We start from the raw sequence: 230,686 nt of genomic DNA, 5'->3' as shown, positions 1-230,686 counted from the left end.
CCCTTCAAGCCCGGTTCCTTGACTGTCTTCACAAAATTTTTCTGAAGATGTTGCACTTCTATCATTGCCATATCTATCTCCCTTTAGTAAGAAACAACATTGTATTTTTGAATACAAATATTCTAAATCCTTACTTTCTACACCTTCTCAATATTATTACAGAAGGATTTATACCAACCTATTATAATCCAATAAATAAAGGAATGCAAGCGTTTGCTTATAGATTATGAAATGTGAGATTTCTCTCTTAAAACACCAAAAAACCTACCCTCAGGGGTAGGTTTTTTGGTAAGAAAAAAATGAGTGATTCTACTGTTAATCCTTTAACATTTAATGATTGTCATCAGTCTAAAATGATTTTTATCCCATCAATAACTCTTTAAAAAATCTTCAATCTGAGAAACTATTTCATGACTTTGATAATGATAAAGGTCGTGTGGTGCATCCATATAGATGACTTTCACATTAGACTGTTCACTAGCAAACTTCTCTGCGTAGCGCTTCCATTCATATTGACTAAAGCTTGTATCTTGACCGTTAGAAACCAGTAGTAAGGTAGGAATTTTGGGATTGATGCTAGAGGGAACTTTCTTGGCATTTTCCTTTACCATACGAGATTCATGAAGCATGGCTTGTGACATCAACTGATTGTATGCTAGGAGTTTATATTGTTGTCGTTCACTTTCGGTCAGAGTTGGATTTTTTATATAAAAGGACTCTGGGAAATAGCGTAACAAGCCAATCTTGCTACTCCAATAGGCCACAGTAAGCAAGGCCTGATTGTCCTTTAAATCCTCATAACTTGACGGCAATGCCCAATCCAGACCAATCAAGGCTTTCACTTCATCAGGATATTTTTCCTGCCAAGCCAGACTCTCAAGACTAGCCATAGAATGAGACAAAATGATAAAAGGCCCTGTGACATTAGCCTGAGAAAGAGCTTGACGAGTCTCAGACAAAACCTCCATCACATCTCTTGAATGATTGCTATCATCACTATAACCATATCCCGCTCGCTCCACAATGACTACCTTGTATCTTTTCGATAAGGAATCCGATACATTCTTAAAGTCCAATATTGGAGAAGCAATCCCAGCACCTGAGAGAACGACTATAGTCTCTGGACCATCCCCTTCAACGTAAACATTCATGTGATGCCCATTGACGAGAACTGTTTGACCCATAGGAGTTAGAGAGGCTTGTTCCTTTTCTAAACTGATACGGTGAAAGATAAATGTAGCCACTAGAAACAAGAGAATGAAACTAATAAAGCCAAGGCACCATTTTTTTAGTTTTTTCATAGCATTATTGTACAAAAATTAGACACTTTTAGCAACTTAGGGATGGTTCTTCTCCAGTTTTCTATATTTCGTTTTCGAACTTTTTCTTCACTCATCAAATCTTGTTCGTAAGTATTTTTCCAACTCATCTTGGGATAAATCACTAGGAAGTTCAAACACGTACTCATAGCCTTCATCACAAAAGGAAACCTTCTCTTCAGCTGGAAACCATTTCCGAAGCCAGATGATATAGGAGGCATAATCTTGTAACCTGTTTGTTGAATCAAAGTAATTTATCACAAAAATATTTTTCTTGCTACTCAAAGAACTTTCCAAGGTAAGCTGAGGACTTTGATAATCCCAAGAAAGCGAGTAAGCTTTTTCAGGGTTAGTCCTTTCTCTGATTATAATATCTGGGAATTTTTCTCTCAAAGCAGTACAAAAGGCTTGTAAATCTAGGAATATGTGTTCTTTACTCTCAATAAAGATAAAATCAGCAGTACTCATCAATCTCTCCCCTTCTTTTTAAACTTTAAACTGAAAACAGACCTTAACCATCAATGGCAAAATTCTCCAGACTCTCAAATGCCTGTCCCTGATAGTCAAAAGAAAAGATATGAATATCATCAAAAGTTTGGTCACAGAAAGTAACGGTTTGTCGCTCTGGCTCGATGATTGGTTTACCCAACTTTTCAGTAGCTTCTTCATCTGTGAAATACCCATAAAATTCTTGTAAATAAGGCAGTATAAACGCAAGAATACGAGACCTATTTTTATGGTAATTGGCTGCAAGTAACTGAGCTTCCACCTCAAAGTTTCCACTTGGCTTTTCTTCCCAAGCTACAAGAACATCATCTACTTCATGAAGGTAGGCTTGTAAGGACTGATCGAATATCATAGCTATTTTTCCTTTCAAAAGTTGATTAAAAAGCTAGTTTTACCCAAAAAATCACTAAATGATTCTCTCCATCCTCATTATATCACTTTTTAAATAAGGTTGAGAAGAGTTGAAAAATGAGAAAACCCACCCTCAGGGGCAGGTTTCTGTTTTGTATGGTTAAGCTAGATTAAGCTTTACCTTCTGAACCGAATACGTCGATACGTTCTTCAACTGATGCTTGGATAGCTTTTACACCGTCAGCCAAGAATTTACGTGGGTCGAAGAGTTTTTTCTTGTCGTATTCTGCTTCGTTTGCTTCGTAGTCACGAGCAAATTTACGAGTTGCGTTAGCGAATGCGATTTGGCATTCAGTGTTAACGTTAACTTTAGCAACACCAAGTTTGATAGCTGCTTGGATTTGGTCATCAGGAATACCTGATCCACCGTGCAATACGATTGGGAATCCTGGTACAGCTTCAGTCAATTTTTGCAAGTGATCAAGATGAAGACCTTTCCAGTTTGCTGGGTAAGGACCGTGGATGTTACCGATACCAGCTGCCAAGAAGTCGATACCAGTTGCAACCATTGCTTTAGCGTCTTCGATTGGTGCCAATTCACCGTCACCGATGATACCGTCTTCTTCACCACCGATAGTTCCAACTTCAGCTTCTACTGATACACCATTTGCGTGAGCAAATTCTACAACTTTACGAGCTTTTTCAAGGTTTTCTTCAACTGGAAGGTGTGAACCATCAAACATAACTGAAGTATAACCAACTTGAATACACTCAAGTGCATCTTCGTAGTGACCGTGGTCAAGGTGGATAGCTACTGGTACAGTGATACCCATTGATTCTACAAGGTTAGCGATCAAGTTGCGAGCAACTTTGTAACCACCCATGTATTTAGCAGCACCCATTGAAGTTTGGATCAAAACTGGAGCTTTTTTAGCTTCTGCTGCACGCAAGATAGCTTGAGTCCACTCAAGGTTGTTTGTGTTAAATCCACCAACTGCATAACCATTGTCACGAGCTGCTTGGACAAATTTTTCTGCTGAAACGATTGCCATTTTATCAGGCCTCCTGTATATTTTTATGGGATATCCCATTTACATTGTTCATTTTATCACTTTTTGACAAAAAAAGCTAGTTTTTCCTGTAGTTTAGATTGAATTTCTTCTATCTAAAAATATGTAACCCTCCTCAAAGTCCTAATCTTACAGGTCTTTAGGTAGGTTCATATAAAAGGCTAAGTGGTCTTCATAGCGTTCAAATCGATAGTCAATTTCTTCGTTTTCCAATAAACTTTTAACTACGAATAGTCCCAAGCCAGCTCCCTTACTTTGTCGACTAGAAACCGTAAAGGATTGTTCAAACTTATCTTGCTCCTCAGGTGTACAGGCGTTCTCAATGAAAACCCAGCCATCTTCTGTCCCAATTTTTAGATAACCACCCTGAACAGAGTGTTTCACAGCATTACTGATAAGATTGGAAAGAATCAGCTTGAGTACCGAAGGATTTAGATAAGTTTGTTGGTCTGTGAGTTGATTCACAACTGAGATTTCCCTCTCTTTGGCTAATAAATCATAATCCTTTAAGAGAAAACCTGTCATTTCAAGAAGGTTGATTTCTTCCTTCTTGTCTCGCAATTCTTGCACTGAAGAAAGGGATAAGATTTGCTGGATATGGTGACTCAAATCATCCACGATACCCAAAGAAACTCCCAGATAATGGTCACGGTCTTTATAGCGTCCAATATTGGCTTTCATATTCTCCAGAAGAATCTTTAGACTAGCTAGAGGTGTTTTCAGTTCGTGGGAAGCACCTCGCAAAAACTCAACCTTCATCTTTTCCAGCTGAAGGATGGCCTCGTTCTTTTCATGCAAGTCTGCAATGACCGTCAAGAGATGCTGATAAAGGCTGTTGATTTGTTCTTTAAGATCACCAATTTCATCCTTAGAATCCACGCGCAACCTCACTTCTGCATCCAAATCCATCATCCGTCGAGTCACTCGTTTGATTTCCAAAATAGGAGCAACAATGGTTCTAGCATAGATAAAGGCGATGAGGAGCGAAATGATGAAAGACGCTAATAAAGTATAAGGCAGAAATTGAAGACTGATGTCTTCTGCTTCTTTCTGCAAATCCATAGAAGCTAAAAACTGTAAGGTCATCGTCTGACCATCCTTAGTTTGAACTTCTCTTTCCTCAATAACCAAGGAGGCCGTTTGTCGTTGTTTATCAACGGGAAGATTATCATTGACTTCCAACTTATCCTGAGTCATCTCTCCCTTAACAGCTCCCTTAATATCACTGCTTTTAGAATAAAGTTCAAGGACTTCCTGAATAGCTTGACTATCTTTGCCTTGGAGAGACTGGGCAATTTCTGTAGCCTTTTGCCCTATGCTCTCCTGACGATGACTGAGATAGGTCGGAGGAAAGAGGAAATAGATGGCCAAATGCAAACAAATGACCAAGGTAGAAAATACCGAGAAGGTATAGATAAAAATTTTTTTAAATAAACCTGAACGTCTCATTTTCTCTCCAATTTATAACCAACATTGCGCACGGTAAGAATACAGTCTAAATCCAATTTTTTCCGTAATTCCTTGATATAGACATCGATCACTCTGTCAAAAGGAACCTCATCTGTCATCTTCCATACAGCATCGATAATCTGCGACCGTGTTAAGGCTCGACCTTCATTTTTAACCAGATAGTCTAAAATTTCTAGTTCTTTTGCATTCACTGCAACTTCTTGACCTGCTACTTTAGCGCTATAACTGTCAAAGTCTACCTGGGTGTCCCTATAGGTAAAAATACGACCAGTATCATAATAACGCTTAAAGATGGCATCCACTCGTACCTTTAATAAAGATAGGGAAAAAGGCTTTTCCAAATATCCATCTGCTAATGCAGCAAAGGCACTCATCTTATATTCTTCGTCCTGAAAGGCTGTCAACATCAAGACCGGAACTTGACTGCTTTTACGGATTTCTGACAAAACCTCTAAACCATTGAGTTTCGGCATTTGAATATCTAAGAGAACCAAGGCAACTTGGTGATTGGAAAATTGTTTTAAAGCCTCAAGGCCATCTGCAGCCTGAATGGTTTCATAGCCACAATCCGTCAAATAATCACTAATTCCCTCACGGATCATGTCTTCATCTTCTACAATTAGAATTTTCATATAAATCCTTTTCTATCAAAAATGCTACCTATATTATATCTCATTTGAGTGAGAATAGGTAGCAGGTTTTTTATTCACTATCTATCAAAAGTTCTTTTGGTTGTTTAAAGAGGAGATTGCTGGAAGCAAGTGCCATAACAAGTACTACTAGAACCAATCCAAGAACAAAAACGATAGCAAAATCTGATGGTTGAATGGAAATATCAAGACTAGAAAGTGTTTTACTAAAGCCGTCCACTTCTGCTCCACCACCGAGATTGGAAGCTTGTGCAGCCTTACTTGCCTGCTTGGCCACATCTGATGTGACATTGGCAAGTATTGTATTTCCAATAGCACGAGCTGTATAGTTGGCTAGGAAGTAGGCTGAAATGAGAGCTGGAATAGCAATCATAACTGCTTCTGTGATAAATTGTCCTAGAATACTTGCTTGTTTTAGACCAATTGAAAGGAGAATGCCAACCTCTTTACGACGGGCATTAATCCATAGCGTGAGTAAGAGAGCAAGCAGGAGAACCGAGAAGCTCAAGCTACCCCAGAAGAGGAGATTAGCCATCTTGTACATGCCTGAGATAGATTGTTCAAGAGCAGGATAGTTTGATGAACTCTTGATTAAGCTATACATCTTCCAGTTGATACCGTTGATGGATCCTATTTCTTGCATGACCGTATCGAGGTTCTTATCCCCAGCTACAAAGAAGGTAGCATCTCCATAGATAGCTGTATCTTCTGTATATCCATAGAGTTGGGCAGCTGTGTGAATATCTGTGATTGCTGTATTTTCATATAGTTCCTGTGAATAGGTCACAGCAGATTTGTTATGTCCATCAAAAAGTCCTTTGATAGTGACTTCTACTGTTTCTTTGGCTCCTTTTTCATTATCCGCATCGTAGATATTGGAGTTAAGTTTGACCTTGTCTCCTACCTTCCATCCATGCTTTTCTGCCAAATCTTTATGCATGAGAATTTGGTACTTGTCGTCATTTTTTAAATGCTCACCTTCAACCAGTTTATAAGAGCCTGATACAAACTTGTCTTCTTTAGAAGAGTCATTGACACCTGTTATCATCAAGCTACTTCCAAAACGTTGAGCTCGATCTGGCGTTAGATTTTTCTTGGTTTCAGGTGTCTCAATCAATTCGTAGCCTGTTAAATCACCGATAGCATTGATACGTTTGATGTAAGATTCGATGGCCTTATTTTCAGTAATTTTTTTAATATCTTCACCCTTGATATTCCCTGCACCACGTGGAGTTCCTTGGTTGACCCTGCGGTTGATTTGCATGGAGAAACTATTGGTGATATTCTTAAAGGTTTCTTGAGAAGCCTTAGCTGTCGCACCCTTGATAGACAAGCCGACCAAACTCAAACTAGCCATCAAGAGAATGATGAGAAAGATCACAAGCGACTTAAAGAATTTTCTTGTGACATAGGCAAATGCGTTGTGTAACATAAGATTCCTTTCTAGATTTACTTCACTTATATATATTTAAAAGATTTAGTTACTTTTTTTTCTTGTTTCAGTCAGCTTTTTATCCTTCAATTCCAGTGTAATATCTGACGCCTGTGCTACTTCCTTACTGTGGGTCACAACGATCACACACTTGCCTGTTTTCTCAGCAAGAGATTTGAGGAGTTCGATGATATCCCCAGCTGTCTTAGGATCTAGGTTTCCGGTTGGTTCATCCGCTAAAATCACTGGTGCTTCAGATACAAGGCTACGAGCAATGGCAACACGTTGTTGCTGCCCACCTGATAATTGGAGAACATTCCGCTTGATTTGACTGTCATCTAAACCAAGTTCAAGAAGCGTATCCTTGCTAGCCTTCTTATTAACCAAGCGGATATTTTCTAATGGAGAAAGATAATCAATCAAGTTATAGTTTTGGAAAACTAGCGAGATATGGTGCATACGGTGATAAGAATAACCTTGTTCACGAATGTCCTTACCCTCAAACTTAATTGCACCTTCTACTGGGCTATCAAGTCCTGCTAATAGTGATAAGAGGGTAGATTTCCCAGCTCCTGATTCTCCGATAATACTATAAAACTTACCAGGTTCAAAATCGTAATTGATTTTATATAATACTGCTTCTGCAGTGTTCTTGTAACGATAAGTAAGATCTTGTAATTGTAGTAAAGTCATGATTTCTCCTTCATTAACTAATAGATGATAAAATTTCTTTCGGTGATTTTCTAAATAAAAATAGGAAACAAAGTGCAACTGACAAGCAACTAATTATAAGTAGGAAAATATAAGATTCACCAAATGAAAGAAGACTTGTTGTAAGATTCGTTGCCTTTTCCAGAGTATCTTGTAGTGCAGCTTGGTCACCGCTTGCTAGTACAGTCTTCAAGAGATAGGAAGTAATGGCATTTCCAGCTACAAATGCAGGCAGAATAGATGCCAATGAAACTATGATGACTTCCAGGCAGAATTGGCTAAAGATTTCTCTTTTTCCCTTCCCTAGTGCCAATAAAATACCAACCTCGTAGACTCGCTCTCGTAACCAAAGTGACAAGACCAAGATCAGCGCTCCTACACCAGCAATCATAATGCCATAGAGGAAAATTTGTAGGAAGGTTTGGAAGGTCGAAACTGAATCCTTGATTTGTTCAAAGGCCTTATTTTCCTTTTCCACTTGAAAGCCTTGATTTTCAAGAGATAACTTTTCAACCTCTTGAATGATGTCATCCATATCTTTGGGATTTTCTAGATAGAAACGAGCGACAGTAACTTGTGCTTCTTTAGTTCCAAGAAGAGTTTGGCTACTTTCGAAGTCTGTATAGACCGTGTTTTCACTAAAATCTGAGCTAAGACCAGTGAATTTTTCTTGCTTCTTACCTGAGAAAATACCTACGATTTCATAGTCTAGCCTTTGTCCACTATTTCCTTTTACTTGACCAGGATTTAAGCTAATCTTATCTCCTATCTTTAGATTGTTTTTATTTGCTAAATCTTCATGGATTAAGATTTTTTTGCTATCTCCTTTTTCTAAATGCCTTCCTTCTTTAAGGGTAAAGGCAGAACTTGTAAAAGAAACGTCCTTGGAAGAATCTTTCAAAGCAATTAAACTGATAAGATTTTTTTCAGCTTCTGTCAGATCATCCCTTTGGATACTTTGTTCTCCAGTAACTACTTCGTTGTCAGTCAACTTAGCTATTGTTTCTAGCTCTGGGAAAATCTCCTCAAGTCCCTTTATTTTTTTAAGGTCATCTAGTTGAGACAGCTGAAAGGTTTGATCCGGCTCCATTCTTTTAATAAAAAAAGATGTATTCAAGGAGCGGTAGAGATTATTCTCTACTGTTTTGTTGGACTTCATAAGCGTCAAACAAGCCGATATTCCAGCCAATAAGACAAATAGAATCAGGAATAATATGAGACTTCTCAGTCGTTTTCTGCTGACGTAAGCCCAAGCTCTTTGAGTGGGATTCATATAGCACCTCCATATTTGTAAAACCATTATAATATTCAAATATGAAATGTTTATGAAATCACAAAAAAAAGAGAGTGGGACAGAAATCGGTCATTCGTTAGAATTCGATTTCGTCGTCCCACCTCCGCACAGTTGAGTAGGGCTGTAAAAGCTGATGAAATCAGCGGAGTAGAGCCCACTCAACCACTGCGTCTTGCTCGACAATCCAAAAACAATTGAGAGGCTAGGACTTTTGTCCCAGCCTCTTTTTTATAAAAAAAATAAAGAGCTAGCTAAGCTAGCTCTTCTGCTATGCGGAGAGAGGGACTTGAACCCTCACGACCTAAAGCGGTCACAGGATCCTTAGTCCTGCGCGTCTGCCAATTCCGCCATCCCCGCGTCGATTACTTTACTAGTATATCAACTTTGAAAAAAATTGTCAAGACTTTTTTCAGATTTTTTCATCTTGAAATGTATTATTCTGTAATTTCAAGCAAATTTTCATCAACCAATTTCGCACCAAGTGTATTCTTAAAATGTCCAAGTGCAAAGGCATGATTCTCAGGCCAAATGGATGCTACTGCCGGTTTCACAACTTCTATCTGATAACCAAGATTATAAGCATCAATGGCTGTATGCAAGACACAAATATCTGTAAGAACTCCCGTCAAAATGACAGTATCCACTTTACGCTCTCTGAGACGGATATCCAAATCTGTCCCAGAAAATGCTGAATAGTGACGCTTGTCCATCCAGAAAACACGACTATCATCAGCATGTTCCTGATAGAAGTCGGCTAACTTGCCATACAAATTTCGTCCACTAGTCCCAATAATGTTATGTGGCGGGAAGAGTTTACTTTCAGGATGAAAAACATCATTTTCTTCATGGGCATCAATTGTAAAAAAGATATAATCTCCACGTTCAAAAGCCTTTTGGGTCACCGCATATATATCATCAGATATTGCTTGAGCTGGAGCACCCGCAGTCAGTTTCCCATGATCCGCTACAAAATCTTCTGTATAATCAATAGAAATTAGTGCCTTAGCCATTAATAGTTCCTCTTTTTCACTTCTTCAAAAATATCTGGGATTAGAACTTTGAGATAAGTTCCTTTCATACCAAGAGAACGACTTTCAATAATCCCTGCAGATTCAAGTTTACGAAGGGCATTCACAATTACAGAGCGAGTGATACCAATACGGTCTGCAATGACTGAAGCTGTTAATTGACCTTCATTACCATTTAATTCAGCTAAAATAGCCGATACTGCTCTAAGTTCAGAGTACGAAAGGGTATTAACCGCCATAGTTACAGCCGTACGACGACGAATATTTTTCTCATCTTCCTCACGTTGGAAGTTCAAGAGTTGAATTCCTACTACTGTGCTGGCAATTTCAACAAGAATTAAATCTTCATCTTCAAACTTTTTATCATTACGCCATATAATCAATGAACCCAAGCGAATCCCTGAGACATGGATTGGAGCAATTGTTGTCAAACCATCTGGGAAATCAGAACGACTCTCAGTTGGGAAAATTGTCAAATCATGCTCTACTGGAAGATTGGCCTCCGTATCGTAGATCATGTTCGCACCTTGCACATAATCTTCTGGGAAAGTCTTTGATTGGAAGAATTGCTCAACTCGGTCATTATTAGTTTTGTAGCGCATAAAGTAGCCCAACAAACGACCCTTGCTATTCACAATACAAGCGTTACAGTCAATAATATCTGCTAATTGACGTGTAATGGCATTATAAGGAAGCTCATCTTGTAATTGCTCCTCCGAACGCTTTAACATTGATGTGATTTTTCTTGTTTTTTCTAATAAATGTGCCATTTTTTACCTCGCATATAATCGCTTTCATTATATCATAAAATTCTGACTACTTCAACAATTATCTGAAAATTGTTTATTGAATTGCAATTCAAGTGTATTCGAAAATTTTTCCTATTTTTTATAATTTTCTTATTGACAGCTTTCTGATTTTTTGATAGAATAATATTACAAGATAACAAATTTATAAATTTAAATTCTCGTATGAATCTTTATATGACTCTCGGTCTCCTTATATATAAAAGCGATCCACCTCAGTGAACCGCTTTTTTTGTTATTTATCTCCTTTGTTACGAATCACAAAGCCTGTTTTCTTCTCGCTTGAAGTATTGCGTGGTTTTTTATTGTCCTTACGGTAACGCTTCTCTTTATCAAAGCGGTCGTTTTTCCGACTGCCCTTTTTGAAATCATCACGACGACCATTGCCACGACGATCACGATCTCGGCGATCATCCCCACGACGGCCACCACGACCAGACTTGCCTTTTCCGCCAAATCCACCACCGGATGGTTTAAATGGCAATGGTTTCTCGCGCGCAATTTCAACTTCTGGAAGACTATCTGGATCCTGTACTGTTAAGCTAAGGATGTACATAGCCAGTTCTTCTGGGCTGAATTCTGCAGCAAGTTTACGAGCGTCTTTTGCGAATTTCTCGAAGTTTCCACGAATGGCTTCATCAGCAAAATCACGTTCAATTTTCTTCAGTGCAACTTGTTTCTTAGCTTGGAAGGCTTCTTCTGCACTTGCAGGTTTGAGACCTTTCATGCGTTTCTTAGTCAAGTTCTCGATGATTTGGAGATAGCCCATCTCATTTGGTGCTACGAAAGTAATGGACTGACCTGACTTACCTGCACGCCCTGTACGACCGATACGATGAACATAACTCTCAGGGTCTTGAGGAATATCATAGTTGTAGACATGGGTCACACCTGAGATATCCAAACCACGAGCAGCAACGTCTGTTGCAACGAGGACATCGAGGTTGCCATTTTTAAAATCACGAAGGACACGAAGGCGTTTGTTTTGGTCCAAATCTCCATGAATCCCTTCTGCTCGGAAACCACGGATTTTAAGACCACGAGTCAACTCATCCACACGACGTTTGGTACGACCAAATACAATTGCAAGTTCTGGCTGCTCCACATCCATGAGTCGAGTCATGGTATCAAATTTTTCTTGTTCCTTAACACGGATATAGTACTGATCAACTAGTTCTGTTGTTAACTCTTTGGCAGCAATCTTGACGTGCTCAGGATTTTTCATGAACTGAACACCGATGCGTTTGATGGCTTCAGGCATGGTTGCTGAAAAGAGCAAGGTTTGACGATTTTCTGGGACACGGGAGATTATGGCTTCAATATCTTCAAGGAAGCCCATGTTGAGCATTTCGTCCGCTTCATCAAGGATAAGAGTTTCAATATCTTGCAATTTCAAGGCCTTGCGTTTGATCAAGTCAAGGAGACGACCTGGTGTTCCTACTACGATATGAGCCCCTGATTTAAGAGCCTTGATTTGTTTTTCAATACTTGAACCACCGTATACTGAACGGACTTTCACACCCTTACTACGACCAAAGCGGAAAAGTTCTTCTTGACTTTGAACAGCCAATTCACGAGTTGGTGCAATGACCAAAGCTTGGATAGTTGCTTCTTCTGTACGAATTTTTTCAAGGGTTGGCAAGCCGAAAGCTGCAGTTTTCCCTGTACCAGTTTGAGCTTGTCCGATCACATCTTTCCCTTCAAGAGCTAAAGGAATGGTTTGCTCTTGGATGGGACTTGCTTCTACAAATCCTGCTTTATCAACTTCTGCCAACAAATCGGCAGAAAGATTAAATTCATTAAATTTCACGTTATTCTTCTTTCTAAAGATGGTGCGAAGCCATCCTATAGCGCTTAGTTTATACTTTTCTTGTCATGACGTACTTTCATAGCTTTTATGAAAGACCGTGTTGCTTCTTTTCCACTAAAGAAAAGTACTGCTTTTTTGCAACCTATCTAGTATAACACAAGAGAAGGTCAAAAGATAGTCTAACCTCCTGATTAAGTCATGTAAACGATTTTTCTATCGATTTGCTTCACTCAAAAAGTATTTGTTAGAGCATTCGGTTCCTGAAACTATTTTCCGTAGCAGATTTGTGCAAAAGTTTTTTTCTTATGCTAGAATGAAATTCGAACAGGAGGAATAAAAATGTTAACATACGATTTAATTGTCATTGGATTTGGTAAGGCAGGTAAGACGCTTGCTGGAAAACTGGCTTCAGCTGGTAAAAAAGTTGCCCTCGTTGAACGTAGCAAAGCTATGTACGGTGGAACTTGTATCAATATCGGTTGTATCCCAACTAAAACCTTGCTAGTTGCTGCTGAAAAAGACTTGTCATTTGATCAAGTCATGGCTACTAAAAACACGGTTACTACACGCCTCAATGGTAAAAACTATGCTACTGTCGCAGGTACAGGCGTAGATATCTTTGATGCTGAAGCTCACTTTGTTTCTAATAAAGTCATCGAAATCCAAGCTGGTGACGAAAAACAAGAACTGACTGCTGAAACTATCGTCATCAACACTGGTGCTGTTTCAAATGTCTTACCTATCCCAGGCCTTGCTACAAGCAAGAATGTCTTTGACTCAACAGGTATCCAAAACTTGGACAAATTGCCTGAAAAACTTGGTGTCCTTGGTGGCGGAAATATCGGTCTTGAATTTGCCGGTCTTTACAACAAACTTGGAAGCAAGGTCACAGTCCTAGATGCCTTGGATACATTCCTACCTCGTGCAGAACCTTCTATCGCAGCTCTTGCCAAACAATACTTAGAAGAAGATGGCATTGAATTGCTACAAAATGTCCGCACTACTGAAATCAAAAACGACGGTGACCAGGTTCTTGTCGTGACTGAGAACGAAACATACCGTTTCGATGCCCTTCTCTACGCAACTGGACGTAAACCAAATGTTGAACCTCTTCATCTCGAAAACACAGATATTGAACTAACTGAACGAGGCGCTATTAAAGTAGACAAACATTGTCAAACAAACGTTCCTGGTGTCTTTGCTGTTGGAGATGTCAACGGTGGCCTTCAGTTTACCTACATTTCATTAGATGACTTCCGTGTTGTTTATAGCTACCTCGCTGGTGATGGCAGCTACACACTCGAAGATCGTCTCAATGTACCAAATACTCTTTTCATCACACCTGCACTTTCACAAGTTGGTTTGACTGAAAGTCAAGCAGCTGATTTGAAACTTCCATATGCTGTTAAGGAAATTCCTGTTGCAGCTATGCCTCGTGGACATGTAAATGGTGACCTTCGTGGTGCCTTCAAAGCTGTTGTCAATACTGAAACAAAAGAAATTCTTGGCGCAACTATCTTCTCTGAAGGTTCACAAGAAATCATCAACATCATTACTGTTGCAATGGACAACAAGATTCCATACACTTACTTCACAAAACAAATCTTCACTCACCCAACCTTGGCTGAGAACTTGAATGACTTGTTTGCGATTTAGTTTTATCAAGCAGCCCTCCTTGGGCTGTTTTTCTTTTTCTAAAATCTCAAATCTGTCTTTTCTGGCTTTTATGATATAATAGAAACATGAAATTAAAAACTACTTTGGGCCTTCTTGCTGGGCGTTCTTCTCACTTTATTTTGAGTCGTCTTGGACGTGGAAGTACGCTGCCTGGAAAACTCGCCCTTCAATTTGATAAAGATATTTTACAACATTTAGCGAAGAACTATGAGATTGTTGTGGTAACTGGTACCAATGGAAAAACCTTGACGACCGCTCTCACTGTCGGTATCCTAAAGGAAATTTACGGTCAAGTGTTAACCAATCCAAGTGGTGCCAACATGATCACAGGGATTACAACTACCTTCTTGACAGCCAAATCTTCAAAAACTGGCAAGAACATCGCTGTCCTTGAAATCGACGAAGCTAGTCTCTCACGTATCTGTGACTACATCCAGCCTAGTCTTTTCGTTATCACCAATATTTTCCGCGATCAAATGGACCGCTACGGTGAGATTTATACGACCTACAACATGATTTTGGACGCTATTCGAAAAGTTCCTACTGCTACTGTGCTCCTTAACGGCGATAGTCCGCTTTTCTACAAGCCTGCAATTCCAAATCCTGTTCAGTATTTTGGTTTTGATTTGGAAAAAGGTCCAGCAAAGCTTGCTCACTACAATACGGAAGGTATTCTCTGTCCAGACTGTCAAAGTATTTTGAAATATGAGCTTAATACTTATGCCAACTTAGGAGCTTATATTTGTGAAAATTGTGGATGTAAAAGACCTGACTTGGACTACCGTCTAACAGAATTGGTTGAGTTGACCAACAATCGTTCTCGCTTTGTTATTGACGGACAGGAATACGGTATCCAAATCGGTGGACTTTATAATATCTACAATGCTCTCGCAGCAGTCGCTATCGCCCGTTACCTTGGAGCTGATTCTCAACTGATTAAACAAGGATTTGACAAGAGTCGTGCAGTTTTTGGGCGCCAAGAAACCTTCCATATCGGTGACAAGGAATGCACACTGGTTCTTATTAAAAATCCTGTTGGTGCAACACAAGCTATTGAAATGATTAAACTAGCTCCTTATCCATTTAGTTTATCGGTTCTCCTTAATGCTAACTATGCAGACGGTATTGATACCAGCTGGATCTGGGATGCGGATTTTGAACAGATAACTGACATGGATATTCCAGAAATCAATGCTGGTGGCGTTCGTCATTCTGAAATTGCTCGTCGTCTTCGAGTAACTGGCTATCCAGCTGATAAAATCACTGAAACAAGCAGTCTGGAACAAGTTATTAAAACGATTGAAGCCCAAGATTGTAAACATGCTTACATCCTTGCGACCTACACTGCTATGCTGGAATTCCGAGAACTACTAGCCAATCGTCAACTTGTTAGAAAGGAGATGAACTAATGGTTTATACTTCACTTTCCTCAAAAGACGGTAACTATCCATACCAGCTGAATATCGCCCACCTCTATGGTAACCTCATGAACACCTACGGAGATAATGGAAATATCCTTATGCTCAAGTACGTAGCTGAAAAACTTGGGGCTCATGTAACAGTTGACATCGTTTCTCTCCATGATGACTTTGATGAAAACCACTACGACATCGCCTTTTTCGGTGGTGGTCAAGACTTTGAACAGAGCATCATTGCTAGTGATTTACCTGCTAAAAAAGAAAGCATCGATAACTTTATCCAAAATGATGGTGTCGTTCTTGCTATCTGTGGTGGCTTCCAACTATTGGGACAATATTATATAGAGGCTTCCGGAAGACGCATCGAAGGCCTCGGTGTTATGGGACACTACACACTCAACCAAACCAATAACCGCTTTATCGGTGATATTAAAATTCATAATGAAGAATTCGATGAAATCTACTATGGATTTGAGAACCACCAAGGTCGCACCTTCCTCTCAGATGACCAAAAACCACTGGGACAGGTTGTTTACGGAAATGGAAATAACGAAGAGAAAATCGGTGAAGGTGTTCACTATAAAAATGTCTTCGGTTCTTATTTCCACGGACCTATTTTATCCCGCAATGCAAATCTAGCCTACCGCTTGGTCACTACTGCTCTTAAGAAAAAATACGGTCAGGACATCGTTCTACCATCTTACGAGGATATTCTTAGTCAAGAAGTCGCTGAAGAATATAGCGATGTAAAAAGCAAGGCAGAATTCAACTAATCATTAGATTCCAATATGCTTCGGCAATTGGAATTTTTTTATGCTCTTTTCCCCTTCTCCCTTGCATTTTCTACTATTTTTTGCAAAAATAGAGGGGTAGAAAGAAGGTAGCATATGTCTAAATTACAACAAATCCTAACATATCTCGAATCAGAAAAGCTAGACGTCGCTGTCGTATCTGACCCCGTCACAATTAATTACCTCACTGGCTTTTACAGTGATCCACACGAACGTCAAATGTTCCTTTTTGTCCTTGCAGATCAGGAACCGCTTCTCTTTGTTCCAGCACTTGAGGTTGAGCGTGCAACTAGCACTGTTTCTTTCCCAGTCGTTGGTTATGTGGACTCTGAAGACCCTTGGAAAAAAATCCAAAATGCCTTGCCACAATTTGATTTCAAACGTGTAGCAGTTGAGTTTGATAACCTCATCTTGACCAAATATCACGGTTTGAAAACTGTCTTTGAATCTGCTGAGTTTGAAAACTTAACTCCATTGATCCAACGTATGCGTTTGATCAAATCAGCTGACGAAGTGCAAAAGATGATGTTAGCAGGTGTCTATGCAGACAAGTCTGTCAAAGTTGGTTTTGACAACATCTCTCTTGATAATACTGAAACAGATATCATTGCGCAAATCGATTTTGCTATGAAACGCGAAGGTTATGAAATGAGCTTTGACACCATGGTCTTAACAGGTGATAATGCTGCGAATCCGCATGGTATCCCTGGAGCTAACAAGGTTGAAAATAACGCCCTTCTCCTCTTTGACCTTGGTGTGATGGTCAATGGTTATGCATCAGATATGACTCGTACGGTCGCTGTCGGGAAACCAGACCAATTCAAGAAGGATATTTACAACTTGACTCTAGAAGCTCAACAAGCTGCCCTTGACTTTATCAAACCTGGTGTCACAGCCCATGAGGTCGATCGTGCAGCTCGTGAAGTGATCGAAAAAGCTGGCTACGGTGAGTACTTCAACCACCGTCTCGGCCATGGTATCGGTATGGATGTTCACGAATTCCCATCAATCATGGAAGGAAATGACATGGTCATCGAAGAAGGCATGTGCTTCTCAGTTGAACCAGGTATCTACATCCCTGGTAAAGTCGGAGTTCGTATCGAAGACTGCGGTGTTGTCACTAAGGATGGCTTTGATCTCTTTACAAGTACCAGCAAAGATTTGCTTTATTTTGATTAAGCTGAATGATATACAATATAAAAAGGACGAGATATAAAATCTCGTCCTTTTCTGGTATTAACGCTTTGACGCAGTAGCTGTCTGGCTTGAAAGATGCTTTATCAAGCTTTTTCAAACCTAGTCAGCCTTGCGGGGGTGAGACAACGAAATCGAAACTTCGTCTAACGATTTCTATCCCACCGCCTTTTTGATTTGATAATAAATTTTATCCGCTATATATCCTTTTCGTTTCACACCATCTGGAATTGTCTTCCAAAAAGTCATTCCAGCCTTTTCCATAACACGACCAGATGCAGGATTTAGACTTACATAGCAAGCATCAACCTCTTCAAATCCAATCTCATCTAGACAGTATGATAAAACTGCCTTCAAGGCTTCTGTCATGAGTCCTCGTCCCCAGTAGTCCATCCCTAAGATATAACCAATCTCACAGCTAGAGTTTTCTTTATGCACACCTACAAGACTAATATCTCCAATGACATGGTCTGGATTTTCTTTGAGACAAATGGCCCATTTGTAATAATCTGGCTCGTCATAGGATTTAACCCAATTGCCTATAGAATTTCGAGTCTGTTCAACATTCAAGTGTGGATTCCAAGTCACATAAGTTAGATTTTCTGAGCGTGAAGCCCAATTATCAAACATGGCTTGAGCGTCATTTTTTACAAATCTCCTTAATATCAAACGTTCAGTTTCTAAAGGTTGTGTACCTAGTGCTTTCATGATGCTAACTCTCTTTCTATTTTATGGATGGCTTAAAACTTACATTGACCTGTCTCATTCTCCCAATTCAAGTTATAAAGTGAAAAAGGTCCTCCGGACCTTCTTCGCTTTCTCATTTCTAGGCTCAGGGTAAAAACACTATACTCATAAACATTGAGAAAACAACAGTTCCCTCTAATTTCATGACGCAGTCGCTGTCTGGCTTGAAATGCACTTTAGCAAGTTTTTTCAAGCCTAGTCAGCCTTGCGGGGGTGAGACAACGAAATCGAACTCGAACTCTTCGAGTTACCGATTTCTGTCTCACTCCCAAAACGTATCAAACACAGTAATTGGTAGGTGGCGTTTGTGTTGGCCTTTGTACCACCATTTTTCAATGGTTGCTTGGGCTTCTGAGCTTACTTGTTTACCTTCGAGGTAATCATCAATTTCATTGTAAGTGACTCCCAAGGCTACTTCGTCTGCAATGCCTGGTTTTTCTTCTTCCAAATCTGCTGTTGGAACTTTTTCATAGAGGGCTGGATTAGCTCCAAGTTCTTTCAAGAGTTGTTTTCCTTGGCGTTTATTGAGGCGATAGAGTGGGAGAATATCTGCACCACCGTCACCAAACTTGGTAAAGAAACCTGTGATATTTTCCGCAGCATGGTCTGTCCCGATAACAGCTCCACTATGAGCACCTGCAAGGGCATATTGGGCAATCATACGGCTACGAGCCTTGATATTTCCTTTGTTAAAATCGGAAACTACACTTCCTGTTGCTTCGACTGCTACTGTCAAAGCATCAGCAGATTCCTTGATATTCACTACTAAGCTCACATCTGGCTGGATAAAAGCTAGGGCTTTTTGGGCATCTGCTTCATCAGCTTGTACTCCATAAGGCAAACGAACTGCTATAAATTTATAGCTATCATCACCTGTTTCTGCTCGCATTTCTTCCATGGCTAGTTGAGCCAAGCGTCCTGCTAAGGTCGAGTCTTGACCTCCAGAAATGCCTAACACAAACGTTTTTAAGGAGGGATGCTTCTTTAAATATCTTTTTAGAAAGTCGATGGAACGACGAATTTCTTCCTGGGCATCAATAACTGGCTTAACACCTAATTGTTGGATAATGGTCTCTTGCAAACTCATTCTTCTTCTCCTTCGCCTAGAGCTTCCTTACGCATCTTATCAATCAAGTCCATCTTGTCTTGCCAAATATCATGTGCCAAGTCTACTGGATAATGTTGTGGGTTCAGAACACGTTTGTACTCGTCCCAAAGTTTATCAAATTCTTTACGAGCATAGGACTGAATCTCAGGTAGACTCGGTAAATCATAGACCAGCTTACCGTCCTTAAAGATGTCCACCAAGAGAGGAACGGCATCAAAATTACGGACAGTTTTCTTGATGTAAGTATAGGTTGGATGGAACATCTTGATTTCTGTCATACTAGCAACATCTACGCCATCATAAGTAATGTAGTCACCTTCTGACTTCCCTTTTTCACGACTGGTAATGCGCCAAACTTGCTTCTTACCTGGTGTCGAAACCTTCTCAGCATTGCTAGAGAGTTTGATGGTGTTGCGCATCTGACCATTTTCATCTTCAATAGACACAATTTTATAGACTGCGCCAAGAGCAGGTTGGTCATAAGCAGTGATGAGTTTAGTACCTACACCCCAGACGTCAATTTTAGCTTTTTGCATCTTGAGGTTAAGAATGGTATTTTCATCAAGGTCATTGGATGCATAGATCTTAGCATCTGTAAATCCAGCCTCATCCAGTTGTTGACGAACTTTTTTAGAAATATAGGCGATATCTCCAGAGTCAATGCGGACACCAAGAAAATTAATCTTGTCACCAAGTTCACGCGCAACCTGAATCGCTGCTGGAACACCGATGCGAAGAGTATCGTATGTATCTACTAGAAAGACACAGTTTTTGTGCGTTGAGGCGTAAGCCTTGAAAGCCTGATAGTCATTTCCATAAACTTGAACTAAAGCATGGGCATGAGTCCCTAAAACCGGAATACCAAAGAGCTTACCTGCGCGTACATTACTAGTTCCATTGGCACCACCAATAACAGCCGCACGAGTCCCCCAGATAGCTGCATCCATTTCTTGCGCACGACGTGTTCCGAACTCCATCAAAGGTTCATCATCAATGACTGAACGAATACGAGCTGCCTTGGTCGCAATCAAGGTTTGAAAGTTGACGATGTTCAAGAGAGCTGTTTCAACCAATTGACACTGAGCCAAAGGCCCCTCCACTTGAACAATCGGTTCATTGGCAAATACCAAGTCCCCTTCTTGAGCAGAACGTACAGTCAATTCCATCTTGAGATTACGGAGATATTCCAAGAAGGCACCATGATAACCAAGTGATTCCAAATAAGCAATATCGCTCTCAGAAAAGCGCAAGTTTTCTAAGTAGTTCACAATTCGTTCCAAACCTGCAAATACAGCATAACCGTTTTTGAAAGGTTGTTGGCGGAAATAAACTTCAAAAACTGCTTTCTTGTTATGAATGCCTTGGTCGAAGTAAACTTGCATCATGTTAATTTGATACAAATCTGTGTGCAAAGTTAAACTGTCATCTGGGTACATATACTGTCCTTCTTCCCTATTTGTAAAAAGATGAAAATGTTTCTTCTTTTCTCATAAATTAGTACTATTATAACACATTTTCTCGATATTGATAAAAAGCTAACAAGCTATTCCATGCCCTCGAACTCATCCATATCTTTTTCATACTTCTTCTGAGCCCATTCACCATAACTTTTCAAACCTAAGTTACCAATAAATACCCAAGGGAGATAAAAGACATAGGTAAATATCCAAGCAAAAATGTATTTAAGATGTAGAGGGTTGTGCTGGTAAATTTCGATATTGAACTGGTAGTTCTGTAGCATCAAGGTAGCTGTAATCACTAGAGTTAATAATAGGCAGCCTAAAATTGTAAAATGAAAACGACTATAGTAAGTCACACCTAGACTTCTAGCACGATTGATAAAGTAAAAATTCCCTATGATAATAATAGCGAGAAGCATGCTAGAATTAAAAAGGCTTGGTGCTAACACTGATATGAAATAAGCTAGAAACAATAATCCGATAGAAATATAAAAACTCTCTGCACCAGCTTTATGAAGTTGTTGCTCTTCTCTTTCGTCTAATAATTGGTAATAATAAAATCTATTTTTCATCTTCTTCCTCCCAAAATAATTGATCTAAAGTTTTTCCTAAGCATCTGCAAATAGACTGGCAAAGCGAAAGCGAGGGATTATACTTTCCAGCTTCTATCAAGCCGATAGTCTGTCGAGTGACACCTACAGCTTCTGCCAAGTCACCTTGTGTCATATCAAGCTCTACTCGAGCTAGTTTTAATTTTAAATTCTTAGCCACTTGTAACCTCCTCCTTAATTTTAAAAGTCGCGCTTCTTTTTTCAACTTCATTATATCATATAATTTACATTATGCAATATATATCTGTCAATTTGTACGATTTTTTTAACAAAAAAACTCTACCACCAAAATGATAGAGAGTTTTCTACTTATTCAAATTTTTTCAAAATATCTACAACGTCACTTCTCTGTTTGACTTGATAGGCTTTGATGCCTAAACTTTCAGCCATGTTGGTATTATCTTTTACATCATCTAGAAAAATACAATTTGAAGGATCCAACTGATATTTATGGAGAATTTCTTCAAACATTTTTGGATCAGGTTTGATAGCCTCGATATCACAGGAAAGAACAAACCCATCTAAAATCTTTTCAAGAGGTGCTAGTTGATTTTTCAATAATTCATAAAAAACTGGTGAGGTATTAGATAGGACAAAAATACGATGGCCTTTTTCCTTTAAACGTGCAAGAAGCGGAAAGACTTCCGTGTAAATATCGATATAGGCAGGCCAGTTCCAAATGACTTCTTCAACCTTTTTCTGATAGCAATCTCCTAATAGGGAAAGAACCTTATCAACCAATTCTTCTCGAGTCAAGGTTCCCAGGTCCAATCTTTCCCAAAGCCCCGACTGGAAAATCGCCTTGTCTAAGATCAGATAATCTTTCTGAGTTTTAGCTACAGCTTTCAAAATCTTATCCTTGTTCCATTCAAGTAGAACATTACCCATATCCAGTATGATATCCATCAACCTACCTCCATCTTTTTGTGAACAATCTCTTTAAGCATCCAATGTCTGTTTATAAATCTTTTTGATAATAGTGCCTTTGTCCAGTGCAGGGATAGTCTTTTAAGGTAAAGACTTCCTGGTAATCATGTTTCTGATAGAAGGCTGGCGCTTGAAACTGATACGTATTCACAAAAACGTAGCGACAATTTCTCTTCTTAGCTTCACTTTCTGCTCGCTGCAATAGTTGGGAACCAATTCCTTGTCCTCGCAAGTCCTCCTTCACAAACAAATACTCAATTTCTAACCAATTCCCGAAAGTCTCTGCTACTAAGCCAGCTAGGAGTTGACCTTGTTCGTCTTCGATATAAAGATTAAGTGGCTCACTTTCAGCAGTTTCCCTTTTAGAACGATTATAAGAGCGAATCAAATTCCCTATTTCTTGTGCTTTCTGAGACTCTGTATTCTCCAATCTAATGTGCATCCAAACCTCCTCGAAGACAACTAACGCCTTGATTATATTCCTATTTTAAAGAACTGTCAAACGAAATAAACTCACCAACCTAAGTTGATGAGCTTCTGACTTATTTTCTAAACTTCCATTGGCTATAAATACCAAATGCAACAATCCAGATAGCTGAACCTCTAGCTCCCATTACAGTTGACTCTTGTAAGAAGAGTGTTCCAAATACAAAGATAAAGAAGAGCATGGTCAGAGGATTTAGCAAGCGATATTGAGGCATGAGATAGCCATCTGCCATAAAGTCTTTAGACTTACGATATTTGAGATGGGCTACCATGATCAAGATGTAGATAGCTATATAAACACCCGATGAAGAAGCTGTAATCAAAGCAAAGGCATCTGATACACCAGGAAGTACATTGATGAAGGCTGCAAAACCAATCAATACGGCAGAAGCAATGATTGCATTCTGAGGAACGTTGTGGCGTGAGAGTGTATCTGCCTTAATAGCTTTCAAGAAACGATTTGGTGAATCATGGGCAATTTGGTACAAATGACGACCTGTTGAGTAAAGGGTTGAATTCAAGGCTGATGCAGCTGAAGTCAAGACAACAAAGTTAATCAAGGCCGCTGCCCACTTAAGGCCAACAAGTTCAAATACCGTTACAAATGGTGAATCCGCTGCAGAAAGCTCACGCCAAGGAATAATAGACATAATAGCTAAAAGAGCTCCACCATAGAAAAAGATAATTCGCAAAGGAATTTCCTTAACAGCCTTAGGCAAGACCTTTCTTGGATCCTTGGTTTCAGATGTGGTAACACCGATAAATTCAATCATCAAGTAAGCAAAGAAAACCATCTGGAAGGCCATGACAAAGTTCATACCACCATTTGGGAAAAGGGAGAATTGATCACTGATATTTGCAAGGCTTGCTGAACCATAAGGAGTTTCAAAGCCGGTCAAAACCATAAAAATACCTGTCGCAATCATGGCAAGAATAGCCACAATTTTAATCATGGCAAACCAAAATTCCACTTCACCAAAGATTTTAACGGCAATCAGATTGACTAGCCCTAAAATTGTTAGAAAGACAACCTGAATCAACCAAGATGGCCAGGATGGAAACCAAAACTGAACATAGTGCGAGATAGCTGTAATCTCAGCCATTCCGATAAAGACCACCGATAACCAATAAGACCAAACCGAGAAATATCCCCACCCTTTACCAAGATAACGGGTAATGAAATTGATAAAGGTATGTTGCTCTGGGTCTTGATATAACATTTCACCGATAGCTCGCATCATGAGATACATAAATCCACCAGTAATCATATAAACCAAGACAATCGAAGGTCCTGTTAAACTAATCGAGCGACCAGCTCCTAGAAAAAGTCCCGTTCCAATCGTTCCTGCAATAGCCATAACCTGAACATGGCGATTGGTTAAGCCACGCTCCATTTTACTTTTCTTTTTGTGCTTTTTTTCTGAATTCATATAGTCTCCTTATTTTTTAGAATGAAGAAAAGGAGTGATGGGAAACGCTTTCCTTAAATCTACTCCTTCTTTTTATTCTATTAAACAGTTTTTTCAACTTTTAAGATTTTAACATCATAGCTTCCAACAGGTGTTTCGATTGTAACAACATCACCTTTTTTCTTACCAATCAAAGCTTGACCGATTGGGCTTTCATTTGATACTTTACCTGCAAAAGCATCTGCACCAGCTGAACCAACGATAATGTATACTTCCTTTTCGTCTTCTCCAACTTCTTGGATTGTTACAGTTTTTCCGATAGCAACTTCATTTTTAGCAACGGCATCGCTGTTCACGATTTCTGCATAACGAATTTTAGTTTCCAGACTTGAGATTTGTCCCTCAACAAATGCTTGCTCGTCCTTAGCTGCTTCATACTCACTATTTTCTGACAAATCACCGTACGAACGAGCAATCTTGATACGTTCTACAACTTCTGGACGACGTACTAGTTTCAATTCTTCTAATTCTTTTTCGAGTTTTTCCTTTTCTTCCAAGGTCATTGGATATGTTTTTTCTACCATTTTTCTCAACTTTCTTTTGATTGAATTAATAAATATATGCTTTAAAGCAAAATTATGTGGAAAACCACATAATTTTAGTTTGTGCTATTTGATTGGTTTAATTTACTATTGATATGTTCTTGAACATTGCGTTCATGTTCTTCTAGTGTTGTTGCATAGTAAACTTTACCATCTTGAACATTGGCCACAAAGTAGAGATAGTCACTCTTTGTCTGATTGATACTTGATTCGATCGCATCCAAGCTTGGGCTATCAACCGGCCCAGGCATTAGACCTACTTTTGTATAGTCATTGTATGGTGAATCAATAGATGTATCAATAGCTGCATCATCAGAAAGACTGATGTTTTGACCAAGTTTTCCTTCAGCATAAAGGATAGCGATATTACTTTGAAGTGGCATACCGAGGTTCAAACGATTATAGAATACACCAGCAATCAGCTTACGATCCTCTGTCTTAGCCCCTTCTTTCTCAACAAGTGATGCAATTGTCAAGAGCTCATTTACGGTTAGGTTCTTTTCCTTAATAGCAGCATAATGTGAAGAAAGGTTCTTATCCATAGCTGCAAGCATTGAATCAATTAAACTTTCAACAGTTGTATTTTCTTTAATCGTATAAGTCGCAGGGAAAAGATATCCTTCTAAGCGATAACGAACACCACTATCTTTTGTAGGTAAGCTTTCAAGAAGATTTGGATATTTGGCAACCTCTTGAGCAATAAAGTTCTCATCCTGAACTTTGGCCAAGAATGCTTCCGCTGTCAAAGGTTCTTTAAAGTCCCCTTGAAGTTGGCCAACAGTTTGAGCAATTTGCTCTAATGTATATCCCTCTGGAATAGTCAAGTTTGCAAGTGTAACCTCTTGAGGTTCAGGTGTCCCACCTTTTTGCAACTCTTTAATGACATCCTCAACACTCATACTCTTTTGTAGATTATAATAGCCAGACTTCAATCCAGTGTAGTTTTTATACTTGGCATAAAGTGTAAAGACCAAACCATTTTTAATGACACCTGATTTTTCCAAAGTTGAACCAATTTCTTGAACATTAGATCCGTCTGGAATCTGAACAGTCATATATTGTTTAGAATTTGGATCCACTGGTTGCAAAGCTGATTCAGCATAGCGAAGACCAAAGAAACCGCCAGCACCAAATAGAATGAGTAATACCAAAACTGTCACTAAAAATCCTTTTAAGCGGGATTTCTTCTTTTTCTTGGCTGGTTTCACAGTTTCTCTCCGACTTCTTCTAGGAAGTTCTGCTTCTTCAGTAGCTTCGTGATTTGTCAATTCTTCCTTGTGAGGCGCTAGGTTTACTGCTTCTTTGTCTTCGGAAGCAGTATCAAATGTTCGGTAAGAAACTGAAACCTTAGTTGGTATTGAATTCATTTCATCTTTATCTGAGACTGATTGAGGTAACTCAACTGATGCTTCTTTTGCAATTTCCTCTGTAACCTCTTCTTTTAGATCTGGACGAGGTGGAACAGCAGGTGCGTTCTCAATCAATTGTTCAACGGTTGAAACAGAATTAGCAATCAGCTCTTCTTCTGGAGTTATTACTCGTTCTTCTGTTTTTGTATCAGAAGAGTTCATCAAATTTGAAAAGAGGTCATCTGTTTGTTCTGTTAAACTTTCCTCTTTCTTTAATCGTTCTAAGTCTCGCAAAATTTGCTCTTTAAAACTCAACTTTTCTTCATTTGAATTTTCGCTCAAAGGTATTTACCTCCTTGTTGATAATCCTTAATATTATATCTTAAAAACTTGAGAAAAGCAACCTTAGAAGCCTTTCCAATCACTAATTCTTGTTTTCCCAGACCATATCATACCATTCTTCGCCTGCAAATTGGGATTTAGACTTTCCTTCATTGACAAAACCGTGCTTCTCATAGTATTCAATCAGGTAGTCATGGCAAGTTAGATTGATTCCCTCTCGTTCATGCTTAAGAGCCACTTCTTTAAGAGCAGTCAGTAGTTTTCTTCCTAGCCCTAGAGATTGAGCTTCTTTAGCTATAGACAGACAAGTTACAGAAATATAACCACCTTTCTTATGACTGTGGTCTTTTATTTCCTCAGTGAAAGACTGATCTTGCAAATAACGGTGAGGGACTACTGGTCCTTCAATATAACCGAGTATCTCCCCTTCTTTTTCAGCCACTAAAAAACTAGTCTGAATCTCTTTTAGGTGGGCTTCAAAAACAGAACGAGGAATGGCTTCTTCGATTGAAAAATTTTCTAGTTCAATCTCTAAAATACGGTCTAAATCACTAAGTCTAGCTTGTCGAATAATCATAGCTCCTCCTTATGAAAGGGATTCTTCCACCACATGAGAAAATTAACTTCATTGCTAACTCCCACGTCTACTATTCCTTGCTCCATAAATTTATTCATCTCAAAATAAGACAGCAATTCATCCTTGCAAAGAAGATAAATACCGAGACAATTTTGTTGAAGAGCAACTTGTTTCAAGGCCGCCAGCAACAAGGTTCCAAATCCTTGTCCCTGATACTCCGGATGAACAGATAAAGCGTCAATCACAAAATTTCTATCACTGATAACTTCTCCATTTGCTATCTTTTTTATCCATCTACTTTGTGAGGAATTAGCAAAGTCTGTCCCTGAAATATAGGCAACCACCTGATCATCAAGACAAGCTAATAGAAACGTATCCGCATGATTGCGGATACGTTCTTCTATTATTTCTCTATTCATGTTTTCTAGGAAGTTTGAATTACTTTCTTGTATCAAGCAAATCTGATCAATATCTGATCGCTGAGCTTCCCGAATTTTAATTGGAAATTCCATAATCTTCCTTATTGAACATTGCTTGTCAAATTAGACAAGAGACGCTCGAATGAGTATTCGTAAGTTTGAATATCTCCAGCTCCCATGAAGACATAGACAGCATTATCATGGTCTAGAAGAGGAGAAACATTTTCAACAGTGATGACTTGGTGTTTTTTATGAATCTTGGCTGCTAAATCTTCAACCTTAACATCACCATGGTCAACTTCACGAGCTGATCCGTAGATTTGTGCTAGGTAGACTGCATCAGCTTGATTCAAGGCTTGGGCAAAATCATCCAATAAGGCAATTGTTCGAGTAAAGGTATGTGGTTGGAAGATAGCAACAATTTCCTTGCTTGGGTATTTCTGACGAGCTGCATCCAAGGTCGCAATGATCTCAGTTGGATGGTGAGCAAAGTCATCGATAATAACTGTATCATTGACAATCTTTTCTGTAAAGCGACGTTTTACTCCACCAAAAGTCTTCAAGTGTTCACGCACCAAATTCAAATCAAAACCAGCAGTATAAAGCAAACCAATGACTGCTGTGGCATTCATGATGTTATGACGACCAAAGGTTGGAATGTGGAATTGACCTAACTCTTGTCCACGGAAATGAACTGTAAAGGTTGAACCAGTTGTTGAACGAAGCAAATCGCTGGCTACAAAGTCATTTCCTTCAGCTTCAAAACCATAATAGTAGATTGGTGCATTTGCCGTAATCTTACGCAACTCAGCATCCTCACCGTAGACAAACAAACCTTTAGTAATTTGTTTAGCATAATCATTGAAGGCGTTGAAGACATCCTCTAAGCTTGTGAAATAGTCAGGATGGTCAAAGTCGATATTAGTAATAATAGAGTACTCTGGGTGATATGGCATGAAATGACGCTCGTACTCGTCTGATTCGAAGACAAAATACTTGGCATTTTCAGAACCACGACCTGTACCATCTCCAATTAGATAGCTTGTATCAGTGATGTGTGACAAAACGTGAGAAAGCATACCTGTTGTTGAAGTCTTACCGTGTGCTCCAGCAACACCCATGCTGATAAAGTCACGCATAAAGCTACCAAGAAATTCATGATAACGTTTATAGCTTAGTCCATTCTTGTCTGCATAAGCAATTTCAACATTGTTATCTGGACGAAAGGCATTCCCAGCGATAATTTCTATATCCCCTTGAAGATTTTTCTCATCAAAAGGCAAAATCTTGATCCCTGCTTGCTCTAATCCTCGTTGTGTAAAATAGTATTTCTCTACGTCAGACCCTTGCACCTTATGCCCCATTTGGTGCAACATCAAGGCCAAGGCACTCATTCCTGATCCTTTAATTCCGATAAAATGATAGGTTTTTGCCATCTTTTTCCCCTTTACTCTGTCATATTTGTCAAGTTTAACTCTTGAGCAATTTTACGTTCTTTTTCTGATTGATGTTCTTTTTTGTTATAAATTTGGCTTTTCTTTAAAAAATCATAATTATTTTTCTTAGGTCCAAGTTGCTCTTCTTTAGTCGTTTGTTGCATCTGAGGAGCAGTTTCAGCTAAAATATAATGGCTTTGAGTTAATTTTTCACTATATTTGGTAAGCTCACCAGGATTTTCCTTTTGGAAAGGAGCTGTTGGCTGATTTGCCTGCCTTACAACATTATTTGAAGGTTTATAACGTTTGGTAAAACTAACATCTTGGGTCAAATACTTTGCTGAACGTTTCCGTTTCAAATCAGCTCTTGCTTCCTCACGAGCCAGTTCAGCGTAGGATTTTTCCTTTTTTTCAATCCGTTTATCTGATGCTTGAATCGGCGACTTTTTTTCTGTCGTAATTGGTGACCATTCCAAGTAGTTTTTGTCCTGGTAGTCTCCCTTGATATTACTAATCAAATCCGACTCATCATATAAGTTCATAAATGGCATCTCTGTCAGCATAATTTCATCATCTGACACTATTGGAAATCTTTCTTGTTTCATTTTTATTCCCTTTCAATACTCCATTATAGCGTAAAGTCTTGATTTTTCAAGTCTTGGCTTCAGAAATTCCTAATATTTCTTGAATTTCAGTAAGCGTGAGACTTCCACGAGACTCTGTTCCATCTAATACTTCTGAGACCAGATTTCTTTTCTGCTCTTGTAACTCTTGAATCTTTTCTTCAATTGTTCCTCGAGTTACTAGTCGATAAACCTCAACAGCTTGTTCTTGTCCCATACGATGAGCCCTACCAATAGCCTGCGATTCAACTGCTGGATTCCACCATAAGTCGACCAGAACAACAGTGTCCGCACCAGTAAGATTGAGACCAACTCCACCAGCTTTTAGAGAAATCAAAAATACATCGCATTCCCCTTGGTTAAAAGCTTTGGTCATTTCTTGGCGTTCCTGTGAGGGAGTTGAACCTGTAATCTTAAAGGAAGTTAAACCAAGCTGTGGCAACTCCTCTTCGATGCGGTCCAACATCCCCCTAAATTGAGAGAAGATGAGTACACGATGATTTCCCTCAGCAATTTGACTTAGCAGATCTCGTAAACTATCAAGCTTCCCGCTATCTCCCTTATAATCTTCTATAAATAGAGCTGGAGTATCACAAATCTGGCGAAGACGCATGAGTCCTGTTAAAATTTCAACTCGATTTCGTTGAAATTCTGCATCGGTCACTTGTCCCAAACGCTCTTGCATCTGTTGAAGTTGAGCTAGATAGATAGCTTTTTGCTGGTCCTCCAGTTCATTTTTATAAACGACTTCTATCAGATCAGGTAACTCTGTAAGAACGTCCTCTTTTTTTCGACGCATCACAAACGGTTTAATAAACTGAGCAACTCTATCGGCTGGTAATTTCATAAAGTCTTTTTTTGCTGGTAGAAGCCCTGGCAAGACAATTTGAAAGATAGACCATAATTCCCCTAGATTATTTTCAATCGGTGTTCCGGAAAGAGCAAAAACTGATGGAACCACAAACTTTCTCAAAATCTTAGCAATTTTGGTTTGGGCATTTTTCATCACTTGGGCTTCATCCAAAAATAGAAAGTCAAAAGACATCCGCTTGTAACTGTCACTATCCTGACGGAAAGTAGCATAACTCGTCAGATAAATCTGATGATTTTCTGCTAAAACAGTCTCACGATAAGGTTTCAATCCATGTACAACAGCTACATCTATATCTGGTGCAAATTTTTCAAATTCATCAGCCCAGTTATAAATCAAACCAGATGGAGCAAGAATTAAGACACGGGTATTGTCTTGAAGCTGGCTACTTAGAAAAGCGATAGCTTGCAGGGTCTTGCCAAGCCCCATATCATCTGCTAAAACTCCACCAAATCCATAATGGTGAAGCATTTGAAGCCATTGAATTCCCTTTTTCTGATAGTCTCTGAGTTCTGCTTTGATATTCAGAGGTTTCATTGGAAAATCTTCTGGATGCGTTAAATCATGTGCCAAATGTCGGAATTCTTCAGTAAATGTAACTTGATTCTGGTCCTTAAATAGATAGGAAAGTGTATAAGCTAAAGATTTACGAGCATGGAAAGAATCACTCTCCATCTCTTCAATTCCTAAATCCTCTAGATCCTGACGAATACGCTTGGTCTGTTCATCGAAATAATAGACCTGATTAGAGGAACTGATATAATAATCTTGCTTTGCGACTAAGGCTTTCATCGCGCGATTGATTTCTTCTTGATCGATATCTTGAAAATCAAATTGAATTTCTAAAAGACTTCCCTTCGAAGATATCTGAACTTGAGGCTTCTGAACCTGATAAAGTTCTTGTAAGCTCTCAGAAATTTTTAATTCTCCAAGGGCTGCAAAGGCTGGTAAAACTTCCTGAAAGAAAGCATGGACACCTTCTGCTTTTAGACTTTGACGCCACGATTGAAATTCCGCTTCAAATCCAGCAGATAGAGCCAACTGAAAAATCTGTTTCTCTAGTTGAATATCACTAGCAAAAGGGAGATTCTCTAGTTCATTACGGTTCCTAACTAAGCAAGTTTCATATTGAAACTGCATATCTAGACGAATGGAACCATCTTCTTCTCGTTCCATGTAGAAAGAAGGACGGAAAGAGTGGATTTTAAGACCATCAGGAATATCAACTGTTCCAAGGTTTTTAAAGCGTGATAAGGTTGATGCTAAGCGATCTCGATCGCTGGTATCAAATTGTAAAATCTTTTTGCCGCTACTGTCCAAAGGCACTTTTCTTAATGTATCTAACAAGCTGGCCTGTTCTTTTGACAAGAGATAAAAAGTTCCTTTTGAGAATAGTACTTGTCCTCTATAAAAGAAATTGATTCCTGCCCGTTCAAAGATTTCCATCTCAAAATAGTTGGATTTTTCTTCAATCCCAAAAGAAAACAAACCTGCTTGACCATCAAAATCTTGGAAAAGGAGTTCATGATAATTTGAAATCTGATGATCAAATTGAAACACATCTAAGCCCATCAAGAGACTAACCCCTTGCTCAAAAAGAGACTTAGGGAAATAGAGATGTCGTCCTTGATTTGGGAAAAAAATAGTGTACTCAACCTTCTCGTCAACCAAACCTAGTAAGAAATTCAAGACTTCCTGGCTGCCTTTATCAAAGTGCTCAAATCTTAAAGAAGACTCGTAACTTTTTCCTATCATGTAAGGTTTGTTAGCCTCAATAACTTTTAAGAAAAGAGGGATATCTCTAATCACATAAAACTTTTCTTGCTGAGAAAGACCAACCCTTAACGTCCAGACAATGCGATTGGTACCTGCTTCCACCTGTCCTTGAGCAGAAAGCTGATATTTGTCAGTCTGACTTGGAAGTTGGATTGATTCTAAAAAATTCCCTCCAATAGTTACCTGTGTCTCGACAGTCTCTTTCTCTTCCTGATTAGCCTCCAAGTTGAGCAAGATTTTCTGTCCTTGCTGGTCATTTTTAAAGTAAGTTTCCAGTGCCGCCAAATGAACACAGTAACCCCTTTTTTTGAAAAAATCACATGCACAAAAAATTAAGTCATCATCCAAACTATAGCGAATTTCTTCATTTGCTACACGCGCATAGATATAATGGTCTTGTTCTTTAACGATTTCAATCTTACCAGTTTCGTAGAGTGCTACTCCCTCCATTCGAAGTTTCCCTGGAATCAATTTAGCCATAGTTTCCCCTTTACTTTATCTCTTAATTATACCATATTTCTGCCTATGAAAATAGCCTTCTAGGAAGACTTTTCTCCTAAAAGGCTAGTTTTTATTTATTTGAAAAAGTGGCAAGTATTCGTTGGCAAACTTCTTCCAAGACAGATGTCGGCATGGCCACATTTAAGCGAGCGTGGAGGGCTCCTTCTTCACCAAAGTCTAAGCCTCTGTTCAGGATAACCTTGGCCTCATCTCTTAAGAGACTTCTTAGCTCGTCATCGTTTATATCATAGGCTGAAAAATCAAGCCAAATGAGATAAGTTCCTTGAGGTTTCATAACCTTGATTTTAGTTTCTTTATCAAACAAATCCACTACATAATTGATGTGTTTCTCAATCAGTTCTTTGAGTTCTGTTAACCAATCCTCTCCATAGCGATAGGCAGTTTCTGTTGCCAAATATCCCAACCCTGAGATTTCATGTTGATTATTGGCTAGCTGACGTTTTTGGAAAGCAAGTCTCAACTTTGGATTTTCGATAATGGCGTAAGAGTTTTTCGTTCCGGCAATGTTAAAGGTCTTGGTAGCACTGCTTAAAATCAGTGAAAATTCTTTAAAATCGTCATTTACCGTATTGAATGACTGGTGTTTATGTCCAAACAAGGCTAAATCTTGGTGAATCTCATCAGATACTAGCAAAACACCATGTTTTTGGCACAGTTGTCCAATCTTTTCCAAGACTTCTTTCTCCCAAACTCGTCCACCAGGATTATGAGGATTGCAGAGAACGTAGAGTTTCACATCCTCTTCAACGAAGTCTTTCTCCAATTGATCAAAGTCAATCTCAAAAAGTCCATCTTTTTCTACTAGAGAGTTGGTGATTAGTCTACGATTATTGAGCTTAATACTGCGAGCAAAAGGAGGATATACCGGTGTGTTAATGAGCACTGCTTCACCCTCTTTGGTAAAGGCTTGAATGGCTGTTGAAATGGCAGGTACTACTCCCTCGATAAAGACTAGGGCATCCTTATCAAAGCGATAACCGTGCTGTTTTTCCTCCCAATGTTGAACAGCTTCAATCAATCCATCACTAGCATAGGTATAGCCATAGACTAATTGCTCAGCATAGTCATGGACAGTCTGACGAATCTCAGGTAACACTTCAAAGTCCATATCAGCAATCCAGGCTGGCAATACTTGACGGTCAGTCTCGGCTTCTTTCCATTTGTAGGTATGATGTCCAAAACGATTGGGCAAGGTCGTAAAATCATATTTTCCCATAGTTTTATCCTTCCAAGGCTTGACGCAAATCTTCAATCAAATCTCTAACATCCTCAATACCGATAGACAAGCGCAATAGGTCATCTGTCAATCCATAAGAATGGCGAACCTCTGCAGGAATGTCTGCATGGGTTTGAGTAGTTGGGTATGTAATCAGACTTTCAACCCCACCTAAACTTTCAGCAAAAGAGAATACTTTCAAGGTATTTAAGATATGAGGAATGCGCTTCTCATCTGCTACTTTAAAGGAAATCATTCCCCCGCGTCCTGTATACAAGACTTCTTTGACAGCAGGTGACTGTTCCAAAAAGGCTACGATTTCTTGAGCATTAGCTGTTGAGCGCTCCATACGAAGTGACAAAGTTTTAAGCCCACGAATCAATTGATAACTATCAAATGGTGACAAAACAGCTCCTGTGGTGTTGAGATTGTAAAAGAGTTTTTCGTATAAATCCGCACTATCTGTCACAACCACCCCAGCTAGAACATCATTATGTCCTGCAAGGTATTTTGTCGCTGAATGAAGGACGATATCTGCCCCGTCTTCAATTGGACGTTGGTAAATCGGACTATAGAAGGTATTATCAACGACAACTTTAGCACCTTTAGCATGAGCTAATGTTGACAATTTTTCAATATCAAATTCCAACATCAAAGGGTTGGTTGGTGTTTCGATATAGAGTACATCCACATCCTTTTCTAGCTCAGCAATCAACTCTTCTTCTGTGTTTGCATAAGTAAAGTGGAAACGACCTTCCTGTTCCACTTGATTGAACCAACGGAAAGAACCACCGTAAAGGTCACGGACAGCCAAAACCTTGCTTCCTACTGGGAAGACACTAAAGGCCAACACAATCGCAGACATACCTGAACTAGTCGCTAAAGCATAGTGGGCTGATTCAATAGCTGCTAAAACTTCCTCTGCCTTGCTACGAGTTGGGTTTTTGGTGCGAGTATAGTCAAATCCAGTTGATTGACCAAATTCTGGATGTTGATAGGTCGTTGAAAAGTGAATAGGTGTAACCAAAGCACCTGTTGCCTCATCCGACTTGATCCCTGCTTGGGCTAAAATTGTGTTGATATGAAATGATTTGCTCATACTTTACCTCCAAATCTATAGTAACTATTGTACCACTTATTTTGGATCCTTCGTTTTCTTGTTTTCAAGAGCTAGTTATAGTTTCAAACTATACAAAAACGATAGCTTCCTGAGAAACTATCGTTTTTCCTGTTGAATAGACTGATTATTTAACGTGTTTTGCTAATTCTTCTTGGGCTTTTTTATTAGATTCTTCTTTTTCTTTCAGCCATTTTTGTCTAGCTTCTTCATACTCAGCCGTTGTGACAATCTTATCTTGCAACTTAAGGTATTTGTATGATTCAACACCCTTATTACCAGCTTGAGAGAAGGCAGCAGAGAATGGAACTGTTTTTCTGATTCCTGGTGTTCCACCAAGAGATACGTTTGGCAGTGTGAGAGAGCTATCCACCAACCAAGCTTGTGCTTCAGCGTATTTGTCATAACGTTTGGTCAAATCTTGTTCAGCATTGGCTTCTTCTAGCATCTTAGTGTAGGTATCCAAGCCAACCGCAGTTGCTTTAGCATTACTTTCACCAGGTTCTAAGCCAAGGTTTTGCAATGAACCACCATTTGTAAGGTTAAGTGTATCAAGATAAGTTGATGGATCCTGGTAGTCAGGGCTCCAACCACCATTGTAGAGGTCATAATCTTTTTGGGCAGCTGTATTCGCAAGATAACCAATGCCATCCATTTCTTCTGTAGTCAGCATTTGAATATCGATGACGACATTATCTGCACCCAAGACGGACTCGATAGATTGTTTGAAGGAACTTGCCTCTTGGACACCCTTCTTATATGATTGGTCTACTGGCAAGTCTAGATGAATAGGGAATTGTACGCCTTTAGCTTCCAATTCTTTCTTGGCTTGTGCAAAAGCTTCTTTAGCCTTATCAGCATTATAATAGGCATCTTGTCCATCAGCAAAGTTAATATTTTGCCATACTTGGCCGTAGTTAACCATCTTAGAAGCGACGACATCCCCAAAATCTTTACCATCAAGAGTAACGAATGTCGGTGGAACGAGCAAGTTTCTGATAATCTTTGTTGCTCCCTCTTCCCCTTGTGACTGAGCTCCATAAGCTGTACGGTCATAGGCAAAGTTAATGGATTGACGGAATGATTTGTTTAAAACTGCTTCTTGTTGAGCTGTCTTTTCAGCGTCTGTCGTTTTTGATGTGTGGTTATAAGATTTTCTATCTAAGTTAAAGTTAAAGTAGAAAGAAGTCGCAGTTTGCATACTGTAGATAATATTATCCTTGTATTTCTCTTGCACACCTGCAAAACTTGAACTATTTGGATAGAGACGGGCAAAACTATAGACACCTTCGCTAAAGTTACGAACAAGCGCATCTTGGTCGCTTCCATCATAGTAAGTCAACTTGACATCATCTACAAATACATTTTTTGCATCCCAATAGTTTGGATTTTTCTTGTATTCAAGTACAGATTTAGATGTGAATGATTTAAGGATGAATGGACCATTATACAAGATGTTTGCTGGATCCACCTTACCAAAATCATCCCCTTTTGAGTTCAAGAAATCAGCATTTACTGGGAACAGAATAGTTGCAGTTGTTTTTGAATTCCAATAAGGTTCTGGTTGAGTCAAAGTATATTGAACAGTATGGTCATCAATAGCCTTAACTCCAACTGTTGAAAAGTCTGTTGTTTTCCCACTAACGTAGTCAGCCAGACCAGCAACAGAATCTTGCACTAAATACAAGGCTTCTGAATTTTTATCTGCAGCATATTTCAAACCTGTCACAAAATCTTGTGCTGTTACAGGCGCATACTCATCACCATCTGCTGTATACCATTTGGCGTCCTTACGAAGTTTGTATGTATAAGTCAAACCATCTTGGGAAACAGACCAATCTTCTGCCAATGAAGGAATGTAGTTCCCATATTGGTCATTTTCCATCAAGCCATCTACCAAGTTTGTAACAACATCACCTGTTGTTGCACGATTTTCTACTAGATAGTTAAGACTGGAAGGATCGTTACTGTATACATAATTGTAAGTCTTTGTAGAACTAGCTGAACTACCACAAGCAGTTAATAGTAAACCAGCACTTAAGACGACGCCTGCCAGCGTCAGATATTTTGCCTTAGACTTTTTCATCTCCAGAACCTCCAAATTTAAATATTTGTATCATTATACAGTTAAAGTTTTTTTTAGTCAAGCATTTATGTGTTAAAAATTTACATTTTTCTACATTTTTTATATTTTTTTATATTTTTTAAAGAAAAAAAGAACAATCTAAACTTTTTTTCTTTAAAAGTTCAAACTGTTCATTTTATTTATAAAGCATTATGATAATTTTAATCGTGTTCGTAACTGGTCAGCTTTTGCCTTTCCAATAACCTTATCCAAGAGTCGAGTATAGAGACTCATGATTCCGTAGAGCCCACCACCGATTGTACCAATTAAGGCGACATAGATGAAGCTCCAGAAACGTCCAGTTGGATGGAAGACAAATCCAAGAATCCATTGTAAGAAGCCTACTAGGATAAACATCACTAGTGTCAAAATAGTGACTAGAATTGTTCTCTTCAAGATAACCTTACGACGAGCTCCAGTAATCCGACAAATTTCACGGTACATCAAAACAATTGGTATGATGAGACCGATTGTCGTTGAAATGAGAGGACCATAACTATGGAAAATAGCTATCGATGGCAATTGCAAAACAATCTTAGCAATTGAGCCATACACAAAATACAAGACTGCCTTGCGGTTACGGAACATAGCCTGAAGCATTGGTGATAAGACCATGTACAAACCTAGGATTGTTGACTGCAAGACCGCAAAGACAAACAAGCCCATAGCCAAACTATCTGGCTTACCGTAAAAGACTGTATAGAGGGGTTCTCCTACCATGACTACTCCAACCGTTGCAGGCAAGAGGAATAGGAAAAGCATGGTGATACTATCTTGTACCAAGCGAGAAGCTGCTGGCAAATCACCCTTTACATAGTTCTCCGTCAAGAGAGGTAAACCAACACTACCAATCGAAACTCCAACCGATATGAGAATCATGGTGATTTTATTTGGATTGGCAGAGAAATAAGAAAACATGACAACTAAGTCTTCATTACTGTAGTTGGTAAACCACTTCATGCTATTGATAAAGGTCATCTGGTCTAAGATTTGGAAGAGTTGAATAGCTGAACCAGTTATAATAAAGGGAATAGCTTCCTTAATCGTATCTACCAAGAGACCTTTACTATCAATCTTATCTCGCGTTTCAAAAACTTTTTGAAGCAATCCCTCTTTGTAAAGGAAATAGATCAAGACTGCAAAACTAGCCACCATTCCCACAAAGGCTGCAAAGGTAGATTGGGTGACTGCTGCTAGATAATCTTTCGAACCGAGCTTCATGATGATAAAAGTCGCTAAGAGCATCCAAATGACTCGGATAACCTGTTCAGCAATTTGACTCATAGCATAAGGTTTGAGATTATTCATTCCTTGGAAAAATCCACGAATCACACTCATAGACGGGAAAATCAAGACAGCCCAAGCTAGACTTTGCATAATGGGAATCAAGTCCTTCCCTACACCGGAAAGATCTGCCAACCAAGGCGCAAAGAGATATAAAACCAAAGCAAAGGCAAGACCCAATACAGTCATAAAGCCTAAGAAGCTCCGAATCAGGGCAAAACTATGCTCTTCCTCATGCATGGTATTGTATTTAGCGACCTGCTTAGCAACTGCAACTGGGATACCTGCTGTCGAAATCAACAAGAACCAGGCGTAGATATTATAACCCATGGTAAAGAGACCGTTAGCCGTTGCAGCATAAGTCCCCATCCAGATATACCAGGGAATAATGTAAATAGCTCCGAGCAGGCGACTAATAAAGTTACTTGCTGTTAGCCAGGCAGTCCCTCGTAACATCTGGGCCTGCTGATGATTATTTTCGTTAGACATAACTTCCTCATTCATTTTTAATAACTAGGAAATGTTCCTTATCTTCCATTATAAACTTTTCCTTGTTACTTGTAAAATTCAGACTTTCAGTTTACAATAGAAAGTATGATAAAGATTGAAACTATATTAGATATTTTAAAGAAAGATGGTCTCTTCCGTGAGATTATCGACCAAGGACATTACCACTATAACTACAGCGATGTTATTTTTGATAGCATTAGTTATGATAGCCGAACAACCAAAGAAAATACTCTATTTTTTGCCAAAGGAGCTGCCTTTAAAAAAGAATATCTGTTTTCAGCTATCTCACAAGGGCTTGGTTGGTACGTGGCAGAGCAGGACTATGAAGTTGGTATTCCTGTTATTGTTGTTAACAATATCAAGAAAGCCATGAGTTTGATTGCCATGGAGTTTTATGGTAATCCTCAGAATAAACTCAAAATTCTTGCTTTCACTGGAACTAAAGGAAAAACAACAGCGGCTTACTTTGCCTATCATATCTTGTCCCAACGCTACCCAACAGCTCTCTTGTCAACAATGAATACAACTTTAGATGGTAAGACTTTCTTTAAATCTTCCTTCTCAACACCTGAAAATATTGATCTCTTTGATATGATGGCTCAAGCGGTTAAGAATGGTAGAACTCATCTGGTAATGGAAGTTTCCAGCCAAGCATATCTGGTAAATCGAGTGTATGGTTTAACTTTCGACGTGGGAGTTTTTCTTAACATCACACCAGACCATATTGGACCGATTGAGCATCCAACCTTTGAAGACTACTTCTACCACAAGCGTCTCTTGATGAAAAATAGCCGAGCAGTTATCATCAATAGTGATATGGATCACTTCTCTGTACTGAAAGAACAAGTAGAACATCAAGACCATGACTTCTATGGTAGCCAATCTGATAATCAAATCGAGAACTCCAAAGCCTTTAGCTTCTCAGCTACTGGTAAATTAGCTGGAGATTATGATATCCAGTTAATTGGATACTTCAACCAAGAAAATGCTATTGCAGCTGGACTCGCTTGTCTTCGTCTAGGGGCTAGTCTAGAAGACATCAAAAAAGGGATCGCAACAACTCGCGTTCCTGGTCGTATGGAAGTCCTCACTCAGAAAAATGGCGCAAAAGTATTCATTGACTACGCACATAACGGTGATAGCTTGAAGAAATTGATCTCAGTCGTTGAAACACATCAGACTGGAAAGATTGCTTTAGTACTCGGATCAACAGGAAACAAGGGAGAAAGCCGTCGCAAGGACTTTGGACTTCTGCTCGATCAACATCCTGAAATTCAAGTATATCTAACGGCTGACGATCCAAACTATGAAGATCCAATGGCCATTGCTGATGAAATTAGTAGCTACATCCATCGTCCTGTTGAAAAGATTGCTGACCGTGAGCTAGCTATCAAGGCTGCGATGTCTGTTACAAGTCAAGAACTGGATGCGGTCATTATCGCTGGTAAAGGTGCTGACTGCTACCAAATTATCCAAGGTAAGAAAGAAGACTATCCAGGGGATGCTGCTGTTGCAGAACGTTATCTATAGTATATTTAAAGAAGGCTAGGAAAATTCCTAGCCTTCTTCTATTTTTTTCTAAAGACGAATCGTTCTTTATCAAATTCTACAGCCAACTCATATTTCCCATCTTCATTTTGAACGATGTAGCCTAATAAGACTAGACTATCAACAAAGATATCACGTCGTTTCTGTATCAGTTGATTTTTTTTAAGAAACTTGAGCAAAAAAGTAGTCATGTACTTGAGAGCATACTCAGGATTGACATCCCCTAAAATTTCATACAGTCTCTGCTGTTCTTCCGTCAGTGGATACTGGAACTTGACCTTGTAGAAGTAATTAGACAAGGTCATCCTTTCCCTTGCAAAATCGGTGTACTCTTCTAGGATAGCTGCATTTGTTTGATTGCGTAATTCTGTCTTATAATCTTTCTCCAGGATTTCTTGATAGATGGGACTATCATCTCTTACAAAGACTTCCTGGTCTAGTTCAAGAAATTTTGTAGATTCTTGAAAGGGAAGATTGAGATAATAGCGTTTATTTTCTCGAAGGATGAGGCCCGCTTTAATATATTCCTCCATCAGCTTGTCCACTGGCTGATCTGGAAATTGGGCCTTGATTTGCCGCAAAATTACATAATCCTGCTGGTCTAGATAGTTGATCAAGTCCTTAAAAAAAGGCTGACGCGTCAAGCGTGTGGGATTAATAATTGTAATCATCCGTATATCTTTCTTTAAACTGTAGACGGGGAGACTGGGCCAACTGACTGGGATTGGTTCCTGGCTGATTCAGAGGCGCAGTTAGTCCTAGTTCTCGGTAGTAATCTTCCCAAAACGAACTAATCTCTTGTTCTCCTTCACCAAACTTCATGGGAATGGTCTCAAAAATAGGGAGGATTTCTGCAATAAATTGGGAACAATAGAAACCATCTCCATCCGGATAAAAGGAAGAATTGTAGGGAGCACCTAAAAGGTTTTCTGCTCGCTTTTTGACTTCTTTATCATCAATCTCTGCATAGCGGTATAGGTCATATACCTTCTCAGCTTCAAAGAAATCTTCAGGGGGCTGGGCTAGGACGCCACCTTCCGCCGTAGCATGATAGACCTTCCCGTCCAAAAAGATGGCTACATGGCTATAGTTCCCAGTAGATGCCTGGATGGCCTGTCCCATTTCCGTATTTTCTTTCACAAAAATCAAATCGCCAGATTCTAACATGGTCTCCTCCTAGCAAAAAAGGAGCCGAAACTCCTTTTTAACAATGGGTTATCCCCTTTATCATTAAGCATTAAAGCTTTCTGTCAATTGTGGTACCACTTGTTTCTTACGTGAAACAGCACCCGGAAGGAAAGCATGATTGTTTTCAAGTTTGAAGTTGAAAGCTGCTTCTACCTTGTCCATGTTAGCACCAAGGGCCAAAATTTCTGAGTTTGAGTTGACAATGTCTGTAATCATCAAGACAAAGTCAGAGTATCCGTTAGCTGCATTTACTGCTTGGATGGCTGCTTCGATTTCAGCTTGGCGTTCCAAGACTTCAGCGATATCAACTGTATTGACTTGAGCCACACGAACGTTGTTTCCGTTCAATTCAAAAGTCTTAGCATCGATGTCGATCAATTCTTCTGCTGATTTACTTGCCAAGTTAGTACCAGCCTTGAGCATTGCAAGACCGTATTCTTCCAAGTTAACGCCAGCCAATTCAGCCAATTCAGGTGCAATCACTTTATCAGATGGGTGTGTTGTTGGAGATTTCAAAAGAAGAGTATCTGAAATCAAACCTGAAAGCATCAAACCTGCAATTTCTTTTGGTACAGCTACGCCATGCTCTTTGAACATGCGGTATACGATAGAAGATGCTGATCCAACTGGTTCCAAGCGCATGTAAAGTGGGCTAGCAGTTTCAAAGTTAGCTACACGGTGGTGGTCCACAACACCATAAACTTCTACTTCAGCGATATCTGATACTGATTGTTGGAATTCATTGTGGTCAGTCAAAATAACTTGTTCTGCACCTTCTGCTTTAGCAAATGTGATCACGCGCGGTGCTTCAACACTAAAATAGTTCAATACAAAAGCAGTTTCTTCATTTGGAGTTCCAAGAGCCACTACTTCTGTATCCAAACCGTAAGCTTCTTTTGCAAGATAAGCAAAGGCTACAGATGAACCGATAGCATCTGAATCTGGATTTTGATGACCAAATACTAGAATCTTAGACATGATAATACCTCGTTTCTTTATTCTCTTTATTGTAGCATTTTTTTCGCTTTTTGACAAAAGTAAGAGGAGTCAAAGGACTCCTCGTTACAAGTCAAAAGTATTGACTAAATTTTTATGTTGATACTCTTTGAGATAATGTTCTTTTTGTAAGCGTGTTTGACGTTTGAAAAGAGCTTCTGCAGACATGGCTTCTTCCTTACTATCAAAACCTTCTGCAAAGATGAGTTTTACTGGTAATCTAGCTCGTGTATACTTGGCTCCTTTGCCACTATTGTGGATAGCGACACGTCTCTTGACATCTGTTGTATAGCCTGTATAGTAGGAACCATCACAGCACTCAACCACATACATATAAGCCTTATGATCCATAGTAAATCTCTTGAATTTCTGGTGTATAAGTACCATCACTATTATGAACAATGAGTGGTGGTAAAACCTTAAAACCACTAGTGGATCCGTCCTTAATAGCCTCAATCAAAAGCATATTGGCTTCCTTCTCCCGTTTAGGGTAAACAAATTGTAGGCGCTTTGGAGCTAGATTATGCTGTTGGAGCGTAGCTAAGATATCTAATAATCGATCAGGACGATGAACCATTGCCAAACGCCCATTTGATTTGAGAATACTCTGAGCACTACGACAAATTTCCTTGAGATTGGTCGTAATTTCATGCCGAGCTAAAAGGTAATGCTCGCTTTCATTTAGATTAGAATTTGGATCTACCTTAAAATAAGGCGGATTACATAAAATCAAATCAACCTTGCTCCCCTGAATGTAGCTAGGCATGTTCTTCAAATCATCACAAATAACCTGCATCTGCTCTTCTAAGCCGTTTAAACGCACTGACCGTTCAGCCATATCAGCGAGACGTTCCTGAATTTCTACAGATAGAATTTTAGCTTTGGTACGACTACTGGCAAAAAGTCCAACAGCTCCATTGCCCGCACAAAAATCCACAATTAACCCATTTTTAGGAAAACGAGGAAAGCGTGACAAAAGTACACTATCCACCGAATAGCTGAAAACCTCACTATTTTGAATAATCTTGATATCTGTAGAGAAGAGTTGATTAATGCGCTCTCCTGATTTTAATAATTGTTCTTCGTCCATACTTCTATTATAACAAAATATAATAACATCACAATGATTTGAGGGATATCAATTACTGTTTTTCTTTAAATGCTCCAAGGCTTCTCGTGTCCAAACAGGCATCATGCGACCAAGCGGCGCGAATCCATGTTTGATGCGATCATTCGAAAAACGTCTCCGTCTAGGAAGTTGATGTTTTTCTTCTTCCAAGGTACGAATGGAAAGGCTAGCCTTTCCTGTATATTCATCAAAATCTACTACTTGTACCTGGACTTCATCACCAATCTTTAAAACCTCGTAAATATTTTCGATAAATCCTGTCCGAATCTCCGATATATGAATCAGGCCTGTCACTCCTGTTTCTAACTCAACAAAAGCTCCATAGGGCTGAATCCCAGTAATACGGCCATTTAGCTTATCACCGATTTTCATTTTAGTCCTCAATTTCAATAGTTTCAATGACTACGTCGTCAACTGGCTTGTCCATTGCGCCTGTTTCGACACCTGCAATTGCGTCCAGAACTTCATAAGAAGCTTCATCCGCAAGTTGACCAAATACAGTATGACGACGGTCTAGGTGAGGAGTCCCACCTTGTTCAGCATAAATTTCCGCAATTGGTTCTGGCCAGCCACCGCGAGCAATTTCTTTCTTAGAATATGGCAAGTGTTGGTTCTGTACGATAAAGAACTGGCTACCATTTGTATTTGGCCCAGCATTAGCCATAGAAAGGGCTCCACGGACATTGTAAAGTTCTTCTGAAAACTCATCCTCAAAAGACTCTCCATAGATAGACTCTCCACCCATACCAGTTCCAGTTGGGTCTCCACCTTGAATCATAAAATCTTTAATAATACGGTGGAAAATCACACCGTCATAGTAACCATCTTTTGACAGAGCAATAAAGTTGGCTACTGTTTTTGGTGCGTGATCAGGGAAAAGTTTGACACGCATATCCCCATGATTTGTCTTAATAGTCGCAATTGGACCTTCTACTGTTTCAATGTCTACTTGTGGAAAATGTAATTCTTTTTCTACCATACCAAATCCTTCTAAGGCATCAAAGATGCCATCTTCTTCTAATGTTTTTGTAATATAATCTGCTTTTTCTTTGATTTTTTCATGAGAAACACCCATAGCGACACTAATGCCTGCATAATCAAAGAGCTCTAAATCGTTAAGTCCGTCCCCAAAAACCATCACATTTTCAGGTTTAAGACCTAATTGGTCTACCACTTTGGCAACTCCAGCTGCCTTAGAACCAGAAATAGGCACCACATCTGACGAATGTTCATGCCAACGTACCATACGTAAAGTCGATGCCAAAGTATCAGGCAAGACAAGGTCATCACCCTGCTCCTCAAAGGTCCACATCTGATAAATATCTTCTTTTTGGTAAAAATCAGGGTCCACCTCTAAATCAGGATAAATCGGGTCAATCGCCTGGCTAATCATCTCTGTTCGCCTTGATAGTTTAGCAGCATGACTTCCCACCAAACCATAATCAATCCCAACTTCTTTGGTCCAAGTAATATACTCTTCAACCTTATCTTTAGCAATTTTATTACTATAAATGACATTACCTTTTTTGTCCTCAATATAAGCACCATTCAAGGTTACAAAGAAATCAGGTTTGAGGGCTTTAATCTCTGAGACCACACCAAAAATGCCTCGACCAGTCGCAATTCCTGTCAAGATTCCTTTTTCGCGTAATTGTTTAAAGACTGTTGGAATAGTACTTGGAATAAAGCCAGTCTTTGAATTTCGTAAAGTATCATCTATATCAAAAAAGATAATCTTAATCTTCTTAGCCTTGTATCTTAACTTGGCATCCATTATAATACCTCCTTCAATTCACTCTTTCCATTATACCATAAAGTAGAGAAATCCCCTATCTTCAAAAAAATACACTATTTCTTATTCGAATTTCTTGGATAGGTACAGAACTAAATCATCATTATTTTGAATAGTCGCATTCATTTCCAACGGCTGATTTCGATACCAAACGCCTGAACCATCAGGAATATAGCCTCGTTTGATGTACAATCTCTGGGCAGGTCCATAGCCTGAGTGCAAACCTACACCCAACGTCACTTTGTCTGAAAAAAGCTTAACTCGATTTTCTGCCTCTTCCATCAATAGGTTTCCAATTCCTTGATTTTGAAAGGACTCAAAGACATTGAAATCTGAAAGTTCTGGTGCTATTCCAGCAAAGGGACCCTGCTTAGCATCGGGTAAAATAGTAATGTAGCCAGCTACAGCACCATCAATCTCTGCAACTAAGACTTCTCTCTCCCCACTTTCCTGTTCCAGAAAATATCTAGCCAAAATTTCCTCTCTACCAGGCCAACTTTGATTCATAAATCCATGAGATAAGGATTCAATATCAGACTTAATCATATTTCTAATCGTACAATTCATCTTTGACTTACCCACCTTTACTCTTTCTATTACCATTATAGCATGCCAAGGTCAGAAAAAACTATCTCGTGAAAAAAGACCCGTAAGGGTCTTAATTCGCTTTCTTATTTTCAAGCTCACGAAAAAGAGGTCCACTGGACCCCAACTCGCTCTCACATTTCAATGCTCGTGAAAAAAGACCCGTAAGGGTCTTAACTCGCTTTCTAGTTTTCAAGCTCATGAAAAAGGGTCCACTGGACCTGAAAAAAAGACCCACCCGGGTCTTTTTTTTTTAATCTTCGTTTACGAAAGGCATCAAAGCCATTACGCGAGCGCGTTTGATAGCTGTTGTTACTTTACGTTGGTTTTTAGCTGAAGTTCCTGTTACACGACGAGGAAGGATTTTCCCACGTTCTGAAACGAAACGGCTAAGAAGCTCAGTATCTTTGTAATCAACATATTCAATTTTGTTTGCTGCGATGTAATCAACTTTTTTACGGCGTTTGAATCCGCCACGACGTTGTTGAGCCATGTTTTTTCTCCTTTATAGTATTAATTGTCCATTAGAATGGTAAATCATCATCTGAAATATCCAAAGGATTGGTTGCTCCAAATGGATTTTCATCACGTGAAAAGTCTGGTACTGAATTTGTAGAAGCTGCATGATTCGCAGTTGGTGCAGAATAAGCTCCACCATTTTGTCCTTCACGAGCACTACGGCTTTCCAACATTTGGAAATTCTCAGCTACGACTTCTGTCACGTAGACACGTTGTCCTTGCTGGTTATCGTAACTACGAGTCTGAATACGGCCTGTAATCCCGACAAGAGAGCCTTTTTTAGCCCAGTTAGCAAGATTTTCAGCCTGTTGGCGCCACATAACGACATTGATAAAATCAGCCTCACGTTCGCCATTTTGACTCTTGAATGTACGGTTTACTGCAAGAGTAAAAGTCGCAACTGCTACATTTGATGGGGTATAACGTAACTCAGCGTCACGTGTCATACGCCCTACAAGTACAACATTGTTAATCATAGTCTACCTTCTTACGCGTCAAGTTTGACGATCATGTGACGAAGAATGTCAGCGTTGATTTTTGAAAGACGGTCAAACTCTTTAAGAGCTGCGTCGTCGTTTGCTTCAACGTTAACGATGTGGTAAAGTCCTTCACGGAAATCTTGGATTTCGTATGCAAGACGACGTTTTTCCCAATCTTTTGATTCAACAACAGTTGCACCGTTGTCAGTCAAGATAGAGTCAAAACGTGCTACCAAAGCGTTTTTCGCTTCTTCTTCAATGTTTGGACGAATGATATAAAGAATTTCGTATTTAGCCATTGATATGTTCCTCCTTTTGGTCTAATGACCCCAAGCCTTTGCAAGGGGTAAGTGAGGTTTGCTCACAATAAACTATTATACTAGAAAAAAGTTTTTTTCGCAAGCTTAAAGTAAGTTATATTTTTCTTTTTAGAGTTTTTTTGCAGAAGTTTTTGTAATTTCATCTACGAGAATATTTTCATCCTCGAATTTCTTTTTCAATGAAGAAAGGTCAATGCTTCCCTCAATTTGTACTTCAATAACAATTTTACCATCCTTACGTGGAATATTAACGGTATGAGAGATATTAAGATTTTCCTCAACGATTAAAGAAACAATCTTACCTAAAACTCCAACTTCATTTTCTGTGATAAAACGAACACGGATTCCCTCTTCACCATAACCAGCGATTTCAAGAAAGGCACTGAATACATCACGATCTGTAATGACTCCATACAATTGTCCATTGTCAACAACTGGCAAAATACCAATCTTATTTTTAAGCATGAGATAAGTTGCATCTTCTAAACTTGCATAGCCTGAGACAGTAACAACATCTCGAATCATGACGTCTTTTACTTTTGTCTTATTAAGCAGATAATTCATCTCGAAGATTGAAAGACTTGTCGCTTTTGAAGGACTAGCTTCAGCGATTGTCCCTTCTGTTACCAAGCCTACTAATTTATCATTCTCAATAACAGGGAGACGGTGCAGACCTTGCTCGCGCATCAAATCTGCAGCGTGCGCTACAGTCGTATCAGGACTGATATAAACGACCTTTCGTGTCATAAAATCTTTAACTGCCATCGGAAATCTCCTTTATGTTTATAGTTTTATTATACACTTTTCACGGAAAGCTATCAAACGCTTTCATTTCTTTTTCAAGATTCAGATAACTCTGAGAACTTTACGAAAAAGAGCCCCACCTAGAGCTCTTATTATTATACTTGTCTGAATTGCGTCGCAATCTTTATCTGCCGACTAAAACAATCAACTAGATCTATATGAGGATTGCTAATGCAATCTCTACCTGCCGACTAAAAAGGTCCCCCAGACTATAGAGGGATTGCATGCGCAATCTCCATCCACAACCTAAACTAGTCTCCCAGACTAGATGTTAATTGCTGACGCAATTTTTATCCGCCGACTAAAACAATCCACTGGATTGTTTTAGCCACCTAGATATGCTTTTCTGACTTCGTCTGATGCTGCGAGTTCTTTTCCTGTTCCTGAAAGAACAATCTTACCTGTTTCAAGAACATAGCCTCGATCTGCGATTGCAAGTGCTTTATTGGCATTTTGCTCAATCAAAAGAACGGTTGTACCTTGCTTTTGAATATCCCGAATGATATCAAAAATTTCTTGGATAAAAATCGGAGCAAGACCCATTGATGGTTCATCTAATAAAAGAAGTTTAGGCGTTGACATGAGTGCACGACCCATGGCTAACATCTGCTGTTCTCCTCCTGATAGAGTTGCAGCATCTTGGTTCTTACGTTCTTCTAAACGTGGGAAACGCGAAAAGACTTTTTTCAAATTCGCTTGATTTTCTTCACGATTTTTCTTAAGGAAGGCCCCCATCTCCAAGTTTTCCATAACTGTCAAGCCAGGGAAAACGTGACGACCTTCTGGTACTTGAGAAAGTCCTGATGCTACAATCTTTTGTGCAGGCATCTTTTGGATTTCTTGTCCCAAAAATTCAATTCGACCAGCACTTGGACGCACAAGACCTGATAGGGTACGAAGAATTGTAGTTTTACCAGCACCGTTAGCACCGATAAGAGAAACAACTTCTCCTTCATTGACTTCAAAGCTCACATCACGTACAGCTTGAATCATACCGTAGTGTACTGAGAGGTTTTCAACTTTTAACATAGACATTAGGCTTCACCTCCAAGATAAGCTTCGATAACACGTTTATTACTCTTGATTTCATCTGGTGTACCATGAGCAATCAAACGACCATACTCAAGGACATAGATACGCTCAGTAACTTCCATGACCAAGCTCATATCATGTTCAATCAGCATGATGGTGATTTTAAATTCATCCTTGATACGACGAATTAATTCAGTTAATTCTGCAGTTTCTTGTGGATTCATACCTGCTGCAGGCTCATCCAAGAAGAGGATTTTAGGCTCTGTAGCAAGGGCGCGAACAATTTCCAAACGACGTTGTTGACCATAAGCTAAGTTTTTAGCTAAAGTTTCAGCCTCACCATCTAAATCGAAGATATTTAGTAGTTCTAGGGCTTTGGCTTTTAATTCTTTTTCATTCTTGTAAAAAGCTGGCAGACGCAAAAAACTAGCAAATACATGTTGTTTATGATGGTTGCTAAATGCAATGAGAACATTGTCTAATACAGTTAAGTCTTTAAAGAGACGAATGTTTTGGAAAGTACGTCCTAAACCAAGAGCAGCAATTTTATAGGGTTGCTTGCCATTTAACAAGTGACCATCCAAGGTTACTGTTCCTTCGCTTGGTTCATACACACCTGTCAGCAAATTGAAAAGAGTTGTTTTCCCAGCTCCGTTCGGTCCAATCAAACCAACAAGTTCACCTTCATTCAATTCAAGAGTTACATCTCCAACAGCTGTCAAACCACCAAAATGCTTGGTTAAATTTTTTACTTCAAGTAATGCCATTAGTTTTGTCCCTCCTTCTTACCTTTTTTAAAGAGACGTGATAGGCTCAATTCCCATGTTCCAAGAAGACCACCTGGTCTGAAAATCATAACGAGTACCAAGGCCAAAGCATAGATAATCATACGAACGCTAGCAACGTCTTGAAGGAACATATTCAAAATACCAAGAACAACGGCAGCAACAATCGCCCCTGTAATGGATCCCAAGCCACCAAATACAACGATAATCAAAACGTTAATAGAGTTGATAAAACTATAATCCTTAGGCACGACAGAACCGATAAATCCTGCTTGAAGCGAACCTGCGATACTTGCAGTCATAGCTCCGAATACAAAAGCAATAATTTTGATTTTAGTTGTATTGACCCCAACTGATTCAGCAGCGATTTCATCTTCACGAACGGATAAAGTTAGACGACCGATTGGACTACGAAGGAAATTAAGTGTTGCAATTGTAGTAATCACAGCAAAGAAATATACCATTTGCCAGGTTGTAAAGTTTGGAATACCAAGGATACCAGCAGCTCCGTTAGTTAGTTCACCACCATTAACAATACAGATTCGAATGATCTCAGCAACACCTAGTGTCGCAACCGCAAGGTAGTCCCCTTTCAAACGTAAGGTAGGAATACCAACGATGAGGGCAACTAAACCAGCAATAATGGCACCAAGTAGCATAGCTCCGAAGAAGGCTCCATAGGTTGGAGATTTAGAACCGATAATGGCTGCTGCATAGGCACCGATAGCCATAAATCCAGCATGTCCAAGTGAAAATTGACCAGAGAAACCAACGATAAGGTTAAGACCCACAGCCAGAATAATGTTAATACCGATTTGTTCTAGAATTTGAATATGGAAAAGGTTTAGAACTCCTAGTGAAACTAATAAACTAATCGCACCGTAACCGAGTAACAAAAGAAGTATCCAGAGAATATTAGCTTTTACGTTATCTTTCATTGTTTACACCTTCTCTTTCACATTTTTACCGAGGATACCAGCTGGTCGAACAATCAAGATCAAGAGTAAGATTCCATATACGATGGCATCTCGGTAATCTGACATTCCAAAGGCCGTTGCGAAAGTTTCCAATAGTCCAATTACAAAACCTCCGAGAGCTGCACCAGGGATGATTCCGATACCACCAAGAACGGCCGCAACGAAAGACTTAATACCTGGAGTCATACCCATTAATGGTTCTAACGAATTATAGTAAAGTGCAATAAGGACACCCGCAGCACCAGCCAATGCTGAACCTAATGCAAAAGTGAAGCTAATTGTACGATTTACGTTAATCCCCATCAACTGAGCTGCATCACTATCTACAGATACAGCACGCATAGCTTTCCCCATCTTGGTTTTTTGTACGATGAGTTGCAAAAGAATCATCAAGACAATCGAAACCGTCAAAATCAACAATTGAATATTTGTTAGACTGATTGGCCCCAAGTCATAACGAACTGTTTGGATCGCTTGAGGAAAGGCACGTGTATTAGCACCAACTAAATAGACCATCCCGTACTCAAGCAAGAAGGACACCCCGATAGCAGTAATCAATACAGAGATACGAGTGGAATGACGTAGCGGACGGTAGGCTAAAAACTCAATGATAACACCGAGGATAGCTGAACCAATCATGGATAAAATTAAGGCTAAAAAGAAATTTAAATGGAGGGCATTGATCAAGAAATAACCCATGAAAGCACCCATCATATAAATATCACCATGGGCAAAGTTAATCAGCTTGATAATTCCATAAACCATAGTATAACCCAGGGCTAGCAAGGCGTAGACACTACCCAAGATTAAACCATTGACAAGTTGTTGAAGCATATGGTTCACTCTTTCTAAGTTTTATTTTTAGGATTTTATAAAAAAATAATCCCTTTATAAACACCGAAACAGGGAGTGAGTAAAAGCTCATTCCCCATTTACGATATCTATAAAATTAAGGTTTTACGACTTCTGCCGCATCTACTTTACCATTATTCATGGTCATCATGAAGGCTGTTTTCACAGTGTTATGATCTGCATCAAAGCTTGTTTGACCTGTAACACCTTCGAAGTTTTGTGTTTTAGCAAGATTGTTCTTGATATCAACTGAAGTTTTTGCACCTTTTGCAGCATTAGCTACAAGGTAAACTGAGTCATAAGCAAGAGCTGCAAATGTTGAAGGATCTTCGTTATATTTTGCACGGTAAGCTTCAAGGAAGGCTTTTGCTTTATCTGAAACATCAACAGTAGTTGAGAATCCTGAGATGAAGTAGATATTTGATGCGCGTTCAGCAGTTGCTTGTTGAACAAATTCTGCACCGTTAAATCCGTCACCACCAATGATTGGCTTATCAATTCCCATACCACGAGCTTGGTTTACAATCTTACCAGCTTCTGTGTAGTAACCTGGCAATACGATTGCATCAAAGTCTTTATCTTTGATTTTTGTCAAAGCTGCTTGGAAGTCTGTATCACCTGATACAAATGTTTCGTCTGCTACGATTTCACCTTTGAATGAATCACGGAAAGATTTTGCAATACCTTTAGCGTAGTCACTTGAGTTATCTGTATACAAGACCACTTTCTTAGCGTTCAATTTATTTGAAACGTAGTTTGAGATGATTTTTCCTTGGAAGCTATCTTGGAATGTTCCGATGAAAAGGAAATCTTGACCTTTAGTCAAACCATCTTGAGTAGCACTTGGAGAAATCAATGGTACTCCAGCTTGTGTAGCATTTGCTACTGCTGCTGCAGTCGCACCTGAAGTCGCAGGTCCTACGATAGCTGCTACCTTAGATTGAGTAACAAGGTTTGTTGAAACAGAAGCAGCTTCAGCAGTTTCAGATTTGTTATCTTTGTCCACTACTTCGATTTGTTTTCCATCGATACCACCTGCTGCGTTGATTTCATCAACTGCAAGTTGAGCACCCTTTTGCTCAGAAGTACCGTAAGATGCTACAGCACCAGTTTCTTCGAAGTTGAAACCAATTTTTACAACTTTTTCATCAATTGGGTTACCAGTTGTGTTTGAAGCTCCTGACTTCACTTCCCCACAAGCTGCTAAGAGTGCTGTACTTGCAAGAGCTACGAGTGACAATGCAAATTTTTTCTTCATGTTTATCTCCTTTTAATGTTCAATTTAAATTACATGTTAAGAATATACCGAATTATCAGAAAATTGTCAACAAGTTTCTCTCACTTTTTTAAATGATAACGTTTTCGTTGGTTTTATATAGGTTACCAACGAAAGGAGTTTCCAATTCTTGAATATGACAAACTCTCACTTTTTTGATAAATTTCTCTTTTCCTAAACGATTTACCAGCTCTTCCACTTCTTCTGTTGGGACATAAAGTTGTAGGTAACGATGTTTTTTTGAGTGGTAACAAATATCACCATAATTTGCGAGTTTTTTAGCATCGCGATTATAGTATAAATAGATAATCAGACCAGACCGATTCTCTTTTTGAAACATAATTCAACTTCCTTCTAACAATCTTCCTTCTATTATATCAAAAAAAACAAGCTCAGTCGAGCTTGCTTTAGTAGTTTAATTCAAAGAATTATTAGCCATAATTTCGTCAATAAAACCGTAGTCAAGAGTTTCTTGGGCACTCATCCAGTAATCACGTTCAGCGTCTGCGTGGATTTGCTCAACTGATTTGCCAGAATTATCTGCTAGGATTTGTTCTAAAGTCTTACGAGTTTTAAGCAAGTGTTCAGCAGCGATGGCCATATCAGTCTGCTGAGTACCACCACCTGTACCACCCATTGGTTGGTGAATCATGTATTCTGCATTTGGAAGCATGAAACGTTTGCCCTTTGCTCCACTTGAAGCAATAATTGTACCCATTGAGGCTGCCATTCCCATAACGATAGTTTGGACATCAGCCTTGATAAAGTTCATAGTATCAACGATTGCCAAACCAGCTGATACAGAACCTCCAGGAGTGTTTACATAAAGGTAAATATCTTTTGTACTATCTTGGGCATCCAAGAAAAGCAATTGGGCGATGACTGAATTTGCCATATTGTCTTCGACTGGTCCAGTCAACATGATAATGCGGTCCTTAAGAAGACGTGAGTAAATGTCATACGAGCGTTCTCCACGACTTGTTTGTTCAATAACTACAGGAATCATTCATTTCTCCTTTTTTGATTTCTAATTTCTTTGTTAATAGGATTATTATATATTTTTGGTCAAAAAAGGTCAAATTTTTGCTCCATTCTAAAGACAGATACAAAAATTCAACCTCCTTTCAAATCTAAGACTAGGTTATAGTCTCAATATCATTTTAGAATCTTATTTTGTACCGAACAAGCGGTCTCCTGCGTCACCAAGACCTGGAACAATATAGCCGTGTTCGTTCAAGCGTTCATCCAAAGCTGCTGTAAAGATTTCTACATCAGGGTGTGCTGCTTGAAGTGCCTTCACACCTTCTGGAGCTGATACAAGGCAGACAAACTTGATGTTTGAAGCACCACGTTTTTTGAGGGAGTCAACAGCCAAAATCGCTGATCCACCTGTTGCAAGCATAGGATCAACTACAAAAATTTGACGTTGGTCAATATCTTCAGGTAATTTTACCAAGTATTCTACTGGTTGAAGGGTCTCTTCATCACGGTACATACCAATGTGACCAACTTTAGCTGCTGGAACCAAACTCAATAGTCCATCAACCATCCCAATACCTGCACGCAAGATTGGGACAATCGCCAATTTTTTACCAGCCAATTGTTTTTGAACAGTTTTTGTGATTGGTGTTTCGATTTCTACGTCTTCAAGTGGAAGATCACGAAGTACTTCATATCCCATCAACATTGCAATTTCATCAACTAGCTCACGAAAAGCTTTTGTAGAAGTGTCAGTTCGACGCAAGATTGACAATTTGTGTTGAATCAGTGGATGATTAATAACTTCAAGTTTTCCCATTTTCTGAATTCCTTCTTTCAATTTATTCTACTTATTATACCAAAAAATGGTTTAAAAATCTTTCTAAACCATTTATTTTTTTATATTTCTATATCAAATCTGCTTCTTGAAGTGCTGTTTGAACAGTTTCAAGTGGTAAATGTGTTAATTCTGTCCCTTTTTCTTGATAAAGATACTGAGCATAATCGTCCATGCGGTATTGATTGATATACACAACACGCTCGCATCCTACTTGAAGTAATTGTTTGGTACAATTGAGGCATGGGAAATGTGTAACATATGCTGTAAATCCTTTTGGAACGCCACGTTCTGCCCCTTGTAAAATGGCATTTACTTCTGCATGAAGGGTACGGACACAGTGCCCCTCAATCACAAGACAGTCATGATCAATACAATGCTCTGTCCCCGACACTGATCCATTATAGCCGGTCGAAATAACCTTATTGTCCTTGACTAAAACAGCTCCTACCTTGGCACGTTTACAGGTCGACCGATTAGCAATCAATAGGGCTTGAGCAGCGAAGTACTCATCCCAAGCCAGTCTTTTTTCAGTCATAACTTCTCTCCTCTTGATTTATTTTTTGAAAAATGGCAAGCGCAGATCTGCAATTTTTTCAGCGGGAACCTTCATCCCATCCTTGATCCATTTGAGCAAAACTGATACGATGGCAGAACTCCAAAAAGAATGCAGGTAAGAGCTGACTCCTTTTGATTTTCCATAGTATTTTTCTAGAAATTCTTGCATAGCTTGCACAAAGATTTTTTCTAAGTGATAGTCCAAGGCAAGCTGAATCACCTTAGCTTCTTTCTTGGCTTCTCTAAAGAGGTGAACCCATACCAGATAAAGGTCTGTTTTTACATCGTAATGACTTAGTTGCTCCATGATGTTATGGACACTACGTTTAAAAACACTTTCTAAAATCTCTTCTTTTGAATCATAATTTCGATAAAAGGCTGCACGAGAAACGCCAGCACGCTTGACTAACTCAGAAATGCTAATCTTCGCTAACTCCTTTTTCTCCAAGAGTTGCAAAAGAGCTGTTTCTATCGCTTCTCTGGTTAGCAAATTAGATTCTTGGTTTGATTTTCTTAGGTTCTCAAGAGATTTTTCAGATATTTTACGTTCAGACATAACAATTTCTTTCTACTTGTGACAACAGAGAGCTACTACTTTTGTTTCAAGGGCTTTCATGTTATAATTGTAAAAAAAGACAGAACCTTTGTCAATGTATAAGTGATAAAGATGGAGAATTTCTATGACTTGGAAGATTGTAGCTGACTCTGGTTGTGATTATCGCCAATTGGCAAATCCTGCTATTGATACCGAATTTATCAGTGTTCCCTTAAAGATTCAAGTAGCAGATCAAATCTTTGTTGACGATGCTAATCTTGATATCGATCAAATGATGGAAACTATGTATGCAACTTCTGAAGCTTCAAAATCAGCTTGTCCTAGCCCTGATGATTACTTACGTGCTTTCGAAGGTGCCAAACATATTTTTGTGGTGACCATTACCGGAACTCTCTCTGGTAGCCACAATAGCGCACAATTAGCTAAAAACATTTATCTCGAAGAACACCCTGACACTCAGATTCATGTTATCGACAGCTTATCTGCTGGTGGAGAAGTTGACTTAATCGTTGAAAAAATCAATGACTTGATTGATCAAGGACTTTCTTTTGAAGAAGTGGTTGAAGTTATTACTACTTACCAAGAAAAAACGAAGTTGTTGTTCGTTCTTGCTAAAGTTGATAACCTAGTTAAAAACGGTCGCTTGAGTAAGCTTATCGGTACAGTTGTCGGGCTTCTTAATATTCGTATGGTTGGGGAAGCAAGTGAAACCGGAACATTGGAACTTCTCCAAAAGGCTCGTGGTGCTAAAAAGTCCCTTCAAGCTGCTTATGAAGAGTTAATTAAAGCTGGCTACGCCGGTGGGCGTATCGTCATGGCTCATCGCAGTAACGAAAAATTCTGCCAACAACTTTCAGAACTTGTACGTGAAAAATACCCAGCAGCTAATATTAAAATTATCCCAACTTCTGGTCTTTGCAGTTTTTATGCAGAAGATGGCGGACTCCTTATGGGATATGAGATTGGCTAATCAATCAGACAAGAGATGACTATTCATCTCTTGTTTTTTTGTGGTACAATACTTTTATGAAACATTTTGATACTATTGTTATCGGTGGAGGTCCTGCTGGTATGATGGCTACAATCTCTAGTAGCTTTTATGGCCAGCACACCCTTCTCATCGAAAAAAATCGGAAACTCGGAAAAAAATTAGCTGGAACTGGTGGTGGTCGCTGCAACGTGACCAACAACGGAACTCTGGATGACTTACTAGCTGGCATCCCTGGAAATGGGCGTTTTCTATACAGTGTCTTCTCCCAGTTTGATAACCATGATATCATCAACTTTTTTACAGAAAATGGTGTCAAACTGAAGGTAGAAGACCACGGTCGCGTTTTTCCAGCCAGCGACAAATCTCGGACCATCATCGAGGCTTTGGAAAAGAAAATCATTGAACTTGGTGGGCAAATTGCTACTCAAACAGAAATTGTTTCGGTTAAAAAGATAGACGACCAGTTTGTCCTTAAATCTGCAAACCAGACCTTTACTTGTGATAAACTCATTGTCACAACCGGTGGGAAATCCTATCCTTCAACTGGTTCTACTGGTTTTGGCCATGAGATTGCTCGCCACTTCAAACACGCTATTACCGAGCTGGAAGCTGCTGAGAGTCCTTTATTGACTGATTTTCCGCATAAGGCCTTGCAGGGGATTTCGCTAGACGATGTGACCCTAAGCTATGGCAAGCATGTCATCACCCATGATCTGCTCTTTACCCACTTTGGTTTATCAGGTCCTGCTGCTCTGCGCATGTCTAGCTTTGTCAAGGGTGGTGAAGTCCTCTCTTTAGATGTCTTGCCACAACTTTCTGAAAGTGATTTAGTAGATTTTCTAGAAGAAAACCGTGAAAAATCCTTGAAAAATGCCTTGAAGACCTTGCTCCCTGAACGTTTGGCAGAATTCTTTGTCCAAAGATATCCTGAAAAAGTCAAGCAGCTAACACAAAAAGAACGCGACCAGCTTGTCCAATCTATCAAGGCTCTCAAAATTCCTGTGACTGGAAAGATGTCGCTTGCAAAATCTTTTGTAACTAAAGGTGGCGTTAGTCTCAAGGAAATCAATCCAAAAACACTGGAAAGTAAACTGGTACCTGGCCTCCACTTTGCTGGCGAGGTACTGGATATTAATGCCCACACAGGTGGCTTTAACATCACTTCTGCCCTCTGTACCGGATGGGTGGCAGGAAGTCTACATTATGATTAAGAAATACGAAGGAGAAGCCTATGAACAGAAGAGAATCAGTCGAATTTGTCAATATGTGTATGATTCAAAACGGAGACAAGGTTCTAGTTCAAGACCGAGTTAATCCTGACTGGCCTGGCATTACTTTTCCTGGTGGGCATGTTGAACGTGGTGAATCCTTTGTCGATGCCGTCATTCGTGAAGTGAAAGAAGAAACTGGTCTGACCATTTCCAAACCCCAACTCTGTGGTATCAAAGATTGGTATGATGATGCTGATTTTCGCTATGTCGTACTTTTTTACAAGACAGAACACTTTACTGGTGAACTCCAGTCTTCAGACGAAGGAAAAGTCTGGTGGGAGAATTTTGAAAATCTATCTCATCTTAAACTAGCTACTGAGGATATGTCTGATATGCTTCGTGTATTTGTAGAGGAAGATCTGAGTGAGTTCTTTTACTATAAAGATGGTGACGACTGGCTTTATGACTTGAAGTAATAAATAGGCTAGGAAATTCCTAGCCTATTTATTCTGCATTTGTCTGAACGTAAGCAGCAATGACATCTGATGTGTACTGGGCTGTTCCAGGTCCAAATTTATCAATATTTTCCTTAAACTCTGGGTTGTAGACATATCCTTTACCGATATATCCGAAGACTTCAATAGAGCAGTCAAATCCATAAGTACGAATGGCTTGTAAGAGCTTGGCTGCTTGCTCTTGGTTTTCAATTGCTGTTGCAGGTAAACCAGCTTGAAGATTTTGTGCCAAAGTTTGAAAGACTTGGTTAAAGGCGACCGTAGACTCATCTTCGCGACCCTTTTGTCGCTCTAGTGCTTGATCCATGACTTCTTGTCCATACTTCTCTACCGCTTCTTGCTGGTATTTTTGATGATCTTGATAGCTAAATCCAGTGAATTTTTCCTCAATGGTCATTTTTCTTTCTCCTTTTTGTTCTTGAATGGTTTTCTGCAAGGTGGAAATCAAGGTATCCAGATGTTGCCTTTCTCGAGTTAGATACTCCAACTGCCTAGTCAAATGTGGCAATAAATCTTTCCTTTCTTCCTTTAACAGCTCTGCTATTTTTTCTAAAGAAAAGCCAAGATACTTATAATACAGAATAACCTGAAGGCGTTCCAAATCCTCTTGACTATAGGTTCGATAGCCGTTTTCCGACTTTAAGGGGACCAAGAGTCCTATCTTGTCATAGTGGTGCAGAGTCTTGACAGAGACACCTGAAAGCTGCGCAGCTTCTTTGATATGGTACATGATTTCCTCCTTACAAGGATAGTATAACCCCTCCCCTTAGGTCAGAGTCAAGATTTTTTTATAAAAGTTTAACTATTTTTAAATTTGGGGAAGATAATCGGTCTAAGCCATTGTCAAACTTTGACCTATTGTCCTCAGATTCGGAGAATTCCAAGTTAAAAAAAGACTTGAGAATCAACCTCAAGTCTTTTCTTTTTATGGATGGCTTACAATCAATTCTAAATCTGATCCTTCCAAGGTCCAAGCTTCAACATCACTTGGCAAGATAAAATGGCTACCTTTTTGAATTGGATAATCTTTACTATCTACAGTCAATTTTCCTTGACCAGCCAAGACACTAAACAAACTATAGTCAGCTGTCTTTTCAAAGTCCACTTTCCCAGTGATTTCCCACTTGTAAACTGCGAAGAAATCATTAGAAACAAGAAGAGTTGAACGCAGGTCATCTGCTTTGACAGTCACAGGTCGGCTGTTAGCAGGCTCACCAATATTTAAAACATCGATGGATTTTTCAAGGTGAAGCTCGCGCAAGTTGCCATTATCATCCTTACGGTCAAAGTCATAAACTCGGTAGGTGGTATCACTAGACTGTTGCGTTTCAAGGATTAAGATACCTGCACCGATAGCATGCATGGTTCCACTTGGTACATAGAAGAAATCTCCAGCCTTAACAGGAACCTTTGTCAGCAAGGCATCCCAGTTTTTGTCTTCGATTTGCTGGCGGAGTTCTTCTTTAGACTTAGCATTGTGACCGTAAATAATCTCTGAACCTTCATCTGCAGCAATGATATACCAGCACTCTGTTTTTCCGAGTTCACCTTCATGCTCTAGTCCATAAGCATCATCTGGGTGAACTTGAACACTGAGCCAGTCATTGGCATCAAGGATTTTGGTCAAGAGCGGAAATACAGGTTCTGGACGGTTGCCAAACAACTCACGGTGTTCCGCATACAAAGTAGCTAGGTCTGTTCCTTCATAGCGACCATTGGCTACCTTAGACACACCATTTGGGTGAGCTGAGATTGCCCAATACTCACCAATCTTGTCATTTGGTATGTCGTAGCCAAACTCATCACGTAGTTTAGTCCCACCCCAGATTTTTTCTTGCATTACAGAATTTAAAAATAACGGTTCTGACATCTTGATCTCCTGTCTGATTTTTCTCCCTTCATTATAGCAAAAAAAGAGTTCCAGTTGAACTCTTTTTCATATCTTATAAAGTAGGGAGAAGATTTTATAAAAATAGTAACGATATGATTTTCATACTTTCGAAAAATCTACCAGAAACTATTAGTTCACAAGATTTGGAAGAATAAGCACCATAAAGAAAGCTAGAGCAACCATCAGAAAAACGAGGAAATAAGCTAAACATTTAGTCAGCCATGCATAACGACCTGGTTTTAAAGGTCTTTCTACATAGGAATGTTTTGGTTTCTTAGGATCATAATAAACAGTTACCTTTCCTCCAATTGGAAATCGTTCCATTAAAGGTGATTTTGTTAAAGAGATGAAACTATTCCTATAAATCTTGTATCTTAAAACCTGAGGAATTTCCCCATCTTCAAAATTATCCATTTTGACATCAGATACGATTGAACCTAAGGGAGTACTGATTGTATTTGAAATCGCATATAGAAATTTCGGTCCTAAAACCTTGTATTGGTTCCCGTCGACAGTGTACTCAACCACTGGGAGACTAATTCCGTTATAAAGAGCATAGGAATATCGGATAATAACTCCTTCCGTTCTTTCGGTGCATCTCTTGGCATTTCTGTAATTACTAAAGATAAAAATGTCGAACATGAAATAGGTGAAGGCAGCAAAGCCTAACGACATTAAGCCAAATAATAGAAAGAAAGTTGTTGGCATCTTTTTCTCCTTCAAACATGATGATGACTCTATTTTAACAGAAAAGATGGGAGAAAAAAAGACCGGATTGCTCCGATCTTTCAATAGTTCATATTCTCACATTCTGTTTTAAGAATCATTAAGGTTAACTTCAAATGACTAAGCGCCCTTATTTCATTCTATAAAAATCAATGACTAGACCAGCAGGGCCTTCAACTAACAGGGATTCTGTTCCCCAATCCGTTTCACAAGGACCGTGTAAAATCTCGACACCAATCTCTTTTAACCGCTTTTGGTTCTGGTCGACATCCCCAACCTCAATGTGTAGAATGATTCCTGACTGAAAATTTTCCAAAGGAATCAAATGATTTTGGGATAACATGAGACAATGACTGCCAATCGTGAACTGAGCAAAACTGTTATCAACATAGTCCGCCTTTTTATCCAAGATACACTCTAATTCAGCACAGACTTGGGGAACATCTGACACAATAATATCTAATTGATTTAAATTCATTTACTGTCCTCCACAAAAAGACCGGATTGCTCCGATCTTTTAAGTTTCTCTCTAAGAAAATCAATGCATAAAATCTACAATGTTTACTTTTGATTTTCGACGAGAGGAATTATTTAATTGCGCGTGATTGCAATCCTTCTTCTTCCAAGAAGAGGCGGAATGGTACGAGTTCTTCTGCTTCGTATTTTTCCTTGAAGGCTTTAATAGCTTCTTCTGAGTGTTGTTTTGGATCCAACTCAAGTACTTCTACTGGAAGTGGACGGTGTGGTGTGATGTGAGCATCGATAACAACAGTTTTACCTTCTTTGTTCAATTTAACAGCTTCTGCAACAACTGCATCGATGTCTTCGATACGGTCAACTGTAAATCCTACAGCACCTTGCGCTTCAGCGATTTTCGCATAGTCAGCATTAGGGAAGTCACAACCAAATAAGTGTTTGTTTGTGTCTTCGTATTTGTCCTTGATGAAGGCATATTTACCATTTGAGAAGACAACGTTGATAACTGGAAGGTCGTATTGAACGTTTGTGATAACGTCTGGGTAGCACATGTTGAATGCACCGTCACCCATGATGTTCCATACTTGGCGATCTGGATTGTCTTTCTTAGCAGCGATACCACCAGGAAGGGCAATACCCATTGTCGCAAAGAGTGGAGATGTACGCCACATGTTCTTAGGTGTCATGTGAAGGTGACGAGTAGATGTTTGAGTAGTGTCACCTACGTCGATTGAGTAGATAGCGTCTTGATCAGCATGTTTGTTGATTGCATTGTAAACTTGATACAATTGCAATTCACCCTCAGTTTTACCTTCGAGTTTGTTCATGTAATCACGCCAGTTTTGGTTGTTCTTCACGTTTGCACGCCACCATGGAGTAGATTCAACTGGGTTCACTTTGTCGAGGATAGCTTTAGCTGCTTGACCTGCATCACCAAGGATTGAAGCGTCAAGGGCGTGACGTTTACCAAGTTTGTAAGGGTCAATATCCACTTGGATGAATTTTTCAGTGTTCTTGAATGCTTCGTATACTTCAGCAAATGGGAAGTTTGAACCAAGGAAAAGAACTGTGTCTGCTTCAAAGACCACTTCGTTGGCTGGCTTCCAACCAACACGGTAAGCAGAACCTGTCAAACCTTCGTAGTTCCATTCGAAAGCTTCGAAGTTTTTACCAGTTGTGATGATTGGTGCTTTGATTTTACGTGACAATTCAGTGATTACTTCACCAGCTTTCACACCACCGTAACCAGCGTAGATAACTGGACGTTCAGCGTTGTTCAAAATTTCAACAGCTTTGTCGATTTCAACTTCGTTCAAAGCAGGAGCGATGAATGAACGGTCGTATGAACCTGAACCGTAGTATGAGTTTTCGTCGATTTCTTGAAAACCAAAGTTTACTGGAATTTCAACGACAGCTGGACCTTTTTTAGAAACTGCAGCACGGCAAGCTTCGTCAATGACTTTTGGCAATTGTTCTGCGTAAGCTACACGTTTGTTGTAAACAGCGATACCGTTGTACATTGGGTTTTGGTTCAATTCTTGGAAGGCATCCATGTTCAATTCGTTAACTGGACGTGATCCAAGGATAGCAAGGAATGGAGTGTTATCCATAGCTGCATCGTAAACACCGTTGATCAAGTGAGTCGCACCAGGTCCACCTGAACCGACTGCAACACCGATAGATCCGCCAAATTTAGCTTGCATAACCGCTGCAAGAGCACCTGTTTCTTCATGGCGAACTTGCAAGAAACGGATATCTTTGTCTTCAGCCAAAGCGTCCATAAGTGAGCTGAGTGTTCCTGATGGGATACCGTAGATAGTGTCTACGCCCCATGTTTTCAATACGTTGAGCATTGCTGCAGATGCAGTAATTTTCCCTTGAGTCATAATGATAACTCTCCTTCAAAATAATTTCATATATTTACAAAAAACGCTTTTATATGTTATTTGAAAACGATTCAGTAAATTTACACTCCTAATTTATCACATTTGCTTATAGTTTCATAAGAATGTGCTCACAAAACTTCATTCTCTATTACAGTACAGTTTGAAAGCGTTTTGAAAATCTGTTTTAGAATAGCAAAAAAGCGGTTAAGACCGCCTTTTTAATCGACTTTAGTAAAATTAAGCATGAGAGAGCTGATCAGAACAGAGACTGAACTAAAGGCCATGGCCAATCCTGCAAGTTCTGGATTGAGTACCAAACCAAGACCAGAAAACACTCCTGCTGCAATCGGAATACCAATGAGGTTATAGATAGAAGCCCAGAAAAGATTGAGTAGAATACGATTAAAGGTCTTCTTACTCATATCAAAAGCACGTGCCAATCCTAGTAAATTGTTGGTTGTAAGGACAAGATCTGCTGATTCAATGGCAATATCTGTCCCAGAGCCCATGGCAATTCCGACATCAGCTACACTGAGGGCCGGCGCATCATTGATACCATCTCCAACAAAGGCCAATTTGCCATTCTTTTGAAGCTTGTGAATTTCATGTGCCTTTTCCTCTGGCAAGACATTTGCAATCACTTCTTCGATTCCAATTTGCTCTGCAATCGCATGCGCTACTCCAGCATTATCTCCAGTAAGCATGACAGTTCTAAGGCCACGTTTTTTCAATTTGGCAATAGCTTCTCGAGCATTTTCCTTAGGGACATCCTGCAAGGCAATTAAGCCTTTTAACTGACCATCTACGGATAGGAAGACAACTGTTTTTGCTTCTTTCTCCAGCAAATCAAATCGTTCTTGATAATCATGTGGAATAGCAAGATCATCTAAGAGTTTGGCATTCCCCAGCAAGACTTGTTTACTATTAATAATCCCAGTCACACCTTTTCCATGCAAGGCTTGGAAGTTTTCCACTGGGTAAAGGCTAATTCCTAGTTCAGATGCACGATTAACAATAGCTTGAGCTAGCGGGTGTTGAGATACATCTTCCAGTGAAGCAGCCAAACTTAGCACTTCTCTTTCATCACCAATAACATCTGTCACTACTGGCTTCCCTTCGGTCAAGGTTCCTGTCTTATCAAAAACAATGGTTTGGACTTTTTGGATTTCCTGTAAAACTGTACCATTTTTGAGAAGAATCCCCATCTTGGCACTTCGTCCTGTTCCTACCATGAGTGCTGTCGGTGTCGCGAGTCCTAGTGCACAAGGACAGGCAATTATCAAAACTGCTACTCCATAGAGGAGCGACGTCACAAAGCTTTCTCCTAGGAAAACAAACCAGATCCAAAAAGTAAGAAGTCCTAAAATGACAACTGCTGGTACAAAAATCCCTGAAATCTTATCTGTCAAATCTTGAATAGGGGCGCGACTCGTTTGCGCTTTCTTCACAAAGTTCACAATTTGAGCCAACATAGTCTCAGAACCAACTTTTTCAGCTTTAAAGATGATCGTACCACTATTATTGATGGTTGAACCAATGACAGCATCTCCAACTGATTTATCGACTGGAATACTTTCCCCAGTCACCATTGATTCATCAATACTCGTTTCACCTTCTAAGACAATACCATCAACGGCAATTTTTTCACCTGGTCGAACGCGAATGAGATCCCCAACTTTGACTTGTTCTAGAGGTGTTTGAACATAAACATCATCACGCAAAACCTCTGCTGTTTTTGCTTGTAGGTCTAATAATTTTTCGACTGCCTGCGAAGTATTTTTTCGCATTTTTTCCTCAAAAACTGCTCCCAAAAGAATGAAGAAGAGGATAAATGCAGCACTTTCAAAGTAAACGGGCAGACCAGTGAAGAGGGCAACTAAGCTATAGAAATAGGCCACTAGGGTTCCCAGAGCAACCAAGGTATCCATGTTGGAATTGTGCTTTTTAAAACTAGCCCAGGCGCTTCTGATATATGGAACTCCAGCTACCAGCATAATGGGTGTTGTGGCTAAAAAGGTGCCCCAACGCATGACTTGGTGACTAATTCCTCCTGTAGACATCCCAATCATGAGAATCACAAGAGGCACAGTAAAGATACTAGTAATCCAAAAACGCTGTAAAAGACTGAGAGACTTTTTAGTTTTTTCAACAACGGTGTAGGTCCCCTTTTGCATCTTCATACCACATGAAAATTCATGCTCACCCAAGTCTTGAGGAGTAAAACGAATGACTTTTTCCTCATCTTGAGCGATTGGTTCTAGAATCCCTTCTTCTTCGAAGAGAATTTCCTTATAGCAGTTTGATGGTGTCACACGGTGAAAGGTAATCTCAGCAGGAATTCCTTTTTGTAGTTGAATATGGGCTGGATGATAGCCTTTTTCTGCCGTGATACGGATTTTTTGAACACCATTTTCAAGGCTTGCTTTTACAATTTCAGTCATAATATTCTCCTATTCTACAATCATCTTACCGTGCATCATATTCATGCCACAAGAGAAACCATACTCACCTGCTTCTTCAGGAGTGATTTCAACAACGTATTGGTCTCCCATGGGCAGATCTGCATGCACTCCAAAGTCTGGGAAAACGATTTGATCCAAGCAAGGTGAAGGATCTTTTCGATCAAAAATAATGCGAGCAGGTTGCGATTTTTTGAGGATAATGGTTTCTGGAGTATATCCTCCCATGACCTCCACTCGAATCTCCTGATAGCCATTTTTTTGCTGGGCTCTCTTAGCATCTTCTTGCGGTTTTTTGAAAAACCAAAAGAGGATAAAAGCAATCATTCCTAAAACAACAATAGATACAAATAGATTTAACATAGCGTCTCCTTTACATACAATTACATCTTACTTCTGTTACAGCACTTGCTTTTTTCTTTGAAATCACTTCTTCCAAGCCTTCCAAATCAGCTAGGGTAAAGTCACATTCTTCAATCAAATCAGCTAGCAAGAGCTTTATTCGTCGAGAACAAAGCTTGTCTTTGATATCCTGAACCATTAAGTCCCTACTATCATCTGGAGTTAAAAGGGACGAATACACAAAGGACTTGCCCTGTTTTTCCCGAGTCAAACATTCCTTCTCCACCAAACGAGCCAAGAGTGTCTGGATCGTGGATTTGGACCAACTGAACCTTTTCTCTAATACTTTTATCAGATCAGTACTAGTCTGTTCTCCCTGCATCCAGATAATCTTCATGACCTGCCATTCTGCATCCGAAATCTGCATTGTTATCCCTCCTAAATCTACATTTGTCAATTACAATTATCAGTATACTCTTAAAATCTACATTTGTCAACTAAAAAACCGATATCAAATATCGGTTCAGTAATTTTATTTAAAAATTTATTCTTGCCAATTTTCTTGGTCTTCTTTAAATCGTTTTAGGAGATCAAGTCCTTCAGGTGTGATGTAGCCTTCTTCTTGGGCTAGGTGGATGAGTTCGCTATAGTTAGACAAAGTCACCAGTTTAACACCCGCATCTGCAAAGTTCTTATCTGCTTTTGGTAATTGATAGCTAAAAATGGCTACGACACCTAGTACATCAGCACCCTCACGTTTGGCAGCCGCTACGGCTTCGAGAACCGAACCACCTGTTGAAATCAAATCTTCAACAACGACCATTTTTTGCCCTTGAGCTACACGGCCTTCGATTTGGTTTCCAGCGCCATGATCTTTTGGTTTGCTACGGATATAGGCAAAGGGTAGATTCATCTTGTCAGCGATGATGGCACCATGAGGAATACCTGCAGTCGCTGTTCCTGCAATCACTTCTACCTCAGGGAATTCTGCCTTGATGGCCTCCACAAAACCATTCTCAATCAAGGTACGTGTCTCTGGGTAGGCAAGCGTCACACGGTTGTCCGTATAAATCGGTGACTTGATACCTGATGCCCAAGTGAATGGTTCTTCTGGCTTAAGGTAAACGGCTTGAATTTTCAATAGATGGCTAGCAATGTCTTTAGCAAGTGTCATGGGATTCTCCTTTGTATTTTAAACTATATTCTTATTTCCAGTCTTGGGTCCATTCATCCTTGATAGCATGATAAGCTGCTACTGGATCAGTGGCTTGAGTGATTGGGCGTCCGACAACGATATAGTCACTACCAATTTGATAGGCATCTGCTGGTGTCATGACTCGTTTTTGGTCCCCTACTGCAGCGCCTGATGGACGAATGCCGGGTGTCAGGCAGATAAAGTCTGGACTGGTAGCTTCTTTGATGAGCTTCACTTCCTGAGCTGAACAAACAACTCCATCTAAACCTGCTTCAGCGGTTTTCTTAGCATAATGAATGACCGATTCTTGAAGACTGGTTTGTATATTTTGAAACTCTCTCATTTGTTCCTCAGAGGTTGAAGTTAACTGAGTGACAGCAATCAATTTGGCTTCTTTCCCAAGGCCTTCACGCGCAGCCTTCATCATCTCAACGCCACCTGCTGCATGAACATTGGTCATATCAACGCCCAGATGAGACAAGACCTTCATGGCTGATTTGACCGTATTTGGAATATCATGGAGTTTAAGATCCAGAAAGACACTATGTCCCAAACCTTTCAGATAAGAAACAATCTCAGGTCCTGTAGCATAATAGAGTTCCATACCTACCTTTAGATAGAGGCTCTCCCCTGCTGGAAAAAGAGCTAAAAATTGCTTGACTGCCTCAAAACTTGGAAAATCAAGAGCAATAACTGGACGAGCTTCACGCATACTTTTCTCCTTTTACCTTTGTCAGCAAGAGAGCATGAAAAAAGGAACCTGCCTACAGCAAGGTTCCACGAAAAATGGGTAGTCTCCACCCTTTCACCGTCTAACCTTAGCTGCCTCTCTGGACTGCTTTAAAGGTTTTTTACTATTCTATTATTTAAAGCGGTACTTGTCAAGTAAAAACAAGTAACTGAACGAATCATCTGAAAGTTAGCGACTCTGTGTTGTTTGAGTCGTCTGTGTTGTTTGATCTTGATTTCCTTGCTCAGCTTGTTTTTTCTTCTCTTCTTCCTGCTTCTTCTTTTCCTCTTCTTTGGCTTTAACTCTTTCGTCATCCAGAGCCTTATCCACTAGACTATAGCTATAGATACCGACCTCCATGTCAATACCACTAGGAACTGTCAACTGTGGTTTTATCTTACTATAGTAAGGTAATTTCTTCCCTAGTTCTGATAATGGCACCAAAATCTCGTCTGTGTCATACATGGTAATCTTTAGAAGGTCACTTGTTACCTTACTTGGTGCAAGTTCAATTTTCTCAATCTCTTGCTTAATTTCTGGACTAACTTCATTTAGCTGAGAAATTAGGGTTTTAATCTGTTCCTCATCGTTAAATAAAACAGATATGTATTTCTCAGGTAAGTTGTCAGAACTAACCGCAGTTGATTCAATACTTCCACTAGATAAGATTGGATAATAGTTATCTCCTGAAACTGAATAGGCTACAATTTCAAATTCTTTAACTTCAATGGTGAAGTGAACTGGAAATTGATAAACTATCTTAGCCGATTCAATCCAGTGATTTGATTTGACCATTTCCGCATGCTTATCTTTATTTAAGAGCAAGCTGATTGTATAGTCACTGTCACGAATGCCAGACGCTTCTCTAACTTGGTCTGCACTTGTCTGAACAGTACCCGTAACCTCAATATGTTTCATTGTAGCTAGAGGGCTTAGAAGATAAATAGACAAGAATAAGATTATAAAACTTGGGACGAGGATTGTAACTGCTCGCCAGATATGTATAGAAGGAATGGCCGGTTTTGGAGGTTTACTCTTGGTTTTTACCTTTTTCTGTTTCTTAACCTTTTCGTCAGCTTTTTCTTTCTCTACTTGATCCTGACTCTTAGAGTCTTCTTGAGGAGTTTCCTCCGAATCTTTCTCTTCATTTGAAGTCTCATCTCTAGTATCCGAATCCTTCTCTTCAGATTTTTCGGATTCTTCGTCCACTTCTTCAGAACTCGTAGTGTTTTCTTCCGTTCTTTTGCTCAAATACTCGTGGTGTTGTTTTTGCCATTCTGACGCTTCTTGAGCGCTTTCAGAAGACTCTGATACTTGTTCTTCTTTTTCACGAGCTTCTTCTTCGGCGCGTTTGGCCTCTTCTTCAGCTTTTTTTTGAAGATATTCTTGATTTCGTTTTTGCCACTCTGACAATTCCTTGCCTTGAGTGTGCTGATTCTTTTTATCCTTTGACATCAATTTTCCTTATGATAAATCTTTTTTGAGTAGCTCATAAAAATCTGCCACAGATTTTAATTCCTGAGAATTCTTCATCTTGTTTTGATAGATCTCTTTGTTGGTCAAAAGTTGATTTACTTTTTCTTCCAAAGTAGACAAGGTCAAGTCACTCTCTTGCAACTCCTCAGCATAGCCTTTCTTCACAAAATAGGCTGCATTTTCAATCTGATCTCCACGACTAGCTTCACGACCCAGTGGCACAATGACGTGCAATTTAGCCATAGCAAGGAGTTCAAAAATCGTATTGGCACCACCACGAGTGATGACCACATCAGCCATATTCATGAGTGGTTGATAGAGTTCCGTCGCATAGTCAACACGGTAGAGGTTTGAACTTAGTTCATTTAAACTAGCATCACCTGTTAGGTTGATGATATTATAACGACTAGTCAGCTCTTCCTTGTGGTCTGTTACTAGATGGTTAAAAACACGCGCCCCAGCAGAACCTCCGACGAAAAGAAGAGTTGGTAGCTTATCATTGAAAGAAGTTCGGATATCCACCATTTCTTCAGGTTCTTCCATAACTGGACCAGAAACCTTGGTCACAGCTCCTACATGTTCTACCTTAGTGAGACTAGACGCTTGCTCGAAAGTAGAGTACATCTTAGTCGCAAACTTATAGGCAATTTTATTGGCTAATCCCATAGAGAGATCAGACTCGTGGATGAAGACTGGTACTCTGCATACTCGCGCTGCGATAACAGGCGGAACAGATACAAATCCACCCTTAGAAAAGAGGGCTTGTGGACGAACTCGAAGCATGATAAAGAGCGATTGAAGAATTCCAAAAGCAACCTTAAAGACGTCAACCATATTTTGCCATGAGAAATATCGACGTAATTTCCCTGTTGCAATCGAATGGAAGGTAACATCTAAACCTGACTTGAGAATTTCATGATGCTCAATCCCATTTTTATCACCAATATAGTGGACTTCCCAGCCATCTTCAATGAACTTAGGCATTAACAAAAGGTTGAGGGTAACGTGTCCAACCGTTCCCCCACCAGTAAATACTATTTTTTTCATATTATCCCTTTAACTCCGCTACAGTGTCGATGAAAAGATCTCCACGTACTTCAAAGTTAGCATACATATCCCAGCTTGCATTGGCAGGACTGAGGAGAACAACATCTCCCTCTTCCGCAAGTTCAGAAGCCTTTCGAGTCGCATCTGCAATATCAGTCGCGTCGACATAAGCCACACCAGCTTTATCCGCTGCACGTTTGACACGTTCTGCAGATTGACCGAGGATGACCATTTTCTTAAGTCCAGTAATATCAGGAACCAATTCGTCAAACTCATTGCCACGGTCCAACCCACCAGCAATCAAGATAACCTTGCTATTATCAAATCCTGACAAGGCTTTTTGAGTTGCTAAGATATTGGTTGACTTACTATCGTTATAGAATTTAACGCCATTGATTTCATCTACATACTGGAGACGGTGTTTAACTCCACCAAAGGCTGACAAGGTTTCCTTGATGATTTCATTGTCCACACCACGAAGTTTAGCTACAGCAATGGTTGCAAGAGCATTTTCCACATTGTGGCTACCTGGAACACCGATTTCATCAGCTGCCATGACTTTTTCACCACGGAAGTAAAGAAGACCATCTTCAAGATAAGCACCGTCAACCTTTTCAAGTGTTGAGAATGGTACTACAGTAGCGTTTGTTTTTGTAGCAAGCTCTTTAGCTAATTCCTGGTTGAAGTTCAATACTAGGTAATCAGCTGCTGTCATATTGCTTTGGATATTCCACTTGGCTGCCACATAGGCTTCAAAAGAACCGTGATAGTCAATATGTGTTGGCATCAGATTTGTGATAACAGCAATTTCAGGATGGAATTCCTGAATTCCCATTAATTGGAAAGAAGAAAGTTCCATGACAAGGGTGTCCTTAGCTGTCGCAGTTTGAGCAACCTGACTAGCAGGATAACCGATGTTACCTGATAAGAGTCCATTTTGTCCTGCAGCAGTCAGAACTTCACCAATCATGGTTGTCGTCGTTGTCTTACCATTTGAACCAGTAATGCCGATGATTGGTGCATCAGAAATCAAATAGGCCAACTCAACCTCTGTCAAGACTGGAATACCTTTTTCCAGTGCTTTTTCAATCATTGGATTGCTATAAGGGATTCCTGGATTTTTTACCATCAAGGCAAAATCCTCGTCCAACAATTCCAATGGATGTCCACCTGTGACAACCTTGATCCCCTCTTCTAGAAGGCTCTGAGCTGCTGGATTTTCCTCAAAAGGCTTACCATCATTAACCGTCACAATGGCACCTAGCTTGTCCAAGAGACGTGCCGCAGACTCACCAGATTTGGCTAATCCTAGGACTAATACTTTCTTATTTTTAAATTGATCAATACGTTTCATATCTAGAACTCCATTTCTACTCTTACTATTTTACCATTTTTATGAAAATAAAAAAGCCACAAAGGGCTTTCTTATTTGTTTTTTGTGTAAAAAACTATTCTACCGACTTGAGGGCTTCTAACATATCCACCTTTCTCAGATAATGATTGACAAAAACTCCTAGGATGGTCAAAATGACACTGACAGCTAGAACTGGAATGAGATAAACTTCCCATCCGACCTTTGGTTGAAAACGGAAGGTACCGGGTGCGATCATCTGAATGAGAAATTGATGGAGATAAAAGCCCGATACCAATCCTACAATCATTCCAATTAGTGACAATATGATGGTTTCCCGATAGATGTAAAGGGTCACTTCTTTGTTATGAAAACCAAGAACCTTGATGGTTGAGAGTTCCCGAATCCGTTCAGCAACATTGATATTGGTCAAATTATAGAGAATCACAATAGCTAGTAGCACCGATACCAGCACCAAAATCGCCATGGTATGATTCAGAGAATTAGCAAAACTTTCAAAGAGCTGAATGGTAGAGGCGTTTTGAACGAGGCCACTGACAGCTACCTGGTCCATAAATTCTCCTGCGACTCTTTCAGTATTCCCTTCACTTTTATCCTTAAGTTGGACCAGATAGGTGTTCATCTTGGGAGCTTGACCATATATCTCCTCATAGGTCGCCTGATTCATATAAACAAAGTGACCTACATAGTGCTCAGTAATAGCACCTACTTTAAAGGTTTTCCCATCTATTGTAAAGTTGTCACCAACAGAAACTCCAGCCAACTGAGCTAATTTATCTGTTAGGATGACTCCACCTGATAAGCTCAGTTTTTCTCCATTTTTTTCTAAATGGACAAAAGGTTCCAGGTCATCCTTATCCGTTACCATAATGGTCACTGTCTGAACTCCAGCCTTGCCTGTATACTTTTCCTCAACCTGTTTGAAAGAAATTAAACGATAGTTTTCAACTTCATCACTCTGCAATTTTTCTTCTAGTTTGGCCTTATCAGAATCTGAAGCTCGAGAATTGACAGAGAGAATCATCTGATATTGTTGCAGATCCTTAAACTGCCTATCAGCAACTCCTACCACAGAGGATTGAATACCAAGTCCTGCAAAGAGGAGGGCTACTGAACCTGCAACCCCAAAAATGGTCATCAGCATGCGTTGTTTGTAACGGAAAATATTGCGGGCAGTTACCTTTTGGGTAAAGCTCAAATGAGACCAGATAAAGGTTATCCGCTCCAAGAGAATCTTTGAGCCCTTGACTGGTGGCTTGGGTAGTAATAATTGTGCTGCTTCTTCATGCAATTCTCTGCGAGATACAAGGTAGGCAGGTAAAACGCTAGCTATTAAACTTAGTCCCAGAGCTAAACAACTATAGGTCCAGTAGAAATGCTGCTGACTCTCACCAACAATCATTCGCTCGGTGATGATATGTGAGATTGTGGGTGCTAAGACATAATGACCAATCAGAATTCCTAGAAGGGTGCCAAGAGTACCAGCAACCAGACCATAAATTACAAACTTAGCAATGATATCCTTGCTATGGTAGCCTAGAGCTTTGAAAATCCCAGCATTTGTTCTTTCCTCATCTACAAATCGAGTCATGGTGGTAAAGGTAACCATAGCTGCGACGGCATAGAGAACAACTGGAAAGATATTTCCCACGGCACGAATACTCATGGCTGAGTTACTATACATGAGATAACCTTGACCAGTAGGAGAGCTTTTTCGATTGTAAACATGATAGGTTGGCTCTGTCAGAGCATTGACTTCATCCTGACTGGTCTGCCATTTAGCCTTTTCATTAGTAAGATCTGTTTCGGCTTGGCTCAGCTTTTCCTTTTCTTGTTTCAGTTGTTCTTTTGCTTGTTCTATCTGGCTCGAAATTTGACTCTGCTGTGGTTCTGGAAATTGGCTTAACCGTGCCTCTTGACCTTGAAGCTTAGTATCGGTTTCCTGTAGACGTTTCTTGCCAGCTACCAGGTTGGTCTCTGCCTGGTCCAGTTGCTTCTTGCCCTCATCAAGGGACTCTTGGGCATCCTTCTTCATTTTCTCTAGCCGCGCTTGTCCATTATCAGCAACTAGTTCCTTTAAAGTCTCCTCTTCTTCCTCTAGCTTCTTTTCGTAATCACTAGAGAAAGGATTGACATCTGTTAGGCTAGCAAAACGCAGGCGAGCAATCGTGTAAACAGAGCTCTTAAAATTTTCTTCAGTTACAACACCATATGCTACTAAGTTCCCATTACCACTGGCTGAACTCCCCATATCTGATTTTGAAAAAATATCTGGAGAGTGGACAAAGCCTGTAATGGTATAACTATCCCGCTTTAATTGAGAATTACTGCCCTTTTTTTGACTCAAATAAATGACTTGACCAATCTGATAGCGATCTTTCCAAAAGTCCGCCAAGGCCAATTCATCCTCTTGCTCAGGCAAGCGCCCTTGGGTCACCTCAAATTTTGAAATCTTCTCTGTCTTGGAAAATATCCTTATAGCATCTTGGCTACCTTCTAGAGTTAAATCTGTCATATAACCAAACTCGACATCTGCTCCTGATAGAGTTTGCAATTCTGCCTGGTCTGCCTGATCAAGCCCATAATCTCCTATGACGGTCACATCTGCCGTATTAGTATCTTTCAGATAAGCCCAAGCTGTTCGCTCCATATTGGGACTGGCCACTTTGAGACCGACTAGGGCCAAAGAGCCTAACATCATCAAAGTTAGAATGGATAGAAATCGCCCTTTTGAACCTGTGAAAGACTGGAGCAGGTCTTTCCAATATGTCTTTCTTTTCATCTCAGTACTCCAAATCATCAATATCCTGTGGTTGAGGATTGATAACAACGCTCTTGACACTGGAATCATGCATCTGAATCACCCGATCAGCTATAGGAGCTAGGGAAACATTGTGGGTCACGATGACAACGGTAGCGCCCTTCTTACATGACATTTCTTGAAGGATCTTTAGAACCTGCTTACCAGTCTGGTAGTCCAAAGCTCCCGTTGGTTCATCACAAAGGAGAATTTTAGGATTTTTAGCCACAGCTCGAGCAATGGATACCCTTTGTTGTTCCCCACCTGATAACTGAGCTGGAAAATTATTGAGACGATTGCCTAAACCTACGTCCTTTAGAACCTGCTCAGGATCCAAGGCATCTGAGACAATTTCTGATGCCAACTCGACATTTTCTTTAGCAGTCAAGTTAGCAACCAAGTTGTAAAATTGAAAGACAAATCCAACGTCATTTCTACGATAGTTGGTTCTCTGATGAGAAGTAAAATCCGAGATATTGATTCCGTCAATCCAGACTTGTCCTTCATCATTGGTATCCATTCCACCTAGAATATTTAAAACGGTTGACTTTCCTGCTCCAGACGAACCAAGGATAATGACTAGTTCTCCCTTTTCAATCTCGAAACTAACATCCCGATTAGCTACAATTTCTGTATCACCAGTATGATACCTCTTATAGCTATGTTTCATTTCAATATAGGACATCTTGTTTCCTCCTTTCCTACCCCTTATTTCACCCTTATTATAACTCTTTTAATAATAGAAAGAAAGTTAATCCCTAAATATAAAACATAAAAAAGCGAACAAGACCAGATTCTGTTTATCAGAAAACTAGTTTGTCCACTTTTTTAGTTGAGTTTGGATTGTTAGTCCAATCTCTATGATCAACATAATGTCAGATCATTTTATTCTTCGTCTTTTCTCTTGCCCATTGCAAACAAACCTAGGAGCATTCCCATAACACCTGCTGTTGCAAGAATAGCATTTTCCTTAGTACCTGTTTCTGGGAGAATATGTTGACGACTTGCAGGTGCCTGATAAGTCTTGTCTTGTGACATAGCGAGAGCTACAAGAGATTGATTATCTTTGTACTCTGGGACATCATTGACAGCTGCTTCAACTCCGTTTACACCACCTGTGTATTCCGGTACATCGTTAACTGCTGCAAAGACTGCATTAGCCCCACCTTTATACTCTGGGACATCATTGACAGCTGCTTCAACTGCATTCACACCTCCAGTGTATTCTGGAACTTCATGAACAGCTGGTGCAACTAGCTTCGATCCTCCTGTATATTCCGGAACTTCATAAACTGCTGGTTCAACTCCATTCACACCTCCAGTGTATTCTGGAACTTCATGAACTGCTGCTTCGACTGCATTCGCGCCTCCAGTGTATTCTGGAACTTCATAAACTGCTGGTTCAACTCCATTCACACCGCCTGTGTATTCTGGAACTTCATGAACAGCCTCCTCTTCTCCGTTCACACCACCTGTGAACTCTGGAACTTCGTGTACAGCTGGTTCTGTCTTAGCGCTTTCAGCATCTGCCTTAGTCAATTGAATGCGGTATTCCTTAATATGTTTACCACTTTCTGAAACAAGATGAATCAAGACTGGAAGTTTCTCGTCACCACTATCAACAACTGTTGCCGCTACGTTTTCGCCAGCTTCTACTGTGACTTTAGGACGATTTCCGCTGTAGGTTACTTGGTAATCCACACGTTCTTCAGAGAAGTCAGCAAGCTCTTTACCATCCACAAGAAGTTTAGCATCTGTGCTATCCTTAGGTTCCTCACTTGGAGCGATAAAGGCCATCTCTGTAATAGCTACACCCTTGGTATCAGCTTTTCTCTCCATGCGCCATCTCATAGCCTTCGCTTTGACTGGAGCAAAGGTTACATGGATATCAGTTCCTGCTTGAATTTCTTGATCCGCACGGTATTCAACTTTCTCCCAGTTAGAAGGAGTGTTGAATGGATGTTCTGGATCGTATGGTTGGTAGTTAGAGTAGTATTCTGGCGAGGCAAATTCTGGTCCCACATAGCGCTCCAAGACTAGTTTAGAAGGCGCATCTGTTCCACCGTCTGAGAAGAATCGAATGCTTCCTTCAGCGACTGTTCGTTCAACAATCTTACCAGCTTCTCTAAATATAACCCCTACTGAAACTTCTGGATTATCAGATGGAGTTGGAGACCAGTTAGTCCAACGACGGGTTTCATCATCTGAACCATCGTTAACATAGTCCACACGGTCATGAGAATTTGGATCAATATCATTTGTTGCAGAGGCAAATGAACGGTTGCTGTCGTCATCGAAATCAGGGTTATCTGATAGGTTTTCACCGAGTTTATCAGTCACACGTACTGCTACTTCAGCAGTTAAATCAGTACCTAAAACGTGACCACGAACTGTAAATTCACCTGCAGTTGCTAGATTTTCAGCTGGAACTTCATCCCATTCAACAGCTAAATCTTTGACTTCATAGCCATCTTTACCTGTGAAGTAAACAGGGACTTTCGCAGGTAACTCAAGTGTATGCCCCTTAGCAACCAAGCGTGATGATTTCACAGCAACAACAGGTTTACTTGCTAGCAAGTCTTTATCATTTGTAAAGTGGAGACGGTATTCACCTAGGATATCTCCGTTTTCAGCCTTAACGACAACTCGAACTGGATCCCCTTCACGAACGCTTGGAATTACTGTTGCAATACCATTATCTGATACACTTGCTGTTACAGTTGGTGATTGGTCTTCTTTAGCTTCTAGATAATAGTCAGTCAAGCCAGGGTTAAAGTTCGGTAAATCTTTTCCATCTACTTGAATTTGAGCTTGAGCTTTCTTAGCTGCTGCTACTTGTTTAGAGAAGATTTGAATTTCTGTAATAGAAGTACCCCATTTACCATCTGGTCTAACCATACGGATACGAACTGCATAGGTATTGACTTTATCAAAGCTAAAGTGGGTCATTTCTCCAGCTCTCACTTGATCTGGAGCTTTAAGATTTGTCACTTGTTTCCAGTTATTGTCATCATTAAAGACGTGGTCTTCACTAGCAACAAAGCTTGGATTCTTAGGAACTGTTGGAACATCTTTTCCTACATAGTATTCAATCACATAAGACTTAGGTGCACCGACACCGTGGTCTTCGTGGAAGGCTACGTTAAGGTTATCAACCGAACGTTTAGACAGGATACCAGAATCACCAAAGAGGATTCCTACTGATGCTTCACTTGTACGTTTCCAGTTTGTCCAGCGGTTTGCCGGTTGATCATTAAATGAGATTAGTTTGTCATTAACATTGGCTACTGAATCACTTGGATTTGAGTCTGATGCAAAGGCAAGTGGCAACTCAGAACCTGTCCACTGGTCAGAAATGTTAGCACCAGTTTCTGTCTGAGCAGAAACACGAACATGAAGTTTGGTTGGTAATTGAGTACCTTCCACATGTCCTGTCACTGTAAAGTTACCTTCTTGTGCATATTGGCTCGGGTCAATAGCATCCCAAGTCACCTTAGCTGAAGATACTTGGCCGTTTGAGTGGTAAGTACGAACACTTTCTGGCAATTGAGGAGCTTCTGAAACAGGAGTTGTTGTCGTCACTTCTTCGACTGCAATGATACCTTCTACAGAAACTTTAGCATGAGCTTCGTTTTCGATTCCTTCAACTTTACCTAGGACATCAAAGCTGTGGTATTTGGCAAGGTCTTCCTTAGCAACTGCTTGCCAAGTCACCTTGTGAACTTTTGGAAATCCTTTGTCGTACTCTACAGTTACTGTATCAGGTAGACTTGGTTCTTGGTTCAAACCTGTCACGACACTAACTGGACGAATGGCTTGAACAATTTTGCTTTCAGTGTTTGCTTGAATGTTCAAGTCAATCTGACCTTCTGCTCCTTCAAATTGAGCTTTCAAAGTTACTTGACCAGGTTTATGCAATTCAAGCATACCTTTACGAACAGCTACGTCTCCTTGACCTGATGTAGAGAAGCTTACCTTGTCAGCCTTCAATTCTGCCTGTGTACCATCTTGATAGTGAGCCAATACCTTGATACCAACTGTTTGGTCTTCTTTCAGTGCAGCTGCATTTTCTACTTCTAGGCTCAAACGTTCAATCTGCGGAGCTTCCTGCAAGAACTGGATAGCGTAAGTTTGCAATGCTCCACCATCATTTGGTTGAACATAAATACTTGCACGCATACCATTTGCTTCGTTAGCTTGAATAACAGTCACTTGCGCATTTTCAGCCAAAGCTTTGACTTCAGGTAAAGCAGTTCCATAAGCAAGTTTATGGTATAGAACCGGTTGATCCGTTGAGAGCCCTTCTACAGGCTGGTCTGCTACAGTTACAGTCGGTACTACTGGAGCAGCTGCTTGACCTTCTGCGACTACAAAGGTCGCATCGATTTGGTCATCACCTGAAATTCCTTTAGCTTGGATACGAGAGCCTGGGATAGCTAATTTAGCTTGATCTTCTGCTGCAACTTCCCACTTATCAACATCATAACTTCCTACAGTACCATCTGACAATACATAGGTAACAGATGGGTCAACCGTACTTAGATCTGTAGTTGGTGCAATTCTCTTAACTACCGGTAATTCTGTTTCGAGGGCCAAGACTTCAACACGCGCTTCTACATCACGACCATTTGCCACACCTTTAACAGTAAAGATACCAGGTTCGTTGACATTAACTGCTGACCATTCTACTGGAAGTTTTTCACGGCTACCATCACTATAAATAAATGCTACTTTTGAAGGCATTTTCGCTTCTTGACCAATAACGGTACGTACTTTAGGCACTTCTGTTCCTAAAACTGTTTTTTCTGCTTGGTCTTTTTTACCTGTGAAGATCGTTGTTTGACCAGATTTCAAGAAATCAGAGTGGGCAGTCAAAGTGAATTTCCCTGATTGCTCCGTTGATTTGACAATCACAACACCCTTACCATTAAAGGCTTTGCGAATCCATGAACCATCTGCTTGTTCTTTGTAACGTTCGCGGCTGGCTTGTTCCCCGTTGTCCACACCGACAATCTGACCTTGTCCATGTAACTGGAAGCGAACTAGGTTATTGGCAGTTGGAACTACGTTCCCTTTGCTATCAACGATTTCGTAATAGATATAAGTGAGGTCTTTTCCGTCAGCTGCGATAGCATTTTCTTCTTTGACCAAACGAACCCCTGCAGGTTCTCCAGCAGTCACAATCTTATCACGAGCAATGATATTACCAGCTTCGTCACGAGCTACTGCTTCCAAAGTACCTGCTTCAAAAGCAACTTTCCATTCAAGGTAAAGTTCATTAGCATTGGCACCTTCTTGGTAAGTGCGTCCATCACTTGTTTGTTTTTTAGTAAATGTCTTCTTGCCTAGAGTTTCACCATTCAAATATAGTTCTACACTTGCAGCGTTAGAATAGGCACGAACAGGAATCTTACCATCTACATCCGCTACATTCGCTTTTAAAGTAGGATTTTCCCAGTTCCAGTGAGGAAGAAGGTGAACCATTGGTTTCTTCTCAGCAGAAACCCATTGGCTTTGGTACAAGTAGTAGTCATTCTTTGGAATTCCAGCTGTATCTACGATACCAAAGTACGAGCTTTTAACCGGTGTTTGGTTTTGGTTGTGCCATGGAGTAGGCTCACCGATATAGTCGGTACCTGTCCAGATGAACTGACCTGCATAACCAGCATTGTCACGGTCAAAAGTCCAAGATGCTGTTGCTGTTTTACCCCAACCAACACGGTCATTACCGTAGTCTGATTGCTCGTAATTACGGTAAGCTTGATTGCTGTGGACCAATTCACGTTCTGGACGGAAATAGCTTCCACGTGTACGAGTAGCTGAGGAAGTTTCAGAACCGTAAATCAACCAATTTGGATGTTTCGCACGAAGTTTCTTGTAGTTGTCTTCTGAATAGTTAAATCCAACCGCGTCAAGTTCATTGGCAATCTTTTCATGGTCACCACTACCATCACCAAAACGGAACTTATCTGCTCCCATAGTGACATAGCGTGTCTTATCAACAGCCTTAATAACTTGAACCAAGCGTTTAACTGTTGCTAGAGAACGAGGTTTCCCGTCTGCTTCACCGATTTCATTACCGATAGACCACATGACGATAGCTGGGTTGTTCTTGCCTCTTTCGACCATGGTACGCAAGTCAAAATCAGACCATTTTTCACCTTTCTTAGCGTCTGGGTGAGTAGCATCTTTATCAAAGAAGCGACCGTAGTCATACTGTTTCTTACCACCATACCAAGTATCGAAAGCTTCTTCTTGGACCAACAAACCAAGCTCAGCAGCAATCTGTAAAGTTTGCTCACTAGCTGGGTTGTGGGTTGTACGGATAGAGTTTACACCCATATCCTTCATCTGTTTCAGACGACGGTATTCTGCTTTATAGTTTTCTTCAGCTCCAAGAGCTCCATGGTCATGGTGAAGAGAAACCCCATGGAATTTAATGCGTTCACCATTCAAAGAGAAGCCTTCATTTGGTGTCCAGTTGTAATAACGGTACCCAAACAAATCTTTCTTAGCATCCACCAACTGGCCATCACGATAGACACGAGTCACCAATTCATAAAGGGCCGGTTTATCATTGAGAACTGTCCAAAGTTTTGGTTTGTCAACTTGCAAAATAGCATTTAAACTTGTTGATTGATGAGCTTTCAAGACTTGACTAGCTGTACGAACGAGATCCGTTACAGCTTGACCATTACGTTCAATGATTTGATACTCAGCAAGAATTTCATGATCTTTATCATCAGTATTGACAATCTTACTTGTTACATGAGTATCTACCTTGCCCTTCTGTTGTTTTTCAAGGTCTGGCGTTAAGATCGTTGTTCCATTTTTCTCAGCATGGACCTTATCTGTGACTTGAAGGGTAACATCACGGTAAATTCCGCTTCCTGAGTACCAACGGCTACTTGGTTGTTTGTTGATGGCATGCACTGCTACGACATTCTCGCGACCGTCTTTATGGAGATAGTCAGTGATGTCATATGAGAATTGGTTGTAACCATTTGGATAGTGCCCAACTAGCTGACCATTTACATAAACTTGAGAATCCATGTAAACCCCATCAAATGAGATACGTACATTCTTATTGAGGTCTTCTTCATCGAGTTTAAAGGTCTTACGATACCAAGCATCACCACCATTGAGTTGCCCACCTTCGTTTTGGGCAGGTGAGTCATGGTCAAAGTCATTGTAAATACTCCAGTCATGAGGAAGGTCTAATTTCTTCCAACTAGAAACATCGGCATCTGGCTTGACCGCATCTTTAGCATTGGCATTGAGCTTGAAATGCCAGTTTTGGTTGAATTCTACTTTTCTATCCTCAATCAACTGTTTAACCTCATCATTAGTTGCAGGTTTAAGCTCAGGTTTTTCTGTTTGAGCAGATTGATCCTGAGTCACAGCTGGAACCTGCTTTTCTGAAGCTGAAATCTCTTTTTTATCTGAAGTCGATTCAGTAGATGGGATTTCCTCTTTTTTCTCTACTTCATGTTCAGTTCTTACTACTTCACTAGTAACAGGTTCTGTTGGTACAGCTTGTTCTGAAACTTTTGCTTCCGTAACTTGATCTTTAGGTGTTTCTTTCTCCACATTTTCTGTGGTAACTGCGACTGGTGTCTCATCGGCAGATACTGAATTTACAGTAGCTAGATTTGCTCCTAATAAAACAGAGCAAGTCCCGATAAGTACCGAGCATGTTCCTACCGTAAATTTACGGATGCTATAGACACTTTTGCGATTCCAATAGTCTTTTCCCATAGGGTTCTCCTTATTAAGTAACCGCTTCCATTTTTGTTGAAAGCACTATACTTGTTTTGTAATGATTACTTCTATTTTATAAAATAATATAGGAAACTTCAATACTATGACTGTAAAAATCATACTTTTGATTGTTTTTTCTATATTTTGTAGAAAACTATAAAAATCTGAATGTACATTTAGAAAAATACGTCAAAACAGCTGTTTCACTTATAGAAACAGCTGTTACTAAAAAACTATTCTGAATTTACCTTCGATTACTGATTATCCTTCTTTTAACATCTTGACCATCTCATTTTTACGCTCTTCTAGCTCGGCAATTTGATGGAGTAAAAGTCCTGAAAAATCACATTCAAGCTCTTCCGATTCGCCACTATTATACCAATCTAGAGCTACAATATGATTGTCCTTATCAAAGCAAAAAACCACATCTCCATCCCCGATGATAGACAGAAATGGAATATAATCCACAAAACCCAGAGCGTGTAATTCCTTGGTTTTAAGACGAATGTCTAAGAAATCTGGGATGCCATTTGCAATTCCCAAGACTTTAATACCTCGACAGAAGGTCCAAAATGGTGCTACATCGTAAGCCTTGGCTCTTGGCCATAGCTCTTCTCTAACTTCCATAAAGAGACCTCCCAGAGATGACATGGTGAATTCCCTGAAATCTTCTGGCAGACGAATGCCGTATTGATTTTCAAAATCCTGAACATCTTCTTCCGATGGTTCATTGCCCATGCAGGCGACAACCTGATAAGTTTCCTTATCATAGTGACGAAAATACTCATAAACTTCCTTGAGTGCCATTATTTTAATCCTTTTTACTCAGAAATAGTAACTACAAATCCATCTGGTAAGATGACTTGCTGACCATCTTCAAACTGGCAATGACTCGCTAAGTCAACTGAATCTCTGTCTAAGATAAAATTCTCAGAAGACTGATTAAAGATTGCCTGAACTTCTTTTCCTTGGTAGTTCCAGCTCAACGCAAGAACATCTGGTTCCACTTCTTCCAAGCGATAATTTCCATGCTGAATCATACTTGCCGATTCCTTACGAATCTTGATTAATTTCTTCATAAAATTCAGCATGTCATTGTCTTCAGAAACACGCTCCCAGGGCATGACACGACGGCAGTCGGGGTCTGGTCCACCAATTAGGGCCAACTCTGTTCCGTAATAGATACAAGGAGTCCCTTTTTGAAGATAGAGGAAAGTTAAAGCAGCCTTGACATGCTGGACATTTCCTTTAGCAGTTGTGAGGATACGCTCTGTATCATGAGAATCCAAAAGGTTAAACATCACCTCTGAGATTTGTTGCTTGTAGTACATAGACTGGCTTTTGATTTCTGAAATAAACTGCTCTGTCTTTTTACGCTGACGCAAGAAATAATCCTTGATACTTTCAGAGAGTGGGTAGTTCATAACTGCATGGAACTCATCCCCTTGTAGCCAAGGTTGTGAGGTATGCCAGATTTCACCTAAGATATACAAATCAGGCTTTTTAGCGAGAACTGCCTTTCTAAAATCTTTCCAGAACTGATGGTCAATTTCATTGGCAACGTCCAATCGCCAAGCATCAATATCAAAATTTTCAATCCAGTAAGTGGCAACACTGAGAAGATAGTCCCTAACCTCCGGATTAGCTGTATTTAACTTAGGCATATAGCTAGCAAAGGCAAAAGTATGATAAGGGAGTTGTCTTGGATTCTGAAGTTTATCCTCAGTAACTGGAAATTCTTGGATATGGAACCAATCTTTATAAGGGGAATTTTCTCCATTTTTTAGAACATCCTGCCATTGGGCAGACTGGTAGCCGATATGATTAAATACCGCATCTAGCATAATCTTAATGCCACGTTTGTGAGCTTCCTCGACTAAATTACGAAAAACTTCCTTGTCTCCAAAGTGACGGTCAATTTCAAAATAATCCGTCGTATCGTACTTGTGATTGGTTGTTGCTTCAAAAATCGGACATAGGTAAAGTCCAGTGATTCCCAAATCTTTAAGATAGTCAAGATGGTCAATAATCCCTTGTAAATCTCCACCAAAAAAGTCATCCCTATTAGGTGCAATGGCAGCATCCCACTCTCGAGCTCCATCTGGAGTTAGATTAGGATTTCCATTAGCAAAGCGTTCTGGGAAAATCTGATACCAAACGGTATTTGAAACCCAGTCAGGAACTTGGCAACCATCAATTTCGTGAATATAAGGAAGCTTAAAGCCATTGCCTTCAGCATCCAAGTTTTCTTGAGTATGTTCTACACAACCCTTATCACCGTAAAAAACACCCTGACCTTCCTCATCAAGGAGCTCAAAGAGATACTGAATGCGAGCAAAATCAACCGATACCGTAACCTGCCAATAGTCAAATAGGGCATCTGAGGTTACTTTGGTCATTTCTTTCTTAGCTTCATACTTATCCTCAATGAAAATAAAGGGATCTCCATAGTGTAAGATAACCTTCTGGACATCATTTTTCTTCGTTCTAATTCGGATATGTAGCTGACCTTCTTTGTAAAGATAAGCATACTCTGATTCTGGTCTATGATAAATGGCTGTCAATTCCATGTCTTGTCTCCTAAATAATCATCATCAACAAAAACGCAAACTTTTTCATAACTAACAGAACTAGTATACTATTTAAAGATTCGATTTGCAATACTTGGTCAAATTTAACGAGAAAACAGCTCAAAATAAATTCTGTAGACTAATCAAGAAATATCAGCACCTATCAATAAAAAGCTCCCAAATTCAGCCTCACAGCCTAGTCAATCTGACAAAGGGCAAGTTCTTTTAATCCTCTGTCGTAAAGGAAGGTTAAACAAAAGTTGTCTGTCATATTTTGAAGCTTGTGTTTACTCATTCCTCTAGGCAAGGCTATATCGCACCATTCTCTTGTTGCCAAAGAAAATAGTTTTTGCTTGCCCTTCCAGTCATCATTCTTAAATAAGGGGCTCAGGATAAGATAAGGCGAATCTGTAAAAATTCCATTGACACCAGCTTTTTTACCTGAAGCCTTTAAATGTTCAGATTCTAATAACTTTTCGATAATACGACCATCACTAGATATTTTAACAAGGGAATAATAGTCCATGCCCCATTTATTGACAGAGGTTTGACTTTCTCCAGAGGTAAAGGCATAGAGCTCTTGCTTCCAAAATTTCATACTATCGATTTTAGGACAGGCAGCTGAGTTCGTGTCGTGGTGCTTTAACTCTTTTTTATCAATATGCGAATAAGTAGTCCACTTAGCCTGCTTTTTCTCTCGATCAAACTCTAAAAGGGCAAAGTTTCTTGCTTGATTTGTATAAACTTGATCTTCAAAACACACGGGTATCTGGTCGCTATCTGATACTATTTGAAAATATCTCTCTTGTGCCTTTTTAGGAAGTATACTCTGGGAATCCTTTATGGCAATGATTTCTGGATGATAAAAATCACCAGTATAATAGACCATTTCCTTGCCAGCCTTGATGATGCCAATACTTTGTCCATCTGTAAAGACTAGAGTCTCTTCCTCCCAAACATGGTCACAAGCCCAAGCATCTATCTCCTTCACACCCAAAGGTGATACTTCAAGCAGACAGTAGCGATTAAAAGATTCCTTCTCACTGATCAAGACAAAGGCTCTACCATCATGTAACATGACAGAATTGAAAACACTATTGTAGTCCTTGTCTAGTTCCCATTTATTCAATAGACTTAACTTTAACTTCCCCATTTTCTCTCTCCTAATCCATCACCACTCGTTGATGGCAAATAGAATGGCTGATCTAATATTTCTTAGCAATTGATCTGAAAGTTCATCGTATTGTTGACCAAGTCCCTTATCTTGTGCCAGCCATCCAGGCCCATCATTCCAGGAGCCCATTCCTCCAAAAACATCCGCTGCACTTGCAGCTCTAAATATATTTTGATTTTGTGGCGGAATTTGAGGTTCCTCTAGCACCTTAGTAGCATCAAGGTCAAGTAAATGATTTCTAGCAGAATGAAAGACTTTGGCAAAGTTCTCACATTCAATTTTAATTGCTAGATCTTCTATACGAGCCAATATGTCCTTAAATTCTTCGATATTATTTTCATAGTGGGGAAGGTCTTGAAAAGGCCTTTCCCATTCATACTCAGTGTAGGTAACATCCCAGCCCCTGCCTAGGGAAGCAGATTTCCAATTTGGTAGGAAATAACTTGCCTTACCATATTTATAAAAACAAAGAATTGAACTCTGTGTTGTATTGGAGAAACCTAAAATACCTCTGTCTTCAACTGAAATGGGGCAAAATAATTGTAAGTCCTTCAAACCTTTTTCCTTGAGGTTTTCAAACCAGTCAGATACTGAAAGTTCTGCAGCTTCCCCATTTTCTGACAGCAAAATTTGAAAACTCATCTTATTTGTATATTTTTCAGGCTTATACCATATTTCTTTGCCACTTTTCAAAGCCTTCCTAGCTGCTGCCACGATACAGGCTATCTGATACATTTGTCCGTTCATATGATCTCATCCATTATCCCTTCAATCAGATTTCTAAGGCTCTCTGCTACATAAATCACTTGGTCAGGATCATGGATGTAGCAAATAATCTGCCCTTCCTGACCCTCCTGGTCTGGATCAAAATCCAGCATGAGATAACAAGAGTCACAATACTGAGCAAAAGGAAGCCATTTTTTATTAAAAAGATAAGGCTTAATTCTACTATCACGCATATTTTCCAGGTCTTGACTAGAAAAATAGTCGGGAAATTCTGTTAACAGAGCATCTCTATTTTGAAAGTACTTTTTACAAGTCTCAATTTCCTGTAGACTCATGAGAGAAAAAGTCAAATCTCTCTGATCAATTACACAAGGTAAAATAGAGAGGTATTCACTTCCATTTTTATAGCTATAAAGCTCTTTGAAGTCACTAGGTAGACGAATTCCAAATATTTCCTCAAAGGCTTGAAGCTCTTCCTCGGAAGCACCAGAAATGTCTTGATAATCTTCCAGATATCCTTCCTCTACAGGATCGTCCAAATCCCAATCTTCAAAACACTCACAAATATAAGATTCTATTTTTTTAACTTGGTCAATTAGTTGCATAAGAGCCCCCCTTTTTGATTTCTCTTAACCTTCAAGAATTTCTTGTAAGTGTCTAGACATATTGCAGATAAATTCTTTAAAGCTACAAATATCACTTATAGTTTCGTGTTCCTCATCGTAAAAAGCTACTTTATTTGTCTTTGGATGCCAAATGATATAGATATGAGTATAATCTCCGGTTGACCGTGAAATACGGAGAAATTTTTTACGACCTTTTTTTAAGGGAATTGTTTGCATGAGAGGGAAAAACTCTATCCACTTAAAATCACAGTTAGTAAGTTCAAAATATAAGTCTTGACTCATAAGAAAATCGGTAAGTTCCCGAGGCAGTTTAAATGGTTTTAGTTCATCCAATTTATTGCGTAAATTATGAAATTCTACTGGCTCTAGTTTTTGAAAGTATTCTGCCATCTCTTGATCCCCCTTTTCGATAGCGATACTATAAGGTCTCATACCATCTTTTTCAGTGAGAGTCACGTCCGCCCCGTGCTCTACAAGGTATTTACACATATCTAGGTCAACATATCTTGCAGCTACACAGAGAGGCGTTGGCTTAAAGGGATAAACCGAGTCGGAGGCATTATAGTTTATATCAACTCCATTTTTAATAAAAAAATCTAGCACCTGATAATTTCTATCTGCAACGGCTCTCCTAAATGCTTTTCCGCCATATTTTTCGACACTATGTCCTAATGCATGGATAATAGCTAGATTATCAAACTTATTTCCAAATAAGGCTTCTTGAAAGGCTTCCGACTTTACAGCATTTACACTATGAATCTTTGCTCCATGTTCCATAAGATACTTGATGAACGTACCATCACAATACCTGACAGCCAACAAAAATGAAGGGTTATTTTTTACATTTAAATGAGCCCCCTTTTCCACTAGCCATTTTAGGGAGTCAAAATTTCCTGTAATCAAGGATAAATCAATTGGGCTTAGAGAGGTATACTTGCTGATTTCTATTTCTTGGTCAATATCCCAACCACTTGCAAGATATTGGTCTAAGGCCAAGGTGTCTCCCTCTATGATGTCCTTAACAAGTTGTGGAACCGATTTAAATTCTCCAATATTTTTTAATGTAATCATTGTCAAACTCTTATTCTTTTTACCGATTATAACTTGGTTCTTTTAGGTCAATTGGGTTAGGATTTTGCTTAATCCAAGCAAGAGCCAATTGGCAGAGGCGGTCTAGACGGGGGCCATCATTAAAATCTTTGCCGTAAATTTGACTGATGACTTGCTTGGCTTCTTCTAAGTCAGTGTCTGAAAGTGGAGTTCCTAGAGAAAGATAGTGAGGTATAGCCTGTAGCATCTTGCGGTAGTTTCTATCCCAGTTGGCCCCTCCATTACGATCCAATTCATCTCGGACTCTACCTGGTATGCGGATGACTTCGCCCTGAACAGTTTTTGCGGCTCCTATAGAAGGAATCAAGAAAGACCATAGTTGCTCATACTGTTCCTCCCATGAACCTTCTTTTACGAGAATTGGAGAAACTCCATCATGAGTTAGGCGTTTTTCTACAGGCTTGACATCAAATAGCTCATAGAGCTTCGCTAAGCCTTTATCTGCTCCTTCGATGTAGTCTGGGTGGATACTTTCTCTATGAAATTCAAAATCCTTACCGATATTTTCGACCTTTTCTTTCATGGTTGGTGTTTTCTTAGCACCTGCTTCTAGTAACATAGAGGCAATTTCAGCAGTTTGGGCAATATAGATCCCCCGACAAACCATCAAGACTGAAGCTAGTGGAGTTCTTCCCATATCATTCTCTACATTGACATTTGCTCCCTTGTCAATTAAAAATTTGACAGTCTTAGGATGAAAAAATTCAGCTGCCATATGTAGAGGGGTATCGCCATAGGTATTGGGCTTTTCAATGTCTGCCCCCAATTCACACAAGAGTTTTACTGTATCTCTACCCAAGATTGCTTGACGGTATAAAGGAGTCGCTCCATAATAATCAGGGATATTGATATCCAAGCCCTGTTCGACAAGCCAGATAACCAATTCATCCGGGACTCCTCCCATATGAAGTGGTGTACATAAGCTAAATCTTCCATCATGTGCGGTTAATTCACAACGATCATAGACTGCTTTAAGGGCTTCAATATTTCCTTCATCCATTAAATCCTTAAACTCTTTTGGTAAGGTAACTCTTTTCTTTGCCATCTTTAGTTCCTTTCTTCTGATACAGCATCTAGGGCAAGCCAATGAAGATTGTCAACAGTTTTCAAAATCAGGACTTGTCCATCATAATCATTTTTCAACTCAAGACCGTTTTGCTCAATAGATATATGATTGTACCAGTGGTCTAGGCTGGCGTATTTCCCCATATGAATGTTGATGAGTATCGTCGTTATGGGATTCCAAGTCCCTTTTTTAACCGTTTCTGCTAAGAGGTAGTAAGCATCTAAAAATATGAGATTTCTCCCATAGATCCAAAAGGGCAGTTCAAGTTCTAACAAAGGTAACTTGGCAGAAAAAATCTCATCACCGTGTGGTGGCACGGTTTCATAATGAAATTCTATCTCACTGCCACAATAGGCAATCAAGGCTCCCTGACATCCGATATTTTGAGGAATCCCTTCCTCAGCTACAATAAATTCCATGATCTGCTCCTTCTACTTTCAATCATAAACTCCGACCAGACTCTGCCAGAATATCAGACTGGACGCATGGCCTATCCCAGTCATCAAGTGGATGAAGTCACTTTCACAACCCTTCCAAACTGCAAATTGGGCCGTTCCCATGGCTCTAATAAATACTAGAAAATCTGGTGCCAGCCATATTTTTTCATCATAGGTCATCTCTGCATCAAGAGCATAGACCGCCCCAGATTGACAATCCAGCAAAATAGTGTAGGGATCTCCATTTGCAATGATGATCAAGCCTCTTTCTTGTAGAGTCGAGTAATCGTGGTATTCCAAATTGCGATTCATCAGCCAAGTAAGACTAGTGTCGTCCCCATATCCAAACTGGTAACTTAAAAAACCGACCTGCCCCCAGTTATAGGCCAGAATATTTTTCCTAAAAATCGGATCCAAATCTTGGATTTGAAGCTGGCTTTTCAAACGATCCAATTCGGACACTGGCAAATCTGTTTTATTCAGGACAATTCCTTCTCTTATCTCAGGGTCAAGCCCTTGTGTTACTTCTTCAATAATGGAAATGATTTGGTCAATTGTCAATAATTCCATTGTCGACCTCCAACTATAAATAATCCATTTTCTACAGCAAACTAGCTAGTTTGGGTCTTCTTTTTTCTGATGAATATCCTTATCACAATTATACTACAAAGCTATCAAATAGGGATAAACTACCAGTATTTTCAGGGATTTTTTTTTGACGAACAACTTCTCCGAATTAAAACAAAAAACCATTCCACAAAGGAACAGCTTTCTCACTTATAATTAAAAGTTTCCCCAGCCAACTTATCGGCTAACTTGGGAAAGAGGGTATAAAATTTGTGGGCTAGATTGAGCAAGGCTGGGAGATTGAGCTCGCGTTTGTTTTTTCCAATGGTCTTAACAATCGTTTGCGCGACAGCATCTGGTTCCAATAGAAAACGGTCGACCGATTTGAGGTAGGTCCCATCTGGGTCTGCCTGGTCAAAAAATCCTGTACGAATCGGTCCTGGATTAACAGTTGTCACATAGACCCCATAGGGCATGAGCTCAAGGCGAAGAGCATTTGAAAAACCGATAGCCGCAAACTTGGTCGCCGAGTAAAGACTAGACTTAGCAGTCGCAATCAATCCTGCCATGCTGACGATATTGATGATATGCCCTTTTCGGATTTTCTTCATACGAGAAGCAACCAAACGAGATAGATTCATCAAAGCAAAGGTATTAACCTCAAACATTTGATGAATGTCTTGAACAGAAATCTTGTCAAAATCTTCAAAAATCCCATATCCAGCGTTGTTAATCAAGACATCAATCTTGCCATAACGCTGATAGAGTTCAGCAACTAGTTCTTCTAGGGCTTGAGCGTCGGTAATATCAATTTCAATCAATTCTGCCTGAGGATGATTTCCGTATAGTTGAGCTAATTTTTCCTTATTTCTACCTAGCAAAATGAGTTGATCTTGAGGCAAGAGTTTGACCATTTCTTGGGCTAGACCTCCACTAGCACCTGTAATAAGAATAGTAGACATACTTTTCCTTTCTCGAGATTCTAGATTTCCACTTCTTCCAAGTCTTTGACCACATGGACATTTTCAAAAATCGTTGCCGCATCTTTCTTAAGCTGGCTAATGTCCTTTGAAAGAAAACGGGCGCTGATATGGTTGAGCAAGAGTCGTTTGGCTCCCGCTTCTGTCGCTACTTGGGCAGCCTGCATATTAGTTGAGTGGCCATGATTACGAGCGATTTTCTCATCACCTTTACCATAAGTGGACTCATGGACAAGAACATCTGCATTGACAGCCAGACGCACACTGGCATTGGTTTTTCGAGTGTCACCTAAGATAGTGATAATCTTACCAGGTCGTGGGGCTGAGATATAGTCTGCTGCCTTAATCTCGGTGCCGTCTTCTAGGATGACATCCTGCCCGTTTTTGATTTTACCAAAAAGCGGTCCAAATGGTACGCCGGCAGCCTTGAGCTTTTCAGCATCCAGAGTGCCTTCTAGATCCTTTTGCATGATACGATAGCCGACACAGAAAATAGTGTGATCCAACTCTTCCGCATATACTGTAAATTTATCTGTTTCAAGAATTTTCCCAAGAGAAGCTTGGTCAAATTCATGGAAATGAATCTTATAGGGCAGGCGTGAACCTGACACTCGTAGACTGGTCAAGACAAAAGATTTGATGCCTTGGGGACCATAGATTTCCAAATCTGTTTGCTCTTCATTGGCTTGAAAGGCACGACTAGAGAGAAAACCAGGCAATCCAAAGATATGGTCTCCATGTAAGTGGGTGATAAAGATTTTGCTGATCTTTCGTGGTCGAATCGTAGTTTCCAGAATGCGATTTTGCGTTCCTTCTCCACAGTCAAAGAGCCAGACTTCGTTAATCTCGTCCAAGAGTTTCAGGGCAAGACTTGAAACGTTGCGGGCTTTAGAGGGCTGACCAGCCCCCGTTCCTAAAAATTGAATATCCATTCGATACTTTCTAATTAATCAATATATAACATAGCAGTGCGATTTTCTGAGCGATAATAAAACTTGCCAGAAAAAGCTCTAGCTTCTTGCAGTAAATCCTCTTGGCTATATCCCTTAAGTCGCTTTCTTCCATCTGCTAAATTTTCCAAATCTGTCAAAGCTGTGAGATTTTCCAGGCTAACTACTTCCTCTTCACCAATCGCCTTCATGTAAATCTTACCAGACTCTACAAAAACGAGCTGATGAGGGAAAATTTGCGCAATCTCAAAGAGTAATTCATCCGTAATGACTTCCTCAGCTTCTGAAAAAATGCGACCAAGACCTTCTTTTTCGTAGCAAAATCCAAAGGATTTACCAGATAGATTGAGGCGAATAAAGGGCTTGTTTTCTAGAGTGAAACTTGGATCAGTATTATAAAGATTCAACTCCCGACTCAATTCAGCAAAATAATCTGTCGCGGCTTGAGGGCTCTTCTTTTGGTAGAGTTCTGCAAAGTAGGCATTCACTACGCTAGGAGGAGGAGTGATGAGAGCTAGCTGTTCCTGGTCAGATCTACCAGCTAAAAGCTGATCTAGATAGACCTTGTCCAGACTCGTATATCCACCATACTTGAGAGCTAATGTTTTGATATCAGTCATAAAATTCCTCTAATCTCCATTTGTTTTTCTCAGAAATGTAGCCTGTGATGACTTGACCATCATCTTGGTAGTCACGTTCTTCTAGAATCGCAACACTTTCTAAATCATGAATCTTGTAAGATTTAGAAAAAGGCACGCGCAGGGTAAATGCTTCAAAAATTTCCTTAATTTTACCTAGCAATAAAGTCTGCAACTGTTCTCGACTATCTTTAGACTTTGCCGAAATCAGAGCGTATGGCGTTTGAGTAGGCGTAAAGTCCTCCACCAAATCCGCTTTATTATAAAGGGTTAAGCGAGGAATATCCTCCATGTCCAAGTCTTTCATGATAGAGAGAACTGTTTTTTCATGCTCCTCGTGATAAGGATTGCTAGCATCGATGACATGGACCAAGAGATCTACATGCTTGCTTTCTTCTAAAGTAGACTTGAAACTGGACACCAACTCAGTTGGTAAATCTTGAATAAAACCAACGGTATCGGTTAAAGTTACTTGTAGATTCCCTCCCAGATGGATGCTTTTAGTTGTAGCATCAAGAGTCGCAAAAAGCTCATCTGCTTCATACTGGGTCTTACTGGTCAAGGTGTTCATGATGGTTGATTTACCAGCATTGGTGTAACCAATCAAACCAATCTTAAAGGTACTCGACTCCAGACGTTTTTCTCGAACTGTCGCTCGATTTTTCTCAACGACCTTGAGTTGGCGTTCGATATCTGTAATCTGGTTGCGAACGCTCCGACGATTTAGTTCTAGCTGACTTTCACCTGGACCACGGGAACCAATCCCCCCTGCCTGACGACTAAGCATAATCCCCTGACCAACCAAACGAGGCAAGAGGTACTTGAGCTGGGCTAGATGAACTTGGAGTTTTCCTTCATGGCTTCGAGCCCGCATGGCAAAGATATCCAAAATCAACTGCATACGGTCAATGACTTTAACACCCAACACTTCCTCTAAATTGACATTTTGACGAGGTGTCAGACGGTTGTTGACGATAACTGTCGTGATTTCTTCTGCGTCCACCATTTGAGCAATTTCTTCCAACTTACCAGAGCCAACAAAGGTCTTGGAGTCGTATTTTTCGCGTTTTTGTCTGTAGCTATCGACGACGACCGCCCCAGCTGTCTTGGCTAAACTAGCCAGTTCCTCCATGGAGAGGTCAAAATTATCCATGCCCTGGAGTTCAACTCCAATCAGCAGGACTCGCTCCTCTTTTTTCTCCGTTTCAATCATTTAAAAACTCCTCAATCTGGTTTAAAATGCGGTCTTTCACACCAGATTCTCCTATCTGATAAAAGGTCACCTGCATGCGATTGCGGAACCAGGTCAACTGGCGCTTGGCAAATCGGCGAGTCGCCTGTTTTAGGCTGTCACTAGCTTCTTCCAAGGACCGCTCTCCACGAAAATAAGGGAAGAGTTCCTTATAACCTATCCCTTTAGCAGCCTGCACATCTGGACAATGGTCAAACAACCATTTAGCTTCCTCCAAAAGTCCAGCTTCAAACATCAGGTCCACTCGGTGATTGATACGCTCATAAAGCTGACTACGCTCATCATCCAAGCAAATAATCAGTGGTTCATATAAACTTTCTTGATTTTCCAAGTCTTGAGCAAAATGGGCAATTTCTAAGGCACGCATGGCACGACGACGATTAAATTGGGGAATTTCAAGGCCTGCTTGATCCACCAGATGGGCTAAGTCCTCATCTGAAAAAGACTCTAAGCTAGAACGGTAGGCTAAAATATCCTCATGAGGTGTCTCGCCACCTAGATGATACCCCTCTAGCAGACTCTGGATGTAAAGTCCTGTCCCACCGGCGATAATAGCAAGCTTACCACGACTTTGAATATCCTCAATGGCTGCCTTGGCTTCAGAAACAAAATCAAAAGCCGAGTAAGACTCGGTTACATCTCTAACATCGATTAAATGATGAGGGACAGTTGCCTGCTCCTCCGGACTAGCCTTGGCTGTTCCAATGTCTAGTCCTCGGTAGACCTGTTGGCTATCTCCACTAACTACTTCGCCATTGAATCGCTGAGCAACTTCAATAGCGAGAGCAGTCTTTCCAACTGCAGTTGGACCAACAATCACAATTATTTTGCTTTTCATCGTTTTTCCTTGAAAAATTCCCGTTTTTTCGTTACTATTATTATATCACAAAATAGACAGGCAGAAAAATGCTATATCTTAAGCTATTTCCGTCTGATTTATAAATAAAAGGAGGAAGACTCATGGCTAAAGGATTTGCTAAAGGTCTCGTAACAGGTGTTGCAGGAACTGTTGCTGCTGTTGCAGGTGCAGTATACGCATTCAAAAAGAAAGTGATTGAACCAGAAGAACAAAAAGCAGCTTTCATCGAAGAAAATCGTAAAAAAGCAGCTCGCCGTCGTGTATCACGCTAATCAACAAAAAAGAAGTTGGAAAATCCAACTTCTTTTTTGTTATTAAATAGCCAAATCAAATTTTAATTGCGGTTTCACAGGATCATAGTCAACCAACTCAAAATCCTCTGCATTAATCTCAAAAAAGTTTGTCTTGTCTGGTACATTCAAGACCAAACGCGGTTGGCAATTTGAAGGTTCACGACGGAGCAATTCCTGAGCTTGTTCAAATTGATTATCATAGATGTGAAGGTTATTGATAAAGTAGAAGAATTTTCCAACTTTCCAACCAAAATGTTTAGCAATCATCATTTGAAGAGCCACATATTGCATGGCATTGATGTGATGAGCTACCAGCATATCGTTAGAACGCTGGGTCAAGGTCGCATCCAGGTAAATTTCCCCATCTACACGACGGACATCAAACATAGTCTGAAAGGCACATGGAAGAAGGCCATCTGTTTCTTCGAAAGCTTGGTAATCCCAGAGAGAGATGATATTGCGACGATTCCAAGGATTGGCTTCTAACTGCTTAAGGATTTTGTTGATGATATCATGCTTCTTAACCACAGCCCCATAACGCTCACCAATTGTCCCTGTATCTCCCACTTCCCAGTCATTCCAATAGTGGACATTGTACTTGTCATTAAGAACTTCTAGACTATTAGACTGGTCTTGATAAATCCAGAGTACTTCCTTGATAGCTGATTTGATAGCAATTGGACGCAAGGTCGTGATTGGAAATTCGCCCTTAGACAAATCATACTCCGCAAAAGCACCTGTGACGTACTTGGAGTTAGCCACTGTTCCATCCTTATACTTGGGACGAGCTTGTTCTGAAAAGACACCTTCATTGAGAATTCGCTCAATATTTTCTTTAAAAATCTTATCTGCTTTTGTCATTTACTCTCACCTCAATTATTGTCTTAATTAGTATAGCATAAAAAAAGAAAGGAGGAAAATCACTCGCTTCAATAAAGTGATTTTCTCCTTTTTATTTCTTATTGCAAGACAAGAGATGCTGCTCCGATAACTCCAGCATCATTTCCTAAAGTTGCAAGAGCTAGCTTAGTTGTTGTGCGAACTTGTGGGAAGGTATTTTCATCGTAAACCTTTTGCACGCCTTGAAGAAGGAAGTCTCCTGCAGCTGATACCCCTCCACCGATAACGATAGTTGATGGGTTTAGGATAGAACCGATGTTGGCACATGCAATACCCAAGTAACGTGAGAAGTTACGGTAAACGATCAAGGCAAGATCATCCCCTTCTTTTGCCAAGTCAAAGACAGTTTTAGCAGTTACTTCTTCACCGTCGTCAATCAAGCGTTTCAACTCTGCATCGCCTTCGTACTCATCTGCATAACGACGAGTCAAGTTGACAATCCCTGTAGCTGAAGCTACTGTCTCAAGACAGCCTTTTTTACCACACGTACATGCGATTGGTTGGTCAAAGTCAACTGTGATATGTCCAAGTTCACCTGCAGCACCAGCAACACCGTGGAGCAATTTACCTTCTGCCACGATACCGCCACCAACACCTGTACCAAGTGTCATAAAGACAACGTCAGGTTGGTTTTCACCAGCACCCATCCAACGCTCACCAAGAGCAGCTACGTTGGCGTCATTGTCGATAAAGAATGGAATACCCAAGGCTTTTTCCATTTTTTCTTTGATTGGTTGAAGAGTTTTCCAGTTGAGGTTGTAGGCACCGATAACAGTTCCTTTTTCACGGTCAACCACACCAGGTGAACCCATACCAATTCCACGAAAATCTTCAGCAGATAATCCAAGTAAGTCCAAACGGTGTTGGATCGATTCAATCATATCGTCTACGATATGGCTTCCTTCATCCAAAATGTTGGTCTTGATAGACCATTTTTCTTGGATTTCTCCTTCCAGCGTTAAAATAGCGAACTTGATAGAAGTTCCACCTAGGTCAATCCCAATAATCTTTTGACTCATCTTTTTCTCCTTATTCTCAATTGAAAATGCTTACAGTGCTAGTATAACAAAATCTGTCAATCAGTGCAAAGGTTTGCATTGATTTTCCAAATTTTTTTCTATTCTATGGTTTCCACAAACCAGAGGCATCTACATAGTAGCGTCCACCATCCACTCGCTCATTTTTTGCCATTTTACCATCTGATTTGAGGTAGTAGTTTCCTTGCCATGCATTACGAGCATAAGATCCATCTGATTTTAAATAGTACCAAGATTGGTAAGAAGAATCATAAACCCATTCACTCTGAGCCATTTTACCATTTGACTTGAGGTAGTATGCACCTTGCCAAGCATTATGCGCATAAGATCCATCTGATTTGAGGTAATACCAGGCTTTGTAGTAAGAATCATAAATCCATTCCTTCTGAGCCATCTTACCATCTGATTTGAGATAGTAACTTCCTTGCCATGTATTGCGGGCATAGGAACCATCTGATTTGAGGTAATACCAAGCTTGGTAATAGTTATCGTATACCCACTCATTCTCAGCCATTCTTCCATCTGATTTTAGGTAGTATGCACCCTGCCAAGTATTTGTTACTGGTTTCCCATTTGCAGAAAAATAGTACCAAGATCCATTTTGACGAACCCAACCACTTACAGCTTCTGCACTAGGAGCAGGTGCTGCACTATTTGGTGCTACATTGTTGTTAGCTTGAGATGTACTCGTCTTTTTCTCTTTTAAAACTCCCTTAGGCGCATTCTTCGATTCACAAGCGATTCCATCATGATCCTTATCCAGAGTAGCAGAATAACCTGGTTCTCCCTTATGAATATCTGCATATCCATTCTCCCAAGCTTCCTTACAGCTCGAAAAATGGATACTTTCATCTGCCACAACAGGTTGTAAAAACAGAGCAAGGACAGGTAAAGAAACTAGGCCTAGTTTTAATAAATGACGTTTGTTCATGATTTTCTCCTGAAATTATAATATCAATCTCAATATTATTTTATCAAACTTATTTCTGCAATTCAAGAAAACTTCTAGTTATTTCTGCAAACTCTTTTGGTTTGGCCCTATTCAGAACATGAGGTCCATCAGGAATAATCTGAATCTGAGAATTTGGAATCAGTTGTTGCAGATCTTTCATAGACTTTAGATTTGGCTTATCTTGACTACCACAAATTAACAAAGTTGGATAGGGACAATTCTTTGCAATCTCCCTTAAATCAAGTGTTTTTAATTCTTCGGAAACTCCAACCATAAGAGCCTTATCTGCCCCCTGCTTCTCATATATACTCTTAGGAAGCAATTTGAATATCAGCAACTGAATGTAAAAAGGAATGTTACCTGCTAATTTCAGTGGACATCCTGACAAAACCAAGCCCTGAAGATTTGGTATCTCAGAACTTGAAAGCTCCAATGCAAGTGTAGCCCCTAAAGACAAACCGACTAGGACAAAAGGTTCTGTTTCCATTGATAAGTGCAGATAAATGCGTTCCTTGGCTTCTTGATAGGTCCCAACTCCTGCAGGGAATAAGTCCAGTGCTTCAGAGGGATAATCTGTTAGCAAATCCTGAACTTCTTTCCAACTATCTGCCGACTGTCCCAAACCGTGTAAAAATATTAGTTTCATTTAGTGCTCCTTTACTGACAACTCATACAAGCCCCTAACTGCATTGCAGCCATAGATAGCTTCTGCTTGTGCCAAATCTTCTATGGTCAAGACCTTCTCTTCTACCTGCCCATTTTCAAGTAAATGCTGGCGATAAATCCCTGGTAACAGGCCAAGAGTACTAGGTGGGGTATAGAGCTTGCCATCCATTTTTAAGACCAGATTCCCAATAGAGGTTTCAAGCAATTTTCCATCAGCAGTGTGATAGATGATTTCCTGATTTCCCACTGTCAAATGTGGTCGGTATGTCGTCTTAAAGTAGGTAAAGGCCTGCTGTAAATCAGCTTCCTGTAGACAAAGTTTGGCCTGACAGAAGCTAGAGCTAAGCGGTGTCAATACTTGCCGATCGATTTCAATCGCTCCAGATTTGCTGAGACTGATTCGTACCCGATAATCTTGAAGTAGGTCACAAGACTGGCACTCCTTCTCTATCTCTTGTTTCAGAACTTCTTGGTCAAATGGAAATGCAAAGTATCGACTAGCCTTTTGCAGTCTTTCCAGATGTTGAGTTTCAAAGAGTAATTTTTTCTGGCTAATTTTCCCTGTAGTAATTAGTTGAAAACGAGGCTGTTTTCGGTAAAGAACAGCAGCCTTTTGATGGACTTCACAGTATTCTGACTCCCAAGTACTATCCCAAGTGATGCCACCTCCGACACCATAGATGGCTTGCCCTCCATGCAGTTGAATGGTTCGAATAGCCACATTAAAAATTCGTCGTCCATTGGGAAGTAAGAGGCCAACAGTTCCACAGTAAACTCCTCTGGGTTGGGTCTCCAAGTCCTTGATAATTTCCATGGTCGCTATCTTGGGAGCTCCTGTGATGGAGCCACATGGAAAGAGCGAACGAAAAATTTCAACTAGGTCAACATCTGGTCGTAACTGACTCTTGATAGTTGAAGTCATCTGCCACACTGTAGAATACTGTTCCACTTGGCATAAACGCTCCACATGCTCACTTCCTACCTCAGACAGACGATTCATGTCATTGCGCAAAAGATCCACTATCATCATGTTTTCTGAGCGATTTTTGGGATCTTGTTCCAACCAAGCCGCCTCTTTCAAGTCTTCAGCATCAGTCAGACCACGTTTAGTTGTCCCCTTCATAGGACGAGTGGTCAACTCACGCCCATTTTGCTCAAAAAAGAGTTCTGGACTCATGGAAATCACTGCCATGTCGTCATGTTCAACATAAGCATTGTAACCAGCTTCCTGCTCTACCACCATACGATTGTAGATAACAAAAGGATTAGCACTTAAATGCTGTTTGAGTTGAACCGTATAATTAACCTGATAAGTATCCCCTTGTCTTAAATGATGATGAATCTGGTCAATAGCCTTTTCATAGTCCTCTGCAGATGTTACTTCCTGCCAGTTTGATGGCAAAAATACGTCCTCATAAACCAGGGGAATGCTGGTTTTTTCTACACTATCATGAATAGTGAAATAGAGGAGATACTCTCCTAACAAGCGACCCGAGTGTACTGCTAACTTTTTCTCAAAAGCAGGTGCAGCCTCGTAGCTGACATAACCTACCACATAATAGCCTTTCTCTTGGTAGTTTTCTACTTGTGCTAATAAGTCCGTCACTTCTGCTAAATCTCTGGTTTTTAACTCTTTGATAGGTTGGATAAAGGTGTATCGCTCGCCCAAGGCCCTAAAATCAATCACTGTTTTTCTATGCATACCCTAAGTATACCATAAAATCCAGACCCCAACAGGAGATCTGGCTTTTTTATGATTGATTTAAATCTCAAGTTTACTCGACATAATCCAACAAATAACCATAACCCTTTTCTTCCATTTGATCCTTAGGAATAAAACGGATGGATAGACTATTGATACAATAGCGTAGACCTCCCTTGTCCTTAGGCCCGTCTGTAAAGACATGTCCTAGGTGAGAATCCCCTGTTCTACTTCTGACTTCTGTTCTGACCATATTATAAGACTTGTCTTCCTTGTAGGTCGCAACATCTGGACTGATAGGCTGGGTAAAGCTAGGCCAACCACAGCCCGATTCAAACTTATCTTTCGAAGAAAAGAGGGGTTCGCCAGTCGCAACATCCACATAAATACCTGCTTCAAATTTATCCCAGTAACGATTTGAAAAGGCACGTTCTGTTTGACCGTTTTGAGTCACAGCATACTCTTCAGGAGAGAGAAGTTTTTTCAATTCATCGTCACTCGGTTTTGGATATTTACTTGCATCAATAACAGGATAGGCTGCTTGATTGACATTGATATGGCAATATCCATTAGGATTTTTCTGGAGATAGTCTTGGTGGTAGTCCTCAGCCACGATAAAATTTCTTAAGGCTTCTTTTTCAACCGCTATAGGTTCGTCGTACTTCTTAGCAACTTGATCAAAAACTTGGTTGATGACTTCTAAATCTTTCTCATCTGTATAATAGACTCCTGTTCTGTACTGAGTCCCCACATCATTTCCCTGCTTATTCTTACTGATTGGATTAATAATCCGGAAATAATGAAGCAAGATTTCTTTTAAAGAGATTTGATTGGCATCATAGGTCACATGAACAGTCTCAGCATGCCCGGTTTGGCCAATCAATTCATACTGGGTTGTTTCTCCTCTACCATTAGCATAGCCCGAAACAGCATCTGTCACACCTGCTACTCGTGAAAAATACTCTTCGACACCCCAGAAACAACCTCCCGCTAGATAAATATCATGTAGGTCAGCATCTTTTCTTGGCTCAGTATTTTTCTTAGCATGTTTCCCCTGACTAACTGCTGCCTTCTCAATTTGAGAGGTATCAGTGTAGCTAGCGCTTCTTTTTTCCCAAAGAAATAAAACTCCTAAAATAAGGAAGATAATGATTCCAATCGACAGGATTATTTTTAATTTATCATTCATAATAAGCCTCTAATTCATAGTCTTTAAATTCTCTAAAATAGTTTCCTTGTCCATAAAGCCTGGTTGAGTCTTCACCAATTTGCCTTCTTTATCAATAAAGGCCTGAGTCGGATAAGAACGAACTCCGTAACTCGCTAAAAGTTGTCCCGAAGGGTCTAACAATACTGGTAAATCTTTATAGTCCAAGCCTTGATACCATTTCTTGAAGTCTTCTTCTGACTGCTCTCCTTTTTGACCAGGAGAAACCACTGTCAAGATGACATAGTCATCACTTGCTTCTTTCGCAAGCTCATCGGTATCAGGTAAACTAGCTAGACAAATAGAGCACCAAGATGCCCAAAATTTGAGATAGACCTTTTTGCCTTTATAATCTGATAGGCGATAGGTTTTCCCATCAACTCCCGTCAGTGAAAAGTCTGTAACTGCTTCTCCTTGTTTTGCAATTTGAGAACTAACTTGTTCATTTTTGTCTCCGTTTTGCTTATCAGCTTGGCTCTCCATCTGATTGTTACAAGCCGATAGACAAACCAGACTAGCGCAGACCAATATAGTTGCTTGCCATTTTTTCATTTTCATCACCTTTCTCGCTCATCATATGAATATAGATATTGTATTATAGCTCTATTATATACCTATCACCCTAAAAATACTTGAAATCTGTTTGGAAAATAAGGCATCTTTTGGAACACAAAAAACTCCCACCTGCTGAGCAGATGAGAGCTTTCAACTTTTTATCTATATTTTTCTGATAAAATCTTGGGGATATTGAGCACGCGCCCCTCCGATTAGTTTTGGACGACTAGCGAGAGCAGTTACGTGGGCTTGGCCAATAGATTTCAAAACTGGACGAATAGGTACTTGCACATGCTTGATATGCATCCCTATAGCAGTATCTCCAATATCGAGTCCTGCATCAGCTTTGATGAATTCAACTTCAACTGGGTCTTTCATATAGCGAAAGGCTGCCAATTGACCTGAACCTCCAGCATGCAGTGTCGGAAGAACACTCACAATCTCAAGATTGTACTTGATTGCAACCTCTCGTTCAACTACCAAGGCCCGATTAACATGTTCGCATCCCTGAACTGCTAGATGGATTCCTTTCGCTGACAGAATTTCTAATATTTTTTGAACAATTAATTCTCCAATTTCTTGGCTGGAGTCTTTCCCGATGCGACCTCCTATCACCTCGCTAGAAGATAAGCCCAAAACAAAGAGAGCTCCCTCAGGGAGAGAAGCCTTTGCCAATACATCTTCTAGGATTTCCTCAACCTCTTTTTGTAAATGTCCTTGGTCCATACTTTACCTCGCTTACTTCCTTCTATGATATCGTTTTTTTATCATTTAATCAAGCTGGGAACATGCTCCTACTTCCAATAGACTATTCTATATTTTTCAAATCGAAAAAGACAGAGAAATTCTCTCTGCCTCATTTATAAACATAGTTATACTTTTTGAAGTCCTTGAACAGCATCATGATTGATGATGACTTGTCCATATTCTTGAAGGACTGAGCGACTGATATCACTATCATCCGCAAATTCGCGCATACGTGCCAATAACCATGCTGGATAAAGACTTGGATGATCCTCTACATCTACCAAAACTGTTAGATAATATTGGTCATTCATTTTGTAAAGTTCTGAAGTCTCCATTTGGTAATCGACTGTCTTTGCAAAAGAGACCAAACTAGTTAAGTCGTCAAAGCGTAGGATGTAGTAGATATAAGGTTCTCTTTTTCCTTCTTCTACCTCAGCAATTTCATCAATCGCCGCTTCTTCCTCTTTTTCAACCCGCTCTAGAGATTGGATAGCTTCAATATCTTCTTTGGTTTTCTCTGCCATGGTTTTCTCCAAAGTCTTCAAAAATTCATCTGGAGACATTTTTGCTAGTTCATCCATGTCAGGAAGGTCTGCCAAATCCTCAAAATCCAAGTTTTGGTCGATCTTAGACTTGGTTACAAAGACATCAACCTTATCAGGCTTCGGTGTCACTCGGAAGCTAAGCATACCTGTATCCAAGAAACTGTCTGGCATCTCTAACTCATCCAGAATGGCATAGAAAAACTCTTCTGTTTTTTCTTGTGGAACGAGAAAGTCTGCGATTTCCATTCCACGATCCATCAAATCTTCTAAAGACATAGTGATCTTTAATGTCGTATCACTGATTTGTTTCATTTTCATAGTTCGTAACCTCATACTTTCAGTTCTATCTATTATACAAGATTTAGATAATTTTATCAAAAGAATGGCGTTGGAATGTGATATAATACTAGTATCTATTTTAGAATGTAAGAAAGAAAGTTTCATGAAAAATATAAAAGTTAACGCTTTGGCTAGCTTGCTGGTCAATATTTTAAACATCGTGTTTCCCCTGATTACTAATCCCTATCTAACGCGAATTCTAAGTAAATCAAATTATGGTTACTTTAATACAGCAAATACCTGGGCAAGCTTTGTCATTCCACTTGCTGCTTTTGGGATTTATAATTATGGGATTCGAGCAATCAGTAAAGTAAAAGATGACAAAAGTAAGATTAATTATGTCTTTTCAAAGTTGTTCTATATATCAGTCATTACTTCAGTAGTAACAACCGCTATTTATTTCCTCTTTATTTATTTTGATACTAGTATTGTCAATCTAAAAATTCTTTACTATATCCTTGGAATTCAAGCTCTCTTCCAATTTCTAAATATCGAATGGATGAATGAAGCCTATGAGAATTATTCTTTTATCCTCTATAAAACACTAGTGATTCGTATTGGAATGTTGGTTGCTATCTTCGCCTTCGTTAAGACACCTGATGATATTGTTCCTTATGCCACAATCATGAGTGCGACAACCATTATCAACTATCTACTTAGCTTCCTTTGGATTAAACGAGAGGTTTCCTTTGTCAAGATTCAACTCCTCGAACTTCTCAAATCTTCTAAGCCTCTTATGACTATGCTACTCCTAGCAAATGCTAATATGCTCTATACCTTGCTAGACCGTATGTTCATCACTAAAGGACCTGATGAGAATTTCATCTCCTACTACACCATTGCCTCAAGTATTGTAATGCTGATTGCTAATGTCCTCAGCGGAGCCATTAATGTCAGCATTCCACGACTTGGTTACTATTTAGGAAAAAAAGATTTTAATTCTTATAAGTATTTGGTCAATCAGGGCGCATCCCTCTTTTACTTCCTCATGATTCCTACCAGTATTGGTATCATGGTTTTAGGTACCTATGCTACAGTTATCTATTCTTCTGAGAAATATCTAGAAGCAGGAATTGTAACAAGCGTCTTTGCCTTTCGAACCATTATCTGGGCTATCGAATTAATCCTTGGAAAGCAAATCATCTTTATCAATGACCACGAAAACCGATTAACAGCCTTTTACTTTATCGGTGGTGGTGTCAATGTAGTCCTAAACTCACTACTCATTTTCAATAATATCTTTAGTCCTGAATACTACATTGGAACGACCATTATAGCTGAATCAATCGTAGTTCTGCTAGAAATTCGTTTTATTCAAAAGCACAAACTATTGGATTTGAGAGAGATTTTTACAACCTTGGCTCGCTACACAATCGTGTCACTTGGTTTCATCCCAATTTATTATATTTTTAAAACCCTCTTCCAAGTTCACAGCTATGAAGTTACGATGAATATGATCAGCATGGTTCTTTCTACAATCGCAGCTTGTGGCATTTATTACGCTATCACACTCTTTATTATCAAAGATAAAACACTTCATTATGCACTTGACTTAGTTCGTGCTAAAATCAAAAGAAGTTAACAAAACACCTATAAGGCTGAATGTACTGACCCCAAAAAGTTAGACAATTAATTTATCCAAAGGATTTAGTTCTGTATTGCACAGGACTGAGTCCTTTTAGTTTTACCTTAATTCTCTTGTTGTAATAACCAATATAGTCTACAATGGCTTATTTCATTTGTTTAAGTGTCTTAAACATTTTCTAGTAACCATGAAACATTTCGGATTGCAAAATGCCTAAGAAGGATTCCACCATGCCATTGTCTGGATTATTCCACTTATGCGAAATGGAGGGACGAATCCCCTTATTCTTTAAATACTGATGATCAGAATTGTACTGGCATTACCAGACTTGGTCACTATGGGGAATTGTATTTTTGTAGTAATCCTCTGTAAAGACTTGTTCTAGCTTTGCTTTCACTTGTATCAAATTCGGTAACATAGAAAGATTATAAGTGATAATTTCACTATTAAAGCCATCTAAAACTGGCAATAAATAGAATTTTTGGTTGCTTACCGAAATGGCAATTTTTGTAACATCTGTGTATCGCTTTCCCATTCGTTTGGATGATTAAAATTTGTGTTGAATAAGATTGTCTGCTTTCTGAGTTTATTGATTTGAACTCGGTCCTCATAAGTTAATTTCATAATAAAAACACCCCAAAAGTTAGATTTTGTGTCTAACTTTTGGGGTGCACTTCACTGGGAAGCCAGTCGGTCTTTTATTATTGTTGTTCAATTTGCTTCAAATATCCATTATTTAGGTAACTAAGCGATACATGCAATACTAGTCCTAATATTGAGAATCCATACATAGTAGCACTAATAAACATATTTGTAACACCAAGAATAATTAATCCAATTAAAATAAATTCAATGATTAAATTCTCGTTATTTGTTTTAAATTCATTTTTAATAGTTGAAATAATTGGCTTACCAACATACCAGAAGAATGCCAACAGTGCAATAAACCCACTATAGAATAAAATCTCTAAATAACCGTTATGAACGCGATAACTCTTTTTAACAATGTAACTGCCTGGTTCTATTTCCTTAGCAATTTTTTCCCAGTTTCCAGATGTATATCCAAAGATTGGTCTTTTCGCTGAGAATTTAATTGCATCTTGCCAAATGGAAAAACGGTTATTTGAAATATTCTTTGCATCTGTGTCATTTCGTTCAAGAGTTGCTAACACTTTATAATTCCCTGTATTTTTATGCTCTTGATTTAATTTTGAAATCACAGACGTATTTTCTTTTAAGATTATTTGCGAACCATGATATATACATTGATAAGCTCCAACTGTAATGACAGCAAATATAGCAACATTTAATAGTTGTTTTTTTCTATTTTTCTTAAAGAAAGCCACAATTGCGATATAAACAAATATTACAGTAATAATAATTAAGGAAGTCCTTGAACCTGAAAGTACAATATAAGTATAGTTAAATAAAATAGATAAATAACATAGTATTTTGAAAATCTTTGTAACTTTATTTTGTAAATATCCAAGATAAGTAATGGTTAATAAAGATACTACGGATTGAATATTGGGATCCGTAAATACCCCAAACAAACGAGAATCGATAAAACCTTGTCTATAGACATTGCCTTTATATGATTCAATGATATATCCGTCAAAAGTCACAAATTGTAATAAAGAAGCCAAGACTGCTCCTGTAGACATTACTGCAACTACTCCACCGATACACAATAACGTTTTATCAGCTTCCTCTTTCTTAATAAAACTGATAAAAGGATAAATTGAAAAGAAATAGACGAAGAATACAATTAAGTCCTTTACATTATCTACATAGCCATATTTCATATTCACAACAAGTGATACGATAATCACAACAAACAGAAGAATTAAAGGACGTATTCCTCTTGTATTCTTTAACGCATTCTTTACTAGAATATTATAAAGTCCAAAAATAACTCCAGACACACTTAGTAAAATAGTGACATAGCTATTTGCATTAAAGAAGTTTAACGGAACAATAATACTTGCCATCAGATAAATACTGAAAATAAGCAAGTATGAAATTCCAAATCTAAAATAATTTCGTTCGAAAAAGTCTAATATTTTCATCATATATTTGTATAACTGTGTATACTTTCCCTCCTTAAAGTTTGATAACTTTCTTCAAATCGCCAGTAACAATTGCGAATATCGCATAATAGACGACACAACTAACAACTACAAATTCTGTATTCATTAAAAAACTTTTGACATTTGGTATTCAAATGGGATGAAATAGTCCACCGCTAATTTAAATGCCACAAAAGGTAGAGAAGCGATAGTGTATCGAGTAAATGTATTTATAATTTTTCTCACATCATATAGCGAGCGATCACGAATAAACTTCACTTCTAACATTAAAACAATGATTTTAGCGATCAGAGTTGTTAAAATATAAAATTCTGGATTTTCAATTCCGAGTAAATACAGCCCACTGTTAAATATCAGATTAAAGAATCTCCCGATAAAATAGATTTTTGTCAAACTTAATTCATGTCCCTTAAGAAAGATAATTTGGTTAGCAAAAATCGTATCTAACGTCCATGTCAAAATTCGAATGGAACAAATAATCATTGTTGGAACAGCTAAAATATATTTAGACCCTGCATATAAGAAGATAATTGATTGACTCACACAGGCTAATCCAACCGATATCGGTACCACTAGAAACAAGAGCATTCACTTTAATGTTATTTTTACTCATTTTACACTCTTTCATTATTTAAGTCAATTCAACACTTGCTTCAGCAGTATCTACTGGTACGTAGATTGGATTTTTTCTCCAATCATAATTAGTGTTAGGGATTAGATAATCCTCTCCGTAATAACCTTTTAGATAATCTACTGGATTTGTAGGAACATACGCTGTTGCATCCATAAAGTTTACTTGTTCCAACTCTTCCATTGGAAGTTCATAATAAAAAGCTTCAATATCTACAGGTTTATTTAAGGCATTCATTCCGTACCAAATCATCGTAGTAGAAATAACTTTTTCATTCACCCGTTCAAACAAAATAATATCTACATTCAATCCGTTATATGAGAATGAAATCTCCTTCACATCACCTTTATAGACTAACTTACGATTTAAAACAAAATTTCTTTCAGCTAAAAACTCATTAATTCTATCTAATTCTGAAGCGTCTTCTGGATTTAACATTGCAAAATCCATATCAATATCATGAGCAAGAATAGCGCCTTCTCTCACATATCCTAATAATGTACCCGCTTCAATCCAGATTTTATGACCAAGTTGATTGTTCACTTCTTCAAATTCTTTTAAAATTTGATGAGCATTCTCTTTTAAAAGCTTTTGACGATCGCCATCAATTTTTTTATTAGCTATGTTGTTCAATTTATTAATGATTGGTAGCTGTAAAAACTTCTCTTTTTTGTCTCCTAACAAATGAGCCATCGTTGATTTTAGCCATTTTAACATATCGTGTCTACTCCCTAAACTCTTTTAAGAATTACTTTATAGAGATTCTTATTAATTAACAGCGCCATGAAAGATAACTTTCTTTTACTGTTAAATAAAGAATTATTTAAAATGAATCTCTTGTTTTTCTTCAAATATTGAATGAGTTCAATTTCCAACTTCTCGTCCTTATATTCCTCATCCTTAAGTAATCTATCTAAAACATAAAAATATGCCCAACAGATACGTGTATCTGCCTGATATTTCAAGTTTGGATATTTATCAGAAACGATTTTAGCATTTTGCTCATAAGCTTCAATCACATTTAAAAATTTTAATGAGAACTTTTGTGTAGTAATACTATTTTCGCGATGAACATAATAATACTTCTTCTCATTGGTTGCAACAACCTTCTGACACTGATCCAATAAACGAATCATAATAAAGGCGTCTTCAGCAATTTTTCCAACTTCAAATCTCAGTTGGTTAAACAACTCTTTTTTATAGAGTTTATTAACAGCTGTCACTGACAATACCTTAGCTTCCATGACCATTTTTATGGCTTCTTCTGAAGAAAGTTCCCAAGTTTGAATCTCTGAAACTTGTTCTTCAGGAATCTGATGAAAGACATCGTAGTGGCCACACATTGATAAATCTGCATTCGACTCTCTCAAATGACGATAGAGTGTTTCGTACATATCTTCGTCAATATAATCATCACTATCAATAAAGCCAATCAAATCCGAACTAGCATGATCAATTCCAGTATTTCTAGCTGCAGATAGTCCACCATTTTCTTTATGAATCACACGAATTCGTTGGTCTCTCAGTGCTAGCTTATCACATAGTTCACCACTAGTATCTGTTGAACCATCATTTATAAGTAGCAATTCAAAATTGGTATAAGTCTGCTTTAAAATCGACTCTACACAGCGTTCCAAATAAGCTTCCACATTATAGACTGGAACAATGATACTAATTTTTTCTTGCATTGTATTCTCCCATATATTCTCTATAACTCTTATCCATATCTGCTATGACTGCATCGTGGTGAGGGACTTGCTTATCAGCTGGAGGCGGCGTCATGTAATCACCAAAAGCTGTGCTAAGATAGGCATCATAACCAACAGGAATAGGCATTTCTGTTCCTTCAAATGGCAAGAAAATATTGTCTTCAAAGGCTTGGATTGGATATTTGTTTTTCATGTAGCCAGGCCCTGAACATAATTCTGTAATGCCATCACTTTCAGAAAGTCCATACTTGGTCATTTCTTTCTCGGCCTTTTTCCAGATGCGATAGCGAAGTGACTTTGGTGTCAATCCTAACAAAATAGTGCTACCCCACTTCATGAGAGCTCCATGTTTTTCTGGGATGGTTTGTGCACAAAATAGGGAATAAATCAAAGCCCAGCGAACTTGTTTTTTCCGCTCTACTGGATTTTTAGGATAATAGTCCAAGGGAAGAACGTCTAAAGCCAGGCCATGAGGAAGATCTAAATCCTGCTGATAGGGTTTGATGCAAGTTGTTTCCTTATCTCGAATGGTGATAAAGAGGTTACGGTCCACATAGTCTTTGTGACTCTTTGACAAGAAATAACGCTCATCGGCATATTGAGGCCATAATTCTGCTAGTTTTTCATAGTCCTTTCGCGGCATAAAGAAGTCCAAATCATCATCCCAAGGGATAAAGCCTTTATTTCGTAAGGCTCCAATAGCTCCTCCCCCACATAAATAGCAGAGCAAGTCGTGTTCTTTACAAAAGGCGACAAAATATTCAGCCATTTCTAAGCTACGGGCTTGAATTGCCTTTAAATCACTCATCTCATTCTCTTCCTCTTCTATAGAATTACATCATTTCATTATACCATAAAAATGGTCAAAAAATCCATCTAATTATGGAAAAATCAAAGCCGGAAACACCTATAAAATTAGATGTTTCAAGCTTTGACCGATTGTTACATATTATCTAAATCCCATTTGGGCTAGCTTGTTTTGATAAGCCTTTTGATCCACTCGGAGTGCTTGGCCTCCATAGACATCATAGTCATCTACCCAGTCTCCAAGTTCCGGTACTGTAAGTCTCTCAATACCGTTCTGACCTCCTTCAAGTACGGATAATCCGTTGGTCAATAAGAAGGTATAAGGAAGGTTTGTAGATGTCATGGCGAATACTTTACCAAGTGCTTCTGAACCTGTGAATAGTTTTGTAGGATCCTTAATCTGCTGCAAGACAGCTGTCATGACTTGTTGTTGTCTACGAGTACGGCCATAGTCCCCTTCATCATCATCACGGAAACGTGCATAGTTGAGAAGAGTAGAACCATTCATTTGTTGCGTTCCGGCTTTAATAGTTTGTGTTGGTGATTCTGTTTCTGTCGCATGCAAGTCATCACCAACTGTCGCTTCTGTAACTGGAACTCCATTTAGAGTTGAAAACTGAGCATCAATGGTCACTCCATCAGGGAAAAGCGTGTCAATGGCAGTCGCAAAAGCTTGGAAATCTACAAGGGCATAGTATTTGATATCTAAGTCAAAATTATCTTTAAGGACCTTACGCACCATTTCAGCCCCTTGTTTTCCTTCTTGTTCACCCAATTCGTAAGCCAAATTCAACTTGTGGTCAACTTGTTTCTGACCATTGATGACTTGGCTATAGCCATCAATGTAAACTAGATTATCACGCATAAAGCTTACAAGTTTAAGCTTTTTATCTTTGCCACTTACATTAAGAACCATAATAGAATCGGTCCGTGTTTCTGCACTATTCTGTCCAATACGACCATCTGTTCCTAAAATAAGAATATTGACACCGTCTCTTGTATCCTGTCCATTGAAAACTTCAACTTGGGCAGCCTTGGCATCTTTTGATCCATTTGAACTATTAGGATTGGCTGATTGGAAACCTTTCAGGAACATAAAAATCATTCCCAATGCTGCGCAAAGCAACAGCATTCCTAGCCAAGCAAGTATCCGTTTAAATCGAAAAACTCTTTTTTTCTTTGGTTTCTTCTGCTTAGGAATCTTAGCTTTTGGTTGAGGCAGACTAGTACGTCGACTAGCACGGCTGCGATTCGTATAACTCGGAAGACCTGTGTTCAATTCAGTGTATTCTTGATTTTCTACTTCTTCTTGGACAACGGAGCGCACTTCTTGTTGACCATCCAGCTTAGCTTGTAAAAAAGCAAACTCTCGCTTTTCTTTATCATTTAGATAGTGGATGTTTTTTAATAGATAGTCGTAACGTAGTCTTTCATGGTGTGTCAAAGGATTCTCTCTAGTCATTCCTTCTCCTTTCCTTTATCCTGTATGGTATAGATAGGGTAAGCTCCAAGTATTTTATACTGGATACCAATCGTTTCTAGTTCTTTTTGAGCAAAATGGACCAGTTCTTTATCAGTATAAGCGACATCAATGATAAAAAAGTATTCCCCCAAGGCAGTTTTTAGGGGACGACTCTCAATCTTCGTCAGATCAATTCCGCGCCAAGCAAAGGTAGAAAGCGCTTTGTATAATGCACCTGGAAGATTATCCGGCAAGGTCAAAGCTAGACTCATCTTTTCAGAACCTGGACTCAAAGGGATTTGTGGTAAGTTAAGCCCCAAAACCCAAAAGCGAGTGAAGTTGGCTTCCATTTCCTGAATATCTTGAGCAATCAGTTCTAAACCATATTCTTCAGCAGAGCTTTTTGGAGCAATAGCTGCAAATGGTTGATCTGGATGTTCGGAAACGTACCGCGCAGCATAGGCTGTACTTGCCGTTACTTCTAATTGAGCGTCTGGAAAATGTTCATCGATAAATTTCTTCCCTTGGGCTAATGCCTGCGGATGAGAAAAGATTTTCTCTATTTTAAACTGTCCTGGTACTGCCATCAGCTGTTGATGGATTGGCTGAACAATCTCTGCCACAGCTTGAATGCGAGCCTGATGGAAAAGATAGTCTAGGGTCTCATGAACACTACCTTCAATAGAATTTTCAACTGGCACTACTGAATAGTCTACCAAACCTTGTTCATAGGCCTTGATAACGTCCGTAATATTTGAAAAAGGCTCTAGTTCCTCATGTGGAAAAGCCGTCTGCACAACATGGTGCGAAAAAGATCCTTTGGGACCTAGATAGGCAATTTTCATTTCAGTTCCTCTATAATTTCCTCTGGGCTTAATCTTGATACATCAACAATCTGACTAGCCACTTCCTCATACCAGATTTGTCTTTCATTAAAAATCGCTGCCAAATCTTCCTTACTATTGTTTAGAAATAGGGGGCGTTGATTGTCCTTATCAGCTGAAATTCGCTGGTAAAGGGTCTCAAAATCTGCTTTAAGATAGATGTTGTCTGGATTTTTCTTGAGTAAGTCACGATTTTTCTGAGAAATGACCACTCCACCACCAGTAGAAACGACTTGGTTCGTTTTTAGTAGGTCAGCCAAAACTTCTTCTTCTATCTGACGGAAGACTGCTTCTCCTTTTTCTTCAAAGAAACGAGCAATCGGCATTCCTAGCCGGTCTTCTAGTAAAGCATCCATGTCTACAAAATCAGGATCCAGCTTTCTAGCAATAGTCGTTTTCCCTGACCCCATAAATCCTAATAGAACCTTAGCCATGAATCAAAGTCTCCAAATCATCAAAGAAGCTTGGGTAGCTAGTATTAATGGCTTCTGCACGATCCAATTCAACCTCTCCATCTGCCACTAAAAGCGCTGCAATGGCTGTCATCATGCCGATACGGTGGTCTCCAAAGGTATTGACTCTGGCTCCATGGAGAGCAGATTTCCCTTTGATAATCATGCCGTCTGCTGTAGGAGTAATAGCTGCTCCCATGCTATTTAAAGCATCAGCAACAACTTGAATGCGGTCAGTTTCTTTAACCTTGAGTTCTTCTGCATCTTTGATAACCGTTTGCCCTTGAGCTTGGGTTGCAAGGAGAGCGATAATAGGTAGTTCATCAATCAAACGTGGAATCAAGGCTCCAGCAATCTCAGTTCCTTTTAAATCTGAAGTTTCGACAGTTAAGGTTGCTGACTTAGCAATTGGATCAATATCAGTAAGTTCTAGTTTCCCACCCATAGCACGAATAACATCGATGATACCTGTACGTGTTTCATTAATACCGACATTCTTAAGCACCACACGAGAATTTGGAACAATCAACCCTGCAACTAACCAAAAGGCTGCACTAGAAATATCTCCTGGAACCACGACCTTTTGTCCACTTAGTTTCTGTGGCCCCTGGACAGTGATTTTCTTCCCATCGACACTCAAGTCTCCACCAAATTGACGCAGCATATCTTCTGTGTGATTACGAGTGCACTCCTTCTCGACAATGAGTGACTGGCCTTGAGCCTGCAAAGCTGCAAAAATCAAGGCTGACTTGACTTGGGCAGAAGCGATTGGCAATTCGTAATGAATAGGTGTTAAATTTTTTGTACCTTTTAAGTGCAACGGTGGCAAGTCTCGATCTGTTTGACCAGAAATGGTCACTCCCATTTTTTTCAAAGGAAGGGTCACACGATCCATGGGGCGTTTAGAAAGACTATCATCTCCAAACATCTCCACTTCAAAGTCTGCACCAGCAAGGACACCTGAAATCAGACGAATAGAGGTTCCAGAATTCCCCATATCCAGAGCGTTCTGAGGTGCTTTCAATCCATCCATCCCAACACCTTGAATGGTAACGACACCGTCTTTGTCCTCAATCTCTACGCCGAGGTCACGAAATACCTGCATGGTTGAGAGAACATCTTCACCACGCAAGATATCATAAACCTTGGTTTCTCCCTCAGCTAAGCTTCCAAAAATAATTGAGCGATGACTGATAGACTTATCCCCAGGTACGCGAATACTACCATTCAAATGGTTAACGTCTGTTTTTAACTTCATACTAGCCCTCATACTGACAATACTTTTTCTTATTTTATCATAAAAAGTCAGAAATTTCTTAAAAATTCCTGACTTTATGAGGTAAATTCTTATTTTAAAAGTTCTGATATTGGTTCAAAGACAATTTTTTCAATATCAGAAAGGTAGATAGAAAGTTGTTGCTGTTTAGCAAAGAATTCTGACAAGAGAGAGTTACCTTGAATCTGCTTGCCAAAGTTTTCCATTTTTCCTTGGAAAGAAGCATCTGGAATTTGACCAGTTTGCGCCATGACTTGGATTTCATGCTGAAAGGCAATGTAATCCGCAAAAATCTTGCTAGCTTCTACATCTGCTTGGATAGCATCTCTAGCTTCCTTAACGGCCTTGTATTCAGGCAACTCACGTAGCCCGCGACTGAGTGCATTTGCACTATCATAAATATTTGACATAATTGTCCTCCTTATTTAATAACGACTGTGTAGTCCGTATTTTCTGTAATTAAGCGCTCAGCTCGTTCCAAATCCTGAGCAGTTTTAAAGGAAATCCGCAGAATCCCATGAACATCTTCACGGTTTTCCTCGTTGATATGGATATTGACCAAAGAAGTTCCACGTAGCAATTCCAAGATGCGTAAAATCACATCTTCTTCATCGGGAACATCTACATAAAGGTCAAATGAGCTATCTACTCCTCCGCGTTTATGGATTTCCATAGCTTGACGTTGCTCACGCGCTTGATTGAAAAAATTCCAGATTTGGTTTTCATCACCCTTACTGATAGCTTGAACAATTTCATCCAAACGCTCCTTAAAATCTTCGATGCGTTCAACAATGGTCTCTCGATTGGATAAGAGGATAGAAGTCCACATACCTGGCTCACTTTCGGCGATTCGAGTCATATCACGAAAACCACCTGCTGCAAAACGTCGGGCCATTTCATGCTGTTCAGCATAGTTGGCAGTTTGTTCCATCAAACCTGATGCTAAGATATGCGGAAAATGGCTAATCTGAGAAGTCACTCGGTCATGCTCTTCAGCATCGATTTCAATGAAACGAGCATGAAGACCTGACAGCAAGTCTCTCATTTCTTCGAGCGTATCCGGAGTTGTCAGACTAGATGGCGTGAAGATATAGTAGGCGTTCTCAAAAAGATTGACATCTGCAGAGGCTGCTCCTGTCTTGTGACTTCCTGCCATGGGATGCCCACCGATAAATCGAACAGGCTTACCAGCAAAATTCTCCTCTGCTGCATTCACAATAGCTGACTTGGTTGAACCAGCATCAGAAATAATGACGCCTTCTTTCAAGTCCAATTTGGCTAACTCCTTGATAAAGGCAAGAGTCTGCTGGATAGGAAGAGTCAAAATAATCATATCCGCTAGTGGAGCAAAACTGGCAAAGTCATCCGTCGCTCGGTCAATCATTCCTCTCTCCAAGGCAATATCTCTAGACGCTTGACTACGATTGTATCCTAAAATTTCATAATCAGGATGATCCCGCTTGATCCCGAGTGCCATGGAAGCACCAATCAAACCTAGTCCTGCGATATAGATGGTTTTTGCCATAAGAACTCCTTAATAATTCTTTGTATACTCCCGATGTTTCGCAACAGCTTCTTTTAATTCTTCCAGATTATCAGAGGAGAATTTCTCAAGGATTTCTTGAGCCAAAACTGTTGCTACGACTGCCTCCATAACGACACCTGCTGCTGGAAGAGCAGTAGGATCACTTCTCTCTACTGTTGCTTTATAAGGCTCGTGGGTTTCGATATCCACACTCATCAAGGGCTTATAGAGGGTAGGGATTGGTTTCATGACCCCACGGACAACAATGGGCTGACCATTAGTCATACCACCTTCGAAACCTCCAAGATTATTGGTCCGACGTGTATAACCATCTTCTTTAGACCAGATAATTTCATCCATAACTTGGCTACCCTTGAGAGAACCTGCCTTAAAACCAAGTCCAAACTCCACACCCTTAAAGGCGTTGATAGAAACAACAGCTTGAGCTAGTCTTGCATCTAGTTTACGATCCCATTGGACATAAGAACCAAGACCAACCGGAACACCTCCGACAACTGTTTCTACAACACCTCCGATGGTATCCCCATCTCGCTTAATCTGGTCAATATAGTCCTTAATCTCCTGCTCACGTTCTTGGTTGACGATAGAAACTTCAGACTGGGCAGCCAGTTTCTTAATCTCTGAGACTGTTAAGTTTTCTGGAACATTGATTTCCTTACCACCGAAGATAACAACATGGTTAGCAATTTCGACATCAAGCTCAGCTAAAAGCCGCTTGGCTACTGCTCCAACTGCAACCCGCATAGTTGTTTCACGGGCAGATGAACGTTCCAAAGAATTTCGCAAATCATCAAAGCGGTATTTGATGCCCCCAACCAAGTCCGCGTGACCTGGACGAGGATGTGTGATTTTTCGTTTACTTTTGAGTTTGTCCTCAATATCCTCGGCAGACATGATATCTAGCCATTTTTGATGGTCTTTGTTAATGACATCCATGGTAATGGGAGCCCCTGTCGTCTTCCCGTGGCGAACACCAGAAGTAAAGACAACTTGGTCACTTTCAATCTTCATTCGTCCACCACGTCCGTATCCACCTTGGCGACGTTTGAGATCCTCATTAATATCTTCTGCAGTCAAAGGCAGTCCTGCTGGAATTCCTTCAATAATTGCTGTCAGACGAGGACCATGTGACTCTCCTGCTGTTAAATATCTCATACATTCTCCTTATTTTACTAAGTAATCTTTCATTTCTTCGAGAAAAACTGGGTGAATCATCGCTGAACCAAGTTCTGGCACCAAAACTAATTTCATGGTATTGCCACGCGCTTTTTTGTCATGAGTCAAAGCCTGATAGAGCTTGTCAACATCCCAGTTTTCATAATCAACAGGAAGACCAAACTTCTGACACATCTCTCGGATAGACTGAGTTATTCCAGCTGGCATGAGTCCTTTTTCTTCTGCTACCTTAGAGACCTGAACCATTCCCATAGCTACTGCCTCACCGTGCATGACTTTTCCATAACCAGCAGTTGCTTCGATGGCATGGCCAATTGTGTGACCAAAGTTGAGATATAAACGAATGCCATTATCCAACTCATCCTCAACCACCATCTTGCGCTTAACCTGACAAGAATGCTCAATCAAACTCTCGGAATGTTCCAATATGCTTTCGACAGAACCATCCATATCAGATAATAGGTCCCAAAGCTCAGGATCTTCGATGAGGCCATACTTGATGACTTCGCCCATTCCTTCAATTAACTCTCTATTACCCAAGGTCTCAAGAACAGTTGAGTCAATCAAAACACCATCCGGTTGAGCAAAAGTCCCCACCATATTCTTGGCAAAAGGAGTATTCACTCCTGTCTTACCCCCGATTGAAGAGTCAACTTGAGCTGTCAAGCTAGTCGGAATTTGAACAAAGTGAATACCTCGCATATAGGTTGAGGCTACAAATCCAGCTAAATCACCAACTACACCACCACCTAAAGCTACGATTCCGTCACTACGAGTCAAGTCTTGCTTAACTAGAAATTCATAAGCCTTTTGAACCGTGGTTAGATTTTTTCGCCCTTCACCCTCTAGAAAGTCAAAAACTGCCACTTGAAAGCCAGCATCCGCCAAACTCAATTTAACCTTTTCTGCATAGAGTGAAGCCACACGGTTATCCGTTATGATAACAATTTTTTGTGGTTGCCAAAGTTCGCGCAACCATTTCCCTGCTTGAGACAAGCATCCTTTTTCAATCTGAATATCGTAAGGATGATGTGGAAGGTCTATTCTAATTTTCATAGCAGGTCTCCTTTTTCTTTATTGGTACTTTTGTTTTAATAATTCCCAGATTTGATCTGTTGGCATTTCCTTGCCTGTCCATAACTCAAAAGCTTCAGCAGCTTGGTAAAGCAGCATGCCAAGGCCATTGATAGATTGATTTCCCTGGTTTCTTGCCCATTTTAAAAACGGTGTTTCAAAGGGTTGATAAATCACATCTGCTACCAAGAGCTTCTCTGGTAAAACGATGCTGGTCGGGATCGGCTGAGAGGAGCCATCCATGCCCACACTAGTAGCATTAACCAAGAGGTCGGCTTTAGTGATGCTGTCTTGAAGTTCTTGAATATCCTCTAATGCAAATAAATCTACTCTAAATTCAGTCGCATTCTGTATTTTTTCTAAATAAGGTCTTGTTTTTCCCATGGATGAAGAACGAACAAAGACAGAAATCTGACTTACTCCATCCAAGATTGCCTGTGCCAAAATTGCCTTGGCTGCACCGCCTGCTCCTAACAAAACCAGTTTTTTCCTTGATATTTTAAAAGAAGGCAAGCTCTTAAAGAATCCCTTGCCATCTGTATTATATCCAATTAATGTTCCTTCTCGATTCACAACTGTATTAACTGCACCAATTAAACAAGCCTCTTCGCTCAACTGGTCCAGATAAGGAATCACTTGTTCCTTGTAAGGCATGGAAAGATTGATTCCATACATCTGATAGCGACGAATATTGGCAACTGTTTCTGCCAAATCGGTTGCCCCTACTTCCCAAGCAAGATAAACTCCATTGGTATTGGTTGCCTCAAAAGCGCTATTGTGAATAAAGGGAGAAATGGAGTGTTTGATAGGATTTGCGACTACAGCTGCTAAACGTGTGTAGCCATCAATCTTCATTTAGAAGCTCCCTAATTTTTTTCATGCTAGATAGTGAAATTTGTCCTGGAGCACTAGCTTCATCTAGACTTGCAAAAGACCAACTAGAACCAGTCACATCTGAAGTAATACGAGAGACCTTGCCCACTTTTCCCATAGAAATCGTTACATATTCTTGTTCAGGATTCAGTGTTTTAAAGCCACGTGTAAAGTTCATCAGATCCAACACATCTTGTTCTGTATTAGCCATAACAGCTATTTTCACAACTTTAGGATTTAAACTTGTTAACTCAGACAATATTTCCATTAGATTTTCAGGTGTCTCTTGGAAGTTATGGTAGCTCAAGACAAGATTTGGAAAGTCCAACATCTGATCAAAAACATCCTTGTAGCTGAAATACTCAAAATCAATATAATCTGGTTGATAAAGCTGGGCCACTTCCTTGATAATTTGAACATACTCTTCTGAAGAGAGCTCAATTTGACCACCCTCAGAACGAGTACGTAAAGTAAAAACAAGCTCACGACCTGCAAATTTTTCAAAAATAGCTGGCGCTACCTGCAAGATAGCTTCCTTGGGTAAGAAGTCTGCTCTCCACTCAATGATATCTGCATCATGATACCGCATAACATCAATAGCCTGAGCCTCTTCTATACTTCTTGGCATGACAGAAACAATTAATTTCATTTACTAACCTTCATGGTAATCACTTTGAGGTAATTACTACTTTCATCTTTTTCATTGTAGACAAAGTCTGCTGGAAGTCCATATTTATGAAGGACCTGATACTTTCTACCTGCAAATCCTTTGTCGATTTGTTCTGTGAATTTTTGACGGGAAACATTAGCCGCATTGGTACTAGCAATAATGATTCCACCTGGGTTTAAAATCTCTAGGCTTTGGGAAATCAACTTATGATAATCCTTAGCTACAGAGAATGTTTGTTTTTTATTTCGGGCAAAGCTAGGCGGATCCAGAACAATCACGTCATAGCTTAAACCTTTTCTTTTAGCATATTTAAAATATTCAAAGACATCCATGACAAGCAGTCGATGATTGTCTAGACTCAAACCATTGGCATGAAAATGAGCTTCTGATAGTTCTCTTGAACGTTTGGCTAGGTCTACAGAGGTTGTTTCACTAGCTCCTCCCATAGCTGCAGCGACTGAGAAGGCCGCTGTGTAGGAAAACATATTGAGTAAGGATTTTCCCATAGCCAGACCATCAACCAAACTCCCACGAACTTCATGCTGATCCAAGAAAATTCCTGTCATAAGGCCGTCATTCATAAAGACTTGGTACAAGACTCCATTCTCGAGAACAGTGAAATATTCAGCTGCTTCTTGACCATAGATATGGGCAGACTCATAGTCTAGACCTTTAAAGCGAATCTTTTCATAGGCACCTAAGACTTCCGGGAATACCTGAGCAAAGGCGGCTATAATTTCTTGACGAAGGCTATAGATATAGGAGTTATACCAAGAAAAAACAACATAATCTCCATAAAGATCCAGTGTCATGCCACCAAATCCATCGCCTTCTTGATTAAACAAACGAAAGGCAGTTGTCAACTCATCTTGATAGTAGTTAGCGCGTCTTTGTTTGGCTTTTTTAAACAAACTTTCAAAAAAGGATCGGTCAAAAGAAACTTTCTGGTTAGATACAAACCATCCAATTCCCTTATTTTGATGGGATAAATAAGCCTTCCCTAAAAACTGTTTACTTTGATTAAAAAGCTCAACTTCTTGATCAGTTTCAGATAGCTCTGGAAAATCAATCTCTTCCAAAACCATCTGACCCTTATTCAGCTTTTTTTCGACACGCCGACTGACGAATACTTTATTCATAGATACAATTATATCAAATTTGTTGAAAATTCACAAAATAGAAAGTAATTTCTCCATTGATTCCATAGAAATTGAAGCTATTTTCCACTCTTTTTCATCAGACAGCATCTCTCTTCTATAAAAGCTTTTGTAAAAAATGGACATAAAAGAGCTAGAGTATATTTTCTAGCGCAAACGTTTGCGTATTCCTTGGCTTTGTGGTAAAATGATTGTCAAATTGTTAAGTATGAGGACTTTCTATGAAAAATCAAACCCTAATGCAATATTTTGAGTGGTACTTTCCCCACGATGGACAACACTGGACGCGACTTACCGATGATGCTGAGCATCTTGCAAATCTAGGAATTAGCCACGTCTGGATGCCACCTGCCTTTAAAGCTACCAACGAAAAAGATGTCGGTTATGGTGTCTATGACCTTTTTGACCTCGGTGAGTTTGACCAAAAAGGAACTGTGCGTACCAAGTACGGTTTCAAAGAAGACTATCTTCAAGCCATTCAAACACTTAAATCACATGGGATTCAACCTATGGCTGACGTCGTCTTAAACCACAAGGCAGCTGCAGACCGTTTAGAATCCTTCCAGGTTATTGAAGTCGACCCAGAAGATCGCACAATTGAACTTGGAGAACCTTTTACCATCAATGGTTGGACAAACTTTACTTTTGATGGAAGACAAAACACCTACAATGATTTCCACTGGCACTGGTACCATTTCACTGGAACTGACTATGATGCCAAAAGACGGAAGTCTGGTATTTACCTTATCCAGGGAGATAATAAGGGGTGGGCCCACGAAGAATTAGTCGATAACGAAAATGGTAACTATGACTACCTCATGTATGCGGACTTAGATTTTAAGCATCCAGAAGTCATACAAAATATCTATGATTGGGCTGATTGGTTCATGGAAACGACTGGCGTAGCTGGTTTTCGTTTAGATGCAGTCAAGCATATCGACTCCTTCTTTATGCGCAATTTTATTCGCGATATGAAAGAAAAATATGGACAAGACTTCTATGTCTTTGGAGAATTCTGGAATCCAGATAAGGATGCCAACCTTGACTATCTCGAAAAGATTGAAGAGCGCTTTGATCTTGTCGATGTCCGACTCCATATGAATCTCTTTGAAGCAAGCCAAGCTGGTGCAGACTACGATTTGCGTACCATCTTTAATGATAGTCTGGTTCAAATCAAACCAGATAAGGCTGTAACCTTTGTCGAAAACCATGATACTCAACGAGGACAAGCTTTAGAATCTACTGTTGAAGAATGGTTCAAACCAGCAGCCTATGCCCTTATTCTCCTACGTCAAGAAGGGCTTCCATGTGTCTTTTACGGAGACTACTACGGTATCTCTGGTCAATATGCTCAGCAAGATTTTAAAGAAGTTCTTGACCATCTGCTAGCTATCCGAAAAGATTTGGCTTATGGAGAGCAGACGGACTACTTTGATGACCCTAATTGTATCGGTTGGGTTCGTTCTGGAGCTGACAACCAATCGCCTCTTGCCATTCTTATCTCAAACGCTCAAGAGAATTACAAAACTATGTTTGTAGGTCCAGAATGGGCTGATCATACTTTTGTTGATTTACTTGGCAACCATTCAGACCAAGTGACTATTAATACTGAAGGATATGGTGACTTCCCAGTTGCTGAACGTTCTGTCAGTGTTTGGGGACTTACTTATTAAGAACACAAAAAAACTTGCCTATGGCAAGTTTTTTTATTGCTAAATATTAGTCTTTCCAAAGATCCATGGCATTTTTAAAATCAGATGAAACCTGAACATTTTGAGAGTTTGTTGCCTCTCTCTCTTGACGTTTCGCTTCTACCTGGGCTACACTCCTAATCCCTTCATGACGCCAGTTTCGTAGGATAGCTTGGATATATTTCCAATTTGGTTTTCCATTTAGAACAGCTTCTCGTAAGGCTTCTTTTATCAAATCCGCACTAGTTCCGTCTTCTTTCAAACTCTTTTCCAAGTCTTCAATTTCAAATGGGCTCAATAGACGACCTAGCTCCTGTTGGAAAGTATCTACCAAGCTCTTTAAATCATTTGGAGCAGATTGCACCTGGTTTGGAGCTTGTTTTTCAAACAGTTGGTCTAAGCGCTCCAAGGCAAGAGTTGCATCGAAGATTACTTCTATTTCGCCATTCAGTTCAATGGTTCGGTATTGAAGCAACCCTTTCTCAGTCAATCGTGAAATAGCTTGATTGACTTCAGTGACATTTTTGCCAATTTTTTCAGCAATCTGACTTGGAGACAATTCACCTAAAACCGTTGTATTCTGTAGGTAAAAGAATTGCCAAACCAAGAAATCATCGCTTGACGAGAACAGTTGATTGTAATGTAAGAGCAGGTCACTCGGTAACACTAAGTTTCCTGATTTGAAAGCATCTAAATATGTCATAATTCCTCTTATAAATATCCAAAATGAGACACATCATCTTCCACACTCTTCCACTCAAACGGCGTTTCTTGGTAAACTGCATAATTTACCCAGTTACTAAAGAAGAGAGCTGCAGATGAACTCCAACGCATACATGGGAGCTCATGAATGTCATCATTTTTGAAATAATTTTCTGGTATATGTGGATCTAAACCAGCATCTAGATCTCTGAAATATTCCTTTGCAAGCGTATCGCGATCATACTCTAAATGCCCAAAGCTATAGACTTCTCTCAAATCTCGACTCGCAAGGATAGAGATTCCCACCTCTTTTCCTGATGCTAAAATCTCTAGATTTGTTTTATTCAGAATATCTTCTTTGTGGACTTCTGTATGGCGAGAATGAGGGGATACATATAAATCATCAAAACCTCTCAATAGGAGATGACCTTCTTTCAAAACATCTTGAGGATAAATCCCAGAAAGCTTCTGGTCCATCTGGTATTTATCTACGCCATAGCGATAGTATAGACCTGCCTGTGCCCCCCAACAAATATGCAAGGTCGAAAAGACATGAGTCTTAGACCAATCGATAACTTGGGTAAACTCTTGCCAATAGTCCACCTCCTCAAATGGAAGGTGCTCAACTGGAGCTCCTGTGATAATCAAGCCATCAAAATACTCGTCTTTAACTTCCGAGAAGGTCTTATAAAAAGTCTCCATATGCTCAGAACGAGTTGTTTTTGATTGGTGACTTTCCATATATAAGAAATCAATATCTAACTGCAGAGGAGTATTAGCCAAATGTCTTAAGAGCTGAGTTTCTGTTACAATTTTTTGCGGCATTAGATTTAAAATAAGAATTTTCAAGGGTCGGATATCCTGATGAGCCGCCCGTTGATCATCCATGACGAAAATATTTTCTGTTTGTAAAATCTCAACTGCTGGTAATTTTTTATCAATTCGAATCGGCATGGAAATCTCCTAACTGTATCATACTGGACTCAAGTAACCTGACTGTCATCAAATGGAAAAATCCAGTAGATGACACTTCTTCCCTTTATTATACTGTAAGAAGATATAGTTTTCAATTATAGTTTTTCTCTAACTAGATATAGCCTTTTTTTATATCATCATTAAGAGAAAACAGCCCTAGGGACTGTTTTTCATTAATAATGCATCAAAACTTTATAATCGTAATCTCCGATTGCCTCACGACCTTTTAGCTCATCAAGCTCAATCAAGAAGGCACAACCAGCTACGACACCTCCTAATTTCTCAATCATTTCGATTGTAGCCTTAACAGTACCACCTGTTGCCAAGAGGTCATCTACAATAAGAACACGTTGACCTGGTTTGATAGCATCTGCGTGCATGGTCAAAGTATCAACACCATATTCTTTTTCGTAGTCAGCTGAAATGACTTCGCGTGGCAATTTCCCTGGTTTACGAACAGGTGCAAAACCAATTCCCAACTCAAAAGCAACTGGACATCCAACAATAAATCCACGTGCTTCTGGTCCTACGATCATATCAATCTTTTTGTCAGTAGCATATTGAACAATTTCACGAACAGCGTAGCTGTAGGCATTGCCGTTAGCCATCAAAGGGCTGATATCACGGAATGTAATTCCTTCTTGTGGATAATTTTCAATACTTGCAATGTAATCTTTTAAGTTCATAGCGTTTCTTTCTTTTAAAGTTTTTACTCCCTATTATACCATAATTCCTAGAAAAGCAAAATAGAAAGAAGCCTTGAAACTTGGTCCAAGACTTCTCATTTTTTCTTCAATTGTTGCTAGCATTCGCTGAATGAAGTACTTACTTCTTTTTGCTTTTAGAAGTTTGATTTCGTTGACGATTTTGTTGGATGCGCCACTCTCGCTCAAAGTAAGACATGGTTTCAAATACTCTCTTTGGTAAGCCAACATCCAGCAAATAGATTGGGATTTTCAAAACGTTAGAATGTTTTGAACTTGTAAATCTACTTCGAAGACGATTCCAGAAAGAGTTGGATTTTAAAAGTTCCTTGTCATAAAACCGAACCTCAATCATATAAAAATCCCTTGCATTTCTACTACCCTTAATTCTCGTGAGAGCAAACTGTTCTACCTGTCCCCAGGAATAAAACTGCCAGTCTTTCTTTGGATATGGTTTATAGAAAAATCCTTGAGCCGTACATTTCAAATACTCTTTATCAGAAAAAAGCAGTCGCAAACGTTGATACAAAATGAAGCCAACGATGATGATTAAGAAACCAATAAAGAGAATTAAAGCCACCAATCCCATAGGTGGTTCTTCGGGATAGCTCAGCAAAAACGAAAGTATCCAAAGTAGAAGAGCCAACTCTAGTAGGTAAAGAATAAGGCTCAAGACGATTTTCTTACTACTCCATTTAATAATTGTTTCTTCCATTATACTAACTCACTTAAATATTCATAGCGTTCATATTTTTCCAGCAAGTCTTCATTTTTCTCGTCTAACTCTTTTTGAAGGGTAGCTAGTTTCCCAAAGTCAGAACCATTTGCTAGCATTTCTTCCTCTATAGAAGAGATGCGGTTTTCCAAGGCTTCGATGTCTCCTTCGATGCTTGCCCACTCCTGCTTTTCTTGGTAGGTCATCCGTTTCTTTTCTTCACGAACTTTAACGACTTTTTCCTTCTCAACTTTTTGACTTGCTGTTACTGCTTCTGCTTCAAAGGCCTTTTCATCCAGATAGTCCGTGTAATGACCAAAGAAAGGACGAATGGTTCCATTCTCAAAAGCAAGAATCTTGGTTGCTACCTTATCAAGGAAGTAACGGTCGTGGCTAACTGTCAAGACTGGGCCTGCAAATCCTTGCAAGAAATTCTCCAAGACTGTCAAAGTCGCAATGTCTAAGTCATTTGTCGGTTCGTCTAATAAGAGTACATTGGGCTTTTCTAGGAGAAGTTTGAGGAGATAAAGACGTTTCTTCTCTCCGCCTGACAGCTTCTCAATCAAGGTGCCGTGCGTTGAACGTGGGAAAAGGAACTGCTCTAGCAACTCAGCGATAGAAGTTGTTGAGCCACCACTAGTCTTCACCTCTTCTGCCACTTCCTGCAGGTAATTGATAACTCGCTTACTTTCATCCAATCCTTCGATTTGTTGAGAGAAATAGGCGATACGAACCGTTTCGCCGATGATCACTTGTCCATCAGTTGGTTCAAGACTGCCGGCAATAAGGTTAAGAAGGGTTGACTTTCCTACACCATTATCCCCAACGATTCCGATACGGTCTTTGGCTTGCACCAAAAGATTAAAATGTTGCAATATCGGTTCTTTGTCATAGGCAAAGGAAACATCCTTAAACTCGATGACCTTTTTACCGATACGACTGGTTTCAAAATTCATGGTCAAATCTGTTTCAACACTAGTATCTGAAACTTCCTTTTTCAAGTCGTGGAAACGATTGATACGAGCCTGTTGCTTGGTTGCACGAGCTTGCGGTTGTCGTCTCATCCAGGCCAATTCCTGCTTATAAAGTTGTTCCTTTTTGTGAAGAAGAGCTGCATCGCGTTCATCCTGTTCTGCCTTGAGACGAACATAATCTTGGTAATTTCCTTGATATTCTGTCAAACCTGCTCGGTCCAACTCAAAGATTCGCGTAGAAAGAGCATCTAAGAAATAGCGGTCGTGGGTGATAAAAAGAACTGTTTTCTTGGAATTTTTCAAAAAGAGGGTTAACCACTCAATGGTCGCAATGTCCAAATGGTTGGTTGGCTCATCTAGTAACAAAAGATCATGGTTTCCTAAAAGCACTTGCGCCAATTGAACCCGTCTACGGAGACCACCCGACAAGGCTCCAACAGGAGTTGATAAGTCTTGAATGCCAAGTTTACTTAAAACGGTCTTGACCTGGCTTTCAATTTCCCAAGCCTGAAGAGAATCCATCTCCGCCATGACCCGTTCTAGACGCGCCTGCTTGTCCTCACTATAGTTGAGCATAAGGAGTTCATACTCACGAATCAGTTTAATTTCTTTGAGATCACTGGATAGGACAGTATCCAAGACAGTCTTGCTATCATCAAAATCCGGATCCTGAGTCAGGTAGCCAATCTTGTAATCACTCTTTGCTGAAAAAGGACTAACATCGCCATCAAATCCTGAAACTCCCGAAAGAACATCCAAAAGAGTAGTCTTTCCTGTACCGTTGACACCGATAAGACCGATTCTGTCCAAGTCATGAATGATAAAGGAAATATCCTTAAAGACGGTCTTGTCACCAACGGATTTGCTTAGTTTTTCAACGATAAAATCACTCATTTTCTCTCCCTTAAGTATGCATGAATGGCTTCCACTTCATTATCTAGATTACCATCCACAATAGCGTACTCAATTTCCTCTAAAGCATCTCCCAATTCAGGACCTGGCTGGTAGCCGTACTCTTTGATGAGAATACCTCCATTGATTTGCATCTCTTTCTTATCGTGAATGGTCAAACTCTCGTAGGTTTCTGTGATTGCTTGCGGATTGACTTTCTTCCCTTGAGCTTTGCGAAGATTTTCAGCCTGTAGAAGTAAGTCCAAATCAAAACGGTAACAATCACGCTTGCCGAGCTCCCCTTCTTCTCGGAGAACCAAAATAGACAGCAAATCCTGCACCTGCTTGGAAAATTGGCGTGAGGTCTTCCAATGTTTTAAAAATTGTTGAGCATTTTCTACTTCTAAAACCCATAAAAGTGCTGCCCACGCTTGTTCAGAAGATTCAAAAGTAAAATCTTCTTCTAAATCAGACAAAGATTGAAGTTTCTCCTGACTGCCTACCATATCGGGAAGATAATCATAAGCTTGACTCTCAATCATAGATGATAAACCTACTCGCCAATAGGGAGCCAGTAAAAGCTTATCAAACTCGACAAAGGTGCGCTCCACAGAGATTTTCTCCAAGAGTGGCGTTAAGGCCTTCATCGCTTCAAACGTTTCTTGCTCGAGTTCAAAACCAAGACTAGCTTGGAAGCGAAAACCACGCATGATGCGTAAAGCATCTTCATTAAAACGTTCACTAGCAATTCCAACTGCACGTAGGACCTGATTTTCTAAATCTTTGAGCCCGTCAAATAAATCAACGATTTCCCCTGTCTCATCCAAGGCAAAGGCATTGACTGTAAAATCACGACGCTTGAGGTCTTCTTCCAACGAACGCACAAAAGAAACTGCGCTTGGTCTTCGATAGTCTACATAGACATCTTCTGTCCGAAAAGTGGTTACTTCGTACTCCTCATCTCCATCTAAAACTAAGACAGTTCCATGCTCAATACCGATATCGGCTGTACGGGGGAAAATCTGCTTAGTCTCTTCAGGATAAGAAGAAGTCGCAATATCCACGTCATGGATGGGACGATTGAGTAGAGCATCCCTAACAGATCCCCCCACAAAATAAGCTTCAAATCCTGCTTCTTTAATTTTTTCTAATACTGGTAAAGCCTTCTGAAATTCAGAAGGCATTTTTGTTAATCTCATAATAAGTGTTCTAATCCATAGACAAGCTCATGACGCTTGACAACTTCTTTGATTCCCAAATTCACTCCTGTCATGAAGGAGCTACGATCATAGGAGTCATGACGCAGGGTCAATCCTTCTCCCTGATTTCCAAAAATGACTTCCTGATGGGCTACCAATCCTGGTAAGCGAACCGAATGTATACGCATGCCATCAAAGTTAGCACCACGCGCACCAGCAATGAGTTCTTCCTCATCAGGTGCCCCTTGTTGAATAGACTCACGAACTTGTGCCATCAACTCAGCTGTTTTAATAGCTGTACCACTCGGTGCATCTTTTTTCTTGTCATGGTGAAGCTCAATAATCTCCACATTTGGAAAGTATTTAGCTGCTTGTGCGGCAAATTGCATGAGTAAGACAGCACCCAAAGCAAAGTTAGGAGCAATCAAGCCACCCAAGTTTTTAGAACGAGAAAAATCTTTTAATTCTTCGATTTCTTGACTAGTAAAGCCTGTTGTTCCAACTACTGGCGCAAAGCCATTTTCAAGAGCAAAGCGTGTATTCTCATAGGCAACAGCTGGGGTAGTAAAGTCCACCCAAACATCCGCATCATAGCCTGTTAAGTCATTTTTATCGTTGAAAACAGGAATCCCCTGCCAGTCAGATGCAGACACAAAAGGATCCAAAACGGCTACTAGTTCCAATTCAGGATCAGACAAAACCATCTGACAAGCAGCTTGACCCATTCTCCCCTTAAAACCTGCGATAATCACTCGAATACTCATCTCTACTCCAGTCTAAGATACAAAGCCTGTAAGAACACAAAGTGAAAATAGGAGTTCTGATTAAGGAGTCGATACTCCTTGGAAGAACTATCTTTTTCACACAGGGTTCCAGGCGTGTTCAATTGCTAAGATACAAAGGACGTTAGCTGACCATGAAAAATAGGGGATGGCGCTGACTTTCCATGAAAGGCAAGACAGGCATCTTTTTTCAAGAGGCAGATAGTCCGTGTTCAATTTCTAAGATACAAAGCCTGTAAGAACAATCTAGACGATTGGTGTATAACCCAAAGCAATACTTCCTTCACCAAGGTGAGTTCCAATAACACTACCGAAGGTTGCAATTGAAATATCTGTAGCTACACCACCATCTATCAAAAGTTGACGCAAATCTGCCGCTTTTTGAGGGGCGTTCCCATGAATCACTACAATTCGGTAGTTCCCGTTACTTGTTGCTTCTTTGACAATTTCAACCAGGCGTTTTGTTGCTTTCTTCTCTGTACGAACCTTCTCATAAACTTCGATAACACCTTGGTCATTGAAATATAGAATTGGTTTAATACTAAGAAGATTCCCTAAAATAGCTGCGCCATTTGATAAACGACCACCTTTAACCAGATGATCAAGGTCATCTACCATGATAAAGGCAGAAGTATGTTCAATCTGTTCAGTTACCTTTTCTAAGATAGACTCGAAATCTTCTCCCTGCTCAACCCACTGAAAAACACTTTCCACCATAAAACCTAGTGGAGCACTTGTAATACGAGTATCAGGAAAAGCAATTGTTAATCCTTCGAACTCATCCATCATATACTGGATATTCTGGTGAAATCCTGAAATCCCAGAAGAAAGGAAGAGGCCCAAAACATGAGTATAACCTTTTTCTTTCAAGGATGACAAAATTTCATCTAACTTAGCAATACTTGGCTGACTTGTTTTCGGCAGTTCAGATGAACGAGCCATTTTTTCATAAAATTCTTGAGCGGTTAGATTTACACCTTCAACATACTCCTGTCCATCGATATTCACAGGAATGTCTAGCACAAATAAGTCTTCTTTCCGCAAGGTTTCCGCTTGTAGAAAAGCAGATGAGTCTGTTATGACCGCTAATTTCATTTTTAAAACTCCAAATTAATTCCTGGTAAATCTAATGCGATTTCCGTCACTTCGTAAGTCAAACGGTTTAGCATATCCAAAGAAGGACGAGCAAGCGTCTCAACTTCTTCTTGACTGAAGTCACTTGGTTGATCTACGATGCGACCTTCTACGTGGTTTACTTGAGAAATAGTACCACTTATAACAAATTTATCAAAGACAATCATAAAGCTCAAAACAACTACGAGAGAAGTCACCTGATTTTCTTGGTCATGTTGAAGTAGTTGGAAGTTCACATCAACCTTTGTTTCAGGAATTCCGTTCTCATTTTCCCATTCAAAATTACGCGCATCAAAGTGATACTGACTTACAAATTCTTGTTCACGTTTTAAATTCATCATATTCTCCATGGTTACAATTTACTTTGACATTGTAACATATTTTCTTATTTTCTGCTAACTTTCCTAAATTCCGATTTCTGCTTTCACAACTTCAGCAATGGTATCCACATAGTAATCTACTTCTTCAGTTGTTGGTGCTTCAGCCATGACACGCAAGAGTGGCTCAGTTCCACTTGGGCGAACGAGAATACGTCCGTTACCTGCCATCTCTTCTTCCATCTTATCGATAATAGCCTTGATAGCTGGTACTTCCATGGCTTTGTCTTTCATGGTGTTTTCCACACGGATATTAACCAATTTTTGTGGGTAAATTGTTACTTCTGAAGCCAATTGAGATAAGCTCTTACCTGTTTCTTGCATGATCTTAGTCAATTGAACTGCTGAAAGTTGACCATCACCAGTTGTGTTATAGTCCATCAAAATAACATGACCTGACTGCTCTCCACCGAGATTGTAGCCTGATTTTCTCATTTCTTCAACTACATAGCGGTCTCCAACAGCAGTGACAGCTTTATTAATGCCTTCACGATCCAAGGCTTTATGGAAACCAAGGTTGGACATAACTGTTGTTACAATTGTATTTTGTGCCAATTGACCTTTTTCAGAAAGGTATTTACCGATGATATACATAATCTTATCACCGTCGACAATCTCACCGTTTTCATCTACTGCAATCAAACGATCGCTGTCCCCATCAAAGGCTAAACCAATGGCAGATTTACTTTCTTTTACAAGTTCTTGCAAGGCTTCTGGATGAGTGGAACCAACGTTCAAGTTGATGTTGAGTCCATCTGGAGTTTCTCCGATAACAGTGATTTGAGCGCCCAAGTCTGCAAAAATTTGTCGAGCACTTGTTGAAGCAGCGCCGTTTGCAGTATCCAAGGCTACCTTCATCCCTTCAAGAGCTGTTCCAGTTGAAACAAGATAAGCTTCATACTTGCGCAAACCTTCTGGATAATCAACCACAGTACCTAGACCTTCAGCGCTTGGACGTGGAAGAGTATCTTCACTCGCATCAAGCAAGGCTTCGATTTCGGCTTCCTTGTCATCGTCAAGTTTAAAGCCATCACCACCAAAGAATTTAATTCCGTTATCAAGGGCTGGATTGTGGCTAGCTGAAATCATGACACCTGCACTTGCTCCCTCCGTTTTAACCAAGTATGCTACTGCTGGTGTTGCAAGAACACCAAGCTTATAAACGTGAATTCCAACTGAAAGGAGACCAGCAATGAGAGCTGATTCTAACATTTGACCTGAAATACGTGTATCACGTCCTACGAAAACCTTAGGCGCTTCTGTCGCATGTTGACTGAGGACATATCCTCCGAAACGTCCCAATTTAAAGGCCAATTCTGGCGTTAATTCTACGTTTGCTTCTCCGCGGACTCCATCCGTTCCAAAATATTTACCCATTTTAAGATTCCTTTTCTAGTATTTTTTTAATTTAAGATTCTGGCTTCGTCTCTGCTGATGTCGTTGAAGAGTTTTCAGTAGACGAAGTATTACTTGTTGTTCTGACAGTTTTAGTTGAGACTTTCATAGTCGTTTCAAAAGGTGTAATCACTGTTGGTAAGACAGAACCATTTTTATCCACAGCTTGCAAGGGAACTGATCCAGAGTAGTTTCCTGTAATCTGTTCACTCGTTGGTAAAACGGCTACAATTCTATCAATCTTAGACAGTGTATCCGCATCGCTAGTTACTGAAACTTTTTCATCAGAAACAGTCACACGTTCGATGATAATACGATCATCAATTTGACTAGAATCGATTTGAGGAACCACTGATACGTTATTTTTAGTGACTTTCTTACCAATCTTGACTGTGATCTTTTGTGGTGTTGCTACAGCTGTCAAACCACTTGGAAGATTTTCAATGGTCAAGGGAACTTCAATCGTTCCTTCTGTAGCCTGGGTCAAATCAGCAGTCACTTTAAATTTACGAGTGCTTTCCTGCATCTCACTAGCCAAGGCCACCCGATTTGAACCCGTTAGAAACACTGTCACTTCTGAGCTAAAACCACTGATAAAATACTGCTCACTATCATACTGAATATCAATCGGTACATTGACTACCGTATTGGTATAGGTTTCAGTTTTAGTTTGTCTTGCGTTGGTATTGTTTTGATAATTGATTGATGTTGCATAGATAAACAGGACACATGCAAAGAGGAGCGAGGAGATGATATAAAGACTATTTCTTTTCATTATTCCAGCCTCCTAATAGACGTTCTTTTAAGCTTGGTTCTTGTGCATCCTTAGGTATCAGAATACGACGTAGTTCTTCCTCGAATTCTTCCAAACTTAGATCATGTTTGAAGACACCGTTATAGGTGATGGATATACCTCCAGTTTCCTCAGATACAACAAAAGTAAGGGCATCTGAAACTTCTGATAAACCTATGGCTGCACGGTGACGAGTTCCGAACTCTTTGGAAATACCAGTGTTTTCAGTCAGTGGTAAATAGGCAGAAGTTACTGCAATCCGATCTCCACTGATAATGACTGCACCGTCATGGAGAGGCGTATTAGGGATAAAGATGTTAATTAATAACTCAGCAGAAATCTTAGCATCCAAAGGAATTCCTGTAACGATATACTCCTGTAAGGTTCTCACACGTTGAACAGCTACTAAAGCTCCAATCTTTCGCGGGCTCATATACTCAACCGATTTTACAAAAGCCTGGACCATTTTCTCTTCTGAACTCATAGGAGTATTTGAAAAGAAGTCCGTAGCTCGACCTAATCGTTCCAAACCTGTCCGAATTTCTGGAGAAAAGATAACAACCGCTGCGATAACTCCATAGGTAATCAATTGGTTAATCAACCAGGAAATAGTCGTCAAGCCCAAAAAATTAGCCACAATCTGAGCTAAGATAAAAACTAAAACGCCTCGAACCAAAATCATAATCTTGGTTCCTGCAATTGATTTTGTAAATTGATATAAGATATAAGCGACGATTAGAATATCAATCACATTTATCGCAATACTCCAAGGACTGGAAAACAAACTAGACCAGTATTGAAGATTAGATAATTGCTGAAAATTCATCCTGTGTCCCCTCTCCAAAAAAGCTTCTCTTCATTATACCATTTTTAATGGAAATTTTCTCCCCCCTACCTCATTTTAAATTAGTAGAAAATATGATAGAATAAAATGATAAAAATGAAATAAGGAGAAACCATGTCTGAACTATATGATATCACCATCATAGGAGGTGGCCCAGTTGGTCTTTTCGCAGCCTTTTATGCACATTTACGTCAAGCTAAAGTACAAATCATTGACTCTCTTCCTCAATTAGGTGGTCAACCTGCCATCCTTTATCCTGAGAAACAAATTCTTGATGTCCCAGGTTTCCCAAATCTCACTGGTGAAGAACTAACGAATCGCCTCTTAGAACAACTAAAAGGTTTTGATACACCAGCACATCTCAATGAAACTGTTCTTGAAATTGAAAAAGAGAATGATGTGTTTAAGATAACAACTACTAAAGGTATTCATAGTAGTAAAGCTGTCATTATCGCTATGGGAGGTGGAGCTTTTAAACCACGTCCACTTGAATTAGATGGTGTTGATAGTTATGAAAATATCCATTATCACGTTTCTAACATTCAACAATATGCTGGTAAGAAAGTAACCATCCTGGGTGGAGGAGACTCTGCCGTGGACTGGGCATTAGCTTTTGAAAAGATTGCTCCAACTACACTTGTTCACCGTCGAGATAACTTCCGTGCGCTTGAACATAGTGTCCAAGCCCTTCAAGAATCATCTGTTAGCATCAAAACACCATTTGTGCCAAGTCAACTTCTTGGAGATGGAAAAAAGCTTGACAAGCTTGAAATCACAAAAGTCAAATCCGATGAGACCGAAACTATTGAACTCGACCACCTCTTTGTCAACTATGGCTTCAAATCATCAGTTGGTAATCTTAAAAACTGGGGACTCGACCTTAACCGTCACAAGATTATCGTCAATAGCAAGCAAGAATCAAGCCAAGCTGGAATTTACGCTATCGGTGACTGCTGCTACTACGATGGTAAGATTGACTTGATTGCAACAGGTCTTGGTGAAGCACCAACTGCTGTCAACAATGCCATTAACTACATCGACCCTCAACAAAAAGTACAACCAAAACATTCAACAAGTTTATAAGAAAAAAACCACGAATCCTTGGATTCGTGGTTTTATAGTTCTTGAGCGATTTGATGCAATCTTTCTGCTCTTGTATATCGTATTTATCTTTAGTATTGGTCAGCTTGATGATGTTCTCAGTTGCTTTCTAATCGCCTTTTACAGCTTGCTGAAAGATCGCAAAGGCTAATAACGCCTCATTGTTGCCAGCCATACCCATTTCTTCAAGTTGTTTCTTGATTTTACTATACGTCACATCCAAAGATAAGAGGGTTTCAAAGGCTTTTTTAGATCAGTTTTTTTCTTCTAGCTATGCCAGACGCTTTTCCTCCTTTTGAGCTAATAGCTCTTATTTCATCTTTGCTTCGTTCTGTAACTGGTTTTAGGTTTTTTGTTCCATCTCTAGGCAATTTTAAACCTCCTTTCAAACAAAAAAATCACAAGCATTTTATACTTATGATTTCATTGTATATGGTAGAAAGAGGGTATTTTTACGCTATTCCTAATAACTTTTCAATTTTATTGAGTAAATCTCTATATTTTGAGTTGTCTTTTTCGTTGTTGACAAGATATTCATTTGCGACAATATTTAATGATTGATATAACCCGCCCATAATTCCGGATTGTTTCTCAGTCAGTTCAATCTTCTTAGCGTATTCATCATAATACATCTTGCAATTCTCATATATACGCTCATTCAACTTATTATAAAGATTAGTCATTTTCTATTGTACCTATCTATAGTTCATCTGCAATTTTATTAATCTTTCTCAGTCGATGATTGACACCACTTTTTGTGAGTGGATTTGTCAAACTGTCTGCCAATTGTTGGATAGAGTAGTCCGGATGTTGAATGCGCAAATGCGCTACTTCCTGCAAATCTGCTGGAAGATTATCCAAGCCAATTCTATCTTTGATTTTACTGATATTGTTGATAGTTTTCATACTCGCAGAAACCGTACGAGCGATATTTGCTGTCTCTGCATTATTAGCACGATTGAGATCATTCCGAGTTTCTCGAAGAATCTTGACGCCTTCAAAAGTATCTCTCGCCTCCATGGCTCCCACTAGAATCAGAAAATCCATAATATCTTCAGCTCGCTGAAGATAGGTCACTGCGCCTTTTTTTCGTTCGATAACCTTTGCATCTAGCAAGAACTGCTGCAAGAGCGAAGCAATCCCTTGGGCGTGGTCTAGATAAACAGAACTTATTTCTAACTGATACTTGCCTGACTCAGGATCCCGAATACTCCCATTTGCTAAAAATGCACCACAGAGATAGGCACGACCTGCTTCCTCATCTCCTAAAATATCTGGATCAATCCCTGTTTCCAAACCAAAGAAAGAGTCCGCCAAACGCAAATCTGCCAGTAATTCTTGGACTCGCTCATCCGTAAATACAGTATAGACGCGATTTTTCCGTAAATTACTTCTCTGGTGGTGACGAATCTCAGACTTGATGCCGTAAAAGTGCAAGAAAGATTCATAGAGATGACGAGCCAATTTAGCATTTTCTGTAATGACGGACAAGGTCAAACCAGAGCTCGATAAACCAATACTACCAGACATCTTGATAATAGCTGACAATTCATGACGACTCAGGTGATGCTGACTTAAAATTTCTTCTTTTACTGCTACTGTAAAACTCATTTTCTCACCTGTATGATCCGCATGAGCTCATCTACGATCAAATCACCATCGTGAAAGGCTCCCCCATTTTCCAAGCGTAGAAAGTTGGATGAAATGACACGTGGGACTTGCTTACGCAAACCTTCAAAATCATGCTCAACCTGCACCAAATACTCATCAAAACGGTTGGTATCCATATAGTCCCTCGGAACCTTTTCGATATTAACAAGGACAGTATCGATAAATGGACGTCCCAAATGACGATGCAAGACTGCTACATGATCACTATCTGAGAAATGCTCCGTTTCTCCACGCTGGGTCATGATGTTACAGACATAGGCAACCTCTGCCTTAGTCTCTAGAAGAGCCTGTCCAATTTCTTCAATAACAATATTTGGTAAGATGGATGTAAAGAGTGAACCTGGACCCAAGACAATCATATCACTCTCAAGAATGGTATTGACAACACGACGGCTAGCCTGTGGCTTTTCATCATCCAGAGTGTTTGTCACATAGACATGGTCAATCATTCCTGGATGATCAGCGATGTGACTTTCCCCAGCTACTTCTGATCCATCTTTGAAAACCGCATGGAGTGTCAAAGGATGGTCACTTGATGGGAAAATTTTGCCTGTCGTATGGAAAAATTTACTCAGTAATTGCATGGCATTGTAGGTTGAACCCTGCATTTCAGAAAGTCCTGCTATGATAATGTTTCCTAATGGATGACCGGCAAAAGCACCTGCATCCTCAGAAAAACGGTATTGAAAGACTTTTTCATAGAATTTTGGCATATCTGACATGGCCACAAGGACATTACGCAAATCACCTGGTGGTGTTAACTGTTGAATGTTTTTACGAAGTTCACCCGAAGAACCGCCATCATCAGCAACGGTTACAATGGCTGCGATGTCTACATCCTTTTCCCGTAGACTATTTAAAATAACAGGGATTCCGGTTCCTCCACCAATCACCGTAATTTTTGGTTTTCTCATGAACGGTTTACCGTTTCCTTTCTTCGATCTTTATCACGATGACTTTCATTTACAGGCCAATTTTTAGATAAATCATTTGCTAATCGCTTGGCAAAAGCAACGCTTCGGTGTTGACCACCTGTACAACCCACTGCAATGGTTAAAACAGACTTACCTTCTTTTTTATAACCTGGTAGAATTGGTTCAATCAAGGCTAACAAATGACGATAAAAATCTTCAGATTCCTTATGATTCATGACATAGTCATAAACTGCCTGGTCTTCACCTGTCTGGTTACGAAGTTCTGGCAGATAATAAGGGTTTGGCAAGAAACGAACATCAAATACTAAATCGGCATCAATTGGAATTCCATATTTAAATCCAAAGGACATGACCTCAATACGGAAAGATTGCGTTTGTTCTTGGTCTGAAAACTGTTCTGCAATTGTCTTTCGAAGTTCACGTGGAGTTAACTCTGTCGTGTCTACCACGTTTTGACTCATATTTTTCAAAGGCGCCAAGAGTTCGCGTTCCAGCTTAATCCCGTCCAAGATACGACCATCTGCTGCAAGAGGGTGACTTCTTCTAGTTTCCTTATAACGTGCCACTAATTCCTTATCTGCTGCATCCAAAAAGAGAATCTTGAAATCCAAATCATCTTGATTTTCCAATTCATCTAAGACAGCCTGAATCTCTGAGAAGAAAGAACGACTACGCATATCCACCACTAGAGCTAACTTGTGGTCATCGTCCTTGGTCTCGACCAACTGCAAAAACTTTGGCAAGAGAGCAGGTGGCATATTATCAATGGTAAAATATCCTAAATCTTCAAAGGACTGAATGGCTACAGTTTTTCCTGCACCACTCATCCCTGTCACAATCACCAGGTGAAGTTGTTTCTTTGTCATCATAGTCTCCTTATATCAAAAGAAGTTTGGAAGAACCAAACTTCTACTAGCTTATCCAATCTCTGCGATGACTTCAATTTCGACTTTTACATCGCGAGGAAGACGAGCTACTTCCACAGCTGAACGAGCTGGAAATTCCTTGTTAAAGGCTGTTTGGTATACCTCGTTAAAAGGTACAAAGTCGTTCATATCACTCAAGAAACAAGTTGTTTTAACAACATGGTCAAAATCTGTTCCTGCTTCTGCTAAAATAGCTCCAATATTTTTCAAGACTTGTTCAGTCTGTTCTTGGATTGTTTTTCCTATGATTTCTCCAGTTTCAGGAGATAGTGGAACTTGACCGCTAGCGAACAAAAGGTTGCCAACGATTTTTCCTTGAACGTAAGGTCCGATTGCCTTTGGAGCTTTATCTGTATGAATTGTTTTTGCCATATGTATTCCTCACAATTTACCTAAAATAGCATTCCAAGCTTGGTCCATTCCTGCTTTTGTTACGGATGAAAAGAGGATAAAATCATCACTTGGATCAAAGTTTAATTTCTTTTTAATAGCTGATTCGTGCTTGTTCCATTTCCCACGCGGAATCTTGTCGGCCTTGGTCGCCACAATGATGACAGGAATTTCGTAATATTTAAGAAATTCGTACATCTGCACATCATCTGCCGTCGGATCATGGCGAAGGTCAACGAGACTAACAACCGCTCGAAGATTTTCTCGAGTGGTCAAGTACTCCTCAATCATACGTCCCCATTTTTCGCGTTCCTTTTTGGAAACACGGGCATAACCATAACCAGGCACATCCACAAAACGCATCTTATCATCAATGTTAAAGAAATTGAGTAGTTGTGTTTTTCCTGGTTTTCCAGAGGTACGAGCTAGATTTTTACGATTGAGCATGGTATTGATAAAACTTGATTTCCCAACATTTGAGCGCCCTGCAAGAGCAATCTCAGGAAGTTCATCTTGCGGATAGTGGGACTTGTTGGCTGCACTCAGCAAAATCTCAGCATTGTGTGTATTGATTTCCATAGTCACCTCTAGGCTGTCTCTAGAATTGGCTTAGCCGTTCCGTCAACCGCTTCTTTTGTGATACGAACTGTTTTCACATTTTCTTGACTTGGAACCTCAAACATAACGTCTAGCATGGTTTCTTCGATAATTGAGCGAAGACCACGCGCACCCGTTTTACGTTCGATGGCTTTGTTTGCAATTTCTTGGAGAGCTTCGTCGTCAAATTCAAGCTCCACATCATCATAAGAAAGCAAGGTCTGGTATTGTTTAACCAAAGCATTTCTTGGTTCCTTCAAGATGCGAACCAAATCATCTACAGTCAACTGCTCCAAGGCTGCAAAGACAGGCAAGCGTCCAATCAACTCAGGAATAATACCGAATTTTTGAATATCTTCTGCGATGATTTCTTGCATGTAAGAACTATTTTCGTCAATAGCCTTGTTGTTTTGTCCGAAACCAATCACTTTTTCACCCAGACGCTGTTTGACAATCTCTTCGATGCCATCGAAGGCACCACCCACGATAAAGAGGATATTTTTTGTATCCACTTGAATCATTTCTTGTTGTGGATGTTTGCGTCCACCTTGTGGTGGTACGCTGGCTACAGTTCCTTCGATAATTTTGAGGAGGGCTTGTTGTACCCCTTCACCAGAAACATCACGTGTGATAGACACGTTCTCGCTCTTCTTGGCAATTTTGTCAATCTCATCTACATAGATTATTCCACGTTCTGCACGTTCGATGTTAAAGTCAGCTGCCTGCAAGAGTTTGAGGAGAATATTTTCCACGTCCTCACCAACATAACCAGCCTCAGTAAGAGCTGTTGCATCTGCAATGGCAAAAGGTACATTCAAACTTCTAGCAAGTGTTTGAGCAAGGAAAGTCTTCCCTGAACCAGTTGGGCCAATCATCAAAATATTTGATTTTTGCAAATCCACATCTTCTGACTCTTCACGAGTGTCATGGAAATTGATGCGTTTGTAGTGGTTATATACAGCTACTGCCAAGGCACGTTTGGCACGATCTTGACCAATCACATAGTGGTTCAAGATGTTTAAGAGTTCGATTGGTTTTGGTACTTCAGATAAGTCTGCTAGGACTTCCTCTGCCAACTCCTCACGAATGATTTCCTGGGCTAACTCCACACACTCATTACAGATAAAAGCGTTGTTCCCAGCGATTATTTTTTTAACTTCTTCTTGGCTTTTGCCACAAAATGAGCAATAAACCATCATATCATTTTTCCTATTTGTAGGCATGATTCCCTTCCGTTCTAATTATTCATTCTCTCTAAAATAAGGTCATATAAAAAGCATGAATGCTATTCACCAAGTTTGTAAAGGCATTAAGCCAAAGTAGAGTAGCAAGTCCAAAGCGCTTTTTACGAAAAGCGTGTGTTCCAGCTACAAAACAGACAGCACACAAAAGAGCTGTAAAAAATCCAAAAATACTACGCTCCATTAGACTTCCTTTCTCTTTCTATATTCGATGGTAAAATCATAGGCATTTTTCTCATCTCTAGTATAAGATTTGCTTGCAACAGTCTCAAAAACAGTCAAGTCAAAATCTTCCGGGAAAAAAGTATCCCCTTCAACTTGAGCATGGATTTGTGTCACAATAATTTCATCGAGATAAGGTTCAAAAAGCTGAAAAATCTGCTTACCCCCAATGATATAGAGATTTTTATCCTGGTTATGGTACCAGTCTAAAACATCCTCAACATTTTGGAAAACCAGAGCACCCTCAATTGACTCTTCAACATTACGCGTCAAAATCAGAGTCTCACGTCCTGGAAGCAAACGTCGTCCCATTCCATCAAAGGTGACACGTCCCATCAAGATGGCATGATTCAAGGTTGTTTCTTTAAAATGTTTTAACTCTGCTGGCAAATGCCATGGTAAGCGATCCTCTTTTCCGATTACACCCTTTTCATCTTGGGCCCAGATGGCTACGATTTTCATTGTCATGCTTTCATCCTTTTTATTGATAGTTCTATTTTATCAAAAATCTTGAAAAAAGACTGTTTTGGAATGCCCCCCGAAATAGAAAAAATCCGTAGAAACTTTCTACGGATTTTTAGAAAAATTCAGTATCTTACAAACCAGGTGCTTGTCCTAATTCTGCTGCAAGCATCCAGACAGTTTTTTCAAGGTCTGCCTTAGCACCAACGAAGATATCATTGGTTACATCATCACCTTCCTCATCAGTTACATCCAATGCTTTTTGGAAGAGTGTGATGAGGTAACGATAGATAGATAGAACACGCTCTAAACTTTCTTCTACGTTACGGAATTCTCCAACTTCTTCTTCGATTTCACTGTGTTGAAGGAATTCTGTCAAAGTAGAGTAAGGTTTGCCACCAAGAGTGATCAAGCGTTCGCTGATTTCATCAAGGTAACCATCAAGGCTATCCATATATTCATCCATCTTAGGATGCCATACCATAAAACCACGTCCACGCATGTACCAGTGTACTTGATGAAGAGCGATATGCGCTACATACAAGTCTGCTACGGCTTGATTCAAGACTTCTTTCGTTTTTACTAGCGTTTCAGGAGCTGTCTTAGATAATGTTGTTACGTCTTTTAATGCATCTTTTTTCAATTCTACCATTTTTCTCACCTCATAATATTATTTTTGCAACCATATTTATTGATTACTATCTCAGTATACTACACCTAGTAGACAAAAGCAAGAAAATTAACCCATATTAAAAAAGTTGTAATAGACTGATAATTTAAGAAAATGAGCAGATATCTTTTTAGTTATTTTCAGTATCTTTCCGAGAGAATTGGCTTTGATAAAGGTCATAATAGAAACCTTTTGAAGCTAAGAGACTTTCATGATTTCCTTGTTCGATAATCTGTCCATCTTTCAGCACCAAAATCTTGTCCGCTTCCTGAATAGTAGAAAGGCGATGGGCGATAACAAAGCTTGTTCTCCCATTCATCAAACGCTTCATCGCTTTTTGAATCAAGAGTTCTAGACGCGTATCGACTGATGAGGTCGCTTCGTCAAGGATTAGAATTTTTGGATCAGCCAAGAGTGCACGCGCGATAGTCAAAAGTTGCTTCTGACCAAGAGAAATATTACTTGACTCTTGGTTCATCTCCATGTTGTAACCACCAGGAAGGGTGCGGATAAAGTGGTCAACATTGGCAGCTTTAGCAGCTTCAACGATTTCTTCATCTGTTGCCTCAAGATTCCCAAAGCGAAGATTTTCCTTGATACTGCCTTCATAGAGCCAGGCGTCTTGTAATACCATCCCAAACTGACGACGGTAGTCCTGACGAGACAAGTCTCGAATATCTTGACCATCGACTAAAATGGCACCCGCTGTTACATCATAAAAACGCATGAGCAGGTTAATTAAGGTTGTTTTACCGGCTCCAGTTGGTCCTACAATAGCTACCATCTCTCCAGGTTCAACATCTAGGTTAAAATTGCGAATCAATGGTTTGTTTTCCACATATTGGAAATCAACATTCTTGAAGCTAACCTGACCTGTCAATGGTGCCAGTTCTTTCACTTTAGCAGTTTGAACTTCTTCCTGTTCATCCAAAACTTCAAAGACACGGTCAAGCGAAGACTTAGCACTTTGCATTTGTCCTGCTAATTGAGTGATATTTTGGATCGGTTGACTAACCTGCCACACATACTGAACGAAAGCCTGCATATTACCAATGGTTAAGCGGCCTGCAATAACCTGCAATCCACCTAAAACAGCTACAATTAAGTAAGTTAAATCCGATACAATATGAAGGGCAGGCATCATAAATCCTGAAATAAAGCTAGCCTTGAATCCGACCTGTTGCAATTCATCCGTAATCTTTTCAAATCTCTCTTGAGAGTTTTCTTCACGTCCGAAAAGTTTAAGAACATTGAAACCAGTCAAGCTTTCCTGTACAAACCCATTCATTTGTCCCAGAATGGCTGCTTGCTGTTTAAAGTATGGTTGCGAACGATTCAGAATTGTTTTAGCCCCAAAATAGGTCACTGGAATTGACAAGATAACAATGATAGCCAACTGAAGATTTAGATAGAGGACCATTCCCATAACAAAAAGAATGGTAAAGACTGCATTGACAATCTGTAGGAAGGATTGTTGAAGAGCGTTAGAAACAGTTTCAACGTCACTGGTAAAACGACCTAGCAAATCCCCAAACTGGTGCTTGTCAAAGTAGGACACAGGAATGCGATTGATTTTTTCGCTCATTTCATTTCGCAAATCCTGTATCATAGACTGCACCGCATTGGTCATAAAGTAGTTTGAATAATATGACCCCAACTCATAGAGAAGACCACGCAAGAGATAAATCACTAGAATTACTGCGATATAGCTGGTATTGATACCCGCTCCTGCAACACCATTTGCCATGGCAAGGAGGTTGCTGGTTAACTCAGTGATAGCAAGCCCCAATACGAATGGCTCGATAACACTCATAATGACGCTGACTATTTTCAAGAAGACTGCAAAGAAAACAGAAAAACGGTAGGCTTTCAAATAGCTCCATAGACGAGCTAGACTAGATTGTTGTTTCATCCTTTACCTCCTATTCTTCTGTCAGAGACGCATTTTTCAACTGCGACTCAGCAATTTCTCGATAAATGTCATTGGTCTGCATCAATTCTTCATGACGGCCACGACCAACGATTTCACCCTTATCAAGGACGATAATCTGGTCCGCATCCATAATGGTTCCAACACGTTGCGCAACAATCAATACCGTAGCATCTTGCGTCACTTCCTTGAGACGACGTCGTAAGATTGCATCTGTACGATAGTCCAAGGCTGAGAAGGAATCATCAAAGATGTAGATATCTGGACCCTTGATAACCGCTCGTGCAATCGACAAACGTTGTTTCTGACCACCTGATAGGTTGCTTCCCCCTTCAGCCAGATGCGTCGCAAAACCTTCTTCTCGACTTTCGATAAAGTCTTTGGCTTGGGCTACATCAGCTGCTTGGTGCAAGTCCTCATGACTGGCGTCCTCTTTTCCGTAACGGAGATTGTCTGCGATAGTCCCTGTAAAGAGCAAGGCTTTTTGTGGAATAAATCCAATCTTTTGACGGAGTGATTTGAGACGGTAATCCCGTACATCAACACCATCGACCTTGATTTTCCCTAGAGTAACATCGTAGAATCGAGGAATCAATTGAACCAGAGTAGACTTACCTGACCCAGTTGAACCGATAAATGCAATGGTTTCTCCCGGTTTAGCAGTAAAGGAAATATTATGCAAAACAGGACTTTCTGTTTCCCCAGGATAGGCAAAGGTCACATTATCAAATTCTAGATATCCATGAGTTTCTGTTTCTTGAATTCCATCCTCATTTGGATCAATGGAAATGGGCATGTCCATGATTTCCTTCAAACGTTCACTGGATACAGCTGTTCTAGGATACATTGTGAAGAGGTTTGACAAGAAGAGGAAGGACAAGAGAGCATGGAAACTATATTCGATGAAGGCTACCAAATCCCCAATCTGCAAACTTCCTTGCTTGAGAGGATCCAAAGCAAACCAAACGATAGCTACAATCATGGCAATAATGATTTGCACAAAAAGTGGTTCCGTCAAACCAGTTAATTTGAACAAGCGATTCGAATTATCCGCATAGATTGCATTTTTCTCTTCGAAACGTTTTTCTTGGAAGTCTTCACGAGCAAAGGCACGAATCACTCGTAGACCCATCAAATTTTCACGAACATACTGGTTAATCTTGTCCAGTGTTTTCTGTTGCTTTTCAGATAAGGGACGCGTTTTAACCGCCACATAAATGACTACAACAGCTAGAAAAGGAACGGAAAAAGCGACAATCCAGGCCAGTGAGGGACTCGTCAAGAAAATCATGAGAATACTCGACAGCATCATCATGGGAGTGATGACACCCAACTTAAGCGTCTGTTCTGCAAACTGCATGAGGACAAAGGCATCACTCGTAATACGAGTAACTAGTGAAGATACACCGATTTGTTCATATTCGTGATGAGAATACTCTTGTAATTTAGCATAAACATCATTTCGCATGTCCTTAACCATATTAGTGGTCAATTTACTAGCCGCATAAGATAGCACAATCCGTCCAAATGTTCCCAGGACAATAATAACCAGCATGATGATGGCCCAAAAATAGAGCTTGTCCTTGTCGCCTTGGTTGATTCCTTGGTCAATCATGCGAGCCAGAACAGTTGGTAGACCTAGATTGACAATGACAAAGAAAATAGCTCCGAAGAAGTCTAAAACTAGCCATTTGGGATAACGTTTGAGATAAGACCAAATATAAAGCATAATTCTCCTTTCTTTTTCTTCTAATACTCTTCGAAAATCTCTTCAAACCACGTCAGCTTCACCTTGCCGTACTCAAGTACAGCCTGCGGCTAGCTTCCTAGTTTGCTCTTTGATTTTCATTGAGTATAAAATGCAGAAAAGAGCGTGCTTTCGCACGCCATTTTAATAAAAAGAAGACAGGCAGCCAAAACCTCAAGAGAGGGAACTGTCTGTCTGTCTCAGATATTTGAGGCTTATTTTACAAAGTCAAGCAATGCCAAGAAGCTTTCTGGATCAAGTGATGCACCACCAACAAGAGCTCCGTCAACATCTGGACAAGCCATGTATTCTGCAACGTTTTCAGGTTTAACTGAACCACCGTATTGAACACGTACTTTGTCAGCTACTTCTTGACCGAAGTCAGCTGCTACAACGTCACGAACAACTTTACACATTTTTTGTGCGTCGTCTTGTGAAGCTGATTTACCAGTACCGATAGCCCAGATTGGTTCGTATGCAATAACTGTTGAAGCTACTTGTTCTGCAGTCAATCCTGCAAGAGCAGCTGAAACTTGAGCACCTACGAATTCAGCAGCTTTACCTGCTTCGTATGTTTCAAGGCTTTCACCACAACAGATAATTGGAAGCATACCGTTTGCAAAGATTGCTTTAGCTTTTTTATTGATGTCTTCATCAGTTTCGTGGAAGTAGTCACGACGTTCTGAGTGACCGATAACAACGTAGTCAGTACCGATTTCTTTCAAAACTTGTGGGCTAGTTTCACCAGTGAAAGCACCAGCATTTTCAAAGTAGCAGTTTTGAGCAGCAACTTTAAGGTTTGAACCTTTAGCAGCAGCAAGAACAGTTGTCAAATCAAGAGCTGGAGCTGCGATACCTGCTTCAACAAGGTCAGATGAAGGAAGTTTTGATGCTACAGCTTCAACAAATGCTTTTGCTTCTTCTGGGTTTTTGTTCATTTTCCAGTTACCAGCGATAAATGGTTTACGTGACATTTTACATACCTCTTTTTTCATTTTATTTTCTACTTATTTTATCATAAATATAGGGAGCTTGCAAATCTTACTCTGCAACTAGAAGTCTTATTTTCAAATACTTTCCAGTCGTCATTTCTATTTAGAAGCTGGTTTTCTCCGGGTTAATTTAACCACTGCTTCTGTCCTAGCCGTATGCGGAAACATATCAACTGATTGGATATAGTGTAGGTCATAGACCTCTACCAAACGGACTAAATCACGCGCCAATGTAGATACATTGCAGGAAACATAGACCATCTTTTCAGGAGCGTATTTAACAATGGTATCCAAGAGCTTGTCGTCTAAACCAGTACGCGGCGGGTCCACAATCAAGGCATCGGCACGATAGCCTTCCTTGTACCAACGAGGAATTATTTCTTCAGCAGTTCCAGCCTCATAGTGAGTATTGGTATAACCCATACGCTTAGCATTTTCTTTAGCATCCTCAATGGCTTCCGGAATAATATCCATCCCTCTCAGACTTTTAACTTTTTTGGCAAAGGCAAAGCCAATAGTACCAACACCACAATAGGCATCAATCAGATGGTCATTCTCATTTACGTCCAAGGCCTTAACGGCTTCACTATAGAGGATTTCAGTCTGTTCAGGATTGAGCTGGTAAAAAGCTCGAGGTGAAAGAGAAAATTCATAGTCTAATACACCCTCACGAATACTATCCTGTCCCCAAATAATCTCTGTCTTGTCCCCATAAATCTCACTAGTTTTGGCAGTATTGGTATTAACAGCCACAGTTACCACTTCAGGATAATCCTTGACTAGGTCTTTCACAAATTGAGTCAGATTCAATTGACGATTGGTCACAATAATAATCTGGACTTGACCAGTTTTTCGTGCTCGACGAACCATGATAGTTCGAACTCCAAGAATTTTCCGTTCATCCGTAATCGGAATTTGATGGTAGGTCAAGAGCTCTGCTATGCGATTGGCAATAGTTTGCGTCTCCTTGTCTTGAACCAGGCAGTCTTTTAATTCAACTAGATAATGCGAATTTTGAGCATATAAACCTGCCTTAACTTGCCCTTTGAACTTTCGAGTTTGAAATTGTAGTTTAGCCCGATAATACTTTGGTTTCTGCATGCCAATAGTTGGTCTAATCTCAAAGTTTTCATAGCCAGCAGGGGCAAATTTCTTTAGAGCTTGATGGAGAAGATCTGTCTTGAACTCTAGCTGCTTGTCATAATGTAGGTGCATGATCTGACAGCCACCACACTCATTATAAATAGTACAGTCTGGAACCACTCGAAACTTAGATTTTTTATTGACCTCAAGCAGTTTAGCCTCAACGTAGTTACGCTTAACGGAAGTCACCTGACAATAGATATCTTCACCCTTGAGGGCGCCTGGAACAAAAACAAGGGTTTTCTGGTAAAATCCGATACCTTCCCCGTTAATCCCCATACGCTTAATTTTTAATGGAATTTTTTGTTTGACTTTTAAATTCATACCCCTATCTTATCACAAAATGCGCTATAATAGAAACATGAAAATCACAAAACTAGAAAAGAAAAAACGACTTTATCTGCTAGAACTTGATAGCGACCAAACCTGCTACATTACAGAGGATACCATTGTTCGCTTTCTGTTGACCAAGGATAAGGAAATTAGTCCCGAAGAGTTTACAGAGATTCAGACCTTCGCACAATTTTCCTACGGAAAAAACCTAGCCCTCTACCACTTATCTTTCAAGGCGCGTACCGAAAAGGAAGTCCGAGATTATCTAATCAAACATGAAATTGATGAAAAAATCATCCCCCAAGTCATCCAGTCTCTAAAGGATGATAACTGGATCAATGACCGTCAGTATGCCTATGCTATTATCAACTCCAATCAGCTATCTAGTGACAAGGGAAGCTATATGTTGATACAGAAAATCTCTCAAAAGGGTGTTGCCAAATCCATTATCCAAGAAGTCTTACAAGAATTTGATCTGACAGAAGTCGCTGAGCGTACGACTGAAAAACTATTGAAAAAATACCAGGGAAAATTACCTGCTCGCGCTCTACAAGATAAGATAATCCAAAATCTTACCAACAAAGGGTTTTCCTACTCGGAAGCTAAAACAGCCTTTGACCAACTGGATATCCAGATAGAAGAGGAAACCGTTCAGGAACTAATTTTTAAAGAGTTGGATAAGCAATATCGGAAATATTCACGAAAGTATGAAGGTTACGAACTCAAACAGCGTTTGACCCAAGTTTTAGCACGAAAAGGTTATGATTTTTCGGATATAACCAGCGCTCTCAGAGAATATCTTTAATTTTTTCATGAAAAACTAAGAACTTTAAACAAAAATGTGATACAATAGTAAACGATAAACTTATAAATTGTAGAAAGTTGGTTAGTTATGAAACTTCCAAAAGAAGGCGACTTTATTACAATTCAAAGTTATAAGCATGATGGGAGTCTTCACCGCACTTGGCGAGACACCATGGTACTAAAAACAACAGAGAACGCTATTATCGGCGTCAATGACCATACACTCGTTACCGAGAGTGATGGTCGTCGTTGGGTGACTAGAGAACCGGCTATTGTTTACTTTCACAAGAAATATTGGTTTAATATTATCGCTATGATTCGTGATAATGGTATTTCCTACTACTGCAATATGGCAAGTCCTTACTATCTAGACGAAGAAGCTTTAAAATACATTGACTATGATTTGGATGTTAAAGTTTTTACAGATGGTGAGAAACGCCTCTTGGACGTTGAAGAGTATGAACGTCACAAGCGCAAGATGAATTATCCTGATGATTTAGACTATATTTTGAAAGAGCATGTTAAGATTCTTGTTGATTGGATTAACAATGAACGAGGCCCCTTCTCAGAAGCCTATGTCAACATTTGGTACAAACGCTACGTAGAACTAAAGAATCGGTAAAGTTGTCAAAGGTCAGGAACAAAATCCTGACTTTTTTTATGAGAAAAAACCTGTCTTACGACAGGTTTTCCTTTAAATATCTAACTTCGTAACGGTGAACTTGATATGGGAATAATCTTTCTCGATATCCTTATCTACCATAAAGGCTGTTGCATCCTTCTTGACCTGCACCAAGTCGATATTCTGGGCTTGAGCTGCATAGACACAACCACAGTAACATTGGCGATAAATGTCGTACTCTTCACACATTTCTACAGAGCGTTTGTAGCCTTGATTTTTCTTAAAATCACTCGGAAGATAATGAGTGGTGTAAATTTTCTGCACATCGATCCCGATACTATTGATGGTTTGTGAATTTTTGTGAGGACTGATGGTTAGAGCCGAACCAAAGTAGTCAAAGCCTAAGTCCATAGCCACCTGTGCTGTCTTATCCAAACGATAGTCAAAACAAACCTTGCAACGATCGCCGCCTTCAGGTTCTTCTTCCAAACCTCGAACTAGTTTACGGTATTCATTGGGTTCATATGGTGCTTCTAGGTATTGGACATTGTTGCAAGTTCGCTCATTAAATTCACTGACAAACTTTTTGGTTACATAGGCACGCTTGTGATACTCAGCTTTGGGATGGATATTGGAATTAGCAAAATAAATGGTCACATCCGCATACTTGGTCAAGTACTCTAGTGTGTAAGTACTGCAGGGAGCACAACAGACGTGCATGAGAATAGTTGGTCTCTCTTCATTTTTTTCCCAAACTTGAACCATCTTTTGCATGACACGGTCATAGTTAATCTTTTGATTGGGATTCATCTTACTTAGAATTTCTTCTACATCAATCATGCTCTTCTCCTTTTCTTCTTGTTATTTTATCACAAGAAGGCTCTTTGGGCAAATAGGGTTTCGTGCTTTATTCAGTTTTTAAGTCCTGATTTAATAGCTTGCCCATCCTTTTTAGGCTGATTATTAATATAGGATAAATTAAAAGTAAGATAAGGCCTAGAACTAAAAAGACAGCAACAAGACCCCAACGATCAATCAACCAACCTATCAATGGGAAAATGACAATCATGGAAAGACTAAAGAGCATGGAATTGATACTAAGCATAGTTGCTCTTACACTGGAAGGTAAATAACCTTGCAAGTCATTGAAATAGATAGGCTGATAAACTGCATAAAGTGTATTGGTTAAAAGATATATAAGAAGAAAAGCAAAGGGTGTTCCAGAAAACACCAATAGTAGGGACAAGCCCGTTAGTGCAACAAGAGTCGGAAAAACTCGATTGCTATTCCATTTTTTACCAATTTGACTAGCTACATAAACTGCTATAAGATTTAAGCCACTACCAATCAGCATGACCAGCGATACCTGCCATCCTACTAAGTCACTTATTTTCTGCTGATAGTAAAAGTAAAACATGCACATGAGTGTCCCGACTAGCTGATAAGTCATCATCCAGTAAAAGAGTACTGGTTTTTCCTGCCATTCTTTTCGAACTTGCAGGACAATCGTTTTAAAGGTTAAGACTTCATTTCTTCCTCTCTTAGCCATTGGTTCTTTCATAAAATAAATCAAGATTATAGAAAGAAAAGATAATCCAATAGCAATTAGATAGGTCCAAGCCAATGCTCCGTGAATAAAGAAGCCTGCGACAACTGTACCTAGGGTTCGGGTGACTTCTGCCACACCAGACAAAAAGCTAGAAATCTGAAGATATCGGTCCTTTTGACCCGCTTCTACAGCAGAATCATATAAGAAAGCGGTGCTGGTTCCCGAGTCAAAATTATAGGACCAAGCACTGACCATCATGGCAAGAGCATAAATCCAAAAATTCCCCTGACCAATCAAAATCAAGATAGAGGATACAATACTGGCCAAGCGAGCCAAATAGAGATTGGTCTTGTAGCTAAATCGATCGGCCAACATACCAGATGGGATCTCACACAAGAGACTTGTCCCATGAAAGATACTCTCTAATAGACCGATTTGAAGCAAGGAAAGACCATTCTGAATGAAAAATAAAATCCAAAAACTAGTAATTCCAAAATAAGATGTAAATTCCAGTCCTGCTAGGAGAGGAATATTGCGTTTGTAAGTTCTTTTAAACATCGTTTTCTCTCTTTCAATATGTAATTTGATTGTTTCTAAAAGACTTACCTAGATTTGCCTACATTTTCTCCACCTCTTTCATTTAAAGTGAGAGTGGGACAGAAATCGGTAATTCGTTAGAATTCGATTTCGTCGTCCCACCTCCGCACAGTTGAGTAGGGCTGTAAAAGCTGATGAAATCAGCGTAGTAGAGCCCACTCAACCACTGCGTCTTGCTCGACAATCCAAAAACAATTGAGAGGCTAGGACTTCTGTCCCAGCCTCATAGTTATTAAGGTTTGATACGGTGCAACATACGTGGGAATGGAATAGCTTCACGGATGTGTTTAGTGCCAGCTGCAAAGGTTACCATACGCTCGATACCGATACCAAATCCACCGTGTGGTACGGTACCATATTTACGAAGATCAAGGTAGAATTCGTATTCTGTACGATCCATTCCAAGTGATTCCATCTTAGCGACAAGGGCATCGTAGTCTTCCTCACGCATTGAACCACCGATGATTTCTCCGTAACCTTCTGGCGCAAGCAAGTCTGCACAAAGTACGCGGTCTGGGTTACCAGGAACTGGTTTCATGTAGAAAGCCTTGATGTCAGCTGGATAGTTGATTACGAAAGTTGGCACACCAAAGTGGTTTGAAATCCAAGTTTCGTGAGGTGAACCAAAGTCATCACCATGTTCCAAATGTTCGTAGTCAGCATCTGCATCATTTTCATGCTCTTGCAATAGATCAATCGCTTCATCGTAAGTAATACGTTTGAATGGCTCTGCAATATAACGTTTCAAGAGCTCTGTATCACGTTCCAAGGTTTCCAAGGCTTGAGGAGCACGATCTAGAACACCTTGAAGCAACGCTTTAACATAAGCTTCTTGCAAGTCAAGTGACTCATCATGTGTCAAGTATGAGTACTCCGCATCCATCATCCAGAACTCAGTCAAGTGACGGCGAGTCTTAGATTTCTCCGCACGGAATACTGGACCAAAGTCAAAGACGCGACCTAGAGCCATAGCACCAGCTTCAAGATAAAGCTGACCAGATTGGCTCAAGTAAGCTGGTGTTCCAAAGTAGTCAGTTTCGAAAAGTTCTGTAGAATCTTCTGCTGCATTTCCTGAAAGAATTGGGCTATCAAACTTCATAAAGCCATTCTTATCAAAGAACTCATAAGTTGCATAGATAATAGCGTTACGGATTTGCATCACTGCTACTTGTTTGCGTGAACGCAACCACAAGTGGCGGTTATCCATCAAGAAGTCTGTTCCGTGTTCTTTTGGAGTGATTGGGTAATCTTGAGATTCACCTATGACTTCGATGTCTGTAATATCGAGCTCATAACCAAATTTAGAGCGTTCGTCTTCTTTGACAATCCCAGTCACAAAGACAGATGTTTCTTGGCTTAAGCGTTTGATGGTATCAAATTTTTCAAGTCCCACTTCTTCACCAAATTTTTCGATAAAGTTTGGTTTGAAAGCCACACCTTGGAAAAAGGCAGTTCCGTCACGCAATTGCAAGAAGGCAATTTTCCCTTTTCCTGATTTATTGGCAACCCAGGCACCGATTGTGACTTCTTGACCAACGTAATCTTTTACTTCGATAATTGTTACACGTTTTGTCATCGTTTATCTTCCTTTTTTCGTTTAACTTGTCCAAAGACATTATTACCCACTATTGTACCACAAATAATACCTGATAGCTAGCTAGTTTAACAGAAATTCATAAGTTTTTAACTACAAAACCTCCGCCAATGGGACGGAGGTTTAACTTCTTATTTTTCCATAAATTGGTGCAAACGACGAATGGCTTCTTTAAGTGTATCTAGGTCTGTCGCATAGCTGAGACGGACATTCTCTGGGGCTCCAAATCCAGCACCAGTAATCAAGGCCAGACCCACTTCCTCAAGAATAGCCGTTGTAAATGCAGTTACATCTGTATAACCCTTCATTTCCATAGCTTTTTTAACATTTGGGAAGAGGTAGAAAGCTCCTTGAGGTTTGACGACCTCAAAACCAGGGACCTGACACAAGAGTGGATAAATGGTATTCAAACGTTCCTCAAAAGCCTGACGCATCGTTTCTACTGAGTCTTGTGGACCAGTGAGCGCTTCGATTGTTGCGTATTGAGATACAGCAGTCAGGTTAGAAGTCGTTTGACCAGTCAATTTGCTCATAGCAGCAATAATTTCTGGATCACCTACTGCATAACCTACCCGCCAACCAGTCATAGCGTAGGCCTTAGACACTCCATTGATGACAATGGTTTGTTTGCGAATAGCTTCTGAAAGACTAGAGATTGGAACAAATTCATTCCCGTTATAGACCAAACGTCCATAAATATCGTCTGCTAGGATGAGAATGTCATGCTCAACTGCCCAGTTTCCAATGGCTAACAATTCCTCACGAGAGTAGATCATACCGGTAGGATTAGATGGTGAGTTAAGAACCAAGACTTTGGTCTTATCTGTGCGAGCCGCTTCTAATTGCTCCACAGTTACTTTAAAGTGATTGTCTTCCTTGGCTTGGACAAATACTGGAAGACCTTCTGCCATTTTCACTTGATCGCCATAGCTAACCCAGTAAGGAGTTGGAATAATCACCTCATCTCCAGGATTAACCACAGCCATAAAGAACGTATAAAGGGAGAACTTGGCACCAGTCGCAAACGTGACTTCAGTAGCTGCCACAGAATAACCATAATAACGTTCAAAATAAGTATTGACCGCTGCTTTTAACTCAGGCAGACCTGAAGCCACCGTATAGAAGGAAGCACGTCCATCTCGAATAGCCTCAACTGCAGCATCCTGAATATTTTTAGGAGTATGAAAATCGGGCTGACCTAGAGTCAAGAAAAGAACATCTTTTCCTTCCGCCTTTAATTTCTTAGCTCTTGCATCACTAGCCAGAGTGACACTTTCTTCCATTTCTAAGACACGTTTGGATAATTTCATTGTTTCTCCTTTTCGACTAAGGCGCCAGATTCAAAATCTACTAGATAATAGTCTCCTCCGGACTTGATTTCCCAGACTGGCTTGTTAGCGTACCGTCCAAAGGTAATCTTATCAATCTCAGTTGCTCCTTTTTCTCTGACAACTGCTTCTGCTTTTTCTTGAGAAGTACCATTTTCTAGTTGATATACGTAAATATTATTGTTGTTTTTTTCTATTAAAACAGCAACTGGTTTCTGATTTTTATCTTGACCAAGAACACTATAATAACTTTCTAAGCCATTGAATAAATCAACTTGGTTTACCGTTTCTAGATTCGCATACTGCTTAGCAAGCTTCTCTCCTTCAACCTTAGCAGTCCGATATGGCTTCATGCTGAGCCATACTAAATAAAGAAAGGAAGAAGTGATGACTAGAGTTAACAAAGTGATACCAATAATGTACTGAAATAATAGGGAATTTTTTTCTTTTTTTTGTCTCTTTTTCACTCGTCTATTTTACCATCTATCCAAGTGAATTACAAGTGAAGAAAGGGAAGGAATCTAGATTCTCGATACGTTTTTAGGAGATCATGACACGACTTCAAGCAGTGTTTTTATAGACTTTCCCATGGTCTTAATTCTTAAATGGAATCTTACACTTTATTGATTTTATTTTTTTGAGCGTATTTCTTGCAAATGACTTCGTTTTGTTGTAATATGTTTTGTAACAACAGATTAATTCTGATAAAAAACTTTAAAGGAGACTCCCTATGTCTAAAAAAGTATTATTTATTGTTGGTTCACTTCGAGAAGGTTCATTCAACCATCAAATGGCACTAGAAGCTGAAAAAGCTCTTGCAGGCAAAGCTGAGGTTAGCTATCTTGACTACTCAGCCATTCCTCTATTTAGTCAAGACCTTGAAGTCCCAACTCTTCCAGCTGTCGCTGAAGCTCGTGAAGCAGTTCAAGCTGCGGATGCTATCTGGATTTTCTCACCGGTTTATAATCACTCAATTCCTGGGCCAGTGAAAAACTTACTAGATTGGCTTTCACGCGCTATTGACTTATCTGACACTCGTGGAGCTTCTGCTCTTCAAGATAAGATTGTTACTGTATCTTCTGTAGCAAATGCAGGACACGATCAACTCTTTGCAATCTACAAAGACCTTCTACCATTTATCCGTACACAAGTTGTTGGTGATTTTACCGCAGCTCGTGTCAATGATTCTGCTTGGGCAGATGGTAAACTAGTCCTTGAAGATAGCGTCGTTGCTTCTCTAGAAAAACAAGCTGATGACTTAGTACAGGCTATTCAATAATTGAATTAAAAAAAGAGGCTGGGACAAAAGTCCTAGCCTCTCAATTGTCTTTGGATTGTCGAGCAAGACGCAGTGGTTGAGTGGGCTCTACTACACTGATTTCATCAGCTTTTACAGCCCTACTCAACTGTGCGGAGGTGGGACGACGAAATCGAATTCTAACGAATGACCGATTTCTGTCCCACTCTCTTTTTTATTAATCAACAAGTTCTGAAACCATACTATGTTTGAGTGGTAAACTACACATCACTAGAAGGAAGATAAAGGCTGATTGAATCCAGAAGAGGGCCAGGTCAAAAATTCCATGTACAGCAACTACTGTTAAAAATGAAAGATAAAGTCCAAGGATAGGTCGTTTACTTGGTACTTGACTCATATCGATTAATTTTCGGATTGGGTCTGAAGAGGCAATCCCTAATAATACCGTCCCTACTACACCGTAACTCAATATCGTATCAATGTAAATACTATGAGCATGTTCATGATAAGGAGCAAAAATACGAGGGTAAGAGTGCATATAGGTTAGGGGACCCTCACCCCAGAAGGGATTTTGTTTGAATAAGGCCATACCCGCGTTCCAGATAGATACTCGTTCTTCCATAGATGAATCGAGCGTTCCCATTCGAACTCCCAAATCACTCGAGAAGAGGAAGGCTAGACCAACACCAAATACTCCAATACTGAGCCAGAAGGCACGCCAGTTCTTAATGGTTGTGAAAAGATAAATAATCGCACCAAAGATAATAGCTGGAAAAGCTGTTCTATTTTGGGTGAAATTTAATCCAAACAAATTCGCAAAAATTGCAATCACTGAGAAAATTCTCAACCATCTCAATTTAGTTGTACTAATTAGGTAAAATCCAATCATAATACAGAAGCAACAGATAATTCCATAATAATTAGGATTAAAGAAGGCTACTTCAGCACGATTCTGATGCCAAACCTGCATCTTAGGTGATAAGAAAGTATAATCAAATTTCTTTACAATTTGAAAATGCTCTAGAGCTGCGAAAACCGAGGCCAACACGCTAAGCGACAGAACCGCCTGTAAAACCAATCTAAAAAATTTAGGGGTTAGATGAGCCTGGTAATAGTAAAAGAAAATTGCAAAGAGGAACATTCCTAAAGTGGAAACCATCCCCATCACATTTTGAGCTAAAAGAGAGATAACACCACTATAGCCGATAAATAAAAGTAAGATAAAATGGTGGGATAATCGTTTTAATATCCCCTTCATCTCTCCTGTAAATATAAGACCTATTAAGTAGGCGATAAAAATAATAACGAAAATATAAAAAGGCAAGAAAATACTTAGAATAACAGTTAGCAAGACTAACTCTTGCTTGGATAAGCCTTTCAATTTTTCAATGATACCTATTGATTTCACAACAGATCCTTTCTCTCTGCGCTATAAAGCTCAGATAAATAAACTATTAAAACATTTTACCATTTTTCAAATGATTTGAAAACCACTTTGTCCATGGCAACCTAACTAAAACTAGGTAAAATTTTATATTGGGTGAAGATATCTCTTAAACCACGCATCCTTTTTTAAAAATATGGTACAATAAATCTAGTTGTTTCAGAAAGGACCTAGTATGAAATCCTACCAAGAAGTTTACAAAATCTTAGCTCATGAAACAGATTATTTAAGCGGAGAGAAAATCGCTGAAATATTAAACCTCTCTCGCACCTCTGTTTGGAAGGCTATCCAACGCCTCCAACAAGAAGGTTTAGAAATTGACAGCATCAAAAACCGTGGTTACAAACTTCTTCATGGTGACCTAATCTTACCTCAAGAAATAGAAGCTAACAGCCCAATCTCAGTTCAATTTAAACCTATCACCAAATCAACCCAGAGTGATGCCAAGGAGGCTATGGAAGCTGGTGCCAAAGGAGATACACTCTACCTCTCGACTAGCCAAACGATGGGCCGTGGTCGATTTCAACGTCCCTACTACTCTCCAGACAAGGGGGGAATCTATATGTCTCTCCACCTCAAACCCAATCTTTCTTATCTAGATTTACCAGCTTATACACTCTTAACTGCTGCTGCTATTTATAAGGCTGTTAAAAATTTGAGCTTGATTGATTTAGACATTAAATGGGTAAATGATCTGTATCTAAATCAGAAAAAAATAGCTGGTATTCTAACTGAAGCTATCACTTCTGTCGAAACCGGACTTGTTACAGATGTTATTATTGGTGTTGGAATTAACTTTTCTATCGCAGATTTTCCAAAAAATCTGCAAGGGAAAGCTGGAAGTCTCTTTTCTAAAAGCAGCCCCATCACTCGCAATGAACTGATTGCTGAAATTTGGAAATGTTTCTACGAAACAGATGCCGATGAGCTACTTTATCTCTATAAAAAACGCTCCATCGTTTTAGGAAAAGAAATTTCCTTCAAGAAGGATCAGGAAATCATCTCAGGAAAAGCCTGTGACATTTCGGATCAGGGCCAACTACAGATAGAATTAGCAACTGGTGCAAAAATCTGGCTCAATAGCGGTGAAGTTTCGCTTACCAAATGGTAAATACTCGTCAACAACATAAAAATCGACCTCTCTATTGAGAAGGTCGATTTTCTTATCGTTTATTTTTTCAAACGTTCAACATCACGCGCAATAACAAGTTCTTCATCCGTTGGAATGACAAGGACACGAATTTTTGCAGCATCTGTAGAGATGTCTCCAGTTACACCAAAAACATTTTTCTCTGGATCTACATCACAACCAAACCAAGAAATGCCTGAGATGACTTTCTCACGGACAAGTGTTGCATTTTCACCAACACCAGCAGTAAAGATGATAGCATCTGCTCCGTTTAGGACTGCCAAGTATTGGCCAATATGTTTTTGGATACGGTCAACATACATTTCAAAGGCCAAAGTAGCATCATGATTCCCTGCTTCCATTGCAGCAATCACATCACGCATATCACTAGACTTACCTGAAACACCCAGCAATCCTGACTCACGATTAAGAATACGACTGATATCCTCAGGTTTGTTAAAGTCCTCTGTATATTGCATTAAATAAGGAATGATAGCTGGGTCAATATCCCCTGTACGAGTTCCCATCATAACACCACCAAGTGGAGTGAATCCCATTGATGTATCGATTGATTGACCACCTTTAACAGCTGTAATAGAAGCACCGTTACCAATATGGCAAGTGATTAATTTCAATTCTTCTAGTGGACGGCCCAAGAGTTTTGCTGCTTCTTGAGCAACATATTGGTGACTTGTTCCGTGCGCACCGTATTTACGAACTTTGTTTTCTGTATAGTACTTAGTTGGTAATGGATAACGGTATGCTTTTTCTGGCATTGTTGTGTGGAATGATGTATCAAAGACCGCTACACTTGTGATATCTGGCAACAATTCTTTGAAGGCACGAATACCTGCAGCATTTGCAGGGTTGTGCAATGGAGCAAGAAGTCCTAGTTCTTCAATTTTTTCTAAGACATCGCCTTCAACAACTGTAGACTCTTTGAAGTACTCACCACCTGCAACGACACGGTGTCCAACACCAGTAATTTCATCATAAGAGTTAATAATATTAAAACGAATCAAGTCATCAAGCAAGATTTTTACAGCCAAAGTATGGTTTTCAATATCAAGAACTTGTTCTTCAGAACGACCATCAAACTTAACTGTTGATACAGAATCCTTCAATCCAATTCGCTCAATCAAACCTTTTGCAAGCACCTTTTCTTCTGGCATTTGGTAAAGTTGCCATTTCAAGCTTGAGCTTCCAGCGTTAATTGCAATGGTTTTTGTCATAATGTTTCCCCTTTTTAAGCGTTTTCAGCTATTATATCAAAATTTACATTAGATTTCATGTTCTTGACACCAATTTTGAAAATTTTCTTTAAATTCCATCAAAATTTCAGGGTCACGAAGACTCGTAAGTGGATAAACAAATGGTTCAATCGCTTCTCCCGTCTTCTTCTGTAGAACAAAGATTGTTTTAGACTGAGCTCCCTGTGCAAAGAGATCCTCTGGTAAAGCGATGATTGCTACTAGTTGAGCCTGTTCAGTCAGCCATGATTTCAAAAGTTCGCTCTGAGGACTTGTCAGGAGATCTGTTGGAGCTAGAAAAATTGCATAGCCTCCTGTTCTGAGATACTTGAGAGATTGTTCCATTAACAAATGATGAGCATAAGTATGTTCCCCCTCAGCTGCAACTTGGTAACGCGAAGCTATCTGATTATCTGGGTAGTAGCCAATAGGAAGGTCGCTCACAATGATATCACTTTCTTTTAATACTTGTGGACGTACCGCATCTCCTTGGACAAAGCCCATTTGAAGATCCATAACTTCCGCCATACTCGCAGCCAAATCAATTAAGAGATCATCAATCTCAATCCCTAGGTAGTCTACTTTTTTGTTCATGGACGTTAAGAAGCTTGCTCCTAAAATTCCCATCCCAGAACCTAACTCTAAAAGACTTAAATCTTCAATAGGACAAAGCTGTTCTATGATAAAAATCATCAAGTGACCAATGGCATCTGGCGTGAACTGGTGGTTGGCTTGAAGAGGTTCTGTTTGCGCTGCCTTCATTAACAAAAATTGATAGGTCCGTAACCACTCCTCTTTTCGAAGTGCCAAACGTTTTAAAGCTTGATTGTTTTTCTTGACATCTTCCAGATTGGTTTGGCCATCTAGATAAATTCCGTTTTGTTCTATCAAGGCGTCATAAAAGCTAGTCGCCAAATCGTTTTGAATGATTTGGACATTTTCTAATAAATAGGTATATGCTTGTTCAATTTTTTCAAAATCCATAATCTTATCTTACCAAATTCAGAACTGATTTTCCAGATTTTCATGATACTGAAATCAAATAAAAACCTCTGAGTTGACTCTCAAAGGTTTATTCTACTATTTACGATTTTCAACTGCAGCTGTCACAAAAGCAGTGTAGAGTTCTTCTGGACGGTTTGGGCGACTTGAAAGCTCTGGATGGTACTGACAAGCCACAAAGAATTTGTTTTCTGGAATCTCAACTATTTCGACCAAGCGGTTGTCTGGTGACACTCCTGAAAAGACAAAACCTGCTCCTTCAAACTGTTCACGGAAGGCATTGTTAAATTCATAACGGTGACGGTGACGACGTTGCACCACCTCTTTGTTATGATAAGCTGCCGCTGCCTTAGAACCACGTTTTAGCTTAGAAGGATAAAGGCCCAAACGAAGGGTTCCCCCCATGTCCTCAACATCAATCTGATCACGCATGATATCGATGATCGGATAGTTTGTATCAGGATCAAGCTCTGCTGAATTAGCCCCTTCAAGTCCCAAAACATGACGGGCAAACTCGATACAAGTCAATTGCATTCCCAAGCAGACTCCCAACATTGGTACATCATTTTCTCGAGCATAGCGAATCGCTTGAATCTTACCTTCTGTCCCACGTTGACCAAAACCACCTGGAACGATAATTCCATCAGCGTCATCTAATAGTTCCGCTACATTATCAGCTGTCACATCGTTAGCATTGACCCAATCAATCTTGACTTCTGTATCATTGGCATAACCAGAGTGTTTCAAGGCCTCTACGACAGAAATGTAGGCATCTTGCAACTCGACATACTTACCAACAAGAGCAATTTTAACTTGTTTTTTGAGGTTCATGACCTTGTCAACCATAGCTGACCATTCTGTCATGTCTGCTGCAGGTGCATCAATTTTCAAATGGTCACAGACGATTTGATCCATGCCTTGAGCTTGCAAATTCAGTGGAATTTGGTAAAGATGATCCACGTCCAATGACTCTATAACGGCTTCTGGTGCTACATCACAGAACTGAGCTAGTTTGTTTTTTATTCCTTGTCCAGCTGGCTTTTCTGTACGAATAACCAACATATTTGGCTGGATTCCTAAACCACGCAATTCTTTGACAGAGTGTTGAGTTGGTTTGGTCTTCATCTCACCCGCTGCCTTTAGATAAGGAAGTAAGGTTGTATGGATATACATGACATTATCTGCGCCGACATCAGACTTCATTTGACGAAGTGCCTCTAGAAATGGAAGGGATTCGATATCACCGACTGTTCCACCAACCTCTGTAATAATAACATCAGAGTCCGTCGTTAGAGCAGCACGCTTAATTTTTTCTTTTAAGGCATCTGTAATATGAGGAATGACTTGGACCGTTGCACCAAGATACTCTCCACGACGTTCCTTACGAAGAACTTCACTGTAGATTTTCCCAGTTGTCACATTTGAGTATTTATTGAGATTGATATCAATAAAACGTTCATAGTGGCCCAAATCCAAATCTGTCTCTGCTCCATCGTCTGTTACAAAGACTTCTCCGTGCTGGTAAGGGCTCATGGTCCCTGGATCGATATTGATATAAGGGTCAAATTTTTGAATGGTTACCTTCAAACCACGGTTTTTCAAGAGCCTCCCTAGACTCGCTGCAACAATTCCTTTCCCAATAGACGATACAACACCACCAGTTACAAAAATATATTTCGTAGACATAGATTCCTCTTTCTAAAATGTTCAAGGTCTTGTTAACTACGAGGGGAGATAGGAAACAAGACCTTCACCGATAACTACAATCCAGGATGATCATTTACCTGGAAAAACAAAAATAGCTCCCTAATAACTAGGGAGCTCCGACCTCTAAAAGAGGTGCCCGAACAATATCTTACCTCAATTTGGCTCATTTGTCAAATGTCATTCTTTGCTAGATTTATAGTTCTATTCAGAAAAGAAAAACAACAAGGAAATTTCCTTGTTGTATGATATTATTCTTCTTCGTCCTCAGAATCTTCGTCGTCTTCTTCAACAAGATCGACATCTTCCCCAAGATCGTCTGGTGCAATTTCGTTGATTTCAGCGTCGTAGGCTTCTACTTCGTTCTTCTCATCGTCTGGATTTTCATCATCATAAGAAAGAGCTGGATCTTCTTCGTAGGCGTCCTCATCCTCTGGATCATCTGCACCATAATCAATGGCATCCGTATCTCCGTCCATAAAGGCATTGACACGTTTTTTCTTAGCCTTAGGTGCTACTTCTTCATCGTCACTTTCTTCAAGTGCAATGATTTCTTCGTCAATTTCATCTACTCCATACCATGAACGAAGGCCCCATTTGTTATCTCCAAGAGAGATAAAGCTACCATCAAAGTTCAACTCTGTATAGAACAAAGGTAGGGCTTCACGAATATCGCTATTAGAGGTACCAAGATAGTTTTGGATTTCATTGACTAAATCGCTAAAATGCATCTCGTGATCGCGACCACGTTGTTCCAAGATGGCACGAGCCACCTCAATCATAGATAGTTCACTTTTTTCTTGCCCAGCAAATACTTCTAATTCCAAAGCGTTTCTCCTCTTTTTTACTACTAACGCCAGAGCATATAAACTCTGGTCTCATTTTATCATGTACTCTTTATTGTACGATAATTTTGCCTAATAGTCAAAGGTTTAGAAGAAATAATGTGAAATATTTCAGCTAATTGAAAGACCTGGGAGATACACTCACAGGTCCGCTACTTTATTTATAGCTTAAAGCTCGTTTAAAGGTTTTCCAGATCCCTAAATCATCTGTTTGGAGAACTAGGCTTGCATACATACGCCCGATAAAGGCTGTTGCAGTTACGGCAAATACAACTGTTATTGCAAGCGAAATCCATGCTTCTAAACTACTTGCATAACCATTAATAGCTCTAAAAGGCATAAAGAAGGTTGAAATGAATGGAATATAAGAGCCAATTTTCAAAACCAAATTATCCCCAGAAGTTCCTAAGGCGGTTACCCCTATAAACCCTACCATAATTAAGAGCATCAAAGGGGACAAGGCCTTACCAGAGTCTTCGGGTCTCGAAACCATAGAACCCAGAAAGGCTGCCAAGACCACATACATAAAGAGACTAACCAAGACAAACAACAAGGTATTGACCGAAAAGGCTTCTCCCAAGTGGCTTAGAATACCTGAATTGGCCAAGATAGGCATATCTTTAAAGAATAAGATTGCTCCCAAGCCGCCTACAACATAAATACCAATATGAGTCAAAATGACAAGAAGTAAGGCAATCATACGTGCGTAAAAGTAATGACTAGCACGAATACTTGAGAAGACCACTTCCATAATTTTTGTGCCTTTTTCACTAGCCACTTCTTGAGCAGTGACACTGGCATAAGTAATCAAAATCATATAGAGGAAGAAGCCCAGTCCAGCCGCCGCAAAGGTTTGGACCATCTTTTTACTTTCCTTGGCTTCATCAATCTGCTCTGAGAATTGAATCGTTTGTGCCAAGTGTTGTTCCTGTTCCTCAGATAAATGCGCCTCCGAACGATTGAGTTGGTATTGGAGTTCATTCAACTTAGTGGTCACAGCTAACTTTATACCACTTTCAAGGGAAGTTTCACCATGATAAACTGCCTTGAGGACACTACCTTCTTGGTCAATCGTTAGATAGCCCTTTATTTTTTCATCCTTGACAGCTTCTTGGGCACTGGCTTCATCCTTATAGTCAAAGTTAATGCCATTGGTCGATTTGAGTCCTTCTGTAACAGCAGGTACCGAACTAACCACTGCTAACTTATTATTTTGAGCTAGAGAAGAACCTTGGAGATACCCAATTCCTCCAGATAAACCGATAAAGAGAAATGGCGAGATTACCATAAAGAAGAAACTCCAGGATTTGACATGACGTAGATAGGTTTCTTTGATTACAACCAACATATTTCTCATACTTCCACCCCTGATTCTAGTTTAAAGATTTCATCAATTGTCGGAGCTTGCTGATCAAAGGTCGCGATATAGTGTCCTTGAGTCAAGATAGCAAAGAGCTCCTGTCCAGCATTTTCATCATCTAGGATGAGCTTCCAAATTCCCTGCTTGGTCAAGCTAGCATGAATGACATGTGGGAGTTTTTCCAAGTCTTCCTGACTCTTTTCACTTGCAACAAAGAGTCGCGTTTTGCCGTATTGATTACGAACATCTTGGACTGGTCCATGCAAGACGACACGCCCATCACGAATCATAAGGATATCATCACATAGCTCTTCGACATTGGTCATGACGTGGTCTGAAAAGATAATGGTTGCACCACGTTCTTTTTCTTTGAGGATAACCTGCTTGAGCAATTCGGTATTGACTGGATCCAGACCACTAAAAGGTTCATCTAGGATAATCAAATCTGGTTCATGCATTAAAGTAATGATTAGCTGAATCTTTTGTTGATTCCCTTTTGAGAGACTCTTAATCTTGTCTGTCAGTTTCCCCTTGACTTCCAGTTTTTCCATCCATTGAGGGAGTTTTTCTTTGACTTCTTTGGCATCCATGCCTTTTAAGGTTGCCAAATAACGCACTTGTTCAAGAACTGTCAATTTAGGCATGAGACTACGTTCTTCGGGTAGATAGCCAATCCGAGCATAGGTTTCCTGACGAATTTCCTGACCATCAAACTGAATCTCGCCCTGATACTCTAAAAATTTCAAAATACTATGAAAAATGGTTGTTTTCCCAGCTCCATTTTTCCCAACTAGACCTAAAATTCGCCCTGGGCGTGCTTGGAAATCTATACCAAATAGAACTTTTTTAGGACCAAAACTTTTTTCAAGATTGCGGACTTCTAACATATTCCACCTCCTACTCATCTTACCCTCATTATACTCCTTTTTTAAGCCATTACAAGGATTTATGTACATTTTTATTAGTAGAATTTACTAGGAATTTTTTATCTCAAAACGAATCAGATTCAACCTTATTTTTCTTTCCAATATTCGGCATTTACAAAGATAAAAAATCCACCCTTAGGATGGATTTTTTACTATTAACGCACTTCTGCATTGACTTTTTCTTCAAGTGAAGCTTGGATTTTTTCCATGTAGCGTGCGACTTCTTCGTCTGTCAAGCTATCTTCTGGATTTTGGAAAGTCAAGCTATAGGCCATAGACTTCATTCCAACTCCTAGTTTTTCACCTGAGAAGACGTCAAAGAGTTTGATGTCTGTCAACCGTTTCACTCCAGCAGCTTTGATGGCATCAACCACATCTTGGTGAGTGACTTCTGCTTTGAGGAGAAGGGCAATATCACGGCTCACCGCTGGGAACTTGGTAATTTCTACAAATGGAGCAGCTGGTTGAAGGGCTGCTTCGATAGCTGAAAGATTAAGCTCAGCTACATAAGTCTCTGGAATATCGTAAGCCTTAGCAGTAACCGGATGCACTTGACCGAGGAAACCAAGAACTTGGTCACCGAGTGAGATCAAGGCTGTACGTCCTGGGTGGAGGCTCTTAATTTCTTGCGTTGCTGTATAAGTCACCTCAAGACCCAAGCGAGCAAAGAGGGCTTCCAAAATTCCCTTGGCATAGAAGAAATCAACAGGGACTGCTGGTGTTTGGAAGTCTTTTTCAGCAACTAAACCAGTCAATGCAAAAGCAAAGCTGTTGATTTCGTTTGGCAAGTCCTCCTTTGGATTACCCGTTTGCTCGAAGACTTTTCCGATCTCGTAGAGAGCCAAGTCTTTGTTCTTACGAGCTACGTTGTAGGCAACTGTATCCAAAATACCTGAAACCATATTTTGACGGAGGACTGAACGGTCCACGGTCATTGGCCACATGAGCTCAGTTAAGTTGCTTGGTTTAGTCGTGAATTCAACCGCTTTTTCAGGAGTTGTCAGAGCATAGGTGATGATTTCTGTCAATCCAGCACCTTCAGCAATGGTGCGAACTTTACGACGTAATTTTTGAGTCGCAGTCAATTCACCGGCTGTCCCATCACCTTTTGGAAGACTAGTTGGCAAGCGATCATAACCATAGATACGAGCGATTTCTTCAAAGAGATCCGCCTCGATAGTGATATCCCAACGGCGACGTGGCACGCTGACTGTGAAGGCTTCTGCATTTCCAGAAAGGCCAAATCCAAGACGACGGAAAACATCCTCTACATCCGCGTAGGAAAGCTCAGTACCAAGGACACGGTTAACGTCAGCAAGGGTTGAAGAAACTTCTACATCAGAAGTATCCAACTGTCCTGCTGAAACGATACCTTTACGAACAGTCGCACCGGCCAATTCAGCAATCATGCTTGCTGCCGCATCAAGGGCTTCATTAACGGTTGCCACGTTGATCCCCTTTTCAAAACGAGAAGAAGACTCTGAACGAAGGTTGAGGCGACCGCTAGTCTTACGGATTGATTTGCCATTGAAGACAGCAGCTTCAAGGACAACACGACTAGACTTTTCAGAGATTTCTGTAGCTTGTCCGCCCATGACACCTGCAAGGGCTACTGGTTTGTCAGCAACAGTGATGACTAAGTCATTCACGTCCAACTCACGTTCTTCCCCATCCAAGGTCACCAATTTTTCACCAGCACGCGCTTCACGCACACGAATGTCGTTTCCTTCAAAGGTATCCAAGTCGAAGGCATGCATAGGTTGACCAAAGTAAAGTAGGATATAGTTTGTTACGTCTACCACGTTATTGATTGGACGGATACCTTCGTTCATAAGGAGGTTTTGCAACCATTGTGGACTTGGTGCGATGGTCACATTGTCCAAGATACGGGTTGCATAGTATGGTGCTTTGTCTGTGTCAATGCTGACAGAAAGAGCATCTGCTGCAGCTTCAGTAGTTTCTGTTAAAGTAAATTCTTTAAAGGTCACTGCCTTGTCATAGATGGCTGCCACTTCGTACGCAACCCCACGCATAGAAAGGGCATCTGCACGGTTTGGTGTGATTGAAAGTTCGATGATTTCATCATCCAAGTCGAGATATGAGAATACTTCCTCACCTGGAACAGCATCATCTGGCAAGATTTGTATACCATCTGCGAATTCCTTCGGTATAACGGAGTCAGAAATTCCCAACTCACCAAGTGAACAGATCATCCCTAGTGATTCTAAGCCACGGATTTTCCCTTTTTTGATTTTGTAGTTATCCGCGATGCGAGCACCCGGAAGAGCCACCATAACCTTGATACCTGCACGCACATTTGGTGCTCCACAGACGATTTGACGGGCTTCTTCTTCACCCACATTGACTTGGCAGACATGCAAATGAGTTTCTGGCACATCTTCGCAAGACAAGACTTCTCCGACGACAATTTTTGATAGACCAGCAGCAGGTGATTCTACACCTTCTACTTCAATCCCTGTGGTTGACATTTTTTCAGCCAACTCTTGTGATGGCACATCAATGTCCACCAATTCTTTTAACCATTTGTATGATACTAACATAATTCTGATTGTAAGGTCCCACCAAGCAAGACCTTTTCAATTCCTTTCTTTTTCTTCGAGTCAGTCATTTCTATTTCTATACCATGTGAAAACAAGAACGACTGTTTAGGATTGTGTTTCAGGTTTCAATCTTATTTAAACTGTTCTGAAAAGCGGACATCGCCTTGGTAGAAGCCACGGATATCGTTGATTCCGTAACGGAGCATGGCTACACGCTCTTGTCCAAGACCAAAGGCAAATCCAGAGTAAACATTCGCATCGATACCACTCATTTCAAGGACACGTGGGTGAACCATACCTGCACCCATAATCTCGATCCAACCAGTTTTCTTACATACGTTACAGCCTTCTCCACCACACTTGAAGCAAGAAACATCCACCTCAACAGATGGCTCTGTGAATGGGAAATAAGATGGACGCAGACGGATTTGACGCTCTTCACCGAACATCTTTTGCACAATCAACTGAAGCGTTCCTTGAAGGTCAGCCATAGAGATATTTTTCCCTACAACCAAACCTTCGATTTGGTGGAATTGGTGACTGTGGGTTGCATCGTCCGTATCACGACGGAATACACGCCCTGGTGAGATCATCTTCAAAGGACCTTTTGAGAAATCATGGGCATCCATCGCACGCGCCTGAACTGGAGACGTGTGAGTACGAAGCAAGATTTCTTCTGTGATATAGAAAGTGTCCTGCATATCACGAGCTGGGTGATCCTTTGGAAGGTTCATACGTTCAAAGTTATAGTAGTCTTGTTCTACTTCAAAACCATCCACTACTTGGTAACCCATCCCGATGAAAATATCTTCGATTTCTTCACTGGTTTGTGTGAGAACGTGACGGTGACCAGTCGCAACTGGGCGACCTGGAAGCGTAACATCGATGCTCTCACTTGCTAGTTGAGCTTCAACTTTCTTTTCTTCCAATAGCTTAGCTGATTCTTCAAATGCAGCTGTCAAAACATCACGCGCTTCATTGACGTGTTTCCCGATAATTGGACGCATTTCTGCAGAAACGTCTTTCATCCCTTTCAGGATTTCAGTAAGGGAACCTTTTTTACCAAGGACAGAGACGCGCAATTCTTGCATTTCTTTTTCATTTTCAGCAGTAATCTGCTTCAAGCTTGCTAGCGTCTCTTCACGAAGCGCTTTTAATTGTTCTTCAATAGTTGACATAATTCCTCCATCAGTCTCTCGTAGATAAAAAGAAAACCACATGCCAAAAACTCCACTCGGAGCGTTGACACGCGGTACCATCCGTTTTTATCTGACAAGTCAGACCTTTATTTCTGAATCCATAGGCAAGTGAATTCACCCAGCTTTCATATAGAGAGCTTTCAGTCACGGCTCTCCTCCCTGATATACTTCCCCTGAGATACTAGTCTTGCAGATTCCTATTTAATTATTATTTATTTTATCAAATTTCAAACATTCTTGCAAGATGTTTTACGACTAATCAACATAGTCCCCACCTTCAAAACCGTAATACTCTTCTAAACTGAGGCCACTTGCAGCAATTTCTTTGGCTTCTTTTCCGACATAACGAAGGTGCCATTCTTCAGCCATATAGCCTGTTTCTTTTTCCTTACCTTTGAGGTAACGAACAACAAAGCCATAGTCTGCAGCATGGTCTAGTAGCCATTGGGCAGCCTTTTCTTCAGTCACTAAATCTCCATTCGTATCAATAAGATCAAAAGCTAAGCCAGTTTGGTGTTCACTATATCCAGGACGAGCCGATTCACGATCAGCAGTTTCTTGTCCATCTTCAACAATATATTTTTGATAAAGTTTTTCTTGTGATTCGTAGCTTCTAAAACCGCTGTAATCATCGCTAATTGCAAATCCCTCTTCTTGCATGGCAACAATCAACTTCAACAACTCTGCTTTAGCTGTGGGATTTTCCCCTGGATTGTAATCTTTTGACATAGGATAATGCTTATTAGCCACAACAATCTCATCGTACTTACCTTGAATGCTGTAGTGATCTCCTTTGTTGACTACTTCCGCTTTCTTTTGTTTACTTTCCTCGCTACTAGTTGTAACTTCTTGCTCCCTTATGCTTTCAGTTTTTTCTTGAACAGTTGATTGCTCTGAAGAAGTTTTTGCGTCAGGAGTAGCTGATTTTTCTTGTGAACAAGCTGCCAATGTCAAGGTTAATAATCCTGACAAGACAAGATATCTTTTTTTCATGGTTTATCCTTTCATTTATTCATCTGGTTTAAAGTCTCAGATAATCTTGCAATCAAATCTTCTAATTTGCTTCCCTTTACTTGATATTCTTCAGCAATCATTTCTTCCCAAGGAACCCACCAGACTGGACCACGTCCATTTAGACCGTGCCCCTTCATATCACCCTCACGTCTCGGAAAAATATGCCAGTGAACATGAGCGTCTCCATTTCCCAACAACTCTACATTCATCTTTTCAGCAAAAAAGGCCTTAGAGACAGCTTCCTGAACCAGACTCATTTCCTCTAAAAAGCGGAGTTTGACAGTTGGATGTAGATGATGTAATTCTGTAACATGTTCCTTGGCTAGGAATAGAGTGTAGCCTTCAAAATACTGGTGGTCTCCAATGACAACATAGCCTGTTTCCAGTTCTTTTACAAAGTAGGGATTTTCCCCTGCCTTAATCAATTCAATTCGATCACAAATCAAACACATATCAGTCCACCAACTCACTCTTGAGATAAGCATCCACCATACGCTCAGTAGCAACTACAGAATCAATATGAGTACGCTCGTAAGAGTGACTAGACTCAATACCTGCACCAAGAAGAGCGTGCTTAACCTCTGCTCCAGCTGACATGGCTGCAGAAGCATCCGAACCGTAAAATGGATAGATGTCTAATTTAAACGGAATGTCTTGCTCTTTAGCTAAAGCAACTAAATGTTGACGGAATTCATAGTGGTAAGGACCAGAAGCATCTTTGACACAGATAGAGACTGTGTACTCATCTGTCTGCTGGTCATCTCCCATCGCTCCCATATCCACAGCCAGATATTCGACAACTTGACTAGGGATACTTGAGTTAGCACCATGCCCAACTTCTTCAAAGACTGAAAAGGCAAAATGAGTAGTAACTGGAAGCTCAATCCCTTCTTCTTTATAGACTTTAAGGAGATTGAGGAGAATAGCTGCGCTGACCTTATCATCCAAATGACGCGATTTGATAAAGCCTGTCTCAGTTACGACAGTTCGTGGATCAAAGCTGATAAAGTCACCAACCTCAATACCAAGTGTGCGTGTTTCTTTTTCGTTGGTCACTTTTTCATCCAAACGCACTTCCATATTATCCTGAGTACGTTCAACTGTTCCCGCATCCTTATAGACATGGCAAGAAGTTTGGTGGATCAAGATGGTACCTGAAACAGTTTTCCCTGTACTAGCTACATGAACCGTACAGTTTTCGCCTTCAATCATATTCCAAGGATAGCCACCGATACGGTCCATTTTGAGACGACCGTCTGGTTTAACCGCACGGACAATAGCCCCCAAGGTATCCACATGGGCAGTTACATAACGTTGTTTGTCATCATTTTTACCTTTAACAGTGACATTAACACCACCTTTAGCAGTGCGAATTGGTTGATAACCTAGTCTTTCAAGAGTCTCAACTAAATAATTCGTAATTTCACGCGTGAAACCAGTTGGGGATGCGATAGCAGTTAGTTCTTTAATATATTCTACAGTTTGATTCATTTCTTCACCTCTTGCTACCATTATATCACTTTTCCCATTTTAGTATGTGCAAAAAGGAAAAACGATTATACTTTGATTGCAAAAGTATTTTATGGTATAATGAAAAAAAAGTTCTTATGATGAAAGGAAATAATATGAACAAATATTTTAAAACGACACTTCTCTTAGCCTTACCGTTGGCATTCTTGTTGGGATGTTCAAAACAAGCATCAACAACTTCGAACTCTTCAAAAGCAGAGACAACTGAGGTAAAAACTACTGAAGCTAAAACAACCGAAAAGAAATCCGAACTAAAAACTGTTACTTTTGTAAATGATTCTCAGCCAGGCATCCAGTCAACATTGACCTATACAGTTGACGGTGATAACGTTGTGAAACAAACTGCTCATAACGTCGCTGATCCTGAAGCCCTAAACAATAATGCAGATGATTTAAAAAACCTAATTGAAGAAACCTACAAAGGATACAAAGGACTCAAAGGTGTCACTTTATCAGTCGAGATTAAAGACGGTAAAGTCGTTCAAGACCTTGAAATCGACCTTTCAGTTGCAAGCATAGATGAACTTAGAAAAGCTTTACCAGAAGAATACTCAGGTGTTGGAAAAAATGTAAGTTTTAAAGCCTCTAAGAAAATGTTAACAGAACATGGTTATAAAGAACAAACGAACTAAGAGGAATTGAAAAAACCTTGGCATAAGCCAAGGTTTTTTTATTCCATCTCAAAAGGTTCACTCTTTTGCTTATTTGGAAGAACAAGAGATAGTAAGATTCCAACAATCGCTGGCACTAACCACGGCAATGAAGCCTTAGCAAATGGCAAAGCGTTCACGATGTTTGCAAGGACCTCAATCTTAAATGTAGATCCTAAAACACTTGCAATGGCAATAGCTGTAACAATAGCAACAGTTAGTTGCATGCCTGGTTTAGAAAGAGCGAAAAACTTGTTCACAATCACAATCATGACAATGGCCATCGTGATAGGATATAAGACAACAAGAACAGGAACAGAGTACTTGATAATGGCACTCAAACCAAGATTTGCGATGGCAAAACCAATCAAGGTAAAGACGGTCGCATAAACTTTATAGCTGATTTGTGGGAAGCGTCCATTAAAGAACTCAGCAGTCGATACAATCAACCCTACAGTCGTTGTAAAACAAGTAACGGTTACCATAGCTGCAAGGAAAATCTGAGCAGTAGAACCAAAGATTTCTTGGGTCGCTTGCGACAAGATATAAACTCCTGGAGTTCCACTCTTCATCGCTTCTTCTGTTACTGGGAAGTGATTTCCAAGGAAACCTAAGCCGATGTAAAGGGCACTAAATCCGAGTGTTACGACAATTCCAACTACCCAAATAGTTGAAATATACTCTTTTTTATTTGAAAATCCAAGTTGTTTCATGGTTTGAACCGCGATTACACTGAAGGCAACAGAAGCAAGAGCATCTAGAGTGTTATATCCTTCAAGGAATCCTGCTCCAAATGCTGAAGCCTGATAAGCTCCTGAAGCCGCTTGTGGTGCATTTCCACCATATTTAAAGGCCCCAAGGATGACGAGAACAACGATTAAGAGGGCAAAAACTGGCGTCAAGACACGACCGATACGATCCAAAATCTTTGAAGGATTCAGCGAAATGAGATAGGCTGCAACAAAGTAAAGAACCGTAAAAATTATCAAACCTAGACTTTTATCTGCTTGATCCAAAAGTGGACTGATCCCAACTTCAAACGATGTTGTTGCTGTACGCGGAATCGCAAAGAATGGACCAATCGACAAGTACAAGGCTGCTAGATAAACTGTCGCAAACCATGGAGAAATTTTCTTAGAAATTTCATAAATATAGCCCTTTGGATTAAGGGTTCCAATGATCAAGGTTAGGACAGCAATCCCAACACCTGAAAATACAAATCCTGCAATGGCAGGAAGGAAGTTTTCTCCAGACTGTGCGCCTAGAGTTGGAGGGAAAATCAAGTTACCTGCTCCAAAAAATATTCCAAACAGAAGTAATCCTGTTAAAGCACCTTTTTTAGCCATAAACTCTCCTTATAACATTAAAATACTTTCTTAGTATAACATGTTTAAAGGCATGAAAAGGCTATCTTGAAATAATTCTAAAATGTTTTCAATTTTCTGATTTTTAGAGCAAAAAAAATCCCTTTAAAACCGTTCTTATTTTCGGTCTCAAAGGAAGTTTTTCTTATTCTAAAGCATCCATGCCACCTTGGACATTGATAACCTCATAGCCTTGTTCTTCTAAAAATTGACAAGCGCGTGCTGAACGCATTCCTGATTTACAAATCACGTAGTAAAGATTATCTTTATCTAGTTGTTCATAAGTATCTGCCAGTTGACTGAGAGGGAAATTACGAGCACCTTCTAAATGAAGAGCTTCAAATTCCTCTACTTCTCTAACGTCCAATACAGAAAGTGATTCTTTCTGATAAAGCTGGTAAAAATTGTTAAAAGTAATTTCTTTCATTTTTCTTCTCCGAGAATTTTTTGGATTCTATCTTTTAAGTCAGGCAAGACTTCTTCTTCAAACCAAGGATTTTTTTTCATCCAGATTTGATTACGTGGTGATGGGTGTACCAGAGGGAAATAATCTGGCAAATACTCTTTATATCGATGGACACGATCTGTTACCTTTCCACTGACTTTCTCATGCAGATAGTAAGCCTGAGCATACTGCCCAATCAAAAGTGTCAACTGAATATCTGGTAATTCTTTCAAAATTTTAGGGTGCCACTTTTCTGCAAAACCAGGTCTAGGTGGTAAGTCACCGGATTTCCCATGACCTGGAAAGTAGAAATCCATGGGCATGACTGCAAAATAACCTGAGTTATAAAAAGTGTCTTCATCTACGCCCAACCACTCCCGCAAGCGATCTCCACTTTTATCCTTCCAGTAAAGTCCAGCTTCTTGGGTTTTGAGACCAGGTGCCTGCCCAATGATATTAATACGAGCTGTCTTTGGGGCTGCAAATAGAGGTTCGATTCCTTGTTTCGTATAACTCTCATTTTGTGGGTCCGCCATAATGGCTTGCTTGATTCTTTCGATTTGAGACATCTGTTTTCCCTCCAAAAAGAAGTCCAAGCATACAATCTCAGACTTCTATGGCATTATTTAATCAATTCGTAGATCGCTTCAGCATAGATGGCTGCTGCACGGAAGAGATCGTCCAAAGCGATAAATTCATTGGCTTGGTGCATAGTATCGATAGAGTCTGGGAACATAGCACCATAGGCTACACCACGTTCTAAGAGACGTCCAAAGGTTCCACCACCGATGACTTGTTCATGACCTTGAAGACCTGTTTGTTTTTCATAGACATTCAACAAGGTTTGCACAAGTGGATCTTCCATTGGTACATAGTGAGGGGTGTGACCATGTTCTGATAAGCTAACAGAAACAACTGGCAAGTCTTCAAGAACTGACTTGATTTGCTCTGGGCTCGTTCCTTTTGGATAACGGAAGTTGAGGGCAATGGTATTATCAGCACTTGCTTCGTCAAAGCGGAAGACACCAGCATTCATAGAAAGAGCACCCATCTTTTCATCCACATGAGCCACTTTCAAGTTTTTGCCTTCATGGTCATTCAAGAGAATCTTACCAGCAATGTCAAGGTAGTCTTTTGCAGGACCTTCAAAAGTAAACTGGCTGAGGAAGAGGGCAAGATAAGTCGCACCATTGACACCTGAAGCAGGCATAGCACCGTGGGCAGATTTACCGATAATCGTAACCTTGTACTTGCCGTTCTCTTCTTGGATTTCTCCTCTAAGCTTGTGCTCTGCAACAAAAGTATCTAGTTTAGCTTGCAAGTCAGCCAAGTCACCTGAAACAACTGCAGTTGCTGACTCTGGTACCATGTTTTCACGCAAACCACCTGAGAAGCTGTGAAGACGAGCTGCCCCCTTGTTTTCACCGGCAAAGTGGAGATATTCTGTGATATTTCCTTTTTCACCGTTGATGATTGGGAATTCAGCATCTGGAGAAAAACCAAAATCTGGCTTTGCTAGTCCTACATGTTCAAAGTAGTAGTCCATGTCAGCCCAACCTGATTCTTCATCAGTCCCGACAATAAAGCGAACTTTTTTAGAAGTTGGAAGACCAAGCTCTTTGATGATTTTCAAACCATAGTAACATGCTGTAGTTGGTCCTTTATCATCAGAAGCACCACGCGCGTAGAGACGGTCATCTTTAATAGTTGGAGTGTAAGGATCCGTATCCCAACCGCTACCTGCTGGCACAACGTCCATGTGGGCAAAGATTCCAAGAACTTCTTCCCCTTCACCAAACTCAAAATGTCCTGCATAGTTGTCAACATTTTTTGTTGGGTAACCATCGCGGTCTGCGATTTCAAGGAATTTCTCCAAGGCTTTCACTGGACCAGGTCCAAATGGATGCTGAGCATCAGCCTTGCTGTCATCACGTTCTGAATTAATTTCCAATAGACTGAATAGGTCAGCCAAGAGGGCTTCTTTGCGTTTTTCTACTTCTGCTGTAAAATCAATAACTGTCATTTTTACTTCCTATCTTTTTTCGATAATTTCATCTACCGGTAAGCGGTAGCTTGGTTCCAACTTCTCGTCTGTGTATCCTACTGTGATCAAGAGCTCTGGACGGAAGCGTTCTTCGATTTCCAAGACTTCATTGGCTTTTGATTTATCAAAACCAAGGATAATGTTTGAACCGATTCCTTGGTCAGTCAGTGCAAGGACTAAGTTCATAGCCACTAGTCCTGCATTAAGGGCCAAGTAGTCACTGATTTGTTGTTCATTGTAACGCGCAAACTCTGCTGGAAGATTTTTCATAAAGTACTGAAGCTGTTCTTCTGAGAAATTCTTTGCACCACCAACACGGGCAATCTTGCGAGCACGTTTAGCTAGGTCAGTATCTGTAAATAAGGCAATGGTTACAGGGGCAGTTGCGACTTGCTCAAAGTTTGAACCGTAAGCCAATTTTGCGAGTTCAGCATTTCTCTCACGAACCACAACAAACTTCCAAGGCTGACTGTTGTGAGCACTCGGTGCCAAGGTTGCGATTTCAATAGCTGTTCGAACATCCTTGGGATCAACAGGTTTATCAATAAAATGCTTAGTCGCATGACGTTTTTTATTTAACTCAAGAAATTTCATAAGCATGTTCCTTTTCTATTTCTATTGCTTCCATTTTACCACATTCTGAAAGAGCTTGCAGAGATTTTTCATTGGTGGACTAAATTATCTTTTTCTAATCCGACTTTACTTTTAGATGAAAAATTCAAACTGGAAATTATAATATTTTTCTATCACCTCCATAAAAAATATATATTGGATATTTGATTGATTGTCTGGTAAGCTAGATAGCATTAAGTAAAGGAGACTCTTATGAAAAAATTATTCTTATTCTTAGCCATCAGTCCCTTATTGGTTGCCTGTGGACAAGCCAAACAGGAAAGTACTTCAACTTCCACCGCTAGCCCTAAAACCATTGTCGTAGCCACTGCCGGAGACATCCCACCTTTTGACTTTGAACAAGATGGTAACCTAACTGGATATGATGTTGAGGTTTTAAAAGCGGTTGATGAAAAATTGGACCAATACAAGATTGAATTCCAAAAAACTGCTTGGGAGAGTATCTTCCCTGGGGTTGATGCTGACCGTTACCAAGCTGCTGCCAACAACTTGAGCTATACCAAAGAAAGAGCAGACAAATATCTCTACTCACTCCCTATCGCTAAAAATCCTTTGGTTCTCGTGAGCAGAAAAGACAAGGCTCTTAGCTCTCTTCAAGATATCGCTGGTAAAACAACCCAGGATGACACTGGAACTTCTACTGCCAAGGTCGTTACTGACTGGAATCAAAGCCACTCCGACAACCCTGCAACCATCCAATACTCTGGTGAAGATGTAGCTAAACGTCTCACTGACCTATCAAATGGCGAGTTTGATTTCCTAATCTTTGATAAAATTTCTGTTCAAAAAATTATCCAAGACCGTGGCCTAGACTTGAACGTAGTTGACTTGGAGAGCAATGACAATCCAAATAACTACATTATCTTCGCAAGCGACGAAAAAGAATTTAAAGAGCAATTTGACAAGGTCCTTAAAGAACTCTACCAAGACGGAACCCTTGAAAAACTCAGCAAGACCTATCTCGGTGGTTCTTACCTACCAGATGCATCTGAATTACAATAAGAAATATTAAAAACGATTGGCTCGCCCAATCGTTTTATTTAGTATCTATTAGTTAAAGGAACTTTTACAAAAATTCAAAATAATTCTTGACATCCTCTACATATCCATGCTTTTCAATTAAACTAGCTAACAAATCTCTATTATGGCCTTGATAGTTGTCCTCACGTCGTAACTCTTCATACATTTCGATGAAAGGAAGGCCTTTGGTCTGGGCTGATTCTAGCTCTGCTTCATAGTCATAAGCAACTTTTCGAAATTGAATATTGACTAATTCACTATTTTCAACCTCAAGCAAGGCATACTGGGCTCGGTGATTTTTCAGTCCTTCCCAGTTAAAATAAGGCATACCAATCGAACCTGGGTTGATGATTTGTTGACCTTGGCTACCATAACGCAGGAGTTGTTTATGGACATGCCCATAGACGGCTACATCTGTAGCTTCATCTAAAAGTTGGTCAAATTTTTCTGTACCATTTTCAACCAGCAAATCACCACCATAATTTTTATCAGGCAAATTATGAGAAAGAGAAAAACGCAAGCCTTCAACTTCTTTCTTGGCTACCATAGGTAGATTTCTCAACCAATCAATATGCTCTGGCTTTAGGTCCTCCATCAGATACTGGGTCATTCTGAGAAGCTGAATTTCTTGGGGATCCGCTAAACCATATTGTCCATCTATAGCCTCTAATACACAATCATCCCAGTTCCCTCTAACGGATGCTGTAATGGGTAGGTCTTTCAGAAGAGCTACCAAGTCATTTGCTCCCGGCCCAGGAAGAAAAATATCTCCCAGAAGCCAATATTCAGTCGCTCCCAAATTTTTAGCGTCCTCAAGCACTCCAGCTAAGGCCGTTGTATTACCATGAATATCTGATAAAATTGCAATCTTATGGTTCATTTTCTGCTCTTTCTTTAGTGTATAGCTTTCAGTCTATCCAATTCACTCTTATAATTTTGTACTTTTCTTCATTATAGCATAAAATCGCTAGAAGATTTTATAATGGAAATATTATCACCAAGATTCTTTTAAAAATATGTCAAAAATAGTTGACATTTTATTTTTTAAAAGATATAATATAGTCAAATATATATGACATAATCAAATAAGGAGGAAGCATGAATCGTGTGAAAGAATTCCGCAAGGAATTGGGCATATCCCAGCTCGAACTTGCCAAGGATATCGGTGTCTCTAGACAAACCATCAACATGATTGAGAATGATAAGTACAATCCTACTCTAGAACTCTGTCTCAATCTCGCTCGTAGCCTCCAAACAGACCTCAACAGTCTTTTTTGGGAAGATGATTTTTAATAAAAGGAGAAAAAATGAAAAAAGAAACCTTCACTGAAAAACTGATCAAACGCACATATGGTATTTCTGGACCACTTGATGAACACAAGCAACGTGAGGCTGACCGCATCGGAAATAAAATCTTTATGGTTCTCTTTTATCTCATGATTTTTGGCAATCTCATTCCCTTTGTCCTTGCTTATAAATATCCACAAATCGTCGCATTTGGATATCCAATCATCATCTTTCTGATTTCTATGGTTTGTGCTATCTATGTCAGCACTCAAACTAAAAAAACAGGTATTACTGCTATCGACCCTGATATGTTGAGCCAGAAAGAACAAAAACAATTGCGCTACCCTGGTCTTAAAGCTGGACTTATCTATGGAGTCTTTATGTTCTTTGGCATGCCACTTCTCAATGTCTTAATAGATGATAGCAAGGACTATTTCGCCTCTCTTTTCAATCTAGGTCATTTCACATCAATTCTTTTCGCAGCCTTCTTTTTCGGATTAATGATGCAACTTGTCGTCTGGCTTCGCATTCGAAAAGCCAAAAAAGATCAAGACGACTATTAGGAGGAAAATTATGAAATCATTACAAACTTTAATTCTCAGTCATATTTTGGTCAGCATCTTTGTTACCTTTTTCCTAGTTTATGGTCAAGTTACACGTCCTTTTCTGATCATCTTCCTTTTAGCCCTTCCGGTCTTGAATAAGGGACAAAGGTTTCAGAAAATCACATCAAAAAAAATACGCCTCTTAAACGCATCTCTCTGCTTTATCCTCGTATCTCTCCCACAACTAATAACGAATTCTATGGATTGGAGATATCTACTATTTCTAACTATCTGTATCGTTTTTAGTCTAGTCTACTTCTATACTCTCTATCAACTCTTTAAAGAAGTTAAGCAAAAAGATTGTTATTAATCTGTAGAAAAACAAACCCCTAACACTTCTCCGTGCTAGGGGTCTTTTAGTTCCTTAAATATCGTATATACTCTACTAATACGTAGATGAGGATTGTTAAACAAATGATAATTTCTGCCCAAACAAGGTTGTTGAGGACCGGAAACTGCAGAATGCCTTGAGCCATTTTCAATGAAGTTGCCGTTATGATAGTTGGGAAGGTTAGGGCTGAAAAGGCTGGTTGAAATCCCTGTTTTAAAATCCTTGGCAAGCGACTAAGAACAAAGAAAAAGAAGGTCTGTGATGCAAGGATCATGATTACTAAACTCCAGTTAGGTAGATTAGGACCTCCAACTCGGATTAGCGCAGCTAAAAGTAGGGAAAAAGGAGCACAATAGATGCCTTCTTGTCCCAGTAAAGCCAGCGGCAATGGATTTCTCTTCAAATCTTGGTAAATCAAAGGGTAAAGGATAAGGGTTAAGATAAAACCAAATATCCAAGCTCCATAGGCAATCCCGACAATGCCCACCACTGGGTAGGTCAAACTTGCTACTGCTATTCCCACATAAAGAACCGTCCAACTTGGCGTTGCACTCGTTCTTGGTTTGGTCTGCACATAATTTTTAGTGAAGTAGATGATTAAACCTACATCTAGAAGAAAAGCAAACCACCAGAGAATCTGTGCAAGAATGCTCATGTTCAAGGGTAAGATTCGTAACAAATAAGTCGATAGGATCATTCCTGCCATAGGAAAGGGCGCCGTTGCCGATAAAACAGGAGCTTTCTTCAACTCTTGCTTACTTTCTTGCCAATCACGAAGATGACTGTATAAAAAATAAAACCATAAAATCAAGCCTGACAAACTAAAGACCTGCGATAAGAGTGGAAAAACATCCAAGATGAGATTTCCTGCACCAGCCAATCCCAATAAGCAACCTGAAAAAGCTAAGGGGAGTTTTTTCATACCAACCTCCGAAAATGACGTTACTATCAGTATAGCATAAATAAACCTCAGCTAGACAAGCCTTCATCAATTTTTTTGCTATAAAACGATTGCCCACTTTTAAAATAGTCACTAAGAATAATGATTGAAATTGATTCATCAAAAAAAGTACTTATCACTTGATAGGTACTCTTTTGACATTTCATTCTATAGCTTGGTTAGCCTTTAAAGGTAACGATAGTCGCTCCAGAACCACCTGCATTTTGTGGCGCATAGCCAAAGCTCTTGACTTGCTTGTTTCTTTGGAGATATTTGGTTACTCCTTCACGAATGACTCCTGTACCGATACCATGGATGATATCCACTTGGGCCATGTTGTTGAGCAGGGCTTGGTCGATAAAGGCATCCAAGGCTTCCATCGCTTCCTCGTAGCGTTTGCCACGAAGATCTAGTCGAGCTTGAGGCCCTTTGCCACCTGCACGTTTGACGACGTTGACTTGTTTCTTTTTGACAGGCGCTTCTTGCTGAGCCTGAACCAAGTCGAATTCCTTATCTTCAAGCGTCATCTTGATCAAGCCGACTTGAGCTTCCCAACGACCATCCTTGAGCTGATTGGTCAAGGTCCCTCGTTGACCATAGCTTAAAACGATAATATCATCCCCAACTTTTGGAGCGCGTTTCTTCTTAGCCTTTTGAAGAATTTTGTTTTTAGAAAGGTCAACTTTTTCAGGGGCTAATTTTTTGAGCTTGGCCTTGGCTTCGATAATTTCATGTGGTTTCAGTTGAGATTTACTATGAAGATTTTTAAGAATATCATCACTCTCTGCCAGAGCCAATTCAACAATCTCAGCGGCCTGCTCACGCGCCTTATTGAGTTCTGTTTCCTTTTCACGATTGAACTCGTTGTAGAGTTTTTTAAGGGCACGGTTCATCTTGAGATTCTCTTGCTCGACCTGACGAATATTCTCAAGACGTTTCCGGCTTTCAAGTGTTTGCTCTTCCAACTGCTCAATAATGCGATTGACATCATTGTCTTGGTTAATCTGCTTGCTGGCATCACCTACAATGACATCTGACAAGCCCAAACGTTTAGCAATCTCAAAGGCATTGCTTCGACCTGGTACTCCCTGCATAAAGCGATAGGTTGGACGCAGGCTAGCTGTATCAAACTCCATGCTGGCATTCTGAACATAAGCCGTTTCAATTCCATAGGCCTTGAGTTCAGGATAGTGAGTGGTTGCCATGGTCTTGACCTGACGCAAGCGCAAGTCTTCTAGGATAGACATGGCAAGGGCAGCTCCTTCCTGAGGATCTGTACCTGCTCCAAGCTCATCTAGTAGCAAGAGGGAGTTTTGGTTGACTTTACCGAGGATGTCTACGATATTGGTCATGTGACTAGAGAAGGTTGAGAGGCTTTGTTCGATGGATTGTTCGTCTCCGATATCCGCAAAGACCTCCTCAAAAATTCCAACACGACTTCCCTTATCCGCCAAAATCGGCAAACCTGACTGAGCCATCAATTGCGTCAATCCTAAGGTTTTTAGCATGATGGTCTTACCACCCGTATTGGGACCCGTGATAACGATAGCTGTTAGTTCTTTGCCGAAGTGAACATCATTGGCAATGGCATTTTGCACCAAGGGATGACGAACATGGAGGAGTTGGATTTCCTGCTCTTCAGAGACTTGAGGCACCACGGCTCCTGTCTCTTGGATAAAACGGACCTTTGCTCGAATCAAGTCTAAATGTCCAATAATCCAGGCATCATTTGCAATTTCAGCTGCGTGTGGCCGTACACGCTCAGAAAGTTCTTGAAGGATACGCAACATCTCATAGCGTTCATCTGCACGAAGACTAGCAATCTCCTCACTTAGCTTGACCACTTCACGCGGTTCGATATAGACTGTATTACCACTGGCAGAGATATCATGAACAACACCAGCAATCTTGTTTCGATAGGTATTTTTGACTGGCAGAACTTGGCGACCATTTCGACTAGCGATAATGCCTTCTGTCAACATCTGCGCCTTTTGTTTGAGAAGATCCTGCAAAACATCACGAACTTGGCTCTCGCTATCATGGATTTTACGACGGATTCGTGCTAGTTCTTCACTAGCAAAATTCTCAATAAATCCAGCTTCATTGATAGCTTGGAGATTCCCCTGTAGATGTGGGAAGTCGTGAAGTTTCTCAAACCAATTTGCCAAGTGGTCCAAGCGTACATTTTCAAGATTATCATAGAAATTTTTCAGTTCACGGCTGGCAAATATGACACGTTTGAGAAGGAGAAATTCCTCTATGTTGAGATCAGCACCCATCTCCAAACGTTTGCAGGTAGCCGCAATATCTTTTGTTGCCGAAATGCTGAAATGAGGATGCTCAACAAAGAGTTCTTGCATCTCCTTCATCTCTGCAAAGGCCTGTCTAATTTTATCAGCTTTATCTGTTGGGACTAGCTCTTTTAACTGTTCTAGTCCTTGTTCCGTCAAAAGATGAGGTTCAAATAAAGCCTTGACCTTGTTAAATTCTAACGTTTCTAGTATTTTTGTATTCATCTTATTTCCTTAGTATAAAAGTTATGACTTTTCTTATTTTCAACTCTTTAAATCAATCTCTTACTTTTCGAAATTGTAAACAAAAGGCTAGGAATAGTTCCCGCCCTTTTTAACCGATTATTTTAGTAACCCAAAGCTGTTTAATAAAATTAGTTGTGAATGGAATACTTTGGATGATATGTCTAGCTACAAAGCTATTTTCAAGTGAATTTTGAACAATTTGTAATGGCACAGTTGCGAGAATCGTTAGCATCATCTGGAGGACAAATAAGGTCACACCGATTGATAGCACACCCGCACCGATACGATAGTATTTCCCATCAAGTATCTTACTTGGTACTAGGTTTAGAAAAAGACCAAGCAAACGGCCGATGCAGTAAAAAATCGTAAACGCTAATAGGAAGCCGACCCCTGCATAAAAAACCTTATCTAGTTGGAAAAGTTGATTGGATGGGAAAAAGAAAGTTCCCTGTCCTTCCTGCGGATTAGCATAAGGGATTAATAAATTGAACTTCTGCCCTAAAGCTAGGTAATATTTGCTTGCAAAATAAGCAGAGACAATCGTTGCTACAAGATAATAAGCTTGTAAAATAATTCCTCTGCGGTAGCCGATATAAAAGCTCCAAGCAAGGATTAATAAGAGTAGGATGGAAATCATAAGGAATCCCCTATCTTACTCTGCTCTTGTTTAGCAGCGACCACTTTATAACGGAGCGATTCTAACTCTTGCTCCTTATCATCAAATTCAATCTCACGGCTAAGCTGGGTTGACAAGCAGTTGACTGCTAAGAGAATCGCCACTGTCTCATCATCAGCTCCAGGCATTTGTTCTTTGATTGCTTCATATTTTTCCGTTGCAACTTTAGCAATCTCCTCCATGAAAAGATTATCATGCTCAGTTGTCAGCGTTAATGTTTTTTTCCCAAATGTAAACTTGAATCGATTTAAATTTGCCATAAAATTCACCTCACGATATTATACCAAATTTCACTAAGTTTGTCAGTTTTAACCAATTCTACTGCTTTTATGGTACAATAGAGACTATGGCAAGTATCACATTAACACCGAGTGAAAATGACATTCAAGCTTTTGTTCTAAAGCATGAACAAGCCCTCGCTCCAAGTAAAAATCCATATATTCGCTACTTTTTAAAGCTTCCTCAAGCCAGTGTTTCTGTCTATACATCTGGGAAAGTCCTTTTGCAGGGAGAAGCCGCTGAAAGCTATGCCAGCTTTTTTGGTTATCAAGTAACGCAAGTTACTAGCGGGCAAAATTTCCCCTTAATCGGAACAGATGAAGTCGGAAATGGTTCTTACTTCGGTGGTCTGGCTGTTGTGGCGTCATTTGTGACTCCTGACCAGCATGACTTTTTAAGAAAACTCGGAGTTGGGGATTCCAAAACACTGACTGACCAAAAGATTCGTCAGCTTGCTCCACTTCTGAAGGAAAAAATCCAACATCAAGCACTCCTACTTTCTCCGAGTAAGTATAACGAAGTCATTGGTGAGCGCTACAATGCCGTTTCCGTCAAAGTAGCTCTGCATAATCAGGCCATTTTTCTCCTGCTTCAAAAGGGAGTTGAGCCTGAAAAAATTGTCATTGATGCCTTTACGAGTGCTCAAAACTATGATAAGTACTTAAAAAATGAAGCCAATCATTTCTCAAATCCAGTTACACTTGAGGAAAAAGCTGAGGGCAAGTACCTAGCCGTCGCAGTTAGCTCTATCATTGCGCGTGATCTCTTCCTAGAAAATCTTGAAAATCTAGGCAAAGAGCTGGGCTATCAACTTCCAAGTGGTGCTGGAACTGCTTCTGACAAGGTGGCTAGCCAAATCCTTCAAGCATATGGCATGAAGGGGCTCAACTTCTGCGCCAAACTGCATTTTAAAAACACTGAAAAAGCCAAAAAATTTCTATAGAGGTATACCATGAAATATTTAAAATCGTTTATAAGAGAGTGGGGAGTTTTCTTCCTGATTATTGCCTTAATAGGTCTCAGCCGTCTCTTTCTCTGGAGCAATGTCCGAGTAGAAGGACACTCTATGGACCCTACTCTAGCTGATGGAGAAATTCTCTTTGTTGTCAAACACCTCCCTATTGATCGCTTTGATATTGTTGTCGCTCATGAGGATGAGGGGAATAAAGATATTGTGAAACGGGTCATCGGATTGCCAGGTGATACCATCCGTTACGAAAATGATAAGCTCTACGTCAACGATCAAGAAACTGATGAGCCTTATTTAGCAGATTACCTCAAACGCTTTAAAGAGGATAAACTCCAATCTACCTATGCTGGAGATAGCTGGGATGGAAAAAAAGGTGAGTACTTCAGAAGCCTTGCTGAAAAAGCTGAGGCCTTTACCTTAGATGTTAATTTCAATACTAGTTTCACCTTCACTGTTCCAGAAGGACAATACCTCCTACTTGGTGATGACCGTCTAGTATCTAGCGATAGCCGACATGTTGGTACTTTTAAAGCAAAAGATATCATCGGAGAGGCTAAATTCCGCTTCTGGCCACTCAAACGTATTGGAACAGTTTAAGAACACTAAGAGGCCGAGAACTATAAATCTCAGCCTCTTCTCATTCTATTCTGAATGATTTGCTCTCATTCATGAATGTAAAGGAATTATATGGAAGTTTATTTTACAGGTACGATTGAACGTATTATTTTTGAAAATATCAGCAACTTTTACCGTATTCTCCTTTTAGATATCGATGATACCAATGCCGAAAACTTTGATGATTTCGAGATCATTGTTACAGGGACCATGGCTGATGTCATTGAGGGAGAGGAATACACTTTTTGGGGGCAGATTGTCCAACACTCCAAATACGGGGAACAACTCCAAATCACTCGCTACGAACGAGCAAAGCCAACTAGTAAAGGATTGGTCAAGTATTTTTCAAGTAGCCACTTCAAAGGGATTGGTCTTAAAACTGCCCAAAAAATTGTGGAACTCTATGGAGACAATACCATCGATGAAATTCTGGAGCATCCTGAGAAGCTCGAAACCATCTCAGGACTATCTTCTAAAAGTCGTGAGGCCTTCGTTTCTACCCTCCGCCTCAACTACGGTACAGAAATGATCTTGGCCAAACTTGCTAACTACGGGATTCCAAATAAATTAGCTATTCAAATCCAGGATACTTATAAAGAGGAAACCATCGATATTGTTGAAAATTATCCTTATCAGTTAGTAGAGGATATCAAAGGCTTGGGCTTTACCATCGCTGACCAATTAGCAGAAGAACTTGGCATTGAAAGTCAGGCCCCCGAACGTTTCCGAGCAGGACTCATTCATAGCCTTTTAAACGCTTGTATGGAAAGTGGGGACACTTATATTGAAGCTAGAGACTTATTAGAAAAGACTCTAGATCTATTGGAATCCTCACGTCCTGTAGAACTGGAACCAAGTCAACTTTCTCAAGAACTGTCCAACCTCATCGAAGAAGAAAAAGTCCAACAGATTGACACTAAAATCTTTGATAACAGTCTCTTTTTTGCAGAAGAAGGGATTCATAATCACCTCATTCGTATCCTTGAAAAAAAAGAAAGCGAACAACACGAAACAAAAATCATTCAGGAGCATATCGCAACGGTTGAGGAAGAATTAGGCATTCAATACGATACCATTCAAAAACAGGCCATCTGCGATGCTATCCAAAACAAGGTCTTTATCCTGACAGGTGGACCTGGTACGGGTAAAACCACTGTTATCAATGGTATTATTGCTGTCTATGCTCTATTAGAGGGACTGGACCTTAAAAAGAAAAGTATTCTACCGATTCTCCTAGCTGCTCCCACTGGTCGTGCAGCGCGTCGTATGAATGAACTGACAGGCTTGCCTAGTGCAACCATTCACCGCCACTTGGGGATGACTGGAGACGACGACACTAGCCATTTGGAAGATTATCTAGATGCTGACTTTATCATCGTAGATGAGTTTTCCATGGTAGATACCTGGTTAGCCAATCAACTCTTCTCAAACATCTCCTCTAATAGTAAAATTCTCATCGTTGGAGATAGTGACCAGTTGCCATCGGTTAGCCCTGGTCAAGTTCTGGCTGACTTACTCCAGATTCCAAGTATCCCGCAGACGAGATTGGAACGAATATATCGTCAGAGCGAAGAATCAACCATTGTCACCCTTGCTAGTCAGATTCGTCAGGGAATTTTGCCTGCAGATTTCACCAAGAAAAAAGCAGACCGTTCCTACTTTGAAATCGCCAGTAATCATATCCCAGCTACCATTGAAAAAATCCTAGACGCAGCCATTAGAAGTGGTATCCCTGCTCGAGACATCCAAGTTCTTGCTCCTATGTATCGTGGTGCAGCAGGAATCGATGCCATCAATCAACTCATGCAAGAACTACTTAATCCTCTTCAAAAGGGACAAATTAGTTTTGAAGCAAGCCAATTTCAGTATCGTACGGGAGATAAGGTCATTCATCTGGTCAACGATGCAGAAGTCAATGTTTTTAACGGAGACCTAGGCTACATTACGGACCTCATCCCTGCTAAATACACCGAGTCCAAACAGGATGAAATGATGATTGATTTTGATGGAAACGAGGTTTCCTATCCTCGAAATGAATGGTACAAGATCCGTCTTGCCTATGCCATGAGTATCCATAAGTCACAAGGGAGCGAGTTTCCAGTTGTGATTCTTCCAATTACTAGTGCTAGCAAGCGCATGCTGGAGCGTAATCTCATCTACACTGCTATTACTCGGGCCAAAAGCAAACTCATCCTACTCGGTGAACTTCAAGCCTTTGACTATGCGACCAAACATATCGGAACAGCTCGTAAAACCTATCTGATTGAACGTTTCAGTGACTTAACTGAAAGTTCTGAGGAACGAAACGAGCCTGTTCTCGAAATCACAGAACCGACGGCCCCTCATCAATCTTACATCCTAACCGAAGAAAACTGGTCTAATATTCCAGCTATGATTGGGATTAGCCACGATGACCTTGATGAGTTTTTCGGAAAATAAAGCACAAAAAAACCACCGATCCGGTGGTTTTTTATCTTTTCAGATTATTTTACTGTTGCAGTGCTTGTGATCAATTCAACAGCTTTCTTGATTGTGATATCGTGTTTCAACATGTCTGCTGAAAGCAAGCTTTGTACTTGGGCAACTTCCATGTTGTAATCTGCAGCCAATTGCTCGATTTCTTTTTGGATTTCTTCTTCAGTAGCGTCAAATCCTTCAGCTTTCGCAACTGCTTCGATAACAAGGTTTGTCTTCGTGCGTGACTCAGCTTCTGCTTCGTATTGTTTGTGAAGGTCTTCTTGAGTAGTTCCAGTGATTTGGAAATACATGTCTGGGTTGATACCTTGACGTTGCAAGTTTCCTAGGAATTCGTTTACTGAACGGTGAACTTCTTCGTGGATCATTTCTTCTGGAAGTTCTACGATTTCAGCGTTTTCTACAGCTTTATCAATTGCTGCACCTTCAACGGCATCTTTGTATGCTTCTTCTTTAGCAGCAGCCAATTCCTTGCGGTATTTTTCTTTCAATTCAGCAAGTGTTTCAACTTCTTCATCGATATCTTTTGCAAGTTCATCGTCAAGAGCTGGAACTTCTTTAGCTTTAACTTCGTGGATAGTTGTTACGAATTTAGCTTCTTTACCAGCAAGGTCTTCTGCTTGGTAGTCTTCTGGGAATGTTACGATAACGTCAACAGTTTCACCAGCTGAATGTCCAACTAATTGGTCTTCGAAACCAGGGATGAATTGACCTGAACCAAGTCCAAGTGAGAAGTTTTCACCTTTTCCGCCGTCAAATTCAACACCGTCGATAGAACCAACAAAGTCGATAACAACAGTGTCGCCGTTTTCAGCAGCACCTTCTTTGATCACCAATTCAGCCAAGTTGTTGCGTTCACGTTCGATACGCTCTTCAACATCAGCGTCAGTTACTTCTTTATCTACATCAACTGATACTTCAAGGTTTTTGTATTCACCCAATTTTACTTCAGGTTTTGTAACAACTTCAGCAGTGATAACCCAATCTTGACCTTTTTCCATAGAAGTTACGTCAATTTTTGGTTGAGCAACTACTTCAAGACCAGCTTCTTTAACAGCTGCTTCATAAGCGTCTGGCAAAAGAGCGTTCATTGCATCTTGGTAAAGTGCTTCTTCACCAAATTTTTGGTCGAAGATAGGACGTGGAAGGTGACCTTTGCGGAAACCTGGAACGTTAAGAGTTTTCTTTACTGAGTTAAATACACGGTCCAATTCTGGTTTGATTTGGTCTTGAGAGATAGTGAAAGTCAAGACACCACGGTTTGTTTCTTTGTTTTCAAATGATACAGACATTCTGTCATTTCTCCTTAAAATTTTTAATACAGTCCATTATACCATATAGTAGCGAACTTTTTCAAGTAATGGATGCGCTTTTCGTCCATGCTTCAGTTACATCCTATATCCCTTAAAATTCATCAGAAGCCACCAAATGATGTTGAAAAGCATAAACTGCTGCCTGGGTACGATCACTGACCTCAAGTTTGGCTAGGATATTGGAGACATGGGTCTTGACTGTCTTTAGGGAGATAAAGAGCTCATCTGCAATGCGCTGATTTTCATAACCCTTGGCAATCAGTTGAAGGACATCGCGTTCTCGCGCAGTTAATTCTTCGTGAAGTTCCATATGATTGCGGTGGTATTCGACCTTCTTGCTCACCTCTTGTTCAATAGCTATTTCTCCAGCTGCCACCTTTTGAACAGCATGAAACAATTCATCGGCACTTGATGTCTTGAGCATATAGCCTTTAGCCCCAGCATTTAAGACTGGCATGATTTTTTCATTGTCTAGGTAAGAGGTCACTATCAAGATTTTAGCCTCTGGCCATTCTTTGAGAATAGCTAGGGTTGCGTCAATCCCGTTGACTTCTGGCATCACAATATCCATCACAATCACATCGGGGCGAAGATCTAAAGCCATTGCAATTCCTTCGGCTCCATTAGTTGCCTCTCCAACAACTTCTACACCATCTTGTAATTCAAAATAACTTTTTAAACCAAGACGCACCATTTGGTGGTCATCTACTAATAATAGTTTCATTTTATTTCCTTTTGTTCATCAATCCAGCAAGGGTATACGAATATCCACTGCCAACCCCTGCTTGGGCGCTGTTAATAGTTGGATGGTCCCCGCCATATCTTCCACTCGTTCTTTGATATTCCTTAGTCCATAGCTAAGTTCATCAACATCACCTAGCTGAAAGCCACGACCATTGTCTACTACCTTTAACTGCAACTCTGTTTCCGTTTGATAAAGATAAACATCCAGACAAGAAGCCTGGGCATGACGAAGCGTATTACTGAACAATTCTTGGACGATACGAAAGACATGCTCCTCAATCTTTTTAGGTAGTTGGTCTACCTGATGTTTAAAGCTGACTTTGAGTTCACTTTTTTCTTCCAATTCTTTGAGAAGCAACTGAATCCCCTCAACCAGACTCTTTTGTTCCAGTTCGATTGGTCGTAAATGTAAAAGTAGAATACGTAAATCTCTTTGGGCTGTCTCCAAAATAGCTGTCACACTCTGGAGTTGTGTCTGCATCTTCTCTTTGTCTAATCTGGAAGCTTGTTGACTGAGTCCTGATAACATCATATGGGCCGCAAAAATTTCCTGACTAACTGTGTCGTGCAAGTCACGCGCAATTCGCTTGCGCTCCTTTTCAATAACCTGCTCTTCCTTGACCAAGACTTGATTATCTGCTTTTTGAATAGCTTCTGTCAACAAAGCAAACTTGCCTGATAAATTTTTAAAACTTGCGTCTAAGTCGGCATCCCCAAGACTTTTAATATCTTTACCAGTCAGCAGATTTTTAAGATTTGCTTGGATTCTTCTTCTTGAAATTTCGTCAACCATTGTCCAAAATAGGACTAATAAAAAGGCTAGAGCAAGACTAAACATCAAAGCTAGAAATAGGACTTTTTCTGTCTTCTCTATATCTTGGAAAAGAGAAGTCCACTCCAAATCTAAGACCTTAAAAATACTTCGAAATAGAAAAGCGACAAAGAGAACAGAGGTGAGTCCAATTAAAATATAGGGTTGTTTTTTCATCCTCTCACCACCTCAACATCTCCAACCATGGTTGTTAAGAAAATCTTAACACTCTTAGGACTCTTGAGATAGTCTCTGGTTTCTTGATGGAATTGTTCATTGCGTAAAGCACGCTTAGGCTGGTCAAAGAAGGTTAAATCTCCATACAGAGAATTGACACTAAGGCTGACTTCTACATCCACTGGTACGATAATTCTTGTCGTACCTACTAGTTTTCTCAAGATGATGACATTGTCATGATTGCTCAAAATCACATGCTCCAAATGAATAGTATCTTTCCCCATAAGACGAAAGAGATTAATATCATCAAAACGACAGGTCTGGTAGCTTGAGAAGTGATGAAGATTTCCAAACCAACGATTTTTCTCCCTCTTTACAGTTATGACATCTTCAAAGACTAGGTTGGTATCTTCTCTTTCTTGATTCATCATGGGATAAAGCAAGAAAAGGCTGTATATCAAGGCCACAAAGATAGCTAAAATAACAAAGGGATTGAGCATGATAATAAAGAAAAATAGGATGCTCACTGCCACTAATATGAGGTTATTGCCCTGTCTTCCAGTATAGTATCGAATCAGCAGTAAAAACAAGAGCAAGATCAGTAGAAAACGGGAAAAATGCTCTGATACCATCATAATCAGAGCTCCTGTCAATAAACAAGCTTCAATAAATAGAAAAATTTGAAATTTTCTCATGTAACCGTCCTCTCTATTTTATTTTATCACAAATCCCAAAAGTCACATCAGTCTGAGGAATGATAAAGAGACCGGGACTATAATCCCGATCTCTTTCCTTACATTTGATCTTTTGCTTCTTTTAATTTTCCATACAGGAGATAGTCGACCTCTTGCAAGTCCTCAATCCTTGCACAATTAAGGGCACACATAATCAAGCGTAGTTCTTCCTTCCATCCTTCAACAATGGAAATAACGACATTAACAGAGTAATTTTCAACCAGCTCTAACATCGTGCGTGATAGACCAACTGCCTTGGCTCCAAAGACCAAGCATTTGATGATATCTAGTGGATTGCGAACTCCCCCACTAACCAACAGTTCCATCTTGTCTTTCCAGTCTTGGGCATTCAGAAGAGCCTGCATGGTCGATTGACCCCAATCATTGAGGTAGTCACGTTGACCACTGCGACGGTTTTCAATATAAGCAAAGCTGGTCCCGCCACGACCAGACAAATCAACTGTTCGTATTCCCATCTCATAAGCCTTAGCAATGGTATTCACATCCATGCCAAAGCCGACTTCTTTTAAAACAAGTGGCACAGAAATCTGATTAGCATAATCTGAAAGATTATGCTGCCATAATCTAAATTGACGTTCACCCTCTGGCATGAGTAATTCCTGCATGACATTAACATGAACTTGCAAGAGAAGGGGATTCATCTCTTTTACTGTTTGTAATCCTAGTTCTACAGGTTTGTCTAAACCAATATTGGTTCCAAGAAGGAGGTCAGGGTAACTAGTTTTGACTGAAAAAGAGTCATCTGAAGGATCCTTAAGAGCAGCACTGTAGGAACCTGTTACAAATAAAATTCCACAAGCCTCTGCCACCTGGGCCAATTTTTGATTGATTTCTCTCCCCTTGTCACTCCCACCTGTCATAGCATTGATATAAAAGGGGAAATCCCATTTTCGACCAGCAAATTCTGTCGAAAGATCAATTTCATCTAAGTCATATAAGGGTAGCGAGGAGTGGATCAACTCCACTTCATCAAAACTATTATAAGTACTGTTTTGTTCAAGGGCATAGCGGATGTGTTCATCCTTCCGATTTATCGTCATGTCCCATCCTTTCTTGATATAAGAGCTCAATTCCTAAATCAGCCCAGCGTTTTTTCAGTAATGTGGTTGAATCTTGGTCAAAGCTAAGTGCAATCCCACAGTCTCCTCCACCAGCACCACTACTCTTAGCAACAGCTTTCAAGTCTCGGCTGGCATTTTTTAATTGCCTTAGCAAAGGTGTGTAAATATCTGAACTCAAGCCTTCTAAAAGTTGGCTGGCTTGTTCCAGCAAGTCAATAATGGTTTCTTCTTGACCTACCTCCAAAGCCTTTACCAAGTTAGCTACTGTTTCTTTTGAAGCCTGTAAAAAGCTAGAGTTCATATTATCCTTGATTTGCTTGACCATATGACTTGATACAGCCACTTCCTTGGTCCAAGCAACCAGAAAATCAAATTTCAAGGCCGGTTCAACGTTCGCAATCGAAAAGCCCCACTCACGACCTAATACAGCCTGCAATTCTTCCTTTTCTAGCCAATGTGCCACTTTCTTACGATCAAAAGATTGATAGAGGACTAGATCTTCTGATACGATACAGGCAATGTCCCCCATGGAGCCGTTGTCCCCACGTTTAAGAAGTACAGCACTCGCCAATTTAAACAAGAGTTCTCTGTCAGCTAATCTTTCATAGAAGGCAAGCATGGCCTTGATAACCAAGACAACTACACTACCACTAGAACCCAGACCAAACTTCTTCCCCTCACGCTCCATTTTCCCACGAATGTCTAAAGAAAAAGGATGCAGTTCAACTCCTTGGGCAGTTAGATACTCCTCCACCAAGGCAACTGTTTCTTGAATCAAGGCATAAGAAGAATCTGGTCTCATGTCCACACTATAGGTAAACATATCTGAGTAAAGACGATAATCATTAGACGCTTTAATCTCAGCCGTCATATAGATGGGAATAGCCTTGATTAGCGCTAATTGTCCTGGCTCTAAAATGGCATACTCACCAGCCCAATAGAGCTTCCCACAAGTTTTAACAATCGTCATCTTGGCTCAAATCCTTTGTTTTTGAAACGATTAAGCGATAGCGTTGACCTAAAAGTTCTGATAAATGTTCCAAGTCCTCTTCCAAGCAAAGAACCTTGACATTAGGGCCCGCATCCATGGTAAAGTAGCAAGATTCTCCTTGTTCTCTAAGCTGACGAACAAAATCCATAGCCTCATAACTAGCATCTGTCAGATAAGAGAAGGATGGAGTTGCAGTTTTTGTCGTAGCATGCATAGCTAACGCGTTCTTCTCTGTCAATTCTCCAACTTTCTTAAAGTCATTTTCCTTGAGGTAGACTAACATATCCTTGTAATCTTGTTCAGATTGACGAATCCACTCATCAAAAGTTGTCGAAGTCTCCACACAGAGCTTCATCCCATCTCGACTAGAGATTGGTTTTTTCTGGTCTTCCAAGACCAACATAATCATAGCGAGTTTCAAGTCAGTTTCGACAGGATAGATCTCTCCACTATCCTTGTCCCAGGCTGCCAAGGGGCCATAAAAACTACGAGATGAAGAACCCGATGCAAACTTAGCTTCCAAGGCCAATTCTCTGCGATTCAGTCCAAGTTGGAAATATGCATTACAAGCTTTGACCAAGGCAGATAAACCACTGGAACTTGAAGAAAGGCCTGCTGCTGTTGGCATATTGTTCTTAGTATCGATACGAACAAACCCTGCTCCTTCAGGACGGTAGCGGTCAATGATTTTACGCATCTTGGCATGCTCAGCTTCGTTTTGCAACTGACCATTGATGTAAAAGGCATCCGCCTTTGCATCTGCTGGTAAAGGAGAAAGTGTCGTCTCCGTATACATATTTTCTAAAGTCAGAGAGATACTGCTAGTCGCAGGAACCATCTCTTTTTCTGCTTTCTTTCCCCAATATTTAATAATAGCAATATTGGCATAGGAACGTACTGTTACAGGCTTTCGATCCATGTCTGAACAGCTCCTTTCTCTTCTAATCTTTCAGCTAAATCTTGAGCTTGGTGATAGTCCGCTACTAAGGCTATGATACAGCCACCTAAACCACCACCACTCATCTTAGCACCTAAAGCTCCATGTTGAAGAGCAGTTTCAACCAAGGCATCTGCCTCGAGGCTACTAACTCCTATTTCTTTTAAATTTCCATGTGCTTTTGTTAAAATCTCTCCCAGCATCACGGCATCTCTTGTCTTTATTGCTTCTTCTGCTTGACGGGTCAACTCTCCAAGTGCATACAAGAAAGGTAAAGCTTCCTTACCCTTGCTCTCTACAACTTGAATAGCTTCACGAGTGTGTCCATAGACTCCTGTATCTGCAATAATCAGATAAGCAGACAAGTCCATAGCTAATTCTTCAAAACCAACATTCTTGATAAAACGAATAGGCTGGTCACTAAGGCAGGTCTTAGCATCCAATCCACTAGGATTCATATGGGCAATCATCTCAGCGCGATTGACCAGAATTTCTAACACATCATGCGGAAGTTCTGCTTCAAAATAATCAAATACCGCACGAATAGCTGCAATGCTAATAGCTGCTGAAGAACCCATCCCTCGCTTTTCCGGAATAGCAGAGTCAATTTGGCAACGGATGTAAGCATCTTTGATATTCAGATACTCGAGGGAAGCATAAACTGCCATGGACAAGGTATCCTCTTCAAAAAGGCGCCATGGTGTCGTTGCCGGTACAACCCGACAGGTCACTTCAACCTCTAAAAGAGGCAAAGAGATGGCTGGATAGCCATAAACTACTGCATGCTCTCCTATTAAAATAATTTTACTATGTGCCTGACCGACACCAACTTCTTTTGTCATTTAATCCTACTATCAGACGAAAATCGTCTTTTTCTAGATAAAATTTTAGAACTTTATTCCTTTCTATTTTATTATATTTTCACAAAAAAAGCGATTGTTTCCTTCACAATCGCTTGTTTTCATTACTGGACCCACTCGCCATTATAGTTGACGTAGTAGCCATCTACTGTAGTATTCACAGCTAGGGCACCTGAACTATAGGCATAGTACCATTTCCCATTAACTTGGAACCAGCCTGTCATCATATCGCCATTGCTTGCATTGAGATAGTACCAAGTTGAGCCATCTTGAAGCCAACCTGTCGCAATAGCTCCTGATGAACGGAGGTAATACCAATAGCCATTGATAGAAGCCCAACCTATCTTCATATCCCCATTTTCAGCATCAAGATAATACCAAGTTGAGCCGTCTTGGTACCAGCCAGTTGCCATAGCTCCTGATGAACGAAGATAGTACCACTTGTTACCAAGATATTGCCAACCCGTTTGCATTGTAGCAGTTGTTGGATCTAGATAGTACCAAGTTGAGTTATCATTGATCCAGCCACGTGCGAGTTCCCCAACAGTCAATCTGTTAATGCGAGAATCAAAGCCACCATCCTTCTGTAAATAATACCAGTACCCCTCATCATGAACCCAACCGGTTTTTAAGGTGTGATAACTATTCTGATCTGTAAAATAATAAACACGTTTTTCGGCTGAGCTATCATATTGTTCCCCATGATGTTTGTTGGTATTTGTAGCAGTTTTTGCTTCTAAAACTTGCTTACCAACAAATTCTTGTAGTACCCCATCTTGACCAAAGTAAAACCAATCTGGTCTAAAAGCAATATCTTGCCTTAGAGAAGAACCAATCGTAACCCCTTTGTGTGGAGCAGGTATATATTGCCAGCCGACAACCATCTCTCCAGATAAAGGATCAAAATAATAGTACTTACCATCAATCACTCGCCAGTAGGTTTCTTTGAGTTCCCCCTTCTTGTAGTAGGTTCTACCATTTTCTTGGACAAATTGCCAACCTTCTGAATCAGCATCATCCGCAAATACTGTATTTGTTGCTAACAGACCAAAGAAAAAGACTGTTAGGCTAACTTGCATCATTTTTTTCAAAAAATTCATACGTGTTTCCTCCAAAACAATTGTAGCAAAGACTAAACTACATGTCAATATATACAATCCTCAAAAAAACAGTTGCATTTCTGCAACTGCTTTTCTATTCTTGCATGGTGTAACCCACACCACGAACTGTTTTGATATAACTTTTTTGACCTTTTACGTCAAGTTTACTACGTAGATAACGGATATAAACATCCACGATATTGGTTTCGGTCGCACTTTCATACTTCCAAACACTTTCCAACAATTGCTCACGAGTTAAAACCTTCTTGCTTCCCATAAGGGTCGCTAAAAGATCATATTCCCGGCGTGTCAAAGCAATCATCTCATCACCACGATAGACAGTATGATGTTCAACATCCATACGCAGATTACGATAGGATGTTGGAACTTTCATCTGACTACAATGTTGGTCAATGAAGTCCCGACCTCGAAAAATGGCTGAAATTCGTTCGACCAAATTTTCTATAATCACTGGCTTATAGATGTATGAAACAGCAAAACGCCGGATAGTTTCAAGTTGGTTTTGTAACTCTTCTCGGTGGTCCAAAACCATGATCACTGAAGCTGGTTTTGTCCGACTCAGCTTTTCTGCAAAATCCTGGGCTGTCATATCCCCTAAATGAGCATTCAGTAAAATCAAGTCATAGTCTGTCTGAAGAGCCATGGAAAGAGCATTTTTGCTCTCTTCTACCTGATCAACTCGGTATTGCTCTTTTTGGAGTTCCAGACTTAAAAAATGAGCTAGATTTCTTTCTTTCTCAAGTAATAAAATCCGTTTCCCCATGGCTGACCTACTTATTTTTCGTCATACCAAGAGTAGTGGAATGTTCCTTCTTTGTCTTTACGTTGGTATGTGTGGGCACCAAAGTAATCACGTTGTGCTTGGATCAAGTTCGCTGGAAGGTCAGCTGAACGGTAGCTATCAAAGTAAGTAATGGCTGCTGAGAAGGTTGGTACTGGTACACCAGCTTGAACCGCAAGAGCAACAATATCACGAACAGATTGTTGGTACTTAGCTGTTACATCCAAGAAGTACTCATCCAAAAGAAGGTTGGCAAGATCTGCATCACGGCTGTAAGCATCTGTAATCTTTTGCAAGAAACGAGAACGGATGATACATCCAGCGCGCCAGATAGATGCGATATCTGCAAATGGCAAGTTCCAGTTATTTTCTTTAGAAGCTACACGCAATTGCGCAAAACCTTGTGCGTAAGAAATGATTTTTGAGAAGTAAAGGGCTTGACGGATCTTTTCGATCAACTCAGCCTTATCTCCTTCAAATTTGAAAGCAGCTGGTTTTGGAAGCACCTTGCTAGCGTGTACACGTTCTTCTTTATAAGTAGAAATGTAACGTGCAAATACTGATTCCGTAATGAGTGACAATGGCACGCCAAGGTCAAGCGCTGATTGACTCGTCCATTTACCAGTTCCCTTGTTTCCTGCAGCATCAAGGATGTAGTCTACGATTGGTCCATCTTGACCTTCATCATCTTTGCGTCCAAGAATGTCAGCAGTGATTTCGATCAAGTAGCTGTCCAATTCTCCCTTGTTCCACTCAGTAAAGATTTCAGCCATATCTTGAGCTGAAAGGCCAAGTAAGTGTTGCATCAAATCATAGCTTTCAGCGATTAATTGCATATCACCGTACTCGATACCGTTGTGGACCATTTTCACGTAGTGACCAGCTCCATCAGGACCGATGTAAGTCACACATGGTTTGCCATCTTCTGGTGCTTTTGCAGAGATTTCTTCAAGAACATCTGCTACCAATTCATAAGCTTCTTTTTGTCCACCAGGCATGATAGAAGGACCTTCAAGGGCACCTTTTTCACCACCAGAGACACCAGTACCGATAAAGTTGATTCCAGAGTTTGCCAACTCTTCGTTACGACGGATGGTATCTTTGTAGAAAGTGTTTCCTCCGTCAATCAAGATGTCGCCTTTATCCAAGTGTGGAAGAAGGGCTTGAATGGTTGCATCTGTACCAGGTCCAGCTTGAACCATGAGCATGATACGGCGTGGCTTTTCGATTGAGTTTACGAAGCTTTCAATATCATAGCTTGGCACGAAGTTTTTATCAGGGTGGCTAGCAATTACATCTTCTGTTTTTTCTTTACTACGGTTATAAATGGCAACTGTATAGCCACGAGATTCAATATTAAGGGCAAGGTTACGACCCATTACGGCCATACCCACAACACCAAAGTTAGCTTTTGTCATGTGACACTCCTCTTGTTTAATATGTTTTATTTTATCATGTTTATTTGTGAAAAGAAAGAATTTTATAACGATTGGATTAGTAGTCTAAATCATCCGCATGTCCGGCACCATTCCCCACAAAGTATCCTGTCTTACAGTTTAGAGTGAAGAGATAAGTTCCATCTGGTTTATAAAGATTATAATATCCATTGCCATTCACAATGTTTACACGTTCCAAGATATACTGGTTGCCGGAGATATATCCACGCGCACGGGATGTCTCAAGAATTCTTTCAAGAACACCATCCGCAAAGTTCCATGCAGGATTACTGCTATCGTTCACAGCAGATTGATTGTATGGTACTCGGCTAGCACTTCGTTGTAAATTAACGCCTTCGCTTGACAAACCAGCGTTTGTAGATGCTGCAGTCTCGTTTGTTGAAGTAGATGGACTACTTTCTGTCGTTGGACTTAAAGCTTCCTGGCTAGCAACTGTTGTTGAAGTGGTACTTGCTGTAGTACTTGTTAATTGACTCTTACCGAGGCTGATTGCTTTATCTAGCAGTTTATCAATTTCTGTATTACCAGTCTTGATATCCGTAAATTTGGCATCCGCTTTGATTTTTGCGTTTGTATCCAAGACGCCATCTGTAATAGCTGGGGTCTCAAATTGAGCATTCACTTCTTGGATAGCCTTTATTTGTGTTTCTAAGCTATCGTATTTTGATTTGGCAAGAGTATACTCTCTCGCTCCTTCAAGTTTGTCTAGAAGTTCCTTCAATTGATTTAGTTGACTAAACTGGCTATTTTTAAGAGCTGTTTTATTTTCATCAGTATAAAATGTGTCATAGAGCGTATTAAATTGTTCATAGACTGACTGATTGCTTACCAGGCCTGAATCTGCTGCCTTAGTTTGAAGCTCTTGAGAAGAACGCGTAATCTGACGATAAACATAATAGCTACCTCCCAAAATTAAGAGGACTACTAAAATAATAGATGATAAAATCGCCCATTTCTTTTTATTTTGTGGTTGATCATCTGTTTGAGCATAACGAGACAAGGGTTGCAGTTGATCTTCATTTTCCTCATAAACCACTGCAGCTTCGGAGTTATCAACCTCAGTCATTTCAACAGCTTCCAATTCATCCTTAAAAGGTTGCTCGAGAATTCTCGTTTCCTCTTCATCAGCTTCTTGAGCAACAATCTCAGTTGTCTCTGTGGCTACTGCAAGAGCAATTGCATCCTCTTCCGGACTTAAGACATTTTCTTGTTCAGTAGTTTCTCTCACTTCTTGGATCATATCATCCAAGCTTTGAGTAGACTCCTCTTTTTTCGTTTGTAAATTTTCAAATTTGTCGGCTTCGATTTCTTCACGGTGTTGCTTGATATATTTGTCCAAGATGGTATCATCTGAAGTCACACCAGCCTCAACTTCTTCATTCTTACGAATAGCCTGACCAACCGTTAAATCTTTAGCCTCTTCAAATTCAAATTTAGATTCTTGCTCATCCTTGTGATGGCGATTGCGTCTTTTCTTACTCATTTGCATTCCTTTCTATTTCGACATCTTGTCTTTTCACTCGTTGACCAAAATATTGATATAAATCAACTTTCAAAGTACCATTATAGAGTTTCCGTTTTTTATCTGCCTGACTACCGTATTTACTTTCAAAAGCTTCATCACTGGTCAGGATAAATTTACTCCAGGTTTTAAGTGGTGCAAATACGTCTCCCATCTCTGCATAGAGCTTTGTTACTCCTGCATCATCTGATAAGCGTTCCCCATATGGTGGATTCGAAATAATAACTCCATTAATCTTATCTGTTCGCAAATCCTGCAGGCGCATCTGCTTAAAGTGGATATCCTTAGAAACCCCCGCTACCTGAGCATTTGCCTTAGCAATTTCCACCATGCGTCCATCGATATCACAACCCATAATGTCTAGCTCAATCTCACGATTAATCTTTTTGCTAGCTTCCGTACGAATCTCCTGAATCAAACGATCACTAACCCAATTCCATTCTTCGAAAGCAAAGGAACGGCGTATGCCTGGCGCCATATTACGAGCAATCATAGCTGCCTCAATACAGAAGGTTCCTGAACCACAGGTTGGATCAATCAAAGGTTTATCTGGATACCAGTTTGATAATTGCAGAATTGCTGCTGCCATATTCTCTTTAATAGGAGCACCACCTTTTTCAGTACGATAACCTCGTTTGAAAAGACTAGAGCCACTTGTGTCAATCATGATAGTTGCAACATCTTTAAGAATTGAAACCTCTATTTTAAACTCTGGACCATTTTCCATCAAGGGAACGCCTTCTGGTCGAGCATAATGTTTCTGCAATTTCTTGACAACTGCCTTTTTAGAGATAGCTTGAACACTAGGTTCATTATGAAGTTTTGATTTGACACACTTAGCCTTTGAAATTGGAAAACGCGCTCCAAGTGGTAAATAGTATTCCCAATCTAAGGCAAAAACTCCTTGAAAAAGTTCTTCAAATGTTTTTGCAGGAAAAGTCCCAACAACAATCTTAATCCTATCTGCAGCTCGTAGCCACAAATTGGTTTCAATAATTGTCTTTACATCTCCTTCAAAGCGAACGCGACCATTCTCAACTTGACAGTCATAGCCAAGTGCACGCACTTCCCGACCCACAACAGCCTCTAAGCCTGCTGCAGCAGTCGCGATTAAATTAAATGTTTGTTTCATGTCAGTCTTTAAAGACCTTTCTCTTGTTCACCTTTAAAAAATGAGGTTGAGAAAATTTCTCAGCCCCAACCTATATGCAATTTTCTATAAGCCATGTTTTGTTCCAGAAGTGACTAGGACCACTTCTTTCGATAATCATCTGTCTACCACTAACAGCTAGAAGCTGCTAGCAGTCAGAGTACTACGTTCGTTTCCGCGCACTCCATGCCCCGACCAAAATTTGGGTTGCTAGCTTGAGGGGTTTACCGCGTTCCACTCTCTCTGTTTCCAGAGAGACTTCGTCACTGTGGCACTTTCAGAGCTACTAAAACATATCCGAAAACTTAGTCTATTCACTCGCCGTAACGATTTCTCGTCCCTAGGCTTATGGTTTCGCCTAGCACAAACACTACAGGCATCACAGCCTGTGCTAGCATGGACTTTCCTCATGAAAAGATAAACTCTCCACGCGATTATCCAAAAATTGCACAACTGTATGATTCTTAGAAATCAGAATTTTCTACGATTTGTTTTCCAAATACTTCTTTTTCAAGACGATTCAAGCGTTTCAAGATATCAAAGTTAGTCATAGAAGTCGTACTTCCAAGCTCAGTAGGCTCAGACGTTACAGATACAGGTTCCACTTGAGGTTTGTTCGCCAATTGTTCTTTCAATTCTGCGACTTCCAATCGCAATGATTTAACCAACGCTGCATAGGTTTCATAATCCTTGATAACGTCATCTAAGAATTCATCTACCTCTGCTTTACTGTATCCACGTACCTCTCTTCCAAAATCCTGCTCAAAAATATCCTTTGCTGTAAAAATAATACTTGCCATGTCTCTCTCCATTCTCAGTTACTAGTATTATTATATAAAAAAAGGCAAACAAAAAGCAAGGTCAAAGCCTCAATTTTCGGAAAAATTTTCGGACATTTCGTTTAAATCCTCAAATGTTAATCTTTTTGTAATATAGTTGTCTTTCTTTTTCATCAGTTCGTAAAAAAATTTCAGTTTTGTTTCGTTTTCTTCATCGTAAAAAAGATAGGCTCCATCTGTGTTTTCTAGCAAAAATATTTGATAATCTCTCAGTTGACCTTTATGCTCATACGTCGGATAGGCATACTTAATAAAATCAACCTGTTTAAAATCACTCAGTTTGACCTGGTTAGCTTCATTCCAATTCGATCCATGGGTCTCAAAGTCAAAAATGGTCGCTAGTTGAAATCCATAGTCTTCTTTCATGTCTCTAGCCACTTCTAAGACCCAGTGTTCAAAACCCAGAGAACCCGTAAATACTAGCCATTGCAACCCTTCCTCAACCATTCTTTCCAAATCTCTACGAATAGCTTTTTTTATGATTTTTAAGCGAATGTCCTTTTCATTAAACACTCCTAAATCAAAAGCTGAGTATCCCAAAACCAAGGCTGTATGCATTTTTTCACCCTTTCTGAAAACCTTTGTGGTATAATAGAGTGATGTTATTGTACCAATAAGGAGGACTATGGTCAACTATCCACATAAACTTTCATCTAAACCAAGCAAAACTTCTCTACCTCAAACTAAAAATTTCGCAAATCGAGGTATGAGTTTTGAAAAGATGATTAATGCTACCAATGACTACTATCTATCACATGGAATAGCAGTCATTCACAAAAAGCCAACCCCAGTTCAGATTGTTCGGGTCGACTACCCTCAACGGAGTCGCGCTAAAATTGTTGAAGCCTATTTTAGACAGGCCTCAACCACTGACTACTCGGGGGTTTATGAAGGATTCTACATTGATTTTGAAGCAAAGGAAACCCGACAAAAAAATGCCTTCCCGATGAAGAACTTCCATTCTCATCAGATTCAGCATATGGAACAGGTTCTTGAACAACAGGGGATTTGCTTCGTCCTCATCCATTTTTCTTCTTATCAAGAAACATATTTATTACCGGCGATTGACCTCATCCGTTTTTATCAAAAGGATATGGGAAAAAAATCAATGCCGCTTGATTATATTCGAGAGCATGGTTATGTCATTGAACAACAAGCTTTTCCTCAAATACCTTATCTCGATATCGTCAAACTACATTTACTAGGTGGTAAAACAATATGAATAAACAACTTATCTGGCGCATCGCTAAATATCTAGGAATTGGATTCTTAGCAGCCTTTATTGCTTCAATATTGATTGGCGGTAGTGTCTTCTTCTACTATGTATCTAAAGCACCAGAACTTTCCGAAAGCAAACTTGTCGCAACAACTTCAAGTAAAATTTACGATAGTAAAAACGAATTGATTGCTGACTTAGGGGCCGAGCGTCGTGTCAATGCTCAAAGCAGTGATATTCCTATTGAATTGGTCAATGCAATTGTCTCTATCGAGGATCACCGCTTTTTTAACCATAGAGGGATTGATAGTATCCGTATCTTGGGTGCTTTCTTACGAAACTTAAGTAGTAGAGGTGGTCTTCAAGGTGGTTCAACCTTGACGCAACAGTTGATTAAGCTAACTTATTTTTCAACTTCTTCGTCAGACCAAACTATCTCTCGTAAGGCTCAGGAAGCTTGGTTAGCGATTCAGTTAGAAAGAACTGCAACCAAACAGGAAATTTTGACATATTACATTAATAAGGTCTACATGTCTAATGGTAATTATGGTATGCAGACAGCTGCGGAAAACTATTATGGTAAAGATCTAAAAGACTTATCCATCCCTCAGCTAGCACTCTTAGCAGGTATGCCACAGGCTCCAAACCAATACGATCCTTATTCTCACCCTGAAGCAGCTCTTGAAAGACGAAACCTCGTTTTGTCAGAAATGCAAAAACAAGGTTACCTTACAGCCGAGCAATATGAAACAGCCATCAATACTCCAATCACAGATGGTCTTCAAAGTCTAAAATCCGTTAATAGCTATCCACAGTACATGGATAACTATCTTAAAGAGGTTATTGACCAAGTTCAGCAAGAGACAGGTTATAATCTATTAACAACAGGTATGGAAGTCTATACCAACGTCGACCAAGACGTTCAAAAACGACTTTGGGATGTATACAACACGGATGAATATGTAAACTATCCAGATGATGAAATCCAAGCAGCTTCTACCATTATTGATATATCAAATGGTAAAGTTATTGCTCAACTTGGTTCTCGTCACCAAGCTAGTAACGTATCTTTCGGTATTAACCAAGCTGTTGAAACTAACCGTGACTGGGGTTCTACCATGAAACCAATCACAGACTATGCCCCTGCATTAGAGTATGACATTTATGACTCTACTGCCTACATGCTCAAGGATGTACCATATAACTTCCCAGGTACTAGCACTCCAGTCTACAACTGGGATAGAAGTTATTATGGTAATATTACCCTTCAAACTGCTATCCAACAATCGCGTAATGTCCCAGCCGTTGAAACTCTCGATAGAGTTGGACTCGATAAAGCAAAAGGTTTCCTAAATGGATTAGGCATTGATTATCCAACTATGGTATACGCAAATGCAATTTCAAGTAATACGACCGAATCAGGTAAACAGTACGGTGCAAGTAGTGAAAAAATGGCTGCAGCTTATGCCGCATTTGCGAATGGTGGTACTTATTATAAGCCAATGTACATCAACAAAGTAGTATTCAGTGACGGAAGTTCTAAGGAATTCTCCGCCCCTGGAACTCGTGCTATGAAAGAAACAACAGCTTATATGATGACCGAGATGATGAAAACAGTACTATATTATGGAAACGGTACTGGTGCTTACATTTCTTGGTTACCTCAAGCGGGTAAAACTGGTACATCAAACTACACGGATGAGGAGATTGAAAATTATATTAAAACGAGTCAATTAGTCGCTCCAGATGAAATGTTTGTTGGATATACCCGTAAGTATTCAATGGCTGTTTGGACAGGATACTCTAATCGCCTTACTCCAGTTATAGGAGATGGATTTAGAGTAGCAGCCAATATTTACCGCTCAATGATGGAATATCTCTCTGAAGATGACCATCCGGGAGATTGGACGATGCCTGAGGGACTTTATAGAAGTGGTGATTACATCTTCAAGAATGGTGCACGTAGCAACTGGGTTCAACAAACAACTCAACAATCTTCAACAACATCTTCTAGCTCAACGACTGAAAATCAAACCTCAGTTGTTGAAACTACTAACCCAAATACTGCACAGAACCCATCTACTCCAAATACAAATCAAAACCCTCAACAAAATCAAAATCCGCAAGGACAACAATAATCATAAAAGACCTAGGAAGATTTTTCCTAGGTCTTTTTCTATCAAAAAAAGTGGAGTTAATCTCTAACTCCACCTTCTTTTATTTAACATGGTTTGCAAGATCTTCTTGCGCTTTTTTATTAGATTCTTCTTTTTCTTTCTTCCATTTATCTTGAGCTTTTTGATATTCATCAGTAGTTACTGGTTTATCTTGAAGTTCAAGGTATTTGTATAAGAGGGCTTCACTTGTTCCCTTGTTGCCTGAGTATGCAAACGGAAGAGTATATGGCACCATCTTAGACAACATTGGACGTCCAGTTTGAGAAGTTGTTGGAATAATCAAAGCGCTATCTGTCAACCAAGCTTGGGCAGCAGCATATTTATCATAACGTTTTGAAACATCTGTGTCTTCATTGTCAGCTTCAACAACCATCTTTTCGTAATCTTCCAAACCAACTTGTTTGGCAGCGGCGTTGTTTGTACCAGAATCAAATCCTAGATAAGTCTTAGTATTTTCACCTACAGACGGTTTGATGATATCAAGGTAAGTAGATGGGTCAATATAGTCTGGTGACCAACCAACGTTATCTGAGAGATCCCAATCTTCTCCAGCAGCTGTTTCAGCAAAGTAGGTAACATTAAGAACTTCATCTTTTTGAAGTTGTTGAATATCAATAATAACATTGTCAGTTCCTAATGTTGCTTCAAGTGATTGTTTCAATGACTGAACACGTTGAACTTTTGTAGTATTAGTCTGGTCAACTGGCATATCCAAATGAATTGGGAATTGAACGCCTTCTGCTTGGAGAGCTGTCTTAGCTTTAGCAAATTCTGCTTTCGCTTTTTCAGGATTGTAAAGACCATCTTGAGCGTCATCTAGATTGACATCTTTCCACTCATCACCATAGGTTACCAATTTTTCTTTAACTAATTCACCAAAGTTTTTACCATCTGCTTGAACAAATGTTGGTGGTACGAACAAGTTGCGAAGAAGTTTGCTTGCTCCACTTTCTCCATTGACTTGAGAAGCATAGGCTGTTCTATCAAAACCAAAAGCAATGGCTTGACGGAAGTCTTTATTTAGGAGAGCTTTTTTAGTTGATGTCTTTTGCTCATCTGTAGTCTTAGAAGTGTACTTGTAAGACTGACGGTCAATATTTGTCCCAACTAAGAAAGTAGCAGAATCCTGTGGTGTATAAACGATGTTATCCTTAAACTCTTTTTCAAGTTCAGGATATCCTGCACTTGTTGGGAAGAGACGAGCCATTGAGAAGCCACCATCCTTAAAGGTGTCTGCAAGTTTGCCTGTATCTTGACCATCCCAGAATGATAGTTTTACTTTATCAATATGAACATTGTCCTTATCCCAGTAGTTTGGATTCTTTTCAAATTCTACTGAAGATTTAGCTACCAATGATTTCAACAAGAAAGGACCGTTGTAAAGAATACTGCTTGGATCAGTTGCTTTGGCAAAGTCACTTCCTTTAGAAGTAAGGAATTCTTCATTGACTGGTGCAAGAATACCCATGGTTGTCTTAGAGTTCCAGAAGCTTTCTGGTTTATTCAAAGTATATTGAACAGTTTGATCATCAACTGCCTTGATTCCAACTTCTGAGAAGTCTTTTACTTCACCTTTGACATAAGCGTCAAGACCTTTAATGGATTCTTGAACAAGATAAAGGGCTTCTGACTTATTATCAGCTGCATATTTAAGACCTGTTACAAAGTCTTGAGCTTTCACAGCCGCGTATTCTTCACCCTCAGAAGTGTACCACTTAGCATCTTTACGGATTTTGTAAGTGTATGTCAAACCGTCTTGAGATACAGACCAGTCTTCTGCCATTGATGGCACAAAGTTCCCATAGCGGTCATTTTCCATCAAACCATCAATGACGTTACTAGTGATATTAGCAGTTGCAGCTTTACCAGTTGTCAAATAGTTGAGGTTGTCTGGGTCAGTTTCATAAACGTAAGAAAAAGTTTTCTCACCTTTTGCACTAGAGCCCGAACCCGAACAAGCTGCCAAAACACCTGACGCTAACAGAGTCACTCCTGCTAGGGCCATTACTTTTGAAAATTTCATAATAAACTCCTTTTTGACTTTTTATACATTATAGTCCCTTTTCAGCCAAGTGTTAATACAATTTTCAGAATTTTTCAAATTAATTTGAAAATTTTTTCTTCCTCTATTTCTAATATGAAAATATTTTTAGGAAAATTTCTATTATAGCCGTTTATCAACTATATCTTTATGATATAATGAAATAAGAAAGTTGAAAGGAAATGCCATGTCAAAAGAAGTTATTGTTGAAAGTTTTGAACTAGATCATACGATTGTAAAAGCTCCTTATGTCCGCTTGATTGGAGAAGAGACTGGACCGAAAGGAGATATCATTTCTAACTTTGATATCCGCTTGGTTCAACCAAATGAGGACTCTATCCCTACTGCTGGACTTCATACTATTGAGCACCTCTTGGCTAAGCTAATCCGTACTCGCATCGACGGTATGATCGATTGTTCACCATTTGGTTGTCGAACAGGGTTCCATATGATTATGTGGGGACGTCATTCTAGCGCTGAAATCGCAGCTGTCATCAAGGATTCTCTAAAGGAAATCGCTGAAACAACAACTTGGGAAGATGTCCCAGGAACAACTATTGAATCTTGCGGAAACTACAAGGATCACAGCCTCTTTTCTGCTAAGGAATGGGCAAAATTGATTCTTGAACAAGGAATTTCAGATGATGCCTTTGAACGTCACGTCATCTAATAATAAAAAAAGAAACCAGCTGTTGAACTGGTTCCTTTTTAATTTTCAAAATCTTGATTTAGGCTTTTTCACGAATGACCAAAACACCATCTTCCATGTCAGCTTCTAGGTGTTTAGCATCAAGATTATCCAAGTGGAAATCTGTCACTTTATCACGGATTTGTTGTTCAACCACACGACGGAGAGGACGAACACCCATGACTTCATCATAACCTTCTTCAGTCATGTATTCTTTGGCAGCTTCGCTCACTGCCAAGTCGATTTCTTTCTTAGCAAGTGTCTTATTAACATCAATCAACATCAAATCTACAATCTTAGAAAGATCTTCCTTGCTCAAATGTGAGAATTCGATAACAGCATTGAAACGGTTGAGGAATTCTGGACGGAAGTAAGGTTTCAAACGATCCATGAGTTCCGGTTTATCAGCATCTTCTGTCAAGTTCGCTTCATAGCCAAATCCTGCGTTTGAAGTTGCGATAATCACGGTATTCTTGAAGTTTACAGTGTTACCTTGACCATCTGTCAAACGACCATCATCCAAAACTTGAAGGAGAAGTGTAATCACTTGAGGATCTGCCTTTTCAATTTCGTCAAGAAGGATGATTGAGTAAGGATTGCGACGTACACGTTCTGTCAAGGTATTGTTGTTGTCATCGTAACCAACGTAGCCGGCAGTGGTACCAATCAATTTAGATACAGCTGTACGATCGCTGTATTCTGACATGTCCAAACGGATGATGGCATCTTTGGTACCGAACATATCAAGGGCCAATTGTTTAGCCAACTCAGTCTTACCGACACCGGTAGGTCCGACGAAGAGGAAGCTACCGATTGGACGGTTGCCTTCGTCAAAGCCTGCACGGTTCCGACGAATCGCTTTTGCAACGGCTTCAACGGCCTTATCTTGACCGATAACCTTGGTTTGCAAACGGTGACCCATATCTTTCAAACGTTCGATATCAGTTGCACCCATTTGAGAAACTGGAATACCCGTCATCCGTTCTACTGATTCAGCCACATCGTTGATTGTTGCTGTTACTTTATGGTCTTCCGTATGGTTGGCAATTTTCTTTTCAAGTTCTTCAATACGAACCTTAGCATTAAGGGCTGCTTCATAGTCTTCTTTAGCGGCAGCTTCTTCTTGTTTGGTTTTTTCCGCTTGAATTTCGTGCTCAACCGCATGTACATCTGTCACAGGGTGTTGAGCCGCCAAGTGAGCCGCTGTCACATCGACCAAGTCAATCGCCTTATCTGGCAAGCTACGTTGTGGAATGTATTGAACAGAATAGTCAACTGCAGCTTTCAAGACTTCATCTGGCAAGACAACATTGTGGTGTTGTTGATAAAGATCACGGATCCCTTGGAGAATCTTGAAGGTATCTTCAGCAGATGGAGCATTCACCTTGACTTCGTTGAAACGACGAGCAAGGGCAGCATTTTTCAAGATGGTATTACGGTATTCATCCTGAGTAGTTGCACCAATCACTGTCAATTCCCCACGTGAAAGAGCTGGTTTCAAGATATCAGCAAGACCTTTAGACCCTTGACCATCACCTGTGCTACCAGCACCAAGAATTTGGTGAATTTCGTCGAAGAAAAGGATAATATTTCCAGCTTCTTTGACTTCGTTTACCAAGTTTTGAATGTTTTCTTCAAAGCTACCACGGTATTGAGTACCAGCTTCAAGTCCAGAAATATCAATAGAAATGATCTCTTTGTTCTTGATAGCTGCAGGAACGTCACCGTTCACGATAGCTTGGGCCAATCCTTCTACTACTGCAGTTTTACCAACACCAGCATCACCGACGAGAACTGGATTATTCTTTGTGCGACGAGAAAGAATTTCAGAAGTTTCTTGGATTTCTTTATTACGTCCAATAACCGGATCTAACTTACCTTCACGTGCTTCTGCTGTTAAGTTACGTCCAAGTTTTGCAAGAATCCCATCTTGTTTCATAGCTTTACCTTGAACGTACTGAGCTTGTTCACTTCCTTCGCTTGGAAGTTGACCAGTTTGACGGTAAATAGCGAATTCTTCAGGCGTTACTTCACGGCCGTTAATCAAGTAACGACGATTTTCTGAACTGTATCCACGCATACCACCCATCAATTGGTTAAATAGATCATCCATGTTGTTAAAGTTATTAAAGTTGTTATTCATATTTCATACCTCGTTTGTTTTCAAATTTACTTAGTCAAAATAATTTGACTTTCTCTGACCTTTGTTTTAAAAAATTTAGATTAGCTATTTGCTACTCTACGTATAATTTCAGGTTTTTCTTTATCCAATACAGGTTTTGCAATTGGACTTCTAAAAATACTAATGTTAACCATAGGTTGTACCTCTTTTCTAGGTTTTACCCATACTTTGATCTTAAGATAGTATATACAATCATCTTAAAATCAATGTTTTCTAAGGACTTTCTTATCCTTATGTTCTTAGTATATCACTTTGGTCAGTTTTAGTCAACATATTTGACCAAATTTGACTAATTTTTTTTAAAAAATTTTTATAACAAAAAACCAGTCAGAGTGACTGGTTTTTGATTTACTATTTATAAATCTTAGCTCAATGCATCATCCATTGAAAGAACTTCGTGGAAGACACGTTGTGTTAATTCAGTTTTTTGTTCTGGAGTGAGGTATTTAGTGTTTACACAGTATCCAGAGATACGTACGATTACGTCTTCACCTGACATGATCTTTTCGTAAACATCGTTCAAGTCCATAACGTTCAAGTTAACGTGTTGTCCACCGTTTTCGAAGTAACCATCAAGGATTGTTACTAAGTTATCAACTTGTTCGTCACGAGTTTTACCAAGAGCACGTGGTGAAACTTGAGTTGTCAATGAGATACCATCAGCTGCGTAACCAAAGTCAAGGCTAGCAAGTGAGTTCAAGTTTTGCAACCATCCACCTTTAGCTTTGTTAGATGGGTTAGCACCTGGTGAGAAGAATTCAAGTTTAGACAAGTTCACAGAACCATCTTCGTTGAGGTATACACCTTTGTGGACTGGTGAGTTACCAGTTTGTTTAGAGTAAGCAACGTTAGATGTGATTGTCAAAAGTGATACAGTAGCTTCTGCGTCTTTGTAAAGTTTGTGGCTACGTAGACGAGTTGTGTAAGCTTCGATCAACCATTCTGCCAATTCGTTTGAACGTGGGTCATCTTCACCCCAACGTGGGTATTCACCGATTGTTTCGTAATCGTAGATGTAGCCATTTTCGTCACGGATTGGTTTAACTGTAGCGTACTTGATAGCTGACAATGTATCAACAGTGTTAGCAAATCCACAGATACCGAATCCCATGTTAGCACGTTGTTTAGTTGGCAAGAAGGCCATTTGAACAGCTTCGTAGTTGTACTTATCAGTCATGTAGTGGATGATGTTCAAAGCATCTACGTAAGTGTCAGTCAACCAGTCAAGAGATTTTTCAAAGTTTGCTTTAACTGATTCGAATTCAAGAACTTCGTCGCGGATTGGTTCGATGTCAAATACTTTATAGTCTTTATGAACATCGTCGTAACCACCGTTCAAACCAGTAAGAAGAGCTTTAAGAACGTTAACGCGAGCACCGAAGTACTGGATGTTGTGACGTTGTTCTTCGTTTTCTGGGTCAAGTGGAGATACACAACATGAGATACAGCTCATTTCACCGTATCCGTCTTTAGCCATTGTTGTAACACCTTCGTATTGGATTGAAGAGTGTTTGTGGCTCATGTGCATACAGTAGTGGCGGAAGTTGTATGGCAATTTGTCAGTCCAAAGAACTGTCAAGTTTGGTTCTGGAGAGTTACCGATGTTATCAAGAGTGTTCAAGAAACGGTAGTCCATCTTAGTAACACGGTGACGACCGTCGTTACCCATACCAGCCATAGAAGTTGTGATGAAGGTTGGGTCACCTGAGTACAATTGGTCATAAGCTTTTGTACGAGCAAATTTAACTGTACGAAGTTTCATAACGAAATCATCAACAAATTCTTGGATTTCTGATTCAGTAAATGTACCACGAGCAAGGTCACGTTCTGCGTAGATATCCAATACGATTGGCACACGTCCTAGAGATGTAGCTGCACCGTTGATAACACGGCAGACAGACATGAAGGCAATGTTTACCCATTGGATAGCTTCTTTAACGTTCATCGCTGGTTTGCGAACGTCAACTCCGTAAAGATCACCCAAGCGTACAACTTGTTGCAATGCTTGATATTGAAGGTTGATTTCTTCACGAAGACGGATTGTTTCTTCATCGATTTCTTCGATTGAGTTCCAATCGTTCACTTTTTCTTGCATCAAGTAGTCTGCACCGTAAAGAGCAAGACGCGCATAAACACCGATGATACGTCCACGTGAATATGCATCTGGAAGACCAGTTACAGTGTGAGCGTGGCGAGCACGACGGATGTTTGAAGTGTAAGCACGGAAGATACCGTCGTTAACAGTTGTTACATATTTTGTGAAAATTTCGTGAACAGCTGGGTCTGGCTCGTATCCATTTTCTTTCAAAGTAGTTTCAGCCATACGGATACCACCTTTTGGCATGAAGTTCAATTTGAAGAGTTCATCGTTTTGGATACCATAAATAACTTCGTTTTCTTTGTCGATGAATCCTGCAGGGATGTCAGCGATAGAAGTTGGACGAGTGTCCATTGGGAAACGAGTTTCTTCGTAGTGTGCTTTAGTTTCTTCTACGATTTTTTTGATGTGAAGTGAACGCTCTGTTGGTCCTGCAAGGAAGCTTTCATCTCCATCATAAGGTGTGTAGTTAGCTTGTACAAAGCGTGATACACTTGCTTTTTCTTTCCAGTCAACACCTTTAAAGCCTTCCCAGGCTTTGTCAAAAATGTCCTGTGCTTCAACAACTGTCTTAACAACCATGTTAATGTCCTCTTTTATCTTTCTAGTAACAGTCATCTGTTACATTCATGTATTCAGTATAACACACAGTAAACGATTTCAACAAGTAAAATCACACTTTTTAACCACTTTCTTTTATAATACAGTTGCGTTTTTCTTATAAACTGTAGTATAGTTTTGAAAAAAGGTTGACTATTTCCTATTTTTTCAGAAAAGGGGTATAATAAAGCTAGCAAATCTATCAAAGAAAGGCCATTTCATGCTGATATTTCCACTGATGAATGATTTATCTCGTAAAATCATCCATATTGACATGGATGCCTTTTTTGCTGCTGTTGAAATTCGTGACAATCCCAAACTAAAAGGGAAACCAGTTATTATCGGTAACGATCCAAGAAAAACAGGTGGTCGAGGCGTTGTTTCAACCTGTAGTTATGAAGCGAGAGCATTCGGCATCCACTCAGCTATGAGTTCTAAAGAGGCTTATGATCGTTGTCCTCAAGCCGTTTTCATTTCTGGAAACTACGAAAAATATAGGGAAGTTGGTCAACAGATTCGGGCTATTTTTAAACGATATACGGATAAGATTGAACCAATGAGTATCGATGAAGCCTATCTAGATGTGACCGAAAACAAGCTTGGTATCAAATCCGCTGTTAAAATCGCTCGTTTAATCCAGCAGGATATTTGGCAAGAATTACAATTAACAGCATCAGCTGGTGTATCATACAATAAATTTTTAGCTAAAATGGCAAGTGACTATCAAAAACCTAAAGGTTTGACTGTCATTTTACCTGATGAAGCTGAAGATTTTCTCAAACAAATGGATATTGCTAAGTTCCACGGTGTAGGCAAGAAAACAGTCGAAAAATTGCATCATATGGGTGTAGTTACGGGAGCTGATCTTCTAGAAATCTCTGAAATTACTCTCATTGATCGTTTTGGTCGCCTCGGATTTGACCTATACCGTAAAGCTCGTGGCATAGATAATTCTCCAGTCAAATCAAATCGTATCCGTAAGTCCATCGGTAAAGAAAAAACCTACAGCAAAATTCTCAACATAGAAGAAGATATCAAAAAAGAGCTAAGTCTCCTTTCGGAAAAAGTCGCCCTTAATCTTCAAAAACACGAGAAATCTGGAAAGATTGTCATTTTAAAAATTCGCTACTCTGATTTTTCCACCTTGACGAAACGAAAAACTTTAGAACAGCAAACGCAAGACCCTGAACAAATTGCTCAAAGCATTATCCAACTCTACGAAACACTGAGTGATAAAGACAAGGGTGTTCGCTTATTGGGTGTCACTGTGACTGGATTCTAAAAACCTTGAAGGAAAATTCCTTCAAGGTTTCTTTCTTATACAAATAATCGAACAAAGCTATAAAGTAGTAAGACACTACCAAGAACAATACGGTATTTACCAAACACTGTAAAGTCGTGTTTTTTGACATAGCTGGTTAAGAAACGAATAGCAACCATGCTGACTGCAAAAGCAACTACCATAGCTACCAAGAGCAAGAAGAATTGACCAAAGCTCAACACTTCTCCCGCTTTGATAAATTTAAAAATCTTCAAAGCGCTGGCTCCAAACATAACTGGAATTCCTAGATAGAAGGTAAATTCAGTCACCACTGAACGACTAGTACCGTTCAACAAACCACCTACGATAGTGGCACCTGAACGACTAGTACCTGGCAAAAGGGCCAAGACTTGGAAAAGTCCAATATAGAGGGCTGTTTTATACGGTAATTTGTCTAACTCAGTGACTGTTGGCTCAATTGCTTGCGCTTTGTTGCGTTTTTCAAGAAAGATAAAGGCAACCCCATAAACAATCAACATAATGGCTACTGATACCATATTGTGAAAGTGAGTGTCAAACCAATCATCAAACTTAAAGACTAGAAGCAGAGGTAAAGTCGCAACAAAAACTTTGGACCATAACTGCCAAGTTTTACGAACTTGTACCTTATCCTTACCTGGTTTGAAGGGATTAAGCTTGTTAAAGTAGATAACCATAACGGCTAAGATTGCACCCAGCTGAATGACTACGTTAAACATAGACATGAAGGCTTCATTTTGATCTTTATACTGGATAAACTCTTCTGCTAAAATCAAGTGACCAGTACTTGAAATCGGCAACCATTCCGTAATTCCTTCAACAATACCAAAAAAGATTGATTTTAAAATTTCAAAAAAATACATAGATTACTCCTTTTTCTATTATCCATTATATCATACTTTTAAAGGCCGTGTTGAGTTTTCTTTAGAAAGCACCAACACTTCCACCACCGCCACCGCCTGAGAAACCACCACCAGAGCTACCGCTTCCGGATGATACAGAAAAGGTACTTGCTGTATTTGCGACCGATGTGTATAGATTGATTTGAGTAGCAGATGTGTGAAATTGTTTATCCCACCCACAAGATACATAAAGATTCATAGCAGCATTTTCAAGTTGAATATTGTGAAGCTTCATGATTTTATTTACCTTCTTAGCGTATCCATAGAGAGTTGCATAGACCAAAAGACGATTCCAAACAACAATACTCTCTAGTTCAGCCTTATCAAGATGAGCAATATCCCGAAGCATATTTTCAAAACTTGTCCAGTGATAAACAACTTCTGCCCCTTCTTCATTTAAGACTCCATCACGAGAAGGTCCTCGAGTTACTAAATGAATCAAACCACTCGCTAGTAAACCAATTAAACCTAAGGAAAGTAAAGGAAGCGAGAAATAGCCATGTGTTCGAAAACTATAGTAGAAAATGATAAGTCCGACAACACCTGTTACAGCCGAACAGACTTTCATTTTTTTCACAAGATTATTTTCTTTTTCCATTAAAGGTCGATAATAACTTGGAATTCGTAAAATGTTCACCTTGTCTCGAACACAACTTTGCATGCGTTCAAGTCGTCTCTCAAAGGAACGCTTGAGGTGCATGCCGAATTCTCGAATATGCTTCTCATCAGCTTCCTTAGCTCCATGGAATAAACCAGAAGAAACTTGATATTCAGGGAAAAGGTCTGAAAGAGCCAATTCTTTATTTGTAGAAAGAGTCATCCGCAGGCACTCCTTCTCAAAATTAGACAAACCTTTTTCACTGTTAATTTTGATCCAAGGCTCTTCTTCACCTTGAAAAATGGATAAATGCCCTCGATCGACTAAATCTAACAAGGTTGCTTGGATTAGTTGTTCAAAGGTGAATTTACCAAACTTCTGCTTATTTAGAGGGCTAACTTCCTCTAAGGATGTTGAATAGATTGCTTCTGCCAAAACCATTGGAGGCAGGTCCATTGGGGGTTCGTAGAGACGATGATTCTTTGGATATACCTTTTTAAGAGTCGTATGCTGACGAAATTCTCTATAATAGTGGATTGTTACTAGCAACAGAGCCGTAAAGAAGATTGGAAAAATCCATTTTATCATGACATTGGCCTGGACTTTTTCAGCCTTTATTTCTACCTCAACTCTTTTAAAGTTACTTAGATTATCTTCGTCCAGTCCTTGGCTTGGAGCACTTGAGAAAGCTTCTCTCGGCCAATAGGCATATAGCTCAACTTGATGGTTTCTAGGAAGATTTTTCATCTTCACTCGATAAATATCGTTTACTTTTTCGACACTACCCTCATTGAGGAGTTTACCAGTATGGAAAAAGAGTTTCTCGGCTGGTTTGTCCGATGTTACTCGAAATTCTAAATCTTTAATATCCCCTGAACTATCTGTCAGTGGTTGCCAATTCAGCTCAGCAATATCCTGATATAAGAAAAGAAGATTTTTCAATTGCCAAGTAACAGTTACCCGAACAGTATCTCCTGCATTTCCCGGATTAAAAATGGTGACCTTGTAGCCTTCCTCTTCTTCCTTAGTATATGAGAGGACATCCTGAACGATTTGCCCATTTTTAGATACAAGGACAGTTGGGTCATCATCAATCTCAAATCCCTTTGGCATCTTCCCTGCTTTACCGAGCCCAATCAATTGACCATTAAAATCATCTTTAAAATGGTAGGTAATTGTTTCTTGGAAAACTGCTGTATTATCTGCATGAATATTCAAATCCCCCTTATAGGATAGAATGTCGAAGTCTACTGCAAAAACAAGGCTCGGGATAAATAGTAAAAAAGTAAATACCAGGGCAAGTAACCATCTCTTTTTCATCTTACATTCCCTTTCACGTTTTTTCACTATTATATCATTTTTTAGAACTTAAGGTTTGCTTGTATTGAAAATCTCATCATTTTTAGATACAATAGAGGGAGCCATTTTTAGACTAGAAATAGGAGAAAACATGAAAAAATTATGCTTAACTATCCTTGCTAGCCTAGCCCTGACCCTAGGACTAGTTAGCCAGGTCCAAGCCGATGAATATTTACGCATCGGGATGGAAGCAGCTTATGCACCCTTCAACTGGACTCAAGACGACGATAGCAACGGTGCTGTCAAGATTGACGGGACCAACCAGTACGCCAATGGTTATGATGTTCAAATTGCAAAAAAAATCGCTAAAGACCTCGGTAAAGAACCCCTCATTGTTAAGACAAAATGGGAAGGACTTGTTCCAGCTCTGACTTCCGGTAAAATCGATATGATTATCGCTGGTATGAGCCCAACCGCTGAACGCAAGCAAGAAATTGCCTTCTCAAGTAGTTACTACACTAGTGAGCCTGTTCTCGTAGTGAAGAAAGACTCGAGCTACGCTAATGCTACTAGCTTAAATGACTTTGAAGGTGCTAAAATCACTTCTCAACAAGGTGTTTACCTTTATGATTTGATTTCTCAAATTCCAGGCGCTCAGAAGGAAACTGCCATGGGAGATTTCGCTCAAATGCGTCAAGCCCTTGAAGCTGGTGTCATTGATGCCTATGTTTCTGAACGTCCAGAAGCCTTAACTGCTGAATCAGCAAATGCTAAGTTCAAAATGATTCAACCTGAACCTGGTTTTAAAACTGGAGAAGAAGATACATCTATCGCTATCGGTCTACGTAAAGATGACGACCGTATCAGTCAAATCAACGCTAGCATTGAAACCATTTCTAAAGATGAGCAAGTTGCGCTCATGGACCGTATGATAAAGGAGCAACCTGCCGAATCTACAACGACAGAAGAAAACAGTAGTAATTTCTTTAGCCAAGTTGCTAAAATTCTAACTGAAAACTGGCAACAACTCTTGCGTGGTGCTGGTATTACCCTTCTCATTTCAATTATCGGTACCATCGTTGGTCTCGTTATTGGTCTGGCTATCGGTATCTTCCGTACGGCACCTCTATCTGAAAATCAATTTATTTTCGGTATTCAAAAACTAATCGGTTGGATTCTCAATATCTATATTGAAATTTTCCGTGGAACTCCTATGATTGTACAATCTATGGTTATCTACTATGGAACTGCCCAGGCTTTCGGAATCAACCTAGACCGTACTCTCGCTGCTATCTTTATCGTTTCTATCAATACCGGTGCCTACATGACCGAAATCGTTCGTGGTGGTATCCTAGCTGTTGACAAAGGACAATTTGAAGCAGCTACTGCACTTGGTATGACTCATAATCAAACCATGCGTAAGATTGTTCTACCTCAGGTAGTTCGAAATATCCTACCTGCTACTGGTAATGAGTTCGTCATCAACATCAAGGATACTTCTGTATTGAATGTTATCTCTGTTGTAGAACTTTACTTCTCAGGAAATACGGTAGCAACACAAACCTACCAATACTTCCAAACCTTTACTATTATCGCAGTTATCTACTTTGTCCTCACCTTTACAGTAACACGTATCCTACGCTATATCGAAAAACGGATGGATATGGATACCTACACAACAGGAGCTAACCAAATGCAAACGGAGGATTTGAAATAATGAATCAACCCATTCTTGAAATCAAACACCTCAAAAAATCCTATGGACAAAACGAGGTCCTAAAAGATATCTCTCTCACTATTCATAAAGGAGAAGTTATTTCTATCATCGGAAGTTCCGGTAGTGGTAAATCAACCTTCCTACGTTCAATCAACTTACTTGAAACACCAACTGAAGGTGAAATCCTTTATCACGGTGAAAACGTCCTTGAAAAAGGGTATAACCTCACTCACTATCGTGAAAAACTAGGAATGGTCTTTCAGTCCTTCAACCTCTTTGAAAATCTCAACGTGCTTGAAAATACAATCGTTGCCCAAACAACTGTACTCAAACGTGATCGCTCAGAAGCAGAGAAAATTGCAAAAGAAAATCTTGAAAAAGTTGGCATGGGAGAACGTTACTGGCAAGCTAAACCAAAACAACTTTCCGGTGGTCAAAAGCAACGTGTTGCGATTGCTCGCGCACTTTCAATGAATCCTGATGCCATTCTCTTTGACGAACCTACTTCAGCCCTTGACCCTGAAATGGTCGGTGAAGTTCTTAAAATTATGCAAGATTTAGCCCAAGAAGGTTTGACCATGATCGTCGTAACCCACGAAATGGAATTTGCTCGCGATGTATCACACCGTGTTATCTTTATGGATAAGGGTGTCATTGCTGAAGAAGGCAAACCAGAAGAACTATTTACAAATCCTAAAGAAGACCGTACAAAAGAATTTTTACAACGTTATCTTCGATAAAAAAAGACTGCAAATGCAGTCTTTTTTCTATTCTTACAAATGAAAAGGCAGATTCTTTTCGAACCTGCCTATATCCAAAGACTAATCTTCAAATTTTTCATGATTTTTATTGTAGAAATCAATTAAGCCGAGGGCTGTTTCAAAGGAAATGTTTTTAACTTTTGCACGTCCTTGAGCCAAAGCAATGATAGACATCTCACGCGCATTCGTTTCCTTAGAAATACGATACCCTGTGATCTTCTTATCACGAACCCAGCTAACAACTGCTTCTACTTTTTCAAAGTTAGACTTAGCCATGTTATTCTCCTATTTTTTTCTTTACGCAATCTCATTCTATATGTTTTTATAGTGTTTGTCAATTAAAACACATATATTAATAACATTATTGCGTTAAGATTGTAATTATTTAGCTTTCAAAGCTGATAATATATGGGTTCGAATATCTTCAACTCCATTAGGATTTGCTGGCAAGAATATTGTATTATTTCCTTGTTTATCTGCAAAATTATTCAATGTATCCAAATACTGATTGGTTAATAGGATTGACATAATTTGTTCTTCAGTTAATTCGACATTGGCTCCTTTTAACTCTTTAATAGAATCAGCAAGTCCATCAACAATTGCTTTTCGCTGCTCTGCGATCCCCACACCATGGAGACGATCTTTTTCTGCCTCAGCTTCTGCCGCTGTAACGATCTTAATCTTATCTGCTTCAGCCAATTCTTGAGCTGCCACTCTCTTACGTTGGGCAGCATTAATCTCGTTCATGGATTGTTTGACTTCTGCATCCGGCTCAACTTTGGTAATGAGCGTCTTAACGATAATATACCCATACGTCGACATTTCTTCTGCTACTTGCTTTTGAACTTCTAATGCAATTTCATCTTTTTTCTCAAACAATTCATCCAAAGTTAACTTAGGAACAGATGAGCGCAATGCATCTTCAATATAAGATTTAATTTGAGCTTCAGGTCTCATCAATTTATAGTAAGCGTCTGTAACGTTTAACTCATTTACACGGTACTGAGTTGCGACATTCATCGTCACAAAAACGTTATCTTGGGTTTTGGTTTCAACCACGATCTCACTCTGTAAAAGGCGTAGCTGCACACGAGCCGCAATTTTATCAATGCCAAATGGTGCCCGTAGATGAATACCACTATTACTTAACTTTTGATACTTACCAAATCGTTCGATAATTGCAACAGACTGTTGACGAACGACATAAACAGAGCTCACTAACACAGCTCCCACAATAAGCATTAGAATAACTAGAACAAGTAAAACTTGTAAAACCATGGGAATCTCCCCCTTTCTTCACTTACATTATAGCACTCGTATATAGGTTAGGCAAATGATATGATAAAAATTTTATAGGATATTAAACAAGCATATTATATAGGGTTTCGTTCCCATTCAAGTTAATATAAGACGGGTCAAATTTCTCCATTCGGTGAATCAAGGCCGCATAATCATGCTTGTTGGCAAGAGCAATCCCGATTAAGACTGGTCCTGTTCCCTTGCTAGCACGTTTAATATACTCAAAACGAGTGATGTCGTCATTCGGTCCTAAAATATCATTTACAAATTCTCGAAGAGCCCCTGGACGTTGCGGGAAGTTGACCACAAAGTAATGCTTGATGCCATCATAAATCAAGGCACGTTCTTCCATCTCTGGCATACGGTTGATATCGTTATTCCCTCCAGAGATGATACAACAAATGGTCTTACCTTTTATATAATCTGACAGTACTTCCAAGGCAGCCACACTAGCAGCTCCTGCAGGCTCCGCTACAATCCCTTGTTTAGAGTATAGATCTATCAAGGTCTCAGAGATTAAACCTTCATCCACTCCGATAAGCGTTTCAACATTTTTACGGGTTGCTTCATAGGTCAATTGTCCAACCTTCTGCACAGCAATTCCGTCTGCAAACTTATCAATTTCTTTGAGTTTGACCGGACCTCCAGCCTCAAATGCTGCCTTCATGGAACGAGCTCCGTTGGCTTCTACCCCCAGAACTTCAATAGCCGGATTCGTTTCCTTTATATAAGTAGAAACTCCTGCAATGAGTCCTCCACCTCCTACAGGCACCAAGACAGTATCAAAATCAATGGATTCTTTTCGCGCTTCTTCTAAAATTTCATAAGCTACTGTTCCTTGACCTGCTTGAACATAGGGGTCATCAAAGGGATCAATAAAAGTACGATTTTCAGCAACTGTATAGTCCTGAGCCGCCTTAGCTGAAGCATCAAAGGTATCACCAACTAATTTGATGGTTACAAAATCTCCACCAAAGAAACGAACTTGCCCAATCTTCTGTTGAGGTGTTGTAATTGGCATAAAGATTGTTGCAGGAATCTTCATCTCGTTACAAGTGTAAGCAACACCTTGAGCGTGATTTCCCGCTGATGCGCACACTACTCCACGTTCACGTTCTTCCTTAGTCAATTGTGAGATGGCATAATAAGCTCCACGAATTTTAAAAGAGCGGACTCGTTGAGCATTTTCTTTTTTGAGATAAATTTTAGCTCCGTATTTTTCGGATAAATAATGATCGTAGTCAAGTGGTGTATTGGCTACGACACCACTCAGAACCTTGTGGGCCTTCACCACATCTTTTGCACTAAGCATAATCTTCTCCTTGATTCTTTTTCAAGATAAAAAGCGGGTTAGGTACCCCCCAACTCGCCTTCTATTTTTATTCTCAAAAATTAGTTGTAGATTTTGAATGCGTCATCGTCGTTTTTACCGACAAATGGCATTGCTTTACGTAATTCAGCACCAACCTTTTCAATTTCAAGGTTCGCTGCTTGTTCACGGTAAGCAGTTAATTTTGGACGTCCAGCTTTGTAGTCGTTCACAAAGTCATTGGCAAATTTACCATTTTGGATATCCGCAAGAACTGCTTTCATGTTTTCTTTCACTTGTTCAGTGATCACACGTGGACCTGAAACGTAGTCACCATATTCAGCAGTATTTGAAATTGATTGACGCATTTTCTTGAATCCACCCTCGTAGATCAAGTCAACAATCAATTTCATTTCGTGAAGCACTTCAAAGTAAGCCAATTCTGGAGCGTATCCAGCTTCAGTCAAGACTTCGAAACCAGCTTCGATAAGGGCAGTCAAGCCACCACAAAGAACTGCTTGTTCACCAAACAAGTCTTCTTCAGTTTCTTCTTTGTATGTTGTCTCAAGAAGACCTACACGTGCTGCACCAACACCTTTACACCAGTCCATAGCGATGTCTTTCGCGTTTCCTGTTGCATCTTGGTAGACAGCGTAAAGTGCTGGAACACCAAATCCTTCTTCGTAAGTACGACGTACCAAGTGTCCCGGTCCTTTAGGAGCACACATGAAGACATCTACATCTGCAGGAACTTTGATGAATTCAAAGTGAATGTTGAAACCATGTGCAAATCCAACCGCATTACCAGCTTCCAAGTTTGGCGCAATTTCTGCTTCGTACAATTCTTGTTGGATTTCATCTGGAGCCAAGATCATGATAACATCTGCCAATTTAGTTGCTTCTGCTACTGTGTATGTATCAAAACCATCTTCTTTTGCTTTGTCAAAAGATTTACCTGGACGTACACCGATGATCACATCGTGACCTGAATCACGCAAGTTTTGAGCGTGTGCATGTCCTTGTGAACCATAGCCAATAACGGCGATTCTTTTACCGTCAAGCGCTGCTACTTTTACATCTTTTTCATATTCCATTTGAACTGCCATAGTTTTTCTCTCTTTTCTATTTTTATTGCCTGTTAGGCTAGATTAACAAATTTAGGTTGGATTTTTAATCACGGGTAAATCCAGTTGCACCCGTACGAGCGATATTCTTGATACCGTATGGTCGAATAACTCGAATCAAAGCTTCACTCTTTTCAGCATTCCCAGTCATCTGAACTGTAATGGAACTTGGAGCCACATCAACAACAGTTGCACGGAAAGGCTGGATAATAGCTAAAATTTCTGCTCGCTTTTCAGCTGGTGCTGCAACCTTTATCAAGATTACTTCGCGCTCCAAGTGTGGTTTATCTGTGATATCACGGACACGAATCACGTCGACCTGACGGTTGAGTTGTTTGATGATTTGCTCCACTTCATCGTGAGATGCAACATCAATGATAATGGTAATCCGTGACACATTAGGATTTTCTGTCGCCCCTACCGAGATACTCTCAATATTGACTTGGCGTCTAGACAAGACACCGGTAAAACGATTGAGAACTCCTGACCGGTTTTGAAGTTTGGCTGTTAACATTCTACGCATTAAACTTCACCCCCAACATCTCATGATTACTCTTACCAGCCGGTACCATCGGTAAAACATGCTCTTTACGAGAAATATCTACCTCGATAAACATTGGTACATCTTCCAAGATGACTTCCAAATCCTTTTCTAAGGTTTCAGGATTATCAAATTTATAATTCTTAATTCCATAGGCTTGAGCCATCAATTGGAAGTCAGGAAGGCTGTCAAAGACTGACTCTGATGTTCGACCATCGTAGAAGGCTTCTTGCCATTGACGAACCATCCCAAGTGAATGGTTATTAAGCATGATGACCTTGATTGGAATCTTGTAGATGTTCAAGATTGCCAATTCCTGATTGGTCATTTGGAAACCACCATCACCGACAAAGAGCACGACCTCCTTATCTGGATTAGCAATTTTTGCCCCAATGGCTGCAGGAACTCCAAATCCCATGGTTCCTAGTCCACCTGATGTTACGAGTTGACGCTCGTTTTGGTATGGATAGTATTGAGCTGTCCACATTTGGTGTTGTCCGACGTCAGTTACGACAATGGCATCACCCTTAGTCAATTCACCAATTCGTTCAATAACTGCTTGTGGTTGGACGACACGTTCCTTCTTATCATAAGAACGAACACGATTCTTATCTTTTGTAACTTTTTCAATCCATTTTTCAGTATTGTTACGAACGATTGGCTCCGCTAGCAACTGCTGCAAGGCCTTTTTCGCATCACCAACAACTGGGATATCAACAGCGATAATCTTACCAATCTCTGCTGGATCGATATCAATATGCGCTACTTTGGCATTCTTCGCAAATGTCTTAGGATTACCAGTCAAACGGTCATCAAAACGACAACCAATCGAAATCATAAAATCAGCTTCAGTCATTGCGATATTGGCTGCAAAGGAACCATGCATTCCACCCATTCCCAAAAACAGTGGATGGCTAGTTGCAATTGTTCCCTGTCCCAAAAGACTGGTAACAACAGGAATTTGATAACGCTCTGCAAATTCATTTAACTCCGCTGCAGCTTCAGCATAACTAATCCCACCACCAGCTAACAAAACTGGCTTCTTAGCCTTAGAGAGTTGCTTCAAGATCTTCTTGATTTGCATCTCATTAGGCTCTAGAGTTGGTTGATAACTTGGTAAATCTATCTCTGAAGAATAGACAAAGTCCGTTTCAAGAGCTGAAACATCTTTTGGCAAGTCAATAACAACTGGTCCTGGACGACCGGTAGTCGCAATGTGCACAGCCTCTGTAATCACACGTGGAATATCCGCCGTCTCTCGAACCTGGTAGTTGTACTTGGTAATCGGCATGGTAATTCCGACAATATCTGCTTCCTGGAAAGCATCCTTACCGATTCCCGCTCTTGCCACTTGACCCGTGAAGACCAAAAGGGGAACACTGTCACTCATAGCATCTGCAATACCAGTAATGGCATTGGTAGCTCCTGGTCCACTTGTGACGACTGCGACACCAAGTTTCCCTGTTGACTTAGCATAACCTTCTGCTTCATGAAGACAACCTTGTTCATGGCGACCTAGAATATGGCGGATACCTTTAAAATTATAAATAGCATCATATAAAGGCAATACAGCCCCGCCTGGATAACCAAAAATCGTATCGATTCCTAGGTCACGGAGCGTTTCCAAAACGAGTTCCGAACCTGACTTTGGTGAGTCTAAAATGATTTTCTCCATCGTTCCCCTTTCTCTTCTCAATAAAATGACTTGTTTCTATAATACCATTTTTTCAAAAATTTTCAAGACAAAAGAAACAATTTTCTGAATTTTCTATCTAGATGTTTTTTCACACACTTCTACTTTTTTATCTATAAACTCGATTTCTTTATTTTGAGAACAATAAAAAGGTTGAAGACAAGTCTGTCTCAACCTTTTTTGTTTTAAATTTTGTACTAATTAAAGTGAGTTAACGTCAACCTTGATACCCACACCTTGAGTAGTTGTGATTGTCAAGCTTGTTACGTAAGTTCCTTTAGCAGTAGCTGGTTTAGCTTTTTGGATTGTTTCGTTGAATGCTTTGAAGTTTTCAACCAACTTGTCAGCTTCAAATGAAACTTTACCGATGATAGCTTGTACGATACCTGCACGGTCAGCACGGTAAGTGATTTTACCACCTTTAGACTCTTCAACTGCTTTAGCAACATCCATTGTTACAGTACCAGTTTTAGGGTTTGGCATCAAGTTACGTGGTCCAAGGACACGTCCAAGGCGTCCAACAAGAGCCATCATATCAGGTGTAGCGATAACTACGTCGAAGTCCAACCAACCGTCGTTGATTTTAGCAACAAGGTCGTCTTCACCAACGAAGTCTGCACCAGCAGCTTTAGCTTCTTCAGCTTTTGCACCACGTGCAAATACAAGAACGCGAGCTGTTTTACCAGTACCGTTTGGCAATACCATTGCTCCACGGATTTGTTGATCAGCTTTTTTCACGTCGATGTTCAAGTTGTATGCAACTTCTACAGTTGCGTCAAATTTTGCAAAGTTAGTTTCTTTTGCAAGAGCTACAGCTTCTTCTACGCTGTATGCTTTTGTGCTGTCGATTTTCTCAAGAGCAGCACGAAGTTGTTTGCTTTTTTTAGCCATTTTCTATTCTCCTTGTAAGTGGTTCAATCGATTTTCATCTCCCACGTCACTTCTCGAAATGATGAAGTCTTGCGGGTTATATAGGGAAGTTATTGATTAGTCAACAACAGTGAATCCCATAGAACGAGCAGTACCTTCGATCATACGCATTGCAGACTCAATGTTTGCAGCGTTCAAATCTGGCATCTTAGTTTCTGCAATTTCTTGTACTTGTGCACGAGTAACTGTAGCAACTTTAGTTTTGTTAGGTGTACCTGATCCTTTTTCAACACCTGCAGCTTTTTTCAAAAGAACAGCAGCTGGTGGTGTTTTAGTAACGAAAGTAAATGATTTATCTTCGTATACTGAGATAACAACTGGAATGATCATACCAGCTTGATCAGCTGTACGAGCGTTGAACTCTTTTGTGAATCCCATGATGTTGATACCAGCTTGACCAAGAGCAGGTCCAACCGGTGGAGCTGGTGTAGCTTTACCAGCAGGGATTTGCAATTTTACAAGTTTTTCGACTTTTTTAGCCATTTTTAAATCCTCCTTTGTGGTTTTGGCGGTAATTTAGAGATTTTTACCTCCCACAAGTATGTTTTACACATACCCTACTATTATACACTAATCTATCTCAAATGCAAGAGAAAAATCCTATTTTTAGAGAAATTTTATTACTGAATTTGGCTATTATTTCTTTCGTGAAAGAGTTCTGTACTACAAACAAAAAACCGCTCTGTTTTGAGCGATTATAAGGGATACTAAATTTTGTAGGAGTCCAGCTTTAAGAGCAGGCTTGTCCCTTTTTCAGTACTTCCACTTTCTACAAATCCAAGGGACTCAAAACATCGTCTGGAGGCATAATTGAAATCATAGATTTCCTGAACTTTTAATTCTTTCCATCCTCTTTGTCGAGCTAGATCAATCAAAGTCTTCAAAACCTTACATCCAAGTCCTTGATGCTGGTAAGTTGGATTACCAATCACAATAGGAATATTCTCCAGAGATAAGGTGACATCCCCAATCGGAAGCCACTCTCCCTTTTCGCGAAACTCAATCCAGAACAAATCCCCGTGTTCCTCTAAATAGGAATACATGGCATTTAATTTTTCCAAACTATAGGGAATTCTAATGCCATCTACCAGTTCCACCAAATCCACATCTTGATACCAGGATAAAGCTGCATCACGATGATCT

The 230,686-nt window shown here is 39.9% G+C and carries 221 protein-coding genes, 1 tRNA gene, 1 other RNA gene and 2 pseudogenes (2 of these 225 only partly in view); 30 read left to right on the top strand and 195 right to left on the bottom strand.

Annotated features, from left to right (window positions below; all coding sequences use genetic code 11):
- The 14 genes from AC3E9F_RS02045 to cshA form a co-directional block, all read right to left on the bottom strand.
- A protein-coding gene (locus AC3E9F_RS02045) for an ABC transporter ATP-binding protein (protein WP_490672749.1) crosses the window boundary here: on the bottom strand, nucleotides 1–71 show its 5' end (the start). The gene continues 922 nt to the left of window position 1, outside the view; 71 of the gene's 993 nt are visible here — the first part of the coding sequence; the start codon lies at nucleotides 69–71; the stop codon falls past the left edge of the window.
- Nucleotides 72–368: 297 nt separating this feature from the next.
- Nucleotides 369–1,301: an alpha/beta fold hydrolase gene (locus tag AC3E9F_RS02040; RefSeq protein ID WP_490672748.1), complete on the bottom strand. Its 933-nt coding sequence runs from the start codon at nucleotides 1,299–1,301 to the stop codon at nucleotides 369–371.
- Between the two features lie 87 nt (nucleotides 1,302–1,388).
- The gene (locus tag AC3E9F_RS02035; protein WP_490672747.1) at nucleotides 1,389–1,787 is read right to left on the bottom strand and encodes a hypothetical protein; all 399 of its coding nucleotides are present in this window, start codon (nucleotides 1,785–1,787) and stop codon (nucleotides 1,389–1,391) included.
- 43 nt (nucleotides 1,788–1,830) lie between these two features.
- Nucleotides 1,831–2,178, bottom strand: a complete 348-nt coding sequence (locus AC3E9F_RS02030) for a hypothetical protein (protein WP_490672746.1) — start codon at nucleotides 2,176–2,178, stop codon at nucleotides 1,831–1,833.
- Nucleotides 2,179–2,347: 169 nt separating this feature from the next.
- The gene (locus tag AC3E9F_RS02025; RefSeq protein ID WP_001019005.1) at nucleotides 2,348–3,229 is read right to left on the bottom strand and encodes a class II fructose-bisphosphate aldolase; all 882 of its coding nucleotides are present in this window, start codon (nucleotides 3,227–3,229) and stop codon (nucleotides 2,348–2,350) included.
- A 147-nt stretch (nucleotides 3,230–3,376) separates the two neighbouring features.
- The gene (vncS, locus tag AC3E9F_RS02020) at nucleotides 3,377–4,696 is read right to left on the bottom strand and encodes a sensor histidine kinase VncS (RefSeq protein WP_490672745.1); all 1,320 of its coding nucleotides are present in this window, start codon (nucleotides 4,694–4,696) and stop codon (nucleotides 3,377–3,379) included.
- Entirely contained in the window at nucleotides 4,693–5,349 is a 657-nt protein-coding gene (gene vncR, locus AC3E9F_RS02015; RefSeq protein WP_006148163.1) for a response regulator transcription factor VncR, read from the bottom strand. The genes vncS and vncR overlap by 4 nt, the downstream gene beginning before the upstream one ends.
- Nucleotides 5,350–5,419: 70 nt before the next feature.
- The gene (gene vex3, locus AC3E9F_RS02010) at nucleotides 5,420–6,799 is read right to left on the bottom strand and encodes an ABC transporter permease subunit Vex3 (protein ID WP_490672744.1); all 1,380 of its coding nucleotides are present in this window, start codon (nucleotides 6,797–6,799) and stop codon (nucleotides 5,420–5,422) included.
- A gap of 45 nt (nucleotides 6,800–6,844) precedes the next feature.
- Complete coding sequence (gene vex2 / locus AC3E9F_RS02005) at nucleotides 6,845–7,492, bottom strand: ABC transporter ATP-binding subunit Vex2 (RefSeq protein ID WP_263393814.1); 648 nt, start codon at nucleotides 7,490–7,492, stop codon at nucleotides 6,845–6,847.
- A gap of 13 nt (nucleotides 7,493–7,505) precedes the next feature.
- Nucleotides 7,506–8,783: an ABC transporter permease gene (locus AC3E9F_RS02000; protein WP_263393815.1), complete on the bottom strand. Its 1,278-nt coding sequence runs from the start codon at nucleotides 8,781–8,783 to the stop codon at nucleotides 7,506–7,508.
- 292 nt (nucleotides 8,784–9,075) lie between these two features.
- A tRNA-Leu gene (locus AC3E9F_RS01995) sits at nucleotides 9,076–9,161 on the bottom strand.
- Nucleotides 9,162–9,238: 77 nt separating this feature from the next.
- A complete protein-coding gene (locus AC3E9F_RS01990) occupies nucleotides 9,239–9,814 on the bottom strand; it encodes a cysteine hydrolase family protein (protein ID WP_235083979.1) in 576 nt (191 codons plus the stop codon).
- Entirely contained in the window at nucleotides 9,814–10,602 is a 789-nt protein-coding gene (codY, locus tag AC3E9F_RS01985) for a GTP-sensing pleiotropic transcriptional regulator CodY (protein ID WP_263393816.1), read from the bottom strand. The genes AC3E9F_RS01990 and codY overlap by 1 nt, the downstream gene beginning before the upstream one ends.
- 271 nt (nucleotides 10,603–10,873) lie before the next feature.
- On the bottom strand, nucleotides 10,874–12,448 hold the full coding sequence (gene cshA, locus AC3E9F_RS01980; protein WP_263393817.1) for a degradosome RNA helicase CshA: 1,575 nt from the start codon (nucleotides 12,446–12,448) through the stop codon (nucleotides 10,874–10,876).
- A 339-nt stretch (nucleotides 12,449–12,787) separates the two neighbouring features.
- Here cshA and AC3E9F_RS01975 point away from each other — a divergent pair, with 339 nt between their 5' ends.
- The 4 genes from AC3E9F_RS01975 (at nucleotide 12,788) to AC3E9F_RS01960 (ending at nucleotide 17,513) form a co-directional block, all read left to right on the top strand.
- A complete protein-coding gene (locus tag AC3E9F_RS01975) occupies nucleotides 12,788–14,104 on the top strand; it encodes an FAD-containing oxidoreductase (RefSeq protein ID WP_263393818.1) in 1,317 nt (438 codons plus the stop codon).
- Between the two features lie 86 nt (nucleotides 14,105–14,190).
- Nucleotides 14,191–15,534, top strand: coding sequence for a lipid II isoglutaminyl synthase subunit MurT (gene murT / locus AC3E9F_RS01970; protein ID WP_263393819.1), 1,344 nt, complete (start codon nucleotides 14,191–14,193; stop codon nucleotides 15,532–15,534).
- Nucleotides 15,534–16,316, top strand: a complete 783-nt coding sequence (gene gatD, locus AC3E9F_RS01965; protein ID WP_263393820.1) for a lipid II isoglutaminyl synthase subunit GatD — start codon at nucleotides 15,534–15,536, stop codon at nucleotides 16,314–16,316. The genes murT and gatD overlap by 1 nt, the downstream gene beginning before the upstream one ends.
- 114 nt (nucleotides 16,317–16,430) lie before the next feature.
- Nucleotides 16,431–17,513: a M24 family metallopeptidase gene (locus AC3E9F_RS01960; protein ID WP_263393821.1), complete on the top strand. Its 1,083-nt coding sequence runs from the start codon at nucleotides 16,431–16,433 to the stop codon at nucleotides 17,511–17,513.
- A 171-nt stretch (nucleotides 17,514–17,684) separates the two neighbouring features.
- Here the strand turns inward: AC3E9F_RS01960 and AC3E9F_RS01955 are convergent, their stop codons facing one another.
- The 19 genes from AC3E9F_RS01955 to AC3E9F_RS01865 form a co-directional block, all read right to left on the bottom strand.
- Nucleotides 17,685–18,236: a GNAT family N-acetyltransferase gene (locus AC3E9F_RS01955; RefSeq protein WP_263393822.1), complete on the bottom strand. Its 552-nt coding sequence runs from the start codon at nucleotides 18,234–18,236 to the stop codon at nucleotides 17,685–17,687.
- A 301-nt stretch (nucleotides 18,237–18,537) separates the two neighbouring features.
- Nucleotides 18,538–19,362 carry an NAD(+) synthase gene (gene nadE, locus AC3E9F_RS01950; protein WP_490672743.1) on the bottom strand — a complete coding sequence of 275 codons (825 nt, stop codon included), beginning with the start codon at nucleotides 19,360–19,362 and terminating at the stop codon, nucleotides 18,538–18,540.
- Complete coding sequence (locus AC3E9F_RS01945; protein WP_263393824.1) at nucleotides 19,359–20,819, bottom strand: nicotinate phosphoribosyltransferase; 1,461 nt, start codon at nucleotides 20,817–20,819, stop codon at nucleotides 19,359–19,361. The genes nadE and AC3E9F_RS01945 overlap by 4 nt, the downstream gene beginning before the upstream one ends.
- A 107-nt stretch (nucleotides 20,820–20,926) precedes the next feature.
- Entirely contained in the window at nucleotides 20,927–21,415 is a 489-nt protein-coding gene (locus tag AC3E9F_RS01940) for a DUF6773 family protein (RefSeq protein WP_490672742.1), read from the bottom strand.
- Entirely contained in the window at nucleotides 21,405–21,614 is a 210-nt protein-coding gene (locus tag AC3E9F_RS01935) for a helix-turn-helix transcriptional regulator (protein WP_001107501.1), read from the bottom strand. The genes AC3E9F_RS01940 and AC3E9F_RS01935 overlap by 11 nt, the downstream gene beginning before the upstream one ends.
- A gap of 149 nt (nucleotides 21,615–21,763) precedes the next feature.
- On the bottom strand, nucleotides 21,764–22,360 hold the full coding sequence (locus AC3E9F_RS01930) for an HAD family hydrolase (protein ID WP_263393826.1): 597 nt from the start codon (nucleotides 22,358–22,360) through the stop codon (nucleotides 21,764–21,766).
- Nucleotides 22,361–22,412: 52 nt separating this feature from the next.
- Nucleotides 22,413–22,823 carry a GNAT family N-acetyltransferase gene (locus AC3E9F_RS01925; RefSeq protein ID WP_263393827.1) on the bottom strand — a complete coding sequence of 137 codons (411 nt, stop codon included), beginning with the start codon at nucleotides 22,821–22,823 and terminating at the stop codon, nucleotides 22,413–22,415.
- 100 nt (nucleotides 22,824–22,923) lie between these two features.
- Entirely contained in the window at nucleotides 22,924–24,297 is a 1,374-nt protein-coding gene (locus tag AC3E9F_RS01920; RefSeq protein WP_263393828.1) for an amino acid permease, read from the bottom strand.
- A gap of 80 nt (nucleotides 24,298–24,377) precedes the next feature.
- Entirely contained in the window at nucleotides 24,378–24,860 is a 483-nt protein-coding gene (greA, locus tag AC3E9F_RS01915) for a transcription elongation factor GreA (protein WP_263393829.1), read from the bottom strand.
- A gap of 74 nt (nucleotides 24,861–24,934) precedes the next feature.
- Nucleotides 24,935–26,569, bottom strand: a complete 1,635-nt coding sequence (gene mltG, locus AC3E9F_RS01910; protein WP_263393830.1) for an endolytic transglycosylase MltG — start codon at nucleotides 26,567–26,569, stop codon at nucleotides 24,935–24,937.
- 82 nt (nucleotides 26,570–26,651) lie between these two features.
- Nucleotides 26,652–27,146: a GNAT family N-acetyltransferase gene (locus AC3E9F_RS01905; protein ID WP_263393831.1), complete on the bottom strand. Its 495-nt coding sequence runs from the start codon at nucleotides 27,144–27,146 to the stop codon at nucleotides 26,652–26,654.
- A complete protein-coding gene (locus AC3E9F_RS01900) occupies nucleotides 27,143–27,658 on the bottom strand; it encodes a GNAT family N-acetyltransferase (RefSeq protein ID WP_263393832.1) in 516 nt (171 codons plus the stop codon). The genes AC3E9F_RS01905 and AC3E9F_RS01900 overlap by 4 nt, the downstream gene beginning before the upstream one ends.
- 8 nt (nucleotides 27,659–27,666) lie before the next feature.
- Complete coding sequence (gene murC, locus AC3E9F_RS01895; protein WP_263393833.1) at nucleotides 27,667–29,001, bottom strand: UDP-N-acetylmuramate--L-alanine ligase; 1,335 nt, start codon at nucleotides 28,999–29,001, stop codon at nucleotides 27,667–27,669.
- Nucleotides 29,002–29,012: 11 nt separating this feature from the next.
- Nucleotides 29,013–29,606 (bottom strand): divisome accessory protein ZapJ, encoded by a 594-nt coding sequence (gene zapJ, locus AC3E9F_RS01890; protein ID WP_214262171.1) that lies wholly within the window; start codon nucleotides 29,604–29,606, stop codon nucleotides 29,013–29,015.
- A 46-nt stretch (nucleotides 29,607–29,652) separates the two neighbouring features.
- The gene (locus AC3E9F_RS01885) at nucleotides 29,653–32,751 is read right to left on the bottom strand and encodes a pilus expression-regulating Snf2 family helicase (RefSeq protein ID WP_490672741.1); all 3,099 of its coding nucleotides are present in this window, start codon (nucleotides 32,749–32,751) and stop codon (nucleotides 29,653–29,655) included.
- 91 nt (nucleotides 32,752–32,842) lie between these two features.
- On the bottom strand, nucleotides 32,843–34,009 hold the full coding sequence (locus AC3E9F_RS01880) for a MalY/PatB family protein (RefSeq protein WP_490672740.1): 1,167 nt from the start codon (nucleotides 34,007–34,009) through the stop codon (nucleotides 32,843–32,845).
- Nucleotides 34,010–34,013: 4 nt separating this feature from the next.
- Nucleotides 34,014–35,108 carry a cystathionine gamma-synthase gene (locus tag AC3E9F_RS01875; protein WP_281334771.1) on the bottom strand — a complete coding sequence of 365 codons (1,095 nt, stop codon included), beginning with the start codon at nucleotides 35,106–35,108 and terminating at the stop codon, nucleotides 34,014–34,016.
- 145 nt (nucleotides 35,109–35,253) lie between these two features.
- Nucleotides 35,254–37,212 (bottom strand): peptide ABC transporter substrate-binding protein, encoded by a 1,959-nt coding sequence (locus AC3E9F_RS01870; RefSeq protein ID WP_490672739.1) that lies wholly within the window; start codon nucleotides 37,210–37,212, stop codon nucleotides 35,254–35,256.
- A 189-nt stretch (nucleotides 37,213–37,401) separates the two neighbouring features.
- A complete protein-coding gene (locus AC3E9F_RS01865) occupies nucleotides 37,402–39,024 on the bottom strand; it encodes a putative polysaccharide biosynthesis protein (RefSeq protein WP_490672738.1) in 1,623 nt (540 codons plus the stop codon).
- Nucleotides 39,025–39,129: 105 nt separating this feature from the next.
- Between AC3E9F_RS01865 and AC3E9F_RS01860 the strand changes: the two genes are divergently transcribed.
- Nucleotides 39,130–40,575, top strand: coding sequence for a UDP-N-acetylmuramoyl-L-alanyl-D-glutamate--L-lysine ligase (locus tag AC3E9F_RS01860; protein WP_490672737.1), 1,446 nt, complete (start codon nucleotides 39,130–39,132; stop codon nucleotides 40,573–40,575).
- Between the two features lie 38 nt (nucleotides 40,576–40,613).
- Here the strand turns inward: AC3E9F_RS01860 and AC3E9F_RS01855 are convergent, their stop codons facing one another.
- From AC3E9F_RS01855 to AC3E9F_RS01750, 22 genes are all read right to left on the bottom strand, one after another.
- Nucleotides 40,614–41,264, bottom strand: coding sequence for a DUF1803 domain-containing protein (locus tag AC3E9F_RS01855; protein WP_263393838.1), 651 nt, complete (start codon nucleotides 41,262–41,264; stop codon nucleotides 40,614–40,616).
- Nucleotides 41,248–41,760: a YiiX/YebB-like N1pC/P60 family cysteine hydrolase gene (locus tag AC3E9F_RS01850; protein WP_263393839.1), complete on the bottom strand. Its 513-nt coding sequence runs from the start codon at nucleotides 41,758–41,760 to the stop codon at nucleotides 41,248–41,250. The genes AC3E9F_RS01855 and AC3E9F_RS01850 overlap by 17 nt, the downstream gene beginning before the upstream one ends.
- Before the next feature lie 63 nt (nucleotides 41,761–41,823).
- Nucleotides 41,824–42,759 carry a manganese-dependent inorganic pyrophosphatase gene (locus AC3E9F_RS01845; RefSeq protein WP_490672736.1) on the bottom strand — a complete coding sequence of 312 codons (936 nt, stop codon included), beginning with the start codon at nucleotides 42,757–42,759 and terminating at the stop codon, nucleotides 41,824–41,826.
- 84 nt (nucleotides 42,760–42,843) lie between these two features.
- On the bottom strand, nucleotides 42,844–43,128 hold the full coding sequence (locus AC3E9F_RS01840; RefSeq protein WP_490672735.1) for a GIY-YIG nuclease family protein: 285 nt from the start codon (nucleotides 43,126–43,128) through the stop codon (nucleotides 42,844–42,846).
- Nucleotides 43,118–43,867, bottom strand: a complete 750-nt coding sequence (locus tag AC3E9F_RS01835) for a tRNA1(Val) (adenine(37)-N6)-methyltransferase (RefSeq protein WP_490672734.1) — start codon at nucleotides 43,865–43,867, stop codon at nucleotides 43,118–43,120. Before AC3E9F_RS01835 ends, AC3E9F_RS01840 begins: the two co-directional genes overlap by 11 nt.
- 48 nt (nucleotides 43,868–43,915) lie before the next feature.
- Nucleotides 43,916–44,278 (bottom strand): S1 RNA-binding domain-containing protein, encoded by a 363-nt coding sequence (locus AC3E9F_RS01830; protein WP_004252382.1) that lies wholly within the window; start codon nucleotides 44,276–44,278, stop codon nucleotides 43,916–43,918.
- Between the two features lies 1 nt (nucleotide 44,279).
- Nucleotides 44,280–45,680 carry a bifunctional Cof-type HAD-IIB family hydrolase/peptidylprolyl isomerase gene (locus tag AC3E9F_RS01825; protein ID WP_263393842.1) on the bottom strand — a complete coding sequence of 467 codons (1,401 nt, stop codon included), beginning with the start codon at nucleotides 45,678–45,680 and terminating at the stop codon, nucleotides 44,280–44,282.
- Nucleotides 45,681–45,761: 81 nt separating this feature from the next.
- Nucleotides 45,762–46,265 carry a GNAT family N-acetyltransferase gene (locus AC3E9F_RS01820; protein ID WP_263393843.1) on the bottom strand — a complete coding sequence of 168 codons (504 nt, stop codon included), beginning with the start codon at nucleotides 46,263–46,265 and terminating at the stop codon, nucleotides 45,762–45,764.
- 271 nt (nucleotides 46,266–46,536) lie between these two features.
- Nucleotides 46,537–46,776: a 30S ribosomal protein S18 gene (rpsR, locus tag AC3E9F_RS01815; RefSeq protein ID WP_000068664.1), complete on the bottom strand. Its 240-nt coding sequence runs from the start codon at nucleotides 46,774–46,776 to the stop codon at nucleotides 46,537–46,539.
- Between the two features lie 31 nt (nucleotides 46,777–46,807).
- Nucleotides 46,808–47,278, bottom strand: coding sequence for a single-stranded DNA-binding protein SsbA (gene ssbA, locus AC3E9F_RS01810; protein WP_263393844.1), 471 nt, complete (start codon nucleotides 47,276–47,278; stop codon nucleotides 46,808–46,810).
- 11 nt (nucleotides 47,279–47,289) lie between these two features.
- On the bottom strand, nucleotides 47,290–47,580 hold the full coding sequence (rpsF, locus tag AC3E9F_RS01805; protein ID WP_002896497.1) for a 30S ribosomal protein S6: 291 nt from the start codon (nucleotides 47,578–47,580) through the stop codon (nucleotides 47,290–47,292).
- A 129-nt stretch (nucleotides 47,581–47,709) separates the two neighbouring features.
- A complete protein-coding gene (locus AC3E9F_RS01800; protein WP_006148127.1) occupies nucleotides 47,710–48,366 on the bottom strand; it encodes a CBS domain-containing protein in 657 nt (218 codons plus the stop codon).
- 363 nt (nucleotides 48,367–48,729) lie between these two features.
- Nucleotides 48,730–49,440 (bottom strand): ABC transporter ATP-binding protein, encoded by a 711-nt coding sequence (locus tag AC3E9F_RS01795; RefSeq protein ID WP_263393845.1) that lies wholly within the window; start codon nucleotides 49,438–49,440, stop codon nucleotides 48,730–48,732.
- The gene (locus tag AC3E9F_RS01790; RefSeq protein WP_214262188.1) at nucleotides 49,440–50,204 is read right to left on the bottom strand and encodes an ABC transporter ATP-binding protein; all 765 of its coding nucleotides are present in this window, start codon (nucleotides 50,202–50,204) and stop codon (nucleotides 49,440–49,442) included. The genes AC3E9F_RS01795 and AC3E9F_RS01790 overlap by 1 nt, the downstream gene beginning before the upstream one ends.
- The gene (locus AC3E9F_RS01785; protein WP_263393846.1) at nucleotides 50,204–51,160 is read right to left on the bottom strand and encodes a branched-chain amino acid ABC transporter permease; all 957 of its coding nucleotides are present in this window, start codon (nucleotides 51,158–51,160) and stop codon (nucleotides 50,204–50,206) included. The genes AC3E9F_RS01790 and AC3E9F_RS01785 overlap by 1 nt, the downstream gene beginning before the upstream one ends.
- A 3-nt stretch (nucleotides 51,161–51,163) precedes the next feature.
- Entirely contained in the window at nucleotides 51,164–52,033 is an 870-nt protein-coding gene (locus AC3E9F_RS01780) for a branched-chain amino acid ABC transporter permease (protein WP_263393847.1), read from the bottom strand.
- Nucleotides 52,034–52,148: 115 nt separating this feature from the next.
- On the bottom strand, nucleotides 52,149–53,309 hold the full coding sequence (locus AC3E9F_RS01775) for an ABC transporter substrate-binding protein (RefSeq protein ID WP_004252370.1): 1,161 nt from the start codon (nucleotides 53,307–53,309) through the stop codon (nucleotides 52,149–52,151).
- Nucleotides 53,310–53,397: 88 nt separating this feature from the next.
- Complete coding sequence (locus AC3E9F_RS01770; protein WP_178895259.1) at nucleotides 53,398–53,667, bottom strand: YlbG family protein; 270 nt, start codon at nucleotides 53,665–53,667, stop codon at nucleotides 53,398–53,400.
- A 75-nt stretch (nucleotides 53,668–53,742) separates the two neighbouring features.
- On the bottom strand, nucleotides 53,743–54,333 hold the full coding sequence (clpP, locus tag AC3E9F_RS01765; protein ID WP_060956027.1) for an ATP-dependent Clp protease proteolytic subunit ClpP: 591 nt from the start codon (nucleotides 54,331–54,333) through the stop codon (nucleotides 53,743–53,745).
- Between the two features lie 162 nt (nucleotides 54,334–54,495).
- Nucleotides 54,496–55,125 (bottom strand): uracil phosphoribosyltransferase, encoded by a 630-nt coding sequence (gene upp / locus AC3E9F_RS01760; protein ID WP_004252365.1) that lies wholly within the window; start codon nucleotides 55,123–55,125, stop codon nucleotides 54,496–54,498.
- Between the two features lie 88 nt (nucleotides 55,126–55,213).
- Nucleotides 55,214–55,681 (bottom strand): deoxycytidylate deaminase, encoded by a 468-nt coding sequence (locus tag AC3E9F_RS01755; protein WP_263393848.1) that lies wholly within the window; start codon nucleotides 55,679–55,681, stop codon nucleotides 55,214–55,216.
- An 18-nt stretch (nucleotides 55,682–55,699) separates the two neighbouring features.
- Complete coding sequence (locus AC3E9F_RS01750) at nucleotides 55,700–56,257, bottom strand: TetR/AcrR family transcriptional regulator (RefSeq protein ID WP_004252362.1); 558 nt, start codon at nucleotides 56,255–56,257, stop codon at nucleotides 55,700–55,702.
- A 124-nt stretch (nucleotides 56,258–56,381) separates the two neighbouring features.
- Here AC3E9F_RS01750 and AC3E9F_RS01745 point away from each other — a divergent pair, with 124 nt between their 5' ends.
- Genes AC3E9F_RS01745 through AC3E9F_RS01735 form a run of 3 tightly spaced genes read left to right on the top strand, consistent with a single transcriptional unit; the run spans nucleotide 56,382 to nucleotide 58,935 of the window.
- Nucleotides 56,382–57,227 carry a DegV family protein gene (locus AC3E9F_RS01745; RefSeq protein ID WP_263393849.1) on the top strand — a complete coding sequence of 282 codons (846 nt, stop codon included), beginning with the start codon at nucleotides 56,382–56,384 and terminating at the stop codon, nucleotides 57,225–57,227.
- 56 nt (nucleotides 57,228–57,283) lie between these two features.
- On the top strand, nucleotides 57,284–58,459 hold the full coding sequence (gene aao, locus AC3E9F_RS01740; RefSeq protein ID WP_263393850.1) for an aminoacetone oxidase: 1,176 nt from the start codon (nucleotides 57,284–57,286) through the stop codon (nucleotides 58,457–58,459).
- A gap of 20 nt (nucleotides 58,460–58,479) precedes the next feature.
- Complete coding sequence (locus AC3E9F_RS01735; RefSeq protein WP_263393851.1) at nucleotides 58,480–58,935, top strand: 8-oxo-dGTP diphosphatase; 456 nt, start codon at nucleotides 58,480–58,482, stop codon at nucleotides 58,933–58,935.
- 28 nt (nucleotides 58,936–58,963) lie between these two features.
- Here AC3E9F_RS01735 and AC3E9F_RS01730 read toward each other — a convergent pair whose 3' ends face one another.
- From AC3E9F_RS01730 to miaA, 30 genes are all read right to left on the bottom strand, one after another.
- A complete protein-coding gene (locus AC3E9F_RS01730; protein WP_263393852.1) occupies nucleotides 58,964–59,704 on the bottom strand; it encodes a MerR family transcriptional regulator in 741 nt (246 codons plus the stop codon).
- Between the two features lie 195 nt (nucleotides 59,705–59,899).
- Nucleotides 59,900–60,844, bottom strand: a complete 945-nt coding sequence (gene manA / locus AC3E9F_RS01725) for a mannose-6-phosphate isomerase, class I (protein ID WP_263393853.1) — start codon at nucleotides 60,842–60,844, stop codon at nucleotides 59,900–59,902.
- 150 nt (nucleotides 60,845–60,994) lie between these two features.
- A complete protein-coding gene (locus AC3E9F_RS01720) occupies nucleotides 60,995–61,573 on the bottom strand; it encodes a DUF3592 domain-containing protein (protein ID WP_263393854.1) in 579 nt (192 codons plus the stop codon).
- A 148-nt stretch (nucleotides 61,574–61,721) separates the two neighbouring features.
- A complete protein-coding gene (locus tag AC3E9F_RS01715) occupies nucleotides 61,722–62,069 on the bottom strand; it encodes a VOC family protein (protein ID WP_263393855.1) in 348 nt (115 codons plus the stop codon).
- A 109-nt stretch (nucleotides 62,070–62,178) separates the two neighbouring features.
- Nucleotides 62,179–63,954 (bottom strand): pyruvate oxidase, encoded by a 1,776-nt coding sequence (gene spxB / locus AC3E9F_RS01710; RefSeq protein ID WP_263393856.1) that lies wholly within the window; start codon nucleotides 63,952–63,954, stop codon nucleotides 62,179–62,181.
- 218 nt (nucleotides 63,955–64,172) lie between these two features.
- Nucleotides 64,173–66,395 carry a heavy metal translocating P-type ATPase gene (locus AC3E9F_RS01705; RefSeq protein WP_490672733.1) on the bottom strand — a complete coding sequence of 741 codons (2,223 nt, stop codon included), beginning with the start codon at nucleotides 66,393–66,395 and terminating at the stop codon, nucleotides 64,173–64,175.
- A gap of 9 nt (nucleotides 66,396–66,404) precedes the next feature.
- The gene (locus tag AC3E9F_RS01700) at nucleotides 66,405–66,776 is read right to left on the bottom strand and encodes a cupredoxin domain-containing protein (protein ID WP_000933322.1); all 372 of its coding nucleotides are present in this window, start codon (nucleotides 66,774–66,776) and stop codon (nucleotides 66,405–66,407) included.
- Between the two features lie 10 nt (nucleotides 66,777–66,786).
- Nucleotides 66,787–67,182 carry a CopY/TcrY family copper transport repressor gene (locus tag AC3E9F_RS01695; protein ID WP_016466609.1) on the bottom strand — a complete coding sequence of 132 codons (396 nt, stop codon included), beginning with the start codon at nucleotides 67,180–67,182 and terminating at the stop codon, nucleotides 66,787–66,789.
- A gap of 117 nt (nucleotides 67,183–67,299) precedes the next feature.
- Complete coding sequence (pyrE, locus tag AC3E9F_RS01690) at nucleotides 67,300–67,929, bottom strand: orotate phosphoribosyltransferase (RefSeq protein ID WP_049494805.1); 630 nt, start codon at nucleotides 67,927–67,929, stop codon at nucleotides 67,300–67,302.
- A 31-nt stretch (nucleotides 67,930–67,960) separates the two neighbouring features.
- Nucleotides 67,961–68,662, bottom strand: coding sequence for an orotidine-5'-phosphate decarboxylase (gene pyrF, locus AC3E9F_RS01685; protein ID WP_490672732.1), 702 nt, complete (start codon nucleotides 68,660–68,662; stop codon nucleotides 67,961–67,963).
- Nucleotides 68,663–68,869: 207 nt separating this feature from the next.
- Nucleotides 68,870–70,135, bottom strand: a complete 1,266-nt coding sequence (locus AC3E9F_RS01680; protein ID WP_490672731.1) for a cell division protein FtsQ/DivIB — start codon at nucleotides 70,133–70,135, stop codon at nucleotides 68,870–68,872.
- A 9-nt stretch (nucleotides 70,136–70,144) separates the two neighbouring features.
- Nucleotides 70,145–71,203, bottom strand: a complete 1,059-nt coding sequence (locus AC3E9F_RS01675; protein ID WP_414311789.1) for a UDP-N-acetylglucosamine--N-acetylmuramyl-(pentapeptide) pyrophosphoryl-undecaprenol N-acetylglucosamine transferase — start codon at nucleotides 71,201–71,203, stop codon at nucleotides 70,145–70,147.
- Nucleotide 71,204: 1 nt separating this feature from the next.
- On the bottom strand, nucleotides 71,205–72,557 hold the full coding sequence (gene murD / locus AC3E9F_RS01670; RefSeq protein ID WP_490672730.1) for a UDP-N-acetylmuramoyl-L-alanine--D-glutamate ligase: 1,353 nt from the start codon (nucleotides 72,555–72,557) through the stop codon (nucleotides 71,205–71,207).
- Between the two features lie 94 nt (nucleotides 72,558–72,651).
- Nucleotides 72,652–75,357 carry an ABC transporter permease gene (locus tag AC3E9F_RS01665; protein WP_414311791.1) on the bottom strand — a complete coding sequence of 902 codons (2,706 nt, stop codon included), beginning with the start codon at nucleotides 75,355–75,357 and terminating at the stop codon, nucleotides 72,652–72,654.
- 1 nt (nucleotide 75,358) lies between these two features.
- Nucleotides 75,359–76,060, bottom strand: a complete 702-nt coding sequence (locus AC3E9F_RS01660) for an ABC transporter ATP-binding protein (protein WP_490672729.1) — start codon at nucleotides 76,058–76,060, stop codon at nucleotides 75,359–75,361.
- A gap of 200 nt (nucleotides 76,061–76,260) precedes the next feature.
- Nucleotides 76,261–83,133: an LPXTG-anchored adhesin/beta-galactosidase BgaA gene (bgaA, locus tag AC3E9F_RS01655; protein WP_490672728.1), complete on the bottom strand. Its 6,873-nt coding sequence runs from the start codon at nucleotides 83,131–83,133 to the stop codon at nucleotides 76,261–76,263.
- 264 nt (nucleotides 83,134–83,397) lie between these two features.
- Nucleotides 83,398–83,943, bottom strand: coding sequence for an SMI1/KNR4 family protein (locus tag AC3E9F_RS01650; protein ID WP_414272543.1), 546 nt, complete (start codon nucleotides 83,941–83,943; stop codon nucleotides 83,398–83,400).
- A 14-nt stretch (nucleotides 83,944–83,957) separates the two neighbouring features.
- Nucleotides 83,958–85,706: a glycoside hydrolase family 13 protein gene (locus AC3E9F_RS01645; RefSeq protein WP_490672727.1), complete on the bottom strand. Its 1,749-nt coding sequence runs from the start codon at nucleotides 85,704–85,706 to the stop codon at nucleotides 83,958–83,960.
- Nucleotides 85,707–85,902: 196 nt separating this feature from the next.
- A complete protein-coding gene (locus tag AC3E9F_RS01640; protein WP_490672726.1) occupies nucleotides 85,903–86,859 on the bottom strand; it encodes a hypothetical protein in 957 nt (318 codons plus the stop codon).
- Between the two features lie 18 nt (nucleotides 86,860–86,877).
- Nucleotides 86,878–87,627 carry a hypothetical protein gene (locus tag AC3E9F_RS01635; RefSeq protein ID WP_490672725.1) on the bottom strand — a complete coding sequence of 250 codons (750 nt, stop codon included), beginning with the start codon at nucleotides 87,625–87,627 and terminating at the stop codon, nucleotides 86,878–86,880.
- Nucleotides 87,624–88,211, bottom strand: a complete 588-nt coding sequence (locus tag AC3E9F_RS01630; protein ID WP_490672724.1) for an SMI1/KNR4 family protein — start codon at nucleotides 88,209–88,211, stop codon at nucleotides 87,624–87,626. The genes AC3E9F_RS01635 and AC3E9F_RS01630 overlap by 4 nt, the downstream gene beginning before the upstream one ends.
- Before the next feature lie 24 nt (nucleotides 88,212–88,235).
- A complete protein-coding gene (locus tag AC3E9F_RS01625; RefSeq protein WP_247921753.1) occupies nucleotides 88,236–89,303 on the bottom strand; it encodes an ankyrin repeat domain-containing protein in 1,068 nt (355 codons plus the stop codon).
- A 19-nt stretch (nucleotides 89,304–89,322) separates the two neighbouring features.
- Nucleotides 89,323–90,387 (bottom strand): ankyrin repeat domain-containing protein, encoded by a 1,065-nt coding sequence (locus AC3E9F_RS01620; RefSeq protein ID WP_490672723.1) that lies wholly within the window; start codon nucleotides 90,385–90,387, stop codon nucleotides 89,323–89,325.
- A 2-nt stretch (nucleotides 90,388–90,389) separates the two neighbouring features.
- Entirely contained in the window at nucleotides 90,390–90,827 is a 438-nt protein-coding gene (locus tag AC3E9F_RS01615) for a hypothetical protein (RefSeq protein ID WP_490672722.1), read from the bottom strand.
- 18 nt (nucleotides 90,828–90,845) lie between these two features.
- On the bottom strand, nucleotides 90,846–91,415 hold the full coding sequence (locus AC3E9F_RS01610; RefSeq protein WP_490672721.1) for an SMI1/KNR4 family protein: 570 nt from the start codon (nucleotides 91,413–91,415) through the stop codon (nucleotides 90,846–90,848).
- Between the two features lie 203 nt (nucleotides 91,416–91,618).
- The gene (locus AC3E9F_RS01605) at nucleotides 91,619–92,374 is read right to left on the bottom strand and encodes an SDR family NAD(P)-dependent oxidoreductase (RefSeq protein WP_490672719.1); all 756 of its coding nucleotides are present in this window, start codon (nucleotides 92,372–92,374) and stop codon (nucleotides 91,619–91,621) included.
- 20 nt (nucleotides 92,375–92,394) lie between these two features.
- Nucleotides 92,395–93,324 (bottom strand): ribonuclease Z, encoded by a 930-nt coding sequence (rnz, locus tag AC3E9F_RS01600; protein ID WP_490672718.1) that lies wholly within the window; start codon nucleotides 93,322–93,324, stop codon nucleotides 92,395–92,397.
- A 14-nt stretch (nucleotides 93,325–93,338) separates the two neighbouring features.
- Nucleotides 93,339–93,962 (bottom strand): cystathionine beta-lyase, encoded by a 624-nt coding sequence (locus tag AC3E9F_RS01595; RefSeq protein WP_490672717.1) that lies wholly within the window; start codon nucleotides 93,960–93,962, stop codon nucleotides 93,339–93,341.
- Nucleotides 93,955–95,193, bottom strand: coding sequence for a GTPase HflX (hflX, locus tag AC3E9F_RS01590; RefSeq protein WP_214262224.1), 1,239 nt, complete (start codon nucleotides 95,191–95,193; stop codon nucleotides 93,955–93,957). The genes AC3E9F_RS01595 and hflX overlap by 8 nt, the downstream gene beginning before the upstream one ends.
- Complete coding sequence (gene miaA, locus AC3E9F_RS01585; protein WP_490672716.1) at nucleotides 95,186–96,070, bottom strand: tRNA (adenosine(37)-N6)-dimethylallyltransferase MiaA; 885 nt, start codon at nucleotides 96,068–96,070, stop codon at nucleotides 95,186–95,188. Before miaA ends, hflX begins: the two co-directional genes overlap by 8 nt.
- A gap of 122 nt (nucleotides 96,071–96,192) precedes the next feature.
- Here miaA and AC3E9F_RS01580 point away from each other — a divergent pair, with 122 nt between their 5' ends.
- A complete protein-coding gene (locus AC3E9F_RS01580) occupies nucleotides 96,193–96,363 on the top strand; it encodes a DUF3042 family protein (RefSeq protein ID WP_001051780.1) in 171 nt (56 codons plus the stop codon).
- 42 nt (nucleotides 96,364–96,405) lie between these two features.
- On the opposite strand, the gene AC3E9F_RS01575 is transcribed toward AC3E9F_RS01580, so the two are convergent.
- The 9 genes from AC3E9F_RS01575 to mecA all read right to left on the bottom strand — a co-directional run bounded on the left by AC3E9F_RS01575 (nucleotide 96,406) and on the right by mecA (nucleotide 105,013).
- Complete coding sequence (locus tag AC3E9F_RS01575) at nucleotides 96,406–97,245, bottom strand: thymidylate synthase (protein WP_490672715.1); 840 nt, start codon at nucleotides 97,243–97,245, stop codon at nucleotides 96,406–96,408.
- Nucleotides 97,246–97,343: 98 nt separating this feature from the next.
- The gene (locus tag AC3E9F_RS01570) at nucleotides 97,344–98,303 is read right to left on the bottom strand and encodes an ROK family glucokinase (protein ID WP_490672714.1); all 960 of its coding nucleotides are present in this window, start codon (nucleotides 98,301–98,303) and stop codon (nucleotides 97,344–97,346) included.
- Between the two features lie 103 nt (nucleotides 98,304–98,406).
- The gene (locus AC3E9F_RS01565) at nucleotides 98,407–99,252 is read right to left on the bottom strand and encodes an excalibur calcium-binding domain-containing protein (RefSeq protein ID WP_490672713.1); all 846 of its coding nucleotides are present in this window, start codon (nucleotides 99,250–99,252) and stop codon (nucleotides 98,407–98,409) included.
- A 49-nt stretch (nucleotides 99,253–99,301) separates the two neighbouring features.
- Nucleotides 99,302–99,919: an alpha/beta fold hydrolase gene (locus AC3E9F_RS01560; RefSeq protein ID WP_490672712.1), complete on the bottom strand. Its 618-nt coding sequence runs from the start codon at nucleotides 99,917–99,919 to the stop codon at nucleotides 99,302–99,304.
- On the bottom strand, nucleotides 99,920–101,641 hold the full coding sequence (gene pabB, locus AC3E9F_RS01555; protein ID WP_490672711.1) for an aminodeoxychorismate synthase component I: 1,722 nt from the start codon (nucleotides 101,639–101,641) through the stop codon (nucleotides 99,920–99,922). It lies immediately after the preceding gene.
- 73 nt (nucleotides 101,642–101,714) lie between these two features.
- Nucleotides 101,715–102,830 (bottom strand): peptide-methionine (R)-S-oxide reductase MsrB, encoded by a 1,116-nt coding sequence (gene msrB / locus AC3E9F_RS01550; protein ID WP_263393881.1) that lies wholly within the window; start codon nucleotides 102,828–102,830, stop codon nucleotides 101,715–101,717.
- Between the two features lie 9 nt (nucleotides 102,831–102,839).
- Nucleotides 102,840–103,400, bottom strand: coding sequence for a redoxin family protein (locus AC3E9F_RS01545; protein ID WP_263393882.1), 561 nt, complete (start codon nucleotides 103,398–103,400; stop codon nucleotides 102,840–102,842).
- A 165-nt stretch (nucleotides 103,401–103,565) separates the two neighbouring features.
- Nucleotides 103,566–104,129, bottom strand: coding sequence for a TIGR01440 family protein (locus AC3E9F_RS01540; protein WP_263393883.1), 564 nt, complete (start codon nucleotides 104,127–104,129; stop codon nucleotides 103,566–103,568).
- A gap of 146 nt (nucleotides 104,130–104,275) precedes the next feature.
- The gene (gene mecA / locus AC3E9F_RS01535; RefSeq protein WP_263393884.1) at nucleotides 104,276–105,013 is read right to left on the bottom strand and encodes an adaptor protein MecA; all 738 of its coding nucleotides are present in this window, start codon (nucleotides 105,011–105,013) and stop codon (nucleotides 104,276–104,278) included.
- Nucleotides 105,014–105,137: 124 nt separating this feature from the next.
- Between mecA and AC3E9F_RS01530 the strand changes: the two genes are divergently transcribed.
- On the top strand, nucleotides 105,138–106,616 hold the full coding sequence (locus tag AC3E9F_RS01530; RefSeq protein ID WP_263393885.1) for an oligosaccharide flippase family protein: 1,479 nt from the start codon (nucleotides 105,138–105,140) through the stop codon (nucleotides 106,614–106,616).
- Nucleotides 106,617–106,668: 52 nt separating this feature from the next.
- Here AC3E9F_RS01530 and AC3E9F_RS01525 read toward each other — a convergent pair.
- The 17 genes and pseudogenes from AC3E9F_RS01525 to AC3E9F_RS01445 all read right to left on the bottom strand — a co-directional run.
- Nucleotides 106,669–107,202, bottom strand: a pseudogene (locus tag AC3E9F_RS01525) (IS3 family transposase); the annotation flags it as partial.
- Nucleotides 107,203–107,320: 118 nt separating this feature from the next.
- Nucleotides 107,321–108,610, bottom strand: a complete 1,290-nt coding sequence (locus AC3E9F_RS01520; protein WP_490672710.1) for an O-antigen ligase family protein — start codon at nucleotides 108,608–108,610, stop codon at nucleotides 107,321–107,323.
- Between the two features lie 204 nt (nucleotides 108,611–108,814).
- Nucleotides 108,815–109,252 carry a hypothetical protein gene (locus tag AC3E9F_RS01515; protein WP_263393887.1) on the bottom strand — a complete coding sequence of 146 codons (438 nt, stop codon included), beginning with the start codon at nucleotides 109,250–109,252 and terminating at the stop codon, nucleotides 108,815–108,817.
- A gap of 88 nt (nucleotides 109,253–109,340) precedes the next feature.
- Entirely contained in the window at nucleotides 109,341–110,057 is a 717-nt protein-coding gene (locus AC3E9F_RS01510) for a LicD family protein (RefSeq protein ID WP_263393888.1), read from the bottom strand.
- A 14-nt stretch (nucleotides 110,058–110,071) separates the two neighbouring features.
- Nucleotides 110,072–111,028 (bottom strand): glycosyltransferase family 2 protein, encoded by a 957-nt coding sequence (locus AC3E9F_RS01505; RefSeq protein ID WP_263393889.1) that lies wholly within the window; start codon nucleotides 111,026–111,028, stop codon nucleotides 110,072–110,074.
- The gene (locus tag AC3E9F_RS01500; protein WP_263393890.1) at nucleotides 111,012–111,857 is read right to left on the bottom strand and encodes a LicD family protein; all 846 of its coding nucleotides are present in this window, start codon (nucleotides 111,855–111,857) and stop codon (nucleotides 111,012–111,014) included. Before AC3E9F_RS01500 ends, AC3E9F_RS01505 begins: the two co-directional genes overlap by 17 nt.
- 141 nt (nucleotides 111,858–111,998) lie before the next feature.
- A complete protein-coding gene (locus tag AC3E9F_RS01495) occupies nucleotides 111,999–113,318 on the bottom strand; it encodes an LCP family protein (RefSeq protein WP_263393891.1) in 1,320 nt (439 codons plus the stop codon).
- Nucleotides 113,315–114,163, bottom strand: coding sequence for a prephenate dehydratase (gene pheA, locus AC3E9F_RS01490; protein ID WP_263393892.1), 849 nt, complete (start codon nucleotides 114,161–114,163; stop codon nucleotides 113,315–113,317). Before pheA ends, AC3E9F_RS01495 begins: the two co-directional genes overlap by 4 nt.
- Nucleotides 114,160–114,636: a shikimate kinase gene (locus tag AC3E9F_RS01485; protein ID WP_263393893.1), complete on the bottom strand. Its 477-nt coding sequence runs from the start codon at nucleotides 114,634–114,636 to the stop codon at nucleotides 114,160–114,162. The genes pheA and AC3E9F_RS01485 overlap by 4 nt, the downstream gene beginning before the upstream one ends.
- Nucleotides 114,629–115,912, bottom strand: a complete 1,284-nt coding sequence (gene aroA / locus AC3E9F_RS01480) for a 3-phosphoshikimate 1-carboxyvinyltransferase (protein WP_263393894.1) — start codon at nucleotides 115,910–115,912, stop codon at nucleotides 114,629–114,631. The genes AC3E9F_RS01485 and aroA overlap by 8 nt, the downstream gene beginning before the upstream one ends.
- Before the next feature lie 89 nt (nucleotides 115,913–116,001).
- Nucleotides 116,002–116,340 carry a YlbF/YmcA family competence regulator gene (locus AC3E9F_RS01475; protein WP_263393895.1) on the bottom strand — a complete coding sequence of 113 codons (339 nt, stop codon included), beginning with the start codon at nucleotides 116,338–116,340 and terminating at the stop codon, nucleotides 116,002–116,004.
- 11 nt (nucleotides 116,341–116,351) lie between these two features.
- Complete coding sequence (locus tag AC3E9F_RS01470; RefSeq protein ID WP_263393896.1) at nucleotides 116,352–117,455, bottom strand: prephenate dehydrogenase; 1,104 nt, start codon at nucleotides 117,453–117,455, stop codon at nucleotides 116,352–116,354.
- A gap of 9 nt (nucleotides 117,456–117,464) precedes the next feature.
- Nucleotides 117,465–118,631 carry a chorismate synthase gene (gene aroC / locus AC3E9F_RS01465; RefSeq protein WP_263393897.1) on the bottom strand — a complete coding sequence of 389 codons (1,167 nt, stop codon included), beginning with the start codon at nucleotides 118,629–118,631 and terminating at the stop codon, nucleotides 117,465–117,467.
- A gap of 9 nt (nucleotides 118,632–118,640) precedes the next feature.
- Nucleotides 118,641–119,708, bottom strand: coding sequence for a 3-dehydroquinate synthase (aroB, locus tag AC3E9F_RS01460; RefSeq protein WP_263393898.1), 1,068 nt, complete (start codon nucleotides 119,706–119,708; stop codon nucleotides 118,641–118,643).
- 18 nt (nucleotides 119,709–119,726) lie between these two features.
- Nucleotides 119,727–120,581, bottom strand: coding sequence for a shikimate dehydrogenase (locus AC3E9F_RS01455; protein WP_263393899.1), 855 nt, complete (start codon nucleotides 120,579–120,581; stop codon nucleotides 119,727–119,729).
- On the bottom strand, nucleotides 120,571–121,248 hold the full coding sequence (gene aroD / locus AC3E9F_RS01450; RefSeq protein ID WP_045614175.1) for a type I 3-dehydroquinate dehydratase: 678 nt from the start codon (nucleotides 121,246–121,248) through the stop codon (nucleotides 120,571–120,573). The genes AC3E9F_RS01455 and aroD overlap by 11 nt, the downstream gene beginning before the upstream one ends.
- Entirely contained in the window at nucleotides 121,245–122,408 is a 1,164-nt protein-coding gene (locus tag AC3E9F_RS01445; protein ID WP_263393900.1) for a class I SAM-dependent rRNA methyltransferase, read from the bottom strand. The genes aroD and AC3E9F_RS01445 overlap by 4 nt, the downstream gene beginning before the upstream one ends.
- A 239-nt stretch (nucleotides 122,409–122,647) precedes the next feature.
- Between AC3E9F_RS01445 and AC3E9F_RS01440 the strand changes: the two genes are divergently transcribed.
- Nucleotides 122,648–124,099 (top strand): alpha-amylase, encoded by a 1,452-nt coding sequence (locus AC3E9F_RS01440; RefSeq protein ID WP_490672709.1) that lies wholly within the window; start codon nucleotides 122,648–122,650, stop codon nucleotides 124,097–124,099.
- Nucleotides 124,100–124,145: 46 nt separating this feature from the next.
- Here AC3E9F_RS01440 and AC3E9F_RS01435 read toward each other — a convergent pair whose 3' ends face one another.
- From AC3E9F_RS01435 to cdaA, 12 genes are all read right to left on the bottom strand, one after another.
- Nucleotides 124,146–124,820: a DnaD domain-containing protein gene (locus AC3E9F_RS01435; protein ID WP_485745942.1), complete on the bottom strand. Its 675-nt coding sequence runs from the start codon at nucleotides 124,818–124,820 to the stop codon at nucleotides 124,146–124,148.
- Between the two features lie 8 nt (nucleotides 124,821–124,828).
- A complete protein-coding gene (gene metA / locus AC3E9F_RS01430; RefSeq protein WP_490672708.1) occupies nucleotides 124,829–125,773 on the bottom strand; it encodes a homoserine O-acetyltransferase MetA in 945 nt (314 codons plus the stop codon).
- Between the two features lie 194 nt (nucleotides 125,774–125,967).
- Entirely contained in the window at nucleotides 125,968–126,480 is a 513-nt protein-coding gene (locus AC3E9F_RS01425) for an adenine phosphoribosyltransferase (protein WP_001049312.1), read from the bottom strand.
- A 139-nt stretch (nucleotides 126,481–126,619) separates the two neighbouring features.
- Nucleotides 126,620–127,213 (bottom strand): hypothetical protein, encoded by a 594-nt coding sequence (locus AC3E9F_RS01420; protein ID WP_490672707.1) that lies wholly within the window; start codon nucleotides 127,211–127,213, stop codon nucleotides 126,620–126,622.
- The gene (locus AC3E9F_RS01415) at nucleotides 127,213–129,081 is read right to left on the bottom strand and encodes an ABC-F family ATP-binding cassette domain-containing protein (protein WP_490672706.1); all 1,869 of its coding nucleotides are present in this window, start codon (nucleotides 129,079–129,081) and stop codon (nucleotides 127,213–127,215) included. Before AC3E9F_RS01415 ends, AC3E9F_RS01420 begins: the two co-directional genes overlap by 1 nt.
- Entirely contained in the window at nucleotides 129,078–130,277 is a 1,200-nt protein-coding gene (locus AC3E9F_RS01410) for a CCA tRNA nucleotidyltransferase (RefSeq protein ID WP_263393905.1), read from the bottom strand. Before AC3E9F_RS01410 ends, AC3E9F_RS01415 begins: the two co-directional genes overlap by 4 nt.
- Nucleotides 130,274–131,041, bottom strand: coding sequence for a 4-hydroxy-tetrahydrodipicolinate reductase (gene dapB, locus AC3E9F_RS01405; RefSeq protein ID WP_263393906.1), 768 nt, complete (start codon nucleotides 131,039–131,041; stop codon nucleotides 130,274–130,276). The genes AC3E9F_RS01410 and dapB overlap by 4 nt, the downstream gene beginning before the upstream one ends.
- 264 nt (nucleotides 131,042–131,305) lie before the next feature.
- Nucleotides 131,306–132,154 (bottom strand): DegV family protein, encoded by an 849-nt coding sequence (locus AC3E9F_RS01400; protein WP_263393907.1) that lies wholly within the window; start codon nucleotides 132,152–132,154, stop codon nucleotides 131,306–131,308.
- A 2-nt stretch (nucleotides 132,155–132,156) separates the two neighbouring features.
- Nucleotides 132,157–132,531, bottom strand: coding sequence for a DUF1149 family protein (locus AC3E9F_RS01395; RefSeq protein ID WP_004252208.1), 375 nt, complete (start codon nucleotides 132,529–132,531; stop codon nucleotides 132,157–132,159).
- 66 nt (nucleotides 132,532–132,597) lie between these two features.
- Nucleotides 132,598–133,947 (bottom strand): phosphoglucosamine mutase, encoded by a 1,350-nt coding sequence (gene glmM, locus AC3E9F_RS01390; protein WP_263393908.1) that lies wholly within the window; start codon nucleotides 133,945–133,947, stop codon nucleotides 132,598–132,600.
- 31 nt (nucleotides 133,948–133,978) lie between these two features.
- Nucleotides 133,979–134,740: a CdaR family protein gene (locus AC3E9F_RS01385; protein WP_490672705.1), complete on the bottom strand. Its 762-nt coding sequence runs from the start codon at nucleotides 134,738–134,740 to the stop codon at nucleotides 133,979–133,981.
- Nucleotides 134,727–135,584, bottom strand: a complete 858-nt coding sequence (cdaA, locus tag AC3E9F_RS01380) for a diadenylate cyclase CdaA (protein WP_490672704.1) — start codon at nucleotides 135,582–135,584, stop codon at nucleotides 134,727–134,729. The genes AC3E9F_RS01385 and cdaA overlap by 14 nt, the downstream gene beginning before the upstream one ends.
- 132 nt (nucleotides 135,585–135,716) lie before the next feature.
- Here cdaA and AC3E9F_RS01375 point away from each other — a divergent pair, with 132 nt between their 5' ends.
- A complete protein-coding gene (locus tag AC3E9F_RS01375) occupies nucleotides 135,717–136,685 on the top strand; it encodes an NAD(P)/FAD-dependent oxidoreductase (protein WP_263393911.1) in 969 nt (322 codons plus the stop codon).
- 40 nt (nucleotides 136,686–136,725) lie between these two features.
- Here AC3E9F_RS01375 and AC3E9F_RS01370 read toward each other — a convergent pair.
- The 15 genes and pseudogenes from AC3E9F_RS01370 to rlmD all read right to left on the bottom strand — a co-directional run.
- A pseudogene (locus tag AC3E9F_RS01370) lies at nucleotides 136,726–137,074 on the bottom strand (stress-induced protein); the annotation flags it as partial.
- A gap of 81 nt (nucleotides 137,075–137,155) precedes the next feature.
- The gene (locus tag AC3E9F_RS01365) at nucleotides 137,156–137,335 is read right to left on the bottom strand and encodes a hypothetical protein (RefSeq protein WP_263393912.1); all 180 of its coding nucleotides are present in this window, start codon (nucleotides 137,333–137,335) and stop codon (nucleotides 137,156–137,158) included.
- A gap of 67 nt (nucleotides 137,336–137,402) precedes the next feature.
- Complete coding sequence (gene whiA, locus AC3E9F_RS01360; protein WP_247912696.1) at nucleotides 137,403–138,314, bottom strand: DNA-binding protein WhiA; 912 nt, start codon at nucleotides 138,312–138,314, stop codon at nucleotides 137,403–137,405.
- Nucleotides 138,311–139,288, bottom strand: a complete 978-nt coding sequence (locus tag AC3E9F_RS01355) for a YvcK family protein (RefSeq protein ID WP_263393913.1) — start codon at nucleotides 139,286–139,288, stop codon at nucleotides 138,311–138,313. The genes whiA and AC3E9F_RS01355 overlap by 4 nt, the downstream gene beginning before the upstream one ends.
- Nucleotides 139,285–140,175: an RNase adapter RapZ gene (gene rapZ / locus AC3E9F_RS01350; RefSeq protein WP_263393914.1), complete on the bottom strand. Its 891-nt coding sequence runs from the start codon at nucleotides 140,173–140,175 to the stop codon at nucleotides 139,285–139,287. Before rapZ ends, AC3E9F_RS01355 begins: the two co-directional genes overlap by 4 nt.
- 51 nt (nucleotides 140,176–140,226) lie before the next feature.
- Nucleotides 140,227–140,607 carry a RidA family protein gene (locus AC3E9F_RS01345; protein WP_263393915.1) on the bottom strand — a complete coding sequence of 127 codons (381 nt, stop codon included), beginning with the start codon at nucleotides 140,605–140,607 and terminating at the stop codon, nucleotides 140,227–140,229.
- A 9-nt stretch (nucleotides 140,608–140,616) separates the two neighbouring features.
- Entirely contained in the window at nucleotides 140,617–141,204 is a 588-nt protein-coding gene (gene yihA / locus AC3E9F_RS01340; RefSeq protein WP_263393916.1) for a ribosome biogenesis GTP-binding protein YihA/YsxC, read from the bottom strand.
- Nucleotides 141,205–141,212: 8 nt separating this feature from the next.
- Nucleotides 141,213–142,445: an ATP-dependent Clp protease ATP-binding subunit ClpX gene (clpX, locus tag AC3E9F_RS01335; RefSeq protein WP_006145154.1), complete on the bottom strand. Its 1,233-nt coding sequence runs from the start codon at nucleotides 142,443–142,445 to the stop codon at nucleotides 141,213–141,215.
- 31 nt (nucleotides 142,446–142,476) lie between these two features.
- Complete coding sequence (locus AC3E9F_RS01330; protein WP_000442253.1) at nucleotides 142,477–142,647, bottom strand: hypothetical protein; 171 nt, start codon at nucleotides 142,645–142,647, stop codon at nucleotides 142,477–142,479.
- Nucleotides 142,647–143,153: a dihydrofolate reductase gene (locus AC3E9F_RS01325; RefSeq protein WP_235083886.1), complete on the bottom strand. Its 507-nt coding sequence runs from the start codon at nucleotides 143,151–143,153 to the stop codon at nucleotides 142,647–142,649. Before AC3E9F_RS01325 ends, AC3E9F_RS01330 begins: the two co-directional genes overlap by 1 nt.
- 127 nt (nucleotides 143,154–143,280) lie before the next feature.
- Nucleotides 143,281–143,799 (bottom strand): Dps family protein, encoded by a 519-nt coding sequence (locus tag AC3E9F_RS01320; protein ID WP_235083885.1) that lies wholly within the window; start codon nucleotides 143,797–143,799, stop codon nucleotides 143,281–143,283.
- 148 nt (nucleotides 143,800–143,947) lie between these two features.
- Nucleotides 143,948–145,729 (bottom strand): ABC transporter ATP-binding protein, encoded by a 1,782-nt coding sequence (locus AC3E9F_RS01315; RefSeq protein ID WP_490672702.1) that lies wholly within the window; start codon nucleotides 145,727–145,729, stop codon nucleotides 143,948–143,950.
- A gap of 10 nt (nucleotides 145,730–145,739) precedes the next feature.
- Nucleotides 145,740–147,476 carry an ABC transporter ATP-binding protein gene (locus AC3E9F_RS01310; protein ID WP_490672701.1) on the bottom strand — a complete coding sequence of 579 codons (1,737 nt, stop codon included), beginning with the start codon at nucleotides 147,474–147,476 and terminating at the stop codon, nucleotides 145,740–145,742.
- Between the two features lie 233 nt (nucleotides 147,477–147,709).
- Nucleotides 147,710–148,468 (bottom strand): triose-phosphate isomerase, encoded by a 759-nt coding sequence (tpiA, locus tag AC3E9F_RS01305; RefSeq protein WP_045763546.1) that lies wholly within the window; start codon nucleotides 148,466–148,468, stop codon nucleotides 147,710–147,712.
- Between the two features lie 117 nt (nucleotides 148,469–148,585).
- Nucleotides 148,586–149,953, bottom strand: a complete 1,368-nt coding sequence (rlmD, locus tag AC3E9F_RS01300; protein WP_263393919.1) for a 23S rRNA (uracil(1939)-C(5))-methyltransferase RlmD — start codon at nucleotides 149,951–149,953, stop codon at nucleotides 148,586–148,588.
- A 37-nt stretch (nucleotides 149,954–149,990) separates the two neighbouring features.
- Here rlmD and recX point away from each other — a divergent pair, with 37 nt between their 5' ends.
- Together recX and ntdP are read left to right on the top strand one after the other, a co-directional pair.
- A complete protein-coding gene (gene recX, locus AC3E9F_RS01295; protein WP_490672700.1) occupies nucleotides 149,991–150,767 on the top strand; it encodes a recombination regulator RecX in 777 nt (258 codons plus the stop codon).
- An 87-nt stretch (nucleotides 150,768–150,854) separates the two neighbouring features.
- Nucleotides 150,855–151,388, top strand: a complete 534-nt coding sequence (gene ntdP, locus AC3E9F_RS01290) for a nucleoside tri-diphosphate phosphatase (protein WP_004252157.1) — start codon at nucleotides 150,855–150,857, stop codon at nucleotides 151,386–151,388.
- Between the two features lie 72 nt (nucleotides 151,389–151,460).
- On the opposite strand, the gene AC3E9F_RS01285 is transcribed toward ntdP, so the two are convergent.
- The 5 genes from AC3E9F_RS01285 to AC3E9F_RS01265 all read right to left on the bottom strand — a co-directional run bounded on the left by AC3E9F_RS01285 (nucleotide 151,461) and on the right by AC3E9F_RS01265 (nucleotide 156,923).
- Nucleotides 151,461–152,228: an epoxyqueuosine reductase QueH gene (locus AC3E9F_RS01285; protein ID WP_263393921.1), complete on the bottom strand. Its 768-nt coding sequence runs from the start codon at nucleotides 152,226–152,228 to the stop codon at nucleotides 151,461–151,463.
- Nucleotides 152,229–152,295: 67 nt separating this feature from the next.
- Nucleotides 152,296–153,495, bottom strand: a complete 1,200-nt coding sequence (locus tag AC3E9F_RS01280; protein WP_263393922.1) for an MFS transporter — start codon at nucleotides 153,493–153,495, stop codon at nucleotides 152,296–152,298.
- Nucleotides 153,496–153,766: 271 nt separating this feature from the next.
- Nucleotides 153,767–155,110, bottom strand: a complete 1,344-nt coding sequence (asnS, locus tag AC3E9F_RS01275; protein ID WP_223338899.1) for an asparagine--tRNA ligase — start codon at nucleotides 155,108–155,110, stop codon at nucleotides 153,767–153,769.
- A 149-nt stretch (nucleotides 155,111–155,259) separates the two neighbouring features.
- Complete coding sequence (locus AC3E9F_RS01270) at nucleotides 155,260–156,438, bottom strand: pyridoxal phosphate-dependent aminotransferase (RefSeq protein WP_263393923.1); 1,179 nt, start codon at nucleotides 156,436–156,438, stop codon at nucleotides 155,260–155,262.
- Entirely contained in the window at nucleotides 156,435–156,923 is a 489-nt protein-coding gene (locus tag AC3E9F_RS01265) for a cell wall elongation regulator TseB-like domain-containing protein (RefSeq protein ID WP_263393924.1), read from the bottom strand. Before AC3E9F_RS01265 ends, AC3E9F_RS01270 begins: the two co-directional genes overlap by 4 nt.
- 263 nt (nucleotides 156,924–157,186) lie before the next feature.
- Here AC3E9F_RS01265 and AC3E9F_RS01260 point away from each other — a divergent pair, with 263 nt between their 5' ends.
- Complete coding sequence (locus tag AC3E9F_RS01260) at nucleotides 157,187–157,735, top strand: NADPH-dependent FMN reductase (protein ID WP_263393925.1); 549 nt, start codon at nucleotides 157,187–157,189, stop codon at nucleotides 157,733–157,735.
- A gap of 196 nt (nucleotides 157,736–157,931) precedes the next feature.
- Here AC3E9F_RS01260 and AC3E9F_RS01255 read toward each other — a convergent pair whose 3' ends face one another.
- A complete protein-coding gene (locus tag AC3E9F_RS01255; RefSeq protein ID WP_263393926.1) occupies nucleotides 157,932–159,122 on the bottom strand; it encodes an O-antigen ligase family protein in 1,191 nt (396 codons plus the stop codon).
- A 211-nt stretch (nucleotides 159,123–159,333) separates the two neighbouring features.
- Between AC3E9F_RS01255 and birA the strand changes: the two genes are divergently transcribed.
- Entirely contained in the window at nucleotides 159,334–160,269 is a 936-nt protein-coding gene (birA, locus tag AC3E9F_RS01250; RefSeq protein WP_263393927.1) for a bifunctional biotin--[acetyl-CoA-carboxylase] ligase/biotin operon repressor BirA, read from the top strand.
- 59 nt (nucleotides 160,270–160,328) lie between these two features.
- On the opposite strand, the gene AC3E9F_RS01245 is transcribed toward birA, so the two are convergent.
- The 11 genes from AC3E9F_RS01245 to AC3E9F_RS01195 all read right to left on the bottom strand — a co-directional run bounded on the left by AC3E9F_RS01245 (nucleotide 160,329) and on the right by AC3E9F_RS01195 (nucleotide 173,639).
- Complete coding sequence (locus tag AC3E9F_RS01245; protein WP_263393928.1) at nucleotides 160,329–161,519, bottom strand: acetate kinase; 1,191 nt, start codon at nucleotides 161,517–161,519, stop codon at nucleotides 160,329–160,331.
- A 48-nt stretch (nucleotides 161,520–161,567) separates the two neighbouring features.
- The gene (locus AC3E9F_RS01240) at nucleotides 161,568–162,521 is read right to left on the bottom strand and encodes a class I SAM-dependent methyltransferase (RefSeq protein WP_263393929.1); all 954 of its coding nucleotides are present in this window, start codon (nucleotides 162,519–162,521) and stop codon (nucleotides 161,568–161,570) included.
- Nucleotides 162,522–162,617: 96 nt separating this feature from the next.
- The gene (pyrG, locus tag AC3E9F_RS01235; RefSeq protein WP_263393930.1) at nucleotides 162,618–164,225 is read right to left on the bottom strand and encodes a CTP synthase; all 1,608 of its coding nucleotides are present in this window, start codon (nucleotides 164,223–164,225) and stop codon (nucleotides 162,618–162,620) included.
- 269 nt (nucleotides 164,226–164,494) lie between these two features.
- Entirely contained in the window at nucleotides 164,495–165,070 is a 576-nt protein-coding gene (gene rpoE / locus AC3E9F_RS01230; RefSeq protein ID WP_317852499.1) for a DNA-directed RNA polymerase subunit delta, read from the bottom strand.
- Between the two features lie 175 nt (nucleotides 165,071–165,245).
- The gene (locus tag AC3E9F_RS01225; protein WP_263393931.1) at nucleotides 165,246–166,445 is read right to left on the bottom strand and encodes an ABC transporter permease; all 1,200 of its coding nucleotides are present in this window, start codon (nucleotides 166,443–166,445) and stop codon (nucleotides 165,246–165,248) included.
- Complete coding sequence (locus tag AC3E9F_RS01220) at nucleotides 166,442–167,335, bottom strand: ABC transporter ATP-binding protein (RefSeq protein WP_263393932.1); 894 nt, start codon at nucleotides 167,333–167,335, stop codon at nucleotides 166,442–166,444. The genes AC3E9F_RS01225 and AC3E9F_RS01220 overlap by 4 nt, the downstream gene beginning before the upstream one ends.
- A gap of 194 nt (nucleotides 167,336–167,529) precedes the next feature.
- Nucleotides 167,530–169,935 carry a phenylalanine--tRNA ligase subunit beta gene (pheT, locus tag AC3E9F_RS01215; protein ID WP_263393933.1) on the bottom strand — a complete coding sequence of 802 codons (2,406 nt, stop codon included), beginning with the start codon at nucleotides 169,933–169,935 and terminating at the stop codon, nucleotides 167,530–167,532.
- 131 nt (nucleotides 169,936–170,066) lie between these two features.
- Nucleotides 170,067–171,113, bottom strand: a complete 1,047-nt coding sequence (gene pheS / locus AC3E9F_RS01210) for a phenylalanine--tRNA ligase subunit alpha (protein WP_490672699.1) — start codon at nucleotides 171,111–171,113, stop codon at nucleotides 170,067–170,069.
- Nucleotides 171,114–171,389: 276 nt separating this feature from the next.
- Entirely contained in the window at nucleotides 171,390–172,127 is a 738-nt protein-coding gene (gene ldcB / locus AC3E9F_RS01205; RefSeq protein ID WP_263393935.1) for an LD-carboxypeptidase LdcB/DacB, read from the bottom strand.
- An 11-nt stretch (nucleotides 172,128–172,138) separates the two neighbouring features.
- Entirely contained in the window at nucleotides 172,139–172,600 is a 462-nt protein-coding gene (locus AC3E9F_RS01200) for an HIT family protein (RefSeq protein WP_263393936.1), read from the bottom strand.
- A 1-nt stretch (nucleotide 172,601) separates the two neighbouring features.
- Nucleotides 172,602–173,639: a M42 family metallopeptidase gene (locus tag AC3E9F_RS01195; RefSeq protein WP_490672698.1), complete on the bottom strand. Its 1,038-nt coding sequence runs from the start codon at nucleotides 173,637–173,639 to the stop codon at nucleotides 172,602–172,604.
- Between the two features lie 134 nt (nucleotides 173,640–173,773).
- On the opposite strand from AC3E9F_RS01195, the gene AC3E9F_RS01190 reads away from it, so the two are divergent.
- Nucleotides 173,774–174,310 (top strand): DUF1307 domain-containing protein, encoded by a 537-nt coding sequence (locus tag AC3E9F_RS01190; RefSeq protein ID WP_263393938.1) that lies wholly within the window; start codon nucleotides 173,774–173,776, stop codon nucleotides 174,308–174,310.
- 38 nt (nucleotides 174,311–174,348) lie between these two features.
- On the opposite strand, the gene brnQ is transcribed toward AC3E9F_RS01190, so the two are convergent.
- The 5 genes from brnQ to AC3E9F_RS01165 all read right to left on the bottom strand — a co-directional run bounded on the left by brnQ (nucleotide 174,349) and on the right by AC3E9F_RS01165 (nucleotide 178,775).
- Nucleotides 174,349–175,674: a branched-chain amino acid transport system II carrier protein gene (gene brnQ / locus AC3E9F_RS01185; RefSeq protein WP_490672697.1), complete on the bottom strand. Its 1,326-nt coding sequence runs from the start codon at nucleotides 175,672–175,674 to the stop codon at nucleotides 174,349–174,351.
- Between the two features lie 163 nt (nucleotides 175,675–175,837).
- Complete coding sequence (locus AC3E9F_RS01180; protein WP_490672696.1) at nucleotides 175,838–176,119, bottom strand: rhodanese-like domain-containing protein; 282 nt, start codon at nucleotides 176,117–176,119, stop codon at nucleotides 175,838–175,840.
- Nucleotides 176,116–176,706 carry a uracil-DNA glycosylase family protein gene (locus AC3E9F_RS01175; RefSeq protein ID WP_490672694.1) on the bottom strand — a complete coding sequence of 197 codons (591 nt, stop codon included), beginning with the start codon at nucleotides 176,704–176,706 and terminating at the stop codon, nucleotides 176,116–176,118. The genes AC3E9F_RS01180 and AC3E9F_RS01175 overlap by 4 nt, the downstream gene beginning before the upstream one ends.
- Nucleotides 176,707–176,759: 53 nt before the next feature.
- Nucleotides 176,760–178,160 (bottom strand): dipeptidase PepV, encoded by a 1,401-nt coding sequence (gene pepV / locus AC3E9F_RS01170; protein ID WP_490672693.1) that lies wholly within the window; start codon nucleotides 178,158–178,160, stop codon nucleotides 176,760–176,762.
- A 9-nt stretch (nucleotides 178,161–178,169) separates the two neighbouring features.
- Complete coding sequence (locus AC3E9F_RS01165; protein WP_263394538.1) at nucleotides 178,170–178,775, bottom strand: nitroreductase family protein; 606 nt, start codon at nucleotides 178,773–178,775, stop codon at nucleotides 178,170–178,172.
- A gap of 231 nt (nucleotides 178,776–179,006) precedes the next feature.
- Here AC3E9F_RS01165 and AC3E9F_RS01160 point away from each other — a divergent pair, with 231 nt between their 5' ends.
- Nucleotides 179,007–179,816, top strand: coding sequence for an amino acid ABC transporter substrate-binding protein (locus AC3E9F_RS01160; RefSeq protein WP_263393943.1), 810 nt, complete (start codon nucleotides 179,007–179,009; stop codon nucleotides 179,814–179,816).
- 64 nt (nucleotides 179,817–179,880) lie between these two features.
- Here the strand turns inward: AC3E9F_RS01160 and AC3E9F_RS01155 are convergent, their stop codons facing one another.
- Nucleotides 179,881–180,714 carry a metallophosphoesterase family protein gene (locus AC3E9F_RS01155; RefSeq protein WP_263393944.1) on the bottom strand — a complete coding sequence of 278 codons (834 nt, stop codon included), beginning with the start codon at nucleotides 180,712–180,714 and terminating at the stop codon, nucleotides 179,881–179,883.
- A 218-nt stretch (nucleotides 180,715–180,932) separates the two neighbouring features.
- Between AC3E9F_RS01155 and AC3E9F_RS01150 the strand changes: the two genes are divergently transcribed.
- From AC3E9F_RS01150 to AC3E9F_RS01140, 3 genes are read left to right on the top strand one after another with little or no spacing between them, the layout of a single operon-like run.
- Nucleotides 180,933–181,127, top strand: coding sequence for a helix-turn-helix transcriptional regulator (locus AC3E9F_RS01150; RefSeq protein WP_001082470.1), 195 nt, complete (start codon nucleotides 180,933–180,935; stop codon nucleotides 181,125–181,127).
- A 14-nt stretch (nucleotides 181,128–181,141) separates the two neighbouring features.
- The gene (locus AC3E9F_RS01145; protein ID WP_263393945.1) at nucleotides 181,142–181,684 is read left to right on the top strand and encodes a DUF3278 domain-containing protein; all 543 of its coding nucleotides are present in this window, start codon (nucleotides 181,142–181,144) and stop codon (nucleotides 181,682–181,684) included.
- Nucleotides 181,685–181,694: 10 nt separating this feature from the next.
- On the top strand, nucleotides 181,695–182,036 hold the full coding sequence (locus AC3E9F_RS01140; RefSeq protein WP_263393946.1) for a hypothetical protein: 342 nt from the start codon (nucleotides 181,695–181,697) through the stop codon (nucleotides 182,034–182,036).
- Between the two features lie 46 nt (nucleotides 182,037–182,082).
- On the opposite strand, the gene AC3E9F_RS01135 is transcribed toward AC3E9F_RS01140, so the two are convergent.
- The 4 genes from AC3E9F_RS01135 to zapA all read right to left on the bottom strand — a co-directional run bounded on the left by AC3E9F_RS01135 (nucleotide 182,083) and on the right by zapA (nucleotide 186,470).
- Complete coding sequence (locus AC3E9F_RS01135) at nucleotides 182,083–182,979, bottom strand: TDT family transporter (protein WP_263393947.1); 897 nt, start codon at nucleotides 182,977–182,979, stop codon at nucleotides 182,083–182,085.
- A 197-nt stretch (nucleotides 182,980–183,176) separates the two neighbouring features.
- Nucleotides 183,177–185,513: an endonuclease MutS2 gene (locus tag AC3E9F_RS01130; RefSeq protein WP_490672692.1), complete on the bottom strand. Its 2,337-nt coding sequence runs from the start codon at nucleotides 185,511–185,513 to the stop codon at nucleotides 183,177–183,179.
- 109 nt (nucleotides 185,514–185,622) lie between these two features.
- Nucleotides 185,623–186,171 (bottom strand): CvpA family protein, encoded by a 549-nt coding sequence (locus tag AC3E9F_RS01125; RefSeq protein WP_490235044.1) that lies wholly within the window; start codon nucleotides 186,169–186,171, stop codon nucleotides 185,623–185,625.
- Nucleotides 186,168–186,470 (bottom strand): cell division protein ZapA, encoded by a 303-nt coding sequence (gene zapA, locus AC3E9F_RS01120; protein ID WP_214262307.1) that lies wholly within the window; start codon nucleotides 186,468–186,470, stop codon nucleotides 186,168–186,170. The genes AC3E9F_RS01125 and zapA overlap by 4 nt, the downstream gene beginning before the upstream one ends.
- 86 nt (nucleotides 186,471–186,556) lie before the next feature.
- Here zapA and rnhC point away from each other — a divergent pair, with 86 nt between their 5' ends.
- The 3 genes from rnhC to recD2 all read left to right on the top strand — a co-directional run bounded on the left by rnhC (nucleotide 186,557) and on the right by recD2 (nucleotide 190,513).
- Nucleotides 186,557–187,432, top strand: coding sequence for a ribonuclease HIII (gene rnhC / locus AC3E9F_RS01115; RefSeq protein WP_263393950.1), 876 nt, complete (start codon nucleotides 186,557–186,559; stop codon nucleotides 187,430–187,432).
- A 9-nt stretch (nucleotides 187,433–187,441) separates the two neighbouring features.
- Nucleotides 187,442–188,056, top strand: a complete 615-nt coding sequence (gene lepB, locus AC3E9F_RS01110; protein ID WP_214262309.1) for a signal peptidase I — start codon at nucleotides 187,442–187,444, stop codon at nucleotides 188,054–188,056.
- 90 nt (nucleotides 188,057–188,146) lie between these two features.
- Entirely contained in the window at nucleotides 188,147–190,513 is a 2,367-nt protein-coding gene (gene recD2 / locus AC3E9F_RS01105; RefSeq protein ID WP_263393951.1) for an SF1B family DNA helicase RecD2, read from the top strand.
- A 44-nt stretch (nucleotides 190,514–190,557) separates the two neighbouring features.
- On the opposite strand, the gene tig is transcribed toward recD2, so the two are convergent.
- The 16 genes from tig to AC3E9F_RS01025 form a co-directional block, all read right to left on the bottom strand.
- Complete coding sequence (gene tig, locus AC3E9F_RS01100; RefSeq protein WP_263393952.1) at nucleotides 190,558–191,841, bottom strand: trigger factor; 1,284 nt, start codon at nucleotides 191,839–191,841, stop codon at nucleotides 190,558–190,560.
- 112 nt (nucleotides 191,842–191,953) lie between these two features.
- Nucleotides 191,954–192,586, bottom strand: a complete 633-nt coding sequence (locus AC3E9F_RS01095; RefSeq protein ID WP_263393953.1) for a response regulator transcription factor — start codon at nucleotides 192,584–192,586, stop codon at nucleotides 191,954–191,956.
- Between the two features lie 18 nt (nucleotides 192,587–192,604).
- Nucleotides 192,605–193,594: an envelope stress sensor histidine kinase LiaS gene (locus AC3E9F_RS01090; RefSeq protein ID WP_263393954.1), complete on the bottom strand. Its 990-nt coding sequence runs from the start codon at nucleotides 193,592–193,594 to the stop codon at nucleotides 192,605–192,607.
- The gene (liaF, locus tag AC3E9F_RS01085) at nucleotides 193,591–194,289 is read right to left on the bottom strand and encodes a cell wall-active antibiotics response protein LiaF (RefSeq protein WP_263393955.1); all 699 of its coding nucleotides are present in this window, start codon (nucleotides 194,287–194,289) and stop codon (nucleotides 193,591–193,593) included. The genes AC3E9F_RS01090 and liaF overlap by 4 nt, the downstream gene beginning before the upstream one ends.
- 98 nt (nucleotides 194,290–194,387) lie before the next feature.
- Nucleotides 194,388–195,389 (bottom strand): type 2 isopentenyl-diphosphate Delta-isomerase, encoded by a 1,002-nt coding sequence (fni, locus tag AC3E9F_RS01080; RefSeq protein ID WP_490672691.1) that lies wholly within the window; start codon nucleotides 195,387–195,389, stop codon nucleotides 194,388–194,390.
- On the bottom strand, nucleotides 195,367–196,380 hold the full coding sequence (locus AC3E9F_RS01075; RefSeq protein WP_263393957.1) for a phosphomevalonate kinase: 1,014 nt from the start codon (nucleotides 196,378–196,380) through the stop codon (nucleotides 195,367–195,369). The genes fni and AC3E9F_RS01075 overlap by 23 nt, the downstream gene beginning before the upstream one ends.
- Entirely contained in the window at nucleotides 196,367–197,320 is a 954-nt protein-coding gene (mvaD, locus tag AC3E9F_RS01070; RefSeq protein ID WP_263393958.1) for a diphosphomevalonate decarboxylase, read from the bottom strand. Before mvaD ends, AC3E9F_RS01075 begins: the two co-directional genes overlap by 14 nt.
- Nucleotides 197,302–198,180, bottom strand: a complete 879-nt coding sequence (gene mvk, locus AC3E9F_RS01065; RefSeq protein WP_490672690.1) for a mevalonate kinase — start codon at nucleotides 198,178–198,180, stop codon at nucleotides 197,302–197,304. The genes mvaD and mvk overlap by 19 nt, the downstream gene beginning before the upstream one ends.
- A gap of 122 nt (nucleotides 198,181–198,302) precedes the next feature.
- Entirely contained in the window at nucleotides 198,303–199,298 is a 996-nt protein-coding gene (cbpF, locus tag AC3E9F_RS01060; RefSeq protein WP_263393960.1) for a choline-binding protein CbpF, read from the bottom strand.
- A 94-nt stretch (nucleotides 199,299–199,392) separates the two neighbouring features.
- The gene (locus AC3E9F_RS01055; protein WP_263393961.1) at nucleotides 199,393–200,082 is read right to left on the bottom strand and encodes a response regulator transcription factor; all 690 of its coding nucleotides are present in this window, start codon (nucleotides 200,080–200,082) and stop codon (nucleotides 199,393–199,395) included.
- Nucleotides 200,083–200,093: 11 nt separating this feature from the next.
- Complete coding sequence (gnd, locus tag AC3E9F_RS01050) at nucleotides 200,094–201,518, bottom strand: NADP-dependent phosphogluconate dehydrogenase (protein ID WP_263393962.1); 1,425 nt, start codon at nucleotides 201,516–201,518, stop codon at nucleotides 200,094–200,096.
- A gap of 76 nt (nucleotides 201,519–201,594) precedes the next feature.
- Nucleotides 201,595–203,040: a cell division site-positioning protein MapZ gene (gene mapZ, locus AC3E9F_RS01045; protein WP_263393963.1), complete on the bottom strand. Its 1,446-nt coding sequence runs from the start codon at nucleotides 203,038–203,040 to the stop codon at nucleotides 201,595–201,597.
- A complete protein-coding gene (locus tag AC3E9F_RS01040; protein WP_263393964.1) occupies nucleotides 203,033–204,211 on the bottom strand; it encodes a THUMP domain-containing class I SAM-dependent RNA methyltransferase in 1,179 nt (392 codons plus the stop codon). The genes mapZ and AC3E9F_RS01040 overlap by 8 nt, the downstream gene beginning before the upstream one ends.
- 82 nt (nucleotides 204,212–204,293) lie before the next feature.
- Nucleotides 204,294–204,675: RNase P RNA component class B (gene rnpB, locus AC3E9F_RS01035), an RNA gene on the bottom strand.
- 18 nt (nucleotides 204,676–204,693) lie between these two features.
- A complete protein-coding gene (gpsB, locus tag AC3E9F_RS01030) occupies nucleotides 204,694–205,029 on the bottom strand; it encodes a cell division regulator GpsB (protein WP_025168611.1) in 336 nt (111 codons plus the stop codon).
- A 69-nt stretch (nucleotides 205,030–205,098) separates the two neighbouring features.
- Nucleotides 205,099–205,626: an SLOG family protein gene (locus AC3E9F_RS01025; protein WP_263393965.1), complete on the bottom strand. Its 528-nt coding sequence runs from the start codon at nucleotides 205,624–205,626 to the stop codon at nucleotides 205,099–205,101.
- A 67-nt stretch (nucleotides 205,627–205,693) separates the two neighbouring features.
- Here AC3E9F_RS01025 and recU point away from each other — a divergent pair, with 67 nt between their 5' ends.
- Together recU and pbp1a are read left to right on the top strand one after the other, a co-directional pair.
- Nucleotides 205,694–206,290 carry a Holliday junction resolvase RecU gene (recU, locus tag AC3E9F_RS01020; RefSeq protein WP_263393966.1) on the top strand — a complete coding sequence of 199 codons (597 nt, stop codon included), beginning with the start codon at nucleotides 205,694–205,696 and terminating at the stop codon, nucleotides 206,288–206,290.
- Nucleotides 206,287–208,422, top strand: coding sequence for a penicillin-binding protein PBP1A (gene pbp1a, locus AC3E9F_RS01015; RefSeq protein WP_263393967.1), 2,136 nt, complete (start codon nucleotides 206,287–206,289; stop codon nucleotides 208,420–208,422). Before recU ends, pbp1a begins: the two co-directional genes overlap by 4 nt.
- Nucleotides 208,423–208,501: 79 nt before the next feature.
- Here pbp1a and AC3E9F_RS01010 read toward each other — a convergent pair whose 3' ends face one another.
- On the bottom strand, nucleotides 208,502–210,484 hold the full coding sequence (locus tag AC3E9F_RS01010; RefSeq protein WP_263393968.1) for a peptide ABC transporter substrate-binding protein: 1,983 nt from the start codon (nucleotides 210,482–210,484) through the stop codon (nucleotides 208,502–208,504).
- Between the two features lie 205 nt (nucleotides 210,485–210,689).
- Here AC3E9F_RS01010 and AC3E9F_RS01005 point away from each other — a divergent pair, with 205 nt between their 5' ends.
- The gene (locus AC3E9F_RS01005; protein ID WP_178895378.1) at nucleotides 210,690–211,172 is read left to right on the top strand and encodes an S-ribosylhomocysteine lyase; all 483 of its coding nucleotides are present in this window, start codon (nucleotides 210,690–210,692) and stop codon (nucleotides 211,170–211,172) included.
- A 58-nt stretch (nucleotides 211,173–211,230) separates the two neighbouring features.
- On the opposite strand, the gene AC3E9F_RS01000 is transcribed toward AC3E9F_RS01005, so the two are convergent.
- Together AC3E9F_RS01000 and pflB are read right to left on the bottom strand one after the other, a co-directional pair.
- Nucleotides 211,231–213,333, bottom strand: a complete 2,103-nt coding sequence (locus AC3E9F_RS01000; protein ID WP_490672689.1) for an AAA family ATPase — start codon at nucleotides 213,331–213,333, stop codon at nucleotides 211,231–211,233.
- A gap of 403 nt (nucleotides 213,334–213,736) precedes the next feature.
- Nucleotides 213,737–216,052, bottom strand: a complete 2,316-nt coding sequence (gene pflB, locus AC3E9F_RS00995) for a formate C-acetyltransferase (protein WP_263393970.1) — start codon at nucleotides 216,050–216,052, stop codon at nucleotides 213,737–213,739.
- Nucleotides 216,053–216,290: 238 nt separating this feature from the next.
- On the opposite strand from pflB, the gene dinB reads away from it, so the two are divergent.
- The gene (dinB, locus tag AC3E9F_RS00990) at nucleotides 216,291–217,352 is read left to right on the top strand and encodes a DNA polymerase IV (protein ID WP_263393971.1); all 1,062 of its coding nucleotides are present in this window, start codon (nucleotides 216,291–216,293) and stop codon (nucleotides 217,350–217,352) included.
- Nucleotides 217,353–217,387: 35 nt separating this feature from the next.
- Here dinB and AC3E9F_RS00985 read toward each other — a convergent pair whose 3' ends face one another.
- Nucleotides 217,388–218,233: an undecaprenyl-diphosphate phosphatase gene (locus AC3E9F_RS00985; RefSeq protein ID WP_263393972.1), complete on the bottom strand. Its 846-nt coding sequence runs from the start codon at nucleotides 218,231–218,233 to the stop codon at nucleotides 217,388–217,390.
- A 61-nt stretch (nucleotides 218,234–218,294) separates the two neighbouring features.
- Nucleotides 218,295–220,190: a DUF2207 domain-containing protein gene (locus AC3E9F_RS00980; RefSeq protein ID WP_263393973.1), complete on the bottom strand. Its 1,896-nt coding sequence runs from the start codon at nucleotides 220,188–220,190 to the stop codon at nucleotides 218,295–218,297.
- A 130-nt stretch (nucleotides 220,191–220,320) separates the two neighbouring features.
- Here AC3E9F_RS00980 and AC3E9F_RS00975 point away from each other — a divergent pair, with 130 nt between their 5' ends.
- On the top strand, nucleotides 220,321–221,886 hold the full coding sequence (locus tag AC3E9F_RS00975; protein ID WP_263393974.1) for an ABC transporter substrate-binding protein/permease: 1,566 nt from the start codon (nucleotides 220,321–220,323) through the stop codon (nucleotides 221,884–221,886).
- A complete protein-coding gene (locus AC3E9F_RS00970; RefSeq protein ID WP_490672688.1) occupies nucleotides 221,886–222,626 on the top strand; it encodes an amino acid ABC transporter ATP-binding protein in 741 nt (246 codons plus the stop codon). Before AC3E9F_RS00975 ends, AC3E9F_RS00970 begins: the two co-directional genes overlap by 1 nt.
- 81 nt (nucleotides 222,627–222,707) lie before the next feature.
- On the opposite strand, the gene AC3E9F_RS00965 is transcribed toward AC3E9F_RS00970, so the two are convergent.
- From AC3E9F_RS00965 to AC3E9F_RS00925, 9 genes are all read right to left on the bottom strand, one after another.
- Nucleotides 222,708–222,923: a capsule biosynthesis transcriptional regulator gene (locus AC3E9F_RS00965; protein WP_004251963.1), complete on the bottom strand. Its 216-nt coding sequence runs from the start codon at nucleotides 222,921–222,923 to the stop codon at nucleotides 222,708–222,710.
- A gap of 105 nt (nucleotides 222,924–223,028) precedes the next feature.
- On the bottom strand, nucleotides 223,029–223,925 hold the full coding sequence (locus AC3E9F_RS00960) for an SPFH domain-containing protein (protein ID WP_178895385.1): 897 nt from the start codon (nucleotides 223,923–223,925) through the stop codon (nucleotides 223,029–223,031).
- A gap of 82 nt (nucleotides 223,926–224,007) precedes the next feature.
- On the bottom strand, nucleotides 224,008–225,258 hold the full coding sequence (ilvA, locus tag AC3E9F_RS00955; protein WP_490672687.1) for a threonine ammonia-lyase IlvA: 1,251 nt from the start codon (nucleotides 225,256–225,258) through the stop codon (nucleotides 224,008–224,010).
- An 80-nt stretch (nucleotides 225,259–225,338) separates the two neighbouring features.
- On the bottom strand, nucleotides 225,339–226,361 hold the full coding sequence (gene ilvC / locus AC3E9F_RS00950) for a ketol-acid reductoisomerase (RefSeq protein ID WP_490672686.1): 1,023 nt from the start codon (nucleotides 226,359–226,361) through the stop codon (nucleotides 225,339–225,341).
- 64 nt (nucleotides 226,362–226,425) lie between these two features.
- On the bottom strand, nucleotides 226,426–226,902 hold the full coding sequence (ilvN, locus tag AC3E9F_RS00945; protein ID WP_006151394.1) for an acetolactate synthase small subunit: 477 nt from the start codon (nucleotides 226,900–226,902) through the stop codon (nucleotides 226,426–226,428).
- A complete protein-coding gene (locus AC3E9F_RS00940) occupies nucleotides 226,895–228,595 on the bottom strand; it encodes an acetolactate synthase large subunit (RefSeq protein ID WP_006152123.1) in 1,701 nt (566 codons plus the stop codon). The genes ilvN and AC3E9F_RS00940 overlap by 8 nt, the downstream gene beginning before the upstream one ends.
- A 219-nt stretch (nucleotides 228,596–228,814) precedes the next feature.
- Complete coding sequence (gene rplA / locus AC3E9F_RS00935) at nucleotides 228,815–229,504, bottom strand: 50S ribosomal protein L1 (RefSeq protein ID WP_001085672.1); 690 nt, start codon at nucleotides 229,502–229,504, stop codon at nucleotides 228,815–228,817.
- A 96-nt stretch (nucleotides 229,505–229,600) separates the two neighbouring features.
- Nucleotides 229,601–230,026 carry a 50S ribosomal protein L11 gene (rplK, locus tag AC3E9F_RS00930; protein WP_001085808.1) on the bottom strand — a complete coding sequence of 142 codons (426 nt, stop codon included), beginning with the start codon at nucleotides 230,024–230,026 and terminating at the stop codon, nucleotides 229,601–229,603.
- A gap of 224 nt (nucleotides 230,027–230,250) precedes the next feature.
- On the bottom strand, nucleotides 230,251–230,686 hold the 3' portion of the coding sequence (locus tag AC3E9F_RS00925; RefSeq protein ID WP_263393977.1) for a GNAT family N-acetyltransferase. Its footprint extends 56 nt past the window's final position; the window shows 436 of its 492 coding nt (coding positions 57–492); the start codon falls outside the window, past its right edge; the stop codon is at nucleotides 230,251–230,253.

It is taken from the genome of Streptococcus sp. SCPM-O-B-15277 (M60) (assembly GCF_058200335.1).
This window is presented reverse-complemented; position numbering and strand designations above follow the sequence as displayed.

Bases quoted from the DNA above. Each gene is read 5' to 3' on its own strand.
- AC3E9F_RS02040 (WP_490672748.1), bottom strand. From the start codon at position 1,301: ATGAAAAAACTAAAAAAATGGTGCCTTGGCTTTATTAGTTTCATTCTC.
- AC3E9F_RS02035 (WP_490672747.1), bottom strand. From the start codon at position 1,787: ATGAGTACTGCTGATTTTATCTTTATTGAGAGTAAAGAACACATATTC.
- AC3E9F_RS02030 (WP_490672746.1), bottom strand. From the start codon at position 2,178: ATGATATTCGATCAGTCCTTACAAGCCTACCTTCATGAAGTAGATGAT.
- AC3E9F_RS02025 (WP_001019005.1), bottom strand. From the start codon at position 3,229: ATGGCAATCGTTTCAGCAGAAAAATTTGTCCAAGCAGCTCGTGACAAT.
- vncS (WP_490672745.1), bottom strand. From the start codon at position 4,696: ATGAGACGTTCAGGTTTATTTAAAAAAATTTTTATCTATACCTTCTCG.
- vncR (WP_006148163.1), bottom strand. From the start codon at position 5,349: ATGAAAATTCTAATTGTAGAAGATGAAGACATGATCCGTGAGGGAATT.
- vex3 (WP_490672744.1), bottom strand. From the start codon at position 6,799: ATGTTACACAACGCATTTGCCTATGTCACAAGAAAATTCTTTAAGTCG.
- vex2 (WP_263393814.1), bottom strand. From the start codon at position 7,492: ATGACTTTACTACAATTACAAGATCTTACTTATCGTTACAAGAACACT.
- AC3E9F_RS02000 (WP_263393815.1), bottom strand. From the start codon at position 8,783: ATGAATCCCACTCAAAGAGCTTGGGCTTACGTCAGCAGAAAACGACTG.
- AC3E9F_RS01990 (WP_235083979.1), bottom strand. From the start codon at position 9,814: ATGGCTAAGGCACTAATTTCTATTGATTATACAGAAGATTTTGTAGCG.
- codY (WP_263393816.1), bottom strand. From the start codon at position 10,602: ATGGCACATTTATTAGAAAAAACAAGAAAAATCACATCAATGTTAAAG.
- AC3E9F_RS01975 (WP_263393818.1), top strand. From the start codon at position 12,788: ATGTTAACATACGATTTAATTGTCATTGGATTTGGTAAGGCAGGTAAG.
- murT (WP_263393819.1), top strand. From the start codon at position 14,191: ATGAAATTAAAAACTACTTTGGGCCTTCTTGCTGGGCGTTCTTCTCAC.
- gatD (WP_263393820.1), top strand. From the start codon at position 15,534: ATGGTTTATACTTCACTTTCCTCAAAAGACGGTAACTATCCATACCAG.
- AC3E9F_RS01960 (WP_263393821.1), top strand. From the start codon at position 16,431: ATGTCTAAATTACAACAAATCCTAACATATCTCGAATCAGAAAAGCTA.
- AC3E9F_RS01955 (WP_263393822.1), bottom strand. From the start codon at position 18,236: ATGAAAGCACTAGGTACACAACCTTTAGAAACTGAACGTTTGATATTA.
- nadE (WP_490672743.1), bottom strand. From the start codon at position 19,362: ATGAGTTTGCAAGAGACCATTATCCAACAATTAGGTGTTAAGCCAGTT.
- AC3E9F_RS01945 (WP_263393824.1), bottom strand. From the start codon at position 20,819: ATGTACCCAGATGACAGTTTAACTTTGCACACAGATTTGTATCAAATT.
- AC3E9F_RS01940 (WP_490672742.1), bottom strand. From the start codon at position 21,415: ATGAAAAATAGATTTTATTATTACCAATTATTAGACGAAAGAGAAGAG.
- AC3E9F_RS01930 (WP_263393826.1), bottom strand. From the start codon at position 22,360: ATGGATATCATACTGGATATGGGTAATGTTCTACTTGAATGGAACAAG.
- AC3E9F_RS01925 (WP_263393827.1), bottom strand. From the start codon at position 22,823: ATGCACATTAGATTGGAGAATACAGAGTCTCAGAAAGCACAAGAAATA.
- AC3E9F_RS01920 (WP_263393828.1), bottom strand. From the start codon at position 24,297: ATGAATTCAGAAAAAAAGCACAAAAAGAAAAGTAAAATGGAGCGTGGC.
- greA (WP_263393829.1), bottom strand. From the start codon at position 24,860: ATGGTAGAAAAAACATATCCAATGACCTTGGAAGAAAAGGAAAAACTC.
- AC3E9F_RS01905 (WP_263393831.1), bottom strand. From the start codon at position 27,146: ATGATTATTCGACAAGCTAGACTTAGTGATTTAGACCGTATTTTAGAG.
- AC3E9F_RS01900 (WP_263393832.1), bottom strand. From the start codon at position 27,658: ATGGAATTTCCAATTAAAATTCGGGAAGCTCAGCGATCAGATATTGAT.
- murC (WP_263393833.1), bottom strand. From the start codon at position 29,001: ATGGCAAAAACCTATCATTTTATCGGAATTAAAGGATCAGGAATGAGT.
- zapJ (WP_214262171.1), bottom strand. From the start codon at position 29,606: ATGAAACAAGAAAGATTTCCAATAGTGTCAGATGATGAAATTATGCTG.
- AC3E9F_RS01885 (WP_490672741.1), bottom strand. From the start codon at position 32,751: ATGGCTAAATTGATTCCAGGGAAACTTCGAATGGAGGGAGTAGCACTC.
- AC3E9F_RS01880 (WP_490672740.1), bottom strand. From the start codon at position 34,009: ATGGGAAAATATGATTTTACGACCTTGCCCAATCGTTTTGGACATCAT.
- AC3E9F_RS01875 (WP_281334771.1), bottom strand. From the start codon at position 35,108: ATGAGCAAATCATTTCATATCAACACAATTTTAGCCCAAGCAGGGATC.
- AC3E9F_RS01870 (WP_490672739.1), bottom strand. From the start codon at position 37,212: ATGAAAAAGTCTAAGGCAAAATATCTGACGCTGGCAGGCGTCGTCTTA.
- AC3E9F_RS01865 (WP_490672738.1), bottom strand. From the start codon at position 39,024: ATGTCTAACGAAAATAATCATCAGCAGGCCCAGATGTTACGAGGGACT.
- AC3E9F_RS01860 (WP_490672737.1), top strand. From the start codon at position 39,130: ATGATAAAGATTGAAACTATATTAGATATTTTAAAGAAAGATGGTCTC.
- AC3E9F_RS01855 (WP_263393838.1), bottom strand. From the start codon at position 41,264: ATGATTACAATTATTAATCCCACACGCTTGACGCGTCAGCCTTTTTTT.
- AC3E9F_RS01850 (WP_263393839.1), bottom strand. From the start codon at position 41,760: ATGTTAGAATCTGGCGATTTGATTTTTGTGAAAGAAAATACGGAAATG.
- AC3E9F_RS01845 (WP_490672736.1), bottom strand. From the start codon at position 42,759: ATGTCTAAGATTCTAGTATTTGGTCATCAAAATCCAGATTCAGATGCT.
- AC3E9F_RS01840 (WP_490672735.1), bottom strand. From the start codon at position 43,128: ATGGATCATAAGGCTTATATGTATGTGGTTGAGTGCTGTGATGGTTCC.
- AC3E9F_RS01835 (WP_490672734.1), bottom strand. From the start codon at position 43,867: ATGGACGAAGAACAATTATTAAAATCAGGAGAGCGCATTAATCAACTC.
- AC3E9F_RS01830 (WP_004252382.1), bottom strand. From the start codon at position 44,278: ATGAAAATCGGTGATAAGCTAAATGGCCGTATTACTGGGATTCAGCCC.
- AC3E9F_RS01825 (WP_263393842.1), bottom strand. From the start codon at position 45,680: ATGGATGCCAAGTTAAGATACAAGGCTAAGAAGATTAAGATTATCTTT.
- AC3E9F_RS01820 (WP_263393843.1), bottom strand. From the start codon at position 46,265: ATGAATTGTACGATTAGAAATATGATTAAGTCTGATATTGAATCCTTA.
- rpsR (WP_000068664.1), bottom strand. From the start codon at position 46,776: ATGGCTCAACAACGTCGTGGCGGATTCAAACGCCGTAAAAAAGTTGAT.
- ssbA (WP_263393844.1), bottom strand. From the start codon at position 47,278: ATGATTAACAATGTTGTACTTGTAGGGCGTATGACACGTGACGCTGAG.
- rpsF (WP_002896497.1), bottom strand. From the start codon at position 47,580: ATGGCTAAATACGAAATTCTTTATATCATTCGTCCAAACATTGAAGAA.
- AC3E9F_RS01800 (WP_006148127.1), bottom strand. From the start codon at position 48,366: ATGGCAGTTAAAGATTTTATGACACGAAAGGTCGTTTATATCAGTCCT.
- AC3E9F_RS01795 (WP_263393845.1), bottom strand. From the start codon at position 49,440: ATGTCTATGTTAAAAGTTGAAAACCTCTCAGTACACTACGGTATGATT.
- AC3E9F_RS01790 (WP_214262188.1), bottom strand. From the start codon at position 50,204: ATGGCATTACTTGAAGTAAAAAATTTAACCAAGCATTTTGGTGGTTTG.
- AC3E9F_RS01785 (WP_263393846.1), bottom strand. From the start codon at position 51,160: ATGAAAGATAACGTAAAAGCTAATATTCTCTGGATACTTCTTTTGTTA.
- AC3E9F_RS01780 (WP_263393847.1), bottom strand. From the start codon at position 52,033: ATGCTTCAACAACTTGTCAATGGTTTAATCTTGGGTAGTGTCTACGCC.
- AC3E9F_RS01775 (WP_004252370.1), bottom strand. From the start codon at position 53,309: ATGAAGAAAAAATTTGCATTGTCACTCGTAGCTCTTGCAAGTACAGCA.
- AC3E9F_RS01770 (WP_178895259.1), bottom strand. From the start codon at position 53,667: ATGTTTCAAAAAGAGAATCGGTCTGGTCTGATTATCTATTTATACTAT.
- clpP (WP_060956027.1), bottom strand. From the start codon at position 54,333: ATGATTCCTGTAGTTATTGAACAAACAAGTCGTGGAGAACGCTCGTAT.
- upp (WP_004252365.1), bottom strand. From the start codon at position 55,125: ATGGGAAAACTTGAAGTTATTAATCATCCACTGATTCAACACAAATTG.
- AC3E9F_RS01755 (WP_263393848.1), bottom strand. From the start codon at position 55,681: ATGACTGAAAAAAGACTGGCTTGGGATGAGTACTTCGCTGCTCAAGCC.
- AC3E9F_RS01750 (WP_004252362.1), bottom strand. From the start codon at position 56,257: ATGTCTGAACGTAAAATATCTGAAAAATCTCTTGAGAACCTAAGAAAA.
- AC3E9F_RS01745 (WP_263393849.1), top strand. From the start codon at position 56,382: ATGACTTGGAAGATTGTAGCTGACTCTGGTTGTGATTATCGCCAATTG.
- aao (WP_263393850.1), top strand. From the start codon at position 57,284: ATGAAACATTTTGATACTATTGTTATCGGTGGAGGTCCTGCTGGTATG.
- AC3E9F_RS01735 (WP_263393851.1), top strand. From the start codon at position 58,480: ATGAACAGAAGAGAATCAGTCGAATTTGTCAATATGTGTATGATTCAA.
- AC3E9F_RS01730 (WP_263393852.1), bottom strand. From the start codon at position 59,704: ATGTACCATATCAAAGAAGCTGCGCAGCTTTCAGGTGTCTCTGTCAAG.
- manA (WP_263393853.1), bottom strand. From the start codon at position 60,844: ATGTCAGAACCGTTATTTTTAAATTCTGTAATGCAAGAAAAAATCTGG.
- AC3E9F_RS01720 (WP_263393854.1), bottom strand. From the start codon at position 61,573: ATGCCAACAACTTTCTTTCTATTATTTGGCTTAATGTCGTTAGGCTTT.
- AC3E9F_RS01715 (WP_263393855.1), bottom strand. From the start codon at position 62,069: ATGAATTTAAATCAATTAGATATTATTGTGTCAGATGTTCCCCAAGTC.
- spxB (WP_263393856.1), bottom strand. From the start codon at position 63,954: ATGACTCAAGGGAAAATTACTGCATCTGCAGCAATGCTCAACGTATTG.
- AC3E9F_RS01705 (WP_490672733.1), bottom strand. From the start codon at position 66,395: ATGACTGAAATTGTAAAAGCAAGCCTTGAAAATGGTGTTCAAAAAATC.
- AC3E9F_RS01700 (WP_000933322.1), bottom strand. From the start codon at position 66,776: ATGTTAAATCTATTTGTATCTATTGTTGTTTTAGGAATGATTGCTTTT.
- AC3E9F_RS01695 (WP_016466609.1), bottom strand. From the start codon at position 67,182: ATGCAGATTTCGGATGCAGAATGGCAGGTCATGAAGATTATCTGGATG.
- pyrE (WP_049494805.1), bottom strand. From the start codon at position 67,929: ATGACACTTGCTAAAGACATTGCTAGCCATCTATTGAAAATTCAAGCC.
- pyrF (WP_490672732.1), bottom strand. From the start codon at position 68,662: ATGCGTGAAGCTCGTCCAGTTATTGCTCTTGATTTTCCAAGTTTTGAG.
- AC3E9F_RS01680 (WP_490672731.1), bottom strand. From the start codon at position 70,135: ATGTCAAAGGATAAAAAGAATCAGCACACTCAAGGCAAGGAATTGTCA.
- AC3E9F_RS01675 (WP_414311789.1), bottom strand. From the start codon at position 71,203: ATGAAAAAAATAGTATTTACTGGTGGGGGAACGGTTGGACACGTTACC.
- murD (WP_490672730.1), bottom strand. From the start codon at position 72,557: ATGAAACGTATTGATCAATTTAAAAATAAGAAAGTATTAGTCCTAGGA.
- AC3E9F_RS01665 (WP_414311791.1), bottom strand. From the start codon at position 75,357: ATGAAAAGAAAGACATATTGGAAAGACCTGCTCCAGTCTTTCACAGGT.
- AC3E9F_RS01660 (WP_490672729.1), bottom strand. From the start codon at position 76,060: ATGTCCTATATTGAAATGAAACATAGCTATAAGAGGTATCATACTGGT.
- bgaA (WP_490672728.1), bottom strand. From the start codon at position 83,133: ATGGGAAAAGACTATTGGAATCGCAAAAGTGTCTATAGCATCCGTAAA.
- AC3E9F_RS01650 (WP_414272543.1), bottom strand. From the start codon at position 83,943: ATGGCACTCAAGGAAGTTTATGAGTATTTTCGTCACTATGATAAGGAA.
- AC3E9F_RS01645 (WP_490672727.1), bottom strand. From the start codon at position 85,706: ATGGAATTGACAGCCATTTATCATAGACCAGAATCAGAGTATGCTTAT.
- AC3E9F_RS01640 (WP_490672726.1), bottom strand. From the start codon at position 86,859: ATGGGGAAGTTAAAGTTAAGTCTATTGAATAAATGGGAACTAGACAAG.
- AC3E9F_RS01635 (WP_490672725.1), bottom strand. From the start codon at position 87,627: ATGAACGGACAAATGTATCAGATAGCCTGTATCGTGGCAGCAGCTAGG.
- AC3E9F_RS01630 (WP_490672724.1), bottom strand. From the start codon at position 88,211: ATGCAACTAATTGACCAAGTTAAAAAAATAGAATCTTATATTTGTGAG.
- AC3E9F_RS01625 (WP_247921753.1), bottom strand. From the start codon at position 89,303: ATGATTACATTAAAAAATATTGGAGAATTTAAATCGGTTCCACAACTT.
- AC3E9F_RS01620 (WP_490672723.1), bottom strand. From the start codon at position 90,387: ATGGCAAAGAAAAGAGTTACCTTACCAAAAGAGTTTAAGGATTTAATG.
- AC3E9F_RS01615 (WP_490672722.1), bottom strand. From the start codon at position 90,827: ATGGAATTTATTGTAGCTGAGGAAGGGATTCCTCAAAATATCGGATGT.
- AC3E9F_RS01610 (WP_490672721.1), bottom strand. From the start codon at position 91,415: ATGGAATTATTGACAATTGACCAAATCATTTCCATTATTGAAGAAGTA.
- AC3E9F_RS01605 (WP_490672719.1), bottom strand. From the start codon at position 92,374: ATGTCTACTATTCTTATTACAGGTGCTAGTGGAGGTCTAGCCCAAGAA.
- rnz (WP_490672718.1), bottom strand. From the start codon at position 93,324: ATGGATATTCAATTTTTAGGAACGGGGGCTGGTCAGCCCTCTAAAGCC.
- AC3E9F_RS01595 (WP_490672717.1), bottom strand. From the start codon at position 93,962: ATGACTGATATCAAAACATTAGCTCTCAAGTATGGTGGATATACGAGT.
- hflX (WP_214262224.1), bottom strand. From the start codon at position 95,193: ATGATTGAAACGGAGAAAAAAGAGGAGCGAGTCCTGCTGATTGGAGTT.
- miaA (WP_490672716.1), bottom strand. From the start codon at position 96,070: ATGAAAAGCAAAATAATTGTGATTGTTGGTCCAACTGCAGTTGGAAAG.
- AC3E9F_RS01580 (WP_001051780.1), top strand. From the start codon at position 96,193: ATGGCTAAAGGATTTGCTAAAGGTCTCGTAACAGGTGTTGCAGGAACT.
- AC3E9F_RS01575 (WP_490672715.1), bottom strand. From the start codon at position 97,245: ATGACAAAAGCAGATAAGATTTTTAAAGAAAATATTGAGCGAATTCTC.
- AC3E9F_RS01570 (WP_490672714.1), bottom strand. From the start codon at position 98,303: ATGAGTCAAAAGATTATTGGGATTGACCTAGGTGGAACTTCTATCAAG.
- AC3E9F_RS01565 (WP_490672713.1), bottom strand. From the start codon at position 99,252: ATGAACAAACGTCATTTATTAAAACTAGGCCTAGTTTCTTTACCTGTC.
- AC3E9F_RS01560 (WP_490672712.1), bottom strand. From the start codon at position 99,919: ATGAAACTAATATTTTTACACGGTTTGGGACAGTCGGCAGATAGTTGG.
- pabB (WP_490672711.1), bottom strand. From the start codon at position 101,641: ATGCATAGAAAAACAGTGATTGATTTTAGGGCCTTGGGCGAGCGATAC.
- msrB (WP_263393881.1), bottom strand. From the start codon at position 102,830: ATGAATGATAAATTAAAAATAATCCTGTCGATTGGAATCATTATCTTC.
- AC3E9F_RS01545 (WP_263393882.1), bottom strand. From the start codon at position 103,400: ATGAAAAAATGGCAAGCAACTATATTGGTCTGCGCTAGTCTGGTTTGT.
- AC3E9F_RS01540 (WP_263393883.1), bottom strand. From the start codon at position 104,129: ATGGACCAAGGACATTTACAAAAAGAGGTTGAGGAAATCCTAGAAGAT.
- mecA (WP_263393884.1), bottom strand. From the start codon at position 105,013: ATGAAAATGAAACAAATCAGTGATACGACATTAAAGATCACTATGTCT.
- AC3E9F_RS01530 (WP_263393885.1), top strand. From the start codon at position 105,138: ATGAAAAATATAAAAGTTAACGCTTTGGCTAGCTTGCTGGTCAATATT.
- AC3E9F_RS01520 (WP_490672710.1), bottom strand. From the start codon at position 108,610: ATGGCAAGTATTATTGTTCCGTTAAACTTCTTTAATGCAAATAGCTAT.
- AC3E9F_RS01510 (WP_263393888.1), bottom strand. From the start codon at position 110,057: ATGTTAAAATGGCTAAAATCAACGATGGCTCATTTGTTAGGAGACAAA.
- AC3E9F_RS01505 (WP_263393889.1), bottom strand. From the start codon at position 111,028: ATGCAAGAAAAAATTAGTATCATTGTTCCAGTCTATAATGTGGAAGCT.
- AC3E9F_RS01500 (WP_263393890.1), bottom strand. From the start codon at position 111,857: ATGAGTGATTTAAAGGCAATTCAAGCCCGTAGCTTAGAAATGGCTGAA.
- AC3E9F_RS01495 (WP_263393891.1), bottom strand. From the start codon at position 113,318: ATGACTAGAGAGAATCCTTTGACACACCATGAAAGACTACGTTACGAC.
- pheA (WP_263393892.1), bottom strand. From the start codon at position 114,163: ATGAAAATTGCCTATCTAGGTCCCAAAGGATCTTTTTCGCACCATGTT.
- AC3E9F_RS01485 (WP_263393893.1), bottom strand. From the start codon at position 114,636: ATGGCTAAGGTTCTATTAGGATTTATGGGGTCAGGGAAAACGACTATT.
- aroA (WP_263393894.1), bottom strand. From the start codon at position 115,912: ATGAAGTTAAAAACAGACGTTAACCATTTGAATGGTAGTATTCGCGTA.
- AC3E9F_RS01475 (WP_263393895.1), bottom strand. From the start codon at position 116,340: ATGTCAAATATTTATGATAGTGCAAATGCACTCAGTCGCGGGCTACGT.
- AC3E9F_RS01470 (WP_263393896.1), bottom strand. From the start codon at position 117,455: ATGGCAAAAACCATCTATATCGCAGGACTAGGTTTGATTGGTGCTTCC.
- aroC (WP_263393897.1), bottom strand. From the start codon at position 118,631: ATGAGATATTTAACAGCAGGAGAGTCACATGGTCCTCGTCTGACAGCA.
- aroB (WP_263393898.1), bottom strand. From the start codon at position 119,708: ATGAAAATTAGAATAGACCTTCCACATCATCCTTACGATATTCAGATT.
- AC3E9F_RS01455 (WP_263393899.1), bottom strand. From the start codon at position 120,581: ATGAAGATTGATGGCTACACACGTTTAGCAGCTGTAGTCGCAAATCCT.
- aroD (WP_045614175.1), bottom strand. From the start codon at position 121,248: ATGAAATTAATTGTTTCTGTCATGCCAAGAAGTATAGAAGAGGCTCAG.
- AC3E9F_RS01445 (WP_263393900.1), bottom strand. From the start codon at position 122,408: ATGAATAAAGTATTCGTCAGTCGGCGTGTCGAAAAAAAGCTGAATAAG.
- AC3E9F_RS01440 (WP_490672709.1), top strand. From the start codon at position 122,648: ATGAAAAATCAAACCCTAATGCAATATTTTGAGTGGTACTTTCCCCAC.
- AC3E9F_RS01435 (WP_485745942.1), bottom strand. From the start codon at position 124,820: ATGACATATTTAGATGCTTTCAAATCAGGAAACTTAGTGTTACCGAGT.
- metA (WP_490672708.1), bottom strand. From the start codon at position 125,773: ATGCCGATTCGAATTGATAAAAAATTACCAGCAGTTGAGATTTTACAA.
- AC3E9F_RS01425 (WP_001049312.1), bottom strand. From the start codon at position 126,480: ATGAACTTAAAAGATTACATTGCAAGTATTGAAAATTATCCACAAGAA.
- AC3E9F_RS01420 (WP_490672707.1), bottom strand. From the start codon at position 127,213: ATGGAAGAAACAATTATTAAATGGAGTAGTAAGAAAATCGTCTTGAGC.
- AC3E9F_RS01415 (WP_490672706.1), bottom strand. From the start codon at position 129,081: ATGAGTGATTTTATCGTTGAAAAACTAAGCAAATCCGTTGGTGACAAG.
- AC3E9F_RS01410 (WP_263393905.1), bottom strand. From the start codon at position 130,277: ATGAGATTAACAAAAATGCCTTCTGAATTTCAGAAGGCTTTACCAGTA.
- dapB (WP_263393906.1), bottom strand. From the start codon at position 131,041: ATGAGTATTCGAGTGATTATCGCAGGTTTTAAGGGGAGAATGGGTCAA.
- AC3E9F_RS01400 (WP_263393907.1), bottom strand. From the start codon at position 132,154: ATGAAATTAGCGGTCATAACAGACTCATCTGCTTTTCTACAAGCGGAA.
- AC3E9F_RS01395 (WP_004252208.1), bottom strand. From the start codon at position 132,531: ATGAATTTAAAACGTGAACAAGAATTTGTAAGTCAGTATCACTTTGAT.
- glmM (WP_263393908.1), bottom strand. From the start codon at position 133,947: ATGGGTAAATATTTTGGAACGGATGGAGTCCGCGGAGAAGCAAACGTA.
- AC3E9F_RS01385 (WP_490672705.1), bottom strand. From the start codon at position 134,740: ATGAAAAGAAATAGTCTTTATATCATCTCCTCGCTCCTCTTTGCATGT.
- cdaA (WP_490672704.1), bottom strand. From the start codon at position 135,584: ATGAATTTTCAGCAATTATCTAATCTTCAATACTGGTCTAGTTTGTTT.
- AC3E9F_RS01375 (WP_263393911.1), top strand. From the start codon at position 135,717: ATGTCTGAACTATATGATATCACCATCATAGGAGGTGGCCCAGTTGGT.
- AC3E9F_RS01365 (WP_263393912.1), bottom strand. From the start codon at position 137,335: ATGTATTATGATGAATACGCTAAGAAGATTGAACTGACTGAGAAACAA.
- whiA (WP_247912696.1), bottom strand. From the start codon at position 138,314: ATGAGTTTTACAGTAGCAGTAAAAGAAGAAATTTTAAGTCAGCATCAC.
- AC3E9F_RS01355 (WP_263393913.1), bottom strand. From the start codon at position 139,288: ATGAGAAAACCAAAAATTACGGTGATTGGTGGAGGAACCGGAATCCCT.
- rapZ (WP_263393914.1), bottom strand. From the start codon at position 140,175: ATGACAAAGAAACAACTTCACCTGGTGATTGTGACAGGGATGAGTGGT.
- AC3E9F_RS01345 (WP_263393915.1), bottom strand. From the start codon at position 140,607: ATGGCAAAAACAATTCATACAGATAAAGCTCCAAAGGCAATCGGACCT.
- yihA (WP_263393916.1), bottom strand. From the start codon at position 141,204: ATGGAAATCAATACACACAATGCTGAGATTTTGCTGAGTGCAGCCAAC.
- clpX (WP_006145154.1), bottom strand. From the start codon at position 142,445: ATGCCTACAAATAGGAAAAATGATATGATGGTTTATTGCTCATTTTGT.
- AC3E9F_RS01330 (WP_000442253.1), bottom strand. From the start codon at position 142,647: ATGGAGCGTAGTATTTTTGGATTTTTTACAGCTCTTTTGTGTGCTGTC.
- AC3E9F_RS01325 (WP_235083886.1), bottom strand. From the start codon at position 143,153: ATGACAATGAAAATCGTAGCCATCTGGGCCCAAGATGAAAAGGGTGTA.
- AC3E9F_RS01320 (WP_235083885.1), bottom strand. From the start codon at position 143,799: ATGGTAGAATTGAAAAAAGATGCATTAAAAGACGTAACAACATTATCT.
- AC3E9F_RS01315 (WP_490672702.1), bottom strand. From the start codon at position 145,729: ATGAAACAACAATCTAGTCTAGCTCGTCTATGGAGCTATTTGAAAGCC.
- AC3E9F_RS01310 (WP_490672701.1), bottom strand. From the start codon at position 147,476: ATGCTTTATATTTGGTCTTATCTCAAACGTTATCCCAAATGGCTAGTT.
- tpiA (WP_045763546.1), bottom strand. From the start codon at position 148,468: ATGTCACGTAAACCATTTATCGCTGGTAACTGGAAAATGAACAAAAAC.
- rlmD (WP_263393919.1), bottom strand. From the start codon at position 149,953: ATGAATTTAAAAGTCAAACAAAAAATTCCATTAAAAATTAAGCGTATG.
- recX (WP_490672700.1), top strand. From the start codon at position 149,991: ATGAAAATCACAAAACTAGAAAAGAAAAAACGACTTTATCTGCTAGAA.
- ntdP (WP_004252157.1), top strand. From the start codon at position 150,855: ATGAAACTTCCAAAAGAAGGCGACTTTATTACAATTCAAAGTTATAAG.
- AC3E9F_RS01285 (WP_263393921.1), bottom strand. From the start codon at position 152,228: ATGATTGATGTAGAAGAAATTCTAAGTAAGATGAATCCCAATCAAAAG.
- AC3E9F_RS01280 (WP_263393922.1), bottom strand. From the start codon at position 153,495: ATGTTTAAAAGAACTTACAAACGCAATATTCCTCTCCTAGCAGGACTG.
- asnS (WP_223338899.1), bottom strand. From the start codon at position 155,110: ATGACAAAACGTGTAACAATTATCGAAGTAAAAGATTACGTTGGTCAA.
- AC3E9F_RS01270 (WP_263393923.1), bottom strand. From the start codon at position 156,438: ATGAAATTATCCAAACGTGTCTTAGAAATGGAAGAAAGTGTCACTCTG.
- AC3E9F_RS01260 (WP_263393925.1), top strand. From the start codon at position 157,187: ATGTCTAAAAAAGTATTATTTATTGTTGGTTCACTTCGAGAAGGTTCA.
- birA (WP_263393927.1), top strand. From the start codon at position 159,334: ATGAAATCCTACCAAGAAGTTTACAAAATCTTAGCTCATGAAACAGAT.
- AC3E9F_RS01245 (WP_263393928.1), bottom strand. From the start codon at position 161,519: ATGACAAAAACCATTGCAATTAACGCTGGAAGCTCAAGCTTGAAATGG.
- AC3E9F_RS01240 (WP_263393929.1), bottom strand. From the start codon at position 162,521: ATGGATTTTGAAAAAATTGAACAAGCATATACCTATTTATTAGAAAAT.
- pyrG (WP_263393930.1), bottom strand. From the start codon at position 164,225: ATGTCTACGAAATATATTTTTGTAACTGGTGGTGTTGTATCGTCTATT.
- AC3E9F_RS01225 (WP_263393931.1), bottom strand. From the start codon at position 166,445: ATGAGAAATATGTTGGTTGTAATCAAAGAAACCTATCTACGTCATGTC.
- AC3E9F_RS01220 (WP_263393932.1), bottom strand. From the start codon at position 167,335: ATGTTAGAAGTCCGCAATCTTGAAAAAAGTTTTGGTCCTAAAAAAGTT.
- pheT (WP_263393933.1), bottom strand. From the start codon at position 169,935: ATGTTAGTATCATACAAATGGTTAAAAGAATTGGTGGACATTGATGTG.
- pheS (WP_490672699.1), bottom strand. From the start codon at position 171,113: ATGTCAACTATTGAAGAACAATTAAAAGCGCTTCGTGAAGAGACGCTA.
- ldcB (WP_263393935.1), bottom strand. From the start codon at position 172,127: ATGAAAAAAAGATATCTTGTCTTGTCAGGATTATTAACCTTGACATTG.
- AC3E9F_RS01200 (WP_263393936.1), bottom strand. From the start codon at position 172,600: ATGTGTTTGATTTGTGATCGAATTGAATTGATTAAGGCAGGGGAAAAT.
- AC3E9F_RS01195 (WP_490672698.1), bottom strand. From the start codon at position 173,639: ATGAATCAAACTGTAGAATATATTAAAGAACTAACTGCTATCGCATCC.
- AC3E9F_RS01190 (WP_263393938.1), top strand. From the start codon at position 173,774: ATGAACAAATATTTTAAAACGACACTTCTCTTAGCCTTACCGTTGGCA.
- brnQ (WP_490672697.1), bottom strand. From the start codon at position 175,674: ATGGCTAAAAAAGGTGCTTTAACAGGATTACTTCTGTTTGGAATATTT.
- AC3E9F_RS01180 (WP_490672696.1), bottom strand. From the start codon at position 176,119: ATGAAAGAAATTACTTTTAACAATTTTTACCAGCTTTATCAGAAAGAA.
- AC3E9F_RS01175 (WP_490672694.1), bottom strand. From the start codon at position 176,706: ATGTCTCAAATCGAAAGAATCAAGCAAGCCATTATGGCGGACCCACAA.
- pepV (WP_490672693.1), bottom strand. From the start codon at position 178,160: ATGACAGTTATTGATTTTACAGCAGAAGTAGAAAAACGCAAAGAAGCC.
- AC3E9F_RS01165 (WP_263394538.1), bottom strand. From the start codon at position 178,775: ATGAAATTTCTTGAGTTAAATAAAAAACGTCATGCGACTAAGCATTTT.
- AC3E9F_RS01160 (WP_263393943.1), top strand. From the start codon at position 179,007: ATGAAAAAATTATTCTTATTCTTAGCCATCAGTCCCTTATTGGTTGCC.
- AC3E9F_RS01155 (WP_263393944.1), bottom strand. From the start codon at position 180,714: ATGAACCATAAGATTGCAATTTTATCAGATATTCATGGTAATACAACG.
- AC3E9F_RS01150 (WP_001082470.1), top strand. From the start codon at position 180,933: ATGAATCGTGTGAAAGAATTCCGCAAGGAATTGGGCATATCCCAGCTC.
- AC3E9F_RS01145 (WP_263393945.1), top strand. From the start codon at position 181,142: ATGAAAAAAGAAACCTTCACTGAAAAACTGATCAAACGCACATATGGT.
- AC3E9F_RS01140 (WP_263393946.1), top strand. From the start codon at position 181,695: ATGAAATCATTACAAACTTTAATTCTCAGTCATATTTTGGTCAGCATC.
- AC3E9F_RS01135 (WP_263393947.1), bottom strand. From the start codon at position 182,979: ATGAAAAAACTCCCCTTAGCTTTTTCAGGTTGCTTATTGGGATTGGCT.
- AC3E9F_RS01130 (WP_490672692.1), bottom strand. From the start codon at position 185,513: ATGAATACAAAAATACTAGAAACGTTAGAATTTAACAAGGTCAAGGCT.
- AC3E9F_RS01125 (WP_490235044.1), bottom strand. From the start codon at position 186,171: ATGATTTCCATCCTACTCTTATTAATCCTTGCTTGGAGCTTTTATATC.
- zapA (WP_214262307.1), bottom strand. From the start codon at position 186,470: ATGGCAAATTTAAATCGATTCAAGTTTACATTTGGGAAAAAAACATTA.
- rnhC (WP_263393950.1), top strand. From the start codon at position 186,557: ATGGCAAGTATCACATTAACACCGAGTGAAAATGACATTCAAGCTTTT.
- lepB (WP_214262309.1), top strand. From the start codon at position 187,442: ATGAAATATTTAAAATCGTTTATAAGAGAGTGGGGAGTTTTCTTCCTG.
- recD2 (WP_263393951.1), top strand. From the start codon at position 188,147: ATGGAAGTTTATTTTACAGGTACGATTGAACGTATTATTTTTGAAAAT.
- tig (WP_263393952.1), bottom strand. From the start codon at position 191,841: ATGTCTGTATCATTTGAAAACAAAGAAACAAACCGTGGTGTCTTGACT.
- AC3E9F_RS01095 (WP_263393953.1), bottom strand. From the start codon at position 192,586: ATGAAACTATTATTAGTAGATGACCACCAAATGGTGCGTCTTGGTTTA.
- AC3E9F_RS01090 (WP_263393954.1), bottom strand. From the start codon at position 193,594: ATGAAAAAACAACCCTATATTTTAATTGGACTCACCTCTGTTCTCTTT.
- liaF (WP_263393955.1), bottom strand. From the start codon at position 194,289: ATGAGAAAATTTCAAATTTTTCTATTTATTGAAGCTTGTTTATTGACA.
- fni (WP_490672691.1), bottom strand. From the start codon at position 195,389: ATGACGATAAATCGGAAGGATGAACACATCCGCTATGCCCTTGAACAA.
- AC3E9F_RS01075 (WP_263393957.1), bottom strand. From the start codon at position 196,380: ATGACGATTGTTAAAACTTGTGGGAAGCTCTATTGGGCTGGTGAGTAT.
- mvaD (WP_263393958.1), bottom strand. From the start codon at position 197,320: ATGGATCGAAAGCCTGTAACAGTACGTTCCTATGCCAATATTGCTATT.
- mvk (WP_490672690.1), bottom strand. From the start codon at position 198,180: ATGACAAAAGAAGTTGGTGTCGGTCAGGCACATAGTAAAATTATTTTA.
- cbpF (WP_263393960.1), bottom strand. From the start codon at position 199,298: ATGAATTTTTTGAAAAAAATGATGCAAGTTAGCCTAACAGTCTTTTTC.
- AC3E9F_RS01055 (WP_263393961.1), bottom strand. From the start codon at position 200,082: ATGGGGAAACGGATTTTATTACTTGAGAAAGAAAGAAATCTAGCTCAT.
- gnd (WP_263393962.1), bottom strand. From the start codon at position 201,518: ATGACAAAAGCTAACTTTGGTGTTGTGGGTATGGCCGTAATGGGTCGT.
- mapZ (WP_263393963.1), bottom strand. From the start codon at position 203,040: ATGAGTAAGAAAAGACGCAATCGCCATCACAAGGATGAGCAAGAATCT.
- AC3E9F_RS01040 (WP_263393964.1), bottom strand. From the start codon at position 204,211: ATGAAACAAACATTTAATTTAATCGCGACTGCTGCAGCAGGCTTAGAG.
- gpsB (WP_025168611.1), bottom strand. From the start codon at position 205,029: ATGGCAAGTATTATTTTTACAGCAAAGGATATTTTTGAGCAGGATTTT.
- AC3E9F_RS01025 (WP_263393965.1), bottom strand. From the start codon at position 205,626: ATGCATACAGCCTTGGTTTTGGGATACTCAGCTTTTGATTTAGGAGTG.
- recU (WP_263393966.1), top strand. From the start codon at position 205,694: ATGGTCAACTATCCACATAAACTTTCATCTAAACCAAGCAAAACTTCT.
- pbp1a (WP_263393967.1), top strand. From the start codon at position 206,287: ATGAATAAACAACTTATCTGGCGCATCGCTAAATATCTAGGAATTGGA.
- AC3E9F_RS01010 (WP_263393968.1), bottom strand. From the start codon at position 210,484: ATGAAATTTTCAAAAGTAATGGCCCTAGCAGGAGTGACTCTGTTAGCG.
- AC3E9F_RS01005 (WP_178895378.1), top strand. From the start codon at position 210,690: ATGTCAAAAGAAGTTATTGTTGAAAGTTTTGAACTAGATCATACGATT.
- AC3E9F_RS01000 (WP_490672689.1), bottom strand. From the start codon at position 213,333: ATGAATAACAACTTTAATAACTTTAACAACATGGATGATCTATTTAAC.
- pflB (WP_263393970.1), bottom strand. From the start codon at position 216,052: ATGGTTGTTAAGACAGTTGTTGAAGCACAGGACATTTTTGACAAAGCC.
- dinB (WP_263393971.1), top strand. From the start codon at position 216,291: ATGCTGATATTTCCACTGATGAATGATTTATCTCGTAAAATCATCCAT.
- AC3E9F_RS00985 (WP_263393972.1), bottom strand. From the start codon at position 218,233: ATGTATTTTTTTGAAATTTTAAAATCAATCTTTTTTGGTATTGTTGAA.
- AC3E9F_RS00980 (WP_263393973.1), bottom strand. From the start codon at position 220,190: ATGAAAAAGAGATGGTTACTTGCCCTGGTATTTACTTTTTTACTATTT.
- AC3E9F_RS00975 (WP_263393974.1), top strand. From the start codon at position 220,321: ATGAAAAAATTATGCTTAACTATCCTTGCTAGCCTAGCCCTGACCCTA.
- AC3E9F_RS00970 (WP_490672688.1), top strand. From the start codon at position 221,886: ATGAATCAACCCATTCTTGAAATCAAACACCTCAAAAAATCCTATGGA.
- AC3E9F_RS00965 (WP_004251963.1), bottom strand. From the start codon at position 222,923: ATGGCTAAGTCTAACTTTGAAAAAGTAGAAGCAGTTGTTAGCTGGGTT.
- AC3E9F_RS00960 (WP_178895385.1), bottom strand. From the start codon at position 223,925: ATGGTTTTACAAGTTTTACTTGTTCTAGTTATTCTAATGCTTATTGTG.
- ilvA (WP_490672687.1), bottom strand. From the start codon at position 225,258: ATGCTTAGTGCAAAAGATGTGGTGAAGGCCCACAAGGTTCTGAGTGGT.
- ilvC (WP_490672686.1), bottom strand. From the start codon at position 226,361: ATGGCAGTTCAAATGGAATATGAAAAAGATGTAAAAGTAGCAGCGCTT.
- ilvN (WP_006151394.1), bottom strand. From the start codon at position 226,902: ATGCGTAGAATGTTAACAGCCAAACTTCAAAACCGGTCAGGAGTTCTC.
- AC3E9F_RS00940 (WP_006152123.1), bottom strand. From the start codon at position 228,595: ATGGAGAAAATCATTTTAGACTCACCAAAGTCAGGTTCGGAACTCGTT.
- rplA (WP_001085672.1), bottom strand. From the start codon at position 229,504: ATGGCTAAAAAAAGCAAACAACTTCGTGCTGCTCTTGAGAAAATCGAC.
- rplK (WP_001085808.1), bottom strand. From the start codon at position 230,026: ATGGCTAAAAAAGTCGAAAAACTTGTAAAATTGCAAATCCCTGCTGGT.